Genomic DNA, 226,181 nt, shown 5'->3' with positions numbered 1-226,181 from the left:
CTGTTCCGCGCGGCCAAAGGCACGGTCTCACCTGCCGAGTTTGTCCGGGAGCTGGGATTGGCTGAACGGTCACCCGAGATGTCGCCGTGGCTGACAGCCTGGTCGCAGAGCTGCGACGACATGAGTCGCCAGCTGCGAGAGGAAGAAGGCCTGGCGCCTCAACTTCATCCTGTCTGCGAACCCTAACAGGCGGCCAAATAGAAGCTAATATTCCTCTGAATCCCCCCTGCCAAGGACTGCAACCATGAGCCGGCTCGAGCTACTGACCAAATGGAATCGCATGATCGTTCGGTTGCAGATTGAACATGAAATCAGTGCCCGGGATTTCGAGAAGTTCAGCTGGAAACTGGGTATCCCCTGCGTTGTTCTGTCGGCGATTGTCAGCGCCAGCGTCTTTGGTTCGATCAGTGACTCCTCGCCCGTATGGCTCCAATACGTAGCCGGCGTCTTGTCACTCCTGACCCTGGTGTTGAGTTCGGTTCAGACCTTCCTGAACTTTGACACCCGGGCTGCCGGGCACAAAGACACCGCCGAGAAACTCGGGGCGATATCTCGTGAGATTCAGGACGAAATCGCCAGCGGCAAGGACGAGGCTATCCTGGGCCCAATCGTTTTTGACATCCGCAAGCGCATTGATTCGATTCTTCTTGATGCGCCGACCTTGCCTAAGTCGACGATAAGAAAACTGGGTGAAGTTCGCGTCTACCCAGAGACACCGCCAGCAGAGCAAGACACCGTCCCGGCTTGATCAGAGGCCAGACGCTGGTTCGCAGCATCGTGAAAGGAGGCGTTTGAAATGCAACTCATCACGTTGAAAATCGACAAGCCGCAAGAGACGAACTTCATTTTGGGCCAGACGCACTTCATCAAGTCCGTCGAGGACATCCACGAAGCGTTGGTCAACGCCGTGCCAGGTATTCAGTTTGGCGTGGCCTTTTGTGAAGCCTCCGGCAAATGCCTGGTGCGATGGTCCGGCACCGATACCGCCATGATCGAACTTGCACAGAAAAATGCGCAAGCCATTGCCGCGGGCCATAGCTTCATCATTTTCCTGGGCGACGGTTTCTATCCACTGAACGTGTTGAACACCGTCAAAATGGTTCCAGAGGTGTGCCGTATTTTTTGTGCGACAGCCAATCCAACTGAGGTGATTGTTGCTGAGACGGAACAGGGGCGCGGGATTTTGGGCGTGGTGGATGGCTTCTGTGCCAAAGACATAGAAGGCGATGAAGACATTCTGTGGCGCAAGAACTTGTTGCGGCAGATCGGCTACAAGTTGTGATTTGAGTCTGGTTTTGAGTCAGTGAGAAACCTGTGGCGAGGGAGCTCGCCACAAAGGCAGGCATGACTGATGAGCGCTTAAGTGAACAACATTACAAGGCCTTGAGGCTCACCTGCCCGAATTCTGCACGAGTTGCTCAACAAAGAATTCCACATGCCCTCTCGGATGAGTCGGCAAAGGCCAGGTGTCGACGTTGTGAGCCAGGGCCTGGAAGGCTTGAGCACATTTGGAACGGGGGAAAGCTTCAAACACTGCACGCCCCTTCTGCACGGCTTTGTGCGCACATTCATCGTTGGGTATTGCGCCGACGTATTGCAACGAGACATCCAGGAACATGTCGGTAATCTTTTCCAGCTTGGCAAACAGATTGCGGCCTTCCGCCGGACTTCCTGTCATGTTGACCAACACCCGAAAACGATGCAGACCGTAGTTCAGGTTGAGCAGTTTGATCAGCCCGTAGGCGCCGCTGATTGAGGTGGGTTCATCACACACGACCACCATCACTTCCTGCGCCGCGCGGATGAAGTTGACCACTGAGCCACCGATACCGGCGGCCGTATCGATCACCAGCACATCCAGCTTATCGCCAATATCGCTAAAGGACTGGATCAGCGCACGGTATTGAGCAGGCTCCAGATGAATCATGCTCTGCAAGCCAGAAGAGGCCGGGGCAACACGAATGCCTCCGGGTCCTGGCAACAATGCCTCGGACAGCTCGCAACGCCCTTCAATGACATCGGCCAGTGTATAGCGCGGGGTCAGCCCCAACAGAATATCGATATTCGCCAGGCCCAGATCGGCGTCCAGCAATACGACGCGCCGCCCCATTTTGGCCAGCGCCAACGAAAGGTTGACCGCCACCGTTGTCTTGCCCACGCCACCTTTACCGCCAGTTACAGCGATAACTTGCACGCAATGCACATCATCCATTTTGTCTTCCCTTCCTTGCGCATCGTGTGCCAGTACGTCATGGCCACCGTCCAGATGCCGCAAGAATAGCTGAAAAGCGCGAAATAGCCGCGTTGTCTTCCGACGAGAGGCACTTCGCCACCTGTCATCGAGCCTTTTCAACGAAAACGCCGCAAATTCATTGAGTCAGAGAATGACACTGCGCGCCTGAACGCTTGCTGGCAGATGTACCGATAGAGCCTCAAAGCCCTCATCAATAATGCACTTCGCTGGGCCAGATCATGGGCGAACACCCGTCCTTCTACAGCAACCTGTTCGGCAGCTATTTTGCCGTTAAGGCGCCTGAGCCCTGCTCCCCCATACAAAAATGGAGAAAATACTGAAGCGTCTAAATCCAGACATCATTGATTGCGGTTCTTTCTCCCTCCTGATCGCCGGTATTCAGCACGCCACGCGGCTCGATCAGTAACATCTTCACCTCTCGCTCGGCATAAGGCTTGTGTTCGACGCCCTTGGGGACAACGTACATTTCTCCCTGCCGGACCACGACGGTGCCCTCTCGAAGATCAATGCGAAGCTCGCCTTCGAGGATGATGAAGGTTTCATCGGTGTCGGCGTGTGAATGCCAGACAAAGTCGCCTTCGATTTTCACTACCTTGAACTGGTAATCGTTCATTTCGGCAATGACCTTGGGCGCCCATTGCTCGCTGAACAAAGCAAATTTTTCAGCAAAGTTAATCGCGGTACAGGTAGTCACGCCAAGTTGGGAATGCATTTGAGTCGCCCTCACTAGCCAAGTTATCGAGGTCTGACTTTAGGAGAGGATCAGCACTGCGTATTGCATGATTGTGCAAGTCGAGCGCCCTTAAACCAGGCCCAGCCTTTTCATCCATCGACCGGGTGAGACACCGTAGGTCTGGACGAATTGACGCGTCATGTGGCTTTGATCGAAAAAACCTGCGGATACGGCCGCCTCCGCCATCGAGTGGCCCCCGAACATCAGTGCTCTTGCCAGATCGAGGCGTCGTTGAGTCATGTAACGATAGGGGCTCGTACCGTACAGCGCACGAAAATCACGGCTCAGGCTCCAGCGGTCTCGACCACTCGCCTGCGCTAACTCCTCCAGGGTAATGACTCGATCCAGCGACTCATGGATCAACGCACGCGCGCGTTCGGCCGCTGCGAAATCAAACGACTTGCGCCGCCCGCGTTGCCCCGAGTTCGCATCCAGCGCCTGCGCGAGATCGTAAATGGCATCGTCTTCTTCCAGGGGCTCGATGCAAGCGTCGAGGTTTTGCAGCAGCACCTGGGTCGCGGCATAAAGCCGTGGGTCGCTCGATATACCACCCTCGATGAAGGGCAAGGGTTTGCCGCCTAATACTTGCTGAATCAAAGCGGGTTCGATGTAGATCATCCGATAATGAAAACCCGCTTCGGTGCCGGCTTCACCGTCATGCAATTCGTCCGGATGCAAAACGACGGTTTTCCCGGGCAGGCTGTGACGCTTGGTGTTGCGGTACTGGAAGCTTTGAACACCTGACAGCGTTCGTCCGATGGCGTACGTGTCGTGGCGATGCGGGGTAAACCCATGGCCGCCAAAAAAGGCTTCGATGCGCTCCATCTTCAACGGCTGAGCCGAGCGCTTTACCCAGTCTTTGTCACCCCTGGTTTTCGTCATGTCCCTGTACCTCTGAAGGATGTCGGTACGGTACCAGCCAGCGCGGCTGATGTCCCCGGCGGACTGACCAATGCATGCCTGAATCAGCCCCCACGACGGCGCCGCTAAATTTGTCTCTTCCCCTCGTGAACCAGTCTTCAGACCCGCAGTCTTAGCCGTGCCGTAAAAGAAGCTCACCCAACGAAGCGCTCCTACGGTCATTGCTCGTTCCTACCCCCCTATCGCCGTCATCTCATCAGAGCTGTCCGTTCATGCGCCCAACCGTCCGCCGCTGTCGCTTTGTTTCTCTGTGCCTGATGCCTTTGCTCCCGCTACTCGCCAGCCCCGCCCATGCCAGTGGGGAGCGGCAACTGGTGGAAGTCATCAACGACTACCGCGCCGATCCTGATCGCTGTGCGGGGCGTACGGTCAAGCCGTTGCGGCCGTTGTCGCTGAAATCGAACCTGGCGTTGCCGGTAGGCTATGGCGGCGGTTTGCGGAGTGCCTTGAAGGCCAACGGCTATCAAGCGGTGACGGTGCGCACCATTCGCGTGGTCGGCGCGCAAGATGCCGATGAGGCGTTTGACATGCTTGAGAGCGACTATTGCGGGGCGTTGCTCGATACTCAGTTCGCCGATATTGGCGTCACTCGCTCCCGTAGCGAATGGCAGGTGGTGCTGGCGCAACCGGTGCTCGACGGACGTGTTGGCGATTCGCGAGAAGCGGGCAAGGCGTTGCTGGCACAGGTCAATGCGGCACGGGCCAGGCCGCGCCTGTGCGGGCGCCAACGCTTTGCCGCCGCACGACCGTTGACCTGGAATGCCGCCCTGGGGGCCGCCGCGCAAGGGCACAGTAAAGCGATGGCCTACGGCAATTACTTTGCTCACCGCGATCCCGACGGTGATATGCCATTGGATCGGGCCAAAGCCGCCGGCTATCGAGGCCGGCAGATTGGCGAAAACATCGCCGCCGGGCAAAGCTCACCGAACAAAGCGATGGCCGGCTGGCTGGCCAGCCCCGGGCATTGCGCCAACCTGATGAACCCGATGTTTACCCAAGTGGGCGCGGCCTATGCCGCCGATTCACGCAGTGATGAGGGTGTTTATTGGACGATGCTGTTTGGCGCACCTTGAGTGAAGCGCGTTCCATAACCCCTGAAATGCCAGTCGATTAATCGCAAACCCTGTGGGAGCGGGCTTGCTCGCGAAGACGGCGGCACGAGCAACATTGATGTCGCCTGACCCACCGCTTTCGCGAGCAAGCCCGCTCGCACGGTTGTGCACCTTTACTGACCGGTGTTCTTCAGACTCGGGTCATGATTCAAATACTCGACGGCGCTGCCACGCTTTGCCGCCCTTTGAAGGCCAGCGAAAAACAGAAAAATATCGCCAACGCGAACCCTGCCGGGAACAGCCAGATGTTTTTCCATTGGTGGCTGTCAGCCGACGCATAGTGATCGGTGACCGCCCCGGCCACCCAAAAGCCAATCAGCATGCCCAAGCCGTACGTCGCAAGCGTGATCAGCCCTTGCGCGGAGCTTCTGAAACGCTCCGAGGCTTTGGCATCGGTGTAGATCTGCCCCGAAACAAAGAAGAAGTCATAGCAGATGCCATGCAAGGCGATGCCAGTGAACAACATGAACGCGAGGTCCCCGTTGTTGCCGTAGGCGAACAACAGGTAGCGCAACGCCCACGCCAGCATCCCCACCAGCAGCGCGATCTTGATGCCGAAACGCTGGATGAACAGCGGCAGGAGCAACATGAACAGCACTTCCGAGACCTGCCCGATCGCCATCTTGGCGGTTGGGTTGGTCACGCCGATTTCCGCCAGAAACGGGTTGGCATTCTGGTAATAAAACGCCAACGGAATGCAGATCAAAATAGAGGCGATGAAGAACACCAGGTAACTGCGATCCTTCAACAAACCCAAGGCGTCCAGCCCCAGCATTTGCTTTAAGCCGACACTGCCCGGCTCAGGTTTGAGCGGCGCGGTGCGCGGCAGGCTGAAGCTGTAGAGCCCGAGTACAAGGGAGGCGATGGCCGACATCAGAAACGTATTGCGCAAGCCACCGGATGAGATCGCTTGTTGCGAATCCCAGGCAAACACAAAGCTGATCACCACACCCGCGACAATCCAGCCGATAGTGCCCCACACTCTGATCCGCGAGAACTCCAGGGCCGGGTCGCGCATCTGCCGGAACGCCACCGAATTCACCAACGCCAGCGTCGGCATGTAAATCATCATGTAGGCCAGCACGAACGGGTAAAACGCGCTGAAGTCAGGCGTTCGATAGAGTTGCAACAGCAGCACCGCGCCGATCAGATGCAACACCGCAAGAATGCGCTCGGCATTGAAGTAGCGGTCGGCAATCAACCCGATCACAAAGGGCGCGATGATCGCGCCCCAGGACTGCGTCGAGAACGCCATTCCAATCTGCCCACCACTGGCCCCCAGGTTACTGGAGAGGAAGGTGCCTAGGGTTACGAACCATCCGCCCCAGATAAAGAACTGCAGGAACATCATTACGCTTAATCGCGCAGTCATCGTGGTCATATCAGTCACCGTCTTATTGTTTTTTTGCGGAGAGAGGAACGAACAAGGTTGTATTCAGGCGTCGGGCAAACCCAGCAATCGACGATTGAAACCTTCGTCGGACGTCACGCTGGCGAAATCGTCGAACGCCTTTTGAGTCTTGGTGATCATGTGCTGTCGGATAAAGGCCGCTCCTTCTGCGGCGCCCTGCTCCGAATCCTTCAGGCAACACTCCCATTCCAGAACCGCCCAGCCGGTAAAGTCGTACTGCGTCAATTTGCTGAAAATCGATTTGAAATCGATCTGCCCATCACCCAAAGAACGGAAGCGGCCAGGCCGATCGACCCAACCTTGATAACCGCCGTAGACACCCGAGCGAGCATCGGGCCGGAACTCGGCGTCCTTGACGTGGAACATGCGGATACGCTCGTGATAGCGATCGATGAAACCCAGATAGTCCATTTGCTGAAGCAGCAAATGACTCGGGTCGTAGAGGATCGCGGCGCGCGGATGGTGATCGACGGCCTCAAGGAAACGCTCGAACGAGGCGCCATCGTGCAGGTCTTCACCGGGATGGATCTCGTAGCAGAGGTCGACGCCGGCGTGCTCGAAACAATCGAGAATCGGCAACCAGCGCTTGGCGAGCTCGGCAAACCCCTGCTCGACCAGACCGCTCGGGCGTTGCGGCCACGGGTAGACATAGGGCCAGAGCAGCGCACCGGAAAACGTCGCGTGCGCCTTCAGCCCCAAGCGTTGGCTGGCGCGCGCGGCGAGCTTCAACTGATCGATGGCCCACTCGGTGCGCGCCTGAGGCTGGCCGCGTAAATGCGCGGGGGCGAAGTCATCGAACAACGTATCGAACGCCGGATGCACCGCCACCAGTTGGCCCTGCAAATGCGTCGACAGCTCGCTGATTTCGACACCTGCCTGGGCGCAGACGGCTTTCAACTCATCACAGTAATCCTGACTGTCGGCGGCGCGCGCCAGGTCGATGTATTGCGTGCCCAGGGTCGGCAATTGAATGGCTTTGTAACCCTGCCCTGCGGCCCAGCGGGCAATGTTGGCGAGCGTGTCGAAGGGCGCTTCGGCGGACATGAACTGCGCGAGAAAAATACCCGGGCCGCGCAGGCCTGTCGGTGTTGGGGAGGTGTGGTTCACGGGAGGGTTCTCCGGATTCATGGGTTGCAGACCAGTTCGGTCCACTTCGCGTCGCCGCGATGATTGGCGATCACTGCTTCGATGAACGCCATGCCACGCAACCCGACGTCGATGCCCGGCACGCCAGGGGCATCGTTGCCTTCGACGTTGCTGCGGATCGCGGTGGCGAAATCACCATAGAGATTGGCCATGGCCTCGAGATACCCTTCGGGATGCCCGGCAGGCAAACGCATGCGCTGGCTGGCGGCCTCGCACAACCAAGGCTGGCCGACACCGGAACGAAGGATGCTCAACGGTTGATCGAGGGAACGATGGATCAGGCTCGCGGGCTCTTCCTGACGCCACTCCAACCCGCCCTTGTCGCCATAGACGCGGATCTTCAACGGGTTCTCTTCGCCGGCGCAGACCTGGCTGGCGATCAACACCCCGCTGGCCCCGGCGGCCATCTTGAACAGCATCGCCGCGTCATCGTCCAGCTGCCGCCCGGCAATGTGCGAACCCAAGGTTGCGCACACCTGTTCGATGGGTTGGTCCACGACGAATTCAGCGAGTGAAAAGGCATGGGTGCCAATGTCGCCAATGCAGCCGCCCAGCCCGGACTGCTCGGGCTGATCGCGCCAACTCGCCTGCTTGTTGCCCTGCCCGGCCACATCCCGACTCAGCCAGCCCTGCGGGTACTCGACGATGACCTTGCGCACAGCGCCGATCACGCCGGTACGCACCATCTTGCGCGCCTGCCAGACCATTGGATAACCCAGATACGTGTGGGCCAGCCCATAGAGGCGGTCGCTGCTTTTCACCACTGCCTTGAGCGCCAAAAGCTCGGACAGATTGAGTGCCGCGGGCTTTTCGCTGAACACATGAAAACCCGCGCTCAATGCCTGGCTGGCAATCGGCGCGTGCAAGTGATTGGGCGTGACAATGACCAACAGCTCCATGCGCTGGTCGGCCGGCAATGCGCGCTCGCTATCGAGCATCTGCTGCCAGTCGCCGTAGCAGCGTGAGGCGGACAATCCCAGCGCAGCGCCAGTGTCCTGATTGTTGCGGGCGTCTCGGCTGAATGCACCGCACACCAGTTCAAAACGGCCATCGAGGCCGGCGGCCTGGCGGTGGGCTTTGCCGATGAAAGCGCCCTCGCCGCCCCCGACAAACCCCATTCTTATTTTTGCCGTTGCAACGTTCATCGCGAATTTTCTCTTGTTCGGGGCGGATTAGCGCTCAGGATTGACTATGATGTAACCGGTTACATACTGCCGGAAATTTAAGCTCAGTTACTTCGGGTGTCAAACCCGGGATTAACAATGAAGGTCATTTCAGCGCACGGCCGGACTGCGGTAAGCTCGCCGGCCATGTGTACATCTGCCGGTTCGATAACGAGGTCGTCTTGTCCAATATCCGTGAAGTAGCCCGGCTGGCCGGCGTCTCGGTGGCCACCGTGTCCAGAACGCTGAAGTCGCCCGAGCGCGTACTCCCCGAAACCCGGGACAAGGTCAACGCAGCCGTGGAACAGGCCGGCTACCGGCCGAACCTCATGGCCGTGCAGTTTCGTTCGCGCAGAACCGGCAACCTGGTGATTCTGGTCCCGGCCATCGCCAACACGTTTTTTGCACGAGTGATCAGCGGTGCCCAACAGGCGGCACAGGCGGCCGGTTACCGACTGTTGTTGTGCGACACCCAGGGCCGCGAGGAAATCGAACGGGAATTTGCCGCGCTGGTGTATGCCCATCAGGCCGACGGCGTGATTCAGTTGCGCGCCTACGATCCTTTTGAATCGCCCTTCCCCAATGGTGAGTCACCGCCCTTGGTCAACGCCTGCGAGGTGATTCAAGGCGGGCGGCACCCGACGATCAGCCTCGACAACCGGGCAGCGGCCAAGGCCATGACGGAGCATCTGATCGATCTGGGTCATCGCCGGATCGGCCTGATCAAAGGCCCGAAAAGCAGCCCACTCACACGCGACCGTGTGGCCGGTTATCAAGATGCATTGCACCAGGCCGGTATCGAGTCAGACCCACAATTGATCTGCCACGGGGACTTCACGTTGCAGGCCGGTTTTGATGGCGCGGGAATGTTGCTGGATTTGGCCGACCGTCCGACCGCGTTCTTTTGCGAAAACGATGAAATGGCGATCGGTGCATTGAAGCGCATCAAACAACAGGGTTTGCGGGTACCCGACGATATTTCGTTGGTCGGTTTCGATGACATTCCGTTCGCGGCCTACTGTGATCCGGCGTTGACGACCATCGCGCAACCCGCCGAAATCTTTGGCCAAAAGGCCGTTGAAATGCTGATCGCCCTCATTGAAAAAAAGCCCATCCCGGAGCGCCATGTGGTGCTGCCGTTCACATTAACCGTGCGTAACAGTACGACCGCCCGAAAGGGATGAGGGAGAAATCATGGACATCAAAACCGACCTGCAACGCATCGCGCTCCAGGAAGAAACCCTGAGGTTCGAGCGCTTCGACAAAGCGACGGCCTGGGACTTGGGCACCCGTTTGAAAAGCGCCTGCGAGGAGCAAGGCGTGTCCGCCACGATTGAGGTCAGGCTGGCGCGGGATACCGTGTTTTTCTACTCGATGCCGGGAACCTCCGCCAGCAATACCGACTGGGCACGACGCAAGCGAAATGTCGTGGAACTGATGGAACTCAGCTCATACCGCGTAGGCCTGTCCTTTAAGCTTCAGGGCGATTCACTCGAAGGTTTGATGGGGTTGCCGCTGCGTGATTATGCCGATCATGGCGGCAGCTTCCCGGTGTCGGTCAAGGGCGTGGGGTGCATTGGCGCCGTTACCGTTTCAGGGCTGCCCCAGCGTGAGGATCATGCCCTGGTGGTTCAGGTGTTGGCCCAGATGTGCGGGGCCGACCCGAGCGAACTCGCACTCGAGGGCGAGTAACACCTGTGGGAGCGGGCTTGCTCGCGAAGGCGACGGCATAGTCAACATTGATGTCGCCTGACACACCGCTTTCGCGAGCAAGCCCGCTCCCACATGGATTTCGCTTAATTGACTGGCATTGTGTCTCCCAACAGATCGGTTACTTCGGTTGCGCCACCGTGCGCAAATAAGGTTTCACCGTTTTGAAGCCATCCGGATATTTCTTCCTGGCGTCCTCATCGGAAACCGAAGTGGGAATGATCACGTCCTCGCCCGGACGCCAGTTCACCGGGGTAGCGACGGTGTGCTTGGCGTTCAATTGCAAAGAATCGAGCAGTCGCAGCACTTCATCGAAGTTGCGCCCGGCGCTCATCGGGTAGATCAGCATCGCCTTGACCTTTTTGTCCGGGCCGATGATGAACACTGAACGCACCGTAGCGTTGTCCACGGCAGTCCGTGCGCCGCCACTGGCATTCGGATGAATCATGTCGTAGAGCTTAGCCACCACCAGGTTCTCGTCCCCGATCATCGGATAGTTGACCGCATGCCCTTGGGTCTCTTCGATGTCTTTGGCCCAGGTCTGGTGATTACTGACAGGGTCGACGCTGAGCCCGACGATCTTGGTGTTGCGTTTATCGAACTCTGGCTTGAGCCCTGCCATGTAGCCGAGCTCAGTGGTGCACACCGGGGTGAAGTCCTTGGGGTGCGAAAACAGAATCGCCCACTTGTCGCCGATCCACTCGTGGAAATGCAGCGGGCCTTCGGTGCTTTCGACGGTGAAGTCCGGTGCTTCGTCGCCAATACGGATTGCCATGTTCGTTCTCCTTACTGTTGAGTCGTAGGGAAGCCGCTGGCTGCTGTTCCAACGGCCTTCAGAATCTGCGTTGAACCTGTCAACGCGGATCAGTATAGGAGACGCTTGAACACAAGGTAGTTATCGCCGCGCCCATTCTGCAGCGCTTGATCGACGGGGCATTCAAGCCTTCGAATGGCCTTCGACCGACACGGCAAGCCCGGTTGTCCTGGCCACCCAGTAGTAGAGAATGCCCGGCACCACCAGTCCGACGATCCAGGAAATATCGACACCGCCAAGCTGCGTTACCATCGGTCCGGAATAGAAGTGAGTGTCGACAAAAGGCAGCTGAACCAGCACGCCGAAGACATACACGCTGATCCCCAACACATTCCAGCGGCCATAGCGCCCCGCCGGGTCGGACAACGCGGGAATGTCATAACGCTCTTTGTTGATGAAGTAATAATCCACCAGGTTGATCGCGCTCCACGGCGTGAAGAAGGTCAACAAAAACAGAATGAAGTATTTGAACGTCGTGAGAAACGAGTGCTGCCCCAGCAATGCAAGCGCGGTCGACGCGCCGACAATCGCCAGCACAAACAGCATGCGTTTACCGGCGGATATCTCAAAGCCACGACGAAAGCCACTGATGATGGTGGCCACGCACATGAAACTGCCATAGGCGTTGAGGGTCGACACCGTGACCTTGCCGAACACCACGCTCAAATACAGCAAGGAAGCGATCACGCCGGTGCTGCCCAGCCCAACGATGGTGGCAACTTCATGCCCGCGAAAACTCGTGCCCGCCAACGCAGCAGCGAACACTCCCAGCACCATGGACGCTTGAGCGCCCAGCACCGTTCCCAGGCCTACAGCGGTGAACGTCTTCCAGGACGAGGTCTTGCTCGGCAGGTAGCGTGAGTAGTCAGCCACATAAGGACCAAACGCGATCTGCCAGGACGCGGAAAGGGATACCGCCAGCAGGAAAGTGCTCCAGCCGAAATGGCGATTTTCCAGCAGCAGACCGATGTCGTTGAGCGTCATCAACCGGGTAAACAGATAGACGAAAGCAACGATGCCCAACACGCTGGCGACCCGTCCGACCAAGTGAATCACCCGATAACCGAAGATAGTCAGGAACGCGATGCAGGCGGCGAAAATCAGGATGCCGACGCTGTCGCTGACATCCATCAGCTGGGCAATGGCCTGCCCCGACAGTACCGCGCCGGTAGCGCTGAAGCCGAGGTACATCAGGCACACCAGCACAATCGGGATCGCCGCCCCATAGACGCCGAATTGCACGCGACTGGAGATCATCTGCGGCAACCCGAGCTTCGGCCCTTGAGCCGCATGCAGGGCAACCACCGCACCGCCGAGCAACTGGCCGATCAGCAAACCAATCAGTGACCAGAACACATCGCCACCCAGCACCACGGCCAAAGCGCCGGTGACGATCGCGGTGATCTGCAGGTTGGCGCCGAGCCAAAGGGTGAACTGGCTGTAGAGGCTGCCATGACGCTCGGCCTCGGGAATGTAATCGATCGAACGTGTCTCGATCAGGGGACTGCGCTGCTGACTATCGTTGACCTTGGTCATTACGGTGTTTTTCCTGTGAAGAACAGTTTGTTGTTTTTATCGTGTGGGCTTGATCCCTTAGAAGGCCTTGCTGGCACTGGCTACCACGGTGGCAGTGCATAGATCGCCATAGCCGTACCAGCTCGCGCATTCGCTTTTCGACAGGTCGGTATCGATGTAGCTGAGTCCCCAGGTCACGCCCACGAAGTCACGGGTCAGTTTGGCTTCCCACTCGGTGTAGGCATCACGGCTTTCACCGTTGGTGGACCAGAACGCCGGGTCTTTGACATCGTTGCGACCCACGCGCAGGTTCAGGCCGATCTCGGCTGGCAGTTCGACTTTGTAGCTGAGGTAGGTGTAGAGGGTGTCCTGGTCCTCGCCAAAGAAGTTCGGCGTATCGTTTGAGTAATTGGCGCCGAGTTTCACCCCATAAACGTCAAGGATGGCGTAGACCTCACTCATGTTGAATTGGCCTTCCTTTGGATAGTCGTACTTGAGGTACCCCAGATCGAGACTGATTGCTTCGGTCGCCTGCCAGTAGTAGCCCGCGTAGTAATCGAGTTCCTGCCGGGTCTTGTAGGGGCCGCCGAAATCGACATTTGAGGTCCAGGCGCCAATGTACAAGCCGCTGCTGTGCACCAGCGTGGCGCCGGCCTGAACCGCCGGATCCCCCAGGGTTTGCGAAATGCCACGCGTGCGGTAGTCGCTGACAACGCCCAGGGTCATGTCCAGGCTGAAGTTGTCATCAAGTGTCAGTGCGTGGCTGGTCAGGGGAGCCAATACAAGGCTGGCAAGGGTCAATGCTGAGCGTACGTTCATACAAGTCTCTTATTTTTATGGATCAGCGGGTGATTTTGGGCATGGCGTTGCCCTGCCCCTCGCCATGCGAGGAGCAGGAGCATTTTTTTCGGTGCTGCCGGCGGATAGTCGTCAGGACGCGGGCGCGTAAACCTGCTTGCCAGCGAAGAAAGTCTTCAGGACCTTGGTGTCGAACAGTTCGTCGTCGCTGACCTTGAACACATCGCGGTCGAGGATGATCAGATCGGCCTGTTTGCCGGGCGCCAGCGAGCCAATCTGTTGATCCAGCCGCAGGACTTTGGCGGCATTGAGGGTGTAGGCGTAGAACATGGTCTGGCGATCAATGCTTTCATTGGCATTCAACACACCCAGCGGCCCTTTGCGAGTGCTGGCCTGAGCGATGGCGTTCCACGGGTTGGGGCTGGACACCGGCCAGTCACTGCCACCGGCGATGAGCGCACCGGCGTTATGCAAGGATCTGGCGGGATACTGATAACCGTAAGCGAACGCGCTGATATACGGCTTGACCAACTCCACCGTGTAAGACTCGCCGGTAGCCCACAGCAGCTGCATGGAAGCGATTACGCCAAGTTGCTTGAAGCGCGGAAACTCCTTTGGATTGACCAGTTGCAAGTGAGTAATGCTGTGGGCCATCGGTGTCGGGTTGAGCTTGCGCGCGTATTCAATGCCATTGAGTGACTCACGTACGGCACGGTCGCCGACCGCATGCGTGTGCACAATCCAGTCACGCTTCTCCGCCGCGACTACCAACTCGCCGAAGTGTGCCGGGTCGATCAGCAACTGACCGTTTTTGTGACTGTTGGTGAACGGAACAATCACCGCTGCCGTCTGCCCCGGAAACTCCAGAACGCCGTCAGCGAAGACTTTGATGCCAGGGAAGCTCAGGTTGGGCACGCCCTCGAATTTCTTCATTACCTTGGCCAACACCTCCAGGTCCGCCGGCCGACTTTTTGAGTTGGTCAGCAGCAGCGCCGCGACGTGGGCATTGAGCTCGCCCTTCTCTGCCAGTTCGCGGTAAAGCGGTAGAACACCGTAACTCTGCTCGGTGGCCCGGAAATCGAACAGCGAATCACCACTTCCGGCATTCGCTGCCGCATCCATCCAGGCGGTAACGCCATATTGATTGTTAACCTTCACCGCCTCGCGGGCAGCCTTCAGCATGACCTCGTTGCCGGGGGCGGGGATCTGACTGCGCACCTTGTCCCAGCGCGACTCAGCGAACAATCCATTGGGAGTGAAGTCCACTGCATGCCCGACGAAGCTGCGGTCCTGTTCCGACAGACCTTTTACCAATGCCGCGTCGATCTTCAGACGCTTGAGCATCGCGTTGTTGGCCCAGCCGGTATGCCCGTCAATCCCGCTGAGGACCACCGGTTGGTCCGCCCAGCGGCCCTGATTGAAGCGCTGACCAAGCTCGCGGCTTTTCTCCCAATAGGCCGAACTCACCCCGGCAATGCTGATCACGTCACCGGCCCGTGCACGCCCCGCTTCATCCTGCTCGATCACCCATTGCTCGAGTTCCGGCAACGGCTTTACTTCATCCAGCAAATTGGCCCCTTGGCTGTCGAAGGCCGCAACCACCGGGTGACTATGGGTATCAATCATTCCAGGCATCAGCACTTTGCCCGCCAGATCGATTCGTTGTGTCTGGGCATCGGCCAGGGCGTTGATCTCGGCATTGCTGCCCACTTTAAGAATCTTGCCGTCTTGCACCGCCACGGCCTGAACCAGCGCTTGACCGGGTTCGGCGGTAAAGACCTTGCCGTTGAACAGCACAAGATCAGCGGCGGCCATGGCTTGCACCGAGGAAAGGGCCAAGGCTGCGGCCAACAGGTTGGGAATGAATCGTTGCATCGGAACACTCTCTTGTTTTTATTGGACGGTTCGGGATGTGGAAGCTTGTGACAACGCCTTCGGATCAAGCCCAACGAACGGCGCCTTGGCCCACACAACCTTGCCGCCGACCATCGTCAGCAGCACGTCGTTTCGGCCCAACTCATCCTCTGGCACCTGCATGAAGTTCTTGTCCAACACGATCAAGTCGGCGAATTTTCCGACCTCGACCGAACCGACGACAGCGTCCAGTTTCAATTGCTCGGCGGCGTTCAGGGTGATGGTGCGCAGCACATCAGTGCGCGACAACGCCGGGTCGGCATTCAACTTGCCCGCGTATTGGGGGCCATAGCTGTGCGGGTTGAGCGGATCGCCTGAACGGGTGACCCCGATCTTCAGCGCCAGGAACTCATCGAGCGGGTCGACAGGCCAGTCGCTGCCATAAGCAACCCGACCGCCAGCGCGGCTGATGCTGCCCGATGGTTCCATGCGGGCAAAACGCGCAGGCCCGAGATGATCGCTGGTGCCGTCAACCGTGGACGGCGCCTGCTGGGCCCACTGGAAGGACATGTTGGCGGTCACGTCGAGCGCCTTGAAGCGTGCATAGTCGGCGGGGTCCACCGATTCGGCGTGAGTAATGGTCGGACGAAAACCGTTGCCCGGCAGTTGCTGCCGCACGTATTCGATACCGTTCAACGAGTCACGCACCGCTCGGTCCCCGGTGGCGTGAAGATGCGGATCGAGACCGGCCTGCACCGCTTGCAACAGCAGCGGATTGAGCACTTGCGGCGGAAAATACAGCTCACCGGCATTCTTGCCAGGCGTCCACTTGGGCGCGGCATCCGTGCCGGCATTGCGCAGGTACGGCGTCAACATTGCCCCGGTATCCGCTGGAGCGTTGATGATGCCGTCCATGAACAATTTGACGTGGCGCATGCTCACACTCGGCGCGACTTTGGCCTCGCCCTGGTCGTAGGTATTGGCCAATGCCTTGGCCTCGGCAATGGTTTTTGCCGGGTCTGCAGCGGCGGCGGCAGGGTCGAGTTTGATCGCCAGCAAGGCCCGTGCGGTCAGCTCGCCCGACTGTTGCAGGGTGGTAAACGCTTTGCCATTTTCAGGTCCCGACAAGGCATCGAAGAAACTGGTGATGCCTTGCTGGCGCATGGCGTCGAGCGCCGCGCGGGTCTGGTTGAGTTTTTCTGCGTCGGTGGCGGGCGGCACCACGGCGGCCATGGCATCGGCGGCACCGTCCTCGCAAATACCGGTCGGGTCGCCGGCGCTGTCGCGCACGTACTTGCCATCCCCCGGATTGGCGGTGTGCTTGTTGATGCCCGCGATCGCCAGGCCGCGGGAGTTTGTCAGCACGGTATGGAAGTCGGTGGAACGGACCTGAATCGGGCGAGTGGTCTTGAGTGCATCCAGGGTCGATTTGTCCGGATCGCCATCGAGCCCGGTCATGCCCATGCGGTCCCAGCTGCCCACTTCAAGCCAGACATCAGGGCCCTTGCCCTTGTCGGCATCCAGACACGCCTGAATGGTTTCCTGGAAAACCTTGCGGGTCATCGTCTGGTATTTCAGGTCGCACAGCGTCATGGCGCGACCACCGTCCCCCGGATGCATGTGCGCATCGACGAAGCCGGGCATCAACATGCGTCCCTCCAGATCGATCAGCTGGGTCTGCGTGCCGATGTACGAAGCAACACCTTCATCGCTGCCGACATAAACGATCTTCCCACCCGTGACGGCGATCGCCTGCTGCACCGAGTTCTTGCCATCGACGGTATAGACATAGCCGTTGCGCATCACCATCTCAGCCGGTGTCGAACCCTGGGTCTGACACCCCACCAGCGCCATGCAGGAAAATGCCGTTGTCGATGCAACGGCGATAAACAGCCTGGAAAATTTCATCTGCCTCACCTCTATTTTTATAGTTTTGGAAGTGGCCCGAACAGACGGCCGCAAGCCTCTGATATGCAGGCATACCCTATAGGGCGCGGGCGTCGGATGGACCTCTACAAATGAGGGGGGTGAGGTAATTAAATGACAGGGGGCCGATCTGGTGGTCCTTGCCAAGTCGCTTGTTAGGACGCAGAACCTGCGGGAGCGGGCTTGCCCGCGAAGACCGAGGCACAGTCAACATTGATCGAAGAGACTGTTTAAAAGACCTCAAAGTTACTTCCTGAAAGCTACAAAACCTTGCGCCGTTGCCTACGGCTGCACCAGAATCCGCCGGCTTGTGCGCTTTGGACCCGCTCGGTAACTTGATTCCCGTCACTGCCCATCAGTGATCGGGTTTAGCAGCCCGTGGTGATACGAAGCGCATTTGCATTCCAGACAGTCAGGTAATTTCATGCCTGCACTTCATGGTAGCTGTGCGCAGGGCGCCCTCGGGCGCGCCGGTTTCGTGTCTCCCCGGTCTGCTAACCTGCGCACAGCTACCACCTTCGTTTAGCAGCGATTCGGTGACGGCTCCACTACTTTGGAGCACGAAATATGTTCAAGATAACGCCGAACCCGCCGGTCACAGACCCGGCGTCCCCCTATGAATCTCTCGATTCAAAAAAACTCAACGAGGCCGCCGAACGCGCCCTCAACTTCCACTTCCCGTCGAATGCCGACATCAAAGCCACCGCGCGTAGACCCAGCACTATGCTTTCCGTGAACCCAGAAGCCACAGCCGAAACCCTGGCGGTTTTTTTGGTCGAGACGCTGGCCTCGGTCGATGTGATGGTCCATCAGTTGGTGGATCATCTGGAGGGTGAGTCGCGCTACGCCCTGCTGGGCATTTCAAACAGCATCATGGTGGCGGAGATCACCGCGAACCGGGTGCTGGATAAAATCGATACTCCTTAGAAACGTGAGCTCCATTCCCCTTGTAGGAGCGAGGCTTGCCCGCGAAGAACGATAACGCGGTATGCCAGACCTGACGCCTTCGCGGGCAAGTCGGATCGCCGCACCGCTCGCTCCTACAAAGGGCGCGTTGTAGGCAAACAGTGTTGGATTAGGTCTTTTCTGCCATTTGGCACTATAGTTTATGCCAGATGACAAATCGGCGGAGACTGCCATGAGCGCCAAGAAAAAAGATGTTGTAGTCGACGAGGCTGTCAAAGATGCCAGCCAAAAAAGAAAGGTTGAACCACGCGAATCAAATGTTGCCGTAACCGTCTTGAGTAATGGCGAGCGCGCGGCGAAGGTGGCAATGCCGGGTTCGAGTAGCGTGCCCCCAATGGTTGCGGTCTTGCTTTCTGGAAAAAATAGCGATGATCGTATGGAGATTTACAGGGCCGTTAAAAACGGTTTCCCGCTGCAGTCGGTGCTCGACATGATCGAAAACAGCGAGGTGTATAAGCAACGCGGCGTGCTGTCGAGAATCGTTGGTGCATCTGATCGCACGCTAGCGCGGCGGCTGAAAACGCCCAATGAAGCGTTGACCGCGGAGCAAAGCACGCGAGCGCTCAACTATGCGGAGGTCTTGGAAAAGGCAACGGATGTGCTGGGTTCGCGTGAGCTTGCCGAGCAGTGGATGGTCAAACCTGCGCGGGGTCTGGATGGTGAAACGCCCATCGACCTGATTTCAAATTCGGTCGGGTATGAGTTGGTGACTGACTTTCTGACGCGCATTGAGTACGGGGTCTATTGATGGCAAAAGACCCTTTGAGCAGTGAGATTCACTTCTGGCGCCTTGATCCCGCTGAGTATGCCCCCTCTTGGAATTCGGGTATCGGGGCTGAAAAAGTCGGTGGGCGCTGGAACCCTAAAGGTATGGCCACGGTTTATGCAGCCCTGGATGCCTCTACGGCCATCCTTGAAGTTGCGGTGCATAAAAATTTCGACGCGCTGGATTGCAAGCCCCATCGTCTTACGCAGGCCCGAGTGCTGAACCCGTCCAGGATTTATGTGGTGCAGCCCGAAAGCATTGCAAACTCTAATTGGCTGGTACCGGGCACCCCAAGTCGCAGCCAGCAACAGTTCGGTGCGGACCTGTTAAGTGTGTACCCCTTTGTGTTGGTCCCTTCCAGTGTCTCGCCGCATAGCTGGAATTTGTTGATGAACCCGCAGTTGGCTAATGGGTTGTACGAGTTGGTGTTGCAAGAGCCTTTTGCCCTTGATGGGCGGCTTAATAAGCCTTCGTCTTAAAGGTGCCTTCGCGGGCAAGTCGGATCGCTCGCTCCTACAGGCCGCGCGTTGTAGGCGGATTTAATCGCGGCGCGTCACATCCGCGAGCGAGGTCGCTGAACGCAGCACCGCCCCCAGTTCCACCTTGCTCTTCACGCCCAGTTGCAGGTAGCAGTTGCGCAGATAGGTGCGCACTGTCGCAGGACTCAACTCCAGGATTTTGGCAATTTCCTTGTAGGAATGGCCGGCGGCAAACAGCATCGCTACCGTGCGCTCGCGTGGCGCAAGCATCGCCCCGCGCGACTGGGCTTCGAGCGACAGGATGACGTGCTCGGCATTAGGGCTCAGTGTCAGGGCGCAGCGACCCAGGCGCATGACGCAGGGTGCCTTTTGCAGTTGCGCGATCACCTGCGCGGGAAGCGTTGAACCGTTCCAGCCGGGTAACTCACGTTCGATGGCTGCACACAGCGTTGCCCCCACGTACAGCAAGCTGCCGTCCATGCGCGCGACGCCAAAGTCAGACGCCCCGTTGCCCGTGTCGAAGCGGATCATGTCCTGCACCTGGAATCGCCATAGCTGCAACAGATGGTCGCAGAAGGCCGAAAACAGATCGGCCTCGCTGTCGCTGAAAGCCGAGGCATCAATGCCTCGGTAGAGACAGACAAAGAACATCAAGCCGCTTTCGGGTAACTCGAAGGTGACGCACATCAGGTAGTAGAGGTCGTGGCGCCGAGCGAAGGCGTTCACTTCTTCATTGGGGTCGGTGAAACCGCTGTCGCGCACGACCTCAGCGGGTCGACTCATGGTGTCATGGGAGAATTTATCGTTGCGCGCACACGTGTGCCACTCGGCGGCAAACGACTCGGGCAGATTGATTCGCCCATGCATCCAGTTTCTGGGCGAAACATCGACACCTGACGCAGACATCTCGCCCCACCAGGCTGAAGCGAAGGGCACCAGTTGGCTAAAGGCCTGCAGGCCGTCGGTGATGAACCGGGATGCCCCGCGATCTCGGGCAAGGCGCCCCAGGTGCAATACGCAATGATTGAACGCTTGCAGCGTTGCCATCGACGTCTCGACGCCGACCTCATCACCCTCCTCCATCGTTCTGATCCTGTTCGCTGCATGGCGTATTATTTTTTTGACCATGCCATAGGCGCAGCGATTGCGTCCAGCCCCAGGCGCGCAAGCTCGCTCGCCACGGGGCTGGCGTTGTTTTTAGAGATTGATTTCACTGGCCGCCATAACATCGATCCGTGCCACGGAGCCGGTCAGGTGCGCCAGATCCTTGTTGTGTTCGGCGATGATGTCTTCGGCGCTCATCGTGCCGTTGTCGATGGTGGAATGGGCGTCAGCCACCAGCACGACGTCGTAGCCCAATTGATGCGCCTGGCGAACGGTGGCGTTAACGCAGTAGTCGGTTTGCAGGCCGCAGATGATCAGGCGGTCGGCTTCCAGTTCTTGCAGCTGTTCATGCAAGTGGGTCTGGTAAAACGAATCCGGAGTGGTTTTGCGCACGCGCAGGTCTTGGGGTGAAGTCTTCAGATCGTCGGCCAGTTGCCAGCCTTCGCTGCCGTATTGCAGCAGGTCGCCCTCTTCTTCGTGCTGGATCAGGATGACCGGGATGTCGGCGGCCCGGGCTTTGGTGCTGAGATCGTTGATGGTGTCGATGACGCGCTGGATGTCGAAGCATTCATACTCGCCGGTGCACAGCGCGCGTTGGACATCAATGATCAGAAGTGCGGTGCTCATGGCTTCCTTCCTTAGATAGGTCGGTAGAACGATGGATTACAACTCCCTTTCTGGTCTGTAGCAGCTGTCGAGGCTGCGTTCGAGAATCGGGGATCAGGGCCACCCGGGGAGTTCAGGTGGCCGGTGATCGCCTGTTTTTAGTAACCGAGTGACAACCCGGTATTACGCCGTGGATCGTTCGCTCCATAGAAGCGGTTCTTGCCCACTGGCTTGCCTTCCAGCGAAGGCGCACCTACCAGAATAGCTGCGATATGGTTGGGGTCCTGCGGCTTGGCAAATTTGTGCCCCCAACTTTCGAGCATTTTCTTCGTATCCGGACTGATGGCGAAGTTCTCCAGGTTGGTTTCTTCCGGCAGCCATTGCTGGTGGAAACGCGGCGCATCCACCGCTTCCTGGATGTTCATGCCGTAGTCGATCACGTTGAGGATGGTCAGCAGGGTTGCGGTGATGATGCGACTGCCACCGGGAGTGCCGACGACCATGACGACCTTGCCGTCCTTGGTGACGATGGTCGGGCTCATGGACGACAGCGGTGCCTTGCCGGGGGCGATGGCGTTGGCTTCGCCCTGCACTAGACCGTACATGTTCGGCACGCCGATTTTCGAGGTGAAGTCGTCCATTTCATCGTTGAGGATGACCCCGGTTTTGCTCGCCATCACGCCGGCGCCGAACCAGTCGTTAAGGGTGTAGGTCACCGACACCGCATTGCCCCATTTGTCGACGATTGAGTAATGGGTGGTATTGCTGCCTTCATGGGGCGCTACGCCGGGTTTGATCTCGCGGGATACGCCGGCCTTTTGCGGGTCGATGACTTCGCGGATTTTGGTCGCGTAGTTTTTATCCAGCAAATGAGCGATCGGATTTTTCACGAAATCCGGGTCGCCGAGGTAGCTGTTGCGGTCCACATACGCGTGGCGCATCGCTTCGATCTGGTAGTGCATGGCCTGGGCCGAGCGGTAGCCCAGGTCTTTCATCGGGTAGCCGTCGAGGATGTTCATGATCTCGCAGATCACCACGCCACCGGAGCTTGGCGGTGGCGCCGAGACCACGTGATAGCCGCGGTAATCGCACTCGATCGGCGCCAGTTCGCGGGTCTGGTATTTGTCGAGGTCGGCCTGGGTGATGATGCCCTTGTTGGCCTGACTGGAGGTGACAATGGCGTCGGCCACCCAGCCTTTATAGAAACCGTCGGCGCCCTTCTCGGAAATTTCCCGCAGGGTTTTGCTCAAGTCTTTTTGTACGAGTTTCTGGCCGACCTGCATCGGCTCACCATTGCTCAGGAAGATCGAGCCCGAGTCGCGCATGTCTTTCTTGAAGACGTCGGTGGCGTACTCCAGCAAGTCGACATCGCCCTGCTCCAGCACAAAACCGTCTTCGGCAAGCTTGATTGCCGGGGCGATCACTTCCTTGCGCGGTTTAGTACCGTATTTCTTCAGGGCCAGCTCCATGCCCGAAACGGTGCCCGGCACGCCAACGGCAAGATGGCCGCGGGTACTCAGGTCCGGGACGACGTTGCCTGCTTTGTCGAGATACATGTCGGGGGTCGCGGCCAGCGGGGCTTTTTCACGGAAGTCGAGGAAGGTCTTGCGCCCGTCCGCCAATTGAATCGTCATGAAACCACCACCGCCCAGGTTGCCCGCCGCGGGGTACACCACCGCCAGCGCATAACCTACCGCAACGGCGGCGTCGACGGCGTTGCCGCCATTCTTGAGCACATCGACGCCGACGTGGCTGGCCAGATGCTGGGCGGTGACGACCATACCGTTTTCGGCTGCGACCGGGGCGACGGAGGCCGCGTGGGCCGTCAGGCAACTCAGCGCCAATGTGGTTGCCACGAGCGATTTGGTAAAAGGTTCGAACTTCATGAGTCGGTCTCTTTTTGTTTTTAGGCTCTGTCAAAAACAGAGGGAACGGTTCAAGAGCAGTAGGCAAGTATGGCTGGGATTGCGTATTGCGCCTCCCCGACGAGGCAGTATGCTGGGCCCCCTGTTCAGCACTTTTACGGAGTCCGCCGGCATGCACTATACCTTCACCACCCTGGCGTCTCCGGTCGGCGAATTGAAACTGGTGGCGAAAGGCGCGCGACTGGCGGCTATCCTCTGGGAAAACGACAAACCGGGCCGGGTAAGGCTTGGGCCGATGACTGAAGCAGCAGACAACCCGATCCTGGTGCGCACCGCGCAGCAGTTGCAGGAATACTTCGCCGGCACGCGTAACCGTTTCGAGCTGGAACTCGATTTTGCCGGGACGGAATTTCAGCAGAAGGTGTGGCAGGTGTTACTGACCATTCCGTTTGGCGAAACGCGCAGCTACAGCGAAATTGCCCGGCAGATCGGCAATCCCAGTGCGGTTCGTGCGGTGGGGGCGGCCAACGGAAAAAACCCGATATCGATTATCGCGCCGTGTCATCGGGTGATCGGAGCATCAGGGAAATTGACGGGGTTTGCCGGCGGGCTTGAGGCAAAAGAGCGGTTGCTGACGCTGGAGGGGTACGAGTGCCACGGGGCTGGCAGGATGGATGATTTGTTTAGCTAACGCCCCCTATAAAAAGACAGGGGACATCTCACAGGAATTACACAGGAGGGCAAGTCCCGCCAAATCCCCGTTGGCCATAATCGGTTCGCCCTTGTACTGCATCCGCAGGCAGGTTGGAGCCGACCCCTCTTGCAAACTGCTGAAACCGCAGTGCTGTGAGCAGCCGGCTCAAACCGGTCCGAAGACATCTTTCATCGCTGCATACTGAAGCAGCATGATTGTCTTGGCATCGCAGATCTCCCCACGATAGAACGCCGCCAGCGCGTCATCGAATGGCCACTCCAGCACTTCCAGTTCTTCGGTTTCTTCCTCCAGCCCGCCGCCATCGCTGACTTTCGAAGAGGCATCGTACTCGGCCATGAAGAAATGCAGCTTTTCAGTCACCGAACCGGGGCTCATGTAGGCTTCGAAAACCTTCTGCACATGGTGGACGCGATAGCCTGTTTCTTCTTCGGCTTCAGCCCTAATACGCTCTTCAGGCGCAGCGCCTTCCAACAGCCCGGCAGCCACTTCAATCAGCAAACCATCATGGCCGTTGACGAACACCGGCAGCCTGAACTGGCGAGTCAGTACGACGGTTTTCTTCTCGCGATTGAACAGCAGAATCGCCGCGCCATTGCCGCGGTCATAGACCTCGCGAGTCTGACGCTGCCAGTCGCCGTTGTTGCGCAAGTAATCGAAGGTGATTTTTTTCAGCAGATACCAGTCGTGGGACAGCACCCGGGACTCGATGATGTTGACCCGCTCGGCTGTGTTCGACATGACAATCCATCCTTATGTTCGTCAGAAAGCGTCCATGTTAGGCGAAAACAGAAAAGCCCGGCGACTGCCGTAATGGCGCTCCCAAGAGAATCTTGAGTCAGAGAAACCTGTGGCGAGGGAGCTTGCTCCCGCTGGGCTCGTCCGGTCAACACACCTTCCTGACCTTCAGCCAATCTGCTCGAACCGCCGCCTGGTCACGAACAGCCCCGCGCCAACCGGCACGGCAAGGACCGACATCAATCCCAAGTCAAAGCCCAGCAACTGGGTCTGGCTCACTGCAACGCAGCCGATTGCGCCTGCCACCACCAGCGTCACCCCTAGCCACTTGCGCAGCGGGTACGGCTTAAGAAACCGATCAAGTAGAAAGGCCAGCGCCACAACGATTGCCGTCTGGGTAATTTCGGACATGTGCAGCCCCACTCAGGTCTTGATGATCAGGGATTCGGAAGAGCGCTGTGGGCCAATCCCACCATTGACCTGCGCCTGGATGCTGACGATGACGTCGCCAGCATGGTAGGTGGGCAGAGCGTCATTGACGTACGAGCGCACACCCGCCGTTACAACAGTACCTGCGGCGACACTGCCTGCAGGTCCGGCTAAACCGCCCACAGTACCGGCAGCGCCACCGAAGGCGGAGGCGGCCAGGTTGGCGATCTTGGTGCGTTGGGCATTGAGGACATCGCCCTGTTGCCGGGTCAGCGGCTTGGAGATGCCGATCATCATCAGGCACGGCAAGCTCTTGGCCTGCATCTTGTCGTACACCTCGACGACCTTGCTGTTGACCTCATAGTGGGCGCTTTTCGCCTCACCAAAATACAGCTCGCGCAGGCGTCCGCGTTCGCTGTCGGTGAGGGTGATCTGCGAGACGTTGAAGACGATCCCGTGATTGCCCATGTATTGGTAAGTCCCTTCGAACTTCATCGCGCATCCTTTCGAGGCAAAGATGGCGATTCTCTACAAGGAGCGCATTGGATTCAAATCATTTCACCTTGCTGGCAAGGTGTGTTGGCCGCGCACTTACGGAGCAAGCTCCCTCGCCACACGTTCTTACTGACTCCAGACCCTCTTGAGTGAACAGCATTGCGGCGCTTTCATCCTCAGGAAAGTTGCGCCTTGTATTCTTTCTGATACTGCCCGGCGAGGGTTTCTTTCTGTTGGTCGTCGAGTAACTTGCCGGCCATCTGAAAGAACTTCTGCTCCTCCTCTTTGAGGTGGTGATGGACCTTCTCCGAGAGTTTTTCGCCGTTGCCAACCAGGACGGACTGGACATTTCGGTCGAATCCAGCGCTTCCATCATCTCGTCCATTTCGTGGTGTTCGGAGATGGCGTGGCGGCTAAGATTCACGCCGTTGTCGAACTCCATGAGCGGCATGTAGAAATGGCGTTCTTCAGCGGTTTCGTGGGCCTGAAGCTCGGATTTGAGCCGCTTGTAAGCCTCGACCCGTTCCGGGGTGTCGCCACGGGTTTGAATCAGTGCATCGGCATAGCGGCGCTGACGGTCGTGGCTTTCGCGCAAGGCTTCAAAAATGTTCACGGGTTGCCCTCAACGGCTGCGTTTAACAATGATGCTGTTCAGGCTAGACATTCCCGGGGCCCCGGGGGTTCCTTGGGCATCGGGGGATAGAACAATCGCCGCAACCGGGATAGGCTCCGTGTTCACTGCCATAAGGATGTGTTGCCTATGACCCTGCGAATCGAATTGTCGAAAAACGCCACTCAGGAGGAGCGCGAGGCGATCCTCACACCGCTGCGCGCCTACAACGCCTCAAAGGCCGGGGCCACGGTGTCGGAGCAGATTGCTTTGCTGGTACGCAATGACAGCAACGAGATTCTCGGCGGGCTTTATGGCCGAGTGTTTTACCAGTGGTTTTTCATTGAGTTGTTGTCGGTACCGGAGCTGGCCCGGGGACAAGGGATGGGCTCGAAGCTGATGCAGATGGCCGAAGACCTGGCGCGGGAAAAGGAATGCGTGGGGATCTGGCTGGACACCTTCGACTTCCAGGCGCCGGAGTTTTACAAGAAGCACGGCTACAGCGAGTTGGGGCACATCGCCGATTACCCGCCGGGCCACAAGCGCTTCTTTTTCCAGAAGCGTTTGATAAACGACGCCTGATCCTGTGGAAGCAGGCCCATTTATGTGATCGACACCGGACAATTGTGGGAGCGAGCCTGCTCGCGATAGCGGTTTATCATTCAACAATGTCGTGACTGACCCACCGCTATCGCGAGCAGGCTCGCTCCCACAGGGAAGGTGCGTGGCCCATCAACTCAGAGGCAGGTCGCCAACGCCGCCAATCGGCGCTTGGCGACAAAATCGTCGTGCTGCGCGTAGTAGCTCAACGCGGTACCCGAGGCGTCGGTAGTCACGTCCACGAAGGACTCGGCCGAACGGGTGTAGACCGTCGAGCCACCCTTTTTGCCTGGCTGCAAATACGCGCCCGCATCGACGCCGAACACCGCTTCGTCCTGCCATGCAAACTGCACGCACTGGGCGACGACTTTTTCCGGTTTGTCCGAGGTCAGGGTTTTGTACGGGGTTTTGGTGCGGGCGTCATTCATCGCCGATCCGGCGCAGCCCGCCAGCAAGGTTGCGGCCAGCGCCACCATCAGAATTCGCATTGCGTTCGCTCATCAAGAAAAAGCGGACTGTATCACCGCGGCACGGCGTATCGTTCTGCTTTACTTCATTTATACCGCGACACCGCGCAACGATTCGCGCACCCTGTCGCGCCATTAACGCCGCATCGCCCATTTTTCCGGGCGCATTTTTCTGGAAAGGTCATGACACCCAACGCCGAATACTACAAACCGACCGCTGAATACGCCGACAAGCTGATCAGCCAGATCGGCCAGACGCCTTCCTGGATCGCCAAGCGAATTGGCGTCACCGACAAGCGGATTCGCTACATTCTCGATGGCGAAAGAACCGTCAAAGGCGAAACCACGCCGATCCAGATGACCTACCCCGAGCAGTTTGCTCTGGAGTGTCTGGCCGCGGCCGCCAAGGCGAGCAAAAAGCAGTCTTCTAAGGAGTGACCATGGCGGCAACCGAACAGCAACACGAGCAGGCGCTGAAGAAGTTTTTCGATGAGCATCCTGAGCTGCGCATCGAACTGGATAACCTGAATCCACTGTTGGCCCAGGCCAAGGGCGTGACGGTGGCGCAGTACCGCGACGAGCGCTTGCATGAAGCGTTCGAAGCCGAGGCCGAGCGCCTGGGTTTGTTTGCCTGGGAGCTGACGCTGCAACTGACTGCCGCCACGCCTGAGGACTACCAGGCCCAACGCCTGGAGGTGCATAAGGAAGTCGCGGAAATGGCCGGCATGGACTGGCTGGAGTATTGCGAGTTATATGGGTTAGCCAAGTAATCATCGCTGCTCAAGGAAGTCCTCTTCAATGCTGCCTTCTCCTTCAGGCACCCGGGCCACGCCGGGCCATCTGCATACTCATAAATGGCGCGGACGCATCGGCCTGTCGCTGGTCGCCGGTTTGTCGGTACTCGCCGGCATGACCGATGCCATCGGCTTCATGGCCAGCGGCGACTTCGTGTCCTTCATGAGCGGTAACACCACCCGCCTTGCCGTAGCGATCAGCGATGGCGACATCGGGCTGACCCTGCGCCTGCTGATTCTCGTGGCCACGTTCGTCATCGGCAATGCCTTGGGTATTGTCGTCAGCCGTTTCGGCGGCCGACGGGCGTTGCCATTGATGCTGTGCATCGCCACGTTGCTCTGCGGCGCCGCAGCCTGGCCCTATGACATGCAACTGCCGGCACTGCTGGCGACGATCATTGCCATGGGCATGCTCAATGCCGCCGTGGAAGAGGTGAATGGACTGCCCGTCGGTCTGACTTACGTCACTGGCGCGTTGTCGCGGTTTGGTCGTGGGCTGGGGCGGTGGATGCTTGGCGAGCGGCGCAATGGCTGGCGGGTGCAGTTGATCCCGTGGACCGGGATGTTTGCCGGCGCGGTGATTGGGGCGCTGCTGGAACAGCATCTGGGGCTCAAGGCGCTGTTTGTCAGTGGCCTGCTGGCCGGGGCGCTAGGGGTGCTGTCGTTGAAAATTCCGCGGCGTTGGCAGTTGGGGTATATGCCGCGCTGATTGGGTTATCACATTCAACATTGATGTTGCCTGACACTCCGCTATCGCGAGCAGGCTCGCGATGGCAGCGACTCGGTCTACGAGTAAACCCCTTCGCCGCCCCGCCGATAAAGCTTTATCATGGCCGCAGTTTTGCTGATCGAGTCCGTCATGAAGTTTGCCATTGCGCTGTTTTCCGCCGCCCATGCGCCCTCCTCGCGCCGCGCCTTGCTGTTTGCTCAAGCTGCGCTGGCCGGCGGGCATGAGATTGTCCGGCTGTTTTTCTATCAGGATGGCGTCTACAACGCGTCCGGCAGCGTGGTCACGCCTCAGGACGAGCAGGATTTGCCCAAGCAATGGCGCAACTTTGTCAGCGAGCATCAACTCGATGGCGTGGTCTGCATTGCCGCCGCCCTGCGCCGTGGGGTGTTGAACGAGGAAGAAGCCCAGCGCTATCAGCGTGAAGCGGTAGCGGTGGGTGCACCGTGGGAATTGTCCGGCCTCGGCCAGCTGCATGACGCGGTGCAGGACGCTGACCGCTTGATCTGTTTCGGAGGCGCGTGAGATGGCTAAATCCTTGCTGATTATCAGCCGTCAGGCGCCGTGGTCCGGGCCTAATGCGCGAGAAGCGCTGGACATCGTGCTGGCCGGCGGTGCCTTCGATCTGCCGATCGGCCTGCTGTTTCTCGATGACGGCGTGTTCCAGCTCGCCGCGAAACAGGACGCCAAGGCGTTGCAACAGAAAGACCTGAGCGCCAACCTGCAAGCCTTGCCGATGTTTGGTGTCGAAGACCTGTTCGTGTGCGGTGAAAGCGCCGCGGCCCGTGGTCTGGACCCAAAAGGTCTGGCGCTTGAAGAAGTCCAGGTGTTGGCCGCCCAGGAAATCACCGCCCTCATTGACCGTTACGACCAAGTGATCACCCTCTGATGTCGACTTTGCATGTGTTGTCTCATTCCCCTTTCGGCGACGACCGCCTGAGCAGTTGCCTGCGCGTGATCGGCGCCGACGATGCGCTGCTGCTGAGCGGCGATGCGGCTTATGCCTTGCAGCCAGGCACCGCACCATTGCGCACGCTGCAGGCTCGCAGCCTGAAACTGTTCGTGCTGGCCGAAGATGCTCAAGCACGGGCTCTGGAGGTGCCAGATTGGGCCAAGGCCATCGATTACCCGGCCTTCGTCGAGCTGTCGATTCACTACGACAAGGTCAACAGTTGGCTATGAAATCCCTGACGGTCGGCGCACGCGCCATTGAACTGGACAAGGACGGTTTCCTGGTCGAACTGAGTGACTGGTCTGCCGAGGTGGCCGCCGCCCTCGCCGCGGCAGAAGACATCGAGTTGAGCCCGGAACACTGGGAGATCCTCGAACTGCTGCGTCGTTTCTACGACGAATTCCAACTGTCCCCGGCGACCCGCCCGCTGATCAAGTACACCGCATTGAAACTCGGCCCCGACAAGGGCAACAGCCTGCACCTGAACCGACTGTTCAAAGGCACCCCTGCCAAACTCGCCGCGAAACTGGCGGGCCTGCCCAAACCGACGAATTGCTTATGACCGACTATCCAGCATTGACCCTCGAAACGCCCGCCGAGCACCCGTTTGCCCAGTTCGTGCGGATTCTTGGCAAGGGCAAACGCGGTGCCCGCGACCTGACTCGCGAGGAGGCCCGCCAAGCCATGGGCATGGTGCTCGATGAAAAGGTCGAGGACACCCAGCTCGGCGCGTTCCTGATGCTGTTGCGGCACAAGGAAGAAAGCGCCGAGGAAATGGCCGGGTTCACCGAAGCCTTGCGTGAACGCCTGAATCCACCGGCGTTGACGGTCGATCTGGACTGGCCGACGTATGCCGGCAAGAAGCGTCATCTGCCGTGGTACCTGCTGGCGGCAAAGTGCCTGGCACAGAACGGCGTGCGCATCTTCATGCACGGCGGCGGCGCCCACACGGCCGGTCGTCTGTACAGCGAGCAACTGCTCGAGACGCTGAATATTCCACTGTGCCGTAACTGGCAGCAGGTCGGCACTGCGCTCGATCAGGGCGGTCTGGCGTTCATGCCATTGGTGGACTGGGCTCCGCAACTTCAGCGGATGATTGACCTGCGCAACACCTTGGGCCTGCGCTCGCCGATCCATTCCCTGACGCGGATTCTCAACCCGCTGGGCGCTCGCTGCGGTCTGCAAAGCATTTTTCACCCTGGCTATCAGGCCGTACATCGCGATGCCAGCGGTTTGCTGGGCGACACCGCCATCGTCATCAAGGGTGATGGCGGCGAAATCGAGATCAATCCGGACGCCGACAGCCACCTGTATGGCACCACCGGCGGCGAAAGCTGGGATGAAGAATGGCCACAGCTGTCGACCCAGCGCCACGTCAAACCGGCGAGCCTTGATCCCGAGCATTTGAAAGCGGTGTGGCGTGGCGACGTGGTCGATAGCTACCCGCAAATGGCGTTGATCTCGACCATGGCCCTGGCGTTGCGCGGCCTCGGCCAGACCCGCGAGCAAGCGTTCGAAACCGCCCAGCAATATTGGGATGCAAGGGACCGATCGATTTAACCGATCATAAACGCCCAACCTTTGCGCTTTTTGTTCGAACCTATGCGCATAGACTCCTCTCCAACGCTTATCGGTTGAGGAGTTTTGAACATGGGTTTGTTAGTCGAAGGCCGCTGGCAAGATCAGTGGTATGAAAGCAAGGACGGCACGTTCCAGCGTGAACAGGCACAGCGTCGCAACTGGCTGACCGCTGACGGCAAGCCAGGCCCGACCGGCGTCGGTGGTTTTTCCGCCGAGGCCGGTCGCTATCACCTCTACGTCTCCCTCGCCTGCCCATGGGCTCATCGCACGCTGATCCTGCGTAAGCTCAAAGGCCTGGAAAACCTGATCGATGTCTCGGTGGTCAGTTGGTTGATGCTGGAAAATGGCTGGACCTTTGACAGGAACCTGGGCTCGACCGGTGACAAGCTCGATCACTTCAACTTCCTGCATCAACGCTATACCGTCGATAGCGCCAACTACACCGGCCGCGTCACTGTGCCGGTGCTCTGGGACAAGCAGACGAATTGCATCGTCAACAATGAATCGGCGGAGATCATCCGCATGTTCAACAGCGCTTTTGATGAGTTGACCGGCAATGACCTGGATTTCTACCCGGCGCCATTGCGGGCTGAGATCGATGCATTGAACGAGCGGATTTATCCAGCGGTGAATAACGGCGTCTATCGCGCAGGGTTTGCTACGTCGCAGCAGGCTTATGAAGAAGCGTTCGATGAGTTGTTTGGTGAGCTGGATCGGCTGGAGCAGCTGCTGGGCGCGAACCGGTACCTGACGGGTGAGTACCTGACGGAAGCGGATATTCGGCTGTTCACTACGATGATTCGCTTCGATGCGGTGTACTTCGGGCACTTCAAGTGCAACCTGCGACGGATTGCCGATTATCCGAATCTGTCGAACTGGCTACGGGAGATGTATCAGTGGCCGGGGATAGCCGAAACGGTGAGTTTTGAGCACATCAAGAACCACTACTACGGCAGCCACAAGACCATCAATCCGACCGGGATCGTGCCTAAAGGGCCGGCGCAGGACTTCACTGTGGCGCATGATCGGGCGCGGTTGAATGGGAAAGGGGTTTGGCGCAGGATCTGAATTCGTACAGGCTTTGAGGGCCTCATCGCGGGCAAGCCCGCTCCCACAGGGATTTGTGTGATGCCAAAGATTGCAGCTTCACCAAAAACCTGTGGGAGCGGGCTTGCCCGCGATGAGGGCGACTCGGTCTCTAGACCTGCGCCTGGGCCCCTTCGAACCACGCCAATTTCTCGCGCAGTTGCACCACTTCCCCAACAATCACCAGCGTCGGCGCATGCACTTCATGCTCCGCCACCAGTCGCGGAAGGTCAGCCAAAGTACCGGTAAATACCCGCTGATTGACCGTGGTGCCCTGCTGGATCAACGCCGCCGGGGTATCGGCCGCGCGACCGTGCTTGATCAACTGCTCACAGATGATCGGCAAGCCCACCAACCCCATGTAAAACACCAGGGTTTGCGCCGGCGCGACCAGGTCGGCCCACGGCAAGTCGGTGGAACCGTCCTTGAGGTGCCCGGTGACGAATCGCACCGATTGTGCGTAATCGCGGTGAGTCAGCGGAATCCCGGCATACGCCGCGCAACCGCTGGCGGCGGTGATGCCCGGTACGACTTGAAACGGGATGCCATGGGCCGCCAGCTCTTCGATCTCTTCACCGCCGCGCCCGAAGATAAACGGATCGCCGCCCTTCAACCGCACCACGCGCTTGCCGGCCTTGGCCAGATCCACCAGATGCTGGTTGATCTTTTCCTGAGGCACGGCGTGATCGGCGCGACGCTTGCCGACGTAGACCCGCTCGGCATCGCGACGGCATAAATCCAGAATCGCCGGCGCCACCAGACGGTCATACAGCACCACATCGGCTTGCTGCATCAGACGCAAGGCGCGGAAGGTCAACAGGTCGGGGTCACCCGGCCCGGCGCCCACCAGATAAACCTCGCCGGTAGCGACAGGTGCTTCGCCATTGATTTTCGCCAGCATCAAGCGCTCGGCCTCCGCGCCCTGCCCGGCCAATTGCCGGTCGGCAATCGGGCCCTGGAATACATCCTCCCAGAACGCCCGGCGCTGCTGCACATCCGGAAACAGACCTTTGACCTGAGTGCGGAAACGCGCCGCCAGACCGGCCAGTTGACCGTAGGTGGAAGGGATCCAGGTTTCCAGCTTGGCGCGAATCAACCGCGCCAGCACCGGCGCATCGCCGCCGCTGGACACCGCAATGATCAATGGGGAACGGTCGACGATCGCCGGAAAGATCACGCTGCACAGGGCTGGCGCATCGACCACGTTGACCGGCACGCAACGCCGATGGGCATCGGCGGAGACTTGCGCGTTCAGCGGTTCGTCGTCGGTGGCGGCGATGATCAGCCCGCAACCGTCCAGATCAGTCTCGGCGTAGCCACGCACGAGGCACTCGCCACCGCTGCCGACCACTAGCTCGCGCAGTTGCGGTTCGATTTCAGGCGCGACCACCCGCAGCAGCGCACCGGCTTCGGCCAGCAGGCGGGATTTGCGCAAGGCAATCTCCCCGCCGCCGACGACCAATACACGACTGCCGCGAAGGTTATGAAACAGCGGCAGATAGTCCATTTAGCCGATGACCTCAAGGCCACCCATGTACGGCTTGAGCACCTCAGGCACACGGATCGAACCGTCGGCCTGCTGGTAGTTCTCGAGCACCGCCACCAGAGTACGACCGACCGCCAGGCCGGAACCGTTCAGGGTGTGAACCAGCTCAGGCTTGCCGGTTTCCGGGTTGCGGAAACGCGCTTGCATGCGGCGGGCCTGGAAATCGCCGCAGTTGGAGCACGACGAAATCTCGCGGTATTTGTCCTGGCTCGGAATCCATACTTCCAGGTCGTAAGTCTTGACCGCGCTGAAGCCCATGTCGCCAGTGCACAGCGCCAGAGTGCGATACGGCAGTTCCAGCAGTTGCAGGACTTTCTCGGCGTTGGCGGTCAGGCCTTCCAGCGCTTCCATCGAGGTCGATGGTTCAACGATCTGGACCATCTCGACCTTGTCGAACTGGTGCTGACGGATCATGCCGCGAGTATCGCGACCCGATGCACCGGCCTCGCTGCGGAAGCACGGCGTGTGCGCCACGAACTTGATCGGCAGCAGCTTCGAATCGACGATCTCGCCAGAAACGATGTTGGTCAGCGACACTTCAGCGGTCGGGATCAAGTACAGATCGGCTTCGCCTTCGCGACTGATCTTGAACAGGTCTTCTTCGAACTTCGGCAGTTGACCGGTGCCCTGCAATGCAGGCGCCTGCACCAGGTACGGGGTGTAAGCCTCTTCGTAACCGTGTTCGTTGATGTGCAGGTTGATCATGAACTGTGCCAGCGCACGGTGCAGACGGGCGATCGGGCCACGCAGCAGGGCGAAACGGGCACCGGACAGCTTGGCGGCGGTTTCGAAGTCCAGCCAGCCGAACTTCTCGCCCAGGGCCACGTGGTCCTGAACCGGGAAATCGAAGGCTTTAGGCGTGCCCCAGCGGCGCACTTCAACGTTGCCTTCTTCGTCATCGCCGACCGGCACCGATTCGTGCGGCAGGTTCGGGATGCCCAGCAGGATCGAGTCCAGCTCGGTCTGAATCGCGTCCAGCTCGACTTTACCGGCGCTCAACTCACCCGCCATGCGCTCGACGTCCGCCATCAACGGCGCGATGTCTTCACCGCGCTGCTTGGCCTGACCGATGGACTTGGAGCGCGCGTTACGTTCAGCCTGCAGTGCTTCGGTACGGGTCTGGACGGTCTTGCGCTGTTCTTCCAGCGCTTCGATGCGCGCAACATCCAGCGTGTAGCCACGGGATGCCAGGCGGTCCGCTACGTCCTGAAGGTTGCTACGTAACAGTTTGGAATCGAGCATGTCGGTTTCTCGTTATCAAAGTTTGGTCAAGGACAGGCCGGCCCAAGTGGCGAACAGCCCGCCGAATACGCTGATGGCCGCATAGCCCAGGGCCAGCGGCACTTGCCCGGTTTCCAGCAGGCGCACCGTATCCAGTGAAAAGGATGAAAAAGTCGTCAGCCCCCCGAGGAAGCCGACCATCAACCCGGCACGCACCGCAAACGGTACCTCCGGGCGCATCAAAAACAGCCCGTATAGAACGCCGATCAGCAAACAGCCCACGATATTAACGGCCAGCGTCGCGGTATAGAAGTGCCGCGGCCAATTCGCGTTGATCCAGTTACCGGTGGCAAAGCGCAATAACGTACCGGCGACACCGCCGACAGAAACGGCAACGATCAATGGAATCATTATTTTCTCCGCTGCCGTGGGCTTAGACGATCAAGCTGCGCGAGGTGGTTAAGCTTTTCGCCGATTTTCAGCTCCAGGCCGCGGGGCACTGGTTGATAAAACCGCTGAGGTTCGAGTTCGTCCGGGAAGTAGTCTTCGCCAGCGGCATAGGCATCAGGTTCATCATGGGCATAACGGTATTCGTCGCCATAACCCAATTGCTTCATCAGCTTGGTCGGCGCGTTGCGCAGGTGCAGCGGCACTTCGAGCGAACCGTGTTCGGTGGCACTGCGCATCGCAGCTTTGAAACCCATGTACACCGCGTTGCTTTTCGGCGCGCAGGCCAGATACGTAATGGCCTGGGCCACCGCCAACTCACCTTCGGGGCTGCCGAGGCGCTCCTGCACTTCCCACGCCGCCAGGCACAGGCTCAGGGCGCGAGGGTCGGCGTTGCCAATGTCTTCGCTGGCCATGCGCACCACACGCCGAGCCAGGTACAGCGGGTCGCAACCGCCATCGATCATCCGCGCAAACCAATACAGCGCGCCATCGGGATTGGAGCCGCGCACCGATTTATGCAGCGCGGAGATCTGGTCGTAGAAGGCTTCGCCGCCCTTGTCGAAGCGTCGACGGGTATCGCCGAGCAGACTTTGCAACAGATCGACGCCGATTTCGCTGTTGTCTTCGGCCAGGTCCGAGGCGTTTTCCAGCAGATTGAGCAGACGCCGGCCATCGCCATCGGCGGCGGACAACAGCATCTGAAAACCTTCATCGCTGAGCGTCAGTTGCCGCTTGCCCAACCCACGCTCTTCGCTCAATGCGCGATGCACCAGCTTGCGCAGGGCCGCTTCGTCGAGGCTCTTGAGCACATAGACGCGCGCCCGGGACAGGAGCGCGTTGTTGAGTTCGAACGAGGGGTTTTCGGTGGTCGCGCCGATGAAAATCAGCGTACCGTCTTCAACGTACGGCAGGAATGCATCCTGCTGGGATTTGTTGAAGCGATGCACTTCATCGACGAACAGGATGGTGCGTTTACCGTACTGCCCGGCCTGTTGCTTGGCGACTTCCACCGCCTGACGGATTTCCTTTACGCCGGCCAGCACCGCCGAAACCGTTTCGAAGTGCGCATCGGAGACTTCTGCCAACAGCCGCGCCAACGTGGTTTTACCCACCCCCGGCGGCCCCCAGAAAATCATCGAATGCAGGGCACCCTGCTCCAGCGCTTCGCGCAAAGGCTTGCCGCGAGCGAGCAGGTGTTCCTGACCGACGTACTCGTCCAGATTGGTCGCGCGCAGGCGTGCGGCCAAGGGCTGAGCGATCGGGGCACTGCGAAACAGGTCCATGACGTACTGTTAAAACCTCGAGTTATTACGCAGTTCTCAAGTCTGGCGAAATCCTGTGGCGAGGGAGCTTGCTCCCGCTGGACTGCGCAGCAGTCCCATTTTTGGGGGCGCTTCGCACCCCAGCGGGAGCAAGCTCCCTCGCCACACAAGCCCGTCCCACAGGTTTGTGTTTTATTCCTGGATCACGTCGGCACCCTTGGGGATGTCGAACTTGAACTTGGACGCAGGAATCGGCTCGTTGGCCTTCACGCCAGTAAACAGGATATTGGTGCGCTGACCGACACTGTCGATCATCTGCATGTCATTGACCAGACCGTTGCGGAACGACAGACGCAGGCTGTCGAACAGGGTGTCTTTGGTTTTCGGCTTCAAAGTGAAGTCGATCACGCCACCGGCTTCCTTGGCGCTGATATCGAAGCTCTGGCTGATCTTGGACACGTCACCCGACAGCAGCAATGCCGGGGTCTGGGTCAGGCGCTGATCAAGGTTCTTGATGGTGGCCTGCTCAAGGTCCGGATCCCACAACGTCACCTTCTTGCCGTCGGAGACCATCGTTTGTTCGGCCGGCGCGTTGGTGTGCCAGTAAAACAAGCCAGGACGCTGCAAGGACATTTCGCCCGCGGTTTCCTGCAACTGAGTGCCGCTGCCATCGAGGGTCAGCTGGGAGAAACGCGCGGTCAGGGTCTGGGATTTTTCCAGCAGTTGAGTCAGACGCGCCACGTCCTTGTCATCGGCGTGGGCCGAGAGCGTGGTCAAAGCCAGTACCGGCAGCAACAGCATGCGGATAAGACGCATGGGAGTCCTCATAAACATTCGTGGGAGTGCGGGCGGCGTCTCAAGACACCGCCCCTTTCAAAACCGGATCAGTCGCGCACCGGGCCAGGGGCCAGGACTTCACGCGAACCGTTGGTGTTCATGGACGTCACGACCCCGGCCATCTCCATGGCTTCGATCATGCGCGCCGCGCGGTTGTAGCCGATTTTCAGCTTGCGCTGCACCGCGGAGATGGACGCGCGACGGCTTTCCAGTACGAATTGCACCGCTTCGTCGTAGAGCGCATCGGTTTCGGCATCATCGTCACCGCCACCGCCGCCGTTTTCAAAGCCACTACCGGCCTCTTCGACACCGGCGAGGATGTCATCGTTGTACTCCGGTGCGCCGCGCAGTTTCCAGGCTTCAACCACCCGGTGAACCTCGTCGTCGGACACGAATGCGCCGTGAACACGAATCGGCAGACTGGTGCCCGGCGGCATGTACAACATATCACCGTGGCCCAGCAGTTGTTCGGCGCCGCCCTGGTCGATGATGGTCCGCGAATCGATCTTGCTCGATACCTGGAACGCCATACGGGTCGGAATGTTCGCCTTGATCAGACCGGTGATCACGTCCACCGAAGGCCGCTGGGTCGCGAGGATCAAATGGATACCGGCCGCACGAGCCTTCTGGGCGATACGGGCGATCAGCTCTTCAACCTTCTTGCCGACGATCATCATCATGTCGGCGAATTCGTCGACGACCACGACAATGGTCGGCAGTTTTTGCAGCAGTGGCGCTTCGTCGTGGATGCTTTCGCGCTTGTACAGCGGATCGCTCAACGGCTCGCCGGCGTCCTGGGCTTCCTTGACCTTGGCGTTGAAGCCCGAGAGGTTACGCACGCCCATCTTCGCCATCAGCTTGTAGCGCCGTTCCATCTCGGCGACGCTCCAGCGCAAGGCGTTGGCGGCGTCCTTCATGTCGGTGACCACCGGGCACAGCAGGTGCGGAATACCTTCGTAGATCGACAGCTCAAGCATTTTCGGGTCGATCATGATCAGTTTGGCGTCTTCCGGGCCAGACTTGAACAGAATCGACAGGATCATCGCGTTCACACCCACCGACTTACCGGAACCGGTCGTACCGGCCACCAGCAAGTGCGGCATTTTCGCCAGGTCGGTGATGACCGGCTTGCCGCCGATATCATGACCCAGGGCCAGGGTGACCGGGGACTTGAAGTTATCGTACTCGGGGGTCGACAAGACCTCGGAGAAGCGCACGATCTGCCGGTCTTCGTTAGGGATCTCGATACCGACCGTGGTCTTGCCCGGAATCACTTCCACGACACGCACACTGGTCACGGCCAGGGAACGGGCCAGGTCTTTCGCCAGGTTGGAGATACGGCTGACTTTGACGCCGGCCGCAGGCTGGATTTCGTAACGGGTAATGACCGGGCCCGGATGAATCGAATCCACCGAGACTTCGACGCCGAATTCCTTGAGCTTGATTTCCAGCAAGTGGCCGACGGCCGCCAGGGATTCAGGCGAATAATTGAGTTGTTTCTTTTCCGCAGGGTCGAGAATCGAGATCGGCGGCAAGGTGCCTTCCACGGCGCTGTCGACGAACAACGGCGCCTGTTTCTCTTTTTCCACGCGCTTGCTGGGCGCTGCGGGTTTGGGCGGAGCCGGGGCAATCACCGGCGGTACCTGTTTCTCGCGCTCGGACATGTGCTTGCTCAGGGCCTGCTCGCGCTCGATCAGGCGCTCCTTGACCTTGGCCTGCTCGCGTTTGTCGGTGACGGTCGGCGCGACCACGTCATGCACGCGATCGTCGACTTCACGCAGTTGGGCGACCAGTTGCTTGCGTTCCATACGGGCTGCCCACCAGCGATTGGCCGCGCCCTGAAACAGTTCGAACAGATCAAGGGTGATCTTGCCGGTGACGTCCATCACCTTGAACCACGACAGGTCGGTGAACACTGTCAGGCCGAACAGGAACAGCGCGATGAACAACAACGTGCTGCCCTGGATGTTCAGCGCGTTCCGGGCCAGATCGCCTAGGCTTTCGCCCAAAGCGCCACCTGCGCCGGCCGGCAGACCGGTCGCCGCGTGGAAATGGATGTGGGCCAGCGCTGCACCCGACAGGACCAGAAACACCAGGCCGATCAGGCGCCAGGAGAACAGCCAGCCGCTCCACTGCCACGGCTCGTGGCGCTGGCGGAAGATCTGATACGCCTTGATCGCCAGCAGCAACGGGAAAATGTAGGCGAAGTAACCCAGGACCATGAACAGGATGTCGGCGCTGTAGGAGCCAGCAGGCCCGCCGAAGTTCTGCACATCCTCGATCTTGCTGTTATGGCTCCAGCCCGGATCGTCCTTGCCGTAGGTCAACAAGGCCATCATCAGGAACAGGCACAAGGCGCCGATGGCGATCAATGCACCTTCCTTGAGCCGGTAGTGCAATTGCTGGCGCCAGAGCGGGACGACTGTTTTAGGTGCTGCGGTGGATTTCTTCAAAACGCTTCTTTTCCTGCGCCCATGGCGCGTCCATCTGTTGAATGACTATAAAAACTGCCCAATCCAGGCAGGTAAAAAAGTTAACAGGCGCAACTGGGACTACTTTTAACACTGCGCCCCGGTTTTTCGAAATACGGCGCGCACCGCTTTTTTGATACAAACACTGTTACAAGCGAGCATTGTACGGGTTTGTTCACCCGATGCCATGCTTGAGACCCTTGGGGGCAGCATAGTCAACAGCACAGTACGCGCGGTCCAATTTGAGCATGCATTCTCTTTTGTGACAAAGGCTTATGAGGTGTTTTTATGACTGAAGCGAAGCATTCCCGCCTGATCATTCTGGGTTCCGGCCCTGCCGGTTACAGCGCAGCCGTTTATGCCGCTCGCGCCAACCTCAAACCCGTTGTCATCACCGGCATACAGGCAGGTGGCCAACTGACCACCACCGTCGAAGTCGACAACTGGCCCGGCGACGTCGAAGGCCTGACCGGCCCGGTACTGATGGAACGCATGCAAAAACATGCCGAACGCTTCGACACAGAGATCGTTTACGACCACATCCATACGGCCAAGTTGCAACAACGCCCGTTCGAGCTCATCGGCGACAGCGGCACCTACTCCTGCGATGCGCTGATTATCGCCACCGGCGCTTCGGCCCAATACCTGGGGCTACCATCGGAAGAAGCCTTTGCCGGCAAAGGGGTTTCGGCCTGTGCCACTTGCGATGGCTTCTTCTACCGCAACCAGGTGGTCGCAGTGATCGGCGGAGGTAACACGGCTGTTGAAGAAGCGCTGTACCTGTCGAATATCGCCAAGGAAGTCCACCTGATTCACCGTCGCGACAAACTGCGCTCGGAGAAGATCCTCCAGGACAAACTCTTCGAAAAAGCCGCCAACGGCAATATCCGCCTGCATTGGAACCAGAATCTGGACGAAGTACTGGGCGACGCCAGCGGTGTGACCGGTGCCCGCCTGCGGCACAGCCATACGGGCGAAACCAATGAATTGCCGCTGGCCGGCGTATTCATCGCCATCGGCCACAAACCCAACACCGATCTGTTTCAGGGCCAGCTGAAAATGCGTGACGGCTACCTGCTGGTCAAGGGCGGCAGCGAAGGTGACGCCACTGCCACCGACATCGAAGGCGTGTTCGCCGCCGGTGATGTGGCCGATCATGTTTACCGCCAGGCGGTGACGTCCGCCGGGGCCGGCTGCATGGCCGCGCTGGATGCCGAGAAGTATCTCGATGACATCCCCACCGTTTGACGGTTAACCTCCTACAAGGCGGGTTCAACGACCCGCTACCGCCCTCCCCTTCTGCAAGCCCGGATGCCATGCTGACTTGGTTACAACGCAACACGCTGACCTTCCCGCCGCTGGAAAAAGCCATGCGCGACCCCAACGGGCTGCTGGCCGCGGGTGGCGATTTGTCCGCCGATCGTCTGATTCAAGCCTATCGTCACGGCTGCTTTCCGTGGTTTTCGGAGGGCCAGCCGATTCTCTGGTGGTCGCCAGATCCGCGCACAGTACTGTTTCCCGACGAACTGCATGTCTCCCGCAGCTTGAACAAACTGCTGCGCCAACAGCGCTATCAAGTGACCTTCGATCGGGATTTTGCCGCGGTCATCCGCGCCTGCGCCGCACCGCGCGAGTACGCTGACGGCACCTGGATCACCCAAGCGATGCAGGACGCCTACGTCGAACTGCACAGGCGTGGTTATGCCCACTCGGTGGAGGTCTGGGACGATGGTGTGCTGGTCGGCGGGCTCTACGGCCTGGCTATGGGGCAGTTGTTTTTCGGCGAGTCGATGTTCAGCCGCGCCGATAACGCCTCCAAATATGGCTTCGCCACCCTGGTGCGACACCTGAAAGACTCAGGTTTTGTGCTGATTGACTGCCAGATGCCTACCGATCATCTGCACAGTCTGGGTGCCCGAGCGATTCCCCGCCGCGAATTTGCTGGCTACCTTGCACGGCATCTGGATCAACCCAGCCGTGCCACCTGGGTTTGCTGAGCGACTTTTGCGCGCGTGGCTTACACTTAATGCGGGGAAACGAGTTGAGAACGCCCCCCCAATCAAAAGCTTATCCCGAGGGTTGATCATGACCGAGTTGGCGCGTTTGAAGTTCTATGCCACTCAGCCCCACTCTTGCAGTTATCTGCCCGAGGAGCAGGCCACGACGCTGTTCCTCGACCCTAGCCAGCCCATGGATGTGCATGTCTATGCAGACCTGTCTGAAATGGGTTTCCGTCGCAGTGGCGATCATCTCTACCGGCCCCATTGCCAGCATTGCAATGCGTGCGTACCGGCGCGCATTCCTGTGGCGCAATTTACGCCCAACCGTCAGCAGAAACGCATTGTCAAACGCAACGCCGACTTGCAGGTGCGTCCGACCAGACCAAAGTTCAGCGAAGAGCATTTCGACCTCTATCAGCGCTACATCGAACAACGTCACGCCGACGGCGATATGTATCCGCCGAGCCGCGACCAGTTTTCGACCTTCCTGGTGCGCGACCTGCCGTTCTCCCGCTTCTACGAATTCCGCCTCGAAGGCCGACTGCTGGCAGTGGCCGTCACCGACTTGCTGCCCAACGGTTTGTCGGCGGTTTATACCTTCTACGAGCCCGGCGAGGAGCGTCGCAGCCTGGGGCGTTACGCGATTCTCTGGCAGATCGCCGAAGCCCGGCGCCTGGGGCTGGAAGCGGTCTATCTCGGCTACTGGATCAAAAACTGCAAAAAAATGAGCTACAAGACCCAATATCGCCCTATCGAACTGCTGATTAATCAGCGTTGGGTCATCCTGAGCTAGAACCCCTTGGCTTAAACCCCATTTTTCGGGCACAATGCACGCCGCTTTTGCCTGGCGCAGTTGCACCGGGCCATTCATTGGACACCGAGGGCTTTACTGCATGTCGAAAGAAGACAGCTTCGAAATGGAAGGCACTGTCGTCGACACCCTGCCCAACACCATGTTTCGTGTGGAGTTGGAAAATGGGCACGTCGTAACCGCGCATATTTCCGGCAAGATGCGCAAGAACTACATCCGTATTCTTACCGGCGACAAAGTGCGCGTCGAGCTGACGCCCTATGACTTGAGCAAAGGGCGCATCACCTACCGCGCTCGCTAATCAAGTCAATACAAAACGCCCGGCTATGCCGGGCGTTTTTGTTTGTGGATCGTTCCCACGCTCTGCGTGGGAATGCCTCAACGGACGCTCCGCGTTCGGCTTTTGAAGGGACGCGGAGCGTCCCGGGCTGCATTCCTTTGCTGCGCGTGGGAACGATCATGGCAGACAGCAAAAAGGCGCCAATCGGCGCCTTTTTGCTTTGTTGCGGTTTAACGTCAGGCCATTTCAGCCGTGGTCTCAAACTCGAAGGTCAGCTCGCCGTCCTTGATGTCGATGTGTACCACACCGCCATGCTCGGCCAGTTCGCCAAAGAGAATCTCCTCCGCCAGTGGACGCTTGATCTTGTCCTGGATCAAACGCGCCATTGGACGAGCACCCATTGCCGAGTCGTAACCACCGGCCGCCAGCCAGCTGCGAGCAGCGTCGGTGACTTCCAGCAGCACACGCTTGTCTTCCAGCTGCGCCTGAAGCTCGGTAAGGAACTTGTCCACCACGCTTTTGATGACCTCATGACTGAGGCGACCAAACTGGATAATGGTGTCCAGACGGTTACGGAATTCCGGCGTGAAGCTCTTCTTGATCACTTCCATCGCATCGGACGAGTGGTCCTGATAGGTAAAACCGATCGAAGCACGCGCCGCGGTCTCGGCACCGGCGTTGGTCGTCATGATGACGATCACGTTACGGAAGTCCGCCTTGCGCCCGTTGTTATCGGTCAGCGTACCGTGGTCCATGACCTGCAACAGCAGGTTGAAGACTTCCGGATGCGCTTTCTCGATTTCATCGAGCAACAATACGCAATGAGGCTGCTTAGTGATGGCTTCGGTCAGCAGACCGCCCTGATCAAACCCGACATAGCCTGGAGGCGCACCGATCAGACGCGATACGGTGTGGCGCTCCATGTACTCGGACATGTCGAAGCGAACCAGCTCGACTCCCAACGCCTTGGCCAATTGCCGCGCGGCCTCGGTTTTACCAACACCGGTCGGCCCTGCGAAGAGGAACGAACCGACGGGCTTGTCAGGCGACTTGAGGCCAGCACGGGACAGTTTGATCGCGGTCGACAGCGAGTCGATCGCCGCATCCTGGCCAAATACCGTGAGTTTCAGGTCACGCTCAAGGTTACGCAGCAGCTCTTTGTCGGAACTGGTGACGTGCTTAGGTGGAATTCGCGCGATTTTCGCGACGATGTCCTCGACCTGAGGCACTTCGATGCGTTTCACGCGCTTCTCGATCGGTTGCAGACGCTGATAGGCGCCCGCCTCGTCGATAACGTCGATGGCCTTGTCCGGCATGTGCCGGTCATTGATGTAACGCGAGGCCAGTTCAGCAGCGGCGCGCAGGGCTTCATCGCTGTATTCGATGTTGTGGTGCGCTTCGAAACGCCCTTTCAGGCCACGCAGGATGCCAATGGTGTCTTCCACCGAAGGTTCCGACACATCGACCTTCTGGAAGCGCCGAGCCAGAGCACGGTCCTTCTCGAAGATCCCACGGAATTCCTGGAACGTGGTCGAACCGATGCAGCGAATATCGCCCGAAGACAGCAATGGTTTGAGCAGGTTTGACGCATCCATGACGCCACCGGACGCAGCGCCCGCACCAATGATGGTGTGGATCTCGTCGATGAACAGGATCGCCTGCGGACGTTTTTTCAGCTCATTGAGCAACGCCTTGAAGCGCTTCTCGAAATCGCCGCGGTATTTGGTCCCGGCCAGCAAAGCCCCCAGATCGAGGGAATACACCACGCTGTTGGCCAGCAGATCCGGTACCTGGTTGTCGACAATGCGTTTGGCCAGGCCTTCGGCAATCGCGGTTTTACCCACGCCTGCCTCGCCCACCAGCAGCGGATTGTTTTTGCGACGACGCGCGAGGATCTGCGCGACGCGCTCGACCTCCAGCTCACGACCTACCAACGGATCGATACGACCCTGGCGCGCGAGTTCGTTGAGGTTGCTGGCATAAGCATCCAGAGGATTGCCTGAAGAAGAAGACTCACCGCCCTCGTCGTCCTGCATATCTTGCTCACCTTCAGAGTGATCGCCATGCCCCGGTACCTTGGAAATGCCATGGGCGATGTAGTTGACGACATCGATGCGCGCAACGCTCTGCTGTTTCAGCAGAAACACTGCCTGACTCTCTTGCTCACTGAAGATTGCGACCAGCACGTTGGCGCCAGTCACTTCGCGTTTGCCCGAGCTCTGTACGTGAAAGACAGCACGTTGCAGTACACGCTGGAAGCCCAGGGTTGGCTGGGTTTCACGATCCTCGTCATGAAGAGGGATCAATGGCGTGGTGGAGTCGATGAACTCCTGCAGGTCATGCTTGAGTTTGTCGAGGTTTGCGCCGCAGGCACGCAAAACGGTGGCGGCAGCCTCATTATCCAATAGGGCCAGCAGAAGGTGCTCGACGGTCATGAATTCATGACGCTTCGAGCGAGCCTCCTTGAAGGCAAGATTGAGGGTGACTTCGAGCTCGCGGTTTAACATAGCTTCACCTCATACCCAAGTGGTCGGCGATTAACCGTCCTTCTCGATTTCACAGAGTAGCGGATGCTGGCTTTCCCTGGCGTACTGGTTGACCTGCATGGCCTTGGTCTCGGCGATGTCGCGGGTAAACACTCCACATACTGCCCGTCCTTCTGTGTGGACGGCCAGCATGACCTTGGTCGCCAGCTCGCGATTCAGGTTAAAAAACACCTCGAGCACTTCGACGACGAAATCCATCGGTGTGTAGTCATCATTGAACAAAACCACCTTGTACATCGGTGGCGCCTGTAAAGCAGGCTTAGCCTCCTGAACAGCAATGCCTGCGGAATCGTCGTCGTGTTCCTCCGGGTGATCTTTTTGGAGAGCCGGGCGATCCTGATTGAATGTTAGTCGAATCTGGCTGATTGCATGCATGGAAAGAAAGGTTCGTCAGTTGTGCAAATACAGTGGTGGGGGCGCTCATGAACGTTTTCAACTCCGACTGCCCGGTCACCTTGACTATCGGTAAATCGGTGTTACAAACAATAGAGCCCACAGTGGGTAAAAAAGGTCCGCGGAGTCAATCTTAATTACAAGATTAGACTGCGGATTAACTGGATGATACTCCAGTGATGGAGTCTGTTGCAGAGGGATATGGGTATGGCTGTCGGTAAGGTGAAATGGTTCAACAATGCCAAGGGGTTCGGTTTCATTAACACCGACGCCAGAGAAGGTCGTGACGAGGATGGCAAGGACATCGATTTCTTTGCCCACTATTCGGCTATTGAAATGGACGGATACAAAACCCTCAAGGCTGGGCAAATCGTTAGCTTTGAGATCATCCAGGGCCCCAAAGGGCTGCATGCTGTAAAGATCGCGTCGGCCACCTCCCCGAACGAACACACCTCGCCCGCCACCCGGCAAGACACAGTGTCAAGCTGACGCAGCTCGTCATCCAGTCATAAAAAAACCGCCCGAAGGCGGTTTTTTTGTCAGCTGGTTTACATGTGCGGCTTACATATGCGAGATGAGCGCATCACCAAACGCGGAAGAGGACAGCAGCTTCGCGCCCTCCATCAGACGCTCGAAGTCATAGGTCACGGTTTTCGCGGAGATCGCGCCGTTGGTGCCTTTGATGATCAGGTCGGCCGCTTCGCTCCAGCCCATGTGACGCAGCATCATCTCAGCGGACAGGATCAACGAACCCGGGTTGACCTGGTCCTTGCCGGCGTATTTCGGCGCAGTCCCGTGGGTGGCTTCGAACATGGCCACAGTGTCGGACAGGTTGGCACCCGGCGCGATACCGATACCGCCCACTTCGGCCGCCAGGGCGTCGGAGAGGTAGTCGCCATTGAGGTTCAGGGTCGCGATCACATCGTACTCGGCCGGGCGCAGCAGGATCTGCTGGAGCATGGCGTCGGCGATGGCGTCCTTGACGATGACGTTCTTGCCGGTTTTCGGGTTCTTGAACTGCATCCACGGACCGCCATCAAGCAGGGTCGCGCCGAATTCTTCAGCGGCCACTTCGTAGGCCCATTCCTTGAAGGCACCTTCGGTGAACTTCATGATGTTGCCTTTGTGCACGATGGTCAGCGAATCGCGGTCGTTGTCGACCACATATTGCAGAGCCTTGCGCGCCAGACGCTTGGTGCCTTCCAGGGACACCGGCTTGATGCCGATACCGCAGTTTTGGTCGAAACGGATCTTGGTGACGCCCATTTCTTCTTTAAGGAACTTGATGACCTTGATCGCTTCCGGCGAACCGGCTTTCCATTCGATACCGGCATAAATGTCTTCCGAGTTTTCACGGAAGATGGTCATGTCGACATCGCCTGGCTTCTTGACCGGACTAGGCACGCCTTCGAACCAGCGCACCGGACGCAGGCACACATACAGGTCGAGCTGCTGACGCAGGGCCACGTTCAGCGAACGGATGCCGCCGCCGACCGGCGTGGTCAGAGGGCCTTTGATAGAAACGACGTAATCCTTGACCGCGTCCAGGGTTTCCTGAGGCAGCCAGGTGTCCTGATCGTAAACCTGAGTCGCTTTCTCCCCGGCGTAGACTTCCATCCAGGAAATTTTGCGCTCGCCGCCGTAAGCCTTCTTAACAGCAGCATCGACAACCTTGATCATGACCGGGCTGATATCAACGCCAATACCATCGCCTTCAATGAAGGGGATGATCGGGTTGTTAGGAACATTGAGAGAATGGTCCGCGTTGACGGTGATTTTGTCGCCGACGGCTGGAACCTGAATCTTCTTGTATCCCATGCTGTACTCCATTGTTTGGATTGAACATCTGGCTGCGTTCGAGCGTACCCCAGTTAAATCGGCGCGCAAACCCTATGTTCCGACCATCTGCCGCAAAGCTGCACAGTTCGCAACGTACAAGCCTGAAAGCAAAGGGAAAAGCGCCAAACTCAAGCACGGCGAATGACTCTACGCCCCACACCGGCCTGCGACCTTTAGACCAATGGACGAAAAACGTTGCCTATGAACCATCGGCAGATTGCCAGCTACCTATGTATAATGCCGCCGCTGACCACAGAGTCACGACGGCCGACCGCTCTATCACAAGACGTTGGGCCCGAATAAGCCGGATTGCTACCGCAGTCCACCCGCTTGACGCTCGACTGATGCACCCAACATCACCGCGAAGAAATCTCGACATTCGGCTCATGGATGACTTTGAACGAACGCGCTTACCCGGCGCCCCTCGAGTTTCTGCGCACGCTTTAGCAAAGAAGAGAGAGTTAATCCGAATATGCCCACCCGCTCGAAGATCATCTATACCTTCACCGACGAAGCCCCAGCCCTCGCCACCTATTCACTGTTGCCTATCGTAGAGGCTTTCACCGCCTCGGCTGATATCGCCGTTGAAACCCGCGATATCTCTCTTGCAGGGCGCATTCTGGCCAGCTTCCCCGAGCAACTGGGTGACAAAGCCGTAGCCGACCACCTCGCCGAACTGGGCGACCTGGCCGTTACGCCTGAAGCCAACATCATCAAGCTGCCGAACATCAGCGCTTCGGTTCCGCAACTGCAGGCCGCGATCAAAGAGCTGCAAGCCCAGGGCTTTGCACTGCCGGACTACCCGGAAACCGTGACCAGCGATGCCGACAAGCTCGCCAAGTCGCGTTACGACAAGATCAAGGGCAGCGCCGTGAACCCGGTTCTGCGCGAAGGCAACTCCGATCGTCGTGCACCACTGTCGGTCAAGAACTACGCGCGCAAGCACCCGCACAAAATGGGCGCATGGGCCAAAGACTCCAAGTCTCACGTCGCTCACATGAGCACCGGCGATTTCTACGGCAGCGAAAAAGCCGCCCTGATCGACGCCGCTGACGCCGTCAAAATCGAACTGATCGCTCAAGACGGCACCACCACCGTCTTGAAAGAAAAAACCACCGTGCAAGCCGGTGAGATCCTCGATTGCGCCGTTCTGAGCAAAAAAGCGCTGCGCAGCTTCATCGCAGCCGAGATCGAAGACGCCAAAGCCAAAGGCGTGCTGCTGTCGGTTCACCTGAAAGCCACCATGATGAAGGTCTCCGACCCGATCATGTTCGGCCAGATCGTTGCCGAGTTCTATAAAGACGCACTGGCCAAGCACGCTGACGTGCTGGCACAGATCGGCTTCAACCTGAACAACGGCATCGGCGACCTGTACGCTCGCATCAAAGCCCTGCCGGCTGAGCAACAAGCGCAGATCGAAGCGGACATCCAGGCGGTCTACGCCGTTCGTCCGTCGCTGGCCATGGTCAACTCCGACAAAGGCATTACCAACCTGCACGTGCCGAGCGACGTCATCGTCGACGCCTCGATGCCGGCGATGATCCGTGACTCCGGCAAAATGTGGGGCACTGACGGCCAGCTGCACGACACCAAGGCTGTGATCCCGGATCGCTGCTACGCCACCATCTACCAGGCAGTGATCGAAGACTGCAAGCTGCACGGCGCTTTCGATCCAACCACCATGGGCAGCGTGCCAAACGTTGGCCTGATGGCGAAAAAAGCCGAAGAGTACGGCTCGCACGACAAGACTTTCCAGATCAAGGCAAACGGCGTAGTTCGGGTTTCCGACAGCGCTGGTCGCACTCTGCTGGAGCAGTCGGTTGAAGCCGGCGACATTTTCCGCATGTGCCAGACCAAAGACGCGCCGATCCAGGACTGGGTCAAACTGGCCGTCAACCGTGCTCGTGCAAGCGCAACGCCGGCCATTTTCTGGCTGGACCCAATGCGCGCCCACGATGGCGTAGTGATCGAGAAAGTTCAGGCATACCTGAAGGATCACGATACTTCCGGCCTGGACATCCGCATCATGTCGCCTGTCGACGCGATGAAGTTCACCCTGGACCGCACTCGCGAAGGCAAGGACACCATCTCGGTGACCGGCAACGTATTGCGCGACTACCTGACTGACCTGTTCCCGATCATGGAACTGGGCACCAGCGCCAAGATGCTGTCGATCGTTCCGCTGATGAACGGCGGTGGTCTGTTCGAAACCGGCGCCGGCGGTTCGGCACCGAAGCACGTTCAGCAACTGCTGGAAGAGAACTTCCTGCGCTGGGATTCCCTGGGCGAGTTCCTGGCCCTGGCCGCGTCCCTTGAGCACTTGGGTGTTACCTACAACAACCCTAAAGCGCTGGTGCTGGCCAAGACTCTGGATCAGGCCACTGGCCAGTTCCTGGACAACAACAAGTCGCCATCGCGTAAAGTCGGCAACATCGACAACCGCGGCAGCCACTTCTACCTGGCGCTGTACTGGGCTCAAGCCCTGGCCGCCCAGACCGAAGACGCTGCACTGCAAGCGCAGTTCGGCGAACTGGCCAAAACCCTGGCCGAGAATGAAGCAACCATCGTTGCCGAACTCAACGCTGTTCAGGGCAAGCCAGTGGACATCGGCGGTTACTACCACGCCAATGCCGAGCTGATCAGCAAGGCCATGCGCCCGAGCAACACCTTTAACGCCGCGATCGCTGCGTTGGTTTAAGGTTGTAAGGATGCAAAGAAGCCCCGGCCCAGTGCCGGGGTTTCTGTTTCTGGCGTTTACACACCTCCAATGTGAACACTGGACCAATGTGGGAGCGGGCTTGCTCGCGAATGCGGTTTATCATTCAACATTCATGCTGGCTGATCCACCGCTTTCGCGAGCAAGCCCGCTCCCACATTGATCGTTGTTCCAACATAGAAAACCGAGGAAGCTTCATGAATTGGCTACCCCACATCACCGTCGCCACCATCGTCGAAGACAATGGTCGCTTCCTGATGGTCGAAGAACTCAAGCACGGACAAATGGTGCTCAACCAACCGGCCGGCCATCTGGACCCGGACGAATCCCTGATCGAAGCCGCCGTGCGTGAAACCCTTGAGGAAACCGGCTGGGACGTCGAGCCGACAGGTGTGGTGGGCATTTACCTCTACACTGCCCCGAGCAACGGCGTGACCTACCAGCGGGTCTGTTTCACCGCAAAACCGCTCAAACACCACCCGGACTATCAGCTGGACGACGGTATCGTCGGCGCAAAATGGCTGACGCGTGACGAACTGCTGCAACAGCGCGCAAACTGGCGCAGTGAGCTGATCATCCGCTGTATCGATGATTATCTGGACGGCAAACACTTCAGCCTTGAGCTGATCCGCCCTTCTCTTTAGCCTTGCAGGCTTGAGCCTGCTAGAATCGCGTCCTTTTTCAAGACACTCATTGAATCCCTATGCGTGATCCAGCCCCTTCTGACACAAAAAAGAAGCGCGTCATTGTCGGCATGTCCGGCGGCGTGGACTCTTCCGTTTCCGCTCTCCTGCTGATCGAGCAGGGTTATGAGGTGGAAGGCCTGTTTATGAAGAACTGGGAAGAAGACGATGGAACGGAATACTGCACCGCCATGGATGACCTGGCGGACGCTCAGGCCGTGTGCGACAAGATTGGCATCAAGCTGCACACCGCCAACTTCGCCGCCGAGTACTGGGACAACGTGTTCGAGCATTTCCTGGCCGAATACAAGGCCGGTCGCACGCCGAACCCGGACATCCTCTGCAACCGCGAAATCAAGTTCAAGGCGTTCCTCGACTACGCCATGATGCTCGGCGCCGACCTGATCGCCACCGGCCACTACGTGCGCCGCCGCGACATCGATGGTCGCACCGAGCTGCTCAAGGGCCTGGACCCGAACAAGGATCAGAGCTACTTCCTGCACGCCGTCGGCGGCGAACAGATCGCCAAGACTCTGTTCCCGGTCGGCGAGCTGGAAAAACCCGAAGTGCGCGCGATTGCCGAGAAACACGACCTGGCCACCGCGAAGAAAAAGGATTCCACCGGGATCTGCTTTATCGGCGAACGCCGCTTCAGCGACTTCCTCAAGCAATACCTGCCGGCCCAGCCAGGCGAGATCAAGACCACCGAAGGCGAAGTCATCGGCCGTCACCACGGCTTGATGTATCACACCATTGGCCAGCGTCAGGGCCTGGGCATCGGCGGCCTGAAAGACGCCGGTGACGAGCCGTGGTACGTGCTGATCAAGGATCTGGAACACAACGAGCTGATCGTTGGCCAAGGCAATGATCACCCTTATCTGTTCTCCCGCGCCCTGCTCGCCTCGGACATCTATTGGGTCAACCCGATCGATTTGACCGAGCCGCGCAAGCTGACCGCCAAAGTGCGTTATCGCCAGAGCGACCAGCCTTGCACGCTGGAAAAGACCGCCAGCGGCTACCGCGCGACCTTCGATGACCCGCAACGCGCGGTCACCCCAGGCCAATCCGTGGTGTTCTACGACGGCGAAATCTGCCTCGGCGGCGGCGTGATCGAAGTGGCCGAACCCTGGACCAGCAAGGGTCAGCGTTCATGAGCCCGACTCAGGAGCAACTGACGGCCCTGGGCGGCGTGTTTCTCGCCGCCGTACTGGTCGACAAGATCGCCAAGAGCGGCCAGACCAACGAAGCCGGCCTGACTTGCATGCTCGGCAGCCTGTTGATTCGCGACCCCAAGGACACGCTGGAAGTCTATGGCGGTGACGACATCAATCTGCGTGAAGGTTACCGCGCATTGATCGGCGCCCTGGAGCGCGACCCCAGCACCCTTCAGCGCGAACCGCTGCGCTATGCCCTGTCAATGCTGGGGCTGGAGCGTCAATTGGCCAAGCGCGAAGACATGCTGGAAGTGATCGGCAAGCGTTTGCCACAGATCCAGTCCCAGGTCGAACACTTCGGCCCGGCTCATGAAAACGTAATCGCCGCCTGCGGTGCGCTGTATCAGGACACCCTGAGCACCCTGCGCCAACGGATTCAGGTGCATGGCGACATGCGCAACCTGCAGCAACCGAGCAATGCCTCGAAGATTCGCGCGCTGTTGCTGGCCGGGATCCGTTCGGCACGCCTGTGGCGGCAGTTGGGCGGTCATCGCTGGCAGTTGGTGATCAGCCGGCGCAAGCTGCTTAAAGAGCTTTACCCGCTGATGCGCAGCAGCTGAACCGCGCCCGCAATACTGCTTTGTAGTCAGTAACGCGTAATACGCCGGTCAGTTGGCAACGGACCGGCGGATTTTTTCATGTATGATACGCGCCCCATTTCGTTGCCCGACTGTCCGAGAACACCCCATGCAGCTCTCTTCGCTCACTGCGGTTTCCCCTGTTGACGGCCGCTACGCCGGCAAAACCCAGGCCCTGCGCCCGATTTTCAGCGAATACGGTCTGATCCGTGCTCGCGTCCTGGTTGAAGTGCGCTGGCTCCAGCGCCTGGCCGCTCACCCTGCCATCAGCGAAGTGCCGGCGTTCTCCGCCGAAGCCAACGCTGTGTTGAACACCCTGGCGGAAAACTTCTCTCTGGAGCACGCCGAGCGTGTTAAAGAGATCGAGCGCACCACCAACCACGACGTCAAAGCCATCGAATACCTGCTCAAAGAGCAAGCGGCCAAGCTGCCAGAACTGGCTGCCGTCAGCGAATTCATCCACTTTGCCTGCACCAGCGAGGACATCAACAACCTGTCCCACGCCCTGATGCTGCGCGAAGGCCGTGATGACGTGATGCTGCCGCTGATGCGCCAGACTGCCGAAGCCATCCGCGAGCTGGCCATCCGTTTCGCTGACGTGCCGATGCTGTCGCGTACCCACGGTCAACCGGCCTCGCCGACCACCCTGGGCAAAGAGTTGGCGAACGTGGTTTACCGTCTGGAGCGTCAAATCGCTCAGGTCGCTGCCGTTCCGCTGCTGGGCAAGATCAACGGCGCTGTCGGCAACTACAACGCTCACCTGTCGGCCTACCCTGAGATCGACTGGGAAGAGAACGCCCGCGCCTTCATCGAAGACGAGCTGGGCCTGGGCTTCAACCCGTACACCACGCAGATCGAACCGCACGACTACATCGCCGAGCTGTTCGACGCGATCGCGCGCTTCAACACCATCCTGATCGACTTCGACCGCGACATCTGGGGCTACATCTCCCTGGGTTATTTCAAGCAGCGCACCATCGCTGGCGAAATCGGTTCGTCGACCATGCCGCACAAGGTCAACCCGATCGACTTCGAAAACTCCGAAGGCAACCTGGGTATCGCCAACGCACTGTTCCAGCACTTGGCGAGCAAGCTGCCGATCTCCCGCTGGCAGCGCGACCTGACCGACTCCACCGTGCTGCGCAACCTCGGTGTCGGCTTCGCCCATAGCGTGATCGCGTACGAAGCCAGCCTCAAAGGCATCAGCAAGCTTGAGCTCAACCAGCAGAAGATTGCCGCTGACCTGGACGCGTGCTGGGAAGTGTTGGCCGAGCCGATCCAGACGGTAATGCGTCGCTACAACATCGAAAACCCGTACGAAAAACTGAAAGAGTTGACCCGTGGCAAGGGCATTAGCCCTGAAGCACTGCAAACTTTCATCGACGGTTTGGACATGCCAGCGGCTGCCAAGGCCGAGCTGAAATTGCTCACCCCGGCGAACTACATCGGTAACGCTGTAGCGCAAGCCAAACGCATCTGATCGACCGCTTTACCCTTTTGAGACGCCCGGCAGCGCCGGGCGTTTTTATTCCCGTCTGAAAAGTGCTTTTTTCAATAGGTTACACATGAATCCTGATATTCCTCTTCAACTTCTGGGTGGCATCACGGCGCGCGAATTCCTGCGTGACTACTGGCAGAAAAAACCGCTGCTGATCCGCCAGGCGATCCCTGATTTCGAAAGCCCGATCGATCCCGACGAACTGGCCGGACTGGCGCTGGAAGAAGAAGTTGAATCGCGCCTGGTGATCGAGCACGGCGAGCGCCCATGGGAATTGCGCCGCGGCCCGTTCGCTGAAGACGAGTTCAGCAAACTGCCGGAAACCGAGTGGACATTGCTGGTTCAAGCAGTCGACCAGTTCGTGCCAGAAGTCAGCGAACTGCTGGAGAACTTCCGCTTCCTGCCGAGCTGGCGCGTCGACGACGTGATGATCAGCTTTGCCGCCCCGGGTGGCAGCGTCGGTCCGCATTTCGATAACTACGATGTGTTCCTGCTGCAAGGTTACGGCAAGCGCAACTGGAAGATCGGCCAGATGTGCGACTCCGAGAGCAAGCTGCTGCCACACGCGGACCTGCGCATCCTCGCCGACTTCGAAGCCACCGATGAGTGGGTTCTGGAGCCGGGCGACATGCTCTACCTGCCGCCGCGCCTGGCCCATTGCGGCGTTGCGGTGGATGACTGCATGACCTACTCGGTCGGCTTCCGCGCCCCGAGCGCCTCTGAAGTGCTGACTCACTTCACCGATTTCCTCAGCCAGTTCCTGACCGATGAAGAGCGCTACACCGATGCTGACGCCCTGCCAGCGGTCGATCCACACCAGATTCAGCACGACGCCCTTGATCGCCTGAAAGCTTTGCTGGCCGAGCACATGAGCGACGAGCGCCTGCTGCTGACCTGGTTTGGCCAGTTCATGACCGAGCCGCGCTACCCAGAACTGGTGGTTGGCCCGGAAGAAATCGAAGAAGACGACCTGCTCGCCAGCCTCGAGCAAGGCGCGATCCTGATCCGCAACCCGAGCGCGCGCATGGCCTGGTCTGAAGTCGATGACGATCTTCTGTTGTTCGCCAGCGGCCAGAGCCGTTACCTGCCGGGCAAACTGCGCGAGTTGCTGAAAATGATCTGCGCCGCCGACGCACTGCATGTCGACAACCTTGGCCAATGGCTGAGCGATGAAGACGGCCGCGGCCTGCTGTGCGAGCTGATCAAGCAAGGAAGCCTGGGATTTGCCGATGAATAAAATTCACGTACGTGTCGCAGACTGGCAAAAGGACAACGCCGAGATCCGGCGCATTCGTGAGACGGTGTTCATCGCCGAGCAATCCGTTCCGCCTGAACTGGAATGGGATGCTGATGACGCAACGGCAGTCCACTTTCTGGCCTTTGAAGGCGACTTCCCGATCGGCACCGCCCGCCTGCTGCCCGATGGTCACATCGGCCGGGTGTCGGTGCTGAAGGATTGGCGCGGCTTGAAAGTCGGCGATGCGCTGATGCAAGCGGTGATCGGTGAAGCCGAGGAACGCGGACTGAAGCAGCAGATGCTCAGCGCGCAAGTGCAGGCCACTGCGTTCTATGAGCGTTTGGGTTTCAGCATGGTCAGTGAGGAATTCCTGGAAGCCGGGATTCCGCATGTGGACATGGTGCGGCATTCGGCTTAATACCCTGCAACAGATCGTTCCCACGCTCCGCGTGGGAATGCCTCTCGGGACGCTCTGCGTCCCCTCGCGGCAGTGACGCGGAGCGTCACAGGCTGCATTCCCACGCGGAGCGTGGGAACGATCACGCCCCGCCATCCTTGGATGCCGGGGCGTTTTGCTGTCTACGATTCAACTTGCCCCACCGCGGGCCGACAAACTGGCAATATCAAGACTTTGAAGGCCGGAGATAACGGATATGTCCCTACGCACCCTGCTCACCACGCTGCTGCTGACCTGCAGTTTTTCGGTCATAGCCGCCACCGAGATCGTGCCACTGAACTACCGCACCAGTGCCGACATGCTGCCGATGGCCCAGGATTTCATTGGCAAGGACGGCCAGGTCAGCGCTTACGGCAACCAACTGATCGTTAATGCCGATCAGCGCAAGATCGACGAACTTAAAGCCTTGATCACGCAACTCGATGTGGCTGCCAAACGTCTGCTGATTACTGTCGACACCAACGAAAACAACTTCCAGGGCGATCAGGGTTACTCGGTAAATGGCGCCAAACCGAGCCAGACCCGCATTATCAATCGCAGCACCGACAGCCGTGACGGCGGGATTCAGCAGGTTCAGGCCAGCGAAGGCACACCGGCACTGATCCAGGTCGGCCAGAGTGTCCCGCTGACCAGCACACAGACTGATTCCTACGGCGACCTGCGCAGCCAGACCGAATACCGCAACGTCACCCAGGGTTTCTACGTCACCGCCAGCGTCACCGGCGACATCGTTCATCTGGCGATCAGTACCAATCGTGACCGAATGAGCCAGGAACGTCCCGATGTAGTGAATGTGCAAAGTACCGACACAATTGTCACGGGACGCCTGGGTGAATGGATCACCCTGGCCGGCGTAAATCGCCAGACTCAGGCCGACAAACAGGGCCTTACCCGCAGCTACTCGACTCAGGGCCGGGATGACATGACTCTGCGGGTGAAAGTCGATACGTTGGACTAAAGCACCAAAAACTGACTGATTAGTCGTATTAGACCAAAGATGTAGTGCTTGAAAAAAAGCACTACAAAACGTTTGACGAGCCAAAAAAGCAAAGGCATGATGGCCTCGCTCCCGCTAATCAGAGGCCCTGGCAAGGGCTTTCGAGTTGCTGTTCGCACCTACCCCGCGAGCCGATTCGTGTCTGTACCGCCCACAAGGTGTGTTTGACGAGGTTGCCGACTGGAACGAAGTTGTCCCGAGGGACGGAAGCGTAATTAGGTAACCCGGCTCCACACTGAAGTTCGCACCAAGGCCCACGACGCCCGAATGCGCTCGCCAGTTCGCCCTTACCTGCTCACTTCCCCTCGAGCCCATCGTTCATCCCGTCGCCATCCCCGCCGAACCCGACTTGACCGCCTAAGCTTCTGGTCAGCGAGCAGCCTTTTACGCCCCTTTGAATTGCGTACTTGGCACGCAGGATTTGTCCACCCAGAACCACTTTCGATTAAAGACGCGACGAGGTTTATCCCCATGGCACTGACACGCGAACAGCAAATTGCAGCCCTCGAAAAAGATTGGGCTGAAAACCCGCGCTGGAAAGGCGTGACACGCAATTACTCCGCTGCTGACGTCGTCCGCCTGCGTGGCTCGGTTCAACCTGAGCACACCTTTGCAAAAATGGGCGCCGACAAGCTTTGGAACCTGGTAACCCAGGGTGCCAAGCCGTCCTTCCGTCCTGAGAAAGATTTCGTCAACTGCATGGGCGCCCTGACCGGCGGCCAGGCTGTGCAACAAGTCAAGGCCGGTATCCAGGCGATCTACCTGTCGGGCTGGCAAGTGGCGGCGGACAACAACTCCGCCGAATCGATGTACCCGGATCAGTCGCTGTACCCGGTGGATTCGGTTCCGACCGTGGTCAAGCGCATCAACAACTCGTTCCGTCGTGCTGACCAGATCCAGTGGAAAGCCGGCAAGAACCCGGGCGACGAAGGTTACATCGACTACTTCGCACCGATCGTGGCTGACGCTGAAGCCGGTTTCGGCGGCGTACTGAACGCTTACGAACTGATGAAGAGCATGATCGAAGCAGGCGCTGCCGGCGTTCACTTCGAAGACCAATTGGCTTCCGTTAAAAAATGCGGCCACATGGGCGGCAAGGTACTGGTTCCTACCCAGGAAGCCGTACAGAAGCTGACCGCTGCTCGTCTGGCAGCTGACGTTGCCGGTACTCCGACCATCATTCTGGCCCGTACCGACGCTAACGCAGCTGACCTGCTGACATCCGACTGCGACCCGTACGACCAGCCATTCGTGACTGGCGAACGCACCCAGGAAGGTTTCTACAAAGTGCGCGCCGGTCTCGACCAGGCCATCGCTCGCGGCCTGGCCTACGCACCGTTCGCCGACCTGATCTGGTGCGAAACCGCCAAGCCGGATCTGGACGAGGCTCGTCGCTTCGCTGAAGCGATCAAAAAGGAATACCCGGACCAACTGCTGTCGTACAACTGCTCGCCTTCCTTCAACTGGAAGAAAAACCTGGACGACGCGACCATCGCCAAGTTCCAGCGCGAACTGTCCGCCATGGGTTACAAGCACCAGTTCATCACCCTGGCCGGCATTCACAACATGTGGCACAGCATGTTCAACCTGGCGCACGACTACGCCCGCAACGACATGACTGCCTACGTGAAGCTGCAAGAGCAAGAGTTCGCTGACGCCGCCAAGGGTTACACCTTCGTGGCTCACCAGCAGGAAGTGGGCACCGGCTACTTCGACGACATGACCACCGTGATTCAAGGTGGCACGTCCTCGGTGACCGCGCTGACTGGTTCGACCGAAGAAGAACAGTTCCACTGATCTGCTTCGCTTAAGCAAACGGCCCTTGCGGACCGAATAAAAAGCTAACCGCAAAGCCGCTCATCTGACGCCCCGACTGGTTCGGGGCGTTTTTTTTGCGCACGATTTACCAGCCACCACAAAAACCCTGTGGGGCTTGCTCGCGAAAGCGGTGTGTCATTCAACATTGATGTTGGCTGAACCGACGCCTTCGCGAGCAAGCCCCGCTCCCACATGGATTTACGCTTAACTGAATGACATTAGGGCTTGCCCGCGATGGCGGCCTGTCGGTCAACATCTGCAGCGTCTGACACACCGCCATCGCGGGCAAGCCCGGCTCCCACAGGGAACGCGTCAACCCACAAAATTTTGCGAAACACATTGATCCAGAGCAGTTTCACGGTCCGGAAAATCAGGTAAAACGACCACGCTCGCTACTTGCAGTAACGCGCATATAAGACAACTTCCCAGCCACTCACCCGTTAAACAGTTTGAAAACTGCGACAAATAATATTGATTATCATTTAGCGTCAAGTATGTTCGTTACATTCCCTACAAAACATATTTGACAAAACCCCCGCTAATGCCCGAGCGGCATGGGCTACAGGGCTTTGGAGGCGCGCTATGTCCTTATTCTTGTAAATAATTTCGCTATCTGAATTTTACTTGCTCGGTGTTTAGCCATAAAATCACCGCGATTGATTGCTGCGACATATCGTCACTGCTTTGTTTCTTTTCAAGCTCAGAGACCTTTGCTCTCTGTTAAGGATTACCAGCATGCCCGAAGCGACCGGACTCATGGCCCACAACTGGGGCTTTGCCATTTTCCTTCTGGGTGTCGGCGGCCTTTGCGCCTTCATGCTCGGCGTCTCCAGCCTCCTCGGGTCAAAAGCCTGGGGCCGCAGCAAAAACGAACCGTTCGAGTCCGGCATGCTACCTACAGGTGGCGCCCGCTTGCGGCTCTCAGCCAAATTCTATCTGGTCGCGATGCTGTTCGTGATCTTCGATATCGAAGCCCTTTTTCTCTTTGCCTGGTCTGTGTCCGTCCGCGAAAGCGGCTGGACCGGATTCGTCGAAGCTCTCGTTTTCATAGCAATTCTGTTGGCAGGTCTTGTCTACCTATTCCGAGTGGGCGCCCTTGACTGGGCTCCGGAAGCTCGTCGTAAGCGGCAAGCGAAGCTGAAACAATGAGGCTTTGGCAATGCAATACAATCTCACCAGGATCGACCCCGATGCTCCTAACGAGCAGTATCCGATTGGCAAACGGGAAACCGTTTCCGATCCGTTAGAAGATCAAGTCCACAAAAACATTTTCATGGGCAAGCTCGAAGACGTGCTCAACGGCACGATCAACTGGGGGCGCAAGAACTCCCTGTGGCCGTATAACTTCGGTCTTTCATGCTGCTACGTGGAAATGACCACCGCCTTCACGGCGCCCCACGACATCGCGCGCTTTGGCGCCGAGGTTATCCGGGCATCGCCGCGTCAGGCGGATTTCATGGTTATCGCCGGTACCTGCTTCATCAAGATGGCGCCGATCATTCAGCGTCTCTACGAGCAAATGCTCGAGCCTAAATGGGTCATCTCCATGGGTTCGTGCGCCAACTCCGGTGGCATGTACGACATCTACTCCGTCGTTCAAGGGGTGGACAAGTTCCTGCCCGTGGACGTCTACGTGCCTGGCTGCCCGCCCCGCCCTGAAGCTTTTCTGCAAGGCTTGATGCTCTTGCAAGAGTCGATTGGCCAGGAGCGTCGCCCACTTTCCTGGGTCGTTGGCGATCAAGGCGTTTACCGCGCCGAGATGCCTTCGCAAAAGGAACAGCGCCGCGAACAGCGTATTCAGGTAACCAACCTGCGCAGCCCCGACGAAGTCTGATCCAGATCTGTTCTTACAAAGAAACGAGAAACTGGCTTCATTCTTTACGTTGACCGAAAGCGATAAATAACCATGACTACAGGCAGTGCTCTGTACATCCCGCCTTATAAGGCAGACGACCAGGATGTGGTCGTCGAACTGAACAATCGTTTTGGCCCGGAGGCGTTCACCGCCCAGCCAACCCGCACCGGCATGCCGGTGCTTTGGGTTGCCCGCGCCAAACTCGTCGAAGTCCTGACCTTCCTGCGCAACCTGCCCAAGCCGTACGTCATGCTCTATGACCTGCACGGCGTGGACGAGCGTCTGCGCACCAAGCGTCAAGGGCTGCCAAGCGGCGCCGACTTCACTGTGTTCTATCACTTGATGTCGATCGAACGTAATAGTGACGTAATGATCAAGGTCGCCTTGTCCGAGAGCGACCTCAGCGTGCCGACCGTTACCGGTCTCTGGCCGAACGCCAACTGGTACGAGCGTGAAGTGTGGGACATGTACGGCATCAACTTTGCCGGTCACCCGCACCTGACCCGCATCATGATGCCGCCGACCTGGGAAGGTCACCCGCTACGCAAGGACTTCCCGGCCCGTGCCACCGAGTTCGACCCGTTCAGCCTGACCCTGGCCAAGCAACAGCTTGAGGAAGAAGCCGCGCGCTTCAAGCCTGAAGACTGGGGTATGAAGCGTTCCGGGCCGAACGAGGACTACATGTTCCTCAACCTGGGCCCGAACCACCCTTCGGCGCACGGTGCATTCCGTATCATTCTGCAGCTGGACGGTGAAGAGATCGTCGACTGCGTGCCGGACGTCGGTTACCACCACCGTGGTGCCGAGAAGATGGCCGAGCGTCAGTCCTGGCACAGCTTCATCCCGTACACCGACCGTATCGACTACCTCGGCGGCGTGATGAACAACCTGCCGTACGTGCTCTCGGTCGAGAAGCTGGCCGGCATCAAGGTGCCCGAGAAGGTCGACGTCATCCGCATCATGATGGCCGAGTTCTTCCGGATCACCAGCCACCTGCTGTTCCTGGGGACGTACATCCAGGACGTCGGCGCCATGACCCCGGTGTTCTTCACCTTCACCGACCGCCAGAAGGCGTACACGGTGATCGAAGCCATCACCGGTTTCCGTCTGCACCCGGCCTGGTACCGCATCGGTGGCGTCGCTCACGACCTGCCGCGCGGCTGGGAAAAACTGGTCAAGGATTTCGTCGAGTGGATGCCCAAGCGTCTGGACGAATACCAGAAAGCCGCACTGGACAACAGCATCCTGCGTGGCCGGACCATCGGCGTCGCCGCCTACAACACCAAAGAAGCCCTGGAATGGGGCGTCACTGGTGCCGGCCTGCGTTCGACCGGTTGCGATTTCGACCTGCGCAAGGCTCGCCCTTACTCCGGCTACGAGAACTTCGAATTCGAAATCCCGCTGGCGGCCAATGGCGATGCCTACGACCGTTGCATCGTTCGCGTCGAAGAAATGCGCCAGAGCCTCAAGATCATCGAGCAGTGCATGCGCAACATGCCGGAAGGCCCGTACAAGGCGGATCACCCGCTGACCACGCCGCCACCCAAAGAGCGCACGCTGCAACACATCGAGACCCTGATCACGCACTTCCTGCAAGTTTCGTGGGGCCCGGTCATGCCGGCCAACGAATCCTTCCAGATGATCGAAGCGACCAAGGGCATCAACAGTTATTACCTGACGAGCGATGGCGGCACCATGAGCTACCGCACCCGGATTCGTACCCCAAGCTTCCCGCACCTGCAGCAGATCCCTTCGGTGATCAAAGGCAGCATGGTCGCGGACTTGATCGCGTACCTGGGTAGTATCGATTTCGTTATGGCCGACGTGGACCGCTAAGCATGAACAGCCCGCTTATCCAGACAGACCGTTTCGCCCTGAGCGAAACCGAGCGCTCGGCCATCGAGCATGAGCTGCATCACTACGAAGACCCGCGTGCGGCGTCGATCGAAGCCCTGAAGATCGTCCAGAAGGAACGTGGCTGGGTGCCTGACGGCGCGCTCTACGCCATCGGCGAAATCCTCGGCATCCCGGCCAGCGACGTTGAAGGGGTGGCAACGTTCTACAGCCAGATCTTCCGTCAGCCCGTGGGCCGTCACATCATTCGCGTCTGCGACAGCATGGTCTGCTACATCGGCGGCCACGAGTCAGTGGTCAGCGAAATCCAGAGCAAGCTGGGTATCGGCCTGGGTCAGACCACCGTCGACGGTCGTTTCACCCTGCTGCCCGTCTGCTGCCTCGGCAACTGTGACAAGGCCCCGGCACTGATGATCGACGACGACACGTTCGGTGATGTGCAGCCTGCCGGCGTTGCCAAATTGCTCGAGGGCTACGTATGACCCTGACTTCCTTCGGTCCAGCCAACCGCATCAAGCGTGTCGCTGAGACTCACCCGCTCACCTGGCGTCTTCGCGACGACGGCGAAGCCGTATGGCTCGACGAGTACCAGGCCAAGAACGGTTACGCCGCTGCGCGCAAGGCCTTCGCCGACATGGCCCAGGACGACATCGTCCAGACCGTGAAAGACTCCGGCCTCAAGGGCCGCGGCGGTGCAGGCTTCCCTACGGGCGTGAAGTGGGGCCTGATGCCCAAGGACGAATCCATCAATATCCGCTACCTGCTGTGCAACGCGGATGAGATGGAGCCGAACACCTGGAAAGACCGCATGCTGATGGAGCAACTGCCCCATCTGCTGATCGAAGGCATGCTGATCAGTGCTCGCGCGCTGAAAACCTATCGTGGCTACATCTTCCTGCGTGGCGAATACACCACCGCCGCCAAGCACCTCAACCGTGCCGTGGAAGAAGCCAAGGCAGCGGGCCTGCTGGGTAAAAACATCCTGGGTTCGGGTTTTGATTTCGAGCTCTTCGTGCATACCGGCGCCGGGCGTTACATCTGCGGTGAAGAAACCGCACTGATCAACTCCCTCGAAGGCCGCCGCGCCAACCCGCGCTCCAAGCCGCCCTTCCCTGCCGCCGTCGGCGTTTGGGGCAAGCCGACTTGCGTGAACAACGTTGAAACCCTGTGCAACGTACCGGCGATCATTGCCGACGGTGTGGACTGGTACAAATCGTTGGCCCGCGAAGGCAGCGAAGACATGGGCACCAAGCTCATGGGCTTCTCCGGCAAGGTCAAGAACCCTGGTCTGTGGGAATTGCCGTTCGGCGTCACCGGCCGCGAGCTGTTCGAAGACTACGCTGGCGGCATGCGCGACGGTTACAAGCTCAAGTGCTGGCAGCCAGGCGGCGCCGGTACCGGTTTCCTGTTGCCGGAACACCTGGACGCACAAATGTATGCCGGCGGCATCGCCAAAGTGGGCACCCGTATGGGTACCGGCCTGGCCATGGCGGTGGACGACAGCGTCAACATGGTGTCGTTGCTGCGCAACATGGAAGAGTTCTTCTCCCGCGAATCCTGTGGCTTCTGCACCCCATGCCGTGACGGTCTGCCGTGGAGCGTCAAGCTGCTGCGCGCGATCGAGAACGGTGAAGGGCAAGCTGGCGATATCGAGACCCTGCTGGGTCTGGTCGGTTTCCTCGGCCCGGGCAAGACCTTCTGTGCACACGCACCGGGTGCCGTGGAGCCGTTGGGCAGCGCCATCAAATACTTCCGTCCAGAGTTCGAAGCCGGCATCGCGCCTACCAGCGCCGTCGTCCCGCCTCTGGCAAAGCCGATCGTAGTCGGCGCGTAAACGCTTAAAAAGGCGAAGGGTCCGTGCCCTTCGCCTTTTCGTCCGATGACGCCTTTCGAGGCTGTTTGGATTCGGACGGATAACAAGATTCCATTAGCCACGCCCGCTGACACCGGGCCAACGAAGAACTTTGAACCATGGCCACTATCCACGTAGACGGCAAAGAGCTCGAAGTCGATGGGGCAGACAACCTGTTACAGGCGTGTCTGTCGCTAGGCCTCGATATCCCTTATTTCTGCTGGCACCCAGCCCTTGGCAGCGTTGGCGCTTGCCGCCAGTGCGCGGTCAAGCAGTACACCGACGAGAACGACAAGCGTGGTCGGATCGTCATGTCCTGCATGACCCCCGCCACCGACGGCAGCTGGATCTCCATCGACGACGAAGAAGCGAAAGTGTTTCGCGCCAGCGTCGTTGAATGGTTGATGACCAACCACCCTCACGACTGCCCGGTCTGTGAGGAAGGCGGTCACTGCCACCTGCAAGACATGACCGTGATGACCGGCCACAACGAGCGCCGCTATCGCTTCACCAAGCGTACTCACCAGAACCAGCAACTGGGGCCGTTCATTTCCCACGAAATGAACCGCTGCATCGCTTGCTATCGCTGCGTGCGCTTCTATAAAGACTATGCCGGCGGCACTGACCTCGGCGTGTTCGGCGCCCACGACAACGTGTACTTCGGTCGCGTTGAAGACGGCACCCTCGAAAGCGAGTTCTCCGGCAACCTCACCGAGGTCTGCCCGACCGGTGTGTTCACCGACAAGACTCACTCCGAGCGCTACAACCGTAAGTGGGACATGCAGTTCTCGCCGAGCATCTGCCATGGCTGCTCCAGCGGTTGCAACATTTCCCCGGGCGAGCGTTACGGCGAACTGCGTCGCATCGAAAACCGTTTCAACGGTTCGGTGAACCAGTACTTCCTGTGCGACCGTGGCCGTTTCGGCTATGGCTACGTCAACCGCGAAGACCGCCCGCGTCAGCCACTGCTGGCCAACGGCGCCAAGCTGGGCCTCGACGAAGCACTGGATAAAGCCGCTGAGCTGCTGCGCGGTCGTAACATCGTCGGTATCGGTTCGCCACGCGCCAGCCTCGAAAGCAACTACGCGTTACTGGAACTGGTCGGCGCCGAGCACTTCTACTCCGGTATCGAAGCCGCTGAACTTGAGCGCATTCGTCTGGTTGTGCAGGTGCTCAAAGACAGCCCGCTGCCGATCCCGAACATGCGCGACATCGAAGATCACGATGCGATTTTCGTCCTCGGCGAAGACCTCACCCAGACTGCTGCGCGCATGGCCCTGGCCCTGCGTCAATCGGTCAAGGGCAAGGCCGAAGACATGGCCGACGCCATGCGCGTTCAGCCATGGCTCGATGCCGCGGTGAAGAACATCGGTCAGAACGCACTGAACCCGCTGTTCATCGCCAGCCTGGCTGAAACCAAGCTCGACGACGTGGCTGAAGAATGCGTCCACGCAGCTCCTGACGACCTGGCCCGCATCGGTTTCGCCGTGGCTCACGCCCTCGACGCCAGCGCGCCGGCCGTTGAAGGCCTGGACACTGAAGCCCTCGAACTGGCTCAGCGCATCGCCAACGCCCTGCTCGCTGCCAAGCGCCCATTGATCATTGCCGGTACCTCACTGGGTTCCAAGGCGTTGATCGAAGCCGCGGCGAACATCGCCAAAGCCCTGAAGCTGCGCGAGAAGAACGGTTCCATCAGCCTGATCGTACCAGAGGCCAACAGCCTCGGCCTGGCCATGCTCGGTGGCGAATCGGTTGACGCCGCGCTGCAAGCGGTGATCGACGGTAAGGCCGACGCCATCGTGGTGCTGGAAAACGATCTGTACACCCGTACCGACAAAGCCCTTGTCGATGCAGCCCTGAACGCCGCGAAAGTGGTGATCGTGGCGGACCATCAGAAGACCGCCACCAGCGATCGCGCACACCTGGTTCTGCCAGCTGCCAGCTTCGCTGAAGGCGACGGTACGCTGGTCAGCCAGGAAGGCCGCGCCCAGCGTTTCTTCCAGGTCTTCGATCCGACTTACCTCGACGCAAACATTCTGGTTCATGAAGGCTGGCGCTGGCTGCATGCCCTGCGTTCGACCCTGCTGAACCAGCCGATCGACTGGACCCAACTGGACCACGTCACCGCTGCCGTTGCCGCGAGCAAACCGCAACTGGCGCGCATCGTCGATGCCGCACCGTCCGCCGCGTTCCGCATCAAAGGCCTGAAACTGGCTCGCGAACCGCTGCGTTATAGCGGCCGGACCGCCATGCGCGCCGACATCAGCGTGCATGAACCGCGTACTTCCCAGGACAACGACACTGCGTTCTCGTTCTCCATGGAAGGTTACTCGGGCTCGGTCGAACCGCGTCAGCAAGTACCATTCGCCTGGTCTCCGGGCTGGAACTCGCCGCAAGCCTGGAACAAGTTCCAGGACGAAGTCGGTGGTCACATCCGCGCTGGCGACCCGGGCACTCGCCTGATCGAAAGCACCGGTGATTCGCTGAACTGGTTCGCCAGTGTTCCGCGCGCGTTCAACCCGGATCCGGGCACTTGGCAGGTCGTGCCGTTCTTCCACCTGTTTGGCAGCGAAGAGAACTCTTCCAAAGCCGCGCCGGTTCAAGAACGCATTCCAGCCCCTTACCTGTCGCTGGCCAAGTCCGAAGCAGATCGCCTGGGCGTCAATGACGGTGCCCTGCTGAGCCTGAACGTGGCCGGCCAGACTCTGCGTCTGCCGCTGCGCATCAACGAAGAGCTGGGTGCCGGCCTGGTCGCATTGCCGGCCGGTATTGCCGGTATTCCGCCTGCGATCTTTGGCAAATCCGTTGACGGTCTGCAGGAGGCAGCTCTATGACCTGGTTCACGCCTGAAGTGATCGACGTAATCATCGCGGTCCTCAAGGCCATCGTGATTCTGCTCGCCGTGGTGGTGTGCGGCGCGCTGCTGAGCTGGGTCGAGCGTCGTCTGCTCGCCCTCTGGCAGGACCGTTACGGTCCGAACCGCGTCGGCCCGTTCGGCGCGTTCCAAATCGCGGCCGACATGATCAAGATGTTCTTCAAGGAAGACTGGACCCCGCCGTTCGCCGACAAAGTGATCTTCACGTTGGCACCGGTCGTGGCCATGAGCGCCTTGCTGATGGCCTTCGCGATCATCCCGATCACCCCGACCTGGGGCGTGGCGGATATCAACATCGGCATCCTGTTCTTCTTCGCCATGGCCGGTCTGTCGGTCTACGCGGTGCTGTTCGCCGGCTGGTCGAGTAACAACAAGTTCGCCCTGTTGGGCAGCTTGCGGGCCTCGGCACAAACCGTGTCGTACGAAGTGTTCATGGGCCTGTCGCTGATGGGCATCGTGATCCAGGTCGGCTCGTTCAACATGCGCGACATCGTTGAATACCAGGCGCAGAACCTGTGGTTCGTCATTCCGCAGATCTTCGGTTTCCTGACCTTCTTCATCGCTGGCGTCGCCGTGACTCACCGTCACCCATTCGACCAGCCGGAAGCGGAACAGGAACTGGCCGACGGTTACCACATTGAATACGCCGGCATGAAATGGGGCATGTTCTTCGTCGGTGAGTACATCGGCATCGTGTTGATTTCGGCGCTGCTGGTGACCTTGTTCTTCGGTGGCTGGCACGGTCCGTTCGGCATTCTGCCGCAGATCCCGTTCATCTGGTTCGCACTGAAAACCGCGTTCTTCATCATGTTCTTCATCCTGCTGCGCGCCTCGATTCCGCGCCCACGGTATGACCAAGTGATGGATTTCAGCTGGAAGTTCTGCCTGCCGCTGACCCTCGTCAACATGCTGGTGACCGCTGCGGTCGTGTTGCTCAACACGCCCGCCGTCGCGGCTCAGTGAGGATAGAGAATCATGAAGTACATTTTTGACATCGTGCATGGCTTCTTCACCCAGCTTCGCAGCCTGGTGATGATCTTCGGCCATGCCTTCCGCAAGCGCGACACGCTGCAGTACCCGGAAGAAGCCGTGTACCTGCCGCCGCGCTTCCGTGGACGTATCGTGCTGACCCGCGACCCCGACGGCGAAGAACGTTGTGTAGCCTGCAACCTGTGCGCCGTGGCGTGCCCGGTCGGTTGCATCTCGCTGCAGAAAGCTGAAACCGACGACGGTCGCTGGTACCCGGAGTTTTTCCGTATCAACTTCTCGCGCTGCATTTTCTGCGGCCTCTGCGAGGAAGCCTGCCCGACCACCGCGATCCAGCTGACACCGGATTTCGAGATGGCCGAGTTCAAACGTCAGGATCTGGTGTACGAGAAAGAAGATCTGTTGATCTCCGGCCCCGGCAAAAACCCTGATTACAACTTCTATCGTGTTGCAGGTATGGCGATTGCCGGTAAGCCAAAAGGCTCCGCGCAGAATGAAGCCCAGCCGATCAACGTGAAGAGCTTGCTGCCTTAAGGAAGAAAGATGGAATTCGCTTTCTATTTCGCATCGGGTATCGCTGTTGTGTCCACGCTTCGCGTGATCACCAACACCAACCCCGTGCACGCCCTGCTCTACCTGATCATTTCGCTGATCGCCGTGGCCATGACGTTCTTCGCCCTCGGTGCACCGTTTGCCGGTGTACTGGAAGTGATCGCCTACGCCGGCGCCATCATGGTGCTGTTCGTGTTCGTGGTGATGATGCTGAACCTGGGCCCCGCCTCGGTTCAGCAAGAGCGCGTCTGGCTCAAACCCGGCATCTGGCTGGGTCCGGTCGCACTCGGTGCCCTGCTGCTGGCTGAACTGCTGTATGTACTCTTCAGCCACTCCAGCGGCCAGGCCCTCGGCCACACCACCGTAGACGCCAAGGCCGTGGGCATCAGCCTGTTCGGTCCTTATCTGCTGGTGGTCGAACTCGCCTCGATGCTGCTGCTCGCCGCAGCCGTCACGGCGTTCCACTTGGGCCGCAACGAAGCCAAGGAGCAATGACGATGCCTGCTATCCCTATGGAGCATGGTCTGGCGGTTGCCGGCATCCTGTTCTGCCTCGGTCTGGTCGGCCTGATGGTCCGGCGCAACATTCTCTTCGTGCTGATGAGCCTGGAGGTCATGATGAATGCCTCCGCGTTGGCGTTCATCGTTGCCGGTAGTCGCTGGGCGCAGCCGGATGGACAGATCATGTTCATCCTGGTGATCAGCCTGGCAGCCGCCGAGGCCAGTATTGGCCTGGCGATTCTGTTGCAGCTGTATCGCCGCTTCCACACTCTCGATATCGACGCTGCCAGCGAGATGCGCGGATGAACCTTCTCTATCTGACTTTCGTATTTCCTCTCATAGGTTTCCTGCTGCTGGCGTTCTCACGCGGTCGCTGGTCGGAAAACCTTTCGGCGCTGATCGGCGTCGGCTCCATTGGCCTGTCGGCAATTGTCACTGCTTACATCATCTGGCAGTTCAACGTTGCACCACCTGAAGGCGGTCACTACACCCACGTGTTGTGGCAGTGGATGGCGGTAGAAGGCTTCACGCCGAACTTCGCGCTGTACCTGGATGGTCTGTCCCTGACCATGCTCGGTGTGGTGGTCGGCGTCGGCTTCCTGATCCACCTGTTCGCGTCCTGGTACATGCGCGGTGAAGCCGGTTATTCGCGCTTCTTCGCCTACACCAACCTGTTTATCGCCAGCATGCTGTTCCTGGTCCTGGCCGATAACCTGCTGTTCGTGTACTTCGGCTGGGAAGGCGTGGGCCTGTGCTCGTACCTGTTGATCGGTTTCTACTACAGCAACCGCAACAACGGTAACGCAGCACTCAAAGCCTTCATCGTGACCCGCGTCGGCGACGTGTTCATGGCCATCGGCCTGTTCATCCTGTTCCAACAGTTGGGCACGTTGAACATTCAGGAACTGCTGGTCAAGGCGCCTGAGCACTTCAAGGCCGGCGACTTCTGGATCGTTCTGGCGACCCTGATGCTGCTGGGCGGCGCTGTCGGTAAATCCGCGCAACTGCCGCTGCAAACCTGGCTTGCGGATGCGATGGCCGGCCCTACTCCGGTTTCGGCACTGATCCACGCCGCGACCATGGTGACCGCCGGTGTCTACCTGATTGCCCGTACTCACGGCTTGTTCGCCCTGGCTCCGGATATCCTGCACCTGGTAGGTGTTGTGGGTGGCGTGACGCTGGTGCTGGCAGGTTTTGCCGCACTGGTTCAGACCGACATCAAACGTATCCTCGCCTACTCGACCATGAGCCAGATCGGCTACATGTTCCTGGCCCTGGGCGTAGGTGCGTGGGACGGCGCGATCTTCCACCTGATGACCCACGCCTTCTTCAAGGCGCTGTTGTTCCTTGCATCCGGTGCTGTGATCGTTGCCTGCCACCACGAGCAGAACATCTTCAAGATGGGCGGCCTGTGGAAGAAACTGCCACTGGCCTACGCCAGCTTCATCGTCGGCGGCGCGGCCCTGTCGGCGTTGCCTCTGGTGACCGCGGGCTTCTACTCCAAGGATGAAATCCTCTGGGAAGCGTTCGCCAGCGGTAACCAGGGTCTGCTTTATGCAGGTCTGGTCGGCGCCTTCATGACCTCGCTGTACACCTTCCGCCTGATCTTCATCGCGTTCCACGGTGAAGCGAAGACCGAAGCGCATGCTGGTCACGGCATTGCTCACTGGCTGCCACTGTCGGTGCTGATCGTACTGTCGACGTTCGTCGGCGCAATGATCGTTCCGCCGCTGCACGGTGTACTGCCAGAAAGCGTCGGCCATGCCGGCGGCGAAGCCAAGCACAGTCTGGAAATCGCCTCCGGCGCCATCGCCCTGGCCGGTATCCTGCTGGCTGCGCTGCTGTTCCTCGGCAAGCGTCGCTTCGTCACCGCCATCGCCAACAGCGGCGTCGGCCGTTTCCTTTCGGCCTGGTGGTTCGCTGCCTGGGGCTTCGACTGGATCTACGACAAACTGTTCGTCAAGCCTTACCTTGCGATCAGCCATGTACTGCGCAAAGACCCGCTCGACCAGACCATCGGTCTGATCCCGCGTATGGCCAAAGGCGGTCACACCGCCCTGAGCCGCACCGAGACCGGTCAATTGCGTTGGTATGCCGCCTCGATGGCTGCTGGTGCCGTGCTGGTAATCGGCGCCGTCGTGCTGGTAGCGGTCTGATATGAACCTTGCGAACTTGCGAAAGGAAACGAGCCCGTCATGATTCTGCCTTGGCTAATCCTGATCCCCTTCATCGGCGGCCTGCTGTGCTGGATGGGTGAGCGCTTCGGCTCTACCCTCCCGCGCTGGATTGCGCTGTTGACCATGTCCCTGGAACTCGCTCTCGGCCTCTGGCTGTGGGCCCATGGCGACTATTCATTTGCTCCGGCGCCTGGCGCCGATCCGACCTGGGTGATTGAGTTCAAACACGTCTGGATCCAGCGTTTCGGCATCAACGTGCACCTGGCCCTCGACGGCCTGTCGCTGTTGATGATCCTGCTGACCGGCCTGCTGGGTGTCCTCTCGGTACTCTGCTCGTGGAAAGAGATCCAGCGTCACGTGGGCTTCTTCCACCTGAACCTGATGTGGATCCTGGGCGGTGTCGTCGGCGTGTTCCTCGCCCTCGACCTGTTCATGTTCTTCTTCTTTTGGGAAATGATGCTGGTGCCGATGTACTTCCTCATCGCGCTCTGGGGTCACAGTTCTTCGGACGGCAAGAAAACCCGGATCTACGCGGCGACCAAGTTCTTCATCTTCACTCAGGCTTCCGGCCTGATCATGTTGGTGGCGATCCTGGGGCTGGTACTGGTCAACTTCAACGACACCGGCGTGATTACCTTTAACTACGCCGATCTGTTGAAGACCAAGATGTCGATGACCACCGAGTACATCCTGATGCTCGGCTTCTTCATCGCCTTCGCGGTCAAGCTGCCAGTGGTGCCGTTCCACTCCTGGTTGCCTGACGCTCACGCCCAGGCACCGACCGCGGGTTCCGTGGACCTGGCCGGTATCTTGTTGAAGACTGCAGCGTATGGCCTGCTGCGTTTCGCCCTGCCGCTGTTCCCGAATGCCTCGGCCGAGTTCGCGCCGTTCGCGATGACCCTGGGTCTGATCGGGATCTTCTACGGTGCGTTCCTGGCCTTCGCGCAAACCGACATCAAGCGTCTGATCGCCTTCTCGTCCGTTTCCCACATGGGCTTCGTGCTGATCGGCATCTACTCCGGCAGCCAACTGGCGCTGCAGGGCGCAGTGATGCAGATGCTGGCGCACGGTCTGTCGGCCGCGGCACTCTTTATCCTCTCCGGTCAGCTGTACGAACGTACCCACACCCGCGATATGCGTGAGATGGGTGGCCTGTGGTCGAAGATTGCCTACCTGCCGGCTCTCAGCCTGTTCTTCGCCGCCGCGTCGCTGGGCTTGCCGGCGACCGGTAACTTTGTCGGTGAGTTCCTGATTCTGATCGGCACCTTTGCCAGCGCCCCATGGATCACTGTGATTGCGACGTCCGGCCTGGTGTTCGGTTCGGTCTACTCGCTGATCATGATCCACCGTGCCTACTTCGGCCCGTCGAAATCGGACGCGGTGTTGCATGGCATGGACGGTCGCGAACTGATCATGGTGGTTGGACTTGCGGCGCTGCTGATCTACATCGGCGTGTACCCGCAGCCGTTCCTCGATACCTCTGCCGCGACGATGCATGGCGTGCAGCAGTGGCTCGGCACCGCCTTCACTCAACTCGCTTCGGCCCGGTAAGAGCGCTATGGAATTCACGACTCAACACTTTATCGCGCTTGCGCCGTTGTTGATCACCAGCGCCACGATCATCGTGGTGATGCTGGCTATCGCATGGCGCCGCAACCACTCACAGACCTTCCTGCTGTCGGTGGCAGGTCTGAACCTGGCTTTGCTGTCGATCCTGCCAGCCCTGAAAGTCGCGCCGCTGGCCGTGACTCCACTGCTGCAGATCGACACCTTCGCTTGCTTGTACATGGCGCTGATCCTGGTCGCCACCCTCGCTTGTGTCACCCTCGCCCACGCCTACCTCGGCGATGGCGGTTCGGGTTACCCGGGCAACCGTGAAGAACTTTACCTGCTGATCCTGATGGCCGCCGCCGGTGGCCTGGTGTTGGTCAGCGCGCAGCACCTGGCCGGCTTGTTCGTCGGTCTGGAACTGCTCTCGGTACCGGTTTACGGTCTGGTGGCTTACGCCTTCTTCAACAAGCGCTCGCTGGAAGCCGGTATCAAGTACATGGTGCTGTCGGCCGCCGGTTCCGCGTTCCTGTTGTTCGGCATGGCCCTGCTCTACGCCGACGCTGGCAGCCTGAGCTTCAACGGCATCGGTCAGGCCCTGGCGGCCACCGGCCTGCCAAGTTCTCTGGCTCAACTGGGCCTGGGCATGATGCTGATCGGCCTGGCGTTCAAGTTGTCGCTGGTTCCGTTCCACCTCTGGACCCCGGACGTTTACGAAGGTGCTCCGGCACCGGTGGCAGCGTTCCTGGCCACCGCGTCGAAAGTCGCTGTGTTCGCGGTGATGGTGCGTCTGTTCCAGATCTCGCCAGCGGCGAGCAGCGGTGTGCTGAGCGACGTGTTGACCATCATCGCCATCGCGTCGATCCTGTTCGGTAACCTGCTGGCACTGACCCAAAGCAACCTCAAGCGTCTGCTGGGTTACTCGTCCATCGCCCACTTCGGCTACCTGCTGATCGCCCTGGTGGCGAGCAAAGGCCTGGCCGTGGAAGCCATCGGCGTGTACCTGGTCACTTATGTGATCACCAGCCTCGGCGCGTTCGGTGTAATCACCCTGATGTCCTCGCCATACAACGGCCGTGACGCGGATGCCCTGTACGAATACCGCGGCCTGTTCTGGCGCCGCCCGTACCTGACCGCCGTGCTGACCGTGATGATGCTGTCGCTGGCCGGTATCCCGCTGACCGCGGGCTTCATCGGCAAGTTCTACATCATCGCTACCGGTGTCGAATCGCACCAATGGTGGCTGGTCGGCTCCCTGGTACTGGGCAGCGCCATTGGCGTCTTCTACTACCTGCGTGTGATGGTCACCCTGTACCTGATGGAACCGAACCTGCGTCGCCACGATGCCCAGCTGCACTGGGAACAACGTGCAGGCGGTGTGATGCTGCTGGCGATTGCCGTACTGGCATTCTTCCTCGGCCTGTATCCACAGCCGCTGCTGAACCTGGTTCAGCAATCGGGGTTGGCGGGTTGATCGCTTAAGCGACACTCGGTAGTAAACAGAAACGGCACCTTCGGGTGCCGTTTTTGCGTTTGTGGGATTTGTTACTGCTGCCCTGCTCTTTTGAAGCCAGCCACACCCACATGACGAAATTGTAATTCCCCCATCACCTTGGCGTTATCCGCAGCTTGCAACAATGTCACCCGGCGACCATGCCGGCGGGCCCTTACCCGCCGAACAATAAAACCCACGCCGAAGCACGTTCCCGTTCTGCCGAACCCGAGGAGTGATTGATGGTTAACAATAAAAAAATGTCGATAGCCGCTTTAGCTGTGGTTGTCGGCTCCGGGCCGTCCATGGTGTTGGCGGAAGATAAAGCCGAGGGGTTTATCGAGGGCAGCAGCCTGACGGTGCTCAACCGCAACTTCTACTTCAATCGAGATCACCGCAACGGCCAGTCCAGCCCCACCGGCAATGGTTATTCCGAGGCCTGGGCTCACGCCGTTATCAGCAAATTCGAATCCGGCTTTACCCAAGGCACCGTCGGGTTCGGCGTGGATGCGTTTGCGATGATCGGCTTGAAGCTCGATACCGGTGACGGGCGCAACGGTGGCCGCAGTTCGTTCGACGTGCTGCCGGTCGACAGTGATGGCCAAGCGCGGGACGAATACACCAAGGTCGGTGGCGCTGCCAAAGTGCGCGCCTTCGATACGGTGGTGAAGGTCGGCGATGTGTTCCCCGCCAACCCGGTGGTTGCGGCGGGTGACTCCCGACTGTTGCCGGAAAGCTTCCGGGGTGTCACGGCCACCAACACCAGTATCGAAGGTCTGTCGGTACAGGGCGGTCGCCTGCATGCGATGAGCCAACCGGTGTCAAGCGACATGCGCGATAACTTCGCGACCTTCTACGCCGGCCCAGTCAACTCGCCGTGGGTCGGCTATTTCGGTGGCGACTACACGCTGAACAAAAATCTCAGTTTCAGCCTGTATTCCAGTCGCCTCAAGGATGCCTGGAATCAGTACTACGCCGGCACCGCGTGGACTTACCCGCTGTCGGATGACCTGTCGCTGTTCGGTGGCCTGAACTATTACAAGGCGGTCGACGAAGGCAAACAACTGCTCGGCGAGTTCGACAACAACATCTGGAGCGGCCGCGTCGGCCTGAAACTCGGAGCCCATTCCTTGGCGCTGTCGCATCAGCGCAACAACGGCAATGACGACTTCGACTACCTGCGCCAGTCCGACTCGATCTTCCTCGACAACTCCATCCAGTACAGCGACTTCAACTCGCCCAAGGAACGTTCGTGGATGGTGCGTTACGACCTCGACATGACGACCTACGGCGTTCCGGGGCTGTCGTTCATGACCCGTTACGGCCGTGGCACCGACGCCGACTATTCCAACGCCAACGCCGTGTACATGCGCCGCGATGCCAATGGCAACCCGCTGACCGACCAGAAGCGCTGGGAGCGCGACATCGAAGTCAAATACGTGGTGCAGAGCGGTTCGCTGAAAGATATGTCGCTGCGTCTGCGCCAGGCCAATACCCGCGCCACGGCGTTTGAATCGGATCTGGATGAAGTGCGGGTGATTGTCGAGTATCCGCTGGCGATTCTCTGACTTCATTTGGTTGATGCAAATTCACCTTTAGAAGCTCCTTGCTCCTTTGGTAAGAGGTGAATCTTTTGGCGTCCTTCGGGGCGCTTTTTTTATGCCCGGTCTTTAACACACCGCGAAAAACTGTGGGAGCGAGCCTGCTCGCGATAGCGGTGGTTCAGCCAACATCTTCATTGGCTGAACCACCGCTATCGCGGGCAAGCCCGGCTCCCACAGGTCTGTGGTGTACACAAGTTCGGCAAACATCGCGAAAAACTGTGGGAGCGAGCCTGCCCGCGATGACGCCGGCACAGCCAACATCTTCATTGGCTGAACCACCGCTATCGCGGGCAAGCCCGGCTCCCACAGGTTCTGTGGTGTACACAAGTTCGGCAAACATCGCGGGAAACTGTGGGAGCGGGCTTGCCCGCGATGGCGTCGGCACGACCAACATCTTCGTCGACTGCCCCACCGCCATCGCGAGTAGGCTCGCTCCCACAGGGCTATGCAGCCGGCTCGACGTTATCCAACGCCTGATTCACCGCCAACTCTCCCAGCATCACCACCTGCGCAATACCCAGCAGAGTCTTGCGATGGGTGCCTTCCAGCAACGCGGCGAAGTCACCGAGCATGACCGTGGCCGAGGACAATGACTCGCTGGCATTGGCCAGCAGGGATTCGGTGTCGGCTTTGGGATTGGCGAAATACATCTGGTTGGGGGTGTAGGGCGTGGCCATGACGTGGGCGGTACGGTTCAGGTAGTAATCGAGCGTACGTTCGGCGGCTTCGTGGAGTTTTTTGGTGTCGATGGAGGCGTAGGGGGACGTTGAGTCGGTGTCCGCAACGGCGTCTGCTTCGGGAGGGTTGGGTGTTGGCTTTTTCATGATTTTGGTACTCAGCGTGATGGTTAGAGCTGGCCCATTCGGTTCCACGCGAAGGGGTGGCAGCTGTACGCAGGTTGGAACCCGGGCCACTGAGCAAAACCCGACAGACTCGAAGTCTCCCGCGCACAGCCGCCATAACGGAGTGCACACCATCAAGGTGCGCAAGCATACGTCATGAAAGGAGCTTTTGCTTTCAGTGGAGCCCCGGGGTTCCAATCCCGATCGCTGATTTAGCAGCGATGTACACAGGCTAGAGACCGGACGTCCGACGGACAACCTGAAAACATTGTGGGAAGGTTCAGCCTTTGCGACACAACTTTTAAACATCCCGAATTGAAATACGATCTGTGTGGTGCGCGGACAAACCAGAATTCCGATTGAAATACGCACTGAGCAGGAGCAGCCTTCGGCAGCTCCTGCGGGGACGGTCGTCACGTTGCGCACGGGGATCGGATGTCGGTCATACGCCCTCACCCACCGCGTTTGCGACAGTCTCCCGCCACGGTGTATTTGATGGTGTTGAGTTGCCCCTGAGAATCCTCATAGGTCATTGCGGTGGGCACCACAGCGCAAGCCACCTGCGGCCGCACAACGCTTACCACTTTCACCACATCCAGCTTCATCCCGTATTCATAGTCTTTCACCACCGGTGCCGGTTTGCCCTGGTTGGCGGCGTATTGCTCCATGGCTTTGGCGTTGGCACTGAGCATTTTCTCGAACGTCCGGTCACCGCCACCTTCAGCGAGTACATTCAGGGACATCGCCATAACCCCGGCAAACGTAATCCACTTAAATAACTTCATATCCACTTCCTTCAAAATCCGGCTCATAAAAAAGCCCGGCAACGGGAATCGATGACGGGCTTGTTCAAGTGCGGCACGCTTACAGGTCTTTGGTCTTGTCGTCCTTCTTTTCATTCACAACGATGGGGTCGCGCGCCTGCTCTTTGGCGACAAATTTCTCTACCGACCGGTCATTGGCCGCCATCATTTTTTCGAATGCCCGGTCGCCGCCGCCTTCAGCCAAGACCACAGAAGACATCACCAACGCCACCGCAAACGCACTCAGTTGTGCAAGTTTCATGTTTGATTCCTCGTTTAATTAACTGACGGGATCAAGGTAACAATCCGAACCTTTCGTGACGGTGGCGTGGAGATTACATATCCGTTATGTGGGAGGGGCAGTCATTGCAGAGTATTGATCACTCAGAAAATCTGCAGACTGAAAAATACCTGTGGCGAGGGAGCTTGCTCCCGTTGGGGCGCGAAGCGGCCCTTGCTCTTCATCTGAAAAGCGGGGCCTGCTATGCAGTCCAGCGGGAGCAAGCTCCCTCGCCACAGGGGTTGTATTCACAGAGTTGGATTAGGGGGTGGGAGTTACTTCCTCATCCCGTCGATGGGCGAGTTGGTACAGCGCGGGCAATATCAGCAACGTCAGAATGGTCGAAGACAGAATCCCGCCAATCACCACCGTCGCCAACGGACGTTGTACCTCCGCCCCAGTGCCGGTCGCCAGTGCCATCGGAATAAAGCCCAGGGACGCCACCAGCGCCGTCATCAACACCGGCCGCAGACGAGTCAGCGCGCCTTCGTTGATCGCATCACTGAGTGAACGCCCCTCCTCCCGCAAATTGCGGATGAACGCGATCATCACCAACCCGTTGAGCACCGCCACCCCCGACAGCGCAATGAACCCCACGCCCGCCGAGATCGACAGCGGAATATCCCGCAGCCACAGCGCCATGACGCCACCGGTCAACGCAAACGGAATCCCGGTGAATACCAACAAGCCGTCCTTGAGGTTGTTGAACATCATGAATAGCAGTCCGAACACCAGCAACAAAGCCACCGGCACCACAATCTGCAAGCGTTTGGCCGCCGCCTGCAACTGCTCGAACTGCCCGCCCCAACTGGTCCAGTAACCCGCCGGCACCTGAACATCTCGCTCAATCACCTCGCCAGCCTCCTGGACGAAGGAGCCAATGTCGCGCCCGCGAACGTTAGCGCTGACGATCACCAGACGCTTGCCGTTTTCGCGGCGGACCTGATTCGGCCCCAACACCAGATCGAGACTGGCAACTTCCTTGAGCGCGATAAAACCGATCTGATTGGCAGCACCATTGAGCGGTGCCGGGACCGGAATCAGCAGCGCTGACAAACCTTCAATATCCTTGCGCATGGCATCGGACAATCGCACCACCATGTCGAAACGCCGATCGCCCTCATACAACGTCCCCGCCTGACGCCCGCCGACCGCTACCGCAATGGTGTCCTGCACATCGCCGACATTGAGCCCGTAACGCGCAGCCTTGTCGCGGTCGATGTTGATGGTCAGCACCGGCAGTCCGGTGGTTTGCTCAACTTTGACCTCGGACGCGCCGTTGACCTTCTGCAGGGCAGCAGCAATCTTCGCCGCCGTGGCATTGAGCACGGCCATATCATCCCCGAACACCTTGACCGCCACATCACTGCGCACGCCGGAGATCAGTTCGTTGAAGCGCAACTGAATCGGCTGCGACAGTTCATAGTTGCTGCCCGGCAGCGTTGCGGCGGCTTGTTGCAGTTCGGCCATCAGGGTCTCGCGGGACTTGCCCGGGTCCGGCCACTGCTCTTTCGGCTTGAGCATCACGTAGCTGTCGGAGATATTCGGCGGCATCGGATCAGAAGCAATTTCGGCGGTGCCGGTGCGGGCGAACACCCGCTCGACCTCCGGCACTTTGTTGAGAATCAGGGTTTCCAAACGCTGCTGCATGTCCACCGATTGGGTCAGGCTGGTGCCCGGTACGCGCAAGGCTTGCAGGGCAAAATCGCCCTCGCTGAGGCTCGGCACGAACTCACTGCCCATGCGGCTGGTCAGCACACCACTGAGCACAATCACCCCGAGCGCCGTGCCCACGGCGACTGTGCGATGGCTCATCACCCAGGCCAACGCCGGCGCATAAAGCTGCCGTGCGCCGCGCATGACCACGCCCTCTTCTTCCTTGACCTTGCCAGTGACAAACAGCGCAATGGCCGCCGGGACGAAGGTCACGGACAAGAGCATCGCCCCCAACAGCGCGATGACCACGGTGAAGGCCATCGGGTGGAACATTTTCCCTTCGACACCGTTCAGGGCGAAGATCGGCAGGTACACGACCATGATGATCAACTGGCCAAAGATCAGCGGTCGACGTGCCTCTTTGGCCGCTGCAAAGACTTCGTGGAAACGTTCGGAACGGGTCAGCAATCGCCCGTGATGGTGTTGCGCATGAGCCAGGCGCCGCAGGGTGTTTTCGACGATCACCACCGCACCGTCAACGATGATCCCGAAGTCGAGCGCACCGAGGCTCATCAGGTTGGCGCTGACTTTGTTGGTGAACATGCCGGTGAAGGTGAACAGCATCGACAGCGGAATCACCATCGCAGTAATCAGCGCCGCGCGGATGTTGCCCAGAAACAGGAACAGAATCGCGATGACCAGAATCGCGCCTTCCACCAGATTCTTCTTCACCGTGGCGATGGCTTTGTCGACCAGGTGCGTGCGGTCATACACCGGCACCGCGATCACGCCTCTGGGCAGCGAGCGGTTGATCTGTTCAAGTTTGCTCGCCACTGACTGGGAAACAGTACGGCTGTTTTCGCCGATCAACATGAACACCGTACCGAGCACCACTTCACGACCGTTTTCAGTGGCGGCACCGGTGCGCAGTTCGCGGCCGATGTCCACGGTCGCGACGTTCTTCACCCGGATCGGCGTACCATCGACATTGGCCATGACGATGTTGGCGATGTCCTCGACGCTCGCCACCTGGCCGGGCGCACGAATCAGCAACTGCTCGCCGCTGCGCTCGATGTAACCGGCGCCGACGTTGGCGTTGTTGCGCTCCAGCGCCGTGACCAGATCGGTGAGGGTCAGTTTGTACGCCGCCAGCCGTTTCAGGTCGGGGGCGATCTGGTATTCCTTGGCAAATCCGCCGATGGTGTTGATCTCGGCCACACCGGGCACGTTGCGCAATTGCGGCTTGATGATCCAGTCCTGAATCACCCGCAAATCGGTCGGCGTGTAGGCCGTGCCGTCGTCCTTGAGCGCACCGTCCTGCGCCTCCACCGTCCACAGGAAAATCTCGCCAAGCCCGGTGGAAATCGGCCCCATCAGCGCTTCCGCGCCCTCGGGCAATTGCTCCTTGGCGATCTGCAAACGCTCGTTGACCAATTGCCGGGCGAAGAACAAATCGGTGCCGTCCTTGAAGATCACCGTGACCTGCGACAGCCCCGAACGCGACAGCGAACGGATCTGCTCCAGCGCCGGCAAACCGGCCATGGCGGTTTCAATCGGGAAGGTGATGCGCTGCTCGGTTTCAAGCGGTGAGAACCCGGCCGCGCCGGTGTTGATTTGCACCTGGACGTTGGTGATGTCCGGCACGGCGTCGATCGGCAGCTTTTGATAACTGGCGATGCCGAGGCCGGCCATGAGGAGAACGGCGAGCAGCACGATGATGCGCTGCTCGATGGCAAACTGGATCAGGCGTTCGAACATGAGAATCTTCTCGTCGAGGGGGCGGATCGGTGGGAGTCTTCAGTGAGCGTGCTCGGCCGAGGCTTTGCCCAGTTCCGATTTGAGGACGAAGCTGCCGGCGCTGGCGACTTGCACGCCCGGTTCCAGCCCTTGGGTGACTTCCACCAAACCGGCCGCGCGACTGCCCAGTTCCACCGGTTGCGCCTTGAAGCCGTCGTCGGTGCGCACGAACACCGTGGGCTTGTCCTCGACGGTCTGGATCGCGGTTTCAGGTACGGCGACCTTGGCTTGGCGACTGTCGGTAGCCACCAGCGCGGTGACGAACAGGCCGGGGCGCCACGAGCCTTGCGGATTTTCCAGGGTCACGCGAACCGTTGCAGTGCGGGTCTGTTCACCCAGCAAACTGCCGACGTAGGCCACGGTGCCGGCGACTTCGGCATTGAGTTCCGGGGCGCTGACGGTGACCGGTTTGCCCACTTGCACCTTGTTCAGATCCTTGGGCGAAACGCCGAACGTCACCCACACCCGCGACAGGTCGGAGAGCGTAAAAGCCGCCGAGGATTCATCGACCACCTCCCCCGGCGTCAGGTGTTTCTCCACCACCACGCCGTCGAATGGTGCGCGCAATTCGTAGCGATTACCGCCGGTGGCGACCACGCTGCCACTGAGCACGCTGATTTTTTGCCGGGCATTGGTCAGGGAAATTTCGGCTTCTTCCAATGCTTGACGTGCCTGAAGGAAATCCTGCTCGGCGGAGATCTTGTCCTGCCACAGTTTTTTCTCGCGTTCGTAGGTGGTGCGCGCCAAGGTCAAGCGACGCTGTGCGGCAGCCTGTTCGCTGCGCTGATCGGAGATCTGCTGACTGGCGATCACCGCCAGCAACTGGCCCTTCTTCACCGACTGCCCGAGATTGACCGACACCGACTCGACCACACCGGGCACCCGAGGCACCACGTGCGCGGTGCGGTCTTCGTCAAAGCGCACTTCGCCGGGGAACGGCAAGCCGAGGCTGATGTTCTGCGCCCGCGCTTCGGCCAGTTGAATGCCCGCCGCGGTGATCTGTTCGGTGCTCAACTCCAAGTGCCCTTCTTCTGTATGTTCACCGTCGGCTGCTGCGCCTTCTTCAGCGTGATCGGCGTGTTCCGCCGCTTCATCGGCATGAGCGTCGATGGACGCATCGCCCGACCACATCGAGCCAATACCAATGCCCAGTGCCAGCGTCGCCGCAGCAACCACGATCAGTTTTTTTTCCATGGAAACTCCTCTGCGCCATGCCATCGCGCAGTGATCTAAAAGATGAAATTCAAGGGCTGACTGAGAAGTCGCCGAAGATGCGTTCGATGCGTACTCGCGCATCCGTCGCCTCGCTGACGGCCTGGATGTACTGGCTGCGCGCGCTGATCAGGGTGCGTTGGGCGTCGAGCACGTCGAGGAATCCGAACTTGCCCATTTCGAAGCCGCGCGTGGCGCTGTCGACCGCACTTTGCGCGGCGGGCAGGATGGTCTGGTTGAACGCTTTGACTTCGCCGTTGGCGGTCTGCCATTGCTCAAGGGTGGTCTGGATTTCCGTGCGCAAACGCAGCTCGGTGGCGTTGCGCAGATCCCGCGCCTGATCGCTGCGCCGGGCAGCCGCCAGCACGTTGCCCTGATTGCGGTTGAACAGCGGAATCGGCATCGACAGCCCAACCACGTTGACCCGCTCGCGCTCGGTTTCACTGTATTGGCTGCCAATGCTCACGGTCAGGTCGGGAATGCGTTGCGACTTTTCCAGACCCAATGAGGCTTCGCGCTGATCGATCTGCAATTTGGCCAGACGCAGGTCGGCGGTCTCGTTCAGGCGCTCAAGCAATCGGGTCGGCGGTGGCACGGTGGGCATGCTTTGCGTGGCGACTTGCACGGTGGTCAAGGTTGGCAACGGTGAGCCCATGACCTGCGCCAATTGCTGATAGGCGTTGGCCTGATCGCGTTCGGCGCGGCTCAGTTCCAGGCGCACTTCGGAGAGCTGCACTTGCGCACGGGTGCCTTCGACTGGCGATGATTGACCGGCCTCGATGCGTCCTTGGGCAACGCGCAAACCGTGTTCGGCGAGTTGCAGCGACTGGCGCGACAACTGCAAGCGTTGTTGCGCAGTCTGGGCGCTGTTGAACGCCTGAATCACATCGGCGCGCAAGGCATTGCGCTTGCGCTCCCATTCGATCCCGGCGGCGTCCTGCGCGCGGCTGGCGACGTCGATCCGTGCGCCACGTTTACCGCCCAGTTCGACCGGTTGGTTGAGCATCACCGTGGTGGTTCGCGAATCGCGACGGGTGTCTTCGGCCTCCCACGACACTTCGGGGTTGGGGATCAGACCGGCCTGTTTTCGCTCACCCTCGGCGATACCGATGTCCCACTGCGCAGCCGCCAGATCCGGGTTACCGGCGAATGCCGTTTGCAGGGCTTGATCGAGGGTCAGGGTCGATGCATGCACAAGACCCGTACCGGCCAGCAACACAACGCTGGCCGTCACTGTCCTCGCTGTTTTTTTCAGGCGTGATCGCACCGTCAGCTCTTTTAAACCGGGCAATGGAAAACTTCCTTTATTCAAAAATCTTTGATGCCGCCACGGTAGAGTTTTGAACTTATCGACAAGGTGACTGGAACATTACAAATCCGTTATCCACAGTTTGTGGAAGTTATTTTGGTCTAGGATGCGAAGTGCGAAAGGCGACATAGCAATACATGGAAACAAATACACGGTAGTTATCTGCCGAACAGCCCTTGCCTGAATGCGGCGCATGGGCATACGGGCTTGCCTGCTGCGACAGGCTGTCGCAGATCGCCATTTTCAGGGCTCAAGATCCAGTATTTCAGTTGACTCTGTAGCTACTACAGCCTTTACCTTGCACACCACCACACAGGGAAATCTCTGTAGGAAACCAGGAACTCACATCCTCTAGTCGTTATTCAAATCCGTCCGGAACCCCCTACAAGAACAACAACTTTCCCGGCCACCTTAATTAAATATCCATTGAATAAAAGTGGTGATAGATCATGCGAATCCTTGTCGTCGAGGACGAGCTTAAAGCTGCCGAATACTTGCATCAGGGACTGACGGAAAGTGGTTATATCGTTGACCACGCGGCCACCGGCGCCGATGGACTGCATCTGGCGCAACAGCAGGCGTATGACTTGGTGATCCTGGATGTGAATCTGCCGGAACTCGATGGCTGGGGCGTACTGGAACAATTGCGTCGCACCCACTCCACCCGGGTGATGATGCTCACCGCCCGCGGGCGTCTGGCCGACAAGATTCGTGGTCTGGATCTGGGCGCCGATGATTATCTGGTCAAACCGTTCGAGTTCCCCGAATTGTTGGCGCGGGTGCGCACGCTGATGCGGCGCAGCGAAAACATCCCGTTGCCACAAGTGCTCAAAGTCGCCGACCTGGAACTCGACCCAGGGCGTCACCGCGCCTTTCGAGGCGAACAGCGCATCGACCTGACCACCAAGGAGTTCGCCCTGCTGCATTTGTTGATGCGTCAGTCCGGCGAAGTGCTCACCCGCACCCAGATTATTTCGCTGGTGTGGGACATGAATTTCGACTGCGATACCAATGTGGTCGAAGTCTCTATCCGTCGTTTGCGCGCCAAGATCGACGACCCGTTCGACAGCAAACTGATCCATACCCTGCGTGGTGTCGGCTATGTGCTGGAGGCGCGGGAATGAAGCCGGCCAGCCTGTCGCTGCGCTTGGGCTTGACCGTCAGCATCCTGGGGGCGGTGCTGGTGGTGTTCCTGGCTGTATTGGCGTTCTTTGCCCTGACCCATGAACTGAACGCGTTATCCAGGGACAGCCTGGCCCAGAAGATGGAACAGGTGGAACACAGCCTGTCGCTGTACGCCAATTCCGCAGAAATTCGTTCGGCGCCGCACATTCTGCTCGATCAGGTCATGGGCCATGACAATCTCACCCTGACGATTTATGACCGCGCCAACTTGCGTACGCCGCTGTTGAAATCCGGCTCCGGCATGGTCGACCCGCGTCTTGAGCGCAAGGCAGCGCTGGCCTCCAACGAACAACTGACGTTCTCGGGCAGCACCGACGATCAAGACAAGCGCTACCTGACCGCCTCTCGGTTGATCCGCATCAAGGACGGCACCCGCGTCCCGGCGCTGCTGTCGATGGACGATGCCCACAATCAGGCGTTGCTCAGCGCCTATCTGCGCTCGACGCTGATTGCTTTGCCGTTGCTGCTGATCTTCATCGGCCTCAGTGCCTGGGTCGCCGTACAGCGGGGGCTGACGCCGCTGCGCGAGTTTCGCAAAGTGGCGGCGATGGTCTCGACGCAAGACCTCGACCATCGGCTGTCGGTGCTCGACATGCCCCAGGAACTCAGTGAACTGGCCCAAGGGATCAACTTCATGCTGGATCGCCTCGACAATGGTGTGCAGCAGTTGTCGCAGTTCTCCGATGACCTGGCCCATGAACTGCGCACTCCGATCAACAATTTGATGGGCAAGGCACAGGTGACGCTGTCCCGGGAACGCACGGCCGAGGCGTACAAAAGCGTTTTGGTGTCTTGCACCGAAGAACTGGAGCGTGTCGCGCGGATTGTCTCGGACATGCTGTTTCTGGCGCAGGCCAGTAACCCGGCAGCGCTCACGTCCTTCGAGTCGGTCGCCCTGGAAGAAGAAGCCGAAAAGGTGGCCGATCTGTTTTCCTTGTCGGCGCAAGACAAGCGCATCAGCCTGAGCGTGACCGGCAGCGCAAGCGTGCTGGGCGAGCGCTTGATGATTCAGCGGGCGATCTCGAACCTGCTGTCCAACGCCCTGCGCCACTGCCCGACCGGGCAAACGGTTTCGCTACACATTGAACAAGAGGCAACTCAGGTTTCGCTGCGGGTCAGCAACCCCGGCGCGGGCATCGAAGCGCAGCATCTGTCGCATCTATTCGACCGCTTTTACCGCGTCGACAGCAGCCGCTCCCGCTCGCAAGGCAGCACCGGACTGGGCCTGGCCATTGTGCGTTCGATCATGAGCTTGCATCAGGGGGTGGCCGAAGTTGAAAGCCTGCCCGGTGCGATGACCGTGTTCAGACTGGTTTTCCCCAAAAACGAAAATGCAATGTAAATACCGTCTTGAACCTCACCGAGCAAGCGCAAGTTTCGGGTCATAAGGCTGGCCCGTTTCTTCCCCCTCCTCCCTGATATCCAGAATCGCCTCGCGGGTGAATCAGCCGCGTCCTACATCCCGATCCAGCCTTCGACCTTAACGTAATGACTTGACCGAATTGGGCAGGAACAGAAGCCTTGATCTATTCGATTCTTGTGATAGAAATATACGCAGGTAACGTACATAACATGGACGCTCTTTTTATCGAATTACCCGTATTTCAAAAGCATCGAAGTGACTACCTGGATGATGATCTGTTTCACCGGTTCCAGCAGGAGCTGCTACAAAACCCGGAAGCGGGAGATGTCGTCGAAGGCACCGGAGGTCTGCGCAAAATTCGAGTGGTGGATGAGCGGCGAAACAAGGGCAAGCGCGGTGGGCTGAGGGTGATTTATTACTGGTGGTCCGGTTTCGACCAATTCTGGCTCTTTACCTTGTATGGCAAAAACGAACAGGACGATCTGACGCCACAACAGAAAAAACTGCTTAAAGAAATGCTTTATCGAGAAATCAAAGCGAGAACGAGCGATGAAACGTGACATTTTTTCCGAGCTGGTAGAGGGGTTTGAAGCCTTGGCCGATGAGCGCCAAGGTAAAGTCACTCTACGCACGCACAAAGTAAAACTGGCCAAACTGGCTCCGATTACGGCAGAGGAAGTGGTTGGCATCCGCCAGCAACTGAATCTCTCCCGGCCGGTGTTTGCGATGTACTTGCGCACCAACACCCGGACGCTGGAGAACTGGGAGCAAGGACGGGCGAAACCTAATGCTCAGGCGACAACACTGATCCGGCTGGTTGAGCGCTTTCCGGAGACGGTTCAACAACTGGCGGCGCTGACCTGAAGTATTTGCGGCGTTTTCAATGACGCCATCGCGAGCAGGCTCGCGATGGCGATGGAACAGGCACCAACAAAAACGGCACCTTCCGGTGCCGTTTGCGTTTCATAGTCCAGCTGTTTACTTACGCGCCGCCTCCCACGATTTCAGCAGCTCGGCATAGCTCACGGTTTCGCCTTTAGGCTTTTCGTTCGCCAGTTTCGCTTTCGGCGCACCCGGTTGGTCGAACCAGTACTGTGCATCGCGCTCGGGGTTCATTTTCGGCGCGCAGGTGGCTTGAGCCTTCGAGCGTTCCAGACGGGTCATGATCGCGTCCTGATCCTTGGCCAAACCGTCCAGTGCCTGTTGCGGGGTTTTCTCGCCGCTGGCGGCTTCCGCGATGTGGCTCCACCACAGTTGTGCCAAACGAGGATAGTCCGGCACGTTGGTCCCGGTCGGGGTCCATTGCACGCGGGCCGGGCTGCGGTAGAACTCCACCAGACCACCGAGTTTCGGCGCCAGGTCAGTCATGGCTTGCGAGTTGATGTCCGACTCGCGAATCGGCGTCAGGCCGACGATGGTTTTCTTCAGGGACACGGTTTTCGAGGTCACGAACTGCGCGTATAGCCAGGCCGCGAGCTTCTGTTTCTCAGGCGTGGATTTCATGAACGTCCAGGAACCGGCGTCCTGATAACCGAGCTTCATGCCCTCCTCCCAGTACGGACCTTTCGGCGACGGCGCCATGCGCCATTTCGGTGTGCCGTCGGCGTTCATCACCGGCAGGCCTGGTTTGGTCATGTCGGCGGTAAACGCGGTGTACCAGAAGATCTGCTGCGCGATGTTGCCTTGGGACGGCACCGGGCCGGACTCGGAGAAGGTCATGCCCGCCGCTTCCGGTGGCGCATATTTCTTCAGCCAGTCGACGTACTTGGTGGTGGCATAGACCGCCGCCGGGCCGTTGGTGTCGCCGCCGCGGGTCACGCTGGAACCGACCGGATGGCAGTCTTCGACACGGATGCCCCACTCGTCCACCGGCAAGCCGTTGGGAATGCCCTTGTCGCCAGCGCCGGCCATGGAGAACCAGGCATCGGTGAAGCGCCAGCCGAGGGAAGGATCCTTCTTGCCGTAGTCCATATGCCCGTAGATGCGCTTGCCGTCTATTTCCTTGACGTCTTCGCTGAAGAATTTGGCGATGTCTTCATAGGCCGACCAGTTCACCGGCACGCCCAATTCATAACCGTATTTTTCTTTGAATTTCGCTTTCAGATCCGCCCGCTCGAACCAGTCGGCACGGAACCAGTAGAGGTTGGCGAATTGCTGGTCGGGCAATTGATAGACTTTGCCGTCCGGCGCGGTGGTGAACGAGATGCCGATGAAGTCTTTGATGTCCAGCGTCGGCGAGGTGTAGGCCTTGCCTTCGTTGGCCATCAGGTCGGTGATCGATTCGGTCTTGCCGTAGCGAAAGTGCGTACCGATCAGGTCCGAGTCGTTGACCCAGCCGTCATAGATGTTCTTGTCCGATTGCATCTGGGTCTGCAGCTTTTCCACCACGTCGCCTTCCTGCAGCAAGTCGTGGGTCAGCTTGATCCCGGTGATCTCGGTGAACGCCTTGGCCAGCACCTTGGATTCATATTCGTGGGTGGCAATGGTTTCGGAAACCACTTTGATGTTCATCCCGCGAAACGGCTCGGACGCTTTGATAAACCACTTCAGCTCTTCGAGCTGCTGTTCAGCAGTCAAGGTGGACGGTTTGAATTCGCTGCCAATCCATTTCTTCGCAGCATCTTCGTAGGCATCGGCCCAGGCAGATGCGCTCAAACCGCTGAGTGCCAGCAGGGCTGCCAATGAAATGCTATGTCGCAGCTTATTGTTTTTATCGAACATAAGACCTCCTGTTTAAGTGGCGGAGCACGATTGCCGAGCGATTCGACTAGCCCCAACGCATCACAGCCAACAGCCACACCAGAGACAACGCGAACGCTACCCAGATGCTCCAGTCGGTGACGCCAATTACCAGCAAATGCAGGTAGGCGCTGCCGAGAAGACCGATAAACAGCCGATCGCCACGGGTAGTGGCAATCGGCAAAAAACCACGCCGAGGGATACTCGGCGAACGCAATTCCCAGGTCGTCATGCCCGTCAGGATCAAGGCAATAACGCTGAAGAATACCGCCGTGGGGCCAGTCCAACTCATCCATTCCATCATCAGTTCCTCATACCCGGCCCAGGGCAAAGCCCTTGGCCACGTGGTTGCGAACAAACCAGATCACCAGCATGCCCGGCAGGATGGTCAATACCCCTGCAGCCGCCAGCACACCCCAGTCGATGCCGGACGCCGAGACCGTGCGGGTCATCACCGCCGCGATGGGTTTGGCGTTCACCGAGGTCAGGGTTCGCGCCAGCAGCAGCTCGACCCAGGAAAACATGAAGCAGAAAAACGCCGTGACGCCGATCCCGGAGCCGATCAGCGGGACGAAGATCTTCACGAAGAACTTGGGGAAACTGTAGCCGTCGATGTAGGCGGTTTCGTCAATTTCCTTGGGAACGCCGGACATAAAACCTTCAAGAATCCACACCGCCAACGGCACGTTAAACAGACAGTGAGCCAACGCCACCGCGATATGGGTATCGAACAACCCGATCGAGGAATACAGCTGAAAGAACGGCAGCAGGAACACCGCCGGTGGCGCCATGCGGTTGGTCAGCAGCCAGAAGAACAGGTGCTTGTCGCCGAGAAAACGATAGCGTGAAAACGCATACGCCGCCGGCAGCGCCACGCTCAGGGAGATCAGCGTGTTAAAACTCACGTAGTACAGCGAGTTGAGGTAACCGGTGTACCAGCTCGGATCGGTGAAGATCACCTTGTAGTTGGCGAAGGTGAAATCCTGAGGAAACAGCGTCAGACCGCCGAGGATTTCGGTGTTGCTCTTGAAGGACATGTTCAGCAGCCAGTAGATCGGCACCAGCAGGAACAGGATGTAGATCAGCAGTGGAATCAGCTTTCTCTTGCTCATGGCAGGCCTCACCGATTGGCGTCAGAGTGAGTCATGGCGGTATAGAACAGCCACGACACCAACAGGATGATCAGGAAGTACACCAGCGAGAAAGCCGCCGCCGGGCCGAGGTCGAATTGTCCTACGGCCATTTGGGTCAAGGTCTGACTCAAGAAGGTCGTGGCATTGCCCGGACCGCCACCCGTCAGTACGAACGGCTCGGTGTAGATCATGAAGCTGTCCATGAACCGCAGCATCACCGCGATCAGCAGCACGCTCTTGAGCTTGGGCAACTGGATGTGTCGGAAAACCGCCCAGGCCGACGCTCGATCAATCCGCGCCGCCTGGTAATACACGTCCGGAATCGCCCGCAAACCGGAGAAACACAACAGCGCCACCAGCGACGTCCAGTGCCAGACGTCCATCACCAACACCGTGACCCAGGCGTCCATGGTGTTGGATGCATAGTTGTAGTTCAGGCCCATGGCCTTGAGGCTGGCGCCGAGCAGACCAATGTCCGCGCGGCCGAAAATCTGCCAGATGGTGCCGACCACGTTCCAAGGGATCAGCAGCGGTATCGCCAGAATGATCAACACCAGCGACGACCAGCGGCCCTTGGTCGGCATGGTCAGGGCGATGGCAATGCCCAACGGAATTTCGATCAGCAACACGCAGCCGGAGTAGATGAACTGGCGGAGCAACGAGTCATGCAAGCGTGGGTCGAGCAGCACTTGTTTGTACCAGTCGGCACCGACGAAGTAGCGGCTGGACTGGTCGAAGATGTCCTGCACCGAGTAGTTGACCACGGTCATCATCGGGATTACCGCACTGAATGCCACCAGCAGGAACACCGGCAACACCAGCCACCAGGCCTTGTTGTTCTGCACCTTGTTCATGGCAGCACCTCCAGCAGGTAATCATCGGCATAGACCATCAGCCATTGCGCCGGAAAACTGATGTACGCCGTGCCTTCGGGCACCGGTTTGTCTTCGGCCAGGCGTACTTTGAGCGCAGCGCCGTCGAGGTTCAGGGTCATGATCTTGTAGGTGCCCAGGTCTTCGACGTGTACGACCTGTGCCTGCATCGCGTCTTCAAAGGGCTCGTCCCACACATGAACGAACTCCGGACGGATGCCGACCTTCAGGGTTTTCCATTCGGACTCGGCGATTCGTTTCTGCATCACGTCGGACAACGGCAAGTGAGTCCCGGCAAAACCGACACCACCGGCTTGTGGCTGGACCTCGATCAGGTTCATCCCCGGGCTGCCGATGAAATAGCCGACAAAGGTGTGGCTCGGCCGCTCGAACAATTCCCGTGGCGTACCGAACTGCACGATCTGCCCGCCATACATCACCGCGATCTTGTCAGCGAAGGTCGAGGCTTCGAGCTGATCGTGGGTGACGTAGACCATGGTGATGTTGAACTGCTCGTGGATCTGCTTGAGCTTGCGTCGCAGCTTCCACTTCAGGTGCGGGTCGATCACCGTCAGCGGTTCATCGAAGAGGATCGCCGACACGTCATCGCGCACCAGCCCACGGCCCATGGAGACTTTCTGTTTTTCATCGGCGGTGAGGTTGCGCGCCTTCTTGTACAGCAATGCCTGGAGGTCGAGGACTTCAGCGATTTCCTGCACCTTGGTGTGAATTTTCGCCTCGGCCATGCCCTGATTGCGCAACGGGAAGGCCAGGTTATCGAACACCGTCATGGTGTCGTAGACCACCGGAAACTGGAAAACCTGGGCGATGTTGCGCTTCTCGGGGGTCAGATCATTGACCGCTTTGCCGTCGAATAGCACATGCCCTTGGGACGGACTGAGTAACCCGGAAATGATGTTGAGCAAGGTCGACTTGCCGCACCCCGAAGGCCCGAGCAGCGCATAAGCACCGCCCTGCTCCCAGACATGGTCCATCTCGCGGATCGCGTAGTCCTCAGGGCCGGTCGGCGTTGGGGTGTAGCTGTGGGCAAGGCTCTGCAAACGGATTTCGGCCATCAGGCAACCCTCGCAATACGGCGACCGGGCGCCTGAACCAGCCGCCCCTGCATATCGAACACGAACAGTTTATGAGTCGGGATATAGATGCGAATCGGCGCATCGACGTCGTATTCGTGAACACCCGGCAAGTGCAGCACCAGCAGGAAATACTCGTTGCACACGTGCAGGAAGGTTTCCGAACCGCTGATCTCGGCCACCTCGACGGTCACCGCCAGTTCCAGGTCATCGTCGTTGCTCGGCACCAGCGAGATATGGCTGGGGCGCACACCGAAACGGAACTCGCCCTCGCCCACCGGTCGCAGATCGACATTCAGCGGGAAGTGCACAAAATTGGCGAAACTGACTTCGTTGCCGGCAATGCGCCCCGGCATCAGGTTGATCGGCGGCTCGGAGAACAACTCCGCCGCCAGCACGGTTTGCGGCTGGTGATAAACCTCGGAGGACTTGCCGCTCTGAATCACCCGACCTTCGTGAAGAATGGTCGTGGTACCGCCCAGCGCCAACGCTTCGTTGGGTTCCGTGGTGGCGTAAATCGCGATGGTGTGCCGGGCCTTGAACAACTCGCGCATTTCCTGGCGCAGCTCTTCGCGCAGCTTGTAGTCGAGGTTGACCAGCGGCTCGTCGAACAGAATCAGCTCGGCATCCTTGACCAGCGCCCGGGCCATCGCCGTGCGCTGCTGCTGGCCGCCGGAGAGTTCCAGAGGATGGCGCTGGAGGAATTTCTCGATGCGCAGCATCTTCGCGGTTTCCAGCACTTTGCTCTGGATCAACTCATTGGAAACGCCGGACTGACGCAGCGGCGAGGCGATGTTCTCGAACACCGTCATGGTCGGGTAATTAATGAACTGCTGATAAACCATCGACACATTGCGTAAACGCACCGGACGTTGGGTGACGTCGACGCCGTTCATCAGGATGCGACCGCTGTCGGGCTTGTCCAGGCCAGCCATCAGACGCATGAGGCTGGTTTTGCCAGACAGCGTGCGACCGAGCAAAACGTTGAACGATCCGGGTTCGAAGTTTAGGCACGCATCGTCGATCCAGGTCTGACCCTCGACGGTACGGCTGACGTGCTCCAGGATTAGTGACATGGCTCGGCCTTTTTATTATTGGAGTCAAGCGACCGGAGCACTACAGCGACATTCGTGCCAGAAATCCCAAGCGGTTGATCTGGCTTGAAAAACACGAAAAACAAGGGAAAACCGCGTTCGTTGCTGAACAGAAATGAACAACCGCGACTGAACAATTGAACAGTCCAACGGTTGACAATGAACAATAGTGAACAACACTCTGTGGGAGCGGGCTTGCTCGCGAATGCGGACTGTCAGACACGTCATTGGTGTTTGACCCACCGCATTCGCGAGCAAGCCCGCTCCCACATGGAATCTCATAACAACAATAAAAATGCTGTTTCAGAGGCTCAATGCCATGGCCGCACCTGCCCCGCCGCTCTCCCACGACGCCATCATCCAGGACTCCTGGTCCCGCTGCCGCGCGTTCGGGCTCGATCATCAGAGCGCGCCGGCGTTCGATCAGCTGCCGGCCGATGGCATCGCCCAGTTACTGGAGAGTCAGCATTCACTGGTGCAGACCACCCATCAGGAAGTCCTGCCGTATTACGAGAACATCCTTAGTAACTCCAATTGCCTGATCATGCTCGCTGACAATCAGGGCCAGGTGCTGACGTCCTGGGGCACCCAGCGTTTCATCGAGCCGAGCCTGACTCGCGGTTTCAGCGCTGGCGCCAGCTGGATGGAGCGTTGCAGCGGGACCAATGCGATCGGCACCGCGTTGGTCTGCGAGCAGGCGGTGCACATCGAACACGATGAACATTTTCTCAAGGCCAACCGCTTCATGACCGGCTCCGCCGCGCCGATTTTCGATGCCGAGCGCAAGGTGATCGCGGTACTGGATGTGTCCAGCGACAGCTACCTGCCGCCGTCGCACACCCTGGGCATGGTCAAGATGATGAGCCAGACCGTGGAGAACCGGCTGATCCTCAACCTGTTCCATGGCCAGCATTTCCAGCTGACCTTCAACACCGGGCTGAACAATCTCGACAGCCAATGGGCCGGGTTGCTGATTTTCGATGAAACCGGTCAGGTGCTGTCCGCCAATCGCCGGGCCGACAACCTGCTGGGCATCAGCCTGTCGCGGGTCAGCGTCGAAAGCCTGTTCAAAGTCTCATTACTGGAACTGCTGAACCAGCCGGACGGCCTGCCGTTTGCCCTGCAAGCCTCGGGGCGCAACCGTTTTCAATGCCTGTTGAAACGGCCAAAACAAGCGCCTATTCAGGCGCGGCTGCTTTCTGAAATAAAGAGCACTGAAATAAAGAGCGCTGAACCCACGGCGCCGGCTCCCATAGCGATCAGCCTCAATACGCTGCATTTTGGCGACAGCCGCGTGGAAAAAGCCGTGCGCCAGGCCGAACGCTTGCTGGAAAAGGACATTCCGCTGTTAATCCACGGGGAAACCGGGGTCGGCAAGGAAGTCTTCGTCAAAGCCCTGCACCAGGCCAGTTCACGCAGCAAACAGCCGTTCATTGCCGTCAACTGTGCAGCGATCCCCGCCGAACTGGTGGAATCCGAGCTGTTTGGCTATGAGAAAGGCGCGTTCACCGGCGCCAATCAGAAAGGCAGCATCGGGCTGATCCGCAAGGCCGATAAAGGCACCCTGTTCCTCGATGAAATAGGCGACATGCCGTTGCCGACCCAGGCTCGGCTACTGCGGGTATTGCAGGAGCGTTGCGTGCAACCGGTGGGCAGCAGCGAGTTGTTCCCGGTGGACATTCGGATCATTTCAGCGACTAACCGCTCGTTGCGCGAGCAGGTTCAGCTGGGGCGGTTTCGTGAGGATTTGTATTACCGCATTGGTGGTTTGACCCTGGAACTGCCGCCGCTACGGGAACGCAGCGATAAGGAAGCGCTGTTCAAACGGCTGTGGGAACAGCACCGCGAACCGAGCCAATGGGCTGGCTTGAGCCGTGAAGTGATGGAGTTGTTCAGTCGTCATCCGTGGCCGGGGAATTTGCGTCAGGTCAGCAGCGTGATGCAGGTGGCGCTGGCCATGGCCGAGGAACAACCCGTGCGGCTGGAGCATTTGCCGGATGATTTTTTTGTCGATCTGGAGATGGAGCCGGTGGATTCTCAGGAGACGTTGGCGGTGGATTTGAATGATGCCGAGGAGTTGAATCGGCAGTTGCAGGCGGTAGGGGGGAATATTTCGCACTTGGCGCGGCGGTTGGGAGTTAGCCGGAATACCCTGTACAAGCGATTACGTCAGGTTGAGTGACGAAGACTACATGGATTGTGTTCGGCTTGAGACCATCGCGGGCAAGCCCGGTCCCACAGGGATTTGTGTCGTATACAGAATCGGAGTCCACCTCGGTCATTGTGGGAGCGGGCTTGCCCGCGATGGCGCCAGCATGGGCACCGCAGCATTTACACCCTGCGCATAAACAAAAACCCGCACAAGGCGGGTTTTGTTTGATCGTTCCCACGCTCTGCGTGGGAATGCAGCCCGGGACGCTCCGCGTCCCTTCCAAAGCCGAACGCGGAGCGTCCGTTGAGGCATTCCCACGCAGAGCGTGGGAACGATCATCAGTCAGCCAATCGCCAGGTCGTCCCGCCCTTACCATCTTCCAGCACCACGCCCATGGCGGTGAGCTGGTCGCGGATGCGGTCGGATTCGGCCCAGTCCTTATTGGCACGAGCCGTCAGACGCGCCTGGATCAGTGCATCAACCTCAGCCGCATCGACCCGCCCTTCAGCACCAGCCTGCAGGAAGTCATCGGCCTCAAGCTGCAACACACCCAACACACTGGCCAATTCTTTCAAACGAGCCGCCAGACCCGCCGCCGCATCGAGATCGCTCTCGCGCAGGCGGTTGATCTCGCGGACCATCTCGAACAGCACCGCACAGGCTTCCGGGGTACCGAAGTCGTCGTTCATCACCTGAGTGAAACGCTCGACAAAGGCTTCGCCGCCAGCAGGCACCACGTTCGGCAGGCCTTTCAACGCATGGTAGAAACGCTCGAGTGCGCCTTTGGCGTCCTTGAGGTTGTCTTCCGAATAGTTGATCGCGCTACGGTAGTGGCTCGATACCAACAGGTAACGCACGACTTCCGGGTGGTACTTTTCCAGCACGTCGCGAATGGTGAAGAAGTTGTTCAAGGACTTGGACATCTTCTCGCCATTGATGCGAATCATGCCGCAATGCATCCACGCGTTGGCGTAGGTCTTGCCGGTCGCCGCTTCGCTCTGGGCGATTTCGTTTTCATGGTGCGGGAACTCGAGGTCGCTGCCGCCGCCATGAATGTCGAAGGTCTCGCCGAGGCAGCAGGTCGACATCACCGAGCATTCGATGTGCCAGCCCGGACGTCCGTCGCCCCACGGCGAAGGCCAGCTCGGCTCGCCCGGCTTGGCGCCTTTCCACAGCACGAAGTCCAGCGGGTCCTGTTTCGACTCGTCGACTTCGATCCGTGCGCCGATGCGCAGGTCTTCGATCTTCTTGCGCGACAGCTTGCCGTAGCCCATGAACTTGGCGACGCGGTAGTACACGTCGCCATTGCCCGGTGCGTAGGCGTAGCCCTTGTCGATCAGGGTCTGGATCATCGCGTGCATGCCGGCGATGTGGCCGGTGGCGCGCGGTTCCATGTCCGGTTTCTGGATGTTCAGGCGCGCTTCGTCTTCGTGCATCGCCGCGATCATGCGCTCGGTCAGCGCTTCGAACGACTCGCCGTTTTCACGAGCGCGATTGATGATCTTGTCGTCGATGTCGGTGATGTTGCGCACGTAGGTCAGGTCGTAACCGCTGAACCGCAACCAGCGGGTCACCAGATCGAACGCGACCATGCTGCGGCCATGGCCCAGGTGGCAGTAGTCGTACACGGTCATCCCGCAGACGTACATGCGCACCTTATTGCCATCCAGGGGCTTGAAGACTTCTTTGCTCTTGGTGAGCGTGTTGTAGATCGTAAGCACGAATGCTCCTTCCTTAACGCTGAATCACTGACCCCACGAATCACGCAAGGTCACGGTACGGTTGAACACCGGATGACCGGGCTTCGAGTCCTTGATATCCGCGACGAAGTAACCTTCGCGCTCGAACTGGAAACGGTCTTCCGGCTGTGCATTGCCAAGCGAAGGCTCGGCACGACAACCGGTGAGGACTTGCAGCGAGTCAGGGTTGATGTTGTCCAGGAAACTGGCGCTGTCTTCGGCCTTTTCAGGGTTGGCCGAACGGAACAGGCGATCGTACAGACGCACTTCGCATTCGACGCTGGCCGCGGCCGGCACCCAGTGCACCACGCCTTTGACCTTGCGGCCTTCAGGGTTCTTGCCCAGGGTTTCCGGGTCATACGAGCAACGCAGTTCGACGATGTTGCCATCGGCGTCCTTGATCGCTTCGTCGGCACGGATCACGTAGCTGCCGCGCAGACGCACTTCACCGTTCGGCTCCAGGCGCTTGTAGCCTTTCGGCGGCTCTTCCATGAAGTCTTCACGGTCGATGTAGAGCTCACGGGCGAACGGCAGAACGCGCACGCCCATGTCTTCTTTCGGGTGGCACGCCAATTCGAGGTTTTCGACCTGGCCTTCCGGGTAGTTGGTGATCACGACTTTCAGCGGACGCAACACGCACATGGCGCGTGGGGCGCTGTGGTCGAGGTCGTCACGGATGCTGAATTCAAGCATGCCGAAATCGACCACGCCGTCGGAACGGTTGGTGCCGATCATTTCGCAGAAGTTGCGGATCGATTTCGGCGTGTAGCCACGGCGGCGGAAACCCGACAGCGTGGACATGCGCGGATCGTCCCAGCCATGAACGTGCTTTTCATCGACTAGTTGCTTGAGCTTGCGCTTGCTGGTGATGGTGTAGTTCAGGTTCAGGCGGCTGAATTCGTACTGACGCGGGTTCGCCGGTACGGGCAGGTTGTCGAGGAACCACTCGTACAGCGGACGATGGCTTTCGAACTCCAGGGTGCAGATCGAGTGGGTGATGCCTTCGATGGCGTCCGACTGACCGTGGGTGAAGTCGTAGTTCGGGTAGATGCACCACTTGTCGCCGGTCTGGTGGTGATGCGCGTGACGGATGCGATACATGATCGGGTCGCGCAGGTTCATGTTCGGCGAGGCCATGTCGATCTTGGCCCGCAGCACGCGTGCGCCGTCCGGGAACTCGCCGGCGCGCATGCGGGCGAACCAGTCGAGGTTTTCTTCCACGGAGCGGTCACGGAACGGGCTGTTCTTGCCCGGCTCGGTCAGGCTGCCACGGTATTCCTTGGCTTGCTCAGGGCTCAGGTCATCGACGTAAGCCTTGCCAGCCTTGATCAGCTCTACCGCCCAGTCGTGCAACTGGTCGAAATACTGCGAGGCATAGCGCACTTCACCGGACCATTCGAAGCCCAGCCATTTGACGTCGCTTTCGATCGCGTCGATGTATTCCTGGTCTTCCTTGGCCGGGTTGGTGTCGTCGAAACGCAGGTGCGTGACGCCGCCGAATTCCTGGGCCAGACCGAAGTTCACACAGATCGACTTGGCGTGACCGATGTGCAGGTAGCCGTTGGGCTCAGGCGGGAAACGGGTGACGATCTGCGTGTGCTTACCCGAGTCCAGGTCCGCCTGGATGATCGGGCGCAGGAAATTGACCGGCACGGCAGGGCCAGTCTTGGAATTCGAGGTAGGGTCGACAGTGGGCTTGCTCATAGGATCCTTGAACGTACATGTGCGCGGCCAGTTGGCCAAATCAAAGCGGCTGTTATAAATCAAAGGGGCTTATCATAGCCGATGCTGTCAAGTGGCTGACAGAGCAGGCCGGCAATCGGCTGCATTTAATCGGTTGCCAATGAAAAACAGCCTCGAAATTCGCGCCCGGCACGCTAAACTGCCTGCCTTGGCCGACACTGGCCGGACTGGGTGAGGGCCTGAACGCCCCGAAACCCACGAATTCATAGAAAACGCTTTACCTCATAAAGAGTGATGATCATGACCCAAGTCAAACTGACCACCAACCATGGCGACATCGTCCTGGAACTGAACGCTGAAAAAGCCCCGATCACCGTGGCCAACTTCATCGAGTACGTTAAAGCCGGTCACTACGAAAATACTGTTTTCCACCGTGTCATCGGCAACTTCATGATCCAGGGCGGCGGTTTCGAGCCAGGCATGAAAGAAAAGAAAGACAAGCGCCCAAGCATCCAGAACGAAGCCGACAACGGCCTGCCGAACGTGAAGTACAGCGTAGCCATGGCCCGCACCATGGAGCCGCATTCGGCTTCTGCCCAGTTCTTCATCAACGTGGCTGACAACAGCTTCCTGAACCACAGCGGCAAAACCGCTCAGGGTTGGGGCTACGCCGTATTCGCCAAAGTAGTCGAAGGCACCGACGTGGTCGACAAGATCAAAGGCGTGGCCACGACTTCCAAAGCCGGCCACCAGGACGTACCAGCAGAAGACGTGATCATCGAGAAAGCCGAGATCATTGAGTGATACTGCTGATTTCAGACTTGCATCTGGAAGAGGAGCGCCCGGACATTACCCGGGCGTTTCTGGATTTGCTCGCTAGACGTGCCCGCTCAGCGAGTGCGTTGTACATTCTGGGCGACTTTTTCGAGGCGTGGATTGGCGACGATGCCATGACGCCGTTCCAGCGTTCCATCTGCCAGGCCCTGCGCGAACTTAGCGACAGCGGCACGGCCATTTTTCTGATGCACGGCAATCGCGACTTCATGCTTGGCCAGGCCTTCTGCAAACAGGCCGGCTGCACGTTGTTGAAAGACCCGAGTGTCGTGCAGTTTTACGGCGAGCCAGTGCTGTTGATGCACGGCGACAGCCTCTGCACCCGTGACGTCGGCTATATGAAGCTGCGACGTTACCTGCGCAACCCGGTTACCCTGTTCATCCTGCGGCATCTGCCCTTGCGCACTCGTCATAAACTGGGGCGCAAGCTGCGCAGCGAAAGCCGGGCGCAGACACGAATGAAGGCTAACGACATTGTCGATGTCACGCCGGAAGAAGTGCCGCGGGTCATGCAGCAATATGGCGTGAAAACCTTGATCCACGGGCACACCCATCGCCCCGCCATCCACAAGTTGCAGATTGGCGAGCAGTCGGCCAAACGCATTGTGTTGGGGGATTGGGATCGCCAGGGCTGGGCGTTGCAGGTGGATGAGCAAGGGTTTGCGTTGGCGCCGTTTGACTTCGCCCCGCCCCCGCAGTTGGCAGCACCCACAAACTAACGGCCAAAACACAAAACTTGTGGGAGCGAGCCTGCTCGCGATAGCGGATTCATATTCAACATCTATGTTGACTGATCTACCGCCATCGCGAGCAGGCTCGCTCCCACAGGGACTGTGTTTAGCTTAATGGCCTGAGGCAGCAGGTCCTGCCTTCGCCGCAAACGGCGGTTTCGCCAGCCACACCAGCAGAATCAACCCCATGAACGCCCACCCCAGCAACGTGAAGTAATCCACGGTGGAGAGCATGTACGCCTGGCTGGTCAGCACGTGATCCAGTTGCGCGTAAGCCGGGTTACTCGCCCCGCCGAGCGCATTCAAGGCATCCCGGGTCGCCGGCTCATAGGTGGTGATGCTTTCACTCAAATACGCATGGTGTTGATCGGCCCGGCGAATCCAGATCCAGGTGGTCAACGACGCCGCAAAACTACCGCCCAAGGTCCGCAGGAAGGTCGCAAGTCCTGCGCCGTCGGCAATCTGGCTCGGTGGCAAATCCGACATCAAAATGCTCAAGGTCGGCATGAAGAACAGCGCCACGCCAATGCCCATGAACAGCTGCACCAAAGCGATGTGCTGGAAGTCCACTTCATTGGTAAACCCGGCGCGCATGAAGCAACTCAAACCGATGCACAGGAACGCGCCACCAGCCAACAGTCGCAGATCGAACTTGTGCGCGTACTTGCCGACAAACGGCGACAGCAGCACCGGCAGAATGCCGATCGGCGCCACCGCCAGTCCGGCCCAAGTGGCCGTGTAGCCCATCTGGGTTTGCAACCATTGCGGCAGGATCAGGTTGATCCCGAAGAACCCGGCGTAACCCAGCACCAACACAAGGGTGCCGATGCGGAAATTACGGTAAGCGAACAGCCGCAGGTTGACCACCGGATGCTTGTCGGTCATTTCCCAGATCACGAACACCGCCAGTGCTATCACCGAAATGGCCGCGCCGATCAGGATGAAGTTCGACTCGAACCAGTCCAGGTCATTGCCCTTGTCGAGGATCACCTGCAACGCGCCGACGCCAATGATCAAAGTGATCAAACCCACGTAATCCATCGGCTGGTAACTGGTCACCACCGGACGCGCCTTCAGTTGCTGGCGCACTACCATCACCGCAAAAACACCGATCGGCACGTTGATAAAGAAAATCCACGGCCAGCTGTAGCTGTCAGTAATCCAGCCGCCGAGGATCGGCCCTGCAATCGGCGCCACCACCGTGACCATTGCCAGCAACGCCAGGGCCATGCCTCGCCTGGCGGGCGGATAGACGGCAATCAACAGCGTCTGTGTCATCGGGTACAACGGCCCGGCCACCAGACCTTGAAGCACCCGAAAGCCAATCAGCTCCGGCATCGAGGTCGAGATACCGCAGAGAAACGAGGCCAGCACGAACAGCATCGTTGCCCAGAGAAACAGCTTCACCTCACCGAAACGCCGGCTGAGCCAACCGGTCAGCGGCAGCGCAATGGCGTTGCTTACGGCAAACGAGGTGATGACCCAGGTGCCCTGCTCCGAACTCACGCCCAAGTTGCCGGAAATCGTCGGCAAGGCCACGTTGGCGATGGTGGTGTCGAGCACCTGCATGAAGGTCGCCAGCGACAGGCCGATCGTGCTGAGCAGCAAGCTGGGCGGCGTGAAAGACGCGTTATTGCTCATCGCAAATCCTTTGAAACCTGATTGGCGCTACGTCTGTTACAGACGCAGCTGACCTTGTGGGAGCGGTGTGATGACCAATCAGCGGTGCGCGGTTTTACTGACCGCGGCGCTGTTGTCGTGGATCAACTGGGTGATCATCGCGTCGGCCTCGGCCAACTGACGGTCGTAGACGCTGGTACTGAATGACGCCTTTTGCGGTGGCTGTTGCGCCAGCACCGGACCGCTCTGGTCGCGCAGGTCCACATCGACCTGAGTCGACAGGCCGACCCGCAATGGATGCTTGGCCAGTTCTTCGGCATTGATGTGAATCCGCACCGGCACCCGCTGGACGATCTTGATCCAGTTACCGGTGGCGTTCTGCGCCGGCAGCAAGGCAAACGCGCTGCCGGTCCCGGCGCCGAGGCTGTCGATGGTGCCGCTGTATTTGACGTCGCTGCCGTAGAGATCGGCCTCGATGTCCACCGGCTGACCGATGCGCATGTCACGCAGTTGGGTTTCCTTGAAGTTGGCATCGATCCACAGTTGATCCAGCGGGATCACCGCCATCAGCGCGGTGCCCGGTTGGACCCGCTGACCCAGTTGCACACTGCGTTTGGCGACATAACCGGTGACCGGCGCGATCAAAGTGCTGCGGGCATGGGTGAGGTACGCCTGACGCAATTGCGCGGCGGCGGACATCACGTCCGGGTGCGACGACACCACGGTGTCATCGACCAGCGCACTGGTGGTCATGAGTTGTTGTTTGGCGTTGGCCAAGGCGTTTTGCGCCGAGGTCAGGTCGTCGCGAGCATGGGACAGTTCTTCCTGGGAAATCGCCCCGCCAGCAGCGAGGTTTTTCCGGCGATTGAAGTTGTCCTGAGCCTTTTGCACTTCGGCCTGCTGTGCATTGACCTGGGCTTTCATGCCGTCGACGTTGCTGTACAAACCACGCACCTGACGCACGGTGCGGGCCAGATTGGCCTGGGCACTTTGCAGACCGACTTCGGCGTCGTTCGGGTCAAAGTTGACCAGCACCTGGCCTTCGTGGACCAGATCGCCATCGTCGGCGCCGATGCTGACCACGGTGCCGGTAACCAACGGAGTGATTTCCACCACGTTGCCGTTCACATAGGCGTCGTCGGTGCTTTCGTTCCAGCGACCGTAAAATTGGTGATAACCCCAGACGCCGAGCCCGGCGAGAATCACCACGATGGTTAGTACAAACAACATCACTTTGCGTTTGCGTGGACTGCTCGAGTCTTGAGCGTTGTCAGGGGCTTGGGATGTATCGACAGTGGCCATGACGGGTACCTTGAATTAGTTGTGCTGCGTGGCTGGGATTGCGTTGGCTGCGGTCAGGGTTTCGCCCTGGAAGCCGCCGCCCAGCGCCTGCATCAGTTGAATCGACAAGTCGATCTGCTCGGCATTCAGGTTGGCCAGCTGACGCTGAGCCTGGAGCAATTGCTGCTCGATGCTGAGCACGTCCAGGTAATTACCGATGCCGGAACCGTAGCGCTGGACCACGGTGTTGTAAGAGTCCTGGGCAATGTCGGTGGCGTGCTGCTGGGCGCCGATTTGCCGGCCGATATCGCGCAATTGGTTGATGGTGTCACTGACATCGCCCAGGGCTTTCACCAGGCTTTTGTTGTACTGCGCCACCGCGAGATCGTAATCGGCGTCACGGGAGTCGAGGTCGGCCCGTAAACGGCCACCGTCGAAAATCGGCACTGAGATCGTCGGCGCGACGTTAAAGAAGCGACTCGCCGAACCGAATATCGCATCGCCCAGCAACGACTCCACACCTGCCGCCGCGCTCAGGTTGAGGTTGGGGTAGAACTGAGTCTTGCCCGCCGCGATGTTTTTGCTCGCGGCTTCAACCCGCCAGCGTGCCGCCACCAAGTCCGGACGACGACCGAGCAATTCCGCCGGCAGCACCGATGGCAGTGCGACTGCGCTGGCCTGGAGAACTTTCGGTCGGGCGATTTCGTTACCACGATCCGGACCCTTGCCCAGCAGCACGGCCAAGGCGATTTTCGCGCTTTGCAGGCGTTTCTCGGCGTCAATCAGGCTGGCTTGGGCGCTGGCTTCCAAGCTTTCGGTCTGCTGAAACTGGTACTGGCTGTCGATCCCCGAACTCAGGCGACGTTGGCTGAGGTCGAGCATTTGTTGGGTGCGCTTGAGGTCTTCGCTGGCCAGGTCATGGATGATGTGCGTCTGCCCCAGATCGCTGTAGGCGCGGGCGACGTCGGCAGACAAGGTCAGCTGCGCGGCCTGCTGATCGACTTCGGCGGCACGGGCCTGGCCCAATGCGGCTTCCCAGGCATCGCGCTGGCCGCCCCAAAGGTCGAAGTTGTAATTGAAACTCGCACCGAGATTACGCATGGTGGAATAGGTGCCGCCCTGCCCGCTCGGGTCCTGATCGCGAGCCAGACGCGAACGGCTGACACCGGCGCTGGCATCCAGGGTCGGCATCCGCGCGGCGTCGGCGGCATAGGCAGCGGCGCTGGCCTGATGGGCGCGGGCGTCGGCGATTTGCATGTCCGGGCTGTCGTGCAGGGCTTCGCGGATCAGGCCATCGAGTTGCGGATCGCCTAGGCTTTTCCACCAGTCGCTTTTTGGCCACGCCGCGGGCGACAGGGTCACGCCGTTGAGGGATTGCCCGGCCTTGAGATTTTTCGCATCGAGGCTGACGCCTTCGGTGGTCAGGCCGCTGTAACTGGCGCAACCGGCGAGGCTCATGGCCAACAGCACCAGGCTCAGGCCGGTACGCAGGCTTTTACTGCTCATGGCCACCTACCCGCAGCAGAGTGATCGAGTCACCCGCGGCTACCAGAATTTTCTTCAGGATCTGTTCCAGGGTTTTCAATTCTTCCGGGGTGATGGCGCCGGCCAGTTCATTCATGGCATCGGCGCCGATCTGCGGCAGCTGATCGGTCAGCTGCTGGCCCTGTTCGGTCAGCACCAACTGAACCTGACGCCGGTCTGCCTCGGAACGTTGGCGAGCGAGGAAACCTTTCTGTTCCAGACGATCGAGCATGCGGGTCATCGAACCGCTGTCCAGCGACAGGTGACGGCACAACTCGGCCGGGGTATCGACGCCGAACTGGGCCATGATGATCAGCACCTTGAACTGCGCGGCGGTGATGCCGTGGGGTTCCATGTGCGTGTCGATGATCCGGTCCTTGAGCAGCGCGGCGCGTCCGAGCAGGAGGCCGAGATGACAATTATGGAAATCGTATGAGGTGAAATGTTTCATCTGACCACCGATTAGCTGCCTAGGCAGAGAATGTATGTCGAGATGTTACTGCCTAGGCAGCGAATGTCAACGCAATAGTTAGGTTGCTTGCTATTTAGTTGATAAATGGTGCACCGCTGATCGTTCCCACGCTCTGCGTGGGAATGCCTCAACGGACGCTCTGCGTTCGGCTTGGGAAGGGACGCGGAGCGTCCCGGGCTGCATTCCTTTGCTGCGCGTGGGAACGATCAGGTTGGGGGTTAAAAATCCCGCTTGTAGAAGATGTCCAGCGAACTGGCCACGCCGCTGGCGGCTTCGAGGTAAACCTTCTTGCTCAGTTTGTAGCGCAAGGCAATTGTGTTGGCCGGCTCGAACACCCCGACGCCATAACGCAGGCTGAGTTTTTCCGAGATGTTGCCGCTGGCCACCACGGCGGTGCTGGTGCCACTGCCTTGGGTATCAAGCTGGAAATCCTGAATCCCCAGGTCCTTGGCCAAACCGCTGGTTACACCCGAACTGCCCATCAAACCCAACCCGAGGGCAGCCTGGGCGAGCATGTTGTTGTCTTCACCGGTGGTGCTCAGCGGACGCCCCAGCACCAGATAGGACAATGCCTGCTCCTGACTCATCGCCGGTTCGGAAAAGATCTGCGTGGTCGGCTGCTCGGCGCTGCCACTCAGGCGAATGCCGGCGATGATATCGTCGGTCTGGCGAATCGCTTCGATATCGAGATACGGCTGATCAATGGGACCTGCAAACAGCAGGCGCGCCCGGCGCACCGTCAGCCGCTGACCGTAGGCGCGATAACGCCCGTCGTTGAGCCACAGCTCGCCTCGAGTATCCATGTTGTCACCGATGTGCACATGACCTTGCAGGTTGGCGGTCAGGCCAAACCCGGTAAAGCTCAGCTTGTCCTCCCCCACCACCACATCGATGTCCATCGCCATGGCCATCGGCGGCTTACCTTCTTCGGTTTGCTGACCGACGATCACCGTGTCATCGGAGACCTTGACCGTGGACGGCGGCAGTTCGCGCACGGTGATTTCACCCTTGGGCACCAGCACTTTGCCGACGATTGCCAGTCTGTCGTCCTTCATGGAGATCTTCAGGTCCGGCGCGACCTCCAGCGCGGCGTAGGGTTCGACGGTGACCGGTAAGTGCGAGCCCTTTAGCGCCAGATCCACCACCAGCGCCTGGCCCCAGGCGATATTGCCATTGAGGCTGCCCTGCCCGGTCTTGCCGCTTTTCCAACCGCCGTTCAATTGCACGGTTTCGCCGGCAATCACGGCTTGAAGTTGCAAGGCTTCGAGCGCCATCGGCAGTTCTGGCCCGGAGATTTCACCGTCGCGCAGCTCAAGGTTGCCATTGACCAGCGGCGCCAGCAGTCCGCCGGACAATGTGCCGCTGCCGCTCAAATGCCCGCTGAGTTTCTCGACCATCGGCACAAACGGCCGCGCCACCGACAAGTCCAGACCACTGAGGCGGAATGAACCGGTCAGCGGTTTGTTCTTCGGCAGCGGGTTGATCTGCGCCTGAACCATCAGTTCACCGAGTTTGCCACCGACAAAATTGAGGTCGGTGTCGATGCGTTTCGGCGTGAGTTTGCTGGTGAGTTTCAGGGTCTGGTACGGGAAGTCCAGCCATTGCTCCTTCTCGCGCATACGCAACGTGCCGCCGCTGGCGTCGATGCTGACCAGGCCGTTCGGGCCGCTGGCCGGCAAGTCCAGTTGCAGGTCGGCATTGAGCTTGCCCTTCCAGGCAAAATCCTTTGGCAACCATTGCGCGAGGCTGTCGATCGGGAACTGCTTGAGGTGATAACGCAGCTTCGGCTCGGGCATCAAGCGCTGGTCTTCGCCACACAGGCTGGCCGGGCCGGACATCCAGCAATGGGCGCCAAAGTTGATCTTGCCGTCCGCCAGTCGCTCTAGCTTCGCCGGATTTTGCAGTTTCCAGTCCTGACCGCCGGCCTGGATATCACCACTGGCCAGACGTCCGCGCCAATTGCCCTTGTCCAGCGTGCCGTCGAGACCGAGCGCCAGTTTCAGCTTCGGCCCTTGCAGGTCGAGGGCGAGTTTCTGGTTTTTGATGTCGCCCTGACCGCTGGCGGTCAACGTGCCCAGTGACGTGTCGCCGGTCTGAATGCCGCTGCCCTTGAGGTCGATCTTCGCCCGCTGGGCGCTGTCGAGGGTGGCGTCCAGATTGAGACTTTGCAGGCGGTTGTCTTCGAAGGCCAGTTGTGTGCCTTGCAGACCGAGTTTTCCTTGTGGCGCCTTTAGCGTGCCGGCGACATCGACCCGGCCATTGAGCTGCCCGCGCAGTTGCGGCCAGAGCTGGGCCAGACGCGGCATCTTGATGTCGATCCGGCCGGCGAGTTTCTGTTGCAGGCTGCCTTGGCCATTGATGCTGTTTTCACCAAGGCGAATCTGCAACGCGCTGAGGTTCCATTGCTCGCCGCCACCATCGGCCTTGGCTTGCAACACCGCCGGTTGCCCGCGCAGCTTGCCTTTCAAGTCCAGGTCGGCGGTCAGGCTGAGCGTTTCGTTCTTCATCTCACCTTTGCTGCGCAATGGCCCAGCCAAGGTGCCTGGCAACTCCGCGAGCCAGTACGCCGGGTTGATTGCCGAGAGGTCCAGCGCCGTATCCCAGGCGATACCGTTGGCAAACTGCAGGTTCAAGTGCCCTTCGGCCTTGCCCTGCCCGGCTTCGAGTTTGAATTGCGGCAGGTGGATTTTGGTCAGATCGCCGCTGAACGGGCTGTTCAGACTGAACGCCCCGGCCGGGCCATCCAGTGCGGCTTTGAAGTTACCGATGTAGTTGCCGTCGGTGTAGGAGACTTCACCGGTGAAGCTGCGCAGCGCCACTTGCGGCTCGTCGATCAGCGGATAGAGACGGTGCCACGGGAAATCCAGCCAGTCGATTTTCGCCTCAGCACTCAGGCCTTTGCTCCAGTCCACAAGCCCTGTGAGCTTGAGGCTTTGTTTGTCATTGGCCGTCAGGTCAAGGCCGGCGATCTGCGCGCCCTTGGCGTCGACCTTGCCTTGCAGCAACAGCGCAACCGGGCCTTGCTCTGCGGGCAACGTGGCTTTGCCGAGCAACTGGTAACCGTTTTTCAGGTCGCCGTCGCCGGTGAGTTCCAGTTGATTGAGTTGCAGGGTGTCCGGCAGATCGGTGCTGGCCTTGAAGCCGTCGGCGGTGATCCGCACTTTGGCCGGCAGATTTTCCACCAGCGGTTGTAGCTCGCCGGTCAGTTGCCCGTTCAGGTAACCGCTGCTGTCGGCTTTCAGGTTCAGGGTTTTCAGCAGATCACCGTCGACCTTCAGGGCCAGTGCCCATGGTTCGGTACCCGGCGACGGCAAGGTCAGTTTGCCTTCAGCGGTCAGCGGCCAGTTACCGCTCGGTTGCAACAGGCCGGACAGGTTCAGGCTCAGCTCATCACGCTGCAAATGCACCGAGTCGATCTGCAAACCCTTCTCGGTCCAGTGCGCCGCCAGTTGCAGCCCCTTGAGTTCTTCACTGCCGTTGAACAGCAGGCGGCCGATTTTGACGTCGCCCAATTCGATGGCCAGCGGCAATTTCAAGTCTGGAAGACTGACTGGGCCGCTACTTTGCTCTTCCACGCCCGGCGGGAATTGCAGACTGACCTGCTCGGCCTGCAATTGTTCGATGCACAACGTCATGCGCATCAGGCACAGCGGCGACCAGGCGAAAATTGCTTTGTTCAGCTCAACCCGACTGCTGTCCTGCTGCCACACCAGATGATCAGCGCTCCACTGCCCACCCAAACGGCCCTGGAAATTCTCCACAGCCAAACCCGGCACAAACCCGAGCGCCCAGCGACTACCCGTCGGAGTGCCCAGCACGGTGACCAGTGTCAGCACGATCAGCATCAGCAGCGCCGGAATCGCCAGCAGCGTTATTTTCAAACCACGCTTCACAGCTCAGGCCCCATTGAAAAGTGCAGTCGAATGCCGCCGTCGTCGTCCATCGCATGGGCCAGGTCGAGGCGAATCGGCCCCACCGGCGAAACCCAGCGTACGCCGATACCGACACCCGTCTTCAGGTTCGGCAGTTCGAGTGTGTTGAAGGAGTTGCCCTGGTCGATGAAGGTAGCGACCCGCCATTTTTCGGCGATGGAATATTGATACTCGACGCTGCCGGCCACCATGTAGCGGCCACCGATACGGTCGCCATCGGAGTTTTCCGGGGACAGGCTCTGGTAATCGTAACCGCGCACGCTCTGATCGCCACCGGCGAAGAAGCGCAAGGACGGCGGCACCGATTTGTAGCCGTTGGTGGCGCTGCCGCCGACCTGCACCCGACCGAGCAAGCGGTGTTTGTCGAAGACCGTGGTCAGGCCTTTGACCAGCGCCGTGCCGTAGACCAGGTTGGTGTCCGAACCTAATCCTTCCTTGGCGACTTTGGTTTCGAATTGCAGGCGATAACCGTTGTGCGGATCGATGCGGTTGTCGCTTTTCAGGTACGAATAGCTCACGCCGGGCATCAGCAAGTTACTGAGCCCCGAGTCGTCGCCGAGTTGGTATTCCTCGCGTTGCCACTTGAGCGACACCACCCGCTGCCAGCCGCTGGGCAACTTGCTGTGCCACTCGGGGCCGAGGGTCAGCAGTTTGCTGAGGGTATCGGTGCCGGCAATTTCTTCATATTGATAACCACCGGCAAAGCGCAGTTTGTCGGTCAATGGTGGGTCCAGCGGAACGTCGTAAAACAGCCCGACGTTCTGCCGTGGCGCCGAAATCTCGGCCTCCCAGCCATAGCTGTGCCCCTGAGGATTAACCCAATGGCGGGTCCAGTTGGCTTTGACCCGTGGACCGACGTCAGTGGAAAAACCCAGGCCGAGACCCATGGTCCGTGGCTTGCGGGTTTCCAGTTTGACCGCCACCGGGATCACATCGTCCTTGGACGCGGTCGGCGCCGCGTCCACGCGCACGCCCTCGAAATAGCCGCTCGATTGCAGCGCCTGATTGAGTTCGGCGATCAGTTCGGAGTCATAGGGCGCACCAGCCTTGAACGGCACCAGGCGTTGCAGCAGGTCTTCGTCGAACGGTGTATCGCCTGCAAAACTGACTTTGCCTAGCGCATAGCGCGGGCCGCTGTCGTAGATCAATTCGATGTCGGCGACGCCAGCCCGCGGGTCCACCAACAGTTTCTGACGGGTGAAACGGCCACTGAAAAAGCCGTAGCGCGAGGCCTGGTTCTGGATCAGCCGCTTGGCGTCTTCGTAACGGCCATGATTAAGCACTGCGCCGGGTTTCAGCAGGTCACTTTTCGGTACACGAAAGGATTTGAACGAGGCCGCCGGGCCGTCGATACGCACCGTGACGTTGCGCAAATGGATCGGCTCGCCGGGGGCGATATTCAACACCAGGCGCGGCGTCTTGCCGCCCTTCACGTCGCTGTCGATTTGCGGCTGGTAGTAACCCAAAGCCTGGGCGGCCTTGCGCGCTTGCTCTTCGGCGCCGCGACTGAAGCGCAGCAAGGCTTCTTCATCGCGATCGCCGAGGCTACCGATATAGCCTTCTATATTGGCCTTCAGTTCATCGTTGGACGGTTTGATCCGCACATCCAATTCACTTTGCGCCAGCGCCGCGCAGCTGGAAATCAGTATCAACACGCCGCTGGTAAATCTTCCGGGAAACTTCATAGCGCGGATGCTATCACGAGCCTGGGGGCCTGATAGAGCCTGACCTGCCGCGAAAGTTCTACTGTTATGCCGTTGCCGTTTGTAACACCTGCGGGTTGGCGTGGAAAAATACGTGCTCTCGAATCGGTCCTACGGCCACTTCGCCGATTTCCTCGTAGCCCTGACGCTTATAGAATTCCAGATAACGAGGATTCCCGGTGTCGAGGATCACGCCCTGTGAGTGCTCATCGACCGCGCACCAGTTATGGACCGCTTGCAGCAGTTGCTCGCCGAAGTGCTTGCCCTGGAATTGCGGATGAACCCCCAGCAATGGCAAGACATGCACGGAGTCGGACGGCACGCAGGCCATTACGGCGGCGTGGTAATCGAGGTAGCGTCGGGTGCAGCGAAAACCGGTGCTGAGCACCATCCGCAGGCGCCAGGCCCAACTTTCGGTAATGCCCAGGCGACGTTGCGGCGGTGCAATCAGAGCGATGCCGATCAAGCGATCATTCACCAGCAGGCCGATGGCCGGCAAATCCTGCAAAAAGTGCTGTTTGACCAGTTCGCGCACCGTCGCCCGTACCCGTTGTTCATAACCAGGGCGTTCGGCTTCGAACAGATAGCCGAACGTCGGCTCGTGCCGGTACGCCTGGTACAACAGGGAACGTGCTTCGCGGGAATAGCCGCTATCGAGCATGTGAATATCGGCGATGACGGTCGAGGTTTCGGGCATAACGGCAGATCTCCCCTGGGCGCGGCTCAAAAATGGCGGCGCTCTTATTGTTACGAACGTGTTGGCGCTGGCACAGTTCCTGACTGATCCGAAATCAATGGTGGTACTTAAACCGTCATCGCGAGCAGGCTCGCTCCCACAAGGTATAGACCAGACTCATAACCTGTGGGAGCGAGCCTGCTCGCGATTGGGCCATAACGGCCTACACAAAGCTGACGGGCAAAAACGAATCGCCTTACCCCAAGGCTGGCCCCATTCCTACATGTCAGCTAGCATCGCACTTTTGCCAGGACTGCCGACCATGAAGATCGTCTCCTTCAACATCAACGGGCTGCGCGCTCGCCCGCATCAGCTGGCGGCGCTGATTGAGAAACATCAACCAGACGTGATCGGATTGCAGGAAACCAAGGTCCACGACGACCAGTTTCCCCTGGCCGAGGTTCAGGCACTGGGCTATCAAGTGCATTTCCACGGGCAAAAAGGCCATTACGGCGTGGCCCTGCTCTCGCGCCAGGAACCGATTGCCTTGTACAAAGGTTTCACCACTGACGAAGAAGACGCTCAGCGACGCTTCATCTGGGGCACTTTCGCCGACGCCAATGGCGTGCCGGTGACCATCATGAACGGCTATTTCCCACAGGGTGAAAGCCGCGATCACCCCACCAAATTCCCGGCCAAGGAACGTTTCTACAGCGATTTGCAGCAATTGCTGGAAAGCCAGTTCAGCAACGACCAGCCGATTGTGGTGATGGGTGATGTGAACATTTCCCCGGAAGACTGCGACATCGGTATCGGCCCGGACAACATGAAACGCTGGCTGAAAACCGGCAAATGCAGCTTCCTGCCCGAAGAACGCGAATGGATGGCGCGCCTGAAGAATTGGGGTCTGGTCGACAGTTTCCGTCACTTGAACCCGGACGTTTCCGACCGTTTCAGCTGGTTCGACTACCGCAGCCGCGGGTTTGAAGATGAGCCCAAGCGCGGGCTGCGGATTGACTTGATCATGGCGTCCCATGGGTTGTTGCCGCGAGTGAAGGATGCCGGCGTGGATTACGATCTGCGCGGGATGGAAAAACCTTCCGATCATGCGCCGATCTGGCTTGAGTTGAGCTGATCCTACAAAATCTACACAAGGCTAATGTGGGAGCGGGCTTGCTCGCGAAGGCGGTGTGTCATCCAATGTTGATGTTGGCTGACACACCGCCTTCGCGAGCAAGCCCGCTCCCACATTGGTAACTGTCATCGTTCAGAAACCTTACTGACTTATTCTCCCGGCACTTTCCCAGGCTTATAAGGTGCCGGCATGACGCTGCGCGTGTTGTTCCTGTTGCTGTTCGGCGCTGTGCTGCCGGTGTCGGCTGGCGACTTGCCGACGCCCGAACGTGGCCCGGTGCTGCGCATTCAGGGCTCCAACACCATTGGCGCGGCATTGGGCCCGGCGCTGGTCGAGGGGTTGATGCGTGAACAGGGCCTGCTCAAGGTTCACCGCGAAGCCCCGGACAAAGCCAATGAACAACGCATCGTCGGCGAAACCGTTCAGGGACGCCGAGTCGAAGTGGAGGTCGCGGCACACGGTTCCAGCACCGGGCTCAAAGCCCTGAAAGACGCCTCTGCCGATCTCGCGGCCTCGTCGCGCTCGATCAAGGACAGCGAACGGCTGGATCTCGAGCCGCTGGGCGACCTGAAAAGCCCGATTGCCGAGCAAGTCATCGCCATCGACGGACTGGCAATCATCCTTCATCCGCACAATCCGCTGAAGCAACTCAGCACCGTACAACTGGCGCGAATCTTCAGCGGCGAAGCGAAAACCTGGGAAGAACTCGGCGGCACCGGTGGGACGATTCATCTCTATGCGCGGGATGATCAATCGGGCACCTATGACACGTTCAAGGAATTGGTCCTCAGCCCGCGTGGGAAAACCCTGAGCGGCAACGCGAAACGCTTCGAATCCAGCGAGCAATTGTCCGACGCTGTCAGTCTGGACCCGCAAGGCATTGGCTTCATCGGTTTGCCTTATGTGCGCCAGGCCAAAGCCGTGGCCATTGTCGATGGTGACTCCCAGGCCATGCAGCCGCTCAATAGCCTGATCGCGACGGAAGATTACCCGCTGTCCCGTCGGCTGTTCTTTTACCTACCGCCGACCGGGAAAAATCCCTGGGCCAAGGCCTTGGTGAAGTTTGCCCAAAGCAGCAAAGGCCAGGCGATTGTCGCAGCCAATGGTTTTATCGCGCAGACGGTTCAGGCCATGGCCGTCACACCGAATGCGTTGATGCCCGAGGGTTATCAGGCACTCAGCCGTCATGCCCAGCGGCTGACGGTGAATTTCCGTTTCGAAGAAGGTAGCGCGACGCTGGACAACAAGGTTTGGGTTTACTGAAGTGGCTGTGTTGAATGGGCCGACGCCTTCGCGGGCAAGCCCGCTCCCACAGTGTCCGTGTCGTACACAAAAGCGGTGAACACCACTGCAACTGTGGGAGCGGGCTTGCCCGCGATGAACGATGACGCGGTGCTTGTTAATGCCCGCTACGCATCATCTCTTTAGGCACATATTTGCCGATCTCGAACTTGCCGATCGCCGCGCGGTGCACTTCGTCCGGGCCGTCGGCCAGGCGCAGGGTGCGTTGCATGGCATACATGTAGGCCAGCGGGAAATCGTTGGAAACCCCTGCCCCGCCATGGATCTGGATCGCCCGGTCGATCACCCGCAATGCCACGTTCGGCGCGACGACTTTGATCTGCGCGATCTCGCTTTTCGCCACCTTGTTGCCGACGGTGTCCATCATGTACGCGGCTTTCAACGTCAGCAGGCGGGCCATGTCGATCTCCATCCGCGAGTCGGCGATTTTGTCGATGTTACCGCCCAGACGCGCCAGGGGTTTGCCGAACGCAGTGCGGTTGACCGCACGTTTGCACATCAGCTCCAACGCACGCTCGGCCATGCCGATCGAACGCATGCAGTGGTGAATCCGGCCAGGGCCGAGGCGACCTTGGGCAATTTCGAAGCCGCGTCCTTCACCCAACAAGACGTTTTCGTACGGTACCCGGACGTTTTCGAACAGTACTTCGGCGTGACCGTGAGGCGCGTCGTCATAACCGAACACCGGCAGCGGACGCACAATCTTCACGCCAGGGGTATCCACCGGCACCAGAATCATCGAGTGCTGCGCATGGCGCGGTGCATCCGGATTGCTCAGGCCCATGAAGATCAAAATCTTGCAGCGTGGATCGCAGGCGCCAGAGGTCCACCATTTCTTGCCGTTGATCACCCATTCGTCGCCATCACGCACAGCGCGGGCAGCCATGTTGGTGGCGTCGGACGAGGCCACGTCCGGCTCGGTCATGGCAAACGCCGAGCGGATTTCGCCGCGCAATAACGGTTCGAGCCAGCGCTGCTTCTGTTCTTCATTGGCGTAACGCACCAGCACTTCCATGTTGCCGGTGTCTGGCGCGGAGCAGTTGAACGGCTCAGGGCCCAGCAGCGAGCGGCCCATGATTTCCGCCAACGGCGCATATTCGAGGTTGGTCAGGCCGGCGCCGAGTTCGGATTCAGGCAGAAACAAATTCCACAGGCCTTCAGCTTTGGCCTTGAGTTTGAGTTCCTCCATGATGGCCGTCGGCTGCCAGCGATCTCCCTCGGCGACCTGGCGTTCGAACACCGCTTCAGCGGGATAAACGTAGGTGTCCATGAACGCGGTCACGCGCTCACGCAGTTCTTGCACTTTGGGCGAATAAGCGAAATCCATGGGCAGCTACCTTCTTACTTAAGGGAGGTTGTTCAGAGCATGCAATCGATGCTAGAACAGCGTTGATAATTTACCTAGCCTATTCTCGGCGTGTATTAACATTCATCACCGATATATGATCGACTGATCGAGCCACCTTCCTATAACAAGAGCAGAGAGCGCAGCGCAATGAATCTGAGCAAGGTCGACCTCAACCTTTTCATCGTCTTCGACGCGATCTACACCGAAGCCAACCTGACTCGCGCCGGGCAGATTGTCGGCATTACTCAACCGGCGGTCTCGAACGCTCTGGCCCGCCTGCGCGAGACCTTCAACGATCCGCTTTTCGTGCGCACCGCCCAAGGCATGGTGCCGACGCCAATGGCGCAAAACATCATCGGCCCGGTGCGTAACGCCCTCTCTCTGCTGCGGGTGTCGGTGCAGGAAAGCCGCATCTTCAACCCGTTGCAGGCGGTCAAGACCTACCGCATCAGCATGACCGACCTCACCGAAGCGGTGATCCTGCCGCCACTGTTCCAACGGCTGCGACGCCTGGCGCCGACGGTGATCATCGAAAGTTTCCTGTCCAAACGTCGCGAGACCACCAAGGAACTGGCGGCCGGGCGTCTCGACTTCGCGGTGGATGCGCCACTCAATACCGACCCGCAGGTGCGTCACGTCAAGTTGATGGAGGACCGTTACGTGTGCGCCATGCGCAAGGGCCATCCACTGGCAGGCAAAGACAAATTCACCCTTGATGATTATCTGTCCCTGACCCACATCCACATCTCCAGCCGTCGCAGCGGTCTGGGCTATGTCGACCTGGCCCTGGGCAAAATGGGCATCCAGCGCAAAATCGCCCTGCGCTCCCAGCATTACCTGATGGCATCCCAAGTGTTGCAGCAGACCGACATGGTCATGACCGTGCCGGAACGCTTCGCCCGTCGCCATGACTTGTACTCGGTGAACCTGCCGGTCAAAGAAGTTCCGCCAGTGGAAACCCACCTCTACTGGCACGAAAGCACCGACCAGGACCCGGCCAACCGCTGGATGCGCGAGCAGATGATCGAGTTGTGCCAGCAGGTCACGGCGCATGAAAAGAAGCTCGATAAGGTGTAGGGCGTTGGACCGCGTTATCGTTCTTCGCGAGCAATCCCGCTCCCACATTTGATCGCATTCCCCTGAGAGAACGCGGTCACCTGTGGGAGCGGGCTTGCTCGCGAAGAGGCCGGTGATACCAACGAAAGGCCACGCCCCTTGACGTAAACGTCAACCTGCCATTAGCTTAGCGCCATGACCTTTTTCGAGCGCTTCCATGAGCAGCCAGACCTATAGCATTTCCGACCTCGCCCGCGAGCTCGATATCACCACCCGGGCCATTCGCTTCTATGAAGAGCAAGGCCTGCTCAGTCCCGAGCGTCGTGGCCAGGAACGCATTTATTCGCCCCGTGACAAGGTCAGCCTGAAGCTGATTCTGCGGGGCAAGCGCATTGGTTTTTCCCTGGCCGAATGCCGCGAGCTGATCGAGCTCTATGACCCTTCCAGCGGTAACACCAAGCAACTGCACAGCATGCTGGCGAAAATCGCCGAACGTCGGGAACAACTCGAACAGCAACTGCTGGACATCGAACAGATGAAACTGGAACTCGACACGGCTGAAGAGCGCTGCACCCAGGCGCTGGAGCAGACGATCAAGAGCCAGCAAGTGGTTTAACAATCCCATTGTGGGAGCGAGCCTGCTCGCGATGGCGGTAGCGCATTCAACACTCATGTCGACTGACCCGGCGCTATCGCGAGCAGGCTCGCTCCCACAGGGTTCTCTGAACATTCAGACAATCAGCACAGGTCGATTCCCATGTCCCTACCCACCCACGTACGCCTGGTCGAAGTCGGCCCTCGCGACGGTCTGCAAAACGAAGCCCAGCCCATCAGCGTTGCGGACAAGGTGCAACTGGTCGACGCGCTGACCGCCGCAGGCTTGGGCTATATAGAAGTCGGCAGTTTCGTCTCGCCCAAATGGGTGCCGCAAATGGCCGGTTCCGCCGAGGTTTTCGCGCAGATCCAGCGCAAGCCGGGCGTGACCTATGGTGCCCTCGCCCCCAACCTGCGGGGCTTTGAGGACGCCATCGCCGCCGGGGTCAAGGAAGTCGCCGTGTTCGCCGCAGCGTCCGAATCGTTTTCCCGGCGCAACATCAATTGCTCGATCAGCGAGAGTCTGGAGCGCTTCGTGCCGATCATGGACGCCGCCAAACAACACGGCGTCAGCGTGCGCGGTTACGTGTCCTGCGTGCTGGGTTGCCCTTATGAAGGTGACATTGCACCGGAACAAGTCGCCCGAGTCGCTCGCGAGCTCTATGCGATGGGCTGTTACGAGGTTTCGCTGGGAGACACCATCGGCACCGGCACCGCTGGCGCGACCCGCAAGATGTTCGAAGTGGTGTCGGCCGATGTGCCGCGGGAAAAGCTGGCCGGGCACTTCCACGACACCTATGGCCAGGCCATGGCCAACATCTACGCCAGCCTGCTGGAAGGCATCGCGGTGTTCGACAGCTCCATCGCCGGCCTTGGCGGTTGTCCGTACGCCAAGGGCGCCAGCGGTAATGTCGCGACCGAAGACGTGGTTTACCTGCTCAATGGCCTGGGCATCGAGACCGGAATCGACCTGGACGCCTTGATTCGGGCCGGCCAACAGATTTGCACAGTGCTGGGACGCCCTAGCGGTTCGCGCGTGGCCAAGGCCCGCAGCGCACAGTGACAGTATGAATGTGTCCGGGTGTTACCGCGTGTGCTGAAACGTGGGCGGAAACGAGTAACACGGAAACAAATTGTCAGATTTAGGTTGGATGAAAAATCCTGCGAAAAACTCAAAGCATTGAATTTAAAGGGTTTTTAAAAGTTGGCACGGCTTCTGCTATCTCTATGGCATAACAAGAATAAAAACTGCAAACCAATAAAAATAAGACGTAACGACTCTGACATAACAAGAACAACACGGCAGAGACGCAGCTAACAGATTTTTTTGGAGAGGATGTGCTTTTCAGGGTGCTTTTCGAAGTAACCCGCAACCGGGCAGAGAACAATAAAACTACCTTCAGGTAGCTCCCGAACTGGTTGGATCGCTTAGCGAAAAAGTAGATCAGCGCTCAAAAAAATACGTTTGCTCTTGATCCCGGATGGGGATCGACAAAAACAGCGGTAAAGGGCCACGGTTGCCAAAAACAACAATAGACCGCCCCTCAATAATAAAAAAAGAGCACGTAACGACAAAATTAAAGGGGAGCTTCGGCTCCCCTTTGTGCTTTCTCGTGTTTGCCATTTCCACTGCGCCCACCCTGTGGGAGCGAGCCTGCTCGCGATAGCGGTGGTTCAGTCGACATCTATATTGGATGTGCTGCCGTCATCGCGAGCAGGCTCGCTCCCACAAGGAGTTGTGGTCAGGCGTTATTATCTCGCAGCTCTTCGATGCTGATCTCACGCATCCGAAACTTCTGGATCTTGCCGGTCACTGTCATCGGAAACTCCTCGACGAATTTGAAGTAACGCGGCGTCTTGAAGTGTGCGATGCGCTCCTTGCACCAGGCTTGCAGTTCCTGCTCGGTGGCGCTGCGGCCGGGGTGAAATTTGATCCAGGCGACGATCTCTTCGCCGTAGCGGGAGCAAGGAATGCCGATCACCTGCACGTCGGCGACCGCCGGGTGGGTGAAGAAGAACTCTTCCAGCTCCCTTGGGTAAACATTCTCACCGCCGCGGATGATCATGTCCTTGTTACGCCCGGCGATGCACACGTAGCCTTCGTGGTTCATGCTCGCCAGATCGCCGCTGTGCATCCAGCCCGCCTCATCGAGAGCCTCGGCGGTGCCTTGCGGATTATTCCAGTAGCCGAGCATCACGCTGTAGCCCCGAGTACACAGCTCGCCGATGGTGCCGCGTGGCACCAGGTTACCCGCCTCGTCGATAATTTTGCTTTCCAGTTGCGGCTGGGTTCGGCCAACGGTGGTGACACGCAATTCCAGCTCGTCTGACGGACCGGTCTGCAAAGACACAGGGCTGGTTTCCGTCATGCCGTAGGCAATCTGCACTTCGCTCATATGCATTTCGCTGATAACCCGGCGCATGACCTCGATCGGACAGGTCGCCCCGGCCATGATCCCGGTGCGCAGGCTCGACAAATCAAACTCGGCGCGCTTGGGTTGATCGAGCATGGCGATGAACATGGTCGGCACGCCGTATAGCGCGGTGGCTTTTTCTTCAGCGACGGTGCTCAGCGTCAGCAAGGGATCGAAGGCGTCGTTGGGGTAAATCATGGTGCTGGCGTGGGTGACGCAGCCAAGATTACCCATGACCATGCCGAAGCAATGATACAGCGGCACCGGAATCACCAGCCGATCATTGGCCGTCAGCCCGAGGCTTTCGCCGACCATGTAACCATTATTGAGAATGTTGTAATGACTGAGGGTCGCGCCCTTGGGGAAACCGGTGGTGCCGGAGGTATACTGAATGTTCACCGCTTGGCCGAAATGCAGACTGTCCTGGCGTTCGCGCAATGGCTCGATCGACACGCTGGCCGCCAGATCAGTCAGCTGCGACCACGGCAGGAAACCCGACGGCGGCTGTGCATCCAGGCTGATCACCCCACGCAGTTCCGGCAGGCGCTCGCTCTGCAACTGGCCGATGGATTGCTCCGCCAGTTCCGGTACCAGTCCTTGCAACATGCCGTGATAGTCGGAGGTCTTGAAGGCGCCGGCACAGACCAGCCATTGGCAACCGGACTGTTTCAACACGTATTCAAGTTCGGAACTGCGGTAAGCCGGGTTGATGTTGACCAGGATCACGCCGATTTTCGCGCTGGCGAACTGGCTGATGCACCACTGGGCGCAGTTCGGCGCCCAGATGCCGAGCCGGTCACCGGTCTGCAAGCCCAACGCCAGAAATGCTCTGGCGTGTAAGTGGACGGCCTCTGACAGCTGCTGCCAGGTGTAGCGCAGCCGTTGATGACGCACGACCAACGCCTCCCCGTTCGGGTATTGCTCGACCGTGTTATCGAACGCCTGACCGATGGTCATCGCCAGCAAGGCTTTGTCCTGGGAACCACGGGTATAGCTGCGCTGCGGGCTTGCACTGGGTTGATCCATGACGACCCCTATTGTCTTTATTGTAGGAACGAGGCTTGTGTGGCGAGGGAGCTTGCTCCCGCTCGGCTGCGAAGCAGTCGTGAAATCAGCAATCAGGTGCTGCCTGACACACCTCGGTTGCTGATTTTGCGACCGCTTCGCGCTCGAGCGGGAGCAAGCTCCCTCGCCACAGTCTTTCAGAACTGGCTCTACTCTCGCTCAAGTTGACGTTAACGTAAAGGGAGATTGACAGCCATTCGTCACAGGCTTACGTTAACGTAAAGGTGAGAGCCGAATCACTGCCCTCCCCACCCTACAAAAAAGCCAAAAGGTGCCCCATGAGCTACCCATCCCTGAACTTTGCCCTCGGTGAAACCATCGACATGCTGCGCGATCAGGTTCAGTCCTTCGTCGCTAAAGAGATCGCCCCGCGCGCCGCTCAGATCGACATCGACAACCTGTTCCCCGCCGACCTGTGGCGCAAATTCGGCGACATGGGCCTGCTGGGTATCACCGTGCCGGAAGAGTACGGTGGTGCTGGTCTGGGTTACCTGGCGCACGTTGTCGCCATGGAAGAAATCAGCCGTGGTTCGGCCTCGGTCGCGCTGTCCTACGGCGCCCACTCCAACCTGTGCGTCAACCAGATCAACCGCAACGGTACACACGAACAGAAAAGCAAATACCTGCCGAAACTGATCAGCGGCGAGCACATCGGGGCCCTGGCCATGAGCGAACCGAATGCCGGTTCCGACGTGGTCTCGATGAAACTGCGCGCCGACAAACGCGGCGATCACTACGTACTCAACGGCAGCAAAACCTGGATCACCAACGGCCCCGACGCCAACACCTACGTGATCTACGCCAAGACCGACCTGGAAAAAGGCCCGCACGGCATCACCGCGTTCATCGTCGAGCGTGACTGGAAAGGCTTCAGCCGCAGCAGCAAGTTCGACAAACTCGGCATGCGCGGTTCGAACACCTGCGAGCTGTTTTTCGATGACGTCGAAGTTCCGGAAGAAAACATCCTCGGCGTGCTCAATGGCGGCGTGAAAGTGCTGATGAGCGGCCTCGACTACGAGCGCGTAGTGCTTTCCGGTGGCCCGACCGGGATCATGCAAGCCTGCATGGACCTGATCGTTCCTTATATCCACGACCGCAAACAGTTCGGCCAGAGCATCGGCGAATTCCAGCTGATCCAGGGTAAGGTCGCCGACATGTACACCCAACTCAACGCCAGTCGCGCCTACCTCTATGCGGTGGCCCAGGCCTGCGAGCGCGGCGAAACCGCGCGCAAGGACGCCGCCGGAGTCATCCTCTACAGCGCCGAATGCGCGACCCGAATGGCCCTCGACGCGATCCAGATTCTCGGCGGTAACGGCTACATCAACGAATTCCCGGCCGGCCGTTTGCTGCGTGACGCCAAGCTGTATGAAATCGGCGCCGGCACCAGTGAGATCCGTCGCATGCTCATCGGTCGCGAACTGTTCAACGAAACCCGCTAAACGGAGCTGCACATGGCTATCCTGCATACCCAGCTCAATCCCCGTTCAGCGGAGTTCGCGGCTAACAGCGCGGCGATGCTCAAACAGGTCGACGCCCTGCACACCCTGCTCGCGCAAGTGCAGCAAGGTGGCGGCCCGAAGGCTCAAGAACGCCACACCTCGCGAGGCAAACTGCTGCCGCGTGAGCGGATCAATCGCCTGCTCGATCCGGGCTCGCCGTTTCTCGAAATCAGCCAATTGGCGGCCTACGCGGTGTATGGCGAAGACGTTCCCGCCGCTGGGGTGATTGCCGGAATCGGGCGGGTGGAAGGCGTCGAATGCATGATCGTCGCCAACGATGCCACCGTGAAAGGCGGCTCGTATTACCCGCTGACCGTGAAAAAACACCTGCGCGCGCAAACCATTGCCCAGCAAAATCGCCTGCCCTGCATTTATCTGGTGGACTCCGGCGGCGCCAACTTGCCGCGTCAGGATGAAGTGTTCCCGGACCGCGAACACTTCGGGCGGATTTTCTTCAACCAGGCCAACATGAGCGCCATGGGCATTCCGCAGATTGCGGTGGTCATGGGCTCGTGTACTGCCGGGGGCGCTTACGTACCGGCGATGGCCGATGAAGCGATCATGGTCCGTCAGCAGGCAACGATTTTCCTCGCCGGCCCACCGCTGGTGAAAGCCGCGACCGGTGAAGTGGTCAGCGCCGAAGACCTCGGCGGGGCCGATGTACACTGCAAGATTTCCGGTGTCGCCGACCACTATGCCGAGAGCGATGAACACGCCCTCGCCTTGGCCCGGCGCAGCGTCGCCAACCTCAATTGGCGCAAGCTCGGTGAACTGCAACAACGCACGCCGATCGCGCCGCTGTACAGCAGCGACGAGTTGTACGGCGTGGTGTCGGCAGATGCCAAGCAACCATTCGACGTGCGCGAAGTGATTGCGCGTCTGGTGGACGGCTCGGTGTTCGATGAGTTCAAGGCGTTGTTCGGAACTACGCTGGTGTGCGGCTTTGCCCACCTACACGGTTACCCGATCGCGATCCTCGCCAACAACGGCATCCTGTTCGCCGAAGCCGCCCAGAAAGGCGCGCACTTCATCGAACTGGCCTGCCAGCGCGGCATTCCATTGCTGTTCCTGCAAAACATCACCGGTTTCATGGTCGGCCAGAAATACGAAGCCGGCGGCATCGCCAAGCACGGCGCGAAACTGGTGACCGCCGTGGCCTGTGCCAAGGTGCCGAAATTCACCGTGATCATCGGCGGCAGCTTCGGCGCCGGTAACTACGGCATGTGCGGTCGGGCCTACGATCCACGCTTCCTGTGGATGTGGCCGAACGCACGGATCGGCGTGATGGGTGCCGAACAGGCGGCGGGCGTGCTGGTCCAGGTCAAGCGCGAGCAGGCCGAGCGCAGTGGTCATGGTTTCAGCGCCGAGCAGGAAGCCGAGATCAAGCAACCGATCCTCGATCAATACGAAGAACAGGGGCATCCCTATTATTCCAGCGCTCGACTGTGGGACGACGGTGTCATCGACCCGGCGCAGACCCGCGACGTGTTGGCCCTGGCCTTGTCGGCGTCGCTGAACGCGCCAATCGAACCGAGCCGCTTCGGCGTGTTCCGGATGTGATTTTCTGTGGGAGCGGGCTTGCTCGCGAAGGATTCACCGCGGTTTATCTGATGCACCGCGTTATCGTTCTTCGCGAGCAAGCCCGCTCCCACAAGAGTTGTGGAGACGGATGAATATGAGCGACTTCAACACCCTCGAACTGCTGAGCGATCCAAGGGGTTTTGCGACCTTGTGGCTCAGCCGTGAAGAAAAGAACAACGCTTTCAACGCCGAAATGATCCGCGAACTGATCCTTGCGCTGGACAAAGTGTCGAGCGATGCCAGTCTGCGTTTTCTGCTGATCCGCGGTCGCGGCAAGCATTTCAGCTCCGGTGCCGATCTGGCCTGGATGCAGCAATCGGCCGAACTCGATTACCACACCAATCTCGACGACGCCCGGGAACTGGCAGAGTTGATGTACAACCTCGCCAAGCTGAAAATCCCGACCGTGGCGGTGGTGCAAGGCGCGGCCTATGGCGGCGCGCTGGGCCTGATCAGTTGCTGTGACATGGCCATCGGCGCCGACGACGCACAGTTCTGTCTGTCGGAAGTGCGCATTGGCCTGGCGCCGGCGGTCATCAGCCCGTTCGTGGTGCAAGCCATCGGCGAGCGCGCGGCCCGCCGCTATGCCTTGACCGCCGAACGTTTCGGCGGGCAACGGGCTCGGGAAATCGGCTTGTTGTCGGAAAGCTACCCGATGGCTGAACTGGAGCAGAAAGTCGATCAGTGGATCGACAACCTGCTGCTCAACAGCCCGGCGGCCATGCGCGCCAGCAAGGATTTGCTGCGTGAAGTCGGCCACGGCGCGCTGACCCCGGCGCTACGGCGCTACACCGAAAACGCCATCGCCCGAATCCGCGTCAGCCCCGAAGGCCAGGAAGGCCTGCGCGCCTTCCTGCAAAAACGTCCACCGAACTGGCAAACCGAAACCACCCTCAAGGAGCCGCGTTGATGAGCGCACCTGTTCTCACCACCCTGTTGGTGGCCAACCGCGGCGAAATCGCTTGCCGGGTGATGCGCACCGCCAAAGCTCTGGGCCTGACCACCGTGGCCGTGCACAGCGCCACCGACCGTGACGCCCGGCACAGCCGCGAAGCCGATATTCGCGTCGACCTGGGCGGCAGCAAAGCCGCCGACAGTTACCTGCAAATCGACAAACTGATCGCCGCTGCGAAAGCCAGCGGCGCTCAGGCGATTCATCCCGGTTATGGTTTTCTCTCGGAAAACGCCGGGTTCGCCCGCGCGATCGAAGCGGCCGGCCTGATCTTCCTCGGCCCGCCCGCCTCGGCCATTGACGCCATGGGCAGCAAGTCCGCCGCCAAAGCGTTGATGGAAACCGCAGGCGTGCCACTGGTGCCCGGCTATCACGGCGAAGCCCAAGACCTCGACACCTTCCGCGACGCCTGCGAACGCATCGGTTATCCGGTGCTGCTCAAGGCCACGGCGGGCGGTGGCGGTAAAGGGATGAAAGTGGTCGAGGACGTCAGCCAACTGGCCGAAGCCCTGGCCTCGGCACAACGTGAAGCGCTGTCGTCGTTCGGCGACTCGCGGATGTTGGTGGAGAAGTACCTGCTCAAGCCACGCCACGTGGAAATCCAGGTATTCGCCGACCAGCATGGCAACTGCCTGTACCTCAATGAACGTGATTGCTCGATTCAGCGTCGGCATCAGAAAGTCGTCGAAGAAGCCCCGGCTCCGGGTCTGAGCCCGGAACTGCGTCGGGCCATGGGCGAAGCCGCCGTGCGCTCGGCACAGGCCATCGGCTACGTCGGTGCCGGCACCGTGGAGTTTTTGCTGGATGCGCGCGGTGAGTTCTTCTTCATGGAGATGAACACGCGCCTGCAAGTCGAGCACCCGGTCACCGAAGCCATCACCGGCCTCGACCTGGTGGCCTGGCAGATTCGCGTGGCATGCGGTGAAGCGCTGCCGATGACTCAAGACCAGGTGCCGCTGATCGGCCATGCAATTGAAGTTCGGTTGTACGCGGAAGATCCTTCGAATGACTTCCTGCCGGCCACTGGGCGTCTGGTGTTGTACCGCGAATCCTCAGAAGGACCGGGGCGTCGCGTGGACAGTGGCGTTGAAGAAGGCGACGAGATTTCTCCGTTCTACGACCCAATGCTCGGCAAGCTGATTGCCTGGGGCGAAGACCGTGAACAGGCGCGGCTGCGTTTGCTGAGCATGCTTGATGAGTTTGCCATTGGTGGACTGAAGACCAACATCAACTTCCTGCGCCGAATCATCGGCCACCCTGCATTTGCCGCGGCGGAGCTGGATACCGGTTTTATTCCGCGTCATCAGGAACAACTGCTGCCAGCACCTTCAGACCTCAGCGATGAGTTCTGGCAAACGGCCGCGCAGGCATTTGCCCAGAGCCAGCCGGGCACGACCCGCGCTGATGACCTGAATTCGCCTTGGGGTATTGGCAACGGATTCCGTGCCGGACTACCGACAGAAATCACCCTGCATTTGAGTTGCGAAGGGCAAGACCGGGCGCTGACCCTGAGCGATGCCGATGCGCATACCGCACAGTTCAAGGGTGAATACCTGCTGACCGAACACAACGGCTTGCGCCACCGGCATCGGGCAATCCGCCGTGGCGATACGCTGTATCTGCAATGGGACGGTGAACTGCGCCGCATCGAGGCGTATGACCCGATCAGCGCTGTTGAAGCCAGTCACAGCCATCAGGGTGGACTCACCGCGCCTATGAACGGCAGCATCGTGCGAGTGCTGGTGGAGGCCGGGCAAACAGTCGAAGCCGGGGCGCAATTGGTGGTGCTGGAAGCGATGAAAATGGAGCACAGCATTCGCGCGCCCCACGCCGGAGTGATCAAGGCGTTGTATTGCCAGGAAGGCGAGATGGTCAGCGAAGGCAGTGCGTTGGTGGAGTTGGAACACGCGTGAAATGAAGATCGGTCCTACGCATTGCGAGGACCGATCTGATTAGAATTTGGCAGTCGCCTGAACCACCACACCGATGATTCGGCATTCCTCGGTGTAAAGGGCTTTCGGATAGGTCGGATTGAGCGGGACCAGATAACGCTGCCCGCCCTCTTCGATCAGTTTGCGAAAAACCGCCTCGGCGCTGCCGGGCCATTGGGCGATCACCAGTTTGCCAGGCTCCGGCACGATGGCCGGGTCCACCAGAATCAACATGTCCGCAGCAATGCTCACACCCGAGGGTGCAGTCATCGCATCGCCGACCACCACCAGCCAGAACGCAGCGCCCTGTGCGTGGTAATCGGACAGCTCGAAGCGCGGTTTGCTGACAGCCGATGAAGCGCCGTAGGTCAATAACTCCCCGTCGCGCACCTCCCCGGTTTCCCGCCAGTCACTGACCGGGTAGCGAAAGTACGGGTTGTACTTCTGCGTCAGAGAGATCTCTTCATCCTGTGAGATCTGCGGTTCCCTGATCACCATCGCGACTTCCAGATAGTCCATTCCCAGCGCCTGCAAGACACGGTTCATCTCTTGGATGCGGGGCTGACGACGTTTATTCAGCCAATGGCCGACGCCGCCCTGGGACATTCCGATGCGCTCGGCGAGTATCTCTTGAGTGACTTTGAGTTCACTCATTTTGGCCTTGACCAATTCAATCCATTTATCCATGTGCGGCACGATACGTGGGGTACTCCGACCAACAAAACACAAATTGTAGTATTTAAATTCAAGACACAAATACAGTACGTACTAAGCTGAGCTCACGGATTTGAATCTATCACGGAGCTCGCCATCGTCATGACCATCCCCAGCATTCCCCTGCCCGATACGCAATTCGACACTACGCTCAACTCGCCAAAAGGCTCTGCTGCCGCACAGCGGGCACTGGACTATTACTTGAAACCAGCTGTGTCAGAAGAGGCCAGCGAAGAACGCTTCTTCGATGTGAACCGTAACATCAGCAGCGAAGAAGCACTGGTCCATGCTTCGGATCTGTTGCGATGTGCCGCCGCCACCGCGCATGAATCAGCCAACCAGCTGCAGGGCGCAAGCCGGGATCTGGCGTTTTCGACGGTGCACATGATCGACATGGCCAAGGCGATGGTCGACCGGTCCCTGGAGGGCAATCAGAACGATTGAGGAGGAAGCGCTCAGAAGGTGGACAGGAAAAATTTTCCAATCGCACAGATAAAAACATTTGACTTGCAAATGGTAATGATTATTATTGCATGCATCTGGTCGCGAGATCAGTCGATGGCCCAAGGGACCTTAGGTCGGTCTCCTGGACTATCTCCTCATCAGGCTAATCACGGTTTTTGACCCGGCTTTTTGCCGGGTCTTTTTTTTGCCAGTTATTCTGGCTTTTGCTTCAGGCTAATGAAGTCTGTGGGTGCTGAAAATTCGATTGGTGCGGATGATATCAAAAGAATATCTGTTGGCAAGAGAGGCCCGGTAGCACTGGGCCAAACTGACTAAAATAGCACTTGAGAATCACTCGCGCAGTCTCTAAGCTGCATCGGCGTCAAGGAGGACGCCCCCCCTTTTTATCCCCCGCAATTTCCCCCGGTTTCTCCCTCCCTTGCGTGTAAAGTAGCAGCCATAAAAATCATATTCAGGAACCGATTATGGCCGTGGGTAAATCTTCTTTCGACATCAGTGCAAACTTCGACAGCGGCAACATCGAAGTGCTGGACATCAGCAATCCTTTGCAAGCGCTGCTGGCGATCAAGCCAGACACCCGCAGCCAGCACTTCCAGTGGTTCCACTTCAAGGCCAGCGGTCTGCACGTCGGTCAAGATCATTGGTTTCGTCTGAACAACGCCAGTAAATCCTCGTACAACAAGGCCTGGGATGGCTATCAGGCGGTGGCGTCCTATGACCACGTCAACTGGTTCCGGGTGCCAACCATTTTCGAAGGCGACTGCCTGCGTTTCAGCCTCGAAGCCACTGCCACCCATGCCTGGTTCGCCTACTTCGAGCCCTACAGCCGTGGCCGCCATGACTGGCTGATCGAACAGGCCCTGACCAAGGCCGGCACCGAACTGCTGGCCACCGGCAAGAGCGTTGAAGGTCGCGACATCCAGTTGTTGCGCAAGGGTACGGGTGCCGAAGGTCAGCGCAAGGTCTGGATCATCGCCCAGCAACACCCCGGCGAACACATGGCGGAATGGTTCATGGAAGGGGTAATCGAGCGCCTGGAAAAACACGACGACCCAGTGCTGAAAAAACTCCTGGCCAGTGCCGACCTGTACCTGGTGCCAAACATGAACCCGGACGGCGCCTTCCACGGTCATTTACGCACCAACGCCATGGGCCAGGACCTGAATCGTGCGTGGCAGAGCGCCAGCCAGGAAATCAGCCCGGAAGTACTGTTCGTTCAGCAGCAGATGGAAAAGTATGGCGTCGATCTGTTCCTCGACATCCATGGCGATGAAGAAATCCCCCACGTGTTCACCGCCGGTTGCGAAGGTAACCCGGGCTATACGTCGCGGATCGAAAAACTCGAAGAACATTTCCGCAGTCATCTGAAACATCAGACCAAAGACTTCCAGACCAAACACGGCTACACCCGCGACGAGCCTGGCAAAGCCAACATGACCCTGGCCTGCAACAGCGTCGGTCAGAAGTTCGACTGCCTGTCGCTGACCCTGGAAATGCCCTTCAAAGACCACAACGACGCACCGAACCCGCTGACCGGCTGGTCCGGCAAACGCTCGAAGCAGTTGGGCAAGGATGTGCTGACGACCATCGCCGACATGGTCGATACCTTGCGCTGATCGCCCTTAAAATCAAAAGATCGCAGTCTTCTGCCGAAGGCTGCGATCTTTTGACGTTTCACTCGGCAGCAATCCGTACACAATCCTCCGGCCCCAACAAACGCCCATCTTCGGCACGCAGCTCCAGCGGCCGCACCGGTCGACCGTTCTCACGATCGACAACCCGCGAATGTGCCTCCCCCGCCTCAAAGAAAAACGCCTCGCCCCACTGCCGTAACCCGATGATCAACAGGAACAGGCCCTTGCCCTTCTCCGTCAGCACGTATTCCTGATACGCGCTGCCGTCCGACGCTGGCATCAGATCGAAAATCCCGTGAGCCACCAATGTGCGCAGGCGTGCCGAGAGAATATTTTTGGCCATGCCCAGATTGCGCTGGAACTCACCGAATCGCCGCAGGCCATCGAACGCATCGCGCACGATCAATAACGACCACCAATCACCAATCGCGTCCAGTGAACGGGCGACCGGGCATTCGGCGCCTTCCATGCTTGTACGTTTAACCATGACCGCGTCCGTCGGCAACAAATATGGTTGCAATATAAAACCAGACCCCCTACCGTACAACTGGTTTTATTTTGAAACCACACAAGGAAGCCTGTGATGAAACCTGACCACCCGTTAAGCGGCGCAGTGGTGCTGCTATTTGCCGTCGCCTGCGGCTTGGCCGTTGGCAATGTGTATTACGCACAACCGCTGCTCGATGCCATGACCGAAGCCTTCGCCATGGACCCGGCAACCATCGGTATCGTCATCACCCTTACCCAGATCGGTTATGGCGTGGGTCTGTTGTTGTTGGTTCCGCTAGGGGATCTGCTCAACCGTCGCCGGCTGATCGTCGTGCAAACCCTGCTGTCGGCGCTGGCTTTGTTGATGATCGCATTAGCGTCGAGCAGCATCTGGCTGTTGCTCGGCATGGCGCTGACCGGGTTACTGGCGGTCGTGACGCAAGTCTTGGTGGCCTACGCCGCGACCCTGGCCATCCCGGAGCAACGTGGACGTGTGGTGGGCGTGATCACCAGCGGCATTGTCGTCGGCATTCTGTTGGCACGAACGGTGGCGGGCGGCATGGCCGATCTGGCTGGGTGGCGTTCGATTTATCTGTTGTCCGCCGGGTTGACCCTGATGATGGCGTTGCTGTTGTTTCGTGTGCTGCCCAAGCACGAAGAGGCGCGACCAGATAGCGCTTACGGTGCGTTGATCGGTTCGGTATTCACGTTGTTCAAGGAGGAACCGGTATTGCGTCAACGGGCCATCCTCGCCCTGCTGACCTTCGCCAGCGCCATGGTGCTGTGGACACCCTTGGTGTTGCCGCTGAGCGCTCCGCCGCTTTCACTTTCCCACACCGAAATCGGACTGTTCGGCCTGGCCGGAGCCGCCGGTGCGCTGGCCGCCGCTCGCGCTGGGCATTTGGCTGATCGCGGTCTTGGGCAATGGACCAGTGGACTGTCGTTGCTGCTGATGCTCGCCTCATGGCTTCCCATCGCACTTACCCAGTCCTCGCTGTGGGCGCTGCTGCTCGGGGTGATTACGCTGGATCTGGGTTTGCAAGCTGTTCACGTTACCAGCCAGAGCATGATCTACAGCGTGCGCCCCGAAGCGCAAAGCCGACTCACCGCTGGCTACATGCTGTTCTATTCGATCGGCAGCGCCTTGGGTTCTATCGGTTCGACGGCGATGTACGCTTGGGCGGGATGGATTGGGGTGTGTTGGCTGGGTGCGGGGATCAATGCCGTGGCGCTGATTTTTTGGTGGCGAACGCTCGCCACCAAAACACCCAACACCTGTGGCGAGGGAGCTTGCTCCCGCTCGGCTGCGCAGCAGTCGTAAATCGATCAGACGCAGGAGTGTCTGACTAACTGCATTTGGGGCTGCTCGCAGCCCGACGGGAGCAAGCTCCCTCGCCACAGTCGTGCCAGCCTCCTGATCAGCCGCGATCTTTGCCCCGCAGCATGCTGTTCAGCACATCATCGCGGCGCACCCAACCGTGAAACAACGCCGCCGCCAAATGCAGCAGCACGGTCAGGAACAGCAGATACGCCAGATACCCATGCGCCTTGCGCAGGAACGCAAACACCTGCGCATTCGCCGGCAGAATCGATGGCAACTGCAACGAACTACTGAGCATCACCGGATCGCCGGCCGCCGAAATCATCGCCCAGCCCAGCAGCGGCAAAATCAGCATCAAGGCGTACAGCAAAAAATGCGAAGCCTTGGCCGCGAACGCGTGCCAACCCGGCAGGTCCGCCGGCAGTGGTGGTTGCCGAGTCGAAAAACGCACGGCCAGGCGCACAATCACCAGCAACAGAATCGCAACGCCCAAAGGTTTGTGCAGGTGGATCAGCCACTCATGACGCTCGGACACCGAGGCCGCCATGCCCGCGCCGATAAACAGCATCGAGATGATCATCAGCGCCATCAGCCAGTGCAGCAGCCGCGCCAATGGTGCGAAATGGTTCGGTTGAGCACTCATTGTCGAGACTCCTGTTTGGCGGTGGGCAACTGCTTCACTTCGCTGGTGCGGCGCAGGTAGGAACGGGCGTAACCCGCCGAGCGAGCGGCGAGCAGCGGGTCGTCGGAGCCTTCGATACCGCTGGGCAACACCAGCGGGTCATAGTTGATGTCACGACACTCGCCATCGAGTTGCGGCTGGGTGCTTTCAAGCACCAGCGTGCCGGCATTCAGCACTTTTCGGCCGTCGGGCCAGGCCTTGCTCGCGTCGTTGACCGAGTCCCCGGGGTTCGCCAGGGTGATGTTCAACTGCCAACGCAACGGGCCGGCGGACAAGCGCTGTACCAGATCTTTCTCGAGGAAATCACCGCCCTCGGGGGCCGTTGCACCTGCCGCGTCCTGAGCCACTGGCGTCATGCTCCAACGCACCGCCTGCCGTTGCCCGGCCGCGTTCACCAGGTAAAACGCGTTGACGCTGTTGTAGGTTTCCGTCGCGTAACTGGCCGACGGTTTGGCGGTCTTGACCCAAGTCAGAAACGGCACGGCTTCGGGGTGTGCCGCAAAGAACGCTGGCACAGCCGCCGGGTTCGGTTTGCCGGTAGCCGGATCCGGTGATTGTGCTTGCTGCAACTGATAGAACGCCTCGGGCGTGCCCACCGGGAACACCGGCATGCTGTTCATCCCGGTGCGCCATTGCTGACCGTTGGCCTGGGTGAAACGCAACGCCAGGCTGCGGATCGGCACGCTGTTGTCCGGCGCGTAAGGATTGCCGGCAGGCAGCGCGAAACGCCCGACCACCGGGGTCCGCGCTTCGCTGAACACTTGGGCGCTGGAATACTCGCGTGCCTGGCTGCTGCTCTCGAAATGCCCGATCACGCACACGCCTTTGGCGTGGTTACGACGGAATCCCGGGTGCACGCCGTTGTTTTTCTCCAGCACATTGACCAAGTCTTTCGGCGTCAGGCGCTGTGGGTCGAGTGTGCCGTTGACGTAGGCAAAAGCCCCGGCCAGCGCGGCGACCACCACGGCAATGCCGGTCAGGCGTAACGTCAGGCTCGCGGCGCTCAGCGGTGGCCGGCCAGGCCCCGTTGGCGGTGATGAGCGATCTACCATGAATGACTCCAGGGCCATCGGCCACAAGTGAGAAGAGTCAGGCAGACGAACCGCGTCAGGGTTTATTCCATCGCCCGGTGTTTATTTTTTCAGGCGTGGAATAACCTCGAATGCCGGGCGTCTTCCTGAACACTCACCCAGCGTAGTGACTGGTCAGAACTTCATGAACGATATCGACGAACAACTCAGGGAAGTCATTCCCAGGCTGCGGCGTTTCGCCGTATCGCTGACGCGCAACCCCAGCAGCGCCGATGATCTGGTGCAGGCCTGCCTTGAGCGCGCGCTGTCGAGTTGGGGCGACAAACGTCCCGAGGGCGACTTGCGTGCCTGGCTGTTTTCGATTCTTTATCGGCAGTTTCTCGACGCCTACCGCCGCTCCCGGCGTTATGCGCGGATGCTCGAATTCTTTACCGGCCGTGATGATGCGCAGCCTTCGGCAGAGCGCACAGTGATCGCCCAATCGACCCTGCAAGCCTTCGATCAGCTCAGCACCGAACAGCGCGCGCTGCTGCTCTGGGTATCCGTGGAAGGCTTGAGCTATAAGGAGGTCGCCGAGATTCTCGACGTCCCCATCGGCACCGTGATGTCGCGCCTGTCCCGCGCACGCCAGGCCTTGCGCCAGCTCAGCGACGGCGAAATCACCCACCCTTCTCTGCGGAGACTCAAATGATCAGCATGCCTCCCAGCGAGCGTGACCTGCACGCCTACGTCGATCACCAACTCAGCGATGCCGACCGACATTTGGTGGAAACTTATCTGGCCAACAACGCCGAAGTGGCCGCGCAAGTACGCGCCTGGCAGCACGATGCCCAACAACTGCGCGCGGGATTGAGCGGCGCCTTGCGGCAACCGGCCAACCCGCAACTCGACCCGGCAATGATTCGCCAGCGAGTCAAACGCCAGTCTCGCCGCCATCTGGCCAGTGCTGCGGTGTTGCTGATCGCGGTCAGCCTCGGTGGTCTGAGCGGTTGGCAGGCACGGGAAATGACCCTGGTCAGCGCTCCGTTGCCGATGACCGATGCGATGCAGGCCTACCGGCTGATTGCCCAGCAAGGCATCCTGCCGGCGGACTACAAAGTCAGCGATGACGGCGATATGCAGGGCTGGCTCGATCGGTATTTCAGCCAGGCCCATCGTCTGCCGAACCTGACCGCTGCCGGATACACACCCATCAGCGGGCGGCTGCTCAGCACCGAACAAGGGGCGGCGGCGATGGTGGTATACGAGGATCAAAGCGGGCATAAAGTCAGCTTCTACGTCCGTCCACCCGGGCCGAAAAACACTCTGCTGCCTCGCGGTAGTCGCAGTGATGGTGAGTTGCAGGCCGAGTACTGGTCGGGGGCCGGGTACAACTACGCGATGGTCAGCCCGAGTGACACGCCGGCGGCGCAGATGCTCAAGCAAACTGCGCAGTTCTGATCTCCGGAAGCGGAGACAACACCAATCGAATGTGGGAGCGGGCTTGCTCGCGAAAGCGGAGTATCAGTCGACATTAATGCCGGATGCCAAGCCCTCTTCGCGAGCAAGCCCGCTCCCACAGGGGATTGGTGGAGGCCTGAGATTGTGGTCACCCCTGCCCAAACACTTGCGAAGGCCTTCGCAACAGCGGATCGAACGGATTGATCCGCGGCCCGATCAGCGCGGCTTCACGCTTGAGCATCTCCACCACCGTCGGCAAGCGATCCGGCCCCAGGCGATCGCTGACCGTGGCCACACTCAGCGCCGCCACCGCCCGGCCTTCGCGGTCGAGGATCGGCACGGCCACCCCGGCCATGCCTTGCAATACTCCGGTATTGCGCCCGGCGTAACCAAGGGTGCGCACATTCTCGACTTCCGAACGCAGGAACACTTCGTCGTACAGATGAAAATCCTTGAGCCGCGGCAAGTTGTAATGAATCACCGTGTCGCGTTCCTCTTCCGGCAGAAATGCCAGAATCGCCAGGCTGCCTTGCCCTACGCCGAGCGCCACCCGCCCGCCGATATCACCGGTAAACGTGCGGATCGGAAACGGCCCTTCACTGCGGTCCAGACAGATCGCATCGAAGCCGCTGCGCGCCAGTAAAAACAACGAATCCCCCAACGAAGCCGACAACCGCAGCAATGCCGGCCGCGCCAGTTCGCGCAAGTTGCCGGTGTTGCCGGCGCGGGCCGCCAAGGCAAAAAACTCCAGGCTCAGGCGATAGCGTTTGCTGCGTGCATCCTGCTCGACCATGCCCTCGTCCATCAGGCTGCGCAGCAAGCGGTGGGTGGTCGGTTGCGACAGACCGATGCGTTGGGCCAGTTGGGTGACGCGTTCTCCGCCTTCGACGGTGTCACCCAGACTGCGCAGCACCGCAAATAGCCTTGAGACGGCACCGACACCGACTTCATTTTTGTTTTCATTCCGCTCAATGGAATCAGGCATGTGATTTCTCGACAATAAATTTACTCACTGAATGAAACTGAAAATAGTCATCGCTTCAGTGAAATAGGCCATTGAGCCCATCCTATTCTTCGTCCTACTCTGCGTCTATCAGGGGCGATTCGAACAACAGCGGCAGCCGACAGAAGTCGAGCGCCAACGCACCCCGGTAACATCCTTTTCGTATCTGCCCATACAAAAAAGCGCGCCTTTGGCGACGCATAACAATCTCAGGTGGAGCGCAGTCATGGCCTTCGTGCAACTTGAAAACCTCGGCAAACGTTATGGTGAGATCGACGCGGTCGTCGCCACCAACCTGTCGGTGGAAAAAGGCGAGTTCGTTTCCTTGCTCGGTCCCTCCGGCTGCGGCAAAACCACCACCCTGCAAATGATTGCCGGCTTCGTCGAAGTCAGCAGCGGGCGCATTGTGCTGGACGGTCGTGACATCACCCACGCCAAACCCGCCAGTCGTGGTCTGGGCGTGGTGTTCCAGAGTTACGCGCTGTTCCCGCACATGACCGTGCAAGACAACGTCGCCTTCGGCCTGCGCATGCGCAAAGTGCCCAACGGCGAGTTGCAGCAACGGGTGGATCGGGTGTTGAAACTGGTGCGCTTACACCTGCACGCCGAGCGTTACCCACGAGAACTCTCCGGCGGCCAGCGCCAACGTGTTGCACTGGCCCGGGCGTTGGTGATCGAGCCGCCGGTGTTGCTGCTCGACGAACCGCTGTCCAACCTCGACGCCAATCTGCGTGAAGAGATGCAGTTCGAAATCCGCCGCATCCAGCGTGAGGTCGGCATCACCACACTGATGGTCACCCATGATCAGTCCGAAGCGCTGTCGATCAGCGACCGGGTAGTGGTAATGCAGGCCGGGCGCATCACTCAGATCGACGCGCCCTACACCCTCTACGAACACCCGCGCACCAAGTTCATTTCCGGCTTCGTCGGCAAAGCCAATCTTCTGCCCGGCGAGCGGGACAGCGCTGGCGTTGTGCAGGTCTGCGGTCGTGGCAACGGCGAACTGACCCTGAGCCTGCGCCCGGAAAAAATCGACTTGCTGGATAAAGGTCAGGGCCGTCTGCCAGGCAAGATCGTCAGCCGCTTCTTCCTCGGCAGCCAATGGCTGTACGGCGTATCGACATCGTTGGGCGAACTCAGCGTGGTGCGCCGCAACGACGGTTCGGCCCCCTTGATCGAAGGCACGGCGGTCGGCCTCGATTGGGATGCAACATTGCTGCGGGTGCTGAGTGTCGACGAGGTATCGGCATGAGTACGCTTGCCGCAATCCGCCAAGGACATCAGGGACGTCAGGGACGTCAGGGTTATTGGTTATCCGCACCGGCCCTGGCGTTGTACTTCGGTCTGCTGGTGATCCCGTTGCTGCTGACGCTGGTGCTGTCGTTCAACGTCTTCGACTACAGCTCGGGGATCAACAGCGACGCCTACACCCTCGATCACTACAGCAGCCTGCTGGGCGATCCGTACTTCTACGAGATCTTTCTGCGCACGTTCTGGATCAGCGCCCTGACCACCCTGCTCTGCGTGGTGATCGGCGTGCCCGAGGCCTACATCCTCAGCCGCATGGGCGCGCCGTGGCGCTCGATCTTCCTGATTCTGATCCTCACGCCGTTGCTGATTTCGGTGGTGGTACGTGCCTTCGGCTGGAGCCTGTTGCTCGGCGCCGACGGTCTGGTCAACCAGACCCTGCAAGCCTTTGGTGGGTCGCCGATGAAGCTGCTTTATACGCCGTTCGCGGTGGTGATCGCACTGGTCCACGTGATGCTGCCGTTCATGATCATTCCGGTCTGGACCTCGCTGCAAAAACTCGACCCCGCCGCCGAACAGGCCGCGCTGTCGCTGGGCGCCAGCCACCTCACGGTGATGCGCAAAGTGGTGCTGCCGCAAATCATGCCCGGCGTGCTCTCCGGCACCTTGATCGTGTTCGGCCTCGCGGCCAGTTCATTTGCCATCCCCGGACTGCTCGGCGGACGCCGGATAAAGATGGTCGCCACGCTGATCTACGACCAGTACTTGTCGGAGCTCAACTGGCCGATGGGCGCGGCCATCGCCGTCGCGCTGCTGTTGCTCAACCTGCTGATCATGCTGTCGTGGAACCGGATGATCGAAGGCCGCTACAAGAAGTCATTGGGATAACTCGTCATGTCCAGAAACGGTCCTTTCGCCCTGCTGTTCCATACCCTGGTGGTGCTGTTCATGCTCGCGCCGCTGGTGGTGGTGTGCCTCGTCGCCTTCACCCCGGAAAACACCCTGAGCCTGCCGACTACGGAGTTTTCCCTGCGCTGGTTCCGCGCAGTGTTCGAGCGCGCGGACTTTGTCGATGCGTTCTACAACAGCCTGATCCTGGCGTTCTGCGCCGCCACGCTGGCGACGCTGATCGCGGTGCCGGCAGCCCTGGCAATCACGCGCTTCGAGTTCCCCGGCCGGGACTTTTTCAATGGGCTGTTCCTGTCGCCGATTATCATTCCGCACCTGGTGCTGGGCGTCGCGTTGCTGCGCTTGTTTGCGCTGATGGGCGTCAACGGCAGCTTCGCCTGGCTGATCTTCGCCCATGTGCTGGTGATCACGCCGTATGTGCTGCGTCTGGTATTGGCCTCGGCCATCGGCCTGGACCGCAGCGCCGAACATGCCGCGCAATCCCTGGGCGCTGGACGCTTCACGTTGTTCCGGCAAATCACCTTGCCGATGATTTTGCCGGGGGTCGCCGGTGGCTGGCTGCTGGCGTTCATCAACAGTTTCGATGAGGTCACGTTGTCGATCTTCGTCACCTCGCCGGCCACGCAAACGCTGCCGGTGCGCATGTACGTGTACGCCACCGAATCCATCGATCCAATGATGGCGGCGGTGTCGGCCCTGGTGATTGCGCTGACCGCGCTGACGATGATTCTGCTTGATCGGGTCTACGGCCTGGATCGGGTTCTGGTGGGTAAACAATGAGGGCGCCATGGCTCTGCTGAAACGACTGGCCGAAGGCGACCGCCCGGCCCTGGACTTTACCCTCGACGGCAAGCCTGCCAGTGGCTTGCTCGGCGACACCTTGCTGACCGCCGTACTGACCTGCAGCGAGCACCTGCGCGGCAGCGATTTCAGCGCCGAACCCCGCGCCGGTTTCTGCCTGATGGGCGCCTGCCAGGACTGCTGGGTACGCCTGGGCGACGGCCGCCGGGTGCGCGCCTGCTCAACGCTGCTTGAAGCCGGACAGCACATCAACCGCGAACCTGGGCGATCGGTATGAACACCAACTTTCCCAGCAGAAAACCAATCCCCTGCGGGAGCGAGCCTGCTCGCGAAAGCGGACTGTCTGCCACCACTCATATTGAATGTTCCGCCGTCATCGCGGGCAAGCCCGCTCCCACAGGATTGGGGCGTCGATCACATATGGGGTGGGTATGAAGTCTGTAGTCATCATTGGCGCAGGCCCTGCCGGAATCCGGGCGGCGCAAACTCTCGTTGCCCATGGTGTGCGCCCTGTCCTGCTGGACGAAGCCGCGCGTGGTGGCGGGCAGATTTATCGGCGTCAGCCGGCGAACTTCAAGCGTTCGGCGGTCAAGTTGTATGGCTTCGAAGCACGCAAGGCCAAGGCACTGCATCAGACAATCGACGAACTGCGCGAGCAACTCGATTACCGTCCCGACACGCTAGTGTGGAACGCCGAGACCGACGCGCTCGACACCTTGCATCAGGGCCGCGCCGCACGGCTGGAGTTCTCGCGCGTGATTGTCGCCACGGGCGCCACCGACCGGATCCTGCCCGTGCCAGGCTGGACGTTGCCTGGGGTCTATAGCCTTGGCGCGGCGCAGATTGCCTTGAAGTTTCAAGGCTGTGCCATCGGTGAACGCGTGGTGTTCGCCGGCAGCGGGCCGTTGTTGTATCTGGTGGCGTACCAATACGCCAAGGCCGGCGCCAACGTGATCGCCGTGCTCGATAGTTCGCCCTTCAGCGCTCAGGCCCGCGCCCTGCCCGGCCTGCTGTCGCAACCCTCCACGCTGGCCAAAGGCATTTATTACCGCGCCTGGCTGACCGCCCACGGCATCCCGGTGCACCAGAGCGCTAACTTGAAATGCATCGATGGCGAACACCGCGTGCAATCGATCAACTGGCATAACACAGCAAGCGAACATCGAATCGAATGCGACGCCGTAGCCTTCGCCCACGGCTTGCGCAGTGAAACCCAACTCGCCGATTTGCTCGGCTGCGAATTCACCTGGAACCCGATCAACCGCGCATGGTTGCCGCAGCGCGACAACGCTGGTCGTAGCAGTGTTGCCGAGGTGTACCTGGCCGGTGACGGCGCCGGCATCATGGGCGCCGACGCCGCAGAAATAGCCGGTGAACGGGCAGCCCTGGCGCTGCTCGAAGACATCGGTTACCTGATCCCGCCACAGCGTGTCACCCAACTGGAACAGTCGCTGAACACTATTGGCAGATTCCGCCAAGGCCTGGAGCGCGCCTTTGTCTTCCCCGAAAACTGGGCCACCGACACCACGGATGACCTGATGATCTGCCGCTGCGAAGAGGTGCGCGCCGGGGACATCCGCCAGGTTGTGCGCGAAGGCCATTGGGAGATCAATCGCGTCAAGGCCCATTGCCGGGTCGGCATGGGTCGCTGCCAGGGACGGATGTGTGGCGCCGCCGCAGCGGAAATCATCGCCTGCGAAAGCCAGCGCAACCTGTCCGACATCGGCCGGTTGCGGGCTCAGGCGCCGATCAAACCCCTGCCGTTCGGTCTGGAGGTCGAGCCATGATCGAAGTCGATGCAATCATCATTGGCGGTGGCATTGTCGGGGCCTCAGCCGCCCTGTTTCTAAGCAAGGCCGGTCGCCGCGTCGCGTTGCTGGAGCGGGACTTTTGCGGTTCGCACTCCAGCGGCGTGAACTACGGCGGCGTGCGCCGTCAGGGCCGGCCGCTGTCGCAATTGCCGCTGTCGCAACGGGCTCACGAGATCTGGGGGCAACTGCCGCAGTTGATCGGCATCAACGGCGAGTACCAGCGCAGCGGTCACCTGAAACTCGCCCGCAGTCTCAATGATCTGCACGCCTTGCAGGATTACGCCGCCAGCAGCCAGGGGTTCGGCCTCGATTTGCAGGTACTCGACCGCAATGAGTTGCGCGCACGTTTTCCGTGGGTCGGAGAGGTCGCGGTTGGTGCCTCGTTGTGCCCGGACGACGGCCACGCCAACCCGCGACTGGTGTCTCCGGCCTTCGCGCAAGCAGCGCGTCGGCACGGTGCGCAAATCCATGAACAATGCGCAGTGACGGCAGTTGAACACGACGGTCAGCGCTTTCACGTCAGCACTCAAACCGGCCTCGAGCTTCACGCCCCCTGGCTGCTGAATTGCGCCGGCGCCTGGGCCGGAAAGCTCGCCGCGCAATTCGGCGAAGCGGTGCCAATGCACGCCGGTCACCCGGCAATGCTGGTCACCGAACCGTTGCCACTGGTGATGAATGCCAGCACCGGCGTCGAGGGCGGCGGCATCTATGCCCGTCAGGTCGCTCGCGGCAATTGTGTGTTGGGCGGCGGCCAGGGCTTTGCCCTCGATAACGCCCGCGCCCGGCCTGGACAAAACGCCGTCATCGAGATCCTGCGCCAGGCCGTCGAACTCTACCCGTTTCTTGAAGGTGCCCAGGCGATTCGCACCTGGAGCGGCACCGAAGGTTATCTGCCCGATCGCCAACCGGTGATCGGCCACAGCAGCACTCAACCCGGTCTGTTGCACGCGTTCGGCTTTGCCGGCGCGGGCTTTCAGATCGGACCTGCGGTGGGCCAGGCGCTCACCGAGATCATCTGTAGCGGCGCGTCAAAGACGCCGCTGGATGCGTTTTCCATCACCCGGTTTCACTCCATCTCCGTTGCTTGATAGAGGAAGGTCACGCCATGAATAATTTCAAACGCAGTGCACTGCTCGGTTTTTCTTGCTTGGGCGCCATGCTCACGACCAGCCAGGCCCAGGCCGAACCGACGCTTTACCTGGGCATGAACGGCGGAACCATGGAGCGGCTCTACGCCGACAAGGTGCTGCCGGCCTTCGAGAAAGCCAATAACGTCAACGTGGTGATCGTGCCGGGAACCTCCGCCGATATTCTGGCCAAGGTCCAGGCCAGCAAAGGCAACCCGCAGATGCACGTGATGTTCCTCGACGACGGCATCATGTACCGCGCCATCGCCATGGGCTTGTGCGACAAACTCGAAGACAGCCCGCCCTTGGCGCAGATTCCGGCCAAGGGCCGCATCAAGGATCAAGCCGTGGCGGTCAGCCTCGGGGTCACGGGGCTGGCGTACAACACGCGGCTGTTCAAGGAAAAAGGCTGGAACGCACCGACCTCATGGATGGACATGGCCGACCCGCGCTTCAAGGACAAACTGGTGTTCCAGTCGATGGCCTCGTCGACTTTCGGCCTGCATGGCTTCCTGATGTTCAACCGGATTCAGGGCGGCAGCGAAACCGACGTCGAACCGGGGTTCAAGGCCTGGCCGAACACTGTCGGGCGCAACGTGCTGGAGTACATTCCGAGTTCGGCGAAGATTTCCGAAATGCTCCAGACCGACGAAGCGGCGCTGTTCCCGCTGACGCCGACCCAGGTCACCGCGCTGAAACTCAAGGGCATGCCGGTGGAATATGCGCAGCCGAAGGAAGGCTCCGTGGTGCTCAACGTCGCCGAATGCGCCATCGCCAACAACACCCAACCGGAACTGGCGCAGAAACTCGCCGCTTTCCTGCTGACGCCCGAAGCACAAGCGGCCGCGCTTGAAGACGGCGATCAGATTCCGTCCAACCCGAATACGCCAACCACCGACAAGACCCGCGGTCAGGTCGAGGCGATGAAGCAGTATCTGACGACCGCGATCGCTATCGACTGGGATCAGGTCAACGAACAGCGCCCGGCGTGGAATGCTCGGTGGAATCGCAGTATCGAGCGCTAACCTCGAAGATCAAAAGATCGCAGCTAGAAATTTGAGCGACGAGAATCCTGTGGGAGCGTCGGTACCAGTGGAAGGCAAATTCCCCCTTTGGTTACACTACGCCGCCGCGACTCGGGGAGCCGGCCTTAAGACTACGGGGTGACATCACAGTGGCCGTTCGATCGCCCAACCGTCCGCGACTCTCACCACGCTGGCCCGCGCTACGCCGTTTGTTCGGCAAGGCATTTGCGGCGCCGGCCAGTGGCAGCGCACAGGGCCGGGTGTTCCACGACTACTTCCACCACAAGGCCCATGCCCGGGGTTACACCCTCAGCCATAGCCAGCAGCGAGTGATCGATTGCATGGCACAGCATGCTTCGGCGCTGCTGGGCGCATCAGCCCCTACACTCCCCGGTCTTTACCTCTATGGTGCAGTCGGGCGCGGCAAGAGCTGGCTGCTCGACGGTTTTTTCCAGGGCATCCCCATCGTGAAAAAACAGCGCCTGCACTTCCATGAGTTTTTTGCGCACCAGTCATTGCGCGAAAGCCTGGGTGGCGATGCTATCGACCTGGCGCGCACGCGCAGTCGGTTGGGGCAGTTGGTGGAGGTCAGGGATCTGGCTTGACCGCAAGGTTTGTGGTGCAGCACCGGCCTGCTCGCGATGGCGGCCTGACAGATAACACAACTTTCCCGCTATCATGTCGCCCATTTCCAGGCCCTCACGCCCTCCTCCTGATCAATAGCGAACTTGCCCATGGATACCCTCGCACAACTGCGCGCCGGCCAACTGTCGGGCATCACCCGCCTGGATCTGTCCTGCGGCCTGACCGAGTTCCCCCGGGAAATCTTCGACCTGGCGGACTCGCTCGAAGTACTCAACCTCAGCGGCAACGCCTTGCGCAGCCTGCCGGACGATCTGCACCGCCTGACCCGTTTACGCGTGCTGTTCTGCTCGGACAATCAGTTCACCGAACTGCCCGCTTGCCTTGGCCAGTGCACCGCGCTGACGATGATCGGTTTCAAGGCCAACGCCATCGAAAACGTGCCGGGCGCCGCCCTGCCGCCGCTGTTGCGTTGGCTGATCCTGACCGACAACCGCCTCATGGATCTGCCGACCGAACTGGGTGAACGCCCGCATCTGCAAAAGCTCATGCTCGCCGGCAACCGGTTACAACGCTTACCCGAGAGCCTGAGCCGTTGCCATCGACTCGAACTGATCCGCATCGCCGCCAATCAGCTCACCGAGCTTCCCGAGTGGCTGCTGACCCTGCCGAGTCTGACCTGGCTGGCGTTCGCCGGTAACCCGCTGGAAACCGAAGCCGATGCCGCCGCCCTCGAAGCCACGGCGAGCATTCCGTGGTCCCAACTGAGCCTGGAGAAAAAACTCGGCGAAGGCGCGTCGGGGGTTATTCATCAGGCGTTGTGGGAGCAGACGAAACAGGTCGCGGTAAAACTCTACAAAGGCGAGATGACCAGCGATGGCTCACCGCTGCACGAAATGAACGCCTGCATCACCGCAGGCATCCACCCCAACCTGATCCGGGTCGAAGGGCGGATCGCCGGCCATCCGCAAGCCAAGGCTGGGCTGGTGATGCAACTGATCGATCCGAGTTACCGCAACCTGGCCGGGCTGCCGAGCCTGGCGTCCTGCACCCGCGACGTCTACGCCGACGATACCCGGTTCAGCGCTGACGTGGCGCTGCGCATCGCCAGTGGCATTGCTTCAGTGGCCGAACATCTGCACCGCCAAGGCATCACTCACGGCGACCTCTATGGTCACAACATTCTGTGGAACGAGCACGGTGACTGTCTGTTGGGAGACTTTGGGGCCGCGTCTTTCCATGCCACTTCGGACAGCCTTGAAAGCCGCGCACTGCAGCGGATCGAGGTGCGGGCGTTCGGGGTGCTGCTGGGGGAATTGCTGGCGCGGATCGACTCGGGGCTGAGCGATGAAGGGCGTGAGGCGTTAGAGGCATTGCAACAGCGCTGCTGTCAGCCGGATGTGCTGGCGCGGCCGGGGTTCAGCGAGGTTGTGCGGGAATTGAATAGCTGGTGACCGCTGCGCGGTCAATCGCGAGCAGGCTCGCTCCCACAATTGATCTGTGGCGTTCACAAATCTCCTGTGGGAGCGAGCCTGCTCGCGATGACGGCCTGTCAGGCAACAGAACATCAATGACACACAGATTTAACCCGCCAACCCGACAAACATGTCCTGCACGTCATCGTGGTTATCGAGGCCTTCGAGGAATGCTTCGACTTCTGCCATCTGCTCATCGCTCAAACCACTGACCGGGTTCTTCGGCTGGTAACCCAACTTGGCCGACAACACGGTGAAACCCTGCTCCGGCAGCGCTTTCTGGACCGCATCCAGGTCCGCAGGTTCGGTCAGGAACAGCGTCGCGCCGTCTTCACCCGGTTCGAAATCCTGGGCACCGGCTTCGATCGCAGCCATTTCCGGATCGGCTTCAGGGCTGTCCGGGGACGCCTCGATCATGCCGACGTGGTTGAAGTCCCAGGCCACCGAACCAGAAGCGCCCAACTGGCCCTTACGGAACGCGACGCGGATTTCAGCGACGGTGCGGTTGATGTTATCAGTCACGCATTCAACGATCAGCGGCACCTGATGCGGTGCGAACCCTTCATACGTCACGCGATGATATTGCACGGTTTCGCCCAACAGGCCCGCGCCTTTCTTGATCGCGCGATCCAGGGTTTCCTTGGGCATCGAGGCTTTCTTGGCCTGTTCGACCACCAGACGCAGGTGTGCGTTGGTGGCGGTATCGGCACCGTTGCGGGCAGCGATGGTGATTTCTTTCACCAGTTTGCCGAAAATCTTGCCCTTGGCGTTAGATGCCGCTTCTTTGTGTTTAACCTTCCACTGTGCGCCCATTACTCACTCTCTTGATCTGTGGCGCCGAGACATCTATTGGCCGACGCATGGCGCAAGTTTATACGGCCTAAAGATGCCAATCGACCAAAAAATCCAAGATCTTCACCCCGTGACGAATCGACATCTTCACCAGTGTTTGTAGGGCGATTCTGAAAAGTCGATTTGCGGTGACGCTTCAGGGCTGTGGTTTCGTACCCTCTGCGCCCATCCTCCCTGGCAGAAGCGCGCTCGATGCACAACGACAAGGAAAGCCCCTTCACCCTGACACTCCTCGACGGCGATTTGAGTCTGCAGGTGTTGCAGTTCAGTGGCCGTGAAGGTCTCAACCAGCCCTATCGATTCGACATCGACGTGATCGGCCTCGCCCCGGCGATGCACCCCAACCAATGGCTGCAACAACCGGCGTTTTTGCGGTTGGCGGGTGACAACGGCATTCACGGCGTGATCCACAGCGTCCGCCGCGAGTATCGCGGCCCGCACCGGGTCGGCTACTCCCTGGTATTGACGCCCCATCTTCAACAACTTCACCTGCACAGCTCGCGTCGGGTGTTTCATCGTCTCAGCGTGCCCGCGATCGTGCGCCAGTTGCTGGAGGAGCATCAGCTGCCCGAGCACAGCTACCGCTTCGAACTGGCAAACGGGTGTTACCCACCCCGACCTTTTTGCATTCAGTACGATGAGAGCGATCTGGCCTTCTTGCAGCGGCTGTGTGAAGAAGAAGGCATCCACTATCACTTCGAACATCAGCATGACGGGCACGTGCTGGTGCTGGCCGATGACAGCCTGAGTTTCCCTCAGGAACCGCTGCTGATGCCGTTCCATGACGACGCATTCAACGACTCCGTCTTGCCGGTGATCAGCGAACTGCTCCAGCGCCATGACCCGGACCTCGCCCCTGCACGATGGGAGGCAAAAAACCGCGGCGCGCAGATGGTCGGCGACGGAGCGGCCAACCACCCGCTTACCAGAACGGCGCCGATGACGGCACGCCCCGCGCCCGATCAGCTGCATCACGACCAGCTCAGCCGCCGACGGCTGGAACGCCTGCGTTGCCAGCACCGGCAGATCCACGGCCAAAGCAACCAGAGTGAACTGTGCAGTGGACAGATCCTGCAAGTGGCGCAGCACCCGCTCTCGAGTTTCAACGATCAGTGGCTGCTCACCGACATCCAGCACCAAGGACAGCAGCCGTCGATTCTCACCGAGGACCAGCCCGGCAGTGCCCGGCGCTACAGCAATCAGTTCACTGCCATTCCCTGGTCAACGGTGTTCAGGCCGGCGCTCAAACACGCCAGGCCGAGCATTCCGGGCTATCAGATCGCCCGAGTGCTGGGCCCCATCGGGCAACCGGCAGCGCTCGATGATCAGGGCCGGATACAGATCAGGCTATGGCCGACACCGGCGTTCGCGGTGGATGAAGCCGACGGTTTCTGGCTACCGGTCGCCTTCGCAACGCCGGACGGCCGGATCGATCCGTCCAGATTGCCCATGGCCGGCACCGAGGTGTTGGTCAGCTTTCTCGACAGCGACCCGGACCGGCCAGTGCTGTGTGCCGGCATGGGTCATACCCAGCCTTCCCGGCCCATTCCGGAGCCACGTCGCGATGGCCGTCTGCTGCTCGATTGGCTGGTCAACCGCTCGGACCTCGCACCCTGAGCATTACCCCTTATCAGCCTTGCCCGCCGCCGCGGCAAACTTCGCTAGCCGCACGTCGAGGTGCCGTGGCCGATGCCCGTGATCCTCGGCGCGCTCCTCACGAAAAAGCGCCGGTACCTTTAACGGAACTGGCGCTTTTTTGTGGCCGATCACTTGATCTGGAGCATTAAACAGCCCATTGCCCGCAGGCAAATCCAGCCAAACAGGATTACAGTGACTACACACCGTCGAACAAGAACGGTGACTTCAGACCAGACCCGTGAGGAAACACCGTATGCCCTGGAAGAATTCCGAATCACGCTACAGCACTGTATCGATCGCGTTGCACTGGTTGATGCTGGTTCTGCTAATAGTGGTTTACGCCTGCATCGAATTGCGCGGGATATTCCCCAAAGGCAGTGGCGGCCGGACGCTGATCAAGGAAGCGCATTTCATGCTCGGCTTGACGGTGTTCGTGCTGGTCTGGCTGCGTCTGTTCGCCCGCAGCCTGGGGCCGGCACCGCAGATCTTCCCCGCCTCGCCTCGTTGGCAAACCCTGCTCGCCAAACTGATGCATTGGGCGCTGTATATTTTCATGATCACCATGCCGATTCTGGGCTGGCTGATTACCAGCGCCGAGGGGCATCAGGTGATGTTCTATGGCATCGATCTGCCGTTGCTGATCGAAGAAAACAAACCGCTGGCCAAGCAGCTTGAGGGCTGGCATGTGCTCGGCGGGACGATCGGTTATTGGCTGATCGGCCTGCACGCCGTGGCTGGGCTTTATCACCATTATGTGGTGCGCGATAACACCTTGCTGCGCATGATGCCCAAGCGCGGTTGAGCTCGGCTACCGAAACCACTGATATCTGTGGTCAGAAGGCTTGCCCTAATGCTGGTAAGTCGCAGAACCTGTGGGAGCGTGGCTTGCCCGCGAAGAACGATGACGCGTAATACCCTGAAAAACCGCGGTGCATTTTTCGCGGCAAGCCACGCGCCCACAGGATTTTCGTCGCTCAAATTCTTAGCCCTCTCGCCGTGAACTGAAACCCTGGCGGCCCTGCAAGCCGCCGGTGTGGATGAAGATCAGCCGCGTGCCCCGGGCAAATTTACCCGCCTCGACTTGCTGCTTGAGCGCCAGCAGCGCTTTGCCGGTGTACAGCGGCTCGAGAGGAATGCCGCTGGCCTGTTCGGCCTGCTCGATGAACGCAAGCAACGGCGGATCGACTTTGGCAAAACCGCCACAGCTGGCGTCCAGCAGTTCATAGGCGGGATCGATCAGTCCGGCTTCTTGCACAATCCTCTCGACCTGCTGCGCTACGCCATGATCGTCAGGCACCGCCAGCGCGCCATGCACCGGATGCTCACCCGCCTCGGCCAGAACCAGCCCAGCCAGGGTCGTGCCCGTTCCGCAGGCCAGCCACCAACCGTCGTAGTGGCTCCAGCCCAGACCGCTCAGTTGCTCGCACGCCAGAGTCATCAATTGCCCGCAGCCCTTCGCCCCAAGCAAGCCGCCGCCACCTTCCGGCACTGGATGTAGCGCGGGGTATTGCTCCCGCCATGGCTGCCAGAAACCCGGTTCATGCCGCGCTCGATAACCGCCATAACCCAACCAATGCAAGTGCATGCCGAACGCTTGCAAGTCCTTCACCGTCGGGGTGTCTTGCGGATGCCCGCGCAGCAGGCCGACCGTGGTGAAACCGAAGCGTTTGCCCGCTGCGGCCAATGCATGGAGATGGTTGGAATGAGCACCGCCCAGGCTGATGATGCCTTGGGCGCCGCTCTGATCGGCGGCTTTCAGGTGTTCGATGAGTTTGAACCATTTGTTGCCGCTGATCAGCGGGTCGATCTGGTCCAGACGCAGGATTGCTACTTCGATGCCGGCGGTGGTGAGCCAGTCGAGGTGAAGGGGTTCGAGGGGGCTTGGGGTAGCCAATCGTCGGGTGGGAGAAGCATCGAGTGCCAGCTCTGGGAAAGAAGCTGGCATCTTAGCAGCCTTGAGGATGCCATCGCGGGCAAGCCCGCTCCCACAGTTTCTATGCTGTTCATGCATTTTGTGAACAACGCAAATCCCTGTGGGAGCGGGCTTGCCCGCGATGGCCATTGGCACGCTGGGCCTGCTGTTACAACTCAGCCGCCAACCGCGAACCCTGGTTGATCGCGCGTTTGGCATCCAGCTCCGCCGCTACGTCCGCGCCGCCAATCAAATGCACGTTCTGCCCGGCCGCGACCAGACCGTCCTGCAACTCACGCAACGGATCCTGCCCGGCGCAGATCACGATGTTATCTATCGGCAGCACCTGCGGTTCGCCGCTTTCACCGATGCGGATGTGCAGGCCTTCGTCGTCGATCTTCAGGTACTCGACGCTGTTGAGCATCTGCACCTGCTTGTTCTTCAGACCCGTGCGGTGAATCCAGCCAGTGGTTTTGCCCAGGCCGTCGCCGACCTTGGATGTCTTGCGTTGCAGCAGGAACACTTCACGGGCCGGTGCATGCGGTTCAGCCTTGATCCCAGCAACGCCACCGCGCGCTTCGAGGTGTGTATCGATGCCCCACTCCTTCCAGAACGCTTCGCGGTCCTGACTGGTGGCCACGCCTTCGTGAACGAGGAATTCCGACACGTCGAAACCAATACCGCCGGCGCCGATCACCGCGACGCGCTTGCCCACCGGTTTGCGCTCGAGGATCACGTCCAGGTAGCTCAGCACCTTGGCGTGTTCGACGCCCGGAATCGCCGGCACCCGTGGCGCGATGCCGGTCGCCAGGATGATTTCGTCGTAACCGCCCTCGACCAGCTGCGCCACATCCACACGGGTGTTCAGGCACAGCTCGACATTGGTGGTCTGCAATTTGCGGCTGAAGTAGCGCAGGGTTTCGAAAAACTCTTCCTTACCCGGCACGCGCTTGGCGATGTTGAACTGGCCGCCGATTTCGCTGGCCGAATCGAACAAAGTCACTTGATGACCACGTTCAGCAGCCACGGTCGCGGCGGACAGACCGGCAGGGCCGGCACCGACCACCGCGATTTTCTTGATCTGCTGCACCGGCAGGTAGTTGAGTTCGGTTTCATGGCAGGCCCGCGGGTTCACCAGGCAACTGGTCAACTTGCCGCCAAAGGTGTGATCCAGGCACGCCTGGTTGCAACCGATGCAGGTGTTGATTTCATCGCCACGACCGGCCGCAGCCTTGTTGACGAAATCCGGGTCGGCGAGGAACGGCCGCGCCATGGACACCATGTCGGCATCGCCTTCGGCTAGAATCTGCTCGGCGACTTCCGGGGTATTGATGCGGTTGGTGGTGATCAGCGGAATTCCTACCTCCCCACGCAGCTTGGCCGTGACCTTGCTGAACGCCGCACGTGGCACCTTGGTGGCGATGGTCGGAATCCGCGCTTCGTGCCAGCCGATTCCGGTGTTGATGATCGTCGCACCGGCTTGCTCGATGGCCTTGGCCAATAGCACGATCTCTTCCCAGCTGCTGCCGCCTTCCACCAGATCGAGCATCGACAGGCGGAAGATAATGATGAAGTTCGGGCCGACCGCTTCGCGCACCCGGCGGACGATTTCTACCGGCAGGCGCATGCGGTTTTCGTAAGCGCCGCCCCAGCGGTCAGTGCGATGGTTGGTGTGGGCCGCAAGGAACTGGTTAATGAAATAACCTTCGGAGCCCATGATCTCGACGCCGTCGTACTCGGCTTTTTGCGCCAGGGTCGAGCAAGTGACGAAATCGCTGATTTGTTTCTCGATGCCTTCCTCGTCCAACTCTTTAGGCTTGAACGGGTTGATCGGCGCCTGGATCGCGCTCGGTGCCACTTGTTTCGGGCTGTAGGCATAACGTCCGGCATGAAGAATCTGCATGCAGATCTTGCCGCCCGCCTCGTGCACTGCTCGGGTGACGATCAGGTGTTTAAGCGCCTCTTCCTCGGTGGTCAGTTTGGCCGCGCCGGAGTAAACCCCGCCCTCATCGTTCGGGCCAATACCGCCGGTAACCATCAGGCCTACACCGCCACGGGCACGCTCGGCGAAATATGCAGCCATGCGCTCGAAACCGCCGGGCTTCTCCTCAAGGCCTGTGTGCATCGAGCCCATCAGGGTGCGGTTGCGCAACGTGGTAAAACCCAGGTCCAGCGGGGCCAACAGGTGCGGGTAATGAGCGGCGGCCATCGGTAACTCCACAACGAGCGATCACGGAAAAAATGCAGGAGCTCTTCGGCCCCGTCAGTCATGTTCGACAGACTAAGAGTCGCACTGCTGTCACTCAATGACCGTAACTGACAACTTATTGATCCAAATGTGCAGCGCCCCTTGGCAAGCGCAGACATGGGCCCTACCCTAGTCGCGAACCCTGCACACGGCCGTTGACTGTTTCCCCATGCGCAAACTTTTGTACCTGACCTTCTCCATGGCGTTGATCGCCGCTCTCACGACCTACGCAATGTGGGCCGCGGACCGTCCGGTGGGTCATTACCTGTCGGACCTGCGCATCAGTCTCGCGGTCGATCAGGGCACTCCCGCCGATCGCGGCAATCTGCTGGGTATCCAGCCCGAGCTGTTCCCCACCGACTACCAAAGTCCCGAACGCCTGCACCGCAAGCTCGCGGCTTACTTGCAGAAGGCTCAGGATCAGGGTCTGCTGAATGAAAAGACCATCGTCGTGCTGCCCGAACATGTCGGCACCTGGCTGATGATCAGCGGCGAGAAAGACGAGTTGTACCAGGCCACTACGCTCAAGGAAGCCATGAACTGGCTGGCGGTGAGCAACCCGTTGCAGTTCATCCGCGCCCTGATCAGCGCCGAAGGCGGTAGCCGCCTCGACGACGCGCACTTGCGGATGAAAGCCAAGAAAATGGCCAGGGATTACCAGGCGCTGTTCGGCGGCCTGGCGAAAGACTTCCACGTAACCCTGGTGGCCGGTTCCATCGTGCTGCCCGAGCCGAGTGTCAGCGACGGTACCCTGAAGATTGGCCGCGGTGCCCTGTACAACAGCAGCGTAGTGTTCGGTCGCGACGGTTTGCCGATTGGCCAGCCGCAGCGGCAAATGCACCCGACTTTCGCTGGGCACGACACTGTCGAAGCCAATTCCGAACACACGATCAACGTCGTCGATACACCAGCCGGACGCCTGGGCGTGCTGATCGGCAGCGACAGTTGGTATCCGGACAACTATCGCAAACTCGACGATCAAGGCGCGCAACTGGTGGCGGTCCCGGCGTTCGTCGTCGGGCGCGGGTCTTGGGATCAACCGTGGCGCGGCTACAAAGGCCAGTCCACACCGAGCTCTGTGAGCCTCAAGGCTGGCGAACTCAGTGAAGGTCAGGCCTGGCATCGGCTGACGCTGATTGCCCAACCGGCCGGCAGCCAGACCATCGCCGGCATGAGCGTGTTTCTGCGCGGTCAATTCTGGGACAAGGGCAGCGCCGGTCAAAGCTTCCTCAGCAGCAACGGGCAACACTTTGCCGACGGCAATGCCCGGGGCGCGCGTTTGCTGAATCTCTGGCTGTAAGCAATGAAACCGCAGCCGATGCGCCTCGGGGATTTGTCGGTGGGCTTCGTCCATAGCCTGGCCGACGCCGTGCGCAGCCATGGCCTGGACCCACAACCGTTGCTCGAACAGTACGGCCTCGACGCCGCGCGACTGGCCGAGGCCGGCGCCCGTCTCTCGATCCCGCGCTACATGCGTCTGGGTCACGGCGCCATTCAACTGACCGACGACCCGGCACTGGGTTTGCGCATGGGCCAGCTCAGTCGCCTGAGCCAGGCCGGCCTGGCCGGAGTCACCGCCGCCCAGGCCCCCACCGTGCGGGAAGCGGCGCGCTGCCTGATTCGCTTCGAAGCGCTGTACGGCTCCAACTATCGCGGCCAGTCGAGCTTTCATGAAAACGCCCAAGGCGCCTGGCTGCGGTTCTATTCCATCAGCCCCTACAACGCCTACAACCGCTTCGTGGTGGATTCGATCATCGCTGGTTGGTTGCAGCAGTTGTCCAGCGTAAGCCCTACCCCGCTACGCGCCGAACGGATCGAGATCGAATTTGCAGCGCCGGATTACCGCGAGGCGTACGCCGTGTTGGGGGATTGTCCGATTCAGTTTGGTGCCGAACAGAATCAACTGCGCCTGAGCCTGGACAGCCTCGCCCAGCGCAATCCGGAACACTGCCCGAGCACCTGGCGGCACCTGCTGCAACTGTGTGAACGGGAACTGGAGCAACTGACACGCACCCGCAGCCTTCGTGAACGCATCACTCAGCTACTGGGGCCGTTGCTCAATGGTGGTCGGGAACCCGACCTGGAAGAAGTGGCGGCACGCCTGAAGCTGCCAACCTGGACGTTGCGTCGCAAACTCGCCGAGGAAGGCACGCAATTTCGCGCAATTCTCAACGACACACGCCGCGACCTCGCCATGACCTACATCCGCGACACCGAACTGGCGTTCGGGGAAATCGCCTACCTGCTGGGGTTTGCCTCAGCTGAAGCCTTTCAACGGGCCTTCAAACGCTGGAACGGCCAGACCCCCGGCGAGTTTCGCCGCAGTCATCGCCAATCCGCGTAAGACTTACAACTCTGTAGCGTCTTCGGCCGGTTCCAGCGGGTCCAGTTCAAACGCCTGATACTCGAGCAGTTCTTCTTGATAATCGTCCATTATTAAACCCCCATCGCCTGTTGAAAAAATCGTCTGAATAAATGACCAGCGCCCTGAGCATAAAGTGCCCATATGAAAGAAAAATGACGCTGGCACGACACTACGTCGCTACTGAATAAAACGTAGCAGGTGGTCAGGAATTTATCACAGGAATTTTTCGATACGAGCCGTAGGAATACAGCTCGATTTGATGTGGATCAATCTTGGAAGGTGTTACGGGATCGGAGTCGTCTGACCCGATCCGTAACATCCCATTACTGGGCGGAGACAGGCATGGCCGAGATTGGCTCGCTCGGAGGGGGCATGCTGCTTGAGTCCGCCGATGGAGTCGCCGTTTGCGCAGACGAAGTCGGCTCACTGCCCTGCTCCGGGGTAATCGGCGCCGTTTCAGCAGGTGGCACAACAGGCTCCGAACTGGCTGGTGCGGGTTCAGCTGCCGGCGCTGGAGCAGGCGCCGGTTCTGCCGCCGGGGTCGGCGCCAACTGAGCCGGCGCAGGCTTGGCTTCAGGCACACCCAGATCAGTCTTTGGCTTCTCGATAATGTGCGCGGCTTTCTTCGCTTCCGGCGGCAGGAACAACTCGACCAGAGCAAAGAAACGCTCGTAGAACTTGGCCGAGGACACGGTTTCACTGGCGACCTTGACCATCGAGTCGTCGGACGAGCCGATAGGCATCGATACCGAGCCCAACACACCCACACCGAGGCTGGCGGAGTTGTTGGTCTTCTTCAGCGCATAACGGTCCTGAAGAGCGTTAGCGAACATGGTCGCGTGGTGCCCTTCGCTGCCGTCATCGGCACAGACCACACTGAAGCTGATCTCCATGTGGGTCTCGCCAGTCTGCTGGAAGCTCTTGTGTCCACTGACCAGTTTCGGATCGGCGCTGGTGATGATGTAACCCTGGCTGAGCAAAGCCCGACGGGCGGCCTCGCAGGTTTGCGCATCGGTCACCGGGTAATTGCGCGAGAACGTTCCGGAATCGTCGAAGTTCTCATGCTCGTAGATGGCGGCCTTCTTCGACGAACAACCGGCAGCGGCGGCCAGCACCAAGGCCAGCCCGACAACACGCATGGGAATTGATTTAAACATTGAACATCCTGAGGAAAACGGTTCGGGGCGTATTGTGCAACAGATCGATGCTTAGCGTCGCACCGTTTAGTGTCTTGAAACAGTTACAAGTCTACTGACTGTTACTGACAGGAAAAAGTCGCGCGGTAAATAAGCAGGCGACGGGTAGCTCATGCCGTTTTTGTTTCACCCATAAAAAACCCCAGCCTTTCGGCCGGGGTCTTGGTGTCGCGCAAAGCTCAGTCAAGCATCAGAAACGCTTGATCTCAGCCTCGCTTTCCAACAGTTTGCGGTAGGCCGCAAAGTCTTGCTGGCCAATGCGCGAGGCGAGGAAGCGACGGTATTGAGCCTTCTCTTCTTCGGTCGGTGCCGCAGCTTCGTTCACGCCGTTCAGACGCACGATCACCAGGCTACCATCGGCCAGGGTCACGCTGCTGAAGGTCGGCTTGTCTTTGGCAACCGGTTTCGGCATGCGGAACAGCGCTTGCAGCACAGTTGGGTCGACCCCTTCCTGAGCGCGAGTCGCAGCTTGAGTCACTTTCCAGTTCTGGCCGTCGATCGCCTTGTCCAGTGCAGTCTTGCCATCGCGCAGGCTGACGATCAGTTGATCAGCCTTGGTCTTGGCGGCAGCACTGGCATGCTCCTTGGTCAGTTGCGCACGGATGCTGGCAGCCACGCTTTCCAGCGGCAGCTGCTCAGGCTTGCGGTGCTCCTTGGCGCGCAGAACGATCACGGTTTCCGGGTCCAGCTCGATGGCGGTGCTGTTGGCACCCTCATCCAGCACTTCAGGACTGAACGCAGCAGTCACCACGGCACGGTTGGCAGCAACACCTTCGCCACCTTCACGGCCAAATGGCGCGGAGGTGTGGACGGTCAGCTTCAGGTCCTGTGCTGGCTGGGCCAGATCGGAGGCCTCGAACGAAGAGTCTTCCAACTGCTTGGTCGCCTCGACGAAACGCTGCTCGACCTGCTGGGTTTTCAGCTCGCGGGTCAGCTTGTCTTTCAGGCTTGCAAACGTCGGCACTTCAGGGGCTTCAACGCCCAGCAGCTTGATCAGGTGGAAACCGAAGTCAGTGCGAACCGGCTCCGAAACCTGATCCTTGGCCAACGAATACAGGGCTTTTTCAAACGCTGGATCATAGACGCCTGGACCTGCATAGCCGAGGTCACCGCCGTTGTTCGCCGAGCCTGGATCCTGGGAGAATTCCTTGGCCAGGGCCTCGAATTTCTCGCCTTTGGCCAAACGCGCCTGCACTTCTTCGATTTTGGCCTTGGCTTGCGCCTCGGTCACCTTATCGTTCACTTCGATCAGAATATGCGCAGCCCGGCGTTGCTCGGACAGGTTCGCGGTTTCTTTCTGATACGCCGCTTGCAGGTCTTCGTCCTTGACGCTGACCTGATCAAAGAAGGACGCCTTCTTCAATTCGAGGTAGTCGATGACCACCTGATCCGGCGTCATGAATTCTTTGGCGTGTTCGTCGTAGTAGGCTTTGACTTCGTCGTCAGTCAGTTTCACCGCAGCAGGATCTGCCTTGATGTTCAAGGTGGCGAAATCGCGGGTCTGTTTTTCCAGACGGGCGAAGGCCAGAACCTGTGCATCGGTGACAAAGCCGCTACCGGCCAAGCCAGCGCGCAGCTGACCGATCAGCATTTCCTGAGCCAGCATCTGGCGGAATTGCAGACGGCTATAGCCGAGCTGACGGATCACCTGATCGAAGCGCTCGGCGCTGAACTTGCCATCCACCTGGAATTCAGGCGTTTGCAGGATCACCTGATCCAAAGCCGCTTCAGAGAAAGCGAATTTCGATTTTTCTGCGCCTTGCAGCAGCAGTTTGCGATCGATCAGGCCTTTGAGGGCCGATTCGCGCAACATTTTCTCGTCGAGCAAGGAAGCATCGAAATCCTTGCCCAGCTGTTGCATGAGCTGACGGCGTTGCATATCGACCGCCTGGCTCAGCTCGTTCTGGCTGATTTCTTCGCCATTGACCTTGGCCGCATCATTGCTATGCGTCGTGGCCTTGAAAATGGCGTCGAAACCGGTCAAAGCCATCAATGCAACGATGACCCCGATAATGGTCTTGGCAATCCAGCCTTGTGAATTGTCCCTGATATTCTGCAGCATGCGTCCCCCAGAAACGGTTGAACTTCAAAATTAGGCAACCGTGGAGCGTGGGTAGAATCCGGATAGAAGAAAGGCGCATCCGAGGATGCGCCTTCTCGTAACTGGCGGAGCGGACGGGACTCGAACCCGCGACCCCCGGCGTGACAGGCCGGTATTCTAACCGACTGAACTACCGCTCCGCTGCCAAGTCAGGAATGACCCCGACCCGGATAGGCAAAAACCTGAATCGAACTTAGTTGACAGCTTCTTTCAGTGCTTTACCGGCTTTGAAACCTGGTTTTTTGGCGGCGGCGATTTCCAGCGTCTTACCGGTCTGTGGGTTACGACCAATGCGAGCTGGACGATCGGTCACGGAGAAGGTACCGAAACCAACCAGAACAACAGAGTCGCCAGCCTTGAGAGCGCCAGTGACGGATTCGATTACAGCGTCCAGCGCACGGCCAGCAGCAGCTTTCGGGATATCAGCGGATGCAGCGATAGCATCAATCAGTTCCGACTTGTTCACTCTAAGTCCCCTTATATCTATTTGAGTTTGATTCTAAGTTTTTTGGTGAAAGCAAAAAAACGAGTGCTGAATGGCCTACAGACACTTAAGAGCCGCTTTATAACAAGGGCTCTAAAAAACTGTCAACAAGCCCCCCAGGCAAATGCGTACTAATGCGTGCTAATTCTTTCCTTAGAGTCAGACTCGCGTTTTTCATCCTTTGCAACGATCTCCGGAACCACATCCGGCAAGGGCTCCGGCGCGTATTGCAGCGCAATTTGCAGGACCTCGTCAATCCATTTAACTGGTTTAATCTGTAGATCTTGCTTGATATTGTCAGGAATTTCCTTCAGATCGCGTACGTTCTCTTCAGGAATGATCACCGTCTTGATTCCGCCACGGTGAGCAGCCAGCAGTTTTTCTTTCAAACCACCGATCGCCAGCACCTGACCACGCAAGGTGATTTCGCCGGTCATGGCAACATCTGCGCGCACAGGAATGCCAGTCAATGCTGACACCAGGGCCGTGCACATGCCTACACCGGCGCTAGGGCCATCTTTCGGCGTTGCCCCTTCAGGCATATGGATATGCGTGTCGCGCTTCTCGTGGAAGTCCAGAGGAATTCCCAGGCTCTTGGCACGACTACGGACAACGGTCAGGGCTGCGGTGATCGATTCGACCATCACGTCACCCAGGGAACCCGTCTTGATCAACTGGCCTTTACCCGGTACGACTGCGGCTTCGATGGTCAGCAATTCGCCGCCCACCTGAGTCCATGCCAGGCCTGTTACCTGGCCGATCTGATCTTGCGACTCAGCCAGACCGTAACGGAATTTACGCACGCCCAGGAAGTGCTCGAGCATGTCGGCGGTAACCTTCACCGAGAAGCGTTTTTCCATCGCGTGCTCTTTGACCGCCTTGCGGCAAACCTTGGCAATCTGGCGCTCCAACCCACGTACACCGGCTTCGCGGGTGTAGTAGCGGATAATGTCGCGAATCGCTTCGGCGTCGAATTCCAATTCGCCCTTCTTCAGCCCGTTGGCCGTAATCTGTTTCGGCGAAAGGTATTTGACGGCGATATTGATCTTCTCGTCTTCGGTGTAACCCGGCAGACGAATCACTTCCATCCGGTCCAGCAGTGCTGGCGGAATGTTCATCGAGTTGGAGGTGCAAAGGAACATCACATCGGACAGGTCGTAGTCGACTTCCAGATAGTGATCGTTGAAGTTGTGGTTCTGCTCGGGATCGAGCACTTCCAGCAACGCCGACGCCGGATCGCCACGCATGTCGCTGCCCATTTTGTCGATTTCATCGAGCAGGAACAGCGGGTTGCGGACGCCCACTTTTGTCATCTTTTGAATCAATCTTCCTGGCATCGAACCGATATAAGTCCGGCGATGACCACGAATTTCCGCCTCATCGCGCACACCACCGAGGGCCATGCGGACGAATTTGCGGTTGGTAGCGTGAGCGATCGACTCCGCCAGAGAGGTTTTACCCACCCCAGGAGGACCGACCAGGCACAGCACCGGGCCACGAATCTTCTTCACGCGCTTCTGCACGGCGAGGTATTCGAGGATCCGCTCTTTGACTTCTTCCAGACCATAGTGGTCGGCGTCGAGAATATCTTCGGCACGAGCGAGGTCCAGACGCACCTTGCTCTGGGCCTTCCACGGCACCTGAACCAGCCAGTCGATGTACGAACGCACCACCGTCGCTTCCGCAGACATTGGCGACATTTGCTTGAGCTTGTTCAGTTCGGCCTGAGCCTTGGCCAACGCGTCTTTCGGCAGACCAGCGGCATCGATACGCTTTTTCAGCTCTTCGATTTCGTTGTGGCCTTCGTCGCTGTCGCCCAGCTCTTTCTGAATGGCCTTCATCTGCTCATTCAGGTAGTACTCGCGCTGGCTGCGCTCCATTTGCTTTTTAACGCGGCCGCGAATGCGTTTTTCGACTTGCAGCAGATCGATCTCGGCATCCAGCAACGCCAGAACGTGCTCGACCCGGGCCGATAAATCGATGATTTCGAGGATTTCCTGCTTCTGCTCGATCTTCAGGGCCATGTGCGCGGCCATGGTGTCAACCAGGCGACCCGGCTCGTCGATGCTGTTAAGCGACGACAGGACTTCAGCGGGGACTTTCTTGCCCAGCTGCACATATTGTTCGAACTGAGCCAGCAGGCTGCGGACAAACACCTCCGACTCGCGCTCAGGCGCGTCGACTTCATCGATCAGCGATACTTCGGCACGGCAATGGCCGTCGACTTCGCTGAAGCGCTCCACGGCGCCCCGCTGCTCGCCTTCGACAAGAACCTTGACCGTGCCGTCAGGCAGCTTGAGCAGCTGCAGAACGGTAGCGATGGTACCTACGCGATAAAGTGCTTCTTCACCGGGATCGTCGTCAGCAGGATTTCGCTGAGCCAGCAGAAGGATCTGCTTATCGCCCGTCATCGCTGCCTCGAGGGCTTCGATGGATTTCTCGCGCCCCACGAACAGCGGGATAACCATGTGCGGATAAACCACGACATCACGCAATGGCAGGAGAGGCAATTCGATGGTTGTCTTCATGATTTCGCCTCTACGGCGGCCATAAGGCCGTAAACAGATGGATGTAAGCTTGAAACCAAGATGGGGGCTGCTTTCAAAAAAAACAAGCGGATAAAAGAACCACTTTAAAGATCGCCGCTTACGGTAGCGCCTGCATGGGTCCGGATACATCCAAAAAGCCCGGATGTCATACCGCCTTCGCAGCGGCGCGGCGATCCGACAAGCCAGCTCCCACAATAGCAAAGGGGCCCGAAGGCCCCTTCTTTATTTCAGCAGTGTGACGCTTAGGCGTCCGGCGCTGCCTTGGCAGCCGGCTCACTGTTTTCGTAGATATACAGTGGCTTGGACTTACCTTCTATAACGCTTTCATCGATCACTACTTTACTCACCTCGGACTGCGAGGGGATTTCATACATAGTGTCGAGCAATACACCTTCGAGGATCGAACGCAGTCCACGGGCACCGGTTTTGCGTTCCAGAGCACGTTTGGCGACCGATTTCAGCGCGTCGGCCCGGAATTCCAGGTCCACGCCTTCCATCTCGAACAGCTTGGCATACTGCTTGGTCAGAGCATTTTTCGGCTCGGTGAGAATCTGCATCAACGCAGCCTCATCAAGCTCGTCCAGCGTGGCAAGTACCGGCAGACGACCGACGAACTCCGGGATCAGACCGAACTTGACCAAATCGTCAGGTTCGACTTCACGCAGGGACTCACCGACTTTCTTGCCTTCTTCCTTGCTGCGAACTTCCGCGTTGAAACCGATGCCGCCCTTGGTGGAACGGTTTTGAATAACCTTTTCCAGACCGGAGAACGCACCACCACAGATGAACAGGATGTTACGGGTGTCGACCTGAAGGAATTCCTGCTGCGGATGCTTGCGACCACCCTGAGGTGGAACGGAAGCGACCGTGCCTTCGATCAACTTGAGCAGGGCCTGCTGCACGCCTTCACCGGAAACGTCCCGGGTGATCGACGGGTTGTCAGACTTGCGCGAGATTTTGTCGATCTCATCGATGTAGACAATGCCCATCTGGGCTTTTTCTACATCGTAATCGCACTTCTGCAGCAGCTTCTGAATGATGTTCTCGACATCTTCACCGACATAACCCGCCTCGGTGAGGGTGGTTGCGTCGGCGATGGTGAACGGAACGTTCAGCAAGCGGGCGAGTGTTTCGGCAAGCAGGGTTTTACCCGAGCCTGTCGGGCCGATCAGCAAGATGTTGCTCTTGCCGAGCTCGACGTCGTCATTCTTTTTGTCACGCTGGTTCAGGCGCTTGTAGTGGTTGTACACCGCTACGGCCAGAACCTTTTTCGCACGTTCCTGACCAATCACGTACTGATCAAGGATGCCGCTGATTTCTTTAGGCGAAGGCAATTTATGCGCGCTGCTTTCGGCCTGGGCTTCCTGCACCTCCTCACGGATGATGTCATTGCACAGGTCGACGCACTCGTCGCAGATAAAGACCGAGGGGCCGGCAATCAATTTGCGTACTTCATGCTGGCTTTTGCCACAGAAGGAGCAATAGAGCAGCTTGCCGTTGTCCTCGCCGTTGCGGGTGTCAGTCATTCGTTCGATCCAAATCCGATAGGCTTGCAACACAAGATGAAGGCTATTGCGGGCTTTTTCAAGCCCGCTGGTGATCGGACCCGCCGACCAACCTTATTTTGAGCTGCTTATTTTAAGCGGGGCGCTGATTGATCACTTCATCGATCAACCCGTATTCACGCGCTGCTTCTGCACTCATGAAATTATCGCGGTTGGTATCGCGCTCGATTTCTTCAAGAGTGCGCCCGCTATGCTTGGCCATCAGCGTGTTGAGGCGCTCACGAATGAAAAGGATTTCCTTGGCATGGATTTCGATATCCGAAGCCTGGCCCTGGAAACCGCCCAGTGGCTGGTGAATCATCACACGCGAGTTCGGCAGGCAGTAACGCTTGCCCTGGGCACCGGCCGTCAGTAGAAACGCACCCATGCTGCACGCTTGACCGATACAGGTGGTCGACACGTTTGGCTTGATGAACTGCATGGTGTCGTAGATCGACATGCCCGCCGTCACCGAACCGCCCGGCGAGTTGATATAGAGATGGATGTCCTTGTCCGGGTTTTCCGCTTCAAGGAACAGCAGTTGCGCACAGATCAGGTTGGCCATGTAGTCCTCTACCGGACCAACCAGAAAGATCACTCGCTCCTTGAGAAGGCGCGAGTAGATGTCATAGGCGCGTTCGCCACGAGCAGACTGCTCGACAACCATCGGGACCAGGCCGCCTGCGGCCTGGATATCAGAGTTCTGCTGAATATACGAATTACGGAACATGCTCTGCAGTCACTCCCAAATAGTTATGTCTTGAATACGCATAAGCCAGCACGAAGGCTGGCTTATGGTGTGTGCTTCTTACCGCAAAAACAATCAGTCGGCTTGTGGAGCTTCTACCGGCTTGACCGCTTCTTCGTAAGAGACCGATTTGTCGGTCACGCTAGCTTTCTGCAGAACAGTATCCACAACTTGCTCTTCCAGCACAACCGAACGGACTTCGTTCAATTGCTGGTCGTTCTTGTAGTACCAAGACACAACCTGCTCAGGCTCCTGGTAAGCCGAAGCCATTTCCTGAATCATCTCGCGAACGCGGGCTTCGTCAGGCTTGAGGTCGAATTGCTTGACCACTTCAGCCACGATCAGACCCAGCACAACGCGGCGCTTGGCTTGTTCTTCGAACAGCTCGGCCGGCAGTTGGTCAGGCTTGATGTTGCCGCCGAACTGCTGAACAGCCTGCACGCGCAGACGGTCGACTTCGTTGGACAGCAGAGCCTTTGGCACTTCGATCGGGTTGGTGGCCAGCAGACCGTCCATAACCTGATTCTTGACCTTGGATTTGATCGCCTGACGCAGTTCGCGCTCCATATTCTTGCGAACTTCGGTGCGGAAGCCTTCCAGACCGGTTTCCTTGATGCCGAATTGAGCGAAGAACTCTTCGGTCAGCTCAGGCAGTTTAGGCTCGGAAACGGTGTTCACGGTCACGGTGAACTCAGCGGCTTTGCCTGCCAGGTCGAGGTTCTGATAGTCCTCTGGGAAGGTCAGGTTCAGAACGCGCTCTTCGCCGGCTTTAGCGCCAACCAGACCGTCTTCGAAGCCAGGGATCATGCGGCCGGAACCCAGTACCAGCTGAGTGCCTTTGGCGGAACCGCCAGCGAACACTTCACCGTCGACTTTGCCGACGAAATCGATGTTCAGCTGGTCTTCGTTCTGAGCAGCGCGATCGGCAACTTCGAAACGGGTGTTCTGCTTGCGCAGGATTTCCAGCATCTTGTCCAGATCAGCATCAGCCACGTCAGCGCTCAGGCGCTCAACGGTGATACCTTCGAAACCGGCAACGGTGAACTCTGGGAACACTTCGAAAATTGCGACGTATTCCAGGTCCTTGCCTGCTTCCATCGATTTAGGCTCGATCGAAGGAGCGCCAGCCGGGTTCAGCTTCTGCTCAACAACAGCTTCATAGAAAGAAGACTGGATCACATCGCCCACGGCTTCTTGACGTGCATCAGCACCGAAACGGCGCTTGATTTCACTCATTGGCACTTTGCCTGGACGGAAGCCAGCGATCTTGGCCTTTTGGGCAGTCTGCTGCAGACGCTTGTTGACCTGAGTCTCGATGCGCTCAGCTGGCACGGTGATGCTCATGCGGCGCTCAAGAGCAGAAGTATTTTCAACAGAAACTTGCATGGATATTCCTCGTTGCACAGACGTTAGCCGGCCGTTTCCGACCCCAGAATCAAGGGCATGCATTCTAGTGGGTCAAACTCAAGAAGTCACCCTACTGAAAACGGGTAAAAAAGCAGCAGGCAATTTATAGGCGGGGACAAACGGTTGTGCCTCGCCCTGTTAGCAAATACAGCCAGTCATGCCGGGGCTCTGCACCAACCCTTCTATATATAGAAGAGACTGCCAACAATCTCCCTGACAGCCGATCTTGCAAGCAAGGCCGGCGGGCAGCGCGGCATCATCGAGAAACATAAATACGACGAAACGCCCCGCCGCTGCGACCCAGAACCTGCGGCCACTGAAACAAAAAAGGCGCCAGACTGTTAAATCTGGCGCCTTTCGAAATATGGGGTGGACGATGGGGATCGAACCCACGACAACGGGAGTCACAATCCCGTGCTCTACCAACTGAGCTACGCCCACCATATTGCGTTACAAAGAATGAACAACTTCTTTGTTGAACCCCAATCATGCCACTGGCATGAGCGAAGCTTTATTTGGTGCGGATGAAGAGACTCGAACTCTTACGCCTCGCGGCGCTGGAACCTAAATCCAGTGTGTCTACCAATTCCACCACATCCGCGGATTGAAGCTGTTAAAGCAAAGGCGCCAGACCGTTAAATCTGGCGCCTTTCGAAATATGGGGTGGACGATGGGGATCGAACCCACGACAACGGGAGTCACAATCCCGTGCTCTACCAACTGAGCTACGCCCACCATATCGCGCTACTTGTGCCAAAGCTGCCTAATGGCGCACCCGGCAGGACTCGAACCTGCGACCATCCGCTTAGAAGGCGGATGCTCTATCCAACTGAGCTACGGGCGCCTTGTTAGCTGTAACCTTGAAGGACTACAAACTAAGTGCTTTTCAGTCTTGCAGAACTTTGATTCCGCTCGACCTTCTCAACCAGTGCTAGGCTGTGCCCGACAAGTGCGACGAATAGTATAGAGCCCCCTAGAGGGCGTCAAATCCTTTTTATAAAAAATTCATTTAATTAAAGGGGTTAGGGGAATTTGCAGACCAAGCGCCTTTGCCCTCACCTCATGACATGCGAGAATGCGCTCTCTTTTTTTCCCCTCTCGATGGTTAATCACGCGCAATGACTGCACAACTAATCGACGGCAAATCGATCGCCGCCAGCCTGCGCCAGCAGATCGCCAAACGAGTCGCCGAGCGTCGCCAGCAAGGCTTGCGCACACCCGGCCTCGCGGTGATCCTGGTCGGCAGCGATCCTGCCTCTCAGGTTTATGTCTCGCACAAGCGTAAAGACTGTGAAGAGGTCGGCTTCCTTTCCCAAGCCTATGACCTGCCTGCCGAAACCACTCAAGAAGCACTGACCGACCTGATCGATCGCCTGAACGACGACCCGGCGATTGACGGCGTTCTGCTTCAGCTGCCTCTACCTGAACACCTGGACGCTTCCAAATTGCTGGAGCGCATTCGTCCTGACAAGGACGTCGATGGATTTCATCCTTATAACGTCGGCCGTCTGGCCCAGCGCATTCCGCTGCTGCGCCCGTGCACACCTAAAGGCATCATGACGTTGCTGGAAAGCACCGGCGCTGATCTATACGGGATGGACGCGGTCATTGTCGGGGCGTCCAACATCGTTGGACGTCCAATGGCGATGGAATTGCTGCTGGCCGGTTGCACCGTGACCGTTACCCACCGTTTCACCAAGGACCTGGCGGGCCATGTCGGTCGCGCCGACCTGGTGGTGGTTGCCGCCGGCAAGCCGGGTCTGGTCAAAGGTGAATGGATCAAGGAAGGCGCGATCGTGATCGACGTCGGCATCAATCGTCAGGAAGACGGCAAGCTGGTCGGTGACGTGACCTACGAAACCGCCCTGCCCCGTGCAGGATGGATCACTCCGGTACCGGGCGGCGTTGGCCCGATGACCCGCGCTTGCTTGCTGGAGAACACGCTGTACGCCGCGGAAACACTGCACAGCTGAGTTCACGCTTGCTCGCAGCGCCGCCTAAAAGAACCCCGCCCATCGCGGGGTTTTTTTCGCCCGCAGAAAAAGCTCGACCATTGACTGATCAGAGATAGGGAAGCTGGAAAGCCAGGATTGATACAAAATTGGTACAGCATTAAAAATAATTCATCTTTGGCCCTTTGTTTACAGGCGCCTATGGCTTTCCTGGCACATACTCCTAAAATGCGTCGTTTTTTAAGAAACAGCCCGTTACAGAACGGCATATCCACCCTTTATGAGTCCACCAGCGTGAAAATCCGTCTTTCAATCCTGAGCTTGTTTTTTGCGTTTACAGGGACTTTCACTACGCAAACGGTCAACGCCGCTGAAACCATCGAGGCGCCCCGAAACATTTCACAACTGAAGATCGCTTCCGGCAGTGCCTTGCTGATGGATATGCAAACCAACAAAGTCATTTATGCCAGCAACCCTGACGTCGTCGTGCCAATCGCGTCCGTCAGCAAACTGATGACTGGTCTGGTGGTGGTAGAAGCCCGACAAAATATGGACGAGTTCCTTTCCGTCAACATCAGCGACACACCGGAAATGAAAGGCGTGTTTTCCCGGGTCAAACTCAAAAGCGAATTGCCGCGCAGGGAGATGCTGCTGATTGCCCTGATGTCATCGGAAAACCGTGCTGCCGCGACGCTGGCCCATCACTATCCGGGCGGTTATGTCGCGTTCATTGCCGCCATGAACGCCAAAGCAAAAGCGTTGGGCATGACCAGCACCCACTTTGTCGAACCGACGGGCCTCTCCCCTCGCAACGTGTCCACCGCCCGGGACCTGAGCAAATTGCTGATCGCTGCGCACAAGTACCCGCTATTGACTGAGCTGAGCACCACCAAGGAAAAAACCGTTTCGTTCCGTAAACCCAACTACAGCCTGGGTTTCCACAATACCGACCATTTGATCAACAAGCCGAACTGGGACATCAAACTGACCAAGACCGGTTTCACCAACGAGGCAGGTCACTGCCTGGTGCTGGTCACCAGCATGGGTAATCGTCCGATGGCGCTAGTGATTCTCGATGCCTTCGGCAAATACACGCACTTTGCCGATGCCAGCCGTATTCGCAGCTGGGTCGAAACCGGCAAGAGCGCCGACGTGCCTTCCGTAGCGCTACAGTACAAATCTGAAAAGAACCTCAAGCATCGCCAAAGCGGCGTGGTTGAAGCCTCGAAATAAAGTCGAAACGCCTCCAAAAGAAAGCCCCGAATGTTCGGGGCTTTTTTTTCCCGGATTAATCATTGGGCAACGGCATCTGATCGTCATCCGGGATGCCATCCCCGGTACTCGGGTCCTTCCAGCCCTGCGGATGCTTCGTCGGCACCACTGTCGGTCTGGCCAACGGGTCCCTTAACGGGCTGTCCGGATCCATCACCGGATCCAGATCTTCTTCTGGGGTTGTTGGAACACTATCTGGAGGATCCGGACGTTTGTCGTCGAAGCTCGAATCAGTAGACATATGCACCTCTGACTAGGACTTGGGTTTCAGATCGCCAAGTGGATCGTAAGGCTTGGCCGGTGCCTTCTTGCCCTCCTCACCCGGTTTTACATCCCTGGGCGCCTTGGCGGGTCCGATGGGATCGACCTGAGGATCGGCGACGTCAGGAGAATCGGGGTCGAACCCCAACTCATTATCGGACGAATGCTCAGACGAGTGCGGGCCGGTTGGGGTATTGGAATGTGCCATGGCGCCTCCTGATCATGGTCCCGGAAAAATCCGGGCCCTCTACCTGAGACTCCAGCATAGCGTGGCAGTGCCATGCCGATGACGAGCGGAAACTTACTTCGTGATCAACGCCTTCTTCGCCCTGGCTGCCGCCTGCTCCTGACCTGACTGGGCAAGATCGCTCGCCGCTTTCAGCCAGCGCAACTGATCGACATTGGCCGGAATCTGGTCCGGCTTCTGGATCAATACAGCCCAGCCACCGGCATTCTCGAACGCCGACTCAAAGGAGCCGAACCCCATCAGCAACCGACGATCCATCCCGGCACGCAGCAGCACAGTCTGCTTCTGACGGTTGTAACCGGCGAGAATGGCATACCGGGGCTCAGCCCAGAACGCCGAGCCTTCGGTGAAGCGCACCATCACCGGGTAACCGGCCGCGACTTGGGCCAGCAGCGCCGGCAAATGGCTGTCGAGGGGATAGACCACCATCCCGTACTCGCGCGCGAGGTTCTGCATGTTCTGCTGCAAGCGGTCTTCGGCACCCGGCAAATGCAGAGGTTTGTCGAGCAGCCCCGGGGTTATCACGATGCCTTGCTGGGACAGCAGGCTGGCCAGAACCTGAGGCCCGCTTTGATAACTTTGCCCACGGTAAAACGTACCGCTGAGTTCGACCCGCTCCGGCAGACGCTTGATTTCAGGCGCCACGCTCCCTGCACAGCCAGCAAGGCCGGCAACGCAGCCAACGATCAGCACTAAAGACCGAATTCGAGAAAATACCCGCACCATCATCACTCTCTTGTTCAAGCGCCAGGCATTCACACTCCCGGCTTGGCCGTCGATCATAGGATGCCGCGCGGCAGCGGTATAGCCTTAACCGGCAGTTGATTGCATTCGATAGAGCGAACTGGTTGGTGACAGGCGACCTTTGGTCAATTGCCTGAAATATTGCAGCGGCTAAACTGTCATTTACCAAGGAAGAGTGTGCGCCCGATGCAGGGCAAGAGGAGGCACTGATGAGCCTGACAATGACAATCGTAATGTTGATTTCCGGCTGGCTGGCCGTGGCCGCCGCCATGCTGTGGGGCGTTTTGCGCATTACCCGCCGGCACCATCACCACCCGGTTCAATCGACACCTGTGGCGAAAACCGATCAGCCGGCTGCACACCCCGCTACCGCGCACTGACTGGCGCACTTTTCAATCGTACAAACAAAAACGGCCGCCAGGACTCTTTCGAGTTCAGGCGGCCGTTTCGTTTAACGAAGGTTAAGCTTCGGCGGCGATGCGCTTCTGCCTGGCCCGACGCGACAGCATGTTCAAGCCTTCGATCGTGGCCGAGAACGCCATGGCCGCGTAGACGTAGCCTTTCGGTACGTGGGCGCCAAAACCTTCGGCGATCAGCGTCATGCCGATCATGATCAGGAAGCCCAGCGCCAGCATCACCACCGTCGGGTTGTCGTTGATGAACTTGGCCAGAGGGTCAGCCGCCAGCAACATCACCAGTACCGACACCACCACCGCAATAATCATGATCGGCAAATGCTCGGTCATGCCGACAGCGGTAATGATGCTGTCGATGGAGAACACCATGTCCAGCAGCAGGATCTGACCGATCGCTGCGGCAAAGCCCAGGGTCACGGTCGAGGTGGCCGACGTCGGATCATCCGGCGCCGGGTCCATGCTGTGATGAATCTCGGTGGTCGCCTTCCATAACAGGAACAGGCCACCCGCGATGAGGATCATGTCCTTCCAGGAGAACGCCTGGCCGAGAATCTCGATCACCGGCTCCGTCAGCTGGACGATGAATGCGATGGTGCTCAACAGTGCCAGGCGCAGGATCAACGCCATGCCGATACCGATGCGCCGCGCCTTCTGGCGATGCTGTTCGGGCAGCTTGTTGGTGAGGATCGAAATGAAGATCAGGTTATCGATGCCGAGCACGATTTCCATCACCACCAGCGTGGCCAGGGCGACCCAGGCAGTGGGGCTTGCAGCAAGTTCTAAAAGGTATTCCATGGGTCAGTCCTGACTCGTTGTAGACGGTTTAGATTTCCTGGGGCGACGATTCGGATTTGTCCGACTCTTTAGCCGTTTGTTCTTTCTTGCTGATCAAACCGCCCGAGGCATCGCTGAGCGCTTGCTCGGCCGCTTTGTGGGTATCGTCAATCGCCTGTTTGGCGGTTTCGGCAGCCTTGCCCATCAATTGCTGAGCGCTTTTCTCGGCCTGGTCGCAACCGGCCAGCACCAGTAAAGACGTGATGAGCAATGCCGTGGTTTTAAGCTTCATGATGCTTTCCTCGATAAAACAGACAGAACCGAAAAGGCGATTCGTCGATAGCGAGGCATTCTAAGGAAGCAAACACTTCAGGAAAATTCGTATTTTTAGCGGTTATACTTCGGTTTTAACGAATCCAGACATCGTATTTGTATGTGCCTACGGATGATGTGAACAAAGGGTTTCACCAACATGTTGAATTATCGACAGCTGCATTACTTCTGGGTGGTGGCCAAAACCGGCAGCATCGTGCGCGCCTGCGAGCAGTTGAACCTGACGCCACAGACCATCAGCGGGCAGATTTCCCTGCTTGAGCAAACCTATGGTATCGAGTTGTTTCGCCGGGTCGGCCGGCAGCTGGAACTCACCGAAGCCGGGCGTCAGACCCTGCCCTATGCCGAGCAGATGTTTCAACTCGGCGGCGAATTGGAGTTGATGCTGCGGGCGCAGCCCAATGAGCAACAGATTCTGTTTCGGGTGGGCGTCGCCGACGTGGTACCTAAATCCATCGTCTATCGCCTGATCGCGCCGACCATGGAGTTGAGCGAACCGCTGCGTATCACCTGTCGCGAAGACAAACTGGAACGCTTGCTTGCCGACCTGGCGATTCAGCGCCTCGATTTGGTGATTTCCGACAGCCCGATGCCCTCGCATCTGGACATCAAGGGCTACAGCCAGAAACTCGGCGAATGCGGCATCAGCTTCTTCGCCACAGCCGAACTGGCGGCGCGATATGGCCAGGACTTCCCCCGCAGCCTGCACGGCGCGCCACTGCTGATTCCCGGGCCGGAAACCGTGGTACGCAGTCGCCTGCAACGCTGGTTTGCCGAACAGCAAATTCAGCCGCGAATTGTCGGCGAGTTCGACGACAGCGCCTTGATGCAGGCTTTCGGACAATCCGGCAGCGGGATATTCATCGGCCCGAGCGTGATTGCCGACGAATTGAAACGCCAATGCGGCGTGGAGTTGATCGGCCAGACCGACGCCGTGCGCGAGTCGTTCTACGCCATCTCGGTGGAACGCAAGGTCAAGCACCCCGGCATTGTCGCCATTACCGAAGGTGCTCGCCGCGAGCTGTTCACCGCGATGTGAGGTGTCAGGCGCAGATTTCGCGAGGTTTAAAGGTCATCAGCGCCATCGCCAACAGGATCGAGACAAGGATAAAACCGGCCGCCGCGAAACCCAGGCCGCCCAGGCCAACACTGTCGATCACCCGCCCACCGACCATCGCGCCCAGACCGATTCCGAGGTTGGCCCCGGCAATGTTCAGCGATGCAGCAAAGGCCGGAGCCTCAGGCGCAGCCTTCATCAGGCGCACGTGGCTGACCAGGAATAGCGCGGCCTGAGTCACGCCCCATATCCCCATCGCTGCCGCCAGACCGAGGGGTGAATGAATGTTCGGCACCAAGGCCACCATGCCGGCGATCATGAAGGCACAGAACGTCACTGAAGCGATCAGCGGATGCCGATCCACCGCGCGACCGCCCAATGAATTGCCGATCAAGCCGACCGCGCCGAAGCCCATCAGGCACCAGCCAACCACCGTGCCGTTGAAACCGGCCAGCCGCTCAAGAATGTCCGCCAGGTAGGTATAAGCGGTGAACATGCCACTGAACACCAGGATCGATAACAGCACATGCCCCAGCATCAACGGGCTACGCAGGATTCTGAACTGCGAACGGAAGCTCACTTGATGTTGGTGCAGGTTGGTTTTCGGCAGGTAGATAAACAGCAGCAACGCCTTGGCAAACGCGATCACCGCCAGAATGCCGAAGGCGCTGCGCCAGCCGAACGCATCGGAAATCAACGTCCCCACCGGAATGCCGAACACCGTGGCGCAAACAATGCCGAAACCGATCTTGGAGATGGCCCGTCCGGCGTAGTCCGGCCCGACGATGTCCACTGCGGTTTCACTGGCCAACGCCCAGAACACCGGCAGCCCCAGCGCCGGAATCAATCGCGCGATGGCCATCACCCCGATGTTCGGCGCCAGTGCCGCCAATGTATTGGCCAAGCCGAACATGATCAGCACGCTGATGAACAGTTTGCGCCGCTCAAATCTGGCGAAATACGCCGTCAGGAATGGCCCGAACGCGGCCACGGTAAAGGCGAACAGGGTCACCAGCAAACCCGCTTGAGGGATGCTGACGTCCAGATCACGGGCGATTGCCGGCAACAGGCCGACGATGATGAATTCCGTGGTCAGCACCGTAAAACCGGCGGCGGACAACAGAAGAATGGGCAACAGCATGCAGAACTCCAGGAAAACGACGACACCAGCGATAGCCCGAAGGCTCACTGGCAGAACTTGAAAATGAGGATGGCGAAGCTTAACAGAGTGCTTCCGGACGAGGTTGCACGAACCTGCAAATCGCGTTGAGCCATCGGGTGGCAGATCGTCACAGGTCTGAAGGATCACGCCTACGCTGTGATAAAGTCCGCGGCCTGCGGTACTTGTACTTTGCTCATCGGCCATTCATTGGCATTGATGTAGCGACCCTTCGGTTCCCTCCATGTGGCCTGCCCGGCTTTTTGCTGCATGAGCAGAACCCTGCACCCTAATAAAATCAGAGATGCCGTTATGACCGCTTCATCCCCTTCTCTCTTGCAACGCCTGAAACGCAGCAGCCTGGTCACGCAAATCATCATCGGCCTGATCGCCGGGATTGCCTTGGCATTGTTCGCGCCTGAGCTGGCCAAGTCCACCGCCTTCATTGGCAAAGTGTTCGTGTCGGCGCTCAAGGCTGTCGCGCCGATTCTGGTGTTCGTGCTGGTCATGGCCTCGATTGCCAACCATAAGCACGGCCAGGAAACCCATATCCGGCCGATTCTGTTTCTGTATTTGCTGGGCACCTTTGGGGCCGCCGTGGTGGCGGTGGTCGCCAGTACGCTGTTTCCGTCGAGTCTGGTGCTAGCTACCCAAGATGTTGCGGTGACCGCACCGGGCGGCATCAGCGAAGTGCTGCAAAGTCTGCTGCTCAGCGTGGTCGATAACCCGGTCAGCGCGTTGATGAACGCTAACTTCATCGGCATTCTCGCTTGGGCCATCGGCATGGGTATCGCGATTCGCCATGCCGGCGAGACGACGCGCGAAGTACTTGGCGATCTGTCCAATGGCGTGACCTTGATCGTGCGTTTGGTGATCCGCTTTGCACCGCTGGGGATCTTCGGCCTGGTGGCGTCGACCCTCGCCACCTCCGGTTTCGGTGCCTTGATCGGTTACATGCATCTGCTGGCCGTGTTGCTGGGCTGCATGCTCTTCGTGGCGCTGGTGATGAACCCGGCCATTGTGTTCTGGAAGCTGCGTCGCAACCCGTACCCGCTGGTACTCACTTGCCTGCGCGAGAGCGGCATCACTGCCTTCTTCACCCGCAGTTCGGCGGCGAACATTCCGGTCAACCTGGAGTTGAGCAAGCGTCTGGGCCTGCACGAAGACACCTATTCGGTGTCGATCCCGCTCGGCGCCACCATCAACATGGCCGGCGCCGCAATTACCATCACCGTGCTGACCCTGGCTGCCGTGCACACTCTGGGCATCGCCGTGGATATTCCGACGGCCATCCTGCTCAGCATCGTCGCGGCGATCTGTGCCTGTGGCGCCTCGGGCGTGGCCGGTGGTTCGCTGTTGCTGATTCCGCTGGCATGCAGTCTGTTCGGCATCCCGAGCGAAATCGCCATGCAAGTGGTAGCGGTCGGTTTCATTATCGGTGTGTTGCAGGACTCGGCGGAAACCGCGCTGAACTCCTCCACCGACGTGCTGTTCACCGCGGCTGCGTGCCAGAGTGAGGAACAGAAAACCCAGAAAGCCCAACGTTTGGCATAACAAAGCACACCTGTAGGAGCCAGGCTTGCCGGCGAAGGCGTACTTGAGATCGCCTTCGCCGGCAAGTCGGATCGCCGCACCGCTGGCTCCTACAGAAGGCAAAACGAAAAAGCCCGCCAAGGCGTAAACCTTGGCGGGCTTTTTTTGCATCTGGACGGTTTAGAACGCGCCCATGTAATCACGCTTGCCCACTTCCACGCCGTTGTGGCGCAGCAGTGCATAAGCGGTGGTCACGTGGAAGAAGAACTGCGGCAAACCGTAGCTCAGCAGATAAGCCTGGCCAGTGAAGCGCTTCTCTTTAGGGGTGCCTGGACGGGTAACGATCTCGATGCCTTCCTTGCCGTCGATCTGCTCGGGTTTGATCTCGCCGATGAAGGCCAGGACCTTGGCGATCAGCGCTTGCAGCTCGGCGAAGGTGGTTTCGGTGTCGTCATATTTCGGCAGTTCGACTTCAGCCAGACGCGCCGAAACGCCTTTGGCGAAATCAACGGCGATCTGCACCTGACGCACCAGCGGGAACATGTCCGGGTACAGACGGGCTTGCAGGAATGCGTTCGGGTCGATGTTTTTCGCGGTAGCGTGGGCTTCGGCCTTGCTCAGGTTGTTGCTCAGGGCATTGAGCATTTGCTGGAAAACCGGAACGGAAGCGGCGTACAGGGAAATAGTCATGATGGTCTCGTGTGGTGACAGGAGTAAAAACGTGGAACGATTATAGCCGTGCCCGACCGCCCTGCGGCTTGTCTTTTATCCTGCAAGGATTAGGCTAGGCGGCTTCGACTGCATGCTTCGACTGCATAGGGAAAAGCGCGATGAGCACTGAGCAAGAAACGACCTCCGACGAACCGCAGCTCAACAGCACGGAAATTCGCATTCTGGGCTCGTTGATCGAGAAACAGGCCACCAGTCCGGAAACCTATCCGCTGACGCTCAATGCGCTGGTGATTGCCTGCAACCAGAAAACCAGCCGCGAGCCGGTGATGAACCTCAGCCAGGGCCAGGTCGGCCAGAGCTTGCGCGTACTGGAAGGTCGCGGTTTTACCAGACTGGTGATGGGCAGCCGTGCCGACCGTTGGGAGCATCGGGTCGACAAGGCGCTGGAACTGGTGCCGGCGCAGGTGATTCTGACGGGGCTGTTGTTTCTGCGCGGCCCGCAAACGGTCAACGAACTGCTGACCCGCAGCGGCCGCATGCATGACTTCGAAGATGCCGAGCAGGTGGTGCATCAACTGGAGCGCTTGATCGCCAGAGGTCTGGCGCTGTTGATCCCGCGTCAGGCCGGCCAGCGCGAAGACCGGTACATGCATGCGCTGGGCGATCCGGCGGATATCGAAGCGATCCTGGCTGCCCGACAGAACCCAGCGGAACGTAGCGCCAGTGGTGGTGTGTCGGTTGAGCGAATCGAAGAGCTTGAAGCGCGGATTGCGGCACTGGAAGAGCGACTGGCACGCCTCGAATAATCACTGAGGTCCTTGTGGCGAGGGAGCTTGCTCCCGCTGGGTCGCGAAGCGGCCCCAAAACTGTCAACGCATTACGTCTGGCTCACCGGGTTTGCCTGCCTTGCGACTGCTTCGCAGCCGAACGGGAGCAAGCTCCCTCGCCACAGGGTTCGCGTTCAACGCTGACCCCATCGCGAGCAACCCCGCTGCCACACTTGACCGCATTAGACTGAATCAACTCGGTCACCTGTGGGAGCGGGCTTGCCCGCGAAGGGGCCGGTACATTCAATAGAAGACCGGGATGATCAGCCCCGGGCAAACGCCACGGCTTTCTGGAACTGTTCATCGGTCGGCCGCACGCCGGTGTACAGCACGAACTGTTCCAGCGCCTGGATCGCAATCACTTCCAGCCCGGTGATCACCCGTTTGCCTTCGGCACGACCGCGCACGATCAACGGTGTTTCCGAGGGGATCGCGACTACATCGAAGAGAGTTTCGGCTGCAGCGATAGCGTCAGGCTCAAACGCCAGGTGATCGGCCTCCGGCCCGCCGGTCATGCCGATAGGCGTGACGTTGATCAGCATTTGCGGGCGCTGGCCCCCCAGTTCCGCCTGCCATGAGTAACCCAACGATTCAGCCAAAGCACGCCCGGCGCGCTCATTACGGGCGACGATCAGGCCATTTTTGTAGCCACCATCGCGCAAGGCGCTGGCCACAGCCTTGGCCATGCCGCCGCTGCCGCGCAGGGCAAAGGTCGAATCCTTGGGAACCTGATGGGTTTCAAGCAACTGGGCGATGGCAATGTAATCGGTGTTGTAGGCCTTGAGGTGACCGTTGGTATTCACAATAGTGTTGATCGATTGAATGGCCTCAGCCGATGCATCCAGCTCATCGACCAGTGGGATACAAGCTTCCTTGAACGGCATAGACACCCCGCAACCCCGGATTCCCAAGGCGCGGATACCGCCAACGGCGCCCGGCAAGTCCTGACTGCTGAAAGCCTTGTAGTAAAAATTCAGGCCCAGTTGTTCGTACAGATGGTTATGAAACCGCAGGCCGAAATTGCCGGGGCGCCCCGAGAGTGACATGCACAGCTGAGTGTCTCTGTTGGGGTTCATCTGCATTGGAATCTCCTTCAATAGCACTTTCGGATGGACGGGATTAGCCACTTCACCGGTTCTGATTGATCATAAAAGCCAGTCTGCACTTGGCACACAGCCGTAAAGAAGCCGGTACAGACCTTACACAAAATTTACCCAACGGCTGTGCTGATTTTCAAAAAAATGCTGTCTTAGAAGTATCCCCGCGACAACTTGTGTCTATTGCAGACGCGAGCGCCGGGTCGAAGAACCGAGGACTTATCATGATCCGTAAAATCCCCACAGTAGCCTTGCTGATCGGTGCTCTTGCTATCGCAGGGCAGGCAGAAGCAGGTGGTCATGGTCATGGCGGCTGGGAAGGTCCGGCTGTGTTTGGTGCGATCGTCGGCTCGGCAATCATCGGCTCAGCCATAATCGGCCGCGACCGTCCAGTGTATGTGGAGCAACCGGTCTACGTTCAGCCACAACCGGTGTACGTGCAGCCACCGCCTGTTTATTACCAACCGGCGCCGGTCTACGTTCAACAACCGATGTACTACCGCCCGGCACCGATCTATTACGGTCCGCCACGCGGTTACGGTCCACCACGCGGCTATTACGGCCCTCCCCATGGTTATTATCGTGGCGACCGCTGGTAACACGCTCATCAGGCCCCGCTTTAGAAGCGGGGCCTTTTTTGTGACCACTGGCAGGACGAAGTCTGAATAAATCTCGTCAAGGTCGCTGTCGGGACAGTACCGGCAGGTAAAGTTGGTCATATTTATGTCATGTCCGATCCGCAAGCTTGGATCTGTCCATAAACAACAGGTTGATAAAAACAAGGACGACCGTCATGCCCACACAAAACCCGCATCGCATTGTCGGCTTGTGCACTTCCGGCAAGGTGTACAACGTACTGACCGAACTCAAACACCTGGAAGGCCATCGCAGCGCAAAATTCCTCTCGCTGCTGGCAGAAAACCTGGTGCGCAAAGGCCTGCTCAATGAGCAGGAAGTGGTGCATATGCTCGATCTAGTGGTAGATTGACCGCAGAACTCATTGGCATCAATGACGACTATCGAAAGCGTTGATTATCCGTTCAAGCGTCCGATCCGTAAGGTAGCTCCATAGATTAAAGGAGGTACTTATGGCCCAGGTTCAGATCATGTCCGTTATCGGCAGCGCCGTTCCCGCACAGCTCAGAGCGCGAGGATTGCTTGCCTGTTGGTATCTGGTGCAGGACGGCGAACCGATCAGCGGCCCGCTCACCTCGCTTCCCGCCGCCCAAGCCTTGTCACAACGTATCGACTCAGGCCAACTCAGCGCTTAAGGCAGCTGAACCTTGGGCTTGGAATCGATGAAAATCGCCCAGCTCGACACGAACAACGCCGCGATCAACGGCCCGATGACAAAACCGTTCAGGCCAAAAAGCGCCAGGCCGCCCAAGGTCGAGATGAGGATCAGGTAGTCCGGCATTTTGGTGTCCTTGCCCACCAGGATCGGTCGCAGGACGTTGTCCACCAGTCCGATCACGAACACCCCGAACAAGGTCAGCACCGTGGCCTGCCAGATCGCGCCGCTGAACAGGAAATATGCCGCCACCGGTATCCAGACGATACCCGCCCCCACCGCTGGCAACAGCGACAGAAACGCCATCAACACCGCCCAGAGCAGCACGCTCGGGATGTCCAGAAACCAGAAAATAAATCCGCCCAAGGCGCCTTGCGTGATCGCCACCACCACATTGCCCTTCACCGTGGCCCGCACCACGCGATTGAACTTGAGTTGCAAACGGCGCTTCTGATTATCTTCCAGCGGTATCGCCGCACGTACTTTACGTGCCAGTTCGGACCCGTCCCGCAGGAAGAAAAACAGCAGGTACAGCATGACGAAAAAGCTCACCACGAATTCGAACGTACCCTGACCAAAGTTGAACGCCTTGGTCGCGACAAACTGGCTGCCTTGCATCGTGCTCTTGATGATGTTCTCCCGAAGCCCGCTCAGCTCACCCATGCCGAAACGATCGAGCAAGTACTGAACGTACGGCGGCAGGCTTTGTTTGAACTGCGACACATACCCGGCAATGTCCAGTTCGCCGCTTTCGATTCGGTTGTACAGCGCCGCGCCTTCTTGAACCAGCAAGGTACTGATGGTGATTACCGGCAGGATCGCGATCACCACACAGAGACACAAGGTGAACAGGGCCGTCAGATTGCGTGGCCAGCCGAACCTCTGTTGCAACTGATGCTGCAAGGGCGAAAACAGAATGCCGAGGATGACCGCCCAGAACACCGCGCCGTAGAGCGGCAGCAGAATCCATATGAAGGCAATGCTCACCAGGGTCAGCAAGACCATCAACGATGTGTTTTGCAGTTTCGTTTCGTTCATGTCCGATCCATTCAGTGCGCAGGGGCGCCGTTTGCGCGTCCTGATATTTAGTCCGCCCCGGCTCGCGCGAGTGCCATCTGTTTGTTCACCAAGCATAGATCCAGATCAATTACCCCCGCGGACAAGCCGCTTATCCTTGCCGGCTTTTGCGATCGACACTGCCATGACCAGCGCCATAACGCTCACGCCCCCGGAACTGCTCGCCCCCGCCGGCACCCTGAAAAACATGCGTTATGCCTTCGCCTACGGCGCCGACGCGGTGTACGCCGGTCAACCGCGCTACAGCCTGCGGGTGCGCAACAACGAATTCGATCACACCAATCTCGCGCTCGGCATCGCCGAGGCCCAGGCTCAGGGCAAGCGTTTCTATGTGGTGGTGAACATCGCCCCGCACAACGCCAAGCTCAAAACGTTCTTGAAGGATCTGGAACCGGTGATCAGCATGGCGCCGGATGCGCTGATTATGTCCGACCCGGGCCTGATCATGCTGGTGCGCCGGCACTTCCCGCAGATGCCGATCCACTTGTCAGTGCAGGCCAACACGGTGAACTGGGCCAGCGTCGAGTTCTGGCAGCAACAGGGCTTGAGCCGGATCATCCTGTCCCGCGAACTGTCGCTGGAAGAGATCGCAGAAATCCGCCAACACGTCCCGGCGATGGAGCTGGAAGTGTTCGTCCACGGGGCGCTGTGCATGGCCTATTCCGGGCGCTGCCTGTTATCGGGTTACATGAATAAGCGCGACGCCAATCAGGGCAGCTGCACCAACGCCTGCCGCTGGAAATACTCGGCGACGCCGGCCAGCGAAAATCAGCTCGGTGAAATCGTTCAGCAGTTCCGCCCCGAACCAACCCTGGGCATTGGCGCGCCGACCGATCAAGTGTTCCTGCTGCAAGAAGCCAATCGCCCTGACGAACTGATGCCGGCGTTCGAGGATGAACACGGCACCTACATCATGAACGCCAAGGACCTGCGCGCGGTCCAGCACGTCGAGCGCTTGACGCAGATGGGCGTGCATTCATTGAAGATCGAAGGTCGGACCAAATCGCACTTCTATTGCGCGCGCACCACTCAGGTGTATCGCCGCGCGATCGATGATGCGGTGGCTGGCCGGGCGTTTGATCGCAGCTTGATGACCGATCTGGAATCCCTGGCCCAGCGTGGCTACACCGAAGGTTTTCTACGCCGGCATGTGCATGACGAATACCAGAACTACCAAAACGGCAGCTCGGTTTCAGAGCGCCAGCAGTTCGTGGGCGAGTTGACCGGCGAACGTCGGGATCAGTTGGCCGAGGTGCGGGTGAAGAATCGCTTTGGTTTGGGGGATCACCTGGAACTGATGACACCTAAGGGCAACTTCCATTTTGATTTACATCAGCTGCAGAACGTCAAAGGCGAGGCTATTGAAGTGGCGCCCGGAGATGGGCACACGGTGTATTTGCCGATTCCGGATGCGGTGGATTTGCGCTTTGGGTTGTTGATGCGGGATATGGGCGCGAGTTAAAGGTCGTCAAAAACAAGGCGCCAATTCTGTGACTACTGCGTATCAAACACTGTCACGACACTGTCGCCCAGGCGCGCAATAAATAAATGAGGTAATAACACGGAGGGACCTGCCAGGGCCGAAGTAAATCATGGCTTGGACTTCAACGCGCATCCCGACTCGCGTTCTTTGATCGCGAGGACAATGGCAATTGCTTGTACTAAGTCTGGAAAGACGGCGTGTTCCGACGCGCAACCAGGCTGACTTTATGTCGCGAACGTTCACGATCCAAGAGCAAACAGTGAACAAGCAGGGCAGCAGGGCTGGGGCCGAATGCACATAGGATGTGCGACAGCCCCGGGCATCGCGCCTACTTCACGCTCAAAACGTTGGCGAAAACATTACCCAGGCCAAACTGCAGATGGAATTTACTTCCACGAAAACGCCTTGTTGTACAGAAAAACAAATATAGCGATCCAACCAGCATTTCAAACGCCCTCTAAAACGGCCGCCGAATAATTCGCCACGTCCATCGCCAGCCCGGCCTCCGCCAGCGCCTCCAGCAAGGCCGCTTGCGCCTCGAAGCGCAACCCGCGCTTAAGCGTCCGCGCTACGTGCATTTGATCCAGTAACACATGGGTCACTTGATAAGGCGTGCTGTGTTTCAGGCGCTGTAGCCAGACGGGAAGTTTCTTTTCGATTTTACATTGCCTGACATCCGCGACACCCGCTGCTTTATCCGAAAAAGTATTTTTTGAAACCGCCACTGTCTCTTCAAACACATCAGTCAACTTCTTTAATATATAACCCAACATCAAATCATCATAGGCGATCAACACTCACACTCCATCGCTCCGAAAATCATTTCTCTCGACAAATACACCCATTATCTGCCATCACACTACACCTTATTGAACAATCATTAGTAGACGCATTCTAACATTCACACTTTCCACCAATACATAATGTTTTAATAACACACTAACAAGACTCGCTGACGTTTTATAACAATCATTGACACCCCAACGCCGACGCCCTAGATTAATGGCACTCTGCCAACACCCAAACAAGACAATGCATAAACTTTGTTAAGTTAATGGAATGCTGAGTTTTTGAGTTATTTCATTTCCTGGTACAACGCATGAAATATGTAGACGACATTACAAAACTCTTTACACGTTTTGGCGCCAATGCGGAGAGTTACCAGGAAATACAACCGAACTACAAAGATTTCAAAGACGACCCGGTTACGATGGTTGAGCCAGAACCGGCGGTGGCATTGTCTCCCCCAAACCCAGCGCCCTTTGTGTTTCTGCTGGATGAGCCACAGCCTTCTTTATTGATTGGCGCGGCGGTCGAGCCTGCGAAGAATGTTGTCCTCTCGCTACCTTCGCCCAAATCCCCTCCCCTGACCGAGCCACCTGCAAGTTCTGCTACGGGTGACCGTCAGCGATTGAGCGACCTGTTGCGTGAACTCAATCAGGTTCGTCGAGACGGTCTGCCAGAAACGACTCGCAAGCGGACCCAGGCGAAGGTCATTGCTATCGTTTCGGCGAACGGCGGGGTGGGTAAAAGCACCGTCGCCGCTGGCCTCGCAAAAACACTTCGACGCCCTGGCGGGCGAACCATCGCGATTGATCTGGACCCTCAGAACGCGCTGTCCAGCCACTTGGGTATCACCAGGCAGGTTCCCGGGCTGATCCAGCTCAAAGAGCAGGACGCAAACTGGAACGCTCATCGCCTGCCGGGCTTTAGCGACAGTGAGTGCCTGCCCTTCGGCACTGGAGAGGTGAACGAACGCCGACTGCTCAAGCAGTTGATGCTTGAAGACTCTGACTGGTTGAATCAGCACCTTGCGTCAATGAACCTCAACGAAAACGATACCGTGATCCTGGACACGCCTTCGGGTGCGACCGTTTATTCGCAACAGGCACTCGACGCCGCCGATCTGGTGCTGGTGATGACGGTGGCCGACGCGGCTTCCTACCTGGCACTGGACACCATGACCCAGTGGCTGGAAACCAGCCGGCGACGCGCGCAGCGGCACCGGTATGTACTCAACCAACGGGATGACTCACGTTCGTTCAGCAGGGACATGGGCGTGCTGTTTAGGCGGCGGCTCAGCGCTAACCTGATCGGGACAATTCGTCTCGATTACCAGTTCAACGAGTCGCTGGCCTATGGTCGGGACCCACTGCAGTACGCTCCTGAGAGCATTGGCTGTCAGGACATTCTTTCGCTGTCAGGCGCGGTCCATGCCCTGCTTTTCGCGGATGCATGCAGCCAGCAGGGCACGCCATGACCGCCCAACTGAATCAGCTACCTGCAAAGACGTGGTGGTTGCAGGGGCTACTGGATACTGTCCAGGCTCGCGTCAGTCGATGGCCCCTGCGTGGGCGCCGAGTCCTGAAGATCTCAGCCGGGCTGATCGCTGCATTGTTGGTGCTGGGTATCCTCACTGCGCCGCTGAATCTGTATTCCCAGGCCGCGTTTGCCACCGTCTGTTTTGCCGCCAGCCTGATCATCCGCAAGCAAGCCGGGCGTCTGGCGATCCTGACCCTGATCACCCTCTCGCTGATCGCTTCGTTGCGTTACATGTACTGGCGCCTGTCCGACACCCTGAACTTCGACAACTGGCAGGATGCCGTATTTGGCTACGGGCTGGTGCTGGCCGAACTGTATGCCTTGCTCGTCCTGGTCTTCGGCTATGTACAGACCGCCTGGCCGTTGCACCGCAAACCGCAGTTTCTGCAACAGCCACCCGCTGAATGGCCGACGGTAGACGTCTTCATTCCCACCTATAACGAAGCATTGGGTATCGTCAAACTGGTGGTGCTCGCGGCTCAGGCCATTGACTGGCCCGAGGGTAAACTGCGAGTGCACATGCTCGATGACGGACGCAGGGAGGAATTCAAGGTTTTCTGTCAGCAGATTGGTGTCAACTACATCACCCGCGACAACAATCAACATGCCAAGGCCGGCAACCTCAACGAGGCACTCAAAGTCACCGATGGCGAGTTCATTGCCATATTCGACGCCGACCACGTGCCCACCCGCTCCTTCCTGCAGATCGCCATGGGCTGGTTTTTAAAGGACCCGAACCTGGCGCTGCTGCAAACGCCGCACTTTTTCTATTCACCCGATCCGTTCGAAAAAAACCTCGATACCTTTCGCTCGGTACCCAATGAAGGTGAGCTGTTCTACGGCCTGGTGCAGGACGGCAACGACCTGTGGAACGCGGCCTTCTTCTGTGGCTCTTGCGCGGTCATCCGGCGGACTCATTTGCTGGAAGTCGGCGGCATCGCCACCGAAACCGTGACGGAAGATGCGCATACGGCACTCAAGCTCAATCGCCGTGGTTTCAATACCGCTTACCTCGCCGTTCCACAAGCGGCGGGACTGGCCACCGAAAGCCTTTCCCGACACATCAGCCAGCGCATACGCTGGGCGCGGGGCATGGCGCAGATTTTTCGGACCGACAATCCGTTGTTTGGCAAAGGGCTGAACCTGGGGCAGCGCATCTGCTACCTCAACGCCATGATGCATTTTTTCTACAGTTTGCCCCGTCTGGTGTTCTTGACCGCTCCCTTGGCCTACCTGTTTTTCGACGCGCAGATTTTCCATGCCTCGGCGTTGATGGTCACGGTCTATGTACTGCCGCATATTTTCCATTCCAGCCTGACCACCTCCAGCATCCAGGGACGCTTCCGTCATTCCTTCTGGAACGAAGTGTATGAGTCGGTATTGGCCTGGTACATCATGCGACCGGTGCTGTTGGCCCTGATCAGCCCTTCGCTGGGTAAATTCAACGTGACCGACAAGGGCGGCACCATTGAAAAGGATTATTTCAACTGGAAGCTCGCGCGGCCTTATATCGTCCTGCTGACCTTGAACATGATCGGCCTGGCGATCGGCGTGGTGAAACTGATCGGGAGTGATTCTGCCGAGGCCACTACCCTGCTGATCAACCTGGCCTGGACCGTCTACAACATCGTCATCGTCAGCACCGCTGTGGCGGTGGCCACTGAGTCCTCTCAGGTGCGCAACGAACCCAGGGTGCCCGCGGATCTGCCCGTGCGCGTCTATCGCGAAGACGGCACCTGGTTCGATTGCATAACCCGGGACTTCTCACAAAACGGCGTGGGTCTGGCACTGCCACCGCAGGTTCTGCTCAGCGTCAATGAGAAGCTGCGACTGTGCATTTTGCGCACACCGCCCTCAAGCCTCTTTCCCGCAAATACGGTCTTCAGCAACGACAACGTAGCGGGCGTGCAATTCGAGGGTTTGACCCTGCGCCAGCAAAGTGAGCTGGTGCGATTGACCTTTTCACGGGCCGACACTTGGGCCAACACGTGGGGTAACGGCCGCCTCGACGCGCCAATGTCGGCGTTGCGCGAGGTCAGCAGCATTGGCTTTCGCGCCATCCTGCGCTTGTTCGTTGCAACCCTAAAGGACAGCCAGGCGCTGCTGCGCAGACGCCCGGACACTCCATCATCCATCGACTCCACCGCGGACACGCAACGATCTTGAAGCCTTCCATTCGCCGGACCTTTCTTCCTCGTCGCTCACTCATGCTGATCACCTGCTCGCTAGTGGGCTGGAGCGGCTGGGCATTGAGTGCCGCCGCCCAAATCAGCGCCACAGAGCCGGTAATGATGCCGGTCGCATCGTTGCCCGGGACCGATGCCCCGAGCAACAGCTATACCCGCACTCTCAAGGAGCTGGGCAAAAGCTATTCGATGACCCTTAAAGGCGTGGAGGCTACCGACAGTGTGAACTTCGATGTGCGCGCCGATGAAGTCGTCACGGCTGCGCAGGTCACGCTGCAGTACAGCTACTCACCCGCGCTGCTGGCCGACCTTTCGCAGATCAATGTGCTGGTCAACGATCAAGTGGCCGCCAGCCTGCCCCTCCCGAAGGAAGAGGCCGGTAAATTGCAGACCAGGACCGTGCAGATTCCGCCGCAGACCATCACCGAATTCAACCGGCTCAGCCTGCAGTTCATCGGTCACTACACGATGCAATGTGAAGACCCTTTGCACTCCAGCCTGTGGGCCAGGATCGGCAACGAGAGTCAGCTGAGCCTCCAGGTATCCTCGATTAAACAGCCCAACGACCTGTCTGCTCTGCCACTGCCCTTGTTCGATCGTCGAGATGCCTCGTCCCTGAAGCTGCCCTTCGTGTTCGCCGGGCGCCCGGGCGGCCCTGAGCTTGAGGCCGCCGGTATCCTGTCGTCCTGGTTTGGCGCCCTGGCCAGCTACCGCGGCGCAACCTTCCCCGCCAGCCTCACCGGCCTGCCGGCCAAAGGCAACGCCGTGGTGTTTGTCAGCGGCAGCGAATCAACGACCTTGGGTGGCTTGCCGATCAAAGAAGCCACGGGGCCGACATTGACACTCGTGAGCAACCCGAATGATGCTCAGGGCAAACTATTGATCGTCTCCGGGCGCGATGGCGCCGATCTCAAGGTCGCCGCGACAGCGCTGGCCCTTGGTGGCTCGGCCTTTTCCGGGCAGAGCGTAGTGATCGACCGGATCGATTCGCTCAAGCCACGCCGACCGTACGACGCGCCTAACTGGATGCCCTCCGATCGCCCGGTTCGCCTGGGTGAACTGGCGCAGCCCGCAGAGCTCAATGTCTCGGGTTATAACCCGGGACAAATGACGGTTGCGCTGCGCTTGCCACCCGACCTGTTCAACTGGCGTGAACCCGGCGCGCAACTTGACCTGAAATACCGCTATACGCCGCAACCGGTCTCTACCAATTCCTCATTGCTGGTCAACTTCAACGACACCTTCATCAAGTCGATCGATCTGCCTTCGATCGAGAAACTCGGCAACAGCGACAGCCTGCTGGCGATGCTCAAAACCGACGACAGCCTGGCCCGTACGTCGCGCATGCTGTTGCCGCTCAATTCCGTAGCGCTGCAATCACGCCTGCAATTTCGCTTCATGTATGACTACATCAAACAGGGCGAATGCCGCGACATCATCATCGACAACATGCGCGGTGTGATCGACCCGGACTCGACCCTGGACCTCAGCCAATATGAACATTTCATGGCCATGCCCAACCTCGGGGTGTTCAAGGACAGTGGCTTCCCGTTCACCCGCATGGCCGACCTTTCTGAAACATCGGTGATCCTGCCCAACGAGCCAGGCACGGCCGATCTGAGCGCCTACCTGACCCTGCTGGGCCGCTTCGGCGACTCTACCGGTTATCCGGCCACCGGCGTGAAGGTGGTCCACGCCGACCAGCTGGCCGAGCAACGCGACCGGGATTTGCTGGTGCTCGCCTCGGGCAACAATCAGCCGCTGCTGGAGCAGTGGCAAAGCCTTCTGCCGGCCAAGGACGAAGACGCTGTGCAGTACCTGGAAGTGTCTGACCTGCCCTTGCGTCTGCGCAGCTGGATCAGCCCGGATACGAAAACCAATCTGCGTGAAGCGCGCAGCAGCTTCAGGTTTACCGCTGAGGACGGCAGTGCTTATCTGACTGGATTCGAATCACCGCTCAAGAGTGGGCGCAGTGTGGTGTTTATCGCCAGTGCAAGGCCCAGCGGTTTGGCCGACGTGACCAACGCCCTGCTCAGCAACGAAGAAAATGCCCACGAGTTGCAAGGCAGTCTGGTGGTGGTCAGAGGCAAGCACGTCAAATCGCTGGTCGCCGAGCAGGATTACTACGTCGGGAGCCTGGGCCCATTGCGCTATCTGCAGTGGTACCTCTCGCAAAATGTAATAGCGCTTATGCTGTTCACCCTCCTCGGGGTCCTGCTGCTTGCTTCGATGGCCTACCTGGCCCTGCGCTTACGGGCCAAACGTCGTCTTGGTCAATGAGCCGCGCATGCCTGTGTCGTCCATGAGCAGCCAAGGTGTTTCATTTAGCCGGTGCCTGCGCGGTAACACGCGCAGGTTGAGCGCTATGCTTGCGCTTGCCCTGCTGGCGCCTGCGGTAGCGGCCGCCCCCCCTGTGAGTCGCCAGCCTGGCCACTGTGGCAAACCTACGCAACGCGCTTCGTTCAAGACGATGGTCGTGTTCTGGAATCGAGCCTGGAGAACAATCACAGCACCTCTGAAGGGCAGTCCTACGGCATGCTCTTCGCACTAATCGGCAACGATCAGCCACGCTTTGACAAACTCTGGCGCTGGACCTCAGCCAACCTCGCAGGCTCGGCTCCTGACACACGCCTGCCCGGCTGGTTATGGGGGCAAGGCACGGACGGTCAGTGGCGCCTGCAAGACGCCAATTCGGCCGCCGACGCCGACCTGTGGATCGCCTACGCCCTGCTCGAAGCCGCACGCCTGTGGCATCGACCGGACTATCACCGGGACGCCCTGCACCTGATGGCGACGATTGAAGCGCAATTGGTCGTCAAGCTGCCCGGGCTGGGCCCGATGATGTTGCCTGGACGACAGGGCTTCGTCCAGCCAGACGCTCTCTGGCGCCTGAACCCCAGCTACCTGCCACTGCCACTGTTACGGCGGCTGGCCAAGGAAGCACCCTCCGGCCCCTGGCAAGCGATTGCCAACAACACCGCGACGATGATTGGCCAATCAAGCCACCACGGTTTCATCGCTGACTGGGTCGGTTATCGAGGCACTTCAGCGCAATCGGGTGCCTTCGTAAGCGACCCGATCCACGGCGACACGGGCAGCTACGATGCCATTCGCGTGTACCTCTGGTTGGGTATGAGTGATACCTCAGAACCGCTGGCGGCGCTCCTGCTCAAACGGCTGGACGGCATGGCCCGCAGCACTGTCGCGACGGGTTCCCCTCCGGAAACCGTCCAGGTTCTCCACGGCAGTGTTCAGGGTCAGAGCCCGTTCGGATTCTGGGCTGCACTGATTCCCTACCTTGAGGCCAAGGGGTTACCCGGGTTGGCCGATCAGCAACGACGCCGTGTGGAGCTCGCCTTGCGCGAGGCGCTGGCCAGGCCTGGTGCCGACGCCGCTCCGCCGCGTTACTACAACTTCATGCTTAGCCTGTTCGCCCTCGGATGGGCAGATAAACATTACCGATTCCGGGAAGACGGAACGCTGAAACTCTCCTGGGAGACCGCATGCACGCGCACCACCGCACGCTAGCCATCGCCGTCATGAGCGCATGGACGGCCGCAGCTGCCCACGCTCAAAGTCCGACACCACAGACATTACTCGTCGAGCAAGGGCAGTACTGGCAGTCGCACAACAACCCTCAACGCGCGGCGGAAGTCTGGCTGAAAGTCCTGCTGCTGGACCCAGCCCAGGTTGACGCACTGTATGGCCTGGGCTTGATCGGCGTGCAACAGGGCAAGCCACAACAGGCGCAGCAATACCTCGCCCGCTTACAGGCCATTCAGCCACCGCCTCGGCAGGCACTGCAATTGGCGCAGGACATCAGCGTGGCCCAGCCGCAGAACCAGCAGCGTCTGGAAGAGGCTCGGCGCCTCGTCGATGCCGGTGATCGTGACAAGGCGAGCGCCGTATTTCGTTCGCTGTTCGATGGCCGTCCACCCCAAGGTACGATCGGCCGCGAGTATTACAACAACCTTGCCTTCAATCAGGCTGACTGGGCTGAAGCACGCAGCGGATTTCAGCGCCTGCAACGCGAGATGCCCAACGACTCGATCGTCGCGCTGTTTTACGCCAAGCATCTGGTCCGCCGTGAAGACAGCCGTGCCGAGGGCATCCGCGCCTTGGCCGCGCTGACCCAGCGTGCCGACATTGCCGGTGATGCCGACGAAAGCTGGCGCCTGGCGCTGACCTGGATCGGTCCGCCCAATCCGGCACAAGTGCCGTTGTTCGAGGCGTACCTCAAGACGCATCCGGATGACGTGGAAATCCGGGCGCAGATGAGCAAGGGCAAGCAACAGCTGGCAACGACGGCCAGCAAGGAATGGCAACCGCCCGCCGAGGTAGCGCGCGGCCTGAAGGCGCTCAAAGAAGGTGATCAGGCCACCGCCGAACAGGCTTTTCAAGCACGTTTGAAAACCCGGCCCGATGATGCTGACGCGCTAGGCGGCCTTGGGGTTATTCGCCAGCAGCAACACCGACTGGCCGAAGCGGAAAAGTTCTTGAGTCAGGCCACGCGACAACACGACGGCAGCCACTGGCAAGTTGCGCTGAACGAAGTGCGCTATTGGTCAGCGTTGCAGCAAGCCCGCGACGCCCAGGCCAAAGGCCAGGCAGCCCAGGCGCAGGTCTTGGTCAACCAGGCGCTGCGGCTCAATCCAAATGGGGTGGATGCTCGCCTCGCGCTGGCGGATATTCAGGCCAGCGCGGGCCAGTTAGATGATGCTCAGCGCACCTATCGGCAGATTTTGAACCAGCGCCGCGACGACCCTCAAGCACTGGAAGGGCTGGTTAATGTGCTGCTCAAGAGCGGCAAGAACGATGAAGCCCTGCAACTGATCAACAGCCTGCCCGCCACCGGACAGGCAAAGATCGGCCAGTCCGCACGCCTGCAAGCCTTGCGCGCGACGCAACTGGCTGCCCTCGCCGAACAACGCAACGACCTGCCCGCTGCGCGCAACGCCTTGCAAGACGCGCTGCGCGTTGAGCCGGACAACGTCTGGACGCGTTTCGCCCTGGCCCGCCTGAACCTGGCGATGGGCGAACCCCAGAAGGCTCGGGACCTGATCAACGCCATGCTCCACGCCCATCCCGACAATGCCGATGCGCTTTACGTCAGCGCCTTGCTGTCGGTGCAGATGGGTGAGTGGAAAGCCGCCCAGACAACGTTGGGACGCTTGCGCCCCGACCAGCGCACCCCGGACATGGACGCGCTGGCCGCTGATATCAGCCTCAACCTGCAACTCAGCCAGGCAATCGAGTTGGGCAAGCGCGGACAGCGCCAGGAAGCCCTGACCTTGCTCGATCGTATTCAGTCGATGGCTAACAACAGTCTGGATCGCACGGCGAGCCTGGCCTCGGCGTATGTCGACATCGGCGAGCCAACCCGTGCGCTGGCCCTCATGCGCGGCCAGTTGCAAAACACCACGGCGCCCTCGGCGAACTTCATCCTGCAATACGCCGCTGTCCTGCTTAAAACCGGAGAAGACGCACAGGTCAACGAGATTCTGCGCGACCTTCAGAACAGGCCCTTGAACGCGCCGGCTCGCAAGCGTTTCGACGACCTGCTCTATCTCTATCGTATCCGCCAGGCTGACCAGCTGCGTGAGCGAGGCAATCTGGCCAGCGCTTATGACACGCTGGCGCCCGCATTGGCGCAACGTCCCGGTGACAGCGCTGCCGTTGCGGCGCTGGCGCGAATGTACTCGGCCAACAGCGACACGGCAAAAGCCCTCGAACTCTACAAACCGCTGTTACAACGTCAGCCAAATGACCCGCAACTGTTGTTGGGTGCCGCCAACGCGGCGGTGTTGGCACATGACACGGCCTTTGCCGAACAGGCACTGCAACAGCTGCTCAAGACCGAATCCGGCAACCCTCAAACGCTGACCGAGGCCGCCCGCCTCTACCAGAACATGGGCAAGACCGGCACGGCGACCGATCTGCTGCGCAAAGCAGTGGCCATTGAACAGAGCGAGAATCGCAGAAGCCAGAGCGGTCAACTGGCCGGTTCGACGGTGGCGCCCAACCCTTTTGCGGGGTCGGGTTCACGTAACGAAGTCAGTCGCGACACCTTGCTGGCAGCAATCCCGCCACCGGCTCAAGAGATGTCAGGCCGCATGACGTCTCACACCCCTTTTGGCATCGACGCCCCGCCAAGACCGCAGCAGGCGAGTAATGCATTCGAATCGCAACTGCCGCGCGCAGCATTGGTGAGCGAGGACATCAGCCCCGCGCAACTGGCGCTGAATAAAATCCTTCAAGAGCGCAGTGCCTACGTCACCCAGGGCGTGAGCATTCGCAGCAACAACAGTGAGTCGGGGCTAAGCAAACTGACCGATGTTGAAACGCCGCTGGAAATCAATATCCCGCTGGATGAAAGCCGCATCGCCCTGCGCGTGACGCCGGTCTCGCTGAACGCCGGCAGTGCCAGCGACGAGGCGCTGTCGCGTTTCGGTAACGGTGCGCAGAGTGGCAGCGTCGGCTCGCAAAAAGCCGAGGGTGTCGGCCTTTCCGTCGCTATTCAACGGCCCGCGGATGGGCTCAAAGCCGATCTCGGCACCACCCCGCTCGGCTTCAAATACACCACCGCCACCGGCGGCATCAGCATTGATCGCCCCGTGAGCGACACCTCTAATGTCCGTTACGGCGTGAGCGTTTCCCGGCGACCGGTGACTGACAGCGTCACCTCGTTTGCCGGCACCACGGACAAACGCAGCGGGCAATCCTGGGGCGGCGTGACCGCCAATGGCGGGCGTGGCCAGTTGAGCTTTGACGACAACGAAGTCGGCGTCTATGGCTACGCCTCCTGGCACCAGCTATTGGGCAACCATGTCGAGTCCAACAACCGCAGTGAACTGGGCAGCGGTGTGTACTGGTACCTGCAAAATGCAACGGACAGCAAGCTGACCGTCGGCCTGAGCATGACCGGCATCAGCTACGCCAACAATCAGGACTATTTCACCTACGGCCACGGCGGCTATTTCAGCCCGCAGACATTCTTCGCCCTGGACGTGCCAGTGACTTGGGCACAACGCTCCGGACGCTTGACGTATCAAGTCAAGGGCTCGGTCGGTGTGCAGCATTTCGAGCAGGACAGCGCCGACTATTTCCCCAACGACAAAGCCCTGCAAGCGGCCTCGGGCCTGCGCTACGAAGGGCAAAACAAAACCGGGATCGGCTACAGCGTCGCCGCGGCGGCTGAATACAAGGTCGCTTCGAACTTCCTGCTGGGCGCCAATCTGGGCCTGGACAACGCCCATGACTACCAACAACTCAGCGGTGCCCTGTCTTTGCGCTACCAGTTCGAGGACATCAGCGGCCCCATGAGCCTGCCGGTCAGCCCGTACACCTCGCCTTATTCCAACTGATCATTCTGGAGTTTTCGATGCCCACTTCTGCCCTTGCCGGCCTGTCCCTCCTTGTTCTTGGAGAGAGCCATATGAGCCTCGCGGACCATTTGCTGGAGCCGCTGCACGACAACCTGACTCGCCAAGGCGCTCAGGTTCATTCCATCGGTGCCTGCGGTGCCAGCGCCGGCGATTGGCTGATCAGCAAAAAGGTCGACTGCGGCGCCGAGCGCAAAGGCAACGACAAGATCGTGATCAAAGGGCGTGAGGCAACCACCACACCGATCCAGGACCTGATCGCGGCCGACAAACCCGACCTGGTGGTATTGGTCATCGGCGACACCATGGCGTCCTATGACAAGCCAGTGTTTCCGAAGGCCTGGGCCTGGCAAAGCGTCACCGGCCTGGCCAAGGCCATCGCGGCCACCGGGATCCGTTGCGCCTGGGTAGGCCCGGCCTGGGGCAAAGCGGGTGGCATGTACCAGAAGAATGATGCCCGCGCCCAGTTGATGTCGCAGTTTTTGGCCGCGAACGTGGCGCCTTGCACCTACATCGATTCGCTGACGTTCTCCAAACCCGGGCAGTGGATCACCACCGACGGGCAACACTTCACCGTCGCCGGCTATCAAGCATGGGGCACTGCAATTGGCGGTGCGTTGGCCAAACTGCCCGCCGAGCGCGTCAGCAGCGCAGGAGCCGGCAAATGAGCCGATCCGCATGTGGCTGGGCGCTGTTCGCGCCCTTGATGCTGAGCTTGCACGCCCAGGCTGCCGACATTGCCCTGTACCCGACGGGCCCGGATCAGGACTCGGCCTTCCTGCGCTTTATCAACGCCGCCGACCGCCCCTTGCAGCTGCTGGCCGAAGGCTCGCGGGCCCGCCTCAGACTCGAGGGTTCGAATGCCGTGTCCGACTACTTGCCTGTGCCCGCCAACCAGCCGATCAAGGGCACCCTGGAACGCAACGGCAAAAGTCAGCCGCTGGACATTCAGGTGGCAGCAGGCGAATTCGCCAGCGTGATCGCTTTGCCTGACAGCGCTCAAGGTATTCGCCAGGTCGTCATCCGTGAGCAACCAGACGACTTCAATAGCCTGAGAGCCTCGCTGGCTTTTATCAGCGCCGATCCAGCGTGCACCCAGGCCGGTTTGCGCGCCGCGGGGAAGAACGCCGACCTGTTCAAGGAAGTGGCCGACGGCAGTGTGCAACGCCGAGCGATCAACCCGGTCAGTCTGTCGGTTCAATTGGTCTGCGCCCAAACCAACGTCGGTGCCCCGCTTGACCTGGGCCAGCTCAAGGCCGGCGAGCGTTACAGCGTTGTGCTGCTACCTGGCGCAAATGGCCCTTACCTGCTGCTTGCGACTGACGTCCTGGCCCACTGATCGGATCGCGCCACCCCATGGTTTTTGCCTCTCTCGAGTTTCTGACGTTGTTCCTGCCACTGTTCCTGTGTGCCTATGCCGTGTGCCAAGCCGCCTGGCGCAACGTCACGTTACTGATTGGCAGCTGGCTGTTCTATGGCTGGTTGAGCCCTCGGTTCCTCGCCGTGCATGTGGCGCTGACGATCACGGCGTGGGCTGGCGGTTTGCTGATTGACGCCTTGCGGGAAGAAGGCAAGGGCCGCGTGCGGCTACTCGCGATGCTGATCGTGCTCAACACGGCGGTGCTGTGCTGGTACAAGTACGCCAACATCGTCGCTGGCACGTTGATCGATACCGTCACCTGGTATGGTGCCATGCCGCTGGACTGGCAGCGGGTCATCATGCCGGCCGGGCTGTCGTTTATCGTCTTGCAGGCGATTTCCTATCTGGTGGATGTACACCGTCGCACCGTGCCGGTCGAACGCAGCTTCATTGATTACGCCACCTATATTTCGATGTTCGGCCATTCGGTCGCCGGCCCCATCATTCGCTATGACTGGGTTCGGCGTGAGTTGAATCAGCGTTACTTCAACCTGCAGAATTTCTCGCTGGGCGCACGCCGATTCATGGTCGGGATGTGCATGAAGGTCCTGGTGGCCGACACCCTGTCGCCGGTGGTCGATGTGGCGTTCAGTTTGCCCAACCCCAGCTTCTCCGACGCCTGGGTTGGCTGCCTTGCTTATTCCCTGCAACTGTTCTTCGACTTCGCCGGCTACAGTGCCATGGCCGTTGGGCTGGGACTGATGCTGGGTTTTCACTTTCCCGAGAACTTCGACCGTCCGTACCTGGCCAGCAGCATCCAGGACTTCTGGCGCCGCTGGCACCTGTCGTTGTCCAGCTGGTTACGTGACTATCTTTATATTTCGCTGGGTGGCAATCGCAACGGCACCTGGAAAACGTATCGCAACCTGTTCCTGATCATGGCCATCGCCGGCCTCTGGCACGGCGGTGACAGCTGGAATTATCTGCTGTGGGGCAGCGCCCATGGCATTGCGTTGTGTGTGAATCGTGCCTGGAACAACTCTACCCTGCCCCCGGTACCGCCAGTGCTTGCCCATGGGCTGACACTGTTGTTCGTTTGCCTGGCCTGGACACTGTTCCGCGCCCCTGATTTTCATAGCGCGCTGAACCTGTACTCCGGACAGTTCGGCCTGCAGGGCGTCGCCCTCGGTGATGAACTGTCCGCGACCCTGCGCCCGGTACACGGCCTTGCAGGTTTGCTGGGTGTGTTCGGTGTCATCGCTCCGCTGCTGCGCCCTTACTGTGAGAATCGACTGGGCGGCCTTTTTTTCCACACCGCCGCCCTTTGGCCCATCGCCGGTTTAATGCTGTCGTTCGCGTTGATCGCCAGTCGCGAAACCGTCCCCTTCCTGTACTTTCAATTCTGATGACGAGCCTAAAGCACACCCCGCCCCCTCCTCACCCAGATGATCTGGCGACACGCAGCAGTCGGTTGCCAGGCGTGGCGCTGCTGATATTCCTGTTCGTCGGGCTGCTGTCCTCAGGCCGTCTGATCGTTTCAGGACAGATCTCGCTGTTACCCGATAAAGTGCTGACCTCGCAGATTTTTGACGGCGATATCACGCATCGGATCGCCAAGGAACTGTCGAACGCTTACCTCCCCACGACCTTCGCCGAGCTGGAGCGCGGTGTCAGTTGGCTGCTCCTCAGAGACACCGGGCCGAGGGTTCGCTCGGGTTGTCCTGACTGGTTGTTTTTGGCCGATGAGCTCAAGGTCAATCATCAAGCGCAGCGCAACGCCGATGCCAAAGCCCAGGCAGTGATTGATCTGAAGCAGCAACTCTCCCAACGTAACATTGGCTTGCTGGTGGTCATCGTTCCAGACAAGAGCCGCATCGCTTCCGAGCAGCGTTGCGCACTGCACCGTCCAGCCGCTCTCGAAGGGCGCATCCGGGCCTGGACCTCGAAGCTGGATGTGGCTGGTGTGGCGAATCTGGACCTCACCGATGCGCTGACGCCACTGGGGGCCGATGCCTGGTTGCGCACCGATACGCACTGGAGCGAATCCGGCGCGCAGGCGGCGGCCGAGGCCATCACACAGCGCCTGAAAACCCTGGGCATCAGCGCAACGCCACGCAGGTCGTTCAACGAAAATCATGCCCCGCTCGCGGTACGACCTGGCGATCTGGTCCATCTGGCGGGCATCGACTGGCTGCCGCTCAAATGGCAACCCGCACCCGAAATGGTCGCCCAAACCAGCACCCATGAGCTTCCTGTTGCGTCAGCCGATAGCCTCGATGCCGAGGCAGACCTCTTTGGCGATGCCGACCTCCCCGACACCGCGCTCATCGGCACCTCATTCTCGCGCAACTCCAACTTCGCAGGGTTTCTGCAAAAGGCACTGGGCGCCTCCGTGGGTAACTTCGCCAAAGACGGCGGAGCATTCTCTGGCGCGGCAAACAGCTACCTCAACAACCCGGCCTACAAAGAAACACCGCCAAAGCAAATCATCTGGGAAATCCCGGAGCGGGACCTGCAGTCGGCTTACATCGACCCCATTGCCTATCGCTCGTTGCAGTAGGCCAATCGCAAATCTGGGCCGTACAGGTTGGAAACGAGCCTGCAAAAGGGGTGCTGTCGAGGAGACAAACGGCGGCTACCGATCGGCCGAGAAACGGTCTCGGCTGTTGGTCAGGTGCAACCACATTGCCGCACGCGCCGCATCCGGATCCTGGCGTTTGATGGCGTTGAGAATCGCCTCGTGCTCGAGGTTGGCGAGCTGCCCGAGCTTGCTCAAATCCGCCGATCCGCGCTCGGAGGCATTGACCCGGGTCCGGGGGATCATGGCGCTGCCCAGGTGCTGCATGATCTCGGTGAAGCACACATTGCCAGTGGCTTCGGCGATCAGCAGATGGAAGCGTTTGTCTGCCTCGACGCAACTGTCGTTGTTGGCCAACAGGCTTTGATAATCATCCAATGCTTGACGCATCTGCACCAACTGCTGGTCTGTGCGACGAATCGCTGCCAGCGCGGCGGCCTGGGTTTCCAGACCCATGCGCAGCTCCAGAATACTGCGCACGCCCAGCGCGGTATCGACATTCAGCCGCAGCCCCTGATCCGGTGCTCGCTCGAGAACAAAGGTACCGATGCCGTGACGGGTTTCCACCAGCCCCGAAGCCTGCAACTTCGAGATCGCCTCGCGCACCACCGTGCGACTGACGCCATGCTCCTGAACAATCGAGTTCTCCGACGGCAGCTTGTCCCCCGGCACCATCTGGCCGAGCAGGATGCTCTGGGTCAGTTTGCTCACCAGATCATGGGCCAGGTTGTGGGCACGCTTGCGGGCAGGTGCGTCGATGTCTTCTTGCATGGTGGTAATCCATAAAGCAGGTATCCGGATCGTAGCACTGCGCTCGCTTCTCGTTGACTGGAATCTCAACAAAATGCCGTCATACTTGTATGACAACACTAAATTATCATGCTGAAGCAGACGATTTAAACTTATCAAACCCAACGTCCTCGCCGCGGGAAAGAAACATCACCGACTGAACAAACCAAGACACAACCCAGCAAATACGCCACACAAAACCAAAAAAAGAATAAAAACCCGCCCATTTAACGCCATTTTGTTGAGAGACAGCACTTGTCGACGCGAAAAACCTAGTTGTATGATGTCTATCAACAACGCAGCACCCAGCAACACCCCGCATAAAAATAACGAGTGGGAGAAAAAGAAGTGAATACATCCATATCCGGGATGAACGATGGCGCCGATTCGGTCCTGAAGTCCGCCATCTCGAAAGTGAAACGCCACGTCCTGCCGCTGTTCGTGATCATGTTCATCGTCAATTACATCGACCGCGTGAACATCGGCTTCGTCCGCGCCCATATGGAACATGACTTAGGGATTGGCGCTGCCGCCTACGGCCTCGGTGCCGGTCTGTTCTTCATCGGTTACGCACTGTTCGAAGTCCCTTCCAACATCCTGCTGCAAAAAGTCGGCGCACGAATCTGGCTGACCCGCATCATGTTGACCTGGGGCCTGGTGGCCGCCTGCATGGCGTTCATCCAGAACGAAACCCACTTCTATATCCTGCGGTTTCTGCTCGGCGTGGCCGAAGCCGGTTTCTTCCCTGGGGTGATTTATTACTTCACCCGCTGGTTGCCCGGTGTGGAGCGCGGCAAGGCGATTGCGATCTTCCTAAGCGGCTCGGCCATTGCGTCACTGATCTCCGGTCCGCTGTCCGGGTTGCTGCTGCAAATCAGCGGTTTGGGCATGCACGGCTGGCAGTGGATGTACTTCATTGAAGGGATGTTCTCGGTCGGGCTGTGCGTGTTCGTCTGGTTCTGGCTGGACTCCAAACCCCACGACGCCAAATGGCTGACCCGTCCCGAGCAGGATGCACTGGTCAAAGCCATCGATGACGAACAACTGGCCCGCGAAGCCGCGACGCCGATCAAGCCGTCGCTGGGCACACTGCTCAAGGATCGCCAGATCATCCTGTTCTGCCTGATCTACTTCTTCATCCAGTTGACCATCTACGCCGCGACCTTCTGGCTGCCGAGCATCATCAAGAAGATGGGCGATCTGAGTGACATTCAGGTCGGGTTGTTCAACTCGATTCCGTGGTTGCTGTCGATCGTTGGCATGTACGCCTTCGCCACGTTGTCGGCCAAATGGAAGCATCAGCAAGCCTGGGTCGCTGCTGCACTGCTGATCGCTGCGGCCGGGATGTTCATGTCCACCACGGGCGGGCCGATCTTCGCCTTCGTCGCCATCTGCTTCGCCGCGCTGGGTTTCAAATCGGCATCGTCGCTGTTCTGGCCGATTCCTCAGGCGTACCTGGATGCGCGGATTGCTGCTGGCGTGATCGCACTGATCAACTCGGTGGGCAACCTCGGAGGCTTCGTTGCGCCGACCACCTTCGGCCTGCTTGAAGAACACACCGGGTCGATTCAGGGCGGGCTGTACGGCCTGGCCGCTACCTCGATCATCGCGGCAATCATCGTCTTCGCCGCGCGTAATAAACCGAAACCCGCACCTGTGGTTGCCCCGGGCAAACCAGCACCTAATCACGCCTGAACACTCATGTAAGAGCACGGTTTATAAGGACAAGAAAATGAACCCACAAGAAGCCGCAAAAGCCCCGATCATTACCAGCATGCAAGTTGTACCCGTGGCCGGCCACGATGGCATGCTGCTCAATCTGAGTGGCGCCCACGGCCCGTTTTTCACCCGCAACATCGTGATCCTCAAGGACAACGCCGGTCACACTGGCGTCGGCGAAGTGCCGGGTGGCGAGCGTATTCGCCAGACGCTGGAAGACGCGCACACATTGGTGGTCGGCAGCCCGATCGGCACTTACCAGAAGATTCTCAATCAGGTGCGCCAGACCTTTGCCGATCGCGATGCCGGTGGTCGCGGCCTGCAGACCTTCGACCTGCGCATCACCATTCACGCGGTCACCGGCCTGGAAGCCGCCCTGCTCGACTTGCTCGGTCAGCACCTGGATGTGCCAGTCGCGGCCCTGCTCGGCGAAGGCCAGCAGCGCGACGAAGTGAAGATGCTCGGTTATCTGTTTTATGTCGGTGATCGCAACGAAACCGATCTGGCCTACCGCAGCGAACCGGACGCCGACAACGACTGGTTCCGTGTGCGTCACGAAAAAGCCATGAACGCCGAAGCCGTGGTGCGCCTGGCGGAAGCAGCCCACGCCCGTTATGGCTTCAAGGACTTCAAACTCAAGGGCGGCGTGTTGAGTGGCGACGAGGAAATCGAAGCGGTCACAGCCCTTGCCGAACGTTTTCCCGATGCGCGCATCACCCTTGATCCGAATGGCGCCTGGTCGCTGAAAGAAGCGATCCGCCTGTGCCGGGATCAGCATCACGTTCTGGCTTACGCCGAAGACCCTTGCGGTGCGGAAAACGGTTATTCGGGCCGCGAAGTCATGGCCGAGTTCCGTCGAGCCACCGGCCTGAAAACCGCGACCAACATGATCGCCACCGACTGGCGGGAAATGGGCCACGCGATTCAGTTGCAATCGGTGGACATTCCCTTGGCCGACCCGCACTTCTGGACCATGCAGGGCTCGGTTCGGGTCGCGCAGATGTGCCACGAGTGGGGCCTGACCTGGGGCTCGCATTCCAACAACCACTTCGATATTTCCCTGGCCATGTTCACCCACGTCGCGGCCGCTGCGCCGGGTGAAATCACCGCCATCGACACCCACTGGATCTGGCAGGACGGCCAACGCCTGAGCAAAGCGCCGCTGCAAATCGTCGACGGCTGCGTGCAGGTGCCGAAAAAACCTGGCCTGGGGGTTGAACTGGACATCGATCAACTGGCCAAGGCCCATGAGCTGTACAAAGGCATGGGATTGGGCGCGCGGGATGACAGCGTGGCGATGCAGTTTCTGATTCCGGGGTGGAAATTCGATAACAAGCGGCCGTGTCTGGTGCGGTAGGCTCTGAAAGCACCGCAATCCCGCTCCCACAGTTTTTTGTATTAAAGCGAAGCTTGCAGCAACCAACCTTTGAACGCCGCCATCGCCGACGTTTCAGGCCGTGACTGCAAATGGGTCAGCCAGTAGCTACCGGTGGTGATCCCGATGGCAAACGGTTGCTCGATTACACCCGCTGCCAGTTGCCGGGAAAACATCCGCGGCGGTGCCAATGCAACGCCTGCCCCTTGCAACGCCGCTTCCATCATCGCCAGCGATGAGTCGAAGACAATGCTCCGAGGTGGGGCGGCATGGACCGAAAGGCCGGTAGCCTGAAACCACTCCGGCCACTCATCCGTGCGATAGGAGCGCAACAAGGTTTGTTGCAACAGATCGGCTGGCGTGTGCAATTGTCGCGCAATCTCGGGAACGCAAAGCACCGACAGCGGCGCCTCGATCAAGCGCACCGCTTCAATCCCATGCCACGCCCCCGCGCCAAAACGAATGGCGTAATCGAGGCCTTCAGCGGCCACATCCACCCGGTTGTTGTTGGTCGAAAGGCGCAAATCTATGAACGGATGTTTCGCCTGAAAATCCGTCAGCCGCGGCAGTAACCAGCCCACCGCAAACGTCCCCACCGCCCCTACCGTCAACACCTCGCGAAAATGCCCGCCCTCGAATCGCTCCAGGGTCTCGGCGATCCGGTCGAAGGATTCGCGCAACACCGGCAGCAGCGTTTCACCTTCGCTGGTCAGCATCAGGCCTCGGGGCAGGCGTTTGAACAAAGTCACGTTAAGCTGGGCTTCAAGGCTTTTGACCTGATGACTCACCGCCGCCTGTGTGACACACAACTCCACCGCCGCCCGTGTGAAACTCAAATGGCGTGCCGAAGCCTCGAAAGCGCGCAGCGCATTCAATGGCAGATGAGGTCGAATCATGCCCACTCCCAAAATTTTCTAATGGCTCATCCGAAATATCGTTGTTTGTCGTTCTTCGCCAAACTGCATAGATTTGGCTCGCCCAGCAAGGGACCGGCTTGAAAAACCGCTCGGAGTGTAGCGATTAACTCAATAGAAACTCACGGAAAGTGGCTCATCATGCATAAAAAGAAACAGGAAAAATTCACGTCCTACAGCGCTTTCGTACTTTTCCTCGGTACCAGTCAGTGCTTTGCTGACGACCGCATCGAAGCAATCGTGAAGAACACCATCGAACCGGTGATGCAGCAACAGCAGATCCCCGGTGTCGCGGTCGCGATCACCGTCAATGGCCAACCGCATTACTTTAACTACGGCGTAGCCTCGAAAGAAAACGGCAAAGCCGTCACCGAGAACACCCTGTTCGAAATCGGTTCGGTGAGTAAAACTTTCACTGCCAGCCTCGCCGCCTATGCGCAGGCGACAGGCAAACTGGCCCTGTCGGACAATGCCAGTCAGGTTCTGCCGACATTGCGTGGCAGCGCGTTCGACAGCATCAGCGTGCTGCAACTCGGTACCTACACCGCCGGTGGCCTGCCGCTGCAATTCCCCAGTGAGGCAGACCATCAGGACAAAATGCTTGGCTACTTCCAGCAGTGGAAACCGACTTACGCCGCCGGCACTCATCGCCAGTATTCAAACCCCAGCCTTGGGTTGTTCGGCTATCTGGCAGCCCACAGTATGGGTGCGCCGTTCGATGAGCTAATGGAAAAAACCTTGCTGCCGAAACTCGGCCTCAAGCACAGCTACCTCAAGGTGCCGCAGGATCAGATGACGCTTTACGCCCAGGGTTACAACAAGGACGACAAGCCTGTGCGGGTCGGACCGGGCGCATTGGATTCCGAAGCGTATGGCGTGAAAACCAGCGCCTCGGACCTGCTTCGCTATGTTGAAGCGAACATGAACCCGACGTCGCTGGAAAAGCCCCTGCAACAAGCCATCGCCACCACTCACACCGGTTACTACACCGTCGGCGAGATGACTCAAGGGTTGGGTTGGGAGTTCTACAACTATCCGGCAACGCTCGATACATTGCTGGCGGGCAACTCATCGCAGATGGCGATGGAGGCTCATAAAGTCCAACCGCTGAACCCGCCGCAACCGCCACGCGATACTGTGCTGATCAACAAAACCGGCTCAACCGGTGGCTTTGGCGCCTATGTCGCCTTTATCCCGGCGAAAGACATCGGCATCGTGATTCTTGCCAACAAAAATTACCCGAACGCCGAACGAGTCAAAATCGCTCACAAAATACTGAATGCGCTGACTGAATAATCCCGACAACCCATTGAGGCTGGGCAACCACGCACCTGTGGGAGCGGGCTTGCTCGCGAAGGGGGCGTGTCAGTCGACATATTGCCTGGCACACCGCCTTCGCGAGCAAGCCCGCTCCCACAGGGATTGCGCTTAATTGATCTGCATTGAGGTAATGCTTCTCACTGCAATAGTGCCGCGCAATACTCATTCATCCGGCTGCTCAGGCGGTTTGGCGGGTTTCGCCGGTTTGCCTTTTGCGCCTTTTGCGCCTTTGACCGGTGCCATTTCAGCCACCGGCGCAGGGGTCGGTACCGTTGCTTCTTTCTCAGCGGCCGGCAGTTGGTCGATGGTGTCAAAGACTTTCTTCAAATCGACCGATTTCGACTCATCCCCTGAACTCTCGAGTTTCTTCTCGCCGTCCTTACCCAACAGAATGACTTTGGGCAAAGCCCCGGCGCCGAGGTTCAGCGAGCGGATCAGCGCCATGGTGTCCTGCTGGCCGAGATCTTTACCATCGAGCTGACCGAACATGTTCAGCACGCTGTACACCTTGATGTTGCGCTGGGCGACGCCCTGCTTGTTGGCAGGATCCTCCAGTGACTTTTTCAGGTTCACCCAGACAGGGTCAACGGTGCTGGGCGCGATCACAATCAAGGGACGGGCCCTGCCCACGTCTTTAACCAGAGGGGAATCGTCATCGGCGGCGAACAGGGGGCCGACGAAAGCCAGCAGAGTAGCCAGGGTCAAAGACCTGATGAGCATGCGCATCTCCTTTTGATATCCACGCTCTAATGATTGCGCATCGCGGCGAACGTTCCGGGTGACGCACTGCAATTGTGTTTCGCCTTGCCCCAAGCTTAGGTCAGGGCGGTCATTGCGCAACAGCCTGAGCTAATCTCATAACCTGATTCGCCGTGAGGACTTTTCCATGAGCGCTCAGCTGAACCACACCATCGTCTGGTGCCGTGACAAACAGGTGTCGGCCCGCTACCTGACCGACCTCCTCGGCCTGCCCGATGCCGAACCGTTCGGGCCGATGCTGGTGGTCAAATTCGATAACGGTGTATCGCTGGATTTCTACAATAACGACCCGCCGATTGCTTCCCAGCACTACGCGTTTCTGATTGGCGACGAAGACTTCGATGCAGCCTTCGCTCGCCTGCAAGCGCGCAAGCAGCCCTGGTGGGCCGATCCGGGCAAGCAACGGCCGAACGAGATCAATGATTACGGCGGGGGTCGGCGGGTGTATTTCGATGACCCGGACGGGCATCTGCTGGAGATTTTTACCAGGGAATAGATACCCGTCATTTGCAGGTCATATGCCGAACGGAAAGGTGTCTTCCTCGTGCTCCATGAACTCAGGCTCCGGCAATGGCGAGACCGCGTGGGTTTTTTCGATCCAGACAAAAGCGTCGAACTGCTCCGCCAGCACTGCCTGAAAGTAATGGCTCTGGCGCTCGGTCCTGGGTCGATAAATGACGCCGATGGCGCGCTCAAGTAATGGCTCGGCCAGCACGTCCAGCAATTCCTCGCTCGGTGAGGTCCGCCAGTCGAGCAGCGCTGCGGGAATGCCGGCCTGGAGAAACAGTTGTTCCCAGCTGTCGGCCAATGCCGGGTTCACCTGTTTGACCTGCATCGGCTCATCCCAGTCATCGGCGGCAGCGACGGTGCCGTGGTCGGTGCCCATGCCGATCAGCACCGCTTGTGAGCCGTAGGCCGTGCGGCACAACTGGCCGATGTTGAACTGTCCCTCCCAACCCATTTGCGTGGCGGCGGCGTTGCCGATATGTGAGTTATGCGCCCACACCACCGCTTTGGCGCCTGCCCCGCGATGCTCCATCAGGGTTTGCAAGGTATCGAACATGTGCAGGTCACGCAGGTTCCACGAGGCGGTCGAGCCGCGGTACATGGCGCGGTAATACTGCTCGGCGGCCCGCACGACGCGGGCGTTCTGGGTGGCGCTGAAAAACGCCTCGTCGTCGGCGACCATCGGATCAAGCCGTTCGCCCAGCAGCACATTCAATTGCTCGACCACTGCGTCCTCGCACGTGGCCATATTGCCTCGCTCGGCGAAATGACCGTACAGCGCCGGGTCGTCATGCCATGGCGTGAGGCAGCTGTAGCGATGCCGGGCCTCCTTTGCCAGCTGCGGGTCGGTCTTATCGAGATAGCCCAGTACCTCATCGATGGAGTGACGCATGCTGTAAACATCCAGCCCCCGAAACTCCACACGCTGTTCGGGCGTCAGCCCGCGATTATGGTGGTGCAGCCAGCGGGTAAAAGTCTGCACGGCCGTGTTGCGCCACATCCAGGTGGGGAATCGGGCGAAGGCTTGTTTTTTCCAGGCGGAACGGCCCAGGTCGCGGACACATCGGTCGATCTGGCCGGCATCGGGCCAGTCGGCTTCGACCGCGACGATGCCAAAGCCGTGCTGCTCGATCAGGCGGCGGGTGATCGCCGCTCGGGTCTGGTAGAAGTCCTGAGTGCCGTGGCTGGCTTCACCGATCAGCACCACGCTGGCATCGCCAAAGCGGTCGAACAGTTCGCCGAATTCAGGAGAGTCGAGTGCAGGCAACGGTTCGACATGTCGGCGTAGCACTTCGGCTGCATTGCCGGGTGGCTCGCCGCGGGGGCGGCGGAACCGTCGCAGAAGATCGTTTACGGGGCTGTTCATGGACGTCATGACCTCATCTGAACGTGGTCATAGTTTTGACTACGTCAGCGAGAGCATGATTCCGCTAAATTCAGTGATGTATACGGTGCCGGATCAGAACGCCAGCTTGTAGCCGATCAGCACCAGCATCGTGGCCAGGCACGGACGCAGCAGTTCGTCGGAGATCCGCCCGGTCAAATGGCTGCCCAGGTAAATCCCCGGCAACGAACCGACCAGCAAGTAGCCCAAGACGTGCCAATCCATATTGCCCATGCTCGCGTGGCCCAGGCCGGCGACCAGGGTCAGGGGCACCGCGTGAGCGATTTCGGTGCCAACCAGGCGGCGGGTAGGCAGCAGCGGATACAGAATGAACAGCGCGACGGTGCCCAGGGCGCCGGCGCCGATGGAGGTCAGGGCCACCATGGTGCCCAGGACCAGACCAGTGATGACGGTCAGTACATTCAACCGCGAGCCGCTGGGGTTGTAGTGGCCGCCCGCTCGTTTGTGGGCGAAATCGAGCAAGCGTTTCTTGAAGAAAATCGCCAGCGCCGTGGCGAACAATACGAAGCCCAAGGCTTGTTTGATGACGGCATTCATCGCGTCGGGCGAGGTCTGCAAACTGCTCAGGAACCACAGTGTCAGCGCCACTGCCGGCACACTGCCGAGGGTCAGCCAACCGGTGATCGCCCAATCGATGTTCTTGTTCTTGCGATGAACCAGCACGCCGCTGGATTTGGTAATGGCCGCGTACAGCAAGTCCGTACCCACCGCTGTAGCCGGGTTGACGCCGAACCACAACAGAATGGGGGTCATCAACGAACCGCCCCCGACGCCGGTCATGCCGACAATAAAGCCGACCACCAGACCTGCAACGACCAACCCGAAATTGCCGAATTCCATTAATACGCCCAGAAAATCGCAGGAGAATAACCGGCTCGCAGCATAGCGATTTTTCTTATAACCAGTTATATCGATACGGTCTATCGTTATGCCAACTCACTGGGCCGGAACACTGTTTTCCCTCTCGACCATATCCCCTTGTGGGAGCGGGCTTGCTCGCGAATGTGGTGTATCAGTCGACACTCATGGCGACTGACACGACGCATTCGCGAGCAAGCCCGCTCCCACAGGGGATTTGGGCTCACTACTCTAATTACTGCACTGGCAAGAAATTCAGGAACAGCAAACTCTGGGCGTAGTTGAGGCCGATCCGCCGGTAGCGTTCATCGAGCATCTGGGTCAGCAGGTCCAGCCGCGCGACGATTTTGCCGAACTCCACGGCAAAGCTCAGGTTACTGCCCTCCTCCGAGATTTCGTTGGAAAACAGCAACGGCTCGCCTTGCTTGTTTTGTCGCTGACTCAAGATCCAGGTGGCTTTCTCGATGTTGCGCGCGGCATTACTGACGAAGGTCGGGTTGATCGCATCCGTCATGTAGAACTCCAACCGATTGCCGTGGGCGGTGACCAGCATGCTGCCGATGGCATAGATGAAGGCACCGACCCGGTCGCCAAGGAATTCCGGGCTCATGGCGTAACTCAGCGCGGCGAGGTCTTTTTTGCCGCCAAGTGTGGGTAGCGGCTCTTGCTGTTCGATGGCCATGCGCACTTGTTTTTCCGCGGTGCCAACATCGAGGAAGCCGGATTTCTTCAGCTCCTCCGGATTGCGCAGGTAGAGCTTGTTCATCAGCAGGTAGAGGCTTTCGAGGTTGTCACGCATCGTCAGGGTCGCCATGCGGTCAACGCTGGTCTGGAGGAATTCCTGGGGTTGGCCGTTGCGAAACTGGCTGACGATATCGTTGCCCGGCTGATGGCTGCAGCCACTGGCGAAGAGGATCGACAGGCCAATCAGCAGCAAGCAATAACGGCGAATGTGCGGGGTAAAGCGGGGTAAAACTCGAGCCATGGGTTCTTGAACTTGGGCATGGGCCGGCGGTGGGGATCGCCGCGGGCTGGCCAAGGATAGAACCGTGAAAGCTGGAAAAGTGCAGTGCCGGTGGTCCGTAAACGCTGATCACCGTGAAAGCGACCGCACATTAGTCATACTTTATAATTGCAACACTGCCTGAATAAGCTATAAATCCTTCCTTGATCGCGTTAATACTCGATTATTAGTATGACTACTTCTCACAAAACAACAAAAAGGAAGGTCAACCATGCTTCAATCTCGATACCTGCTCTCCGGCCTCGGACTGTCCCTGATGATCGCCACCCTCCCCGCTCACGCCACCGGTTTGTCCAGCGAACACAAAGCCTTCGGCAAAACCAATGACGGCACGCCCGTCGAGCAATACATCTTGCGCAACAGCCATGGCCTGCAAGCCACGGTCATTACCTACGGCGGGATTCTGCAGTCGCTGAAAGTGCCGGACAAAAACGGCAAGCTCGACGATGTGGTGCTGGGCTTCGATGATGTGCAGGGTTATCAAAGCGGCACCGCGTACTTTGGCGCGACCATCGGCCGCTTCGGCAACCGCCTGGCCAACGGCGCCTTCGAACTGGACGGCAAACGCTATCAAGTGCCACTCAACGACGGCAGCAATTCACTGCACGGCGGGGCCCAGGGTTTCGACAAGCGTGTATGGAAAGCCGAACCGAGCAAAGGCAAGGATTCGGTGGGCGTGACCCTGACATACCTGTCGGCGGGCGGTGAAATGGGTTTCCCGGGTAACCTGAAAACCGAAGTCACCTACAGCCTCACCGAGAGCAATGAGCTGCGCATCGAGTACAAGGCCAGCACCGATAAACCCACCGTGTTGAACCTGACCAACCACAGTTATTTCAACCTGGCCGGCGCGGGCAATGGCGACGTGCTGAAGCAACTTGCGACCTTGCATGCCGCCCGTTACACACCGGTCACCGGCAAACTGATCCCTACCGGTGAACTGGCCCCGGTCGCCGGCACACCCATGGACTTCACTCAACCGACCGCCATCGGTCAACACATCAAGGTTGATCACCCGCAACTGAAGTTCGCCGAACCGAAACAAGGCGGTTTCGATTTCAACTGGGTGTTGGACGCCAAGGGTGATCTGGGCAAACTCGCCGCCGATGTCAGCGATCCGCAATCCGGGCGCCGGCTACAGCTCTACACGACTGAACCGGGTGTGCAGTTCTATACCAGCAACTTCCTCGATGGGACGGTCAAGGGCAAGGCTGGCAAGATCTATCCGCATTGGGGGGCGTTTACTCTGGAGACGCAGCATTATCCGGATTCGCCGAACCAGCCGAATTTCCCGTCCACACGGCTGGATCCGAGCAAGCACTATAGCCAGACCACGGTGTATAAGTTTTCTACCCTGTAGATCAAAAGATCGCAGCCTTCGGCAGCTCACCGGCCCCCGGGTATGCCCCGCCCTGTAGGAGCTGCCGCAGGCTGCGATCTTTCGACATGTCCATGGAACCACCGGGCTATTTTGCTGCCAACTGAAGTATCGATCGGGCTTCGGTAAGGAGGATTCATGCGTACTCTTGAGTTGGCCGGCATCCATGTGCCGGTCATCGGCCAAGGAACCTGGCGCATGGGAGAGGAACGCTCCCGACACACAAAGGAAGTTGCAGCGCTGCGTTTGGGCATCGAGTTGGGCATGACCCTGATCGACACCGCTGAAATGTACGCCGAAGGAGGCGCTGAAGAGGTGGTGGGTGAAGCCATCGCAGGCAGGCGAGACCAGGTTTTTCTGGTCAGCAAGGTCTACCCCCACAACGCCAGCTGCCTAGGCATCCCCCAAGCCTGCGAACGTAGCCTACGGCGTTTGAAAACCGATTACATCGATCTTTACCTGTTGCACTGGCGCGGCGAGTATCCCCTTGAGGAAACCGTCGATGCCTTCGAACGGCTGCGTGAAAGCGGCAAAATCGACCGTTGGGGGGTGTCCAACTTCGACTTGGATGACCTGGAAGAATTGGCCTCGCCCACCTGCGCCACCAATCAGGTGCTGTATAACCTGGAAGAGCGCGGCATCGAATTTGATTTGCTCCCCTGGAGCCAACACCAAAGGATGCCGGTGATGGCCTATTGTCCGATCGGCCAGGGCGGGCACATGCTGGCCAACTCGACGCTCATGCAGATTGCCGTCCGTCACGAGGCGACACCCGCGCAGGTAGCGCTGGCATGGATTCTGCGTCAGAACGGCGTGATCGCCATCCCCAAGGCGGTCCGTCCCGAGCATGTGCAGCTCAATGCGCAAGCGGCGCAATTGCGGCTTGAAGTTGGGGATCTGGAGGCGCTGGACCAAGCTTTTCGCGCGCCACAACGCAAGCAGCGGTTGGCTATGGTCTGAGCCATCGCGGTTCTGTCAGAGGGCATCGGCATGAGAAGTACCGATCAGCTCGACTCTTTCAACTTGCCACGCTTCGTCCAGGCGCAGGACCCTGTGTTCGAGTGGGTACAGGAGGAACTGCGCGCCGGCCAGAAGCGCCGGCACTGGATGTGGTTTATCTTTCCGCAGTTTTGCGGACTGGGCGACAGCGAGATGTCCCGCTACTTTGCCATTCGCTCCAGCGAAGAAGCCACGGCGTACCTGGAGCATCCGTTGCTGGGGCCACGCTTGCGTGCCTGCACGCAATTGGTCCTGGACGTTCCTCATCAGTCGATCGCCAAGATTTTCGGCCATCCCGATAACCTCAAGTTTCACTCATCGATGACGCTGTTCGCCCAGGTTTCGCCAAAAGGCAGCCTGTTCCATCAGGCGCTGGATCAGTATTTTCATGGCATACCGGATGGCTGGACGTTGTCGCTGCTGGACTCAAAACAAGCCCAGTTGCCCCCCAATCAGCGTTGAAAAATCGTCATCCACGAACGGCAGGATCGCATCCGCCACCGGTTGCAGCTGCCGGGTGACGTAATGGTCGTAGTCGATGGGCGCGCTGCGGACTTCCAGCGGCTCGGGGCCGGCGACGGTGATGACATAACTGATCCAGCCGCCATTCTGATATTGCCGCGGGCGTCCCTGCTGGTCGTTGTAGTCGTCGGCGATCCGCGCGGCCCGCACATGGGGCGGCACGTTACGTTGATAGTCGTCGAGGGTACGGCGCAGGCGTTTGCGATAGATCAGGCGCTCGTCGAATTCCCCCGCCAACGTCCTGCGCACATAGTCACGTACGTAATCCTGATAGGGCTTGCGATTGAAGATGCGCAGGTACAGCTCCTGCTGGAATTGCCGGGCCAACGGCGACCAGTCGGTGCGCACGGTTTCCAGGCCCTTGTAGACCATTTCATCGGTGCCATCTGCGCGGGTGACCAACCCGGCATAGCGCTTCTTGCTGCCCTCCTCGGCGCCGCGAATGGTCGGCATCAGAAAGCGCTTGTAGTGGGTTTCGAACTGCAACTCCAGGGCACTTTTCAGCCCGTATTGCTGTTTCACATGCTCACGCCACCACTGGTTGACGTGGTCCACCAGCACGTGACCGATCTGCGCGGCTTCTGCCTGGCCGTGGGGACGCCGGAGCCAGACAAAGGTCGAGTCGGTGTCGCCATAGATCACCGCATGGCCCTGCGCTTCGATCAACTGGCGGGTGCGCAACATGATCTCGTGCCCACGCAAGGTGATGGACGATGCCAGCCGTGTATCGAAGAAGCGGCAACCGCTGGAGCCGAGGACGCCGTAGAAGGCATTCATGATGATCTTAAGGGCCTGGGACAGCGGCGCGTTGTGTTCGCGCTTGGCGGTTTCACGACCTTCGGCAACCCGGGCGACAATGGCCGGCAGGCAATGCCGGGTTCTGGAGAAACGTGCACCGCGAAAACCCGGCACCGACTCGCTGTCGTCGGGATGCTTGAGCCCTTCGATCAAGCCCACCGGATCAATCAGGAAGGTGCGGATGATCGACGGATAGAGGCTTTTGTAATCGAGCACCAGCACCGATTCGTACAACCCCGGTTGCGAGTCCATGACAAAACCGCCGGGGCTGGCCTCCGGTGGTTTTCCGCCGAGGTTCGGTGCGACGAAGCCCTGCCGGTGCATCAACGGCATATACAGGTGCGTGAACGCCGCCACCGAGCCACCGCTGCGGTCCGCTGGCAAACCGGTGACGCTGGCGCGCTCGAGCAGGAAGGTCAGCAACTCAGTCTTGGCGAAGATCCGCGTCACCAGTTCACAGTCCTTGAGGTTGTACTTCGCCAGGGCCGGTTTGTCCTCGGCAAACATGCGATTGATTTCGTCCATGCGCTGGTACGGGTTGTCGATCGACTTGCCTTCGCCCAACAGGGTTTGTGCGACATTTTCCAGGCTGAACGAGGGGAAGCTCCAAGTCGCCGAGCGCAGCGACTCGATGCCGTCGATGATCAGCCGGCCGGCGGCCGAAGCGAAGTAATGATTTCGGCTGCCGTGCTCGCGCCACTGCATTTCTTCACCGCCACGCCCCAGTTTCAGCGGCACCGCCAAGCGACGAGCATGTTCGTGCAGTACGCGCAGATCGAACTGCACGACATTCCAGCCGATGATGGCGTCGGGGTCGTGCCGGGCGAACCATTCATTGAGTTTTTTCAGCAGCAGGGTTCGCGAGTCGCAGTATTCGAGCTGGAAATCCACCCCACTGTCATCGCCATTGGGCGGCCCGAGCATGTACACCTGACGCTCGCCGCAGCCTTCCAGAGCGATGGAATACAACTCGCCCTGGGCGGTGGTTTCGATGTCCAGTGAGACCAGCCTGAGCTTCGGTCGGTAGCCAGGGTCGGGTTTCATTTGCGCGTCGAGCAGCAGGCCTTCGGCGCTGGATGTGCCGCCGAACAGAACGGGCGCGGTGATGAAACGCTCCATCATGTAGCGTTCCGGCGGGCGGATGTCGGCTTCGAATACATCGACGCCTGACCTGCGCAGCGCGGTGTCCAGGCGCATCAACTGACCGTGCTGCTGGCAATACAGGCCAAGCACCGGGCGATGTTCGAAGTCCAGCAGCGCCAAGGGCTTCAGCTCGAGGTTTTTCTCGCCGCGCAGCAGCGCTTCGGCTTGCTCGCGTTGGGCTGCCGGAATGAACGCTACCGACGGTTGATGCGGCAGGCGGATACGCCGGGGACCGGCATCGGTCGCCAGCCAGAACTCGACTTCCGTGCCCGCCGGGGTATCGCGCCAATGCCGGGTCAGCACGAAGCCCTGCTGTAAATCCACCACTGCAACCTCAACGATCTGATTCAAGGGGTAATTCTACGCGTGATCGGCGGTGTGGTGAGGGGGCTTGCCCTAATGTGGGCAAGTTAAAACGCAGAACCTGTGGGAACGTGGCTTGCCCGCGAAGAACGATGACGCGTAGTACCTGAAAAACCGCGGTGCATTCTTCGCGGGCAAGCCACGCTCCCACAGGATTTTCGTCGCTCAGGGGCGGGCTTTTACAAAGAAAAATCGCCGAATGACGCTTTTCGCGCTGTATGTGCCGCTTTCTGCCTTGCTCTGCGAGCGCGTCTCTACGATTCTTCAAGAACAACGACAACACCCGAGAATCCGTCATGAAAACCGTCGCCCAACTGCTCAAGTTAAAGGCCCAACAGAATCAGGAAGTCCACACCATTGCGCCTCATCAAATGGTGCTGGAAGCGCTGATGGTGATGGCCGCAAAAAACGTCGGCGCGTTACCGGTGCTGAAAGAGGGAAAGGTCGTCGGCATCATCAGCGAGCGTGACTATGCGCGCAAACTGGTGCTCAAGGGGCGCTCCTCTGTGGGCACACCGGTCAGCGATATCATGGTGGCGCCGGTCATCACCGTGGACACCCATCAAACCGTCGAAACCTGCATGGGCATCATGTCCGAAAAACGCCTGCGGCACTTGCCGGTGGTAGAAAACGGCGAGTTGATCGGCTTGCTGTCCATCGGCGACCTGGTCAAGGAAGCCATTGCCGAACAGGCTGAACTGATTCGGCAGTTGGAGCAGTACATCCGCGGCGAGTGATTGCGACATACCGCCAATTTCCCCCTGTGGGAGCGGGCTTGCTCGCGAAAGCGGTATATCAGTCGATACTTATGGTGACTGATACACCGCTTTCGCGAGCAAGCCCGCTCCCGCATTTTGATTGGCAGTGTTCTTAAGATGGCCAATGCCGCGCGAAAACCGGTGCCAACGCAGGGTGCCGGTCGAAGCGTTCGAGCCAGGCGGAGAACCCCGGCCGCGCACCGCGCAGGTGCTCCCGAGTGCCCGCCCAGCGGGTCACCACCGCCGCCAGAATATCCAGCGCGCCCGGTGTTCCGTCGGCCAAGTACAATTTGCCGGCGAACTGATCGGCAAACACCTCCCAACTCCAGTGCAGGCGCTGGCGGGCACCGGCCATAAGGTTTTCCCTGGATGATTCGTCCGCCTCGGCCAGCCAGCGCTCGGGGTAATCGATGATGCCGATGGCTGCATAGCAATTGCTGACGATGTACACCAGGCCCCGAATAACCTGATCACGCTTGAGCGGGTTTTCCGGCAGCAGGTTCGACTCCGGGAACGTGAGGCCCAGATGAATCAGGATGGCCGCACTCTCGGTCAGAACACCGCCATCGGGCAGTTGCAGGGTGGGAATCTGCTTGAGCGGGTTGAGCTTCTCCAATGCCTGAACCGCCTCCGGGGACGATGAAACATCGATGAAGCGATAAGGAACCTCGCACAGTTCCAACGCGGCTTCGATGGCGGCCGCACCTGAGTTCTGATGCCCGTAGAGCTGGTACATGACTAAATCTCCTCTGCGACTCTCTCTTTGTAGCAGCTACCGAAGATTGCGCTCGGCCAAAGCGGCGGGGCAGTCAATTCATCCGTCAAATGTAGTAGCGCTTTCGCGATCAGGCCCACAGGACCGTCGTTGTAATCATCATCAGCGTCGATGTTCACCATCACGTCAATGAAGTTCTCATAAAAAATCCGCGGCGTAACATCCGCTCCATACCCAACCAATAACACCCCGGAGCACATCACCATGAAACGCCAAATCCTCCTCAGCATCGCTTTCTCGGTTTTTGCAGTTAACGCTTTCGCCGCTTCCTCTGCTCACCCGGTCGTCGCTGAAGGCGGTTCGGATCGTCTGATTGAAAGCCGTTTGGCTGAAGGTGGTTCGGATCGCCTGATCCAGAATCGCGTCGCCGAAGGTGGCTCCGATCGCCTGATCGAGAATCGCGTCGCTGAAGGTGGCTCCGATCGCCTGATCGAAAATCGCGTCGCTGAAGGTGGTTCGGATCGTCTGATCGAGAATCGCGTGGCCGAAGGTGGCTCCGATCGCCTGATCCAGAATCGCGTGGCCGAAGGTGGCTCTGATCGTCTGATCGAGAATCGCGTGGCCGAAGGTGGATCCGATCGCCTGATCCAGAATCGCGTTGCCTGAATGAAGGGTTTTACCGCAGTACTCAATAAAAAACCCGGCCTCATCAGCCAATGCCAGTCAGTTAAGCGCAATCCATGTGGGAGCGGGCTTGCTCGCGAAGACGGCGGCACATTAAACATTGATGTTGCCTGACCCACCGCTTTCGCGAGCAAGCCCGCTCCCACAGGTTTCGCACCGTAACTGACTGGCATTAGCCTCATCAGCCGGGTTTTTTTATAGTCATTTTTTGGTTCGGTTACATCCCCGCGCGCTTCATGCAGCGTTGATAACGCTCATCGACCCGCTTGGCGAACCACGCCGTGGTGAGTTTGCGGGTGATTTTCGGGCTTTGCAGGAGGATCCCCGGCAACACCGCTCGGGGTAATGGCCGGCCTTCGGCCTGTTCGGCCAAAGCAAAGACCCGCCGATAAAGCTTGGTGTCCTCGAATTCGAGACCTTTACCCTCCTCCAATTGATCCCGAATAGTGAGGTTGCGCATGTCCAACTGCTTGCCGAGAGTGCGCACCGCCAATTCCGTGGTGCCCGGCATGATCGAACCGTAGCGCACCAGATCGCCATCCAGCGCCAGCGCAATACCCGTCGCACGACTTACCGCGTTCTGAAACGCCGCATTGCGGCTGGCGTACCAACCGGCGTTGAAATCGGCGAAGCGATACAGCGGCTGCTTGTAGCTCACCGGGTAACCAAGCAAGTGGGCAATACCGAAATACATACCGCCGCGACGCGTAAACACTTCGCGGCGAATCGAGCCGTTCACCGGGTAGGGATAATCCCGCGCCTGCTGCTCTGCAAAATCGATGCTGACCTGCATCGGCCCGCCGGTGTGCACCGGGTTGAAACCATCGAACAGCGTCCGCCCCATGGGCACCATGCCGATGAAGTCATCGAAAATCGCGCTGAGCTCTTTTTCGCTGCGCGCGGCATTCAGCCGGTCACTGTAACTTTTGCCATTGGGTGAGCTTACCTGCAAGGCACCGCTCACCAGCAGACCGGGAATGTGGGCCTTGGCGGCGCGGCGGTCGATCTCGTCCCGGGCGATCGTGCCCAGGCCCGGCACCCGCGGATCAGCCTGAAACGTCGATTCCTGCTCAGTGACCGCGAGTACCGAACACAGGTTTTGCGTGGTCGGTGGAATCTTTTGTGCGGCAAATGCCGCGTAGATGTCTGTGGCCCAGCCTTGGCTGTCGGCTGTCTTGGCCGGGAGCAGACGCATGATCTCTGACTTGACCTCGGCAGGCTTGCGGGCCGGCGGTTCCTGCGTGCGTTGGCTACCGCAACCGGCCAGGACCAACAGTGCCGCGATGCTCATGATCAATCGATTGGCTTGCATGGTGCTCCATCAAAATCCGTTGAGCCGGGTTAACCATACGATCAATGGCATGGCGCAGGCTATGACTGTGACAGACACGGACTGTTCCCCTGCCCCGTAGCGCTGTGGCGCTGTTACACGGGGGTGTTTTCCGTTGGGCAGCCGGGAGGCCGGTGCATCCGGGCTGAACCATACTTGATCCACATACCGAGGAGGACAGGCTCATGAACCGTAGCGACGTGCTGATCATCGGCGCCGGCCCGACCGGGCTGGTACTGGCGCTGTGGTTGAGCAAACTGGGGATTGCGGTGCGGATTGTCGACAAGACGTCGGAACCCGGCACCACTTCACGTGCGCTGGCGGTACAGGCGCGAACGCTTGAACTGTATAGCCAGCTCGACCTCAGCGACGCCGTTGTGCAAAACGGCCATAAAGTGGCCGCGGCGAATTTCTGGGTCAAGGGCGAACCGGTCGCGCGCCTGCCGCTGAGCACCATCGGCGAGGGTCTGACGCCCTACGCGTTTCTGGAAATCTATCCGCAAGACGAGCACGAACGCCTGCTGATCGAACGACTGGAGGCCTTCGGTATTAAAGTGGAGCGCGATACCGAACTGCAAAGCTTCGAGGAAACCGGCGACGGCATCACCGCCCGGCTGCGCTTGCCCGATGGCCAGCAGCAAACCTGCCAGGCCTGTTACCTCGCCGGCTGCGACGGCGCCCGGTCGATTGTGCGCAAAACGCTGGACACCGGTTTTCCGGGTGGCACCTACCAGCAGATTTTCTACGTGGCGGATGTACAGGCTCGCGGCCCCACGTTCAACGGCGAACTGCATGTGGACCTTGATGAAGCCGACTTCCTCGCCATTTTCCCCTTGTCCGACGAAGGTCGCGCCCGCCTGATTGGCACGGTTCGCGACGAGCGTGCCGACCGCGCCGAAACCCTCCAGTTTGAAGACGTCAGCAGACGGGCCATCGAGAATTTAAAGCTGCAGATCGATCAGGTGAACTGGTTCTCGACCTACCGCGTGCATCACCGGGTTGCGGATCACTTTCGCACCGGGCGCGCGTTTTTGCTGGGTGACGCCGCCCATGTCCACAGCCCGGCGGGTGGCCAGGGCATGAACACCGGGATTGGCGATGCGATCAATCTGGCCTGGAAGCTCGCGACAGTATTGAGCGGCGGCGCCACGCCCAAACTGCTCGACAGTTATGAAACCGAACGCATCGCCTTTGCCCGGCGCCTGGTGGCCACCACCGATCGGGTCTTTAGTTTCGTCACGGCCGATGGGCCAATTGCTGACATGGTGCGTATGCGCGTGGCCCCCTTTTTGATCCCGAAAATGATCTCGTTTGAGGCGGCCCGGGAGTTCATGTTTCGCACGGTGTCACAGACCACCCTCAACTATCGCGGCATGCCGCTGAGCGAGGGCGTTGCAGGTCATGTTCACGGAGGTGATCGCCTGCCCTGGGCCCACGATGGCGAAGGGGACAATTTCGAATCGCTGAAAAATCCGGCCTGGCAGGTGCATGTGTATGGCGAGACCAGCAATGAGATGATTGCCTGGTGCACCGAGCATCACCTACCGTTGCAGGTGTTCGACTGGCGACCGGTGTTTGAAACGGTGGGGCTGGCGCGCAACGGGTTTTACCTGCTGCGGCCGGATACCTATGTAGCGATTGCCGAGTACAGCGCCGATCCGAAAGTGATCGAACGGTATTTCCGGGACCGCGGGATTCGGCCTTTCGTCGGCTGAACCCAAGACCACTGAAGATCAAATGTGGGAGCGAGCCTGCTCGCGATGACGGCGGCACATTCAAAATCGATGTAGCTGAACGTCCGCTATCGCGAGCAGGCTCGCTCCCACATTAGGTTTCTGGTGGTCTTTAGATCCCGGCCAGGGCCAGGTCCATCGCGAAGTAGGTGAAAATCAAATCCGCCCCGGCCCGCTTGATCGCCCCCAGGCTCTCACGCACTACTCGGTCTTCATCGATTGCCCCGGCCTGCGCGGCGAATTTGATCATCGCGTACTCGCCACTCACCTGATACGCCGACAGCGGCAAACGCGAGGCTTCGCGGATGTCCCGGATGATGTCCAGGTACGCGCCGGCCGGTTTGACCATCAGCGCGTCGGCGCCTTCCTGCTCGTCCATCAGCGATTCCCGCACGGCTTCGCGGCGGTTCATCGGGTTCATCTGATAGCTTTTGCGGTCACCCTTCAGCGCACTGCCACCGGCCTCGCGGAACGGGCCATAGAGTGCCGAAGCGAATTTGGTCGAATAGGCCATGATCGCAGTCTGGCTGAAACCCGCTTCATCGAGTGCCCGGCGAATGGCCTGGACCTGCCCGTCCATGGCCGCCGACGGAGCGATCACATCAGCGCCAGCGCGGGCGGCGGCCACGGCTTGTTTGCCGAGGTTGTTCAGGGTCTGGTCGTTGTCGACTTCGTGGTGGTGCAGCACACCGCAATGGCCGTGGTCGGTGTACTCGCAGAAACAGGTGTCGGACATCACGATCATTTCCGGCACGGCGTCCTTGGCAATACGCGACATGCGCGACACCAGACCATTCTCGCTCCAGGTGTCGCTGCCGCTGCTGTCCAGATGATGGGACACGCCAAATGTCATCACCGATTTGATCCCGGCCCGAGCGTAACGCTCGATCTCGCCGGCCAGCTTCGACTCGGGAATGCGCATCACCCCGGGCATGCTCTTGATCAGCACGAAATCATCGATTTCTTCCTCGACGAAAATCGGCAGCACCAGGTCGTTCAAGCTGAACTCGGTTTCCTGGAACAGGCTGCGCAGGCTCGCATTGCGACGCAGACGGCGTGGACGTGCTTCGGGGAACTGACTGGACATGGGTCTTCCTGAAAAACGGCGAATGAGACAAAAGTCGTAAAGGGCGCAGCTTATGCGCTGCAAGGCGCGGGGCACAAACCTCGATCACTCAAGACTGCGTTACCGCGGCGGCAACAATCACCGCATCCAGCACAGAACCCTGTGCGAGCGGGCTTGCTCGCGAAGGCGGGCTATCATTCAACATTGATGTCGACTGACCCACCGCTTTCGCGAGCAAGCCCGCTCCCACAGGTTCAGTGCGATAACTCAAAGGGGTTGCTTGGGGATTTCCAGTCCGCGAATCACCGCCGGCCTTGCCAGGAAGCGTTCCAGCACGCGGGTGACGTTGGGGAAGTTCCGGATGCCCACCAAGTCGCCGGCCTCATAGAAGCCGATCAGGTTGCGCACCCATGGAAAGGTCGCAATGTCGGCGATGGTATAGCGCTCGCCCATGATCCAGTTGCGCCCCTCCAGACGTCCATCAAGAACCTGAAGCAAGCGCTTGCTTTCTTCGACATAACGATCACGCGGACGCTTGTCTTCGTAGTCCTTGCCGGCGAATTTGTTGAAAAAACCGAGCTGACCGAACATCGGCCCGATACCGCCCATCTGAAACATCAGCCACTGAATGGTCTCGTAACGCGCCGCCGATTCCTTCGCCAGCAGTTGTCCGCTCTTGTCCGCGAGGTAAATCAGAATCGCCCCGGACTCGAACAACGCCAGCGGTTGGTCCCCCGGACCGTGGGGGTCGAGGATCGCCGGGATCTTGTTATTGGGGTTCAGCGACAGAAACTCGGGAGACAGCTGATCGTTGGTCTCGAAGCCCACACGATGCGGCTCGTAGGGCAGCCCGATCTCCTCGAGCATGATGGAAACCTTGACGCCATTGGGCGTTGGCAAGGAATAAAGCTGAATCCACTCCGGGTACTGGGCCGGCCATTTTTGAGTGATAGGGAATGCAGACAAATCGGTCATAAGGGGCATCCACGAGGAAATCGGACTGAAGATCATAATGTAGGAGGCTGCCGAAGGCTGCGATCTTTTGGCGCTCTCAGGGGGGTGCCGAAGAGAAAGATCAACAAATCGCAGCCTTCGGCAGCTCCTACAAAGGGTAAGGTGTATGCCGTGTCCATAAATCCGCAACATCCTGTCGATAAGCTTTCCCGCAATCCGTTCAAGGTTGCCGCTAAAGTGCCGGGTACCTCACTCAGATCGAACCAAAAGGCTTCAAAGGACTCTGAGCATTGCCCCGCAGGAAACGGACCGGGTCAACCACATGGAAAACACCCGGATGCTGAGAGCTGGCGGTATGAAGGTTTGTCAGCCCTAACCGAATACGCTGAAGATGACCTATTCGATGATGAATCCATTGAAATTCGCTCAACGCTTCAAACATCGCGCCTATATCTTCCTGTCTGCCCTGCTGGCGGCCAGCGTGTTGTTTTTGTCGTTGGAGTCCAGTGAAAGCCGCGCCCAACCGGCGGACGGCACTCAGACGCTGGTATTTCTGCGTCACGCGGAAAAACCCGCCGGCGGCCTGGGTCAGCTCAATTGTCAGGGGCTGAATCGCGCCATCGATCTGGCCACCTTGTTGCCGGAAAAATTCGGCAAGGCCAACTACGTGTTCGCCGCCAACCCGACGCGCAATGTCGAGGAAGGCGAATTTGATAATTCCTACAGTTACATCCGCCCCCTGATGACCATCAGCCCCAGCGCAATCAAGCTCGGCTTGCCGGTGAACATCAACTTCTCGGCCAACGACACCAGCGATCTGGCGGATGAACTGCTGCACGACAAGTATCACAACTCGGTCATTTATACGGCCTGGTCCCATGGCTACCTGCCCGAACTGATCAATAAAGTCGCAGAGGAAGCCGTCGGCAAGAAACAGAACATCGCCGATGACTGGGCGTCCAGCGACTACGATTCGCTGTACGTACTCACGCTGACCTGGCACAACGGCAAGGCCAGCCTGCAGAGCCACAGCTACAAGCAAGGGCTGGATAACGGTCAGGAGAGCTGTCCGACGTAAGCTGTGATCGTGGTGGTGCTTCGAGTTTTATAGTGCCTGTCACGGCCTCATCGCGGGCAAGCCCGCTCCCACAGTGGCCCGGGGTGGAACACAGATTTGTGATCGACGCGGCCCCTTGTGGGAGCGGGCTTGCCCGCGATGAGGCCGGCAAAAACAACATCAAAGCAGCTGTTTGCCACGCTCCCGCAGATACTCAATGACTGCCCCCCGCTCCCCGACAAACTCGATCCGCGTCCCCTTCTTTTCCCGCTGAAACGCATACATCGGGTCGTAATACTCTCGCAGCAACCCTTCGATCCAGCCCCGGTGCAAATCCACCGCACCGCTGTTCGCCTGTTCTGCCAGCGCGTCTTCCATCAAGGTCAACATCCGCCGATGGCGTTCGCCACCCAGACGTTTCTGGACATTGTTCAGGCTCGCCAGCATCCGCTCGGAAAACAGCGCGAAGCCTTCATCGCCATGCACTTCGATGAACTCAGCACACAAGTCCACCACGTAATCGCGAAGGATCCGTTCGACCCGCCCTTCCAGGCTATCTTCCAGCCAAACCATCGGAAACTGCTGCATGCCCTGATACAGCGGCAGCGGCAAGGCGCAACTGCCAATCGCGCGGCTCTCGTCTTCCAGCACGAACTGTTCGATGCCATGGGCGCGCTTCTTCAGCACGTCCACGGCCAGGCGGTTTTCAAAGTCGATGTTGGAGGGTTGGCCGGTGGCGCGCTTGCCGAAGCTGGAGCCGCGATGATGGGCGTGGCCTTCAAGGTCCAGCCCGTTGCTCAATTGCGTGAGCACCTCGGTCTTGCCGGTGCCGGTCATGCCACCCAGCAAAACGAAGTCACACTGGGCAATGGCCTGATCGAGCGTGTCGAGCAAAAAGGTGCGCATGGCCTTGTAGCCGCCACCGACCCGCGGATAGTCGATACCTGCTTCGTCCTTGAGCCATTGCTGAACGATTTGCGAACGCAAGCCGCCACGAAAACAATACAAATAACCATCCGGATGAGCCCGGGCAAAATCGGCCCAGGCCTGGATGCGCTCGGCCTTGATCTCGCCAGACACCAATTGATGTCCCAGCGTGATGGCTGCTTGTTGACCTTGCTGCTTGTAGCAAGTGCCGATCCGTTGCCGCTCAAGGTCATTCATCAGCGGCAGATTGACCACGCCGGGGAATGAGCCCTTGAGGAATTCGACTGGCGCACGGGTATCCATCATCGGCCGGTCGTTGAGAAAGACGTCGCGGTAATCGGTGAAGTCGATGGACATCAAAAACACCTCTACCGCGTTAGTCTGTCGCTCAACCAGTTCGCCGATCGGCTCAAGGGTCAGACCGAGTTCGGCGGCTATTTTGAGGAATTGTTCGTTACCTTCAGGGGTGACTGCAATCAGCAGGCCGCCGCTGGTCTGCGGGTCGCAGAGCACGCGTTTGTGCAACTCCTGGAGCCGGCCAACCTTGTTGGCATAACTGTCAAAATTGCGCAGCGTGCCGCCCGGCACACAGCCCTGATCGAGGTAATACTCGACGCCCGGCAGGCGCGGCACCCGGTCATATTCGATGCGGGCGGTGACGTTGCTGCCGTCGGCCATCTCCACCAAGTGCCCGAGCAGGCCAAAACCGGTGACGTCGGTCATTGCGGTCACGCCGTCGAGTTTGCCAAAACGGCTGCCGGGTTTGTTCAGGGTACACATCCAGTCGCGGGCCAGGCCGATGTCGGCAGTGCGCAACTTGCCCTTCTTCTCGGCCGTGGTGAGAATGCCGATGCCCAAGGGTTTAGTGAGGTACAACAAGCAACCGGCAGTGGCGGTGTCGTTGCGCTTCATGTGGCGCTTTTCCACCAGCCCGGTCACGGCCAGGCCGAAGATCGGCTCTGGCGCGTCGATGGAATGGCCGCCGGCCAGTGGAATCCCCGCCTCATCGCAGACCGAACGCCCGCCGCGAATCACTTCCCGGGCTATCTCCGGCGCCAGCACATTGACCGGCCAACCGAGGATCGCAATCGCCATCAACGGATCGCCGCCCATGGCGTAGATATCGCTGATGGCGTTGGTGGCGGCAATGCGACCGAAGTCGAACGGATCGTCGACGATCGGCATGAAAAAGTCGGTGGTCGATACTACGCCGCGCTCTTCGTCGATGGCATACACCGCCGCGTCATCGCGCGAGGCGTTGCCGACCCAGAGTTTCGGGTCCAGGTTCTGGGCGCCGCTGCCGGCCAGAATCACCTCCAGCACCTGGGGCGAAATCTTGCAGCCACAGCCTGCGCCGTGGCTGTACTGGGTCAGACGAATCGGCTCGCTCATCGGGGGTGCACCTTGTGAAGTCAATGCCGAGGATTCTACAGCAACCCCATTCCTACAGGGTCTTCACAACCCGCAGGAATAAGCGATCCATTGTGGCGAGGGAGCTTGCTCCCGCTCGGGTGCGAAGCACCCGCAATACTGGCGGGCGGGGATTTTGAGTCACCGTTGCAAGGTTTTGGGGCTGCTGCGCAGCCCAGCGGGAGCAAGCTCCCTCGCCACAAAAGCTCCTTTGCCATCTTTGTCACAACATCTCTATTGCCACCCATCGGGTTACTGATCTGACAGTCGACACCACTTTGGTGCATATCCCCGCCATATCCCCTTCGCCCTGAATACAACGCCCTCTGCTCCCCCCCGAAATCCTTGACCAAAGGGACAGCAAAACCACCGTTTCCCCCTATTTTTCAGCCAATTGAACAAAACTGGTATGCCTTATGCAAACGTTTGCGAGTGACCGATACCGGCCTGTTCGCCACCTAACCGCGCAAACCCGCTCCACCGGGTTTTCGATCCGCACAAAAAGGGACTTTTAATGCACTGCACCTCCAGCCGCGTGACTTGCTCGCGCACCTTTGCTGTTTCCTTGCTGCTGGCCAGCGTTACAGGACTACTCAGCAGCCACGTTTTGGCCCAACCGGCCACCGCCGAAGAATCCGCCCAGGGCGAAGCCCTCAGTCCTGAAGCCAGCCCGCCGAAAAAAGGTGCCTACCTGTCGGACTGGTTCAACCAGGACCTGACCGTCATTGGCAGCAAAGACATCAGCTTCGGCCCGCAACCGGCCGACGATATCTACCTGGAATATGAATATTTCGGCCGCAAGGGGCCGTTCGAGTTGTACGGCTACATCGACATTCCAAAGATCTTCGACATCGGCAACAGCCATGACAAAGGCGTCTGGGACCATGGCTCGCCGGTGTTCATGGAGCACGAACCGCGGATTTCCATCGACTACCTGGCCGGCCGCAGCCTGGCCGTGGGACCGTTCAAGGAATGGTACGTGGCGTTCGACTGGATCTACGACCACGGCAGCAACAGCGCCAACCGCGCCAACACGCTGTACAGCGGCCTCGGCACCGACATCGACACCCATTCGCGGGTCAACCTGTCGGCCAACTTCTACGGCCGCTACCAGTGGGAAAACTATGGCGCCAGCAATGAGTATTCGTGGGATGGCTACCGCGCCCAGCTCAAGTACATAGTGCCCATCAGCAGTTTCAGCAACGGCGCTTCGTTGACCTACATCGGTTTCACCAACTTCGACTTCGGCTCCGACCTGCACAAGGACAACCCGGCCCGCACCGCTAACGCCACCGTGGCCACCAACGTGTTGCTCTACGCCTTCACCCACTTGCGTTTCACCCTGGTCGGCCGTTACTTCCACAACGGCGGCAACTGGGAGGATGGCAGCGAGCTGAATTTCGGCGACGGTGACTTCCGCGCCCGTTCCAACGGCTGGGGCTATTACGCCGGTGTCGGTTATCAGTTTTAAGGCTCATTTAAATCAGGAGGTTTTATGAATGCAATGATGCGTCTTTCCCTTACCGTGGGCTTGGCTTGTGGCACCCTGCTCTCTTCCGCCGCGTGGGCTGGCGACGCGCCGATCCAGCCGAAAGTGATGCTGATCACCATGTTCGCCCCCGAGGCGCAGAACTGGATCGATCGCCTGGAACTCAAGCAAGAAGTTCGCGTACCGGGCCTGTCCGCCGAGTACCCGAATATTCGCTGCAACACCCAACAGGTGTGCCTGATGGTCACCGGTATGGGCCAGACCAATGCCGCAGCCTCGACCCTGGCCCTGGCGCTGTCACCGAAATTCGACCTGCGCAAAAGTTACTTCCTGATCGCCGGGATTGCCGGCATCAGCCCGCACCACGGCACCATCGGCACCACCGCGTGGGCGCACTATCTGGTGGAGTTCGGCACCCAGTGGGAACTGGATTCCCGCGACGCGCCGAAAGACTGGCCGACCGGTTACCTGGGCATCAACACCAAAGGCCCGAACGAAAAGCCGCCGCTGGACTACAAGACTGAAGTGTTCGAACTCAATCCGAAGTTGCAGGCCAAGGCATTCGCCCTGAGCCATAAGGTCCAGCTGAGCGAGAGCAAGGAGTCAGCGATATGGCGCTTGAAATATCCTTCTGCGCCAGCCAATCAGCCACCGGTGGTGACCCAGTGCGACACGCTGGCGGGCAATACCTGGTTTTCCGGAACGCGGTTGAGTGAGCGGGCGGAAGCCTGGACCAAGTTGCTGACCAATAACGAAGGGATTTATTGCACCACTCAGCAGGAAGACAACTCCACCTACGAAGCGCTGCTGCGCGCCAGCCGCGAGGGGCTGGTGGACGTCCGGCGCCTGGCGGTGGTGCGCGCCGGTTCCGACTTCGACCGGCCGGCGCCGGGCCAGAGCGAGGTGGACAACCTGCTCAAATACGCCGATCAGGGCGGTTTTGTGCCGGCGCTGGAGAACCTGTACCGCACGGGGAATCCGTTGGTGCAGGAGATTTTGCAGAACTGGTCGGCTTGGGAGAAAGGTGTGCCTGAGGTCTGAGTTCGGCTTCAGGGGCATCGCGAGCAGGCTCGCTCCCACAGAGGTCTGTGTTGGTCACAAATCATGTGAGCGGCGCAGATCAACTGTGGGAGCGAGCCTGCTCGCGAAGGGCCGGAACATTCAACTTAAATGCCGACTGTGACGGTTCCGCCGGCGCACCTTGAGCCTTAAGCCAGGATCATTGGGGGGCCGGGAAGGCTCCATGATCACGAGGCGTCCGGCTGTCGCCAGTCACTGTCACCACCGACAATTCGACTGAATTTTCCCCGCGCCTCGCGATCCCTCTATAACTACAGGGAGGAATACAGGCTTTATGAACAATGCAAAACTTTTCGTTATTGAATACACCCTTCATGGCCAGCCCAAGTCTTTCATTATCCGCCTGGACAAAATGGACAATGCAGAGGCTTGGCACTGGGCAAGTTGCGACGCCGGAGTCGGGCGGATCCCGCGCTTTGGCCGTGAACGGGTGCAAAAGACCAGCAAACCGCTGGCGGAAAAATTCGGCATCGAGAATGTGACCTGGCGACCGGCCAGTTGAGCGTCAAAAAGGAGAGTAAAGATTCAAACCGAAGTGGAGCCTGGAAGGCTCCACTTTTTTGGCTGAACAGTTAGTGTTGAGCACACTTGCAGCCTTTGGTGGCGCAGGCTTCGCCATGTTCGTGATGCTTGGCGCAGGCTTCACAGCAATAGTGCTTGCCGTGACGCACGATAGGGTGTTCACCCAGCTTACAGTTACATTTCGGGCAGTCGCAGGTACCGTCATTCATAAGTCTGACTCCATGGTTAGGGTCGTCCGGGCGCCGCGGATGCGCGACACCTGAAGCAAATGACCGCCCGTTCCGGATACGGGTTCAAACAAACGCTTGGACGGTGTTTGCTTACTAATGAGGGTAGTCGCGATGCGGCTACTCAGGGATGAACACTGCCCTGGGGTGAGAGGGGAAAAACCCTAATGCCAGTAAGTCAAGGCGCAGACCTGTGGGAGCGTGGCTTGCCCGCGAAAGCGTAGTGTCAGTCGATATCAATGTTGAATGACACGACGCCTTCGCGGGCAAGCCACGCTCCCACAGGATTATCGTCGCTCAAATTTCTTGATTTACCGGCATTGGGGCAAGCCCCCTCGCCCCTAAAGCACTATCAATCAGATACGGAATTGCCCGACCAGTTGCCCCAGGCGTTGACCGAGGTCGGCCAGGCTGCGTGAGGTCTGGGCGCCGAGCTGGGTTT

Annotated in this window: 201 protein-coding genes, 5 tRNA genes and 8 pseudogenes (2 of these 214 running past the window's edge); 115 read left to right on the top strand and 99 right to left on the bottom strand. The window is 59.2% G+C overall.

Translation table 11 applies throughout. From position 1 onward, the window contains the following. The 3 genes in view from AB4O41_RS27215 to AB4O41_RS27205 are tightly spaced (at most 58 nt apart) and all read left to right on the top strand, a layout consistent with a single transcriptional unit that may run on beyond the window. Positions 1 to 186 carry the end of a thioesterase family protein gene (locus AB4O41_RS27215; RefSeq protein WP_460145398.1) on the top strand. 387 nt of this gene lie to the left of the window's left edge, so the window shows 186 of its 573 coding nt (coding positions 388-573); the start codon falls outside the window, past its left edge; the stop codon is at positions 184 to 186. A gap of 58 nt (positions 187 to 244) precedes the next feature. Beyond that, on the top strand, positions 245 to 748 hold the full coding sequence (locus AB4O41_RS27210) for an SLATT domain-containing protein (protein WP_454868674.1): 504 nt from the start codon (positions 245 to 247) through the stop codon (positions 746 to 748). A gap of 48 nt (positions 749 to 796) precedes the next feature. Further along, the gene (locus AB4O41_RS27205; protein WP_253549600.1) at positions 797 to 1,282 is read left to right on the top strand and encodes an adenosine-specific kinase; all 486 of its coding nucleotides are present in this window, start codon (positions 797 to 799) and stop codon (positions 1,280 to 1,282) included. A gap of 108 nt (positions 1,283 to 1,390) precedes the next feature. Here AB4O41_RS27205 and AB4O41_RS27200 read toward each other — a convergent pair whose 3' ends face one another. The 3 genes from AB4O41_RS27200 to AB4O41_RS27190 all read right to left on the bottom strand — a co-directional run bounded on the left by AB4O41_RS27200 (position 1,391) and on the right by AB4O41_RS27190 (position 3,869). Continuing rightward, complete coding sequence (locus AB4O41_RS27200) at positions 1,391 to 2,212, bottom strand: MinD/ParA family protein (RefSeq protein ID WP_460145397.1); 822 nt, start codon at positions 2,210 to 2,212, stop codon at positions 1,391 to 1,393. Between the two features lie 367 nt (positions 2,213 to 2,579). Next, positions 2,580 to 2,966, bottom strand: coding sequence for a cupin domain-containing protein (locus AB4O41_RS27195; RefSeq protein WP_460145396.1), 387 nt, complete (start codon positions 2,964 to 2,966; stop codon positions 2,580 to 2,582). Between the two features lie 90 nt (positions 2,967 to 3,056). After that, a complete protein-coding gene (locus AB4O41_RS27190; RefSeq protein ID WP_460145395.1) occupies positions 3,057 to 3,869 on the bottom strand; it encodes an AraC family transcriptional regulator in 813 nt (270 codons plus the stop codon). Positions 3,870 to 4,120: 251 nt separating this feature from the next. On the opposite strand from AB4O41_RS27190, the gene AB4O41_RS27185 reads away from it, so the two are divergent. Continuing rightward, positions 4,121 to 4,981 (top strand): CAP domain-containing protein, encoded by an 861-nt coding sequence (locus tag AB4O41_RS27185; protein ID WP_460145394.1) that lies wholly within the window; start codon positions 4,121 to 4,123, stop codon positions 4,979 to 4,981. 187 nt (positions 4,982 to 5,168) lie between these two features. Here the strand turns inward: AB4O41_RS27185 and AB4O41_RS27180 are convergent, their stop codons facing one another. From AB4O41_RS27180 to AB4O41_RS27170, 3 genes are read right to left on the bottom strand one after another with little or no spacing between them, the layout of a single operon-like run. Further along, positions 5,169 to 6,401 (bottom strand): nucleoside permease, encoded by a 1,233-nt coding sequence (locus AB4O41_RS27180; RefSeq protein WP_460145393.1) that lies wholly within the window; start codon positions 6,399 to 6,401, stop codon positions 5,169 to 5,171. Positions 6,402 to 6,455: 54 nt separating this feature from the next. Further along, positions 6,456 to 7,559, bottom strand: a complete 1,104-nt coding sequence (locus AB4O41_RS27175) for a sugar phosphate isomerase/epimerase family protein (protein WP_460145392.1) — start codon at positions 7,557 to 7,559, stop codon at positions 6,456 to 6,458. After that, positions 7,556 to 8,722, bottom strand: coding sequence for a Gfo/Idh/MocA family protein (locus tag AB4O41_RS27170; protein WP_460145391.1), 1,167 nt, complete (start codon positions 8,720 to 8,722; stop codon positions 7,556 to 7,558). The genes AB4O41_RS27175 and AB4O41_RS27170 overlap by 4 nt, the downstream gene beginning before the upstream one ends. A 200-nt stretch (positions 8,723 to 8,922) precedes the next feature. Here AB4O41_RS27170 and AB4O41_RS27165 point away from each other — a divergent pair, with 200 nt between their 5' ends. Both AB4O41_RS27165 and AB4O41_RS27160 read left to right on the top strand, forming a co-directional pair. After that, positions 8,923 to 9,924 (top strand): LacI family DNA-binding transcriptional regulator, encoded by a 1,002-nt coding sequence (locus AB4O41_RS27165; protein ID WP_460145390.1) that lies wholly within the window; start codon positions 8,923 to 8,925, stop codon positions 9,922 to 9,924. A 10-nt stretch (positions 9,925 to 9,934) separates the two neighbouring features. Further along, entirely contained in the window at positions 9,935 to 10,432 is a 498-nt protein-coding gene (locus tag AB4O41_RS27160; protein WP_460145389.1) for a heme-degrading domain-containing protein, read from the top strand. A 139-nt stretch (positions 10,433 to 10,571) separates the two neighbouring features. Here the strand turns inward: AB4O41_RS27160 and AB4O41_RS27155 are convergent, their stop codons facing one another. From AB4O41_RS27155 to AB4O41_RS27135, 5 genes are all read right to left on the bottom strand, one after another. Beyond that, on the bottom strand, positions 10,572 to 11,225 hold the full coding sequence (locus tag AB4O41_RS27155) for a peroxiredoxin (RefSeq protein ID WP_038982589.1): 654 nt from the start codon (positions 11,223 to 11,225) through the stop codon (positions 10,572 to 10,574). A gap of 162 nt (positions 11,226 to 11,387) precedes the next feature. Continuing rightward, positions 11,388 to 12,800, bottom strand: coding sequence for a purine-cytosine permease family protein (locus AB4O41_RS27150; protein ID WP_460145388.1), 1,413 nt, complete (start codon positions 12,798 to 12,800; stop codon positions 11,388 to 11,390). Between the two features lie 57 nt (positions 12,801 to 12,857). Continuing rightward, on the bottom strand, positions 12,858 to 13,598 hold the full coding sequence (locus tag AB4O41_RS27145; RefSeq protein WP_460145387.1) for a TorF family putative porin: 741 nt from the start codon (positions 13,596 to 13,598) through the stop codon (positions 12,858 to 12,860). A 111-nt stretch (positions 13,599 to 13,709) separates the two neighbouring features. Further along, positions 13,710 to 15,452, bottom strand: coding sequence for an amidohydrolase (locus AB4O41_RS27140; RefSeq protein WP_460145386.1), 1,743 nt, complete (start codon positions 15,450 to 15,452; stop codon positions 13,710 to 13,712). Between the two features lie 18 nt (positions 15,453 to 15,470). Beyond that, a complete protein-coding gene (locus tag AB4O41_RS27135) occupies positions 15,471 to 17,339 on the bottom strand; it encodes an amidohydrolase (RefSeq protein ID WP_460145385.1) in 1,869 nt (622 codons plus the stop codon). 585 nt (positions 17,340 to 17,924) lie between these two features. Between AB4O41_RS27135 and AB4O41_RS27130 the strand changes: the two genes are divergently transcribed. The 3 genes from AB4O41_RS27130 (at position 17,925) to AB4O41_RS27120 (ending at position 19,568) form a co-directional block, all read left to right on the top strand. After that, positions 17,925 to 18,284 (top strand): DUF6124 family protein, encoded by a 360-nt coding sequence (locus tag AB4O41_RS27130; protein ID WP_460145384.1) that lies wholly within the window; start codon positions 17,925 to 17,927, stop codon positions 18,282 to 18,284. Between the two features lie 211 nt (positions 18,285 to 18,495). Then, complete coding sequence (parS, locus tag AB4O41_RS27125; RefSeq protein ID WP_460145383.1) at positions 18,496 to 19,071, top strand: type II RES/Xre toxin-antitoxin system antitoxin; 576 nt, start codon at positions 18,496 to 18,498, stop codon at positions 19,069 to 19,071. Beyond that, the gene (locus tag AB4O41_RS27120) at positions 19,071 to 19,568 is read left to right on the top strand and encodes an RES family NAD+ phosphorylase (protein WP_460145382.1); all 498 of its coding nucleotides are present in this window, start codon (positions 19,071 to 19,073) and stop codon (positions 19,566 to 19,568) included. Before parS ends, AB4O41_RS27120 begins: the two co-directional genes overlap by 1 nt. Positions 19,569 to 19,628: 60 nt before the next feature. Here the strand turns inward: AB4O41_RS27120 and AB4O41_RS27115 are convergent, their stop codons facing one another. The 3 genes from AB4O41_RS27115 to ggt all read right to left on the bottom strand — a co-directional run bounded on the left by AB4O41_RS27115 (position 19,629) and on the right by ggt (position 23,164). Next, complete coding sequence (locus AB4O41_RS27115) at positions 19,629 to 20,651, bottom strand: helix-turn-helix transcriptional regulator (protein WP_460148431.1); 1,023 nt, start codon at positions 20,649 to 20,651, stop codon at positions 19,629 to 19,631. Positions 20,652 to 20,765: 114 nt separating this feature from the next. Further along, complete coding sequence (locus AB4O41_RS27110) at positions 20,766 to 21,299, bottom strand: cysteine hydrolase family protein (RefSeq protein WP_460145381.1); 534 nt, start codon at positions 21,297 to 21,299, stop codon at positions 20,766 to 20,768. Positions 21,300 to 21,436: 137 nt separating this feature from the next. Beyond that, positions 21,437 to 23,164, bottom strand: coding sequence for a gamma-glutamyltransferase (gene ggt / locus AB4O41_RS27105; protein WP_460145380.1), 1,728 nt, complete (start codon positions 23,162 to 23,164; stop codon positions 21,437 to 21,439). Positions 23,165 to 23,315: 151 nt separating this feature from the next. Between ggt and AB4O41_RS27100 the strand changes: the two genes are divergently transcribed. Next, positions 23,316 to 23,834: a methylated-DNA--[protein]-cysteine S-methyltransferase gene (locus AB4O41_RS27100; RefSeq protein WP_460148430.1), complete on the top strand. Its 519-nt coding sequence runs from the start codon at positions 23,316 to 23,318 to the stop codon at positions 23,832 to 23,834. Positions 23,835 to 23,874: 40 nt separating this feature from the next. Here the strand turns inward: AB4O41_RS27100 and AB4O41_RS27095 are convergent. The 5 genes and pseudogenes from AB4O41_RS27095 to AB4O41_RS27075 all read right to left on the bottom strand — a co-directional run. Further along, positions 23,875 to 23,964 (bottom strand): annotated as a pseudogene (locus AB4O41_RS27095) (phosphatidylethanolamine-binding protein); the annotation flags it as partial. Positions 23,965 to 24,002: 38 nt separating this feature from the next. Next, on the bottom strand, positions 24,003 to 24,596 hold the full coding sequence (locus AB4O41_RS27090) for an NUDIX domain-containing protein (RefSeq protein ID WP_460145379.1): 594 nt from the start codon (positions 24,594 to 24,596) through the stop codon (positions 24,003 to 24,005). 165 nt (positions 24,597 to 24,761) lie between these two features. Next, positions 24,762 to 25,004: a hypothetical protein gene (locus AB4O41_RS27085; RefSeq protein ID WP_460145378.1), complete on the bottom strand. Its 243-nt coding sequence runs from the start codon at positions 25,002 to 25,004 to the stop codon at positions 24,762 to 24,764. Between the two features lie 12 nt (positions 25,005 to 25,016). Next, the gene (locus AB4O41_RS27080) at positions 25,017 to 25,517 is read right to left on the bottom strand and encodes a hypothetical protein (protein WP_460145377.1); all 501 of its coding nucleotides are present in this window, start codon (positions 25,515 to 25,517) and stop codon (positions 25,017 to 25,019) included. 176 nt (positions 25,518 to 25,693) lie between these two features. Then, positions 25,694 to 26,130: pseudogene (locus AB4O41_RS27075) on the bottom strand (hemerythrin domain-containing protein). A 147-nt stretch (positions 26,131 to 26,277) separates the two neighbouring features. Here AB4O41_RS27075 and AB4O41_RS27070 point away from each other — a divergent pair. Then, positions 26,278 to 26,709, top strand: coding sequence for a GNAT family N-acetyltransferase (locus tag AB4O41_RS27070; RefSeq protein WP_460145376.1), 432 nt, complete (start codon positions 26,278 to 26,280; stop codon positions 26,707 to 26,709). A 155-nt stretch (positions 26,710 to 26,864) separates the two neighbouring features. Here AB4O41_RS27070 and AB4O41_RS27065 read toward each other — a convergent pair whose 3' ends face one another. Further along, positions 26,865 to 27,215, bottom strand: coding sequence for a hypothetical protein (locus tag AB4O41_RS27065; protein WP_007904889.1), 351 nt, complete (start codon positions 27,213 to 27,215; stop codon positions 26,865 to 26,867). A 162-nt stretch (positions 27,216 to 27,377) separates the two neighbouring features. Between AB4O41_RS27065 and AB4O41_RS27060 the strand changes: the two genes are divergently transcribed. The 9 genes from AB4O41_RS27060 (at position 27,378) to AB4O41_RS27020 (ending at position 32,316) form a co-directional block, all read left to right on the top strand. Then, positions 27,378 to 27,632, top strand: coding sequence for a hypothetical protein (locus AB4O41_RS27060; RefSeq protein WP_008008546.1), 255 nt, complete (start codon positions 27,378 to 27,380; stop codon positions 27,630 to 27,632). Positions 27,633 to 27,634: 2 nt separating this feature from the next. Next, a complete protein-coding gene (locus tag AB4O41_RS27055) occupies positions 27,635 to 27,964 on the top strand; it encodes a DUF6388 family protein (protein ID WP_460145375.1) in 330 nt (109 codons plus the stop codon). Positions 27,965 to 27,992: 28 nt separating this feature from the next. Next, positions 27,993 to 28,697 carry a YoaK family protein gene (locus AB4O41_RS27050; protein ID WP_460145374.1) on the top strand — a complete coding sequence of 235 codons (705 nt, stop codon included), beginning with the start codon at positions 27,993 to 27,995 and terminating at the stop codon, positions 28,695 to 28,697. Between the two features lie 150 nt (positions 28,698 to 28,847). Then, positions 28,848 to 29,240: a sulfurtransferase complex subunit TusD gene (tusD, locus tag AB4O41_RS27045; RefSeq protein WP_064621317.1), complete on the top strand. Its 393-nt coding sequence runs from the start codon at positions 28,848 to 28,850 to the stop codon at positions 29,238 to 29,240. A gap of 1 nt (position 29,241) precedes the next feature. Continuing rightward, entirely contained in the window at positions 29,242 to 29,604 is a 363-nt protein-coding gene (gene tusC / locus AB4O41_RS27040) for a sulfurtransferase complex subunit TusC (protein WP_460145373.1), read from the top strand. Next, on the top strand, positions 29,604 to 29,897 hold the full coding sequence (gene tusB / locus AB4O41_RS27035; protein ID WP_460145372.1) for a sulfurtransferase complex subunit TusB: 294 nt from the start codon (positions 29,604 to 29,606) through the stop codon (positions 29,895 to 29,897). Before tusC ends, tusB begins: the two co-directional genes overlap by 1 nt. Beyond that, the gene (locus AB4O41_RS27030) at positions 29,894 to 30,229 is read left to right on the top strand and encodes a TusE/DsrC/DsvC family sulfur relay protein (protein WP_095053183.1); all 336 of its coding nucleotides are present in this window, start codon (positions 29,894 to 29,896) and stop codon (positions 30,227 to 30,229) included. Before tusB ends, AB4O41_RS27030 begins: the two co-directional genes overlap by 4 nt. Continuing rightward, complete coding sequence (locus tag AB4O41_RS27025) at positions 30,226 to 31,227, top strand: glycosyl transferase family protein (RefSeq protein ID WP_460145371.1); 1,002 nt, start codon at positions 30,226 to 30,228, stop codon at positions 31,225 to 31,227. The genes AB4O41_RS27030 and AB4O41_RS27025 overlap by 4 nt, the downstream gene beginning before the upstream one ends. Before the next feature lie 90 nt (positions 31,228 to 31,317). Beyond that, complete coding sequence (locus tag AB4O41_RS27020) at positions 31,318 to 32,316, top strand: glutathione S-transferase family protein (protein ID WP_460145370.1); 999 nt, start codon at positions 31,318 to 31,320, stop codon at positions 32,314 to 32,316. A gap of 130 nt (positions 32,317 to 32,446) precedes the next feature. Here the strand turns inward: AB4O41_RS27020 and cysG are convergent, their stop codons facing one another. The 6 genes from cysG to AB4O41_RS26990 all read right to left on the bottom strand — a co-directional run bounded on the left by cysG (position 32,447) and on the right by AB4O41_RS26990 (position 40,103). Beyond that, complete coding sequence (gene cysG, locus AB4O41_RS27015; protein WP_460145369.1) at positions 32,447 to 33,841, bottom strand: siroheme synthase CysG; 1,395 nt, start codon at positions 33,839 to 33,841, stop codon at positions 32,447 to 32,449. Further along, the gene (serS, locus tag AB4O41_RS27010) at positions 33,842 to 35,122 is read right to left on the bottom strand and encodes a serine--tRNA ligase (RefSeq protein ID WP_460145368.1); all 1,281 of its coding nucleotides are present in this window, start codon (positions 35,120 to 35,122) and stop codon (positions 33,842 to 33,844) included. A gap of 15 nt (positions 35,123 to 35,137) precedes the next feature. Next, positions 35,138 to 35,512 (bottom strand): fluoride efflux transporter CrcB, encoded by a 375-nt coding sequence (gene crcB, locus AB4O41_RS27005; protein ID WP_460145367.1) that lies wholly within the window; start codon positions 35,510 to 35,512, stop codon positions 35,138 to 35,140. Then, a complete protein-coding gene (locus AB4O41_RS27000) occupies positions 35,512 to 36,834 on the bottom strand; it encodes a replication-associated recombination protein A (protein ID WP_460145366.1) in 1,323 nt (440 codons plus the stop codon). Before AB4O41_RS27000 ends, crcB begins: the two co-directional genes overlap by 1 nt. 171 nt (positions 36,835 to 37,005) lie before the next feature. Further along, complete coding sequence (gene lolA / locus AB4O41_RS26995) at positions 37,006 to 37,629, bottom strand: outer membrane lipoprotein chaperone LolA (protein WP_008154853.1); 624 nt, start codon at positions 37,627 to 37,629, stop codon at positions 37,006 to 37,008. A gap of 68 nt (positions 37,630 to 37,697) precedes the next feature. Further along, positions 37,698 to 40,103: a DNA translocase FtsK gene (locus AB4O41_RS26990; protein ID WP_460145365.1), complete on the bottom strand. Its 2,406-nt coding sequence runs from the start codon at positions 40,101 to 40,103 to the stop codon at positions 37,698 to 37,700. Between the two features lie 306 nt (positions 40,104 to 40,409). Between AB4O41_RS26990 and trxB the strand changes: the two genes are divergently transcribed. The 4 genes from trxB (at position 40,410) to infA (ending at position 43,233) form a co-directional block, all read left to right on the top strand. Then, a complete protein-coding gene (gene trxB / locus AB4O41_RS26985; protein ID WP_460145364.1) occupies positions 40,410 to 41,369 on the top strand; it encodes a thioredoxin-disulfide reductase in 960 nt (319 codons plus the stop codon). A 68-nt stretch (positions 41,370 to 41,437) separates the two neighbouring features. Next, positions 41,438 to 42,118, top strand: a complete 681-nt coding sequence (aat, locus tag AB4O41_RS26980) for a leucyl/phenylalanyl-tRNA--protein transferase (RefSeq protein WP_460145363.1) — start codon at positions 41,438 to 41,440, stop codon at positions 42,116 to 42,118. Between the two features lie 88 nt (positions 42,119 to 42,206). Continuing rightward, positions 42,207 to 42,914, top strand: a complete 708-nt coding sequence (locus AB4O41_RS26975; protein ID WP_367374945.1) for an arginyltransferase — start codon at positions 42,207 to 42,209, stop codon at positions 42,912 to 42,914. A 100-nt stretch (positions 42,915 to 43,014) separates the two neighbouring features. After that, the gene (gene infA / locus AB4O41_RS26970; RefSeq protein ID WP_002553999.1) at positions 43,015 to 43,233 is read left to right on the top strand and encodes a translation initiation factor IF-1; all 219 of its coding nucleotides are present in this window, start codon (positions 43,015 to 43,017) and stop codon (positions 43,231 to 43,233) included. A gap of 215 nt (positions 43,234 to 43,448) precedes the next feature. Here infA and clpA read toward each other — a convergent pair whose 3' ends face one another. Continuing rightward, positions 43,449 to 45,719, bottom strand: coding sequence for an ATP-dependent Clp protease ATP-binding subunit ClpA (gene clpA / locus AB4O41_RS26965; protein WP_038982525.1), 2,271 nt, complete (start codon positions 45,717 to 45,719; stop codon positions 43,449 to 43,451). A gap of 30 nt (positions 45,720 to 45,749) precedes the next feature. Then, positions 45,750 to 46,133, bottom strand: a complete 384-nt coding sequence (clpS, locus tag AB4O41_RS26960) for an ATP-dependent Clp protease adapter ClpS (protein WP_038982524.1) — start codon at positions 46,131 to 46,133, stop codon at positions 45,750 to 45,752. A 225-nt stretch (positions 46,134 to 46,358) separates the two neighbouring features. Between clpS and AB4O41_RS26955 the strand changes: the two genes are divergently transcribed. Next, entirely contained in the window at positions 46,359 to 46,640 is a 282-nt protein-coding gene (locus tag AB4O41_RS26955) for a cold shock domain-containing protein (RefSeq protein WP_460145362.1), read from the top strand. Between the two features lie 72 nt (positions 46,641 to 46,712). On the opposite strand, the gene icd is transcribed toward AB4O41_RS26955, so the two are convergent. Next, on the bottom strand, positions 46,713 to 47,969 hold the full coding sequence (gene icd, locus AB4O41_RS26950) for an NADP-dependent isocitrate dehydrogenase (protein WP_460145361.1): 1,257 nt from the start codon (positions 47,967 to 47,969) through the stop codon (positions 46,713 to 46,715). Positions 47,970 to 48,462: 493 nt separating this feature from the next. Between icd and AB4O41_RS26945 the strand changes: the two genes are divergently transcribed. The 23 genes from AB4O41_RS26945 to AB4O41_RS26835 all read left to right on the top strand — a co-directional run bounded on the left by AB4O41_RS26945 (position 48,463) and on the right by AB4O41_RS26835 (position 76,448). After that, on the top strand, positions 48,463 to 50,688 hold the full coding sequence (locus AB4O41_RS26945) for an NADP-dependent isocitrate dehydrogenase (RefSeq protein ID WP_460145360.1): 2,226 nt from the start codon (positions 48,463 to 48,465) through the stop codon (positions 50,686 to 50,688). Between the two features lie 215 nt (positions 50,689 to 50,903). Then, positions 50,904 to 51,350 carry an NUDIX hydrolase gene (locus tag AB4O41_RS26940; RefSeq protein WP_460145359.1) on the top strand — a complete coding sequence of 149 codons (447 nt, stop codon included), beginning with the start codon at positions 50,904 to 50,906 and terminating at the stop codon, positions 51,348 to 51,350. Between the two features lie 59 nt (positions 51,351 to 51,409). Then, the gene (gene mnmA, locus AB4O41_RS26935) at positions 51,410 to 52,543 is read left to right on the top strand and encodes a tRNA 2-thiouridine(34) synthase MnmA (RefSeq protein ID WP_460145358.1); all 1,134 of its coding nucleotides are present in this window, start codon (positions 51,410 to 51,412) and stop codon (positions 52,541 to 52,543) included. Further along, positions 52,540 to 53,163: a high frequency lysogenization protein HflD gene (gene hflD, locus AB4O41_RS26930; protein WP_048396927.1), complete on the top strand. Its 624-nt coding sequence runs from the start codon at positions 52,540 to 52,542 to the stop codon at positions 53,161 to 53,163. Before mnmA ends, hflD begins: the two co-directional genes overlap by 4 nt. Positions 53,164 to 53,290: 127 nt before the next feature. After that, a complete protein-coding gene (gene purB / locus AB4O41_RS26925; RefSeq protein WP_460145357.1) occupies positions 53,291 to 54,661 on the top strand; it encodes an adenylosuccinate lyase in 1,371 nt (456 codons plus the stop codon). Positions 54,662 to 54,746: 85 nt separating this feature from the next. After that, entirely contained in the window at positions 54,747 to 55,916 is a 1,170-nt protein-coding gene (locus tag AB4O41_RS26920) for a ribosomal protein uL16 3-hydroxylase (RefSeq protein WP_460145356.1), read from the top strand. Continuing rightward, on the top strand, positions 55,909 to 56,334 hold the full coding sequence (locus tag AB4O41_RS26915) for a GNAT family N-acetyltransferase (RefSeq protein WP_007905044.1): 426 nt from the start codon (positions 55,909 to 55,911) through the stop codon (positions 56,332 to 56,334). The genes AB4O41_RS26920 and AB4O41_RS26915 overlap by 8 nt, the downstream gene beginning before the upstream one ends. Before the next feature lie 235 nt (positions 56,335 to 56,569). Then, complete coding sequence (locus tag AB4O41_RS26910; protein WP_460145355.1) at positions 56,570 to 57,331, top strand: secretin N-terminal domain-containing protein; 762 nt, start codon at positions 56,570 to 56,572, stop codon at positions 57,329 to 57,331. A 510-nt stretch (positions 57,332 to 57,841) separates the two neighbouring features. After that, a complete protein-coding gene (gene aceA, locus AB4O41_RS26905; RefSeq protein WP_007905048.1) occupies positions 57,842 to 59,167 on the top strand; it encodes an isocitrate lyase in 1,326 nt (441 codons plus the stop codon). A gap of 756 nt (positions 59,168 to 59,923) precedes the next feature. Then, positions 59,924 to 60,337 (top strand): NADH-quinone oxidoreductase subunit A, encoded by a 414-nt coding sequence (locus tag AB4O41_RS26900; protein WP_007905050.1) that lies wholly within the window; start codon positions 59,924 to 59,926, stop codon positions 60,335 to 60,337. A 10-nt stretch (positions 60,338 to 60,347) separates the two neighbouring features. Further along, positions 60,348 to 61,022 (top strand): NuoB/complex I 20 kDa subunit family protein, encoded by a 675-nt coding sequence (locus AB4O41_RS26895; protein ID WP_008014893.1) that lies wholly within the window; start codon positions 60,348 to 60,350, stop codon positions 61,020 to 61,022. A 72-nt stretch (positions 61,023 to 61,094) separates the two neighbouring features. Further along, positions 61,095 to 62,879 (top strand): NADH-quinone oxidoreductase subunit C/D, encoded by a 1,785-nt coding sequence (gene nuoC, locus AB4O41_RS26890; RefSeq protein ID WP_123722022.1) that lies wholly within the window; start codon positions 61,095 to 61,097, stop codon positions 62,877 to 62,879. 2 nt (positions 62,880 to 62,881) lie between these two features. Further along, complete coding sequence (nuoE, locus tag AB4O41_RS26885; RefSeq protein ID WP_030130919.1) at positions 62,882 to 63,379, top strand: NADH-quinone oxidoreductase subunit NuoE; 498 nt, start codon at positions 62,882 to 62,884, stop codon at positions 63,377 to 63,379. Next, entirely contained in the window at positions 63,376 to 64,731 is a 1,356-nt protein-coding gene (gene nuoF, locus AB4O41_RS26880) for an NADH-quinone oxidoreductase subunit NuoF (protein WP_253544864.1), read from the top strand. The genes nuoE and nuoF overlap by 4 nt, the downstream gene beginning before the upstream one ends. A gap of 137 nt (positions 64,732 to 64,868) precedes the next feature. Then, complete coding sequence (gene nuoG, locus AB4O41_RS26875; protein ID WP_460145354.1) at positions 64,869 to 67,583, top strand: NADH-quinone oxidoreductase subunit NuoG; 2,715 nt, start codon at positions 64,869 to 64,871, stop codon at positions 67,581 to 67,583. After that, on the top strand, positions 67,580 to 68,587 hold the full coding sequence (nuoH, locus tag AB4O41_RS26870) for an NADH-quinone oxidoreductase subunit NuoH (protein ID WP_052967022.1): 1,008 nt from the start codon (positions 67,580 to 67,582) through the stop codon (positions 68,585 to 68,587). The genes nuoG and nuoH overlap by 4 nt, the downstream gene beginning before the upstream one ends. Before the next feature lie 12 nt (positions 68,588 to 68,599). Next, on the top strand, positions 68,600 to 69,145 hold the full coding sequence (gene nuoI, locus AB4O41_RS26865) for an NADH-quinone oxidoreductase subunit NuoI (RefSeq protein ID WP_198044941.1): 546 nt from the start codon (positions 68,600 to 68,602) through the stop codon (positions 69,143 to 69,145). Positions 69,146 to 69,154: 9 nt separating this feature from the next. Then, positions 69,155 to 69,658 (top strand): NADH-quinone oxidoreductase subunit J, encoded by a 504-nt coding sequence (gene nuoJ / locus AB4O41_RS26860; RefSeq protein WP_105343952.1) that lies wholly within the window; start codon positions 69,155 to 69,157, stop codon positions 69,656 to 69,658. Positions 69,659 to 69,660: 2 nt separating this feature from the next. Further along, positions 69,661 to 69,969 (top strand): NADH-quinone oxidoreductase subunit NuoK, encoded by a 309-nt coding sequence (gene nuoK, locus AB4O41_RS26855; protein ID WP_007946416.1) that lies wholly within the window; start codon positions 69,661 to 69,663, stop codon positions 69,967 to 69,969. Then, positions 69,966 to 71,819 (top strand): NADH-quinone oxidoreductase subunit L, encoded by a 1,854-nt coding sequence (gene nuoL / locus AB4O41_RS26850; protein ID WP_460145353.1) that lies wholly within the window; start codon positions 69,966 to 69,968, stop codon positions 71,817 to 71,819. The genes nuoK and nuoL overlap by 4 nt, the downstream gene beginning before the upstream one ends. Before the next feature lie 39 nt (positions 71,820 to 71,858). Further along, entirely contained in the window at positions 71,859 to 73,391 is a 1,533-nt protein-coding gene (gene nuoM / locus AB4O41_RS26845; RefSeq protein ID WP_367374934.1) for an NADH-quinone oxidoreductase subunit M, read from the top strand. A 7-nt stretch (positions 73,392 to 73,398) separates the two neighbouring features. Further along, positions 73,399 to 74,862: an NADH-quinone oxidoreductase subunit NuoN gene (gene nuoN / locus AB4O41_RS26840; RefSeq protein WP_008014910.1), complete on the top strand. Its 1,464-nt coding sequence runs from the start codon at positions 73,399 to 73,401 to the stop codon at positions 74,860 to 74,862. Between the two features lie 260 nt (positions 74,863 to 75,122). Continuing rightward, positions 75,123 to 76,448, top strand: a complete 1,326-nt coding sequence (locus tag AB4O41_RS26835; protein ID WP_460145352.1) for an OprD family porin — start codon at positions 75,123 to 75,125, stop codon at positions 76,446 to 76,448. Between the two features lie 479 nt (positions 76,449 to 76,927). On the opposite strand, the gene AB4O41_RS26830 is transcribed toward AB4O41_RS26835, so the two are convergent. From AB4O41_RS26830 to AB4O41_RS26805, 6 genes are all read right to left on the bottom strand, one after another. Then, positions 76,928 to 77,308, bottom strand: coding sequence for a DUF6124 family protein (locus AB4O41_RS26830; RefSeq protein ID WP_460145351.1), 381 nt, complete (start codon positions 77,306 to 77,308; stop codon positions 76,928 to 76,930). 470 nt (positions 77,309 to 77,778) lie between these two features. Continuing rightward, positions 77,779 to 78,111, bottom strand: coding sequence for a DUF2790 domain-containing protein (locus tag AB4O41_RS26825; RefSeq protein ID WP_460145350.1), 333 nt, complete (start codon positions 78,109 to 78,111; stop codon positions 77,779 to 77,781). A 79-nt stretch (positions 78,112 to 78,190) separates the two neighbouring features. Further along, a complete protein-coding gene (locus AB4O41_RS26820; RefSeq protein ID WP_460145349.1) occupies positions 78,191 to 78,391 on the bottom strand; it encodes a co-regulatory protein PtrA N-terminal domain-containing protein in 201 nt (66 codons plus the stop codon). A gap of 279 nt (positions 78,392 to 78,670) precedes the next feature. Beyond that, on the bottom strand, positions 78,671 to 81,823 hold the full coding sequence (locus tag AB4O41_RS26815; protein ID WP_460145348.1) for a CusA/CzcA family heavy metal efflux RND transporter: 3,153 nt from the start codon (positions 81,821 to 81,823) through the stop codon (positions 78,671 to 78,673). A gap of 39 nt (positions 81,824 to 81,862) precedes the next feature. Further along, positions 81,863 to 83,056 (bottom strand): efflux RND transporter periplasmic adaptor subunit, encoded by a 1,194-nt coding sequence (locus AB4O41_RS26810; RefSeq protein WP_460145347.1) that lies wholly within the window; start codon positions 83,054 to 83,056, stop codon positions 81,863 to 81,865. 49 nt (positions 83,057 to 83,105) lie between these two features. Further along, positions 83,106 to 84,365 (bottom strand): TolC family protein, encoded by a 1,260-nt coding sequence (locus AB4O41_RS26805; RefSeq protein ID WP_460145346.1) that lies wholly within the window; start codon positions 84,363 to 84,365, stop codon positions 83,106 to 83,108. A 467-nt stretch (positions 84,366 to 84,832) separates the two neighbouring features. On the opposite strand from AB4O41_RS26805, the gene AB4O41_RS26800 reads away from it, so the two are divergent. From AB4O41_RS26800 to AB4O41_RS26785, 4 genes are all read left to right on the top strand, one after another. Continuing rightward, a complete protein-coding gene (locus tag AB4O41_RS26800) occupies positions 84,833 to 85,507 on the top strand; it encodes a heavy metal response regulator transcription factor (protein WP_460145345.1) in 675 nt (224 codons plus the stop codon). Then, entirely contained in the window at positions 85,504 to 86,910 is a 1,407-nt protein-coding gene (locus tag AB4O41_RS26795) for a heavy metal sensor histidine kinase (protein ID WP_460145344.1), read from the top strand. Before AB4O41_RS26800 ends, AB4O41_RS26795 begins: the two co-directional genes overlap by 4 nt. A gap of 230 nt (positions 86,911 to 87,140) precedes the next feature. Further along, positions 87,141 to 87,491: a type II toxin-antitoxin system RelE/ParE family toxin gene (locus tag AB4O41_RS26790; protein ID WP_052967031.1), complete on the top strand. Its 351-nt coding sequence runs from the start codon at positions 87,141 to 87,143 to the stop codon at positions 87,489 to 87,491. Next, positions 87,481 to 87,795, top strand: coding sequence for a helix-turn-helix domain-containing protein (locus tag AB4O41_RS26785; RefSeq protein ID WP_030130910.1), 315 nt, complete (start codon positions 87,481 to 87,483; stop codon positions 87,793 to 87,795). The genes AB4O41_RS26790 and AB4O41_RS26785 overlap by 11 nt, the downstream gene beginning before the upstream one ends. A 114-nt stretch (positions 87,796 to 87,909) precedes the next feature. On the opposite strand, the gene AB4O41_RS26780 is transcribed toward AB4O41_RS26785, so the two are convergent. From AB4O41_RS26780 to AB4O41_RS26755, 6 genes are read right to left on the bottom strand one after another with little or no spacing between them, the layout of a single operon-like run. Further along, a complete protein-coding gene (locus AB4O41_RS26780; protein WP_460145343.1) occupies positions 87,910 to 89,652 on the bottom strand; it encodes an ABC transporter substrate-binding protein in 1,743 nt (580 codons plus the stop codon). A gap of 46 nt (positions 89,653 to 89,698) precedes the next feature. Then, positions 89,699 to 89,971, bottom strand: a complete 273-nt coding sequence (locus AB4O41_RS26775) for a DUF2160 domain-containing protein (protein WP_460148429.1) — start codon at positions 89,969 to 89,971, stop codon at positions 89,699 to 89,701. 10 nt (positions 89,972 to 89,981) lie between these two features. Then, a complete protein-coding gene (locus AB4O41_RS26770) occupies positions 89,982 to 90,782 on the bottom strand; it encodes a carbohydrate ABC transporter permease (protein ID WP_123358324.1) in 801 nt (266 codons plus the stop codon). Between the two features lie 8 nt (positions 90,783 to 90,790). Continuing rightward, on the bottom strand, positions 90,791 to 91,657 hold the full coding sequence (locus tag AB4O41_RS26765; protein WP_460145342.1) for a carbohydrate ABC transporter permease: 867 nt from the start codon (positions 91,655 to 91,657) through the stop codon (positions 90,791 to 90,793). After that, positions 91,654 to 92,751 (bottom strand): ABC transporter ATP-binding protein, encoded by a 1,098-nt coding sequence (locus tag AB4O41_RS26760; protein WP_460145341.1) that lies wholly within the window; start codon positions 92,749 to 92,751, stop codon positions 91,654 to 91,656. The genes AB4O41_RS26765 and AB4O41_RS26760 overlap by 4 nt, the downstream gene beginning before the upstream one ends. Continuing rightward, positions 92,751 to 93,845 carry an ABC transporter ATP-binding protein gene (locus tag AB4O41_RS26755; RefSeq protein ID WP_460145340.1) on the bottom strand — a complete coding sequence of 365 codons (1,095 nt, stop codon included), beginning with the start codon at positions 93,843 to 93,845 and terminating at the stop codon, positions 92,751 to 92,753. Before AB4O41_RS26755 ends, AB4O41_RS26760 begins: the two co-directional genes overlap by 1 nt. 337 nt (positions 93,846 to 94,182) lie before the next feature. On the opposite strand from AB4O41_RS26755, the gene AB4O41_RS26750 reads away from it, so the two are divergent. Further along, a complete protein-coding gene (locus tag AB4O41_RS26750) occupies positions 94,183 to 96,045 on the top strand; it encodes a sigma-54-dependent Fis family transcriptional regulator (protein WP_460145339.1) in 1,863 nt (620 codons plus the stop codon). Positions 96,046 to 96,353: 308 nt separating this feature from the next. On the opposite strand, the gene cysS is transcribed toward AB4O41_RS26750, so the two are convergent. Next, positions 96,354 to 97,736 (bottom strand): cysteine--tRNA ligase, encoded by a 1,383-nt coding sequence (gene cysS / locus AB4O41_RS26745; RefSeq protein ID WP_460145338.1) that lies wholly within the window; start codon positions 97,734 to 97,736, stop codon positions 96,354 to 96,356. A 24-nt stretch (positions 97,737 to 97,760) separates the two neighbouring features. Continuing rightward, complete coding sequence (locus tag AB4O41_RS26740) at positions 97,761 to 99,458, bottom strand: glutamine--tRNA ligase/YqeY domain fusion protein (RefSeq protein WP_460145337.1); 1,698 nt, start codon at positions 99,456 to 99,458, stop codon at positions 97,761 to 97,763. A gap of 279 nt (positions 99,459 to 99,737) precedes the next feature. Here AB4O41_RS26740 and AB4O41_RS26735 point away from each other — a divergent pair, with 279 nt between their 5' ends. Beyond that, positions 99,738 to 100,241, top strand: a complete 504-nt coding sequence (locus tag AB4O41_RS26735) for a peptidylprolyl isomerase (RefSeq protein WP_052967714.1) — start codon at positions 99,738 to 99,740, stop codon at positions 100,239 to 100,241. After that, positions 100,238 to 100,990 carry a UDP-2,3-diacylglucosamine diphosphatase gene (gene lpxH, locus AB4O41_RS26730; protein WP_460145336.1) on the top strand — a complete coding sequence of 251 codons (753 nt, stop codon included), beginning with the start codon at positions 100,238 to 100,240 and terminating at the stop codon, positions 100,988 to 100,990. The genes AB4O41_RS26735 and lpxH overlap by 4 nt, the downstream gene beginning before the upstream one ends. A gap of 123 nt (positions 100,991 to 101,113) precedes the next feature. On the opposite strand, the gene AB4O41_RS26725 is transcribed toward lpxH, so the two are convergent. From AB4O41_RS26725 to AB4O41_RS26695, 7 genes are all read right to left on the bottom strand, one after another. Next, positions 101,114 to 102,643, bottom strand: coding sequence for a DHA2 family efflux MFS transporter permease subunit (locus AB4O41_RS26725; protein WP_460145335.1), 1,530 nt, complete (start codon positions 102,641 to 102,643; stop codon positions 101,114 to 101,116). Between the two features lie 78 nt (positions 102,644 to 102,721). Next, a complete protein-coding gene (locus tag AB4O41_RS26720) occupies positions 102,722 to 103,924 on the bottom strand; it encodes an HlyD family secretion protein (RefSeq protein ID WP_460145334.1) in 1,203 nt (400 codons plus the stop codon). A 15-nt stretch (positions 103,925 to 103,939) separates the two neighbouring features. Continuing rightward, positions 103,940 to 105,409 carry an efflux transporter outer membrane subunit gene (locus tag AB4O41_RS26715; protein ID WP_460145333.1) on the bottom strand — a complete coding sequence of 490 codons (1,470 nt, stop codon included), beginning with the start codon at positions 105,407 to 105,409 and terminating at the stop codon, positions 103,940 to 103,942. Continuing rightward, positions 105,399 to 105,878: a MarR family winged helix-turn-helix transcriptional regulator gene (locus tag AB4O41_RS26710; RefSeq protein ID WP_007896150.1), complete on the bottom strand. Its 480-nt coding sequence runs from the start codon at positions 105,876 to 105,878 to the stop codon at positions 105,399 to 105,401. Before AB4O41_RS26710 ends, AB4O41_RS26715 begins: the two co-directional genes overlap by 11 nt. A gap of 239 nt (positions 105,879 to 106,117) precedes the next feature. Then, the gene (locus AB4O41_RS26705) at positions 106,118 to 109,792 is read right to left on the bottom strand and encodes a translocation/assembly module TamB domain-containing protein (RefSeq protein ID WP_460145332.1); all 3,675 of its coding nucleotides are present in this window, start codon (positions 109,790 to 109,792) and stop codon (positions 106,118 to 106,120) included. Further along, positions 109,789 to 111,516, bottom strand: a complete 1,728-nt coding sequence (locus AB4O41_RS26700; RefSeq protein WP_460145331.1) for an autotransporter assembly complex protein TamA — start codon at positions 111,514 to 111,516, stop codon at positions 109,789 to 109,791. Before AB4O41_RS26700 ends, AB4O41_RS26705 begins: the two co-directional genes overlap by 4 nt. A 64-nt stretch (positions 111,517 to 111,580) precedes the next feature. Next, the gene (locus tag AB4O41_RS26695) at positions 111,581 to 112,231 is read right to left on the bottom strand and encodes a GNAT family N-acetyltransferase (RefSeq protein WP_123358310.1); all 651 of its coding nucleotides are present in this window, start codon (positions 112,229 to 112,231) and stop codon (positions 111,581 to 111,583) included. A 301-nt stretch (positions 112,232 to 112,532) separates the two neighbouring features. Here AB4O41_RS26695 and xthA point away from each other — a divergent pair, with 301 nt between their 5' ends. Then, positions 112,533 to 113,345 carry an exodeoxyribonuclease III gene (xthA, locus tag AB4O41_RS26690; RefSeq protein WP_460145330.1) on the top strand — a complete coding sequence of 271 codons (813 nt, stop codon included), beginning with the start codon at positions 112,533 to 112,535 and terminating at the stop codon, positions 113,343 to 113,345. Between the two features lie 189 nt (positions 113,346 to 113,534). Beyond that, positions 113,535 to 114,593: pseudogene (locus AB4O41_RS26685) on the top strand (phosphate ABC transporter substrate-binding protein); the annotation flags it as partial. A gap of 151 nt (positions 114,594 to 114,744) precedes the next feature. Here the strand turns inward: AB4O41_RS26685 and AB4O41_RS26680 are convergent. Beyond that, the gene (locus AB4O41_RS26680; protein WP_008014296.1) at positions 114,745 to 115,974 is read right to left on the bottom strand and encodes an acyl-CoA dehydrogenase; all 1,230 of its coding nucleotides are present in this window, start codon (positions 115,972 to 115,974) and stop codon (positions 114,745 to 114,747) included. Positions 115,975 to 116,142: 168 nt separating this feature from the next. On the opposite strand from AB4O41_RS26680, the gene AB4O41_RS26675 reads away from it, so the two are divergent. The 3 genes from AB4O41_RS26675 (at position 116,143) to AB4O41_RS26665 (ending at position 118,708) form a co-directional block, all read left to right on the top strand. Next, a complete protein-coding gene (locus AB4O41_RS26675; RefSeq protein ID WP_030130891.1) occupies positions 116,143 to 117,072 on the top strand; it encodes a LysR family transcriptional regulator in 930 nt (309 codons plus the stop codon). A gap of 196 nt (positions 117,073 to 117,268) precedes the next feature. After that, complete coding sequence (locus AB4O41_RS26670; protein ID WP_258615943.1) at positions 117,269 to 117,667, top strand: MerR family transcriptional regulator; 399 nt, start codon at positions 117,269 to 117,271, stop codon at positions 117,665 to 117,667. Between the two features lie 141 nt (positions 117,668 to 117,808). After that, positions 117,809 to 118,708: a hydroxymethylglutaryl-CoA lyase gene (locus tag AB4O41_RS26665; protein WP_460145329.1), complete on the top strand. Its 900-nt coding sequence runs from the start codon at positions 117,809 to 117,811 to the stop codon at positions 118,706 to 118,708. Positions 118,709 to 119,387: 679 nt separating this feature from the next. Here the strand turns inward: AB4O41_RS26665 and AB4O41_RS26660 are convergent. After that, positions 119,388 to 121,085, bottom strand: coding sequence for an AMP-binding protein (locus tag AB4O41_RS26660; RefSeq protein ID WP_460145328.1), 1,698 nt, complete (start codon positions 121,083 to 121,085; stop codon positions 119,388 to 119,390). Positions 121,086 to 121,402: 317 nt separating this feature from the next. Between AB4O41_RS26660 and AB4O41_RS26655 the strand changes: the two genes are divergently transcribed. The 4 genes from AB4O41_RS26655 to AB4O41_RS26640 all read left to right on the top strand — a co-directional run bounded on the left by AB4O41_RS26655 (position 121,403) and on the right by AB4O41_RS26640 (position 127,072). Further along, positions 121,403 to 122,566 (top strand): isovaleryl-CoA dehydrogenase, encoded by a 1,164-nt coding sequence (locus AB4O41_RS26655; protein WP_008014292.1) that lies wholly within the window; start codon positions 121,403 to 121,405, stop codon positions 122,564 to 122,566. Between the two features lie 12 nt (positions 122,567 to 122,578). Beyond that, positions 122,579 to 124,186: a carboxyl transferase domain-containing protein gene (locus AB4O41_RS26650; protein ID WP_008014290.1), complete on the top strand. Its 1,608-nt coding sequence runs from the start codon at positions 122,579 to 122,581 to the stop codon at positions 124,184 to 124,186. 115 nt (positions 124,187 to 124,301) lie between these two features. After that, positions 124,302 to 125,117 (top strand): gamma-carboxygeranoyl-CoA hydratase, encoded by an 816-nt coding sequence (locus tag AB4O41_RS26645; RefSeq protein WP_460145327.1) that lies wholly within the window; start codon positions 124,302 to 124,304, stop codon positions 125,115 to 125,117. Beyond that, complete coding sequence (locus AB4O41_RS26640; protein WP_460145326.1) at positions 125,117 to 127,072, top strand: acetyl/propionyl/methylcrotonyl-CoA carboxylase subunit alpha; 1,956 nt, start codon at positions 125,117 to 125,119, stop codon at positions 127,070 to 127,072. The genes AB4O41_RS26645 and AB4O41_RS26640 overlap by 1 nt, the downstream gene beginning before the upstream one ends. A 39-nt stretch (positions 127,073 to 127,111) precedes the next feature. Here the strand turns inward: AB4O41_RS26640 and AB4O41_RS26635 are convergent, their stop codons facing one another. Further along, the gene (locus AB4O41_RS26635; RefSeq protein ID WP_460145325.1) at positions 127,112 to 127,777 is read right to left on the bottom strand and encodes a LexA family protein; all 666 of its coding nucleotides are present in this window, start codon (positions 127,775 to 127,777) and stop codon (positions 127,112 to 127,114) included. A 129-nt stretch (positions 127,778 to 127,906) separates the two neighbouring features. On the opposite strand from AB4O41_RS26635, the gene AB4O41_RS26630 reads away from it, so the two are divergent. Together AB4O41_RS26630 and AB4O41_RS26625 are read left to right on the top strand one after the other, a co-directional pair. Then, positions 127,907 to 128,248 (top strand): DUF6124 family protein, encoded by a 342-nt coding sequence (locus tag AB4O41_RS26630; RefSeq protein WP_460145324.1) that lies wholly within the window; start codon positions 127,907 to 127,909, stop codon positions 128,246 to 128,248. A 485-nt stretch (positions 128,249 to 128,733) separates the two neighbouring features. After that, positions 128,734 to 129,885 carry a M14 family metallopeptidase gene (locus tag AB4O41_RS26625; protein ID WP_460145323.1) on the top strand — a complete coding sequence of 384 codons (1,152 nt, stop codon included), beginning with the start codon at positions 128,734 to 128,736 and terminating at the stop codon, positions 129,883 to 129,885. A 58-nt stretch (positions 129,886 to 129,943) separates the two neighbouring features. Here AB4O41_RS26625 and AB4O41_RS26620 read toward each other — a convergent pair whose 3' ends face one another. Next, positions 129,944 to 130,390, bottom strand: a complete 447-nt coding sequence (locus tag AB4O41_RS26620; RefSeq protein WP_460145322.1) for a winged helix-turn-helix transcriptional regulator — start codon at positions 130,388 to 130,390, stop codon at positions 129,944 to 129,946. 96 nt (positions 130,391 to 130,486) lie between these two features. Here AB4O41_RS26620 and AB4O41_RS26615 point away from each other — a divergent pair, with 96 nt between their 5' ends. Then, positions 130,487 to 131,713 carry an MFS transporter gene (locus tag AB4O41_RS26615; protein WP_460145321.1) on the top strand — a complete coding sequence of 409 codons (1,227 nt, stop codon included), beginning with the start codon at positions 130,487 to 130,489 and terminating at the stop codon, positions 131,711 to 131,713. Positions 131,714 to 131,810: 97 nt separating this feature from the next. Here AB4O41_RS26615 and AB4O41_RS26610 read toward each other — a convergent pair whose 3' ends face one another. Beyond that, entirely contained in the window at positions 131,811 to 132,356 is a 546-nt protein-coding gene (locus tag AB4O41_RS26610; RefSeq protein WP_460145320.1) for a cytochrome b, read from the bottom strand. Next, on the bottom strand, positions 132,353 to 133,447 hold the full coding sequence (locus AB4O41_RS26605) for a catalase family peroxidase (protein ID WP_460145319.1): 1,095 nt from the start codon (positions 133,445 to 133,447) through the stop codon (positions 132,353 to 132,355). Before AB4O41_RS26605 ends, AB4O41_RS26610 begins: the two co-directional genes overlap by 4 nt. A 163-nt stretch (positions 133,448 to 133,610) precedes the next feature. Here AB4O41_RS26605 and AB4O41_RS26600 point away from each other — a divergent pair, with 163 nt between their 5' ends. Beyond that, positions 133,611 to 134,117 carry an RNA polymerase sigma factor gene (locus tag AB4O41_RS26600; RefSeq protein ID WP_460145318.1) on the top strand — a complete coding sequence of 169 codons (507 nt, stop codon included), beginning with the start codon at positions 133,611 to 133,613 and terminating at the stop codon, positions 134,115 to 134,117. Further along, a complete protein-coding gene (locus AB4O41_RS26595; protein WP_460145317.1) occupies positions 134,114 to 134,866 on the top strand; it encodes an anti-sigma factor family protein in 753 nt (250 codons plus the stop codon). The genes AB4O41_RS26600 and AB4O41_RS26595 overlap by 4 nt, the downstream gene beginning before the upstream one ends. Positions 134,867 to 135,014: 148 nt before the next feature. On the opposite strand, the gene AB4O41_RS26590 is transcribed toward AB4O41_RS26595, so the two are convergent. After that, positions 135,015 to 135,851, bottom strand: coding sequence for an IclR family transcriptional regulator (locus AB4O41_RS26590; protein ID WP_007896916.1), 837 nt, complete (start codon positions 135,849 to 135,851; stop codon positions 135,015 to 135,017). A gap of 244 nt (positions 135,852 to 136,095) precedes the next feature. Here AB4O41_RS26590 and AB4O41_RS26585 point away from each other — a divergent pair, with 244 nt between their 5' ends. The 9 genes and pseudogenes from AB4O41_RS26585 (at position 136,096) to AB4O41_RS26545 (ending at position 144,826) form a co-directional block, all read left to right on the top strand. After that, positions 136,096 to 137,121: an ABC transporter ATP-binding protein gene (locus tag AB4O41_RS26585; RefSeq protein ID WP_460145316.1), complete on the top strand. Its 1,026-nt coding sequence runs from the start codon at positions 136,096 to 136,098 to the stop codon at positions 137,119 to 137,121. Continuing rightward, positions 137,118 to 138,005, top strand: coding sequence for an ABC transporter permease (locus AB4O41_RS26580; protein WP_460145315.1), 888 nt, complete (start codon positions 137,118 to 137,120; stop codon positions 138,003 to 138,005). The genes AB4O41_RS26585 and AB4O41_RS26580 overlap by 4 nt, the downstream gene beginning before the upstream one ends. A 6-nt stretch (positions 138,006 to 138,011) precedes the next feature. After that, the gene (locus tag AB4O41_RS26575) at positions 138,012 to 138,806 is read left to right on the top strand and encodes an ABC transporter permease (RefSeq protein ID WP_007896923.1); all 795 of its coding nucleotides are present in this window, start codon (positions 138,012 to 138,014) and stop codon (positions 138,804 to 138,806) included. Between the two features lie 7 nt (positions 138,807 to 138,813). Next, entirely contained in the window at positions 138,814 to 139,104 is a 291-nt protein-coding gene (locus AB4O41_RS26570; protein WP_123720341.1) for a (2Fe-2S)-binding protein, read from the top strand. Between the two features lie 154 nt (positions 139,105 to 139,258). Beyond that, positions 139,259 to 140,614 carry an FAD/NAD(P)-dependent oxidoreductase gene (locus AB4O41_RS26565; RefSeq protein ID WP_460145314.1) on the top strand — a complete coding sequence of 452 codons (1,356 nt, stop codon included), beginning with the start codon at positions 139,259 to 139,261 and terminating at the stop codon, positions 140,612 to 140,614. Continuing rightward, the gene (locus AB4O41_RS26560; protein WP_460145313.1) at positions 140,611 to 141,726 is read left to right on the top strand and encodes an NAD(P)/FAD-dependent oxidoreductase; all 1,116 of its coding nucleotides are present in this window, start codon (positions 140,611 to 140,613) and stop codon (positions 141,724 to 141,726) included. Before AB4O41_RS26565 ends, AB4O41_RS26560 begins: the two co-directional genes overlap by 4 nt. A 17-nt stretch (positions 141,727 to 141,743) precedes the next feature. Beyond that, a complete protein-coding gene (locus AB4O41_RS26555; protein WP_460145312.1) occupies positions 141,744 to 142,790 on the top strand; it encodes an ABC transporter substrate-binding protein in 1,047 nt (348 codons plus the stop codon). A 149-nt stretch (positions 142,791 to 142,939) separates the two neighbouring features. Further along, positions 142,940 to 143,308 (top strand): annotated as a pseudogene (gene zapE / locus AB4O41_RS26550) (AFG1/ZapE family ATPase); the annotation flags it as partial. Positions 143,309 to 143,524: 216 nt separating this feature from the next. Further along, positions 143,525 to 144,826: a leucine-rich repeat-containing protein kinase family protein gene (locus AB4O41_RS26545; protein ID WP_460145311.1), complete on the top strand. Its 1,302-nt coding sequence runs from the start codon at positions 143,525 to 143,527 to the stop codon at positions 144,824 to 144,826. A 129-nt stretch (positions 144,827 to 144,955) separates the two neighbouring features. On the opposite strand, the gene AB4O41_RS26540 is transcribed toward AB4O41_RS26545, so the two are convergent. After that, positions 144,956 to 145,660: a YebC/PmpR family DNA-binding transcriptional regulator gene (locus AB4O41_RS26540; protein WP_460145310.1), complete on the bottom strand. Its 705-nt coding sequence runs from the start codon at positions 145,658 to 145,660 to the stop codon at positions 144,956 to 144,958. A 231-nt stretch (positions 145,661 to 145,891) separates the two neighbouring features. Here AB4O41_RS26540 and AB4O41_RS26535 point away from each other — a divergent pair, with 231 nt between their 5' ends. After that, on the top strand, positions 145,892 to 147,316 hold the full coding sequence (locus tag AB4O41_RS26535) for a type VI secretion system Vgr family protein (RefSeq protein WP_460145309.1): 1,425 nt from the start codon (positions 145,892 to 145,894) through the stop codon (positions 147,314 to 147,316). 3 nt (positions 147,317 to 147,319) lie between these two features. Here the strand turns inward: AB4O41_RS26535 and AB4O41_RS26530 are convergent. After that, a pseudogene (locus AB4O41_RS26530) lies at positions 147,320 to 147,427 on the bottom strand (hypothetical protein); the annotation flags it as partial. Positions 147,428 to 147,590: 163 nt separating this feature from the next. Between AB4O41_RS26530 and AB4O41_RS26525 the strand changes: the two are divergent. Continuing rightward, complete coding sequence (locus AB4O41_RS26525) at positions 147,591 to 148,139, top strand: cytochrome b (RefSeq protein ID WP_038982411.1); 549 nt, start codon at positions 147,591 to 147,593, stop codon at positions 148,137 to 148,139. 180 nt (positions 148,140 to 148,319) lie between these two features. Here AB4O41_RS26525 and AB4O41_RS26520 read toward each other — a convergent pair. Together AB4O41_RS26520 and AB4O41_RS26515 are read right to left on the bottom strand one after the other, a co-directional pair. Next, a pseudogene (locus tag AB4O41_RS26520) lies at positions 148,320 to 149,251 on the bottom strand (1-aminocyclopropane-1-carboxylate deaminase/D-cysteine desulfhydrase). Positions 149,252 to 149,418: 167 nt separating this feature from the next. Further along, positions 149,419 to 151,458 (bottom strand): 2,4-dienoyl-CoA reductase FMN-binding domain-containing protein, encoded by a 2,040-nt coding sequence (locus AB4O41_RS26515; protein ID WP_460145308.1) that lies wholly within the window; start codon positions 151,456 to 151,458, stop codon positions 149,419 to 149,421. A gap of 208 nt (positions 151,459 to 151,666) precedes the next feature. Here AB4O41_RS26515 and AB4O41_RS26510 point away from each other — a divergent pair, with 208 nt between their 5' ends. Both AB4O41_RS26510 and AB4O41_RS26505 read left to right on the top strand, forming a co-directional pair. Further along, positions 151,667 to 152,797, top strand: coding sequence for a carbon-nitrogen hydrolase family protein (locus tag AB4O41_RS26510; protein ID WP_460145307.1), 1,131 nt, complete (start codon positions 151,667 to 151,669; stop codon positions 152,795 to 152,797). Positions 152,798 to 152,800: 3 nt separating this feature from the next. Then, entirely contained in the window at positions 152,801 to 153,841 is a 1,041-nt protein-coding gene (locus tag AB4O41_RS26505) for an AraC family transcriptional regulator (protein WP_460145306.1), read from the top strand. Between the two features lie 344 nt (positions 153,842 to 154,185). Here the strand turns inward: AB4O41_RS26505 and AB4O41_RS26500 are convergent, their stop codons facing one another. The 12 genes from AB4O41_RS26500 to AB4O41_RS26445 all read right to left on the bottom strand — a co-directional run bounded on the left by AB4O41_RS26500 (position 154,186) and on the right by AB4O41_RS26445 (position 164,735). Next, on the bottom strand, positions 154,186 to 155,019 hold the full coding sequence (locus AB4O41_RS26500) for a DUF2242 domain-containing protein (RefSeq protein WP_460145305.1): 834 nt from the start codon (positions 155,017 to 155,019) through the stop codon (positions 154,186 to 154,188). A gap of 229 nt (positions 155,020 to 155,248) precedes the next feature. Further along, a complete protein-coding gene (locus tag AB4O41_RS26495) occupies positions 155,249 to 157,120 on the bottom strand; it encodes a SurA N-terminal domain-containing protein (protein WP_460145304.1) in 1,872 nt (623 codons plus the stop codon). Positions 157,121 to 157,222: 102 nt separating this feature from the next. Beyond that, a tRNA-Asp gene (locus tag AB4O41_RS26490) sits at positions 157,223 to 157,299 on the bottom strand. A 53-nt stretch (positions 157,300 to 157,352) separates the two neighbouring features. Beyond that, positions 157,353 to 157,625, bottom strand: coding sequence for an HU family DNA-binding protein (locus AB4O41_RS26485; protein WP_002552737.1), 273 nt, complete (start codon positions 157,623 to 157,625; stop codon positions 157,353 to 157,355). A 149-nt stretch (positions 157,626 to 157,774) separates the two neighbouring features. Beyond that, positions 157,775 to 160,171: an endopeptidase La gene (lon, locus tag AB4O41_RS26480; RefSeq protein ID WP_007901802.1), complete on the bottom strand. Its 2,397-nt coding sequence runs from the start codon at positions 160,169 to 160,171 to the stop codon at positions 157,775 to 157,777. Positions 160,172 to 160,434: 263 nt separating this feature from the next. After that, positions 160,435 to 161,718 carry an ATP-dependent Clp protease ATP-binding subunit ClpX gene (gene clpX / locus AB4O41_RS26475; protein WP_007946893.1) on the bottom strand — a complete coding sequence of 428 codons (1,284 nt, stop codon included), beginning with the start codon at positions 161,716 to 161,718 and terminating at the stop codon, positions 160,435 to 160,437. Between the two features lie 112 nt (positions 161,719 to 161,830). Beyond that, entirely contained in the window at positions 161,831 to 162,466 is a 636-nt protein-coding gene (gene clpP, locus AB4O41_RS26470; RefSeq protein ID WP_007901795.1) for an ATP-dependent Clp endopeptidase proteolytic subunit ClpP, read from the bottom strand. A gap of 93 nt (positions 162,467 to 162,559) precedes the next feature. Next, a complete protein-coding gene (gene tig, locus AB4O41_RS26465) occupies positions 162,560 to 163,870 on the bottom strand; it encodes a trigger factor (protein WP_052967287.1) in 1,311 nt (436 codons plus the stop codon). A 386-nt stretch (positions 163,871 to 164,256) separates the two neighbouring features. Then, positions 164,257 to 164,332 (bottom strand) — tRNA-His (locus AB4O41_RS26460). Positions 164,333 to 164,407: 75 nt separating this feature from the next. Beyond that, positions 164,408 to 164,492 (bottom strand) — tRNA-Leu (locus AB4O41_RS26455). A gap of 58 nt (positions 164,493 to 164,550) precedes the next feature. Continuing rightward, positions 164,551 to 164,626: transfer RNA gene (locus AB4O41_RS26450), tRNA-His, on the bottom strand. Between the two features lie 32 nt (positions 164,627 to 164,658). After that, a tRNA-Arg gene (locus AB4O41_RS26445) sits at positions 164,659 to 164,735 on the bottom strand. A 274-nt stretch (positions 164,736 to 165,009) separates the two neighbouring features. Here AB4O41_RS26445 and folD point away from each other — a divergent pair. Together folD and pbpG are read left to right on the top strand one after the other, a co-directional pair. Beyond that, positions 165,010 to 165,864 (top strand): bifunctional methylenetetrahydrofolate dehydrogenase/methenyltetrahydrofolate cyclohydrolase FolD, encoded by an 855-nt coding sequence (gene folD / locus AB4O41_RS26440; RefSeq protein WP_460145303.1) that lies wholly within the window; start codon positions 165,010 to 165,012, stop codon positions 165,862 to 165,864. 273 nt (positions 165,865 to 166,137) lie between these two features. Then, on the top strand, positions 166,138 to 167,076 hold the full coding sequence (gene pbpG, locus AB4O41_RS26435) for a D-alanyl-D-alanine endopeptidase (RefSeq protein ID WP_460145302.1): 939 nt from the start codon (positions 166,138 to 166,140) through the stop codon (positions 167,074 to 167,076). A gap of 55 nt (positions 167,077 to 167,131) precedes the next feature. Here pbpG and AB4O41_RS26430 read toward each other — a convergent pair whose 3' ends face one another. The 3 genes from AB4O41_RS26430 to AB4O41_RS26420 form a co-directional block, all read right to left on the bottom strand. Further along, complete coding sequence (locus AB4O41_RS26430; RefSeq protein WP_460145301.1) at positions 167,132 to 167,356, bottom strand: hypothetical protein; 225 nt, start codon at positions 167,354 to 167,356, stop codon at positions 167,132 to 167,134. Positions 167,357 to 167,368: 12 nt separating this feature from the next. Then, the gene (locus AB4O41_RS26425; RefSeq protein WP_367374881.1) at positions 167,369 to 167,584 is read right to left on the bottom strand and encodes a DUF6021 family protein; all 216 of its coding nucleotides are present in this window, start codon (positions 167,582 to 167,584) and stop codon (positions 167,369 to 167,371) included. A 93-nt stretch (positions 167,585 to 167,677) separates the two neighbouring features. Further along, positions 167,678 to 168,406, bottom strand: a complete 729-nt coding sequence (locus tag AB4O41_RS26420; RefSeq protein WP_460145300.1) for a cysteine peptidase family C39 domain-containing protein — start codon at positions 168,404 to 168,406, stop codon at positions 167,678 to 167,680. A 182-nt stretch (positions 168,407 to 168,588) separates the two neighbouring features. Between AB4O41_RS26420 and AB4O41_RS26415 the strand changes: the two genes are divergently transcribed. Further along, complete coding sequence (locus AB4O41_RS26415; RefSeq protein WP_460148461.1) at positions 168,589 to 168,747, top strand: hypothetical protein; 159 nt, start codon at positions 168,589 to 168,591, stop codon at positions 168,745 to 168,747. 81 nt (positions 168,748 to 168,828) lie between these two features. Here AB4O41_RS26415 and AB4O41_RS26410 read toward each other — a convergent pair whose 3' ends face one another. Together AB4O41_RS26410 and AB4O41_RS26405 are read right to left on the bottom strand one after the other, a co-directional pair. Then, positions 168,829 to 169,578, bottom strand: a complete 750-nt coding sequence (locus tag AB4O41_RS26410; protein WP_123357534.1) for a TerC family protein — start codon at positions 169,576 to 169,578, stop codon at positions 168,829 to 168,831. Between the two features lie 28 nt (positions 169,579 to 169,606). Beyond that, positions 169,607 to 169,849 (bottom strand): hypothetical protein, encoded by a 243-nt coding sequence (locus AB4O41_RS26405; RefSeq protein ID WP_460145299.1) that lies wholly within the window; start codon positions 169,847 to 169,849, stop codon positions 169,607 to 169,609. A gap of 180 nt (positions 169,850 to 170,029) precedes the next feature. Between AB4O41_RS26405 and nhaR the strand changes: the two genes are divergently transcribed. After that, the gene (gene nhaR / locus AB4O41_RS26400; protein WP_460145298.1) at positions 170,030 to 170,929 is read left to right on the top strand and encodes a transcriptional activator NhaR; all 900 of its coding nucleotides are present in this window, start codon (positions 170,030 to 170,032) and stop codon (positions 170,927 to 170,929) included. 4 nt (positions 170,930 to 170,933) lie between these two features. On the opposite strand, the gene AB4O41_RS26395 is transcribed toward nhaR, so the two are convergent. Next, entirely contained in the window at positions 170,934 to 172,088 is a 1,155-nt protein-coding gene (locus AB4O41_RS26395; RefSeq protein ID WP_052967280.1) for an MFS transporter, read from the bottom strand. Positions 172,089 to 172,418: 330 nt separating this feature from the next. Between AB4O41_RS26395 and sstT the strand changes: the two genes are divergently transcribed. Then, complete coding sequence (gene sstT / locus AB4O41_RS26390; protein ID WP_460145297.1) at positions 172,419 to 173,660, top strand: serine/threonine transporter SstT; 1,242 nt, start codon at positions 172,419 to 172,421, stop codon at positions 173,658 to 173,660. A gap of 159 nt (positions 173,661 to 173,819) precedes the next feature. Here the strand turns inward: sstT and AB4O41_RS26385 are convergent, their stop codons facing one another. Further along, complete coding sequence (locus tag AB4O41_RS26385) at positions 173,820 to 174,329, bottom strand: DUF1993 domain-containing protein (RefSeq protein WP_007901777.1); 510 nt, start codon at positions 174,327 to 174,329, stop codon at positions 173,820 to 173,822. Positions 174,330 to 174,469: 140 nt separating this feature from the next. On the opposite strand from AB4O41_RS26385, the gene AB4O41_RS26380 reads away from it, so the two are divergent. Beyond that, on the top strand, positions 174,470 to 175,117 hold the full coding sequence (locus AB4O41_RS26380) for a YceH family protein (protein ID WP_460145296.1): 648 nt from the start codon (positions 174,470 to 174,472) through the stop codon (positions 175,115 to 175,117). 284 nt (positions 175,118 to 175,401) lie between these two features. Here AB4O41_RS26380 and AB4O41_RS26375 read toward each other — a convergent pair whose 3' ends face one another. Next, positions 175,402 to 176,220, bottom strand: coding sequence for a shikimate 5-dehydrogenase (locus AB4O41_RS26375; protein WP_460145295.1), 819 nt, complete (start codon positions 176,218 to 176,220; stop codon positions 175,402 to 175,404). 239 nt (positions 176,221 to 176,459) lie between these two features. On the opposite strand from AB4O41_RS26375, the gene AB4O41_RS26370 reads away from it, so the two are divergent. The 3 genes from AB4O41_RS26370 to AB4O41_RS26360 all read left to right on the top strand — a co-directional run bounded on the left by AB4O41_RS26370 (position 176,460) and on the right by AB4O41_RS26360 (position 177,506). Next, positions 176,460 to 176,834 (top strand): hypothetical protein, encoded by a 375-nt coding sequence (locus AB4O41_RS26370; protein ID WP_192342568.1) that lies wholly within the window; start codon positions 176,460 to 176,462, stop codon positions 176,832 to 176,834. A 194-nt stretch (positions 176,835 to 177,028) separates the two neighbouring features. Beyond that, positions 177,029 to 177,223, top strand: a complete 195-nt coding sequence (locus AB4O41_RS26365; RefSeq protein ID WP_123720366.1) for a hypothetical protein — start codon at positions 177,029 to 177,031, stop codon at positions 177,221 to 177,223. Between the two features lie 100 nt (positions 177,224 to 177,323). Further along, the gene (locus tag AB4O41_RS26360; protein ID WP_007901757.1) at positions 177,324 to 177,506 is read left to right on the top strand and encodes a hypothetical protein; all 183 of its coding nucleotides are present in this window, start codon (positions 177,324 to 177,326) and stop codon (positions 177,504 to 177,506) included. Here AB4O41_RS26360 and AB4O41_RS26355 read toward each other — a convergent pair. After that, positions 177,503 to 178,564, bottom strand: coding sequence for an AI-2E family transporter (locus AB4O41_RS26355; RefSeq protein ID WP_460145294.1), 1,062 nt, complete (start codon positions 178,562 to 178,564; stop codon positions 177,503 to 177,505). The two genes, AB4O41_RS26360 and AB4O41_RS26355, sit on opposite strands and share 4 nt — an antisense overlap. A gap of 163 nt (positions 178,565 to 178,727) precedes the next feature. Here AB4O41_RS26355 and trhP point away from each other — a divergent pair, with 163 nt between their 5' ends. Further along, positions 178,728 to 180,065 carry a prephenate-dependent tRNA uridine(34) hydroxylase TrhP gene (gene trhP, locus AB4O41_RS26350; RefSeq protein ID WP_460145293.1) on the top strand — a complete coding sequence of 446 codons (1,338 nt, stop codon included), beginning with the start codon at positions 178,728 to 178,730 and terminating at the stop codon, positions 180,063 to 180,065. Positions 180,066 to 180,532: 467 nt separating this feature from the next. Here the strand turns inward: trhP and AB4O41_RS26345 are convergent, their stop codons facing one another. Next, positions 180,533 to 180,883 carry a hypothetical protein gene (locus AB4O41_RS26345; protein WP_460145292.1) on the bottom strand — a complete coding sequence of 117 codons (351 nt, stop codon included), beginning with the start codon at positions 180,881 to 180,883 and terminating at the stop codon, positions 180,533 to 180,535. A gap of 302 nt (positions 180,884 to 181,185) precedes the next feature. On the opposite strand from AB4O41_RS26345, the gene bcsQ reads away from it, so the two are divergent. The 9 genes and pseudogenes from bcsQ to AB4O41_RS26300 all read left to right on the top strand — a co-directional run bounded on the left by bcsQ (position 181,186) and on the right by AB4O41_RS26300 (position 195,896). Continuing rightward, a complete protein-coding gene (gene bcsQ, locus AB4O41_RS26340; protein ID WP_460145291.1) occupies positions 181,186 to 182,346 on the top strand; it encodes a cellulose biosynthesis protein BcsQ in 1,161 nt (386 codons plus the stop codon). Then, positions 182,343 to 184,574: a UDP-forming cellulose synthase catalytic subunit gene (gene bcsA, locus AB4O41_RS26335; protein ID WP_460145290.1), complete on the top strand. Its 2,232-nt coding sequence runs from the start codon at positions 182,343 to 182,345 to the stop codon at positions 184,572 to 184,574. Before bcsQ ends, bcsA begins: the two co-directional genes overlap by 4 nt. 41 nt (positions 184,575 to 184,615) lie before the next feature. Next, the gene (bcsB, locus tag AB4O41_RS26330; RefSeq protein WP_460145289.1) at positions 184,616 to 186,874 is read left to right on the top strand and encodes a cellulose biosynthesis cyclic di-GMP-binding regulatory protein BcsB; all 2,259 of its coding nucleotides are present in this window, start codon (positions 184,616 to 184,618) and stop codon (positions 186,872 to 186,874) included. A gap of 7 nt (positions 186,875 to 186,881) precedes the next feature. Then, positions 186,882 to 188,122, top strand: a pseudogene (gene bcsZ, locus AB4O41_RS26325) (cellulose synthase complex periplasmic endoglucanase BcsZ). Continuing rightward, a complete protein-coding gene (locus tag AB4O41_RS26320) occupies positions 188,098 to 191,958 on the top strand; it encodes a cellulose biosynthesis protein BcsC (protein ID WP_460145288.1) in 3,861 nt (1,286 codons plus the stop codon). The pseudogene bcsZ and the gene AB4O41_RS26320 overlap by 25 nt, the downstream one beginning before the upstream one ends. 17 nt (positions 191,959 to 191,975) lie before the next feature. Continuing rightward, entirely contained in the window at positions 191,976 to 192,644 is a 669-nt protein-coding gene (locus AB4O41_RS26315) for an SGNH/GDSL hydrolase family protein (protein WP_460145287.1), read from the top strand. After that, complete coding sequence (locus AB4O41_RS26310) at positions 192,641 to 193,315, top strand: alginate O-acetyltransferase AlgF (RefSeq protein ID WP_460145286.1); 675 nt, start codon at positions 192,641 to 192,643, stop codon at positions 193,313 to 193,315. The genes AB4O41_RS26315 and AB4O41_RS26310 overlap by 4 nt, the downstream gene beginning before the upstream one ends. Positions 193,316 to 193,332: 17 nt before the next feature. After that, complete coding sequence (locus AB4O41_RS26305; RefSeq protein WP_460145285.1) at positions 193,333 to 194,742, top strand: MBOAT family O-acyltransferase; 1,410 nt, start codon at positions 193,333 to 193,335, stop codon at positions 194,740 to 194,742. Then, complete coding sequence (locus tag AB4O41_RS26300) at positions 194,742 to 195,896, top strand: alginate O-acetyltransferase AlgX-related protein (protein ID WP_460145284.1); 1,155 nt, start codon at positions 194,742 to 194,744, stop codon at positions 195,894 to 195,896. The genes AB4O41_RS26305 and AB4O41_RS26300 overlap by 1 nt, the downstream gene beginning before the upstream one ends. 75 nt (positions 195,897 to 195,971) lie before the next feature. Here AB4O41_RS26300 and AB4O41_RS26295 read toward each other — a convergent pair whose 3' ends face one another. Beyond that, positions 195,972 to 196,685: a FadR/GntR family transcriptional regulator gene (locus AB4O41_RS26295; RefSeq protein ID WP_460145283.1), complete on the bottom strand. Its 714-nt coding sequence runs from the start codon at positions 196,683 to 196,685 to the stop codon at positions 195,972 to 195,974. A gap of 366 nt (positions 196,686 to 197,051) precedes the next feature. On the opposite strand from AB4O41_RS26295, the gene AB4O41_RS26290 reads away from it, so the two are divergent. Continuing rightward, positions 197,052 to 198,398, top strand: a complete 1,347-nt coding sequence (locus AB4O41_RS26290) for an MFS transporter (RefSeq protein WP_305446236.1) — start codon at positions 197,052 to 197,054, stop codon at positions 198,396 to 198,398. A gap of 37 nt (positions 198,399 to 198,435) precedes the next feature. Continuing rightward, a complete protein-coding gene (gene gudD / locus AB4O41_RS26285) occupies positions 198,436 to 199,779 on the top strand; it encodes a glucarate dehydratase (RefSeq protein WP_460145282.1) in 1,344 nt (447 codons plus the stop codon). 41 nt (positions 199,780 to 199,820) lie between these two features. Here gudD and AB4O41_RS26280 read toward each other — a convergent pair whose 3' ends face one another. After that, positions 199,821 to 200,693 (bottom strand): LysR family transcriptional regulator, encoded by an 873-nt coding sequence (locus tag AB4O41_RS26280; RefSeq protein ID WP_460145281.1) that lies wholly within the window; start codon positions 200,691 to 200,693, stop codon positions 199,821 to 199,823. 159 nt (positions 200,694 to 200,852) lie between these two features. On the opposite strand from AB4O41_RS26280, the gene ampC reads away from it, so the two are divergent. After that, positions 200,853 to 202,007: a class C beta-lactamase gene (gene ampC / locus AB4O41_RS26275; RefSeq protein ID WP_460145280.1), complete on the top strand. Its 1,155-nt coding sequence runs from the start codon at positions 200,853 to 200,855 to the stop codon at positions 202,005 to 202,007. Between the two features lie 186 nt (positions 202,008 to 202,193). Here ampC and AB4O41_RS26270 read toward each other — a convergent pair whose 3' ends face one another. After that, positions 202,194 to 202,751: a DUF4174 domain-containing protein gene (locus tag AB4O41_RS26270; protein ID WP_460148428.1), complete on the bottom strand. Its 558-nt coding sequence runs from the start codon at positions 202,749 to 202,751 to the stop codon at positions 202,194 to 202,196. A 166-nt stretch (positions 202,752 to 202,917) separates the two neighbouring features. Here AB4O41_RS26270 and AB4O41_RS26265 point away from each other — a divergent pair, with 166 nt between their 5' ends. Then, a complete protein-coding gene (locus tag AB4O41_RS26265; RefSeq protein WP_052967258.1) occupies positions 202,918 to 203,286 on the top strand; it encodes a VOC family protein in 369 nt (122 codons plus the stop codon). Between the two features lie 18 nt (positions 203,287 to 203,304). On the opposite strand, the gene AB4O41_RS26260 is transcribed toward AB4O41_RS26265, so the two are convergent. The 3 genes from AB4O41_RS26260 to AB4O41_RS26250 all read right to left on the bottom strand — a co-directional run bounded on the left by AB4O41_RS26260 (position 203,305) and on the right by AB4O41_RS26250 (position 206,545). Then, positions 203,305 to 204,663: an erythromycin esterase family protein gene (locus AB4O41_RS26260; RefSeq protein ID WP_460145279.1), complete on the bottom strand. Its 1,359-nt coding sequence runs from the start codon at positions 204,661 to 204,663 to the stop codon at positions 203,305 to 203,307. Between the two features lie 93 nt (positions 204,664 to 204,756). Further along, a complete protein-coding gene (locus AB4O41_RS26255; RefSeq protein ID WP_123720376.1) occupies positions 204,757 to 205,542 on the bottom strand; it encodes a sulfite exporter TauE/SafE family protein in 786 nt (261 codons plus the stop codon). A gap of 253 nt (positions 205,543 to 205,795) precedes the next feature. Beyond that, positions 205,796 to 206,545, bottom strand: a complete 750-nt coding sequence (locus AB4O41_RS26250; RefSeq protein ID WP_460145278.1) for a hypothetical protein — start codon at positions 206,543 to 206,545, stop codon at positions 205,796 to 205,798. A 250-nt stretch (positions 206,546 to 206,795) separates the two neighbouring features. On the opposite strand from AB4O41_RS26250, the gene AB4O41_RS26245 reads away from it, so the two are divergent. From AB4O41_RS26245 to AB4O41_RS26235, 3 genes are all read left to right on the top strand, one after another. Further along, positions 206,796 to 207,944, top strand: a complete 1,149-nt coding sequence (locus AB4O41_RS26245; protein ID WP_460145277.1) for an aldose epimerase family protein — start codon at positions 206,796 to 206,798, stop codon at positions 207,942 to 207,944. A gap of 156 nt (positions 207,945 to 208,100) precedes the next feature. Next, a complete protein-coding gene (locus tag AB4O41_RS26240; RefSeq protein ID WP_460145276.1) occupies positions 208,101 to 208,922 on the top strand; it encodes an aldo/keto reductase in 822 nt (273 codons plus the stop codon). Positions 208,923 to 208,952: 30 nt separating this feature from the next. After that, on the top strand, positions 208,953 to 209,423 hold the full coding sequence (locus AB4O41_RS26235; RefSeq protein WP_460145275.1) for a DUF1810 domain-containing protein: 471 nt from the start codon (positions 208,953 to 208,955) through the stop codon (positions 209,421 to 209,423). On the opposite strand, the gene AB4O41_RS26230 is transcribed toward AB4O41_RS26235, so the two are convergent. Then, positions 209,388 to 211,748, bottom strand: coding sequence for a DNA polymerase II (locus AB4O41_RS26230; RefSeq protein ID WP_460148427.1), 2,361 nt, complete (start codon positions 211,746 to 211,748; stop codon positions 209,388 to 209,390). The genes AB4O41_RS26235 and AB4O41_RS26230 overlap by 36 nt on opposite strands. 335 nt (positions 211,749 to 212,083) lie before the next feature. On the opposite strand from AB4O41_RS26230, the gene AB4O41_RS26225 reads away from it, so the two are divergent. Then, the gene (locus AB4O41_RS26225; RefSeq protein ID WP_007901706.1) at positions 212,084 to 212,524 is read left to right on the top strand and encodes a CBS domain-containing protein; all 441 of its coding nucleotides are present in this window, start codon (positions 212,084 to 212,086) and stop codon (positions 212,522 to 212,524) included. Between the two features lie 133 nt (positions 212,525 to 212,657). Here the strand turns inward: AB4O41_RS26225 and AB4O41_RS26220 are convergent, their stop codons facing one another. Continuing rightward, positions 212,658 to 213,281 (bottom strand): glutathione S-transferase N-terminal domain-containing protein, encoded by a 624-nt coding sequence (locus AB4O41_RS26220; protein ID WP_460145274.1) that lies wholly within the window; start codon positions 213,279 to 213,281, stop codon positions 212,658 to 212,660. A 2-nt stretch (positions 213,282 to 213,283) separates the two neighbouring features. After that, complete coding sequence (locus tag AB4O41_RS26215; protein ID WP_460145273.1) at positions 213,284 to 213,526, bottom strand: hypothetical protein; 243 nt, start codon at positions 213,524 to 213,526, stop codon at positions 213,284 to 213,286. Here AB4O41_RS26215 and AB4O41_RS26210 point away from each other — a divergent pair. After that, positions 213,525 to 213,926 carry a hypothetical protein gene (locus AB4O41_RS26210; protein WP_460145272.1) on the top strand — a complete coding sequence of 134 codons (402 nt, stop codon included), beginning with the start codon at positions 213,525 to 213,527 and terminating at the stop codon, positions 213,924 to 213,926. The two genes, AB4O41_RS26215 and AB4O41_RS26210, sit on opposite strands and share 2 nt — an antisense overlap. A gap of 235 nt (positions 213,927 to 214,161) precedes the next feature. Here the strand turns inward: AB4O41_RS26210 and AB4O41_RS26205 are convergent, their stop codons facing one another. Continuing rightward, positions 214,162 to 215,256, bottom strand: coding sequence for a DUF1615 domain-containing protein (locus AB4O41_RS26205; RefSeq protein WP_460145271.1), 1,095 nt, complete (start codon positions 215,254 to 215,256; stop codon positions 214,162 to 214,164). A 203-nt stretch (positions 215,257 to 215,459) separates the two neighbouring features. Here AB4O41_RS26205 and AB4O41_RS26200 point away from each other — a divergent pair, with 203 nt between their 5' ends. Then, a complete protein-coding gene (locus AB4O41_RS26200) occupies positions 215,460 to 216,989 on the top strand; it encodes an FAD-dependent monooxygenase (protein ID WP_460145270.1) in 1,530 nt (509 codons plus the stop codon). A 130-nt stretch (positions 216,990 to 217,119) separates the two neighbouring features. On the opposite strand, the gene hemB is transcribed toward AB4O41_RS26200, so the two are convergent. Both hemB and AB4O41_RS26190 read right to left on the bottom strand, forming a co-directional pair. Continuing rightward, the gene (gene hemB, locus AB4O41_RS26195) at positions 217,120 to 218,094 is read right to left on the bottom strand and encodes a porphobilinogen synthase (protein ID WP_460145269.1); all 975 of its coding nucleotides are present in this window, start codon (positions 218,092 to 218,094) and stop codon (positions 217,120 to 217,122) included. 246 nt (positions 218,095 to 218,340) lie between these two features. Continuing rightward, positions 218,341 to 219,048 (bottom strand): glutathione binding-like protein, encoded by a 708-nt coding sequence (locus AB4O41_RS26190; RefSeq protein ID WP_460145268.1) that lies wholly within the window; start codon positions 219,046 to 219,048, stop codon positions 218,341 to 218,343. A gap of 382 nt (positions 219,049 to 219,430) precedes the next feature. Between AB4O41_RS26190 and AB4O41_RS26185 the strand changes: the two genes are divergently transcribed. Next, positions 219,431 to 220,105 (top strand): histidine phosphatase family protein, encoded by a 675-nt coding sequence (locus tag AB4O41_RS26185; RefSeq protein WP_460145267.1) that lies wholly within the window; start codon positions 219,431 to 219,433, stop codon positions 220,103 to 220,105. Positions 220,106 to 220,264: 159 nt separating this feature from the next. On the opposite strand, the gene mnmH is transcribed toward AB4O41_RS26185, so the two are convergent. Together mnmH and selD are read right to left on the bottom strand one after the other, a co-directional pair. Continuing rightward, on the bottom strand, positions 220,265 to 221,368 hold the full coding sequence (mnmH, locus tag AB4O41_RS26180; protein ID WP_460148426.1) for a tRNA 2-selenouridine(34) synthase MnmH: 1,104 nt from the start codon (positions 221,366 to 221,368) through the stop codon (positions 220,265 to 220,267). Between the two features lie 6 nt (positions 221,369 to 221,374). After that, positions 221,375 to 222,403: pseudogene (gene selD / locus AB4O41_RS26175) on the bottom strand (selenide, water dikinase SelD); the annotation flags it as partial. 532 nt (positions 222,404 to 222,935) lie between these two features. On the opposite strand from selD, the gene AB4O41_RS26170 reads away from it, so the two are divergent. The 3 genes from AB4O41_RS26170 to AB4O41_RS26160 all read left to right on the top strand — a co-directional run bounded on the left by AB4O41_RS26170 (position 222,936) and on the right by AB4O41_RS26160 (position 225,492). Beyond that, positions 222,936 to 223,892, top strand: coding sequence for a nucleoside-specific channel-forming protein Tsx (locus tag AB4O41_RS26170; RefSeq protein ID WP_460145266.1), 957 nt, complete (start codon positions 222,936 to 222,938; stop codon positions 223,890 to 223,892). A gap of 24 nt (positions 223,893 to 223,916) precedes the next feature. Next, the gene (locus AB4O41_RS26165; protein ID WP_460145265.1) at positions 223,917 to 224,951 is read left to right on the top strand and encodes a purine-nucleoside phosphorylase; all 1,035 of its coding nucleotides are present in this window, start codon (positions 223,917 to 223,919) and stop codon (positions 224,949 to 224,951) included. Between the two features lie 313 nt (positions 224,952 to 225,264). Beyond that, the gene (locus AB4O41_RS26160; protein WP_008071169.1) at positions 225,265 to 225,492 is read left to right on the top strand and encodes a DUF6555 family protein; all 228 of its coding nucleotides are present in this window, start codon (positions 225,265 to 225,267) and stop codon (positions 225,490 to 225,492) included. Between the two features lie 70 nt (positions 225,493 to 225,562). Here AB4O41_RS26160 and AB4O41_RS26155 read toward each other — a convergent pair whose 3' ends face one another. Together AB4O41_RS26155 and AB4O41_RS26150 are read right to left on the bottom strand one after the other, a co-directional pair. Continuing rightward, the gene (locus AB4O41_RS26155) at positions 225,563 to 225,721 is read right to left on the bottom strand and encodes a metallothionein (RefSeq protein WP_460145264.1); all 159 of its coding nucleotides are present in this window, start codon (positions 225,719 to 225,721) and stop codon (positions 225,563 to 225,565) included. 374 nt (positions 225,722 to 226,095) lie between these two features. Then, positions 226,096 to 226,181: the 3' end of a methyl-accepting chemotaxis protein gene (locus AB4O41_RS26150; protein WP_371317174.1), read on the bottom strand. The gene runs 670 nt beyond the window's last position; the window shows 86 of its 756 coding nt (coding positions 671-756); its start codon lies off the right edge, out of view; its stop codon occupies positions 226,096 to 226,098.

The organism is Pseudomonas sp. S2_A02 (genome assembly GCF_054668495.1).
The sequence above is the reverse complement of the archived record's forward strand: the minus strand, read 5'-3'. Positions and strand labels throughout refer to the sequence as shown.

What these genes read in the sequence shown, in the direction of transcription:
- tusB (WP_460145372.1), top strand. Translation starts at nt 29,604, where the DNA reads ATGTCGACTTTGCATGTGTTGTCTCATTCCCCTTTCGGCGACGACCGC.
- AB4O41_RS26820 (WP_460145349.1), bottom strand. Translation starts at nt 78,391, where the DNA reads ATGAAACTTGCACAACTGAGTGCGTTTGCGGTGGCGTTGGTGATGTCT.
- AB4O41_RS26620 (WP_460145322.1), bottom strand. Translation starts at nt 130,390, where the DNA reads ATGGTTAAACGTACAAGCATGGAAGGCGCCGAATGCCCGGTCGCCCGT.
- bcsA (WP_460145290.1), top strand. Translation starts at nt 182,343, where the DNA reads ATGACCGCCCAACTGAATCAGCTACCTGCAAAGACGTGGTGGTTGCAG.
- AB4O41_RS26665 (WP_460145329.1), top strand. Translation starts at nt 117,809, where the DNA reads ATGTCCCTACCCACCCACGTACGCCTGGTCGAAGTCGGCCCTCGCGAC.
- AB4O41_RS26250 (WP_460145278.1), bottom strand. Translation starts at nt 206,545, where the DNA reads ATGGCTCGAGTTTTACCCCGCTTTACCCCGCACATTCGCCGTTATTGC.
- AB4O41_RS26430 (WP_460145301.1), bottom strand. Translation starts at nt 167,356, where the DNA reads ATGTCTACTGATTCGAGCTTCGACGACAAACGTCCGGATCCTCCAGAT.
- trhP (WP_460145293.1), top strand. Translation starts at nt 178,728, where the DNA reads ATGACCAGCGCCATAACGCTCACGCCCCCGGAACTGCTCGCCCCCGCC.
- clpP (WP_007901795.1), bottom strand. Translation starts at nt 162,466, where the DNA reads ATGTTCCGTAATTCGTATATTCAGCAGAACTCTGATATCCAGGCCGCA.
- AB4O41_RS26420 (WP_460145300.1), bottom strand. Translation starts at nt 168,406, where the DNA reads ATGATCGACGGCCAAGCCGGGAGTGTGAATGCCTGGCGCTTGAACAAG.
- mnmA (WP_460145358.1), top strand. Translation starts at nt 51,410, where the DNA reads ATGCGTGATCCAGCCCCTTCTGACACAAAAAAGAAGCGCGTCATTGTC.
- nuoJ (WP_105343952.1), top strand. Translation starts at nt 69,155, where the DNA reads ATGGAATTCGCTTTCTATTTCGCATCGGGTATCGCTGTTGTGTCCACG.
- AB4O41_RS26770 (WP_123358324.1), bottom strand. Translation starts at nt 90,782, where the DNA reads ATGAGCAAGAGAAAGCTGATTCCACTGCTGATCTACATCCTGTTCCTG.
- AB4O41_RS26225 (WP_007901706.1), top strand. Translation starts at nt 212,084, where the DNA reads ATGAAAACCGTCGCCCAACTGCTCAAGTTAAAGGCCCAACAGAATCAG.
- AB4O41_RS26560 (WP_460145313.1), top strand. Translation starts at nt 140,611, where the DNA reads ATGATCGAAGTCGATGCAATCATCATTGGCGGTGGCATTGTCGGGGCC.
- AB4O41_RS26570 (WP_123720341.1), top strand. Translation starts at nt 138,814, where the DNA reads ATGGCTCTGCTGAAACGACTGGCCGAAGGCGACCGCCCGGCCCTGGAC.
- AB4O41_RS26715 (WP_460145333.1), bottom strand. Translation starts at nt 105,409, where the DNA reads ATGAGCAGTAAAAGCCTGCGTACCGGCCTGAGCCTGGTGCTGTTGGCC.
- AB4O41_RS26760 (WP_460145341.1), bottom strand. Translation starts at nt 92,751, where the DNA reads ATGGCCGAAATCCGTTTGCAGAGCCTTGCCCACAGCTACACCCCAACG.
- AB4O41_RS26900 (WP_007905050.1), top strand. Translation starts at nt 59,924, where the DNA reads ATGCCCGAAGCGACCGGACTCATGGCCCACAACTGGGGCTTTGCCATT.
- AB4O41_RS27030 (WP_095053183.1), top strand. Translation starts at nt 29,894, where the DNA reads ATGAAATCCCTGACGGTCGGCGCACGCGCCATTGAACTGGACAAGGAC.
- AB4O41_RS26370 (WP_192342568.1), top strand. Translation starts at nt 176,460, where the DNA reads ATGATCCGTAAAATCCCCACAGTAGCCTTGCTGATCGGTGCTCTTGCT.
- ggt (WP_460145380.1), bottom strand. Translation starts at nt 23,164, where the DNA reads ATGAAGTTCGAACCTTTTACCAAATCGCTCGTGGCAACCACATTGGCG.
- sstT (WP_460145297.1), top strand. Translation starts at nt 172,419, where the DNA reads ATGACCGCTTCATCCCCTTCTCTCTTGCAACGCCTGAAACGCAGCAGC.
- AB4O41_RS27060 (WP_008008546.1), top strand. Translation starts at nt 27,378, where the DNA reads ATGACACCCAACGCCGAATACTACAAACCGACCGCTGAATACGCCGAC.
- lon (WP_007901802.1), bottom strand. Translation starts at nt 160,171, where the DNA reads ATGAAGACAACCATCGAATTGCCTCTCCTGCCATTGCGTGATGTCGTG.
- AB4O41_RS26625 (WP_460145323.1), top strand. Translation starts at nt 128,734, where the DNA reads ATGGCCGTGGGTAAATCTTCTTTCGACATCAGTGCAAACTTCGACAGC.
- AB4O41_RS26795 (WP_460145344.1), top strand. Translation starts at nt 85,504, where the DNA reads ATGAAGCCGGCCAGCCTGTCGCTGCGCTTGGGCTTGACCGTCAGCATC.
- AB4O41_RS26510 (WP_460145307.1), top strand. Translation starts at nt 151,667, where the DNA reads ATGCGCAAACTTTTGTACCTGACCTTCTCCATGGCGTTGATCGCCGCT.
- AB4O41_RS26505 (WP_460145306.1), top strand. Translation starts at nt 152,801, where the DNA reads ATGAAACCGCAGCCGATGCGCCTCGGGGATTTGTCGGTGGGCTTCGTC.
- tusC (WP_460145373.1), top strand. Translation starts at nt 29,242, where the DNA reads ATGGCTAAATCCTTGCTGATTATCAGCCGTCAGGCGCCGTGGTCCGGG.
- AB4O41_RS27055 (WP_460145375.1), top strand. Translation starts at nt 27,635, where the DNA reads ATGGCGGCAACCGAACAGCAACACGAGCAGGCGCTGAAGAAGTTTTTC.
- AB4O41_RS26635 (WP_460145325.1), bottom strand. Translation starts at nt 127,777, where the DNA reads ATGGATAAATGGATTGAATTGGTCAAGGCCAAAATGAGTGAACTCAAA.
- AB4O41_RS26255 (WP_123720376.1), bottom strand. Translation starts at nt 205,542, where the DNA reads ATGGAATTCGGCAATTTCGGGTTGGTCGTTGCAGGTCTGGTGGTCGGC.
- AB4O41_RS27175 (WP_460145392.1), bottom strand. Translation starts at nt 7,559, where the DNA reads ATGAATCCGGAGAACCCTCCCGTGAACCACACCTCCCCAACACCGACA.
- AB4O41_RS26165 (WP_460145265.1), top strand. Translation starts at nt 223,917, where the DNA reads ATGAATGCAATGATGCGTCTTTCCCTTACCGTGGGCTTGGCTTGTGGC.
- nuoL (WP_460145353.1), top strand. Translation starts at nt 69,966, where the DNA reads ATGAACCTTCTCTATCTGACTTTCGTATTTCCTCTCATAGGTTTCCTG.
- AB4O41_RS26535 (WP_460145309.1), top strand. Translation starts at nt 145,892, where the DNA reads ATGCACAACGACAAGGAAAGCCCCTTCACCCTGACACTCCTCGACGGC.
- folD (WP_460145303.1), top strand. Translation starts at nt 165,010, where the DNA reads ATGACTGCACAACTAATCGACGGCAAATCGATCGCCGCCAGCCTGCGC.
- AB4O41_RS27100 (WP_460148430.1), top strand. Translation starts at nt 23,316, where the DNA reads ATGCACTATACCTTCACCACCCTGGCGTCTCCGGTCGGCGAATTGAAA.
- AB4O41_RS27140 (WP_460145386.1), bottom strand. Translation starts at nt 15,452, where the DNA reads ATGCAACGATTCATTCCCAACCTGTTGGCCGCAGCCTTGGCCCTTTCC.
- AB4O41_RS26895 (WP_008014893.1), top strand. Translation starts at nt 60,348, where the DNA reads ATGCAATACAATCTCACCAGGATCGACCCCGATGCTCCTAACGAGCAG.
- AB4O41_RS27025 (WP_460145371.1), top strand. Translation starts at nt 30,226, where the DNA reads ATGACCGACTATCCAGCATTGACCCTCGAAACGCCCGCCGAGCACCCG.
- parS (WP_460145383.1), top strand. Translation starts at nt 18,496, where the DNA reads ATGAGCGCCAAGAAAAAAGATGTTGTAGTCGACGAGGCTGTCAAAGAT.
- AB4O41_RS26675 (WP_030130891.1), top strand. Translation starts at nt 116,143, where the DNA reads ATGAATCTGAGCAAGGTCGACCTCAACCTTTTCATCGTCTTCGACGCG.
- nuoH (WP_052967022.1), top strand. Translation starts at nt 67,580, where the DNA reads ATGACCTGGTTCACGCCTGAAGTGATCGACGTAATCATCGCGGTCCTC.
- AB4O41_RS26500 (WP_460145305.1), bottom strand. Translation starts at nt 155,019, where the DNA reads ATGTTTAAATCAATTCCCATGCGTGTTGTCGGGCTGGCCTTGGTGCTG.
- AB4O41_RS26775 (WP_460148429.1), bottom strand. Translation starts at nt 89,971, where the DNA reads ATGGAATGGATGAGTTGGACTGGCCCCACGGCGGTATTCTTCAGCGTT.
- AB4O41_RS26170 (WP_460145266.1), top strand. Translation starts at nt 222,936, where the DNA reads ATGCACTGCACCTCCAGCCGCGTGACTTGCTCGCGCACCTTTGCTGTT.
- AB4O41_RS27195 (WP_460145396.1), bottom strand. Translation starts at nt 2,966, where the DNA reads ATGCATTCCCAACTTGGCGTGACTACCTGTACCGCGATTAACTTTGCT.
- AB4O41_RS26310 (WP_460145286.1), top strand. Translation starts at nt 192,641, where the DNA reads ATGAGCCGATCCGCATGTGGCTGGGCGCTGTTCGCGCCCTTGATGCTG.
- AB4O41_RS26245 (WP_460145277.1), top strand. Translation starts at nt 206,796, where the DNA reads ATGCTTCAATCTCGATACCTGCTCTCCGGCCTCGGACTGTCCCTGATG.
- AB4O41_RS27070 (WP_460145376.1), top strand. Translation starts at nt 26,278, where the DNA reads ATGACCCTGCGAATCGAATTGTCGAAAAACGCCACTCAGGAGGAGCGC.
- AB4O41_RS26645 (WP_460145327.1), top strand. Translation starts at nt 124,302, where the DNA reads ATGAGCGACTTCAACACCCTCGAACTGCTGAGCGATCCAAGGGGTTTT.
- AB4O41_RS26295 (WP_460145283.1), bottom strand. Translation starts at nt 196,685, where the DNA reads ATGCAAGAAGACATCGACGCACCTGCCCGCAAGCGTGCCCACAACCTG.
- nuoC (WP_123722022.1), top strand. Translation starts at nt 61,095, where the DNA reads ATGACTACAGGCAGTGCTCTGTACATCCCGCCTTATAAGGCAGACGAC.
- AB4O41_RS26585 (WP_460145316.1), top strand. Translation starts at nt 136,096, where the DNA reads ATGGCCTTCGTGCAACTTGAAAACCTCGGCAAACGTTATGGTGAGATC.
- AB4O41_RS27160 (WP_460145389.1), top strand. Translation starts at nt 9,935, where the DNA reads ATGGACATCAAAACCGACCTGCAACGCATCGCGCTCCAGGAAGAAACC.
- AB4O41_RS26940 (WP_460145359.1), top strand. Translation starts at nt 50,904, where the DNA reads ATGAATTGGCTACCCCACATCACCGTCGCCACCATCGTCGAAGACAAT.
- purB (WP_460145357.1), top strand. Translation starts at nt 53,291, where the DNA reads ATGCAGCTCTCTTCGCTCACTGCGGTTTCCCCTGTTGACGGCCGCTAC.
- AB4O41_RS27170 (WP_460145391.1), bottom strand. Translation starts at nt 8,722, where the DNA reads ATGAACGTTGCAACGGCAAAAATAAGAATGGGGTTTGTCGGGGGCGGC.
- AB4O41_RS26785 (WP_030130910.1), top strand. Translation starts at nt 87,481, where the DNA reads ATGAAACGTGACATTTTTTCCGAGCTGGTAGAGGGGTTTGAAGCCTTG.
- nhaR (WP_460145298.1), top strand. Translation starts at nt 170,030, where the DNA reads ATGTTGAATTATCGACAGCTGCATTACTTCTGGGTGGTGGCCAAAACC.
- icd (WP_460145361.1), bottom strand. Translation starts at nt 47,969, where the DNA reads ATGGGATACAAGAAGATTCAGGTTCCAGCCGTCGGCGACAAAATCACC.
- AB4O41_RS26240 (WP_460145276.1), top strand. Translation starts at nt 208,101, where the DNA reads ATGCGTACTCTTGAGTTGGCCGGCATCCATGTGCCGGTCATCGGCCAA.
- AB4O41_RS26360 (WP_007901757.1), top strand. Translation starts at nt 177,324, where the DNA reads ATGGCCCAGGTTCAGATCATGTCCGTTATCGGCAGCGCCGTTCCCGCA.
- clpS (WP_038982524.1), bottom strand. Translation starts at nt 46,133, where the DNA reads ATGCATGCAATCAGCCAGATTCGACTAACATTCAATCAGGATCGCCCG.
- AB4O41_RS26755 (WP_460145340.1), bottom strand. Translation starts at nt 93,845, where the DNA reads ATGTCACTAATCCTGGAGCACGTCAGCCGTACCGTCGAGGGTCAGACC.
- AB4O41_RS26220 (WP_460145274.1), bottom strand. Translation starts at nt 213,281, where the DNA reads ATGTACCAGCTCTACGGGCATCAGAACTCAGGTGCGGCCGCCATCGAA.
- AB4O41_RS26740 (WP_460145337.1), bottom strand. Translation starts at nt 99,458, where the DNA reads ATGAGCAAGCCCACTGTCGACCCTACCTCGAATTCCAAGACTGGCCCT.
- AB4O41_RS26750 (WP_460145339.1), top strand. Translation starts at nt 94,183, where the DNA reads ATGGCCGCACCTGCCCCGCCGCTCTCCCACGACGCCATCATCCAGGAC.
- AB4O41_RS26415 (WP_460148461.1), top strand. Translation starts at nt 168,589, where the DNA reads ATGACAATCGTAATGTTGATTTCCGGCTGGCTGGCCGTGGCCGCCGCC.
- tusD (WP_064621317.1), top strand. Translation starts at nt 28,848, where the DNA reads ATGAAGTTTGCCATTGCGCTGTTTTCCGCCGCCCATGCGCCCTCCTCG.
- AB4O41_RS26575 (WP_007896923.1), top strand. Translation starts at nt 138,012, where the DNA reads ATGTCCAGAAACGGTCCTTTCGCCCTGCTGTTCCATACCCTGGTGGTG.
- bcsQ (WP_460145291.1), top strand. Translation starts at nt 181,186, where the DNA reads ATGAAATATGTAGACGACATTACAAAACTCTTTACACGTTTTGGCGCC.
- AB4O41_RS26700 (WP_460145331.1), bottom strand. Translation starts at nt 111,516, where the DNA reads ATGAAGTTTCCCGGAAGATTTACCAGCGGCGTGTTGATACTGATTTCC.
- AB4O41_RS27180 (WP_460145393.1), bottom strand. Translation starts at nt 6,401, where the DNA reads ATGACCACGATGACTGCGCGATTAAGCGTAATGATGTTCCTGCAGTTC.
- AB4O41_RS26910 (WP_460145355.1), top strand. Translation starts at nt 56,570, where the DNA reads ATGTCCCTACGCACCCTGCTCACCACGCTGCTGCTGACCTGCAGTTTT.
- AB4O41_RS26640 (WP_460145326.1), top strand. Translation starts at nt 125,117, where the DNA reads ATGAGCGCACCTGTTCTCACCACCCTGTTGGTGGCCAACCGCGGCGAA.
- AB4O41_RS26210 (WP_460145272.1), top strand. Translation starts at nt 213,525, where the DNA reads ATGAAACGCCAAATCCTCCTCAGCATCGCTTTCTCGGTTTTTGCAGTT.
- AB4O41_RS26270 (WP_460148428.1), bottom strand. Translation starts at nt 202,751, where the DNA reads ATGCTCATCAGGTCTTTGACCCTGGCTACTCTGCTGGCTTTCGTCGGC.
- AB4O41_RS27020 (WP_460145370.1), top strand. Translation starts at nt 31,318, where the DNA reads ATGGGTTTGTTAGTCGAAGGCCGCTGGCAAGATCAGTGGTATGAAAGC.
- trxB (WP_460145364.1), top strand. Translation starts at nt 40,410, where the DNA reads ATGACTGAAGCGAAGCATTCCCGCCTGATCATTCTGGGTTCCGGCCCT.
- AB4O41_RS26525 (WP_038982411.1), top strand. Translation starts at nt 147,591, where the DNA reads ATGCCCTGGAAGAATTCCGAATCACGCTACAGCACTGTATCGATCGCG.
- AB4O41_RS27080 (WP_460145377.1), bottom strand. Translation starts at nt 25,517, where the DNA reads ATGAAGTTCGAAGGGACTTACCAATACATGGGCAATCACGGGATCGTC.
- AB4O41_RS26975 (WP_367374945.1), top strand. Translation starts at nt 42,207, where the DNA reads ATGACCGAGTTGGCGCGTTTGAAGTTCTATGCCACTCAGCCCCACTCT.
- AB4O41_RS26790 (WP_052967031.1), top strand. Translation starts at nt 87,141, where the DNA reads ATGGACGCTCTTTTTATCGAATTACCCGTATTTCAAAAGCATCGAAGT.
- infA (WP_002553999.1), top strand. Translation starts at nt 43,015, where the DNA reads ATGTCGAAAGAAGACAGCTTCGAAATGGAAGGCACTGTCGTCGACACC.
- AB4O41_RS26580 (WP_460145315.1), top strand. Translation starts at nt 137,118, where the DNA reads ATGAGTACGCTTGCCGCAATCCGCCAAGGACATCAGGGACGTCAGGGA.
- hemB (WP_460145269.1), bottom strand. Translation starts at nt 218,094, where the DNA reads ATGTCCAGTCAGTTCCCCGAAGCACGTCCACGCCGTCTGCGTCGCAAT.
- AB4O41_RS26385 (WP_007901777.1), bottom strand. Translation starts at nt 174,329, where the DNA reads ATGACTATTTCCCTGTACGCCGCTTCCGTTCCGGTTTTCCAGCAAATG.
- AB4O41_RS26215 (WP_460145273.1), bottom strand. Translation starts at nt 213,526, where the DNA reads ATGGTGATGTGCTCCGGGGTGTTATTGGTTGGGTATGGAGCGGATGTT.
- AB4O41_RS27110 (WP_460145381.1), bottom strand. Translation starts at nt 21,299, where the DNA reads ATGAGCACCGCACTTCTGATCATTGATGTCCAACGCGCGCTGTGCACC.
- nuoE (WP_030130919.1), top strand. Translation starts at nt 62,882, where the DNA reads ATGAACAGCCCGCTTATCCAGACAGACCGTTTCGCCCTGAGCGAAACC.
- AB4O41_RS26355 (WP_460145294.1), bottom strand. Translation starts at nt 178,564, where the DNA reads ATGAACGAAACGAAACTGCAAAACACATCGTTGATGGTCTTGCTGACC.
- AB4O41_RS26160 (WP_008071169.1), top strand. Translation starts at nt 225,265, where the DNA reads ATGAACAATGCAAAACTTTTCGTTATTGAATACACCCTTCATGGCCAG.
- AB4O41_RS26680 (WP_008014296.1), bottom strand. Translation starts at nt 115,974, where the DNA reads ATGGATTTCGCTTATTCGCCCAAAGTGCAAGAACTGCGTGAGCGCGTG.
- AB4O41_RS26540 (WP_460145310.1), bottom strand. Translation starts at nt 145,660, where the DNA reads ATGGGCGCACAGTGGAAGGTTAAACACAAAGAAGCGGCATCTAACGCC.
- AB4O41_RS26800 (WP_460145345.1), top strand. Translation starts at nt 84,833, where the DNA reads ATGCGAATCCTTGTCGTCGAGGACGAGCTTAAAGCTGCCGAATACTTG.
- AB4O41_RS26185 (WP_460145267.1), top strand. Translation starts at nt 219,431, where the DNA reads ATGATGAATCCATTGAAATTCGCTCAACGCTTCAAACATCGCGCCTAT.
- AB4O41_RS27145 (WP_460145387.1), bottom strand. Translation starts at nt 13,598, where the DNA reads ATGAACGTACGCTCAGCATTGACCCTTGCCAGCCTTGTATTGGCTCCC.
- AB4O41_RS26815 (WP_460145348.1), bottom strand. Translation starts at nt 81,823, where the DNA reads ATGTTCGAACGCCTGATCCAGTTTGCCATCGAGCAGCGCATCATCGTG.
- AB4O41_RS27210 (WP_454868674.1), top strand. Translation starts at nt 245, where the DNA reads ATGAGCCGGCTCGAGCTACTGACCAAATGGAATCGCATGATCGTTCGG.
- aat (WP_460145363.1), top strand. Translation starts at nt 41,438, where the DNA reads ATGCTGACTTGGTTACAACGCAACACGCTGACCTTCCCGCCGCTGGAA.
- AB4O41_RS26650 (WP_008014290.1), top strand. Translation starts at nt 122,579, where the DNA reads ATGGCTATCCTGCATACCCAGCTCAATCCCCGTTCAGCGGAGTTCGCG.
- AB4O41_RS27135 (WP_460145385.1), bottom strand. Translation starts at nt 17,339, where the DNA reads ATGAAATTTTCCAGGCTGTTTATCGCCGTTGCATCGACAACGGCATTT.
- AB4O41_RS26545 (WP_460145311.1), top strand. Translation starts at nt 143,525, where the DNA reads ATGGATACCCTCGCACAACTGCGCGCCGGCCAACTGTCGGGCATCACC.
- nuoF (WP_253544864.1), top strand. Translation starts at nt 63,376, where the DNA reads ATGACCCTGACTTCCTTCGGTCCAGCCAACCGCATCAAGCGTGTCGCT.
- AB4O41_RS26300 (WP_460145284.1), top strand. Translation starts at nt 194,742, where the DNA reads ATGACGAGCCTAAAGCACACCCCGCCCCCTCCTCACCCAGATGATCTG.
- AB4O41_RS26695 (WP_123358310.1), bottom strand. Translation starts at nt 112,231, where the DNA reads ATGCCCGAAACCTCGACCGTCATCGCCGATATTCACATGCTCGATAGC.
- AB4O41_RS26670 (WP_258615943.1), top strand. Translation starts at nt 117,269, where the DNA reads ATGAGCAGCCAGACCTATAGCATTTCCGACCTCGCCCGCGAGCTCGAT.
- clpX (WP_007946893.1), bottom strand. Translation starts at nt 161,718, where the DNA reads ATGACTGACACCCGCAACGGCGAGGACAACGGCAAGCTGCTCTATTGC.
- AB4O41_RS26595 (WP_460145317.1), top strand. Translation starts at nt 134,114, where the DNA reads ATGATCAGCATGCCTCCCAGCGAGCGTGACCTGCACGCCTACGTCGAT.
- AB4O41_RS26405 (WP_460145299.1), bottom strand. Translation starts at nt 169,849, where the DNA reads ATGAAGCTTAAAACCACGGCATTGCTCATCACGTCTTTACTGGTGCTG.
- AB4O41_RS26365 (WP_123720366.1), top strand. Translation starts at nt 177,029, where the DNA reads ATGCCCACACAAAACCCGCATCGCATTGTCGGCTTGTGCACTTCCGGC.
- ampC (WP_460145280.1), top strand. Translation starts at nt 200,853, where the DNA reads ATGCATAAAAAGAAACAGGAAAAATTCACGTCCTACAGCGCTTTCGTA.
- nuoN (WP_008014910.1), top strand. Translation starts at nt 73,399, where the DNA reads ATGGAATTCACGACTCAACACTTTATCGCGCTTGCGCCGTTGTTGATC.
- AB4O41_RS26395 (WP_052967280.1), bottom strand. Translation starts at nt 172,088, where the DNA reads ATGCTGTTGCCCATTCTTCTGTTGTCCGCCGCCGGTTTTACGGTGCTG.
- lolA (WP_008154853.1), bottom strand. Translation starts at nt 37,629, where the DNA reads ATGCGTCTTATCCGCATGCTGTTGCTGCCGGTACTGGCTTTGACCACG.
- AB4O41_RS26375 (WP_460145295.1), bottom strand. Translation starts at nt 176,220, where the DNA reads ATGCAGATGAACCCCAACAGAGACACTCAGCTGTGCATGTCACTCTCG.
- AB4O41_RS26565 (WP_460145314.1), top strand. Translation starts at nt 139,259, where the DNA reads ATGAAGTCTGTAGTCATCATTGGCGCAGGCCCTGCCGGAATCCGGGCG.
- AB4O41_RS27205 (WP_253549600.1), top strand. Translation starts at nt 797, where the DNA reads ATGCAACTCATCACGTTGAAAATCGACAAGCCGCAAGAGACGAACTTC.
- AB4O41_RS26495 (WP_460145304.1), bottom strand. Translation starts at nt 157,120, where the DNA reads ATGCTGCAGAATATCAGGGACAATTCACAAGGCTGGATTGCCAAGACC.
- AB4O41_RS26710 (WP_007896150.1), bottom strand. Translation starts at nt 105,878, where the DNA reads ATGAAACATTTCACCTCATACGATTTCCATAATTGTCATCTCGGCCTC.
- AB4O41_RS27065 (WP_007904889.1), bottom strand. Translation starts at nt 27,215, where the DNA reads ATGCGAATTCTGATGGTGGCGCTGGCCGCAACCTTGCTGGCGGGCTGC.
- AB4O41_RS27200 (WP_460145397.1), bottom strand. Translation starts at nt 2,212, where the DNA reads ATGGATGATGTGCATTGCGTGCAAGTTATCGCTGTAACTGGCGGTAAA.
- AB4O41_RS26830 (WP_460145351.1), bottom strand. Translation starts at nt 77,308, where the DNA reads ATGAAAAAGCCAACACCCAACCCTCCCGAAGCAGACGCCGTTGCGGAC.
- AB4O41_RS27155 (WP_038982589.1), bottom strand. Translation starts at nt 11,225, where the DNA reads ATGGCAATCCGTATTGGCGACGAAGCACCGGACTTCACCGTCGAAAGC.
- nuoM (WP_367374934.1), top strand. Translation starts at nt 71,859, where the DNA reads ATGATTCTGCCTTGGCTAATCCTGATCCCCTTCATCGGCGGCCTGCTG.
- AB4O41_RS26235 (WP_460145275.1), top strand. Translation starts at nt 208,953, where the DNA reads ATGAGAAGTACCGATCAGCTCGACTCTTTCAACTTGCCACGCTTCGTC.
- AB4O41_RS26305 (WP_460145285.1), top strand. Translation starts at nt 193,333, where the DNA reads ATGGTTTTTGCCTCTCTCGAGTTTCTGACGTTGTTCCTGCCACTGTTC.
- AB4O41_RS27000 (WP_460145366.1), bottom strand. Translation starts at nt 36,834, where the DNA reads ATGGACCTGTTTCGCAGTGCCCCGATCGCTCAGCCCTTGGCCGCACGC.
- AB4O41_RS26380 (WP_460145296.1), top strand. Translation starts at nt 174,470, where the DNA reads ATGAGCACTGAGCAAGAAACGACCTCCGACGAACCGCAGCTCAACAGC.
- AB4O41_RS26190 (WP_460145268.1), bottom strand. Translation starts at nt 219,048, where the DNA reads ATGACCGATTTGTCTGCATTCCCTATCACTCAAAAATGGCCGGCCCAG.
- AB4O41_RS26920 (WP_460145356.1), top strand. Translation starts at nt 54,747, where the DNA reads ATGAATCCTGATATTCCTCTTCAACTTCTGGGTGGCATCACGGCGCGC.
- AB4O41_RS26515 (WP_460145308.1), bottom strand. Translation starts at nt 151,458, where the DNA reads ATGGCCGCCGCTCATTACCCGCACCTGTTGGCCCCGCTGGACCTGGGT.
- tig (WP_052967287.1), bottom strand. Translation starts at nt 163,870, where the DNA reads ATGCAAGTTTCTGTTGAAAATACTTCTGCTCTTGAGCGCCGCATGAGC.
- AB4O41_RS26605 (WP_460145319.1), bottom strand. Translation starts at nt 133,447, where the DNA reads ATGGTAGATCGCTCATCACCGCCAACGGGGCCTGGCCGGCCACCGCTG.
- mnmH (WP_460148426.1), bottom strand. Translation starts at nt 221,368, where the DNA reads ATGTCCATCGACTTCACCGATTACCGCGACGTCTTTCTCAACGACCGG.
- AB4O41_RS26555 (WP_460145312.1), top strand. Translation starts at nt 141,744, where the DNA reads ATGAATAATTTCAAACGCAGTGCACTGCTCGGTTTTTCTTGCTTGGGC.
- crcB (WP_460145367.1), bottom strand. Translation starts at nt 35,512, where the DNA reads ATGATTCCATTGATCGTTGCCGTTTCTGTCGGCGGTGTCGCCGGTACG.
- AB4O41_RS26945 (WP_460145360.1), top strand. Translation starts at nt 48,463, where the DNA reads ATGCCCACCCGCTCGAAGATCATCTATACCTTCACCGACGAAGCCCCA.
- AB4O41_RS26315 (WP_460145287.1), top strand. Translation starts at nt 191,976, where the DNA reads ATGCCCACTTCTGCCCTTGCCGGCCTGTCCCTCCTTGTTCTTGGAGAG.
- AB4O41_RS27090 (WP_460145379.1), bottom strand. Translation starts at nt 24,596, where the DNA reads ATGTCGAACACAGCCGAGCGGGTCAACATCATCGAGTCCCGGGTGCTG.
- AB4O41_RS27150 (WP_460145388.1), bottom strand. Translation starts at nt 12,800, where the DNA reads ATGACCAAGGTCAACGATAGTCAGCAGCGCAGTCCCCTGATCGAGACA.
- AB4O41_RS26720 (WP_460145334.1), bottom strand. Translation starts at nt 103,924, where the DNA reads ATGGCCACTGTCGATACATCCCAAGCCCCTGACAACGCTCAAGACTCG.
- AB4O41_RS26725 (WP_460145335.1), bottom strand. Translation starts at nt 102,643, where the DNA reads ATGAGCAATAACGCGTCTTTCACGCCGCCCAGCTTGCTGCTCAGCACG.
- AB4O41_RS26835 (WP_460145352.1), top strand. Translation starts at nt 75,123, where the DNA reads ATGGTTAACAATAAAAAAATGTCGATAGCCGCTTTAGCTGTGGTTGTC.
- clpA (WP_038982525.1), bottom strand. Translation starts at nt 45,719, where the DNA reads ATGTTAAACCGCGAGCTCGAAGTCACCCTCAATCTTGCCTTCAAGGAG.
- AB4O41_RS26265 (WP_052967258.1), top strand. Translation starts at nt 202,918, where the DNA reads ATGAGCGCTCAGCTGAACCACACCATCGTCTGGTGCCGTGACAAACAG.
- AB4O41_RS26200 (WP_460145270.1), top strand. Translation starts at nt 215,460, where the DNA reads ATGAACCGTAGCGACGTGCTGATCATCGGCGCCGGCCCGACCGGGCTG.
- AB4O41_RS26825 (WP_460145350.1), bottom strand. Translation starts at nt 78,111, where the DNA reads ATGAAGTTATTTAAGTGGATTACGTTTGCCGGGGTTATGGCGATGTCC.
- gudD (WP_460145282.1), top strand. Translation starts at nt 198,436, where the DNA reads ATGAACCCACAAGAAGCCGCAAAAGCCCCGATCATTACCAGCATGCAA.
- AB4O41_RS27085 (WP_460145378.1), bottom strand. Translation starts at nt 25,004, where the DNA reads ATGTCCGAAATTACCCAGACGGCAATCGTTGTGGCGCTGGCCTTTCTA.
- AB4O41_RS27130 (WP_460145384.1), top strand. Translation starts at nt 17,925, where the DNA reads ATGTTCAAGATAACGCCGAACCCGCCGGTCACAGACCCGGCGTCCCCC.
- AB4O41_RS26610 (WP_460145320.1), bottom strand. Translation starts at nt 132,356, where the DNA reads ATGAGTGCTCAACCGAACCATTTCGCACCATTGGCGCGGCTGCTGCAC.
- AB4O41_RS26655 (WP_008014292.1), top strand. Translation starts at nt 121,403, where the DNA reads ATGAGCTACCCATCCCTGAACTTTGCCCTCGGTGAAACCATCGACATG.
- AB4O41_RS26320 (WP_460145288.1), top strand. Translation starts at nt 188,098, where the DNA reads ATGCACGCGCACCACCGCACGCTAGCCATCGCCGTCATGAGCGCATGG.
- AB4O41_RS26260 (WP_460145279.1), bottom strand. Translation starts at nt 204,663, where the DNA reads ATGAACAGCCCCGTAAACGATCTTCTGCGACGGTTCCGCCGCCCCCGC.
- AB4O41_RS27120 (WP_460145382.1), top strand. Translation starts at nt 19,071, where the DNA reads ATGGCAAAAGACCCTTTGAGCAGTGAGATTCACTTCTGGCGCCTTGAT.
- AB4O41_RS26590 (WP_007896916.1), bottom strand. Translation starts at nt 135,851, where the DNA reads ATGCCTGATTCCATTGAGCGGAATGAAAACAAAAATGAAGTCGGTGTC.
- AB4O41_RS26280 (WP_460145281.1), bottom strand. Translation starts at nt 200,693, where the DNA reads ATGATTCGACCTCATCTGCCATTGAATGCGCTGCGCGCTTTCGAGGCT.
- AB4O41_RS26955 (WP_460145362.1), top strand. Translation starts at nt 46,359, where the DNA reads ATGGCTGTCGGTAAGGTGAAATGGTTCAACAATGCCAAGGGGTTCGGT.
- AB4O41_RS27185 (WP_460145394.1), top strand. Translation starts at nt 4,121, where the DNA reads ATGCGCCCAACCGTCCGCCGCTGTCGCTTTGTTTCTCTGTGCCTGATG.
- nuoI (WP_198044941.1), top strand. Translation starts at nt 68,600, where the DNA reads ATGAAGTACATTTTTGACATCGTGCATGGCTTCTTCACCCAGCTTCGC.
- AB4O41_RS27115 (WP_460148431.1), bottom strand. Translation starts at nt 20,651, where the DNA reads ATGGAGGAGGGTGATGAGGTCGGCGTCGAGACGTCGATGGCAACGCTG.
- hflD (WP_048396927.1), top strand. Translation starts at nt 52,540, where the DNA reads ATGAGCCCGACTCAGGAGCAACTGACGGCCCTGGGCGGCGTGTTTCTC.
- AB4O41_RS26425 (WP_367374881.1), bottom strand. Translation starts at nt 167,584, where the DNA reads ATGGCACATTCCAATACCCCAACCGGCCCGCACTCGTCTGAGCATTCG.
- xthA (WP_460145330.1), top strand. Translation starts at nt 112,533, where the DNA reads ATGAAGATCGTCTCCTTCAACATCAACGGGCTGCGCGCTCGCCCGCAT.
- AB4O41_RS26615 (WP_460145321.1), top strand. Translation starts at nt 130,487, where the DNA reads ATGAAACCTGACCACCCGTTAAGCGGCGCAGTGGTGCTGCTATTTGCC.
- AB4O41_RS26205 (WP_460145271.1), bottom strand. Translation starts at nt 215,256, where the DNA reads ATGCAAGCCAATCGATTGATCATGAGCATCGCGGCACTGTTGGTCCTG.
- bcsB (WP_460145289.1), top strand. Translation starts at nt 184,616, where the DNA reads ATGCTGATCACCTGCTCGCTAGTGGGCTGGAGCGGCTGGGCATTGAGT.
- AB4O41_RS27190 (WP_460145395.1), bottom strand. Translation starts at nt 3,869, where the DNA reads ATGACGAAAACCAGGGGTGACAAAGACTGGGTAAAGCGCTCGGCTCAG.
- nuoG (WP_460145354.1), top strand. Translation starts at nt 64,869, where the DNA reads ATGGCCACTATCCACGTAGACGGCAAAGAGCTCGAAGTCGATGGGGCA.
- AB4O41_RS26155 (WP_460145264.1), bottom strand. Translation starts at nt 225,721, where the DNA reads ATGAATGACGGTACCTGCGACTGCCCGAAATGTAACTGTAAGCTGGGT.
- AB4O41_RS26765 (WP_460145342.1), bottom strand. Translation starts at nt 91,657, where the DNA reads ATGAACAAGGTGCAGAACAACAAGGCCTGGTGGCTGGTGTTGCCGGTG.
- AB4O41_RS26660 (WP_460145328.1), bottom strand. Translation starts at nt 121,085, where the DNA reads ATGGATCAACCCAGTGCAAGCCCGCAGCGCAGCTATACCCGTGGTTCC.
- AB4O41_RS26600 (WP_460145318.1), top strand. Translation starts at nt 133,611, where the DNA reads ATGAACGATATCGACGAACAACTCAGGGAAGTCATTCCCAGGCTGCGG.
- AB4O41_RS26630 (WP_460145324.1), top strand. Translation starts at nt 127,907, where the DNA reads ATGACCATCCCCAGCATTCCCCTGCCCGATACGCAATTCGACACTACG.
- serS (WP_460145368.1), bottom strand. Translation starts at nt 35,122, where the DNA reads ATGCTCGATTCCAAACTGTTACGTAGCAACCTTCAGGACGTAGCGGAC.
- AB4O41_RS26735 (WP_052967714.1), top strand. Translation starts at nt 99,738, where the DNA reads ATGACCCAAGTCAAACTGACCACCAACCATGGCGACATCGTCCTGGAA.
- cysG (WP_460145369.1), bottom strand. Translation starts at nt 33,841, where the DNA reads ATGGACTATCTGCCGCTGTTTCATAACCTTCGCGGCAGTCGTGTATTG.
- AB4O41_RS26780 (WP_460145343.1), bottom strand. Translation starts at nt 89,652, where the DNA reads ATGTTCGATAAAAACAATAAGCTGCGACATAGCATTTCATTGGCAGCC.
- nuoK (WP_007946416.1), top strand. Translation starts at nt 69,661, where the DNA reads ATGCCTGCTATCCCTATGGAGCATGGTCTGGCGGTTGCCGGCATCCTG.
- AB4O41_RS26410 (WP_123357534.1), bottom strand. Translation starts at nt 169,578, where the DNA reads ATGGAATACCTTTTAGAACTTGCTGCAAGCCCCACTGCCTGGGTCGCC.
- AB4O41_RS26915 (WP_007905044.1), top strand. Translation starts at nt 55,909, where the DNA reads ATGAATAAAATTCACGTACGTGTCGCAGACTGGCAAAAGGACAACGCC.
- AB4O41_RS26810 (WP_460145347.1), bottom strand. Translation starts at nt 83,056, where the DNA reads ATGGAAAAAAAACTGATCGTGGTTGCTGCGGCGACGCTGGCACTGGGC.
- AB4O41_RS27050 (WP_460145374.1), top strand. Translation starts at nt 27,993, where the DNA reads ATGCTGCCTTCTCCTTCAGGCACCCGGGCCACGCCGGGCCATCTGCAT.
- aceA (WP_007905048.1), top strand. Translation starts at nt 57,842, where the DNA reads ATGGCACTGACACGCGAACAGCAAATTGCAGCCCTCGAAAAAGATTGG.